Raw genomic sequence first — 230,686 nt, 5'->3', positions numbered from 1 at the left:
ACGCGCGAGACGTGCATCTGACGCAGGAAGCCCAGCGAGGAATAGCCCACGCCGAAGTCGTCGATGGCGATGCTCACGCCCTGCAGCGCCAGCGCCGTCAGGGTCTGTGTGGCCGCCTGAAGGTCGAGCGCGGTCTCTTCGGTGATCTCGATTTCCAGCATGTGCGCTGGCAGGTTCTGCTGTTTCAGGGTGGCCGCCACCAGGTCCTCGATGACGATGCGCTCCATTTCACGCGGCGAGATATTCATCGACACGCGCAAGTCACTGCGACCAGTGTCCTGCATGAACGCAATCATGCGCGCCACTTCGTTCATGATGAAGCGCAGCAGTTCCTCCGACAGCCCCGCCAGCGCTGCAATCTCGATCAGGTCAGGCGGTGCGATCGGGCCATGGCGGCGATGGGTCCAGCGCACCAGGGCCTCGAAACCGTCCAGGGCACGCCCGTCCTCGCAAACGATGGGCTGGAACCACACCTGCAGTTCGCCATCGGCCAGCGCCTGGGCCAGATCGCGCTCGACATCGCGCTTCATCTGCAGATGCGCATCCAGCGCCGCGTTGAAGACCTGATACTGATTGCGGCCACGGCGCTTGGCCTCATACATGGCGGCATCCGAACAGACCAGCATCTCGTTGATATCATCGCCGCGCGAGAGGTAGATCCCCACGCTCAGGCCGATGTGGCGATGGGCCAGTCGTGCGAACGGCTGGCGGATCGCCGTGATGAGGCGCTGCGCCAGCTGCTCCGGCGACTCTGCCCGGGCGGTCAGCGGGTAGAGAATCACGAATTCGTCACCCGCCAGGCGCGCCAGCGTCGCGCTCTCGGGCAGACAGGACTGCAGGCGCCGTGCCACTTCGATGAGCACCTGGTCCCCCGCCTCATGGCCATAGGCGTCGTTGATGACCTTGAAACCATCCAGGTCAAGGAACATCAGGCACTGTCGGTGCGGCTGACGCGCCAGCACCTGCGCGGCGACCCGCATGAAGCCGGCGCGGTCCAGCAGGCCGGTCAGCAGATCGTGTTCGGCCTGGTACTGCATGCGCGCGGCAAACTGGCGCAGGTCTTCATGGGCCACGGCCAGGGCCTGGTTGGCGGTGGTGGCCTCATTCTTGAGGGCGCAGGCGCGCGCAAACATGCGCTCGCCCACGCGGGCGCCGCGAATCAGGCCGGCCAGGTAGATCACGGCCGTCGCGGCCAGCGCCAGCCGGGTCGGATTGCGATTGAAGACGGACAGGCAGAAGATCACCGACAACAGCGGCGGCGTGATGAAGCTGATGGGGATGCGGGCAAAGGCGAAGCCGTGGGTGACGGCACCGGCCGTGATGCCGCACACGCAGGTGAGATAGAAAAGCGTTTCGGGCGTGGTGTAGCCCTCGCTCAGCCAGGGCATGCCGGCCCACGCGAAGCCGGAGACCAGCGCCAGGATCCAGTGCAGGCGCAGGTTCAATTCCACCACGTCGCCTTGGCCGAGGATCGCGCCGCGCGGCTGCATCCACGGCACCAGTTGCGCCACGCGCTGCGGTGAGAGGCGGCACAGCGGGATACGCACCAGGTTGACCAGCGTGGCGCAGGCCAGCCACGCCAGGGCGATCCAGAGCTTGCCGGAATGCCAGGCGACGAAAGTCGAGATGGCGCTCAGCACGAAAGCCACCGGGATCGACAGCATGACCGTGTGGCGGGCCGCCGTCAGCTGGTCCGCGCGAATCAGTTCTCGCAATGCAGGCCGGGACGCTTGGTCGCCGACGCCGGTTTCTGTCTTCAGTTCGCTCACATCTCCATCCCGTCATGCCCGGCTGCGCTGCCCGCCGAAAGGCGTGGCAGGATCGGAGGCGTCCCTGTCCCGAGGGAGCCCGCAGCGGCTGCGGGGTATTATCCAATGAATAAGAAGAATTCTTGTCAAAACAATGAGGCCATTGAGATGTATCAACGTGTTGTTGGCGCGAAAGAGACAAGCTGCGACCTTGCTGATCCCCTTTCACAACCTGGAGAAACTGCATGGCCCAAGACAACGGCAACTGGTTATCGGCCGAACAGGCCGTCATGCCCGATGGCAGCGAACGTCAGGACTTGCCCCTGATTCACAAAAAGCTGCCGCAACTCTCGCCGCAACAAGGTACCGAGGGAGCCGCCACGGCTGCGCCCGACGCAGCACCGCAAAGCTCGGCGGGAGGCGCTGCGACGCCCTGAGTTTCACAACAGCAACAAATCCTTCGGAAGCATCTGAGGAGGCAGCCCGCCGGAAGGCTAAAATGGAGCCGTATCTATTGCGCGGCAAACTGGCGCTGCTTCTGTCATGGCTCTCGATCCCTCCACTCTGCTCATCCTCACCATCGCGCTGGCGGCGTCGGCTTCGCTCTATCTGGCCATCGAATGGAACAGCGTCAGAGAACGCTCGCTGCTGCTATGGAGCAGCGGTTTTGCCATCATCACCATCGGCTCCTTCCTGGCGCTGTTGCGCTCGCAGGGCTATCTGCTGGTCGGTATCTGGTTCGCCAACGGCTTGCTGATCGCCGCGCACGCCTGCTTCCTGGCGGGCGTGGCCTGGTTCACGCGATCCCGCGTTTCACGCGGCTGGTGGCTCATCGCGCTGCTGTGGATGCTGATGCTGTTGCTGCCTGCGCATGCCTGGTGGTCACGCGTGATGCTGGGCCTGCAATCGCTGATGATCGCCGCCCTCACCTTGCGCGCCAGCTTGCTGCTCCGGCCCCATGGTGCCTCGCTCAGCGTAGGTGCGGTGCAGTTGCGCTTCGTCCTGCTGATCCACGGCTTGTTCTACGTGGCCAAGGCGGTCTGGGCGCTGGCATTGGGTGCTTTTGTGGATCTGGCGGCCTTTGGCGGCGTGCTGATCCAGGTCTCGCTGGTGGAGGGCTCGATGGCGGTGATGCTGATCGCATTGTCGATGACCGGCACCGAGCGTCATCGCCGCGAAGAGCACATGGGCCAACTGGCCGCGCGCGATCCCCTGACCGGACTGCTGAACCGGCGGGCGCTGCTGGCACGGGCTCCGGCGCTGCTGGCGCAAGCCGGCCAGGCGCATCCGGGCGCGCTGCTGCTCATCGACATCGACAACTTCAAGCAGGTCAACGACCTGCACGGTCATGCCGCCGGTGACAAGCTGCTGGAAGCACTGAGCACCCTGCTGCGCGAGGTGCTGCCCGAGGATGCGCTGGCCGCTCGGCTGGGTGGGGATGAGTTCGTGATCGTGTTGCGGGATGTTCGCCCGGAGCAAGTGGAGCATCTGGGAGAACAACTGCGGGAAGCCTTCGCCCACGTGGCGCGCAAGGGGGTGCCCACGCCTGATGCGGTGAGCCTGAGCGTGGGCGTCAGTCTCTACTCGACGCCGGCACTGGCGCTGGAAAGCTTGCTGGCAATGGCCGATGCGGCGCTGTATGACGCCAAGCGCGCGGGCCGCAATCGACTCGTCGTGAACCCGGCAAACGTCACTGCAGCCAGTCCTTGAGTCGATACCAGGCGCCGACCAGGGGCAGGAACCAGGGCTTGCCCAGGTGACCGGGAATGGCAGGCCAGTCCAGATCTTTCCACGGATTGAGGTCTGCCCTGCCTTCCATGACCTCGGCCATCAAGGTCCCCATGAGGCTGGCCATGTGGGTGCCATGCCCGCTGTAGCCCATTGCGTAGAACAACCCATCGCGCTGGCCGGCACGCGGCAGGCGGTCGACCGTCATGTCGACCATGCCGCCCCAGCAGTAATCGATGCGTACCGACCCCAGTTGCGGAAAGACGTTCAGCATCTGGGTTCGGAGGATCTCGCCGCTCCTGGCATCGGACTGCGGATTGGAAACCGCGAAGCGCGCGCGTCCGCCGAAGAGCAGGCGATTGTCCGGTGTCACCCGGAAATAATTGACGAAATTCCTGGTATCCGTGTACATGCGCCGTGTCGGCAGCAGTTGGTCCAGCAATGCAGTCGGCAAGGGTTCCGTGACGATCAGGAAAGCGCCGACGGGGACAATGCGGCGGCGTATCCAGCCGAACGGTCCGACCTGGGAAATGCCGCTGGCCAGCAGCACCTGGCCGGCGCGCAGACTGCCCGTCGGCGTCCGTACCTGATAGTGGCCACCTTGCGCCTTCAGGCCCAGCACGGGCGTATGTTCGAGGTAGATCGCACCGCGCCGCTGGGCGGCATGGGCCAGGCCGCGCACATAGCGGCCCACGTGCATGCCGGCGCTTTTTTCCATCAGCAGGCCGCCGTAGTAGCGATCGCTGCCCAGCTCCTTGCTCAGCTCGGACCGGCTGAGCAGACGCGTGTCGGGATCCACGTTGGCTGCCAGCAGGGCCTGGCTGCGCGCCAGCTTGTCGACGTGCTCGGGCTTGGCCGCCAGCTTGAGCTTGCCGTAACGGGCAAAACTGCAGTCGATGGATTCCTCGCGCACCAGCCGTTCCACGGTATCGACACCGGCATCGAAGGCTCGATAGAGCCGGTTGGCCCACTCCGTTCCCAGACGCTGTGACAGCGCGGCGTAGTCCTGCGCGAAGCCGTTGTTGCACATGCCACCGTTGCGTCCGGAAGCGGCGCCGCCGACGATACCGGCTTCACACACCACCACCCTGGCGCCCTTGCGCGCCAGTGCCAGCGCCGCAGCCGAACCGGTGATGCCGCCACCGACGACCAGCACGTCGCAGCCATCGTCGGGCAAGGTGGTGTGGGTGGTAATGAAGGGAGGGGAGGTGTCCAGCCAGTACGACGTCAGTTGCATCGGGGGGCTCCATCGACAATCGGCAGGCCGGACCATGAACGAAGATGGCGTGGCCGAAGCAGGGTAGGTACTGATTATGCTGCCCGCTCCTCAGGCAGGGATTAATGCTCATTGAACACAGCATTAAACGCAGCTTAATGCTCGCAGAGACACCGTCCGTAGAGGAACTACACTTGCGAAGGCAGGCCGGGGCGCAATGCAAAATGCCGGAAAGCCGTCTTTTAAAAGTAGAAGCTGCTCCGTTCCTGGCGCAATAAGAATTATTAGTTGGAGGCGCGCGGCCATACTTCTTCCATCCCCAACGAAGGAGTTTGAGCAAATGACTTTCAAGCCGAAGTACATCAGTTTTGACTGCTATGGAACCCTGATCAATTTCGAGATGGGTCCGACCGCCCGCATGCTCTTCGCCGACCGCGTCGATGAAAAGCGCATGCCGGCCTTCCTGGACAGCTTCCGTTTTTATCGTCTGGACGAAGTGCTGGGTGCCTGGAAGCCTTTCCTGGAAGTGGTGGACAATGCCATCCGCCGCACCTGCCACGCCCATGGCGTGCCATGCCGGGACAGCGATGGCCAGGCGCTCTATGCGGCCGTCCCGACCTGGCAGCCGCATCCGCATGTGGTGGAAACGCTGGAGAAGATCGCCCCGCACATCCCGCTGGTCATCCTGTCGAACTCCATGGTCGACCTGATCCCGCACAGCGTGGCGCACCTCAAGGCGCCCTTCCATGCGGTCTACACCGCTGAGCAAGCGCAAGCCTACAAGCCGCGCGGACAGGCCTTCGAATATATGTTCGACCAGCTCGGCTGCGGCCCGGAAGAGATGGTGCATTGCTCGTCCAGCTTCCGCTATGACCTGATGACGGCCAAGGATCTCGGCTTCATGGGCAAGGCTTACATCGATCGCCATCACGAGCCCTACTGCGATGGTTATGGCGTGAGCCGGCTGACCGACTTCCGCCAGCTGGCCGCGCTGGTGGGCCTCTGATGAATGCCGGGCCGTTCACGCGATGCGAGACGCATGATGCTTGAGACCGCTTCGACCGATACCGCCGCCCTCAGCACGGCGGCACCTGACCTGCCAGCGTCGGCGCTGCAAAGGCTGGCCGCACAACATTACGGCATCCAAGGCGTGGCCACTGCGCTGGGCGGTGAACGCGACCAGAACGCCTGCCTCGAGAGCGCCGATGGCACGCGCTACGTGCTCAAGATCAGCAATCCCTCCGAACAGGCCACCGTGGTGGATTTCCAGATCGCCGCGCTGGATCACATCGCGCAGGCGGCACCGGACCTGCCGATCCCGCGCGTGCTGCGCTCCTTGGGCGGGCAAAGCATCGAACGGGTGAGGCTGCCGGATGGCAGCATCAGCATGGTGCGCATGCTGACCTACCTCGACGGCGTGCAGATCAAGCATACCGAACGCAGCGACGGCCAGCGGCGCGCCATGGGCAGTGGCCTGGCCAGACTGGACCTGGCCCTGCAAGGCTTCAACCACGCCGGGGCGCATCACGACCTGCTGTGGAACGTCTCTGCGGCGCACCGGCTGCGCGACAAGATGGAGAGCCTGCAGGATCCCGCCAAACGCCAGCTGGCACGGCACTTCATGACGCGCTTCGAAGAGCAGGTGTTGCCGCGCCTGCGCGACGTCCGTGCGCAGGTGATTCACAACGACTATCACCTCTACAACGTGCTGGTGGCCCCGCACGAGCAGGAGCGCATCACCGGCATCATCGATTTCGGCGACATGCTGCATGCGCCGCTGGTGGGTGAAGTCGCCACGGCGGCGGCCTTCCACATGACAGGCAACGAGGATCCCTTTACCGGGCCGGCCCAATTCGTGGCGGCCTATCACGCCGTGCTGCCGCTGAGCGCACCCGAACAGGAGATCGTCACCGACCTGATGGTCACGCGCCATCTGGTCACGGCCCTCATCTCGGAATGGCGCGCCGTGCGATATCCCCACAACCGCGCCTACATCATGCGGCACAACCCGGCGGCCTGGGAGGCGCTCGGCCAGCTGGCCGAGCTGCCGCGCCAGGACGCACGTGACCGCCTGCTTTCCGACATCCGACACAGGAGCATTGCATGAGCACTACCACCACCACCGACCTCACCATGGTCAACGCCTACATTCCCGGCCGCGCCGACGTCGGACCCGTGACAGGGGCCCTGATCGAGCGCCGCAATGCCCTGCTGGGGCCGGCCTATCGACTGATGTATGAACATCCCTTGCACATCGTGCGCGGCGAAGGCGTCTGGCTGATCGATCCGCAGGGGCGGCGCTACCTGGATGTGTACAACAATGTCACTTCGCTGGGGCACTGCCATCCGGCCGTCACCGAGGCGATCTGCCAGCAGGTGCAGACGCTGGCCACCAATACGCGCTACCTGCACGACACCATCCTGGAGCTGGCCGAGCGCTTGCTGGCGACGGTACCGGAGACACCGCTGGCCCACCTGATGCTCACCTGCACCGGCAGCGAAGCCAATGACCTCGCCTATCGCATCGCCAAGGTGCATACCGGCGGCACCGGGGTGATCGTCACTGACACGGCCTATCACGGCATCACCGATGCCGTCTCGCAGTTCTCGCCCTCGCTGGGCAGCAGCGTCAACCTGGGGCCGCATGTGCGCCTGGTACCGGCCCCGCGCGCCTATCATGCGCCAGGGCAGGACCTGGGAGAAAAATTCACGCGCGACGTCGAAGCCGCCATCGCCGACCTGCAACGGCACGGCATCCGGCCTGCTGCCCTGATCGTGGATTCACTTTTCACCAGCGACGGCATCCTCCCCGGCCCGGCGGGCTTTCTGCAGGGGGCGGTGCAGGCCATCAAGGCGGCAGGCGGCTTGTTCATCGCCGATGAAGTGCAGCCGGGCTTCGGCCGCACCGGCCAGCACATGTGGGGTTTCCAGCGCCATGGCGTCGCGCCCGACATCGTCACCATGGGCAAGCCGATGGGCAATGGCCAGCCGGTCGCAGGCATCCTGGCGAGCGCCGATGTGCTGCAGGAATTCGGGCAGCGTTCGCGTTACTTCAATACCTTCGCCGGCAATACGGTCTCGTGTGCTGCCGCGCTGGCGGTACTGAAGACGATAGAGCGCGAAAGCCTGGTTCCCCATGCACGGGAGGTCGGTGGCGTTCTGCTTGAAGGCATCCATGCGCTGGCCGAACGCCATGAAGCCATCGGCGAAGTGCGCGGTGCGGGCATGTTCGTCGGCGTGGAACTGGTGTCGGACCGGGCACAGCGTACGCCGGATCGGGCGCTCACCAGCGAAGTGGTCAACCGGATGCGCCAGAAGGGCGTGCTGCTCAGTGCCTGCGCGATGGGTCACAACGTGCTCAAGATCCGGCCGCCGCTGGTGCTGTCGGCCGACCAGGCGGGCATGGTGATCGATGCGCTGGACGAGTCGCTGACCGAAGCCCCGGCAGCTGCGGCGCGCGGCTGAGGCCGATGATGCGGTGCTATGATCGATCCATGCGTACCCCCGACCCCATCGACCGCACCGACATCAAGATCCTCGAGCACTTGCAGCGCGAGGGCCGCTGTTCCAACGTGGAGCTGGCCGAGGCCGTCAATCTCAGTCCCAGCCCCTGCCTGACCCGGACCAAGCGCATGGAAGAAACCGGCGTCATCGCCGGTTATGCGGCCCAGGTGGCGCTGAAGAAGCTGGGAAGCCACGTCGTAGTGTTTTCCGAAATCACGCTGGGCAGCCACCGTCCCGCGGACTTTCGCAAGTTCGAAGACGGCGCAGCGCGGTATGCGGAAATTGTGGAGTGCTACAACGTCAGCGGGGGGTATGACTATTTGCTCAAGATCGTCTCGCCTACTGTTGGGCTGTTCCAGGAACTGATGGAACGCCTGCTGGAGGATGAGATAGGCATCGAGAAATTCGCCAGCCGCATTGTGTTGCGGCATCCGTATGAGCGGCGGGTGGAGCCGGTGGAGGTGATTGCTTCGGGGAAGAGCAGCTGGAAGTGACGGCAGGCGAGCCCGCCGTCGCCGCGCTCAGGAAAACCGCGTGAAATCCGGCTTGCGCTTCTCGAAGAAAGCGGTGAAGGCTTCCTTGGCCTCCGGTGCCGTGAGCATGCGCGAGAAGTGCTCGATCTCGGCCACCATCTGCTGTTCGGTCGCTGTCACCCGGTTTTTTTTCATCAACTGCTTGGTTACCCGGATCGACGCTGCCGGCAGCGCCGCCAGCTTGGCAGCCTGCTGCTGCGCATAGGGCAGCAACTCTTCCAGCGGCAGTACGCGATTGACCATGCCCATCTGGCAGGCTTCGTCTGCGCCGAAGGCTTCGCCCAGCAAGAGCTTTTCGGCGGCGCGCTGGTAACCGGCGATATGCGGCAACAGCAGAGAGGAAGCGGCCTCCGGGCACAAACCCAGTTGCGTGAAGGGCATCGAGAATTTGGCATTGTCGGCGGCATACACCAGATCGCAATGCAGCAGCAGCGTGGTACCGATGCCCACGGCCACGCCCGAGACGGCAGCCACGATAGGCTTGCTGGCATGGCTGATCTGCCACAGGAACTGGAATACCGGTGCATCCTGGGTCTTGGGCGGATTCTTCAGGAAATCTTCCAGGTCATTGCCGGCCGAAAAGGATTTGGGCTTGCCGGTGAAGAGGATGGCGCGCACCGCGCTGTCGGTCTCGGCCTCCTTCAGGGCATCGGCCAGTTGCTGGTACATGGCGGCGGTGATGGCGTTCTTCTTGTCTTCGCGGTCGAAGTGGATGGTCAGGATGCCATCGGCCTTGGTGAGCTGGATATCCATCTGCACAGGTCTCCTTGAATGTTATAAATGATTTATAAGGTTCATGAAAAAAGCCGCACGGCATGCGCAGTGCGGCTTTTGCATCAGGCCTTGCGGGCGCGGATCAGACGCGTTCGAAAATGCCCGCGGCACCCATGCCGGTACCCACGCACATGGTCACCATGCCGTACTTCAGGTTCTTGCGGCGCAGTGCATGGATGGTAGTGGCGGCACGGATCGCACCGGTGGCGCCCAGCGGGTGGCCCAAAGCAATCGCACCGCCCATGGGGTTGACCTTGCTCGGGTCGAGGCCGAGATCGCCGATGACGGCCAGCGCTTGCGCGGCGAAGGCTTCGTTCAGTTCGATCCAGTCGATCTGGTCCTGGGTCAGGCCACCGGCCTTGAGGGCCGCAGGAATCGCTTCCTTCGGGCCGATGCCCATGATTTCCGGAGGCACGCCGCGCACCGCGAAGGAGACGAAGCGCGCCAGCGGGGTCAGGTTGAATTGCTTCAAGATCTTTTCCGAGACGATGATCAGCGCACCTGCGCCATCGGAGGTCTGCGAGCTGTTGCCGGCGGTGACGCTGCCCTTGGCGGCGAAGACGGGCTTGAGCTTGGCCAGCGCGGCCAGGTTGGAATCGGCACGCGGACCTTCGTCCAGGGCGACGGTGCGGGTCTTGATGTCGATCTCGCCGGTGGCGAGATTAGGGAAGCGCTCGACGATCTCGACCGAGGTCATCTCGTCAGCAAATTCACCGGCCTGCTGGGCCGCGATGGCCTTCTGGTGCGAGGCCAGCGAGAACTCGTCCTGGGCTTCGCGCGAGACCTTCCACTGCTGCGCCACCTTCTCGGCGGTCAGGCCCATGCCATAGGCCATGCCGACGTTCTCATCCTTGAAGGCATTGATGTTGATGGAAGGATGGAAGCCCATCATCGGCACCATCGACATCGATTCAGCACCGGCCGCGATCATCACATCGGCCTCACCGACGCGGATGCGGTCGGCGGCCATGGCGATGGCGGTGATGCCGGAGGCGCAGTAGCGGTTGATGGTGACACCGCCGATGGTATTGGGCAGGCCGGCCAGCAGCACGGCATTGCGCGCCATGTTGAGGCCCTGTGCACCTTCGGGGAAGGAGCAGCCGACGATGGCGTCCTCGATCAGCTTGGGGTCCAGGCCCGGCACTTGTGCGACGGCGGACTGGATGGCACGCACCAGCAGGTCATCCGGGCGGGTGTTCTTGAACATGCCACGCGGTGCCTTGCCGATGGGGGTACGGGTGGCGGCGACGATGTAGGCGTCTTGCAGTTGTTTGCTCATTACCAAATCTCCTTGGACTCTCCCTCCCCTTCAGGGGGGAGAGAGGTTTCATTAATTGCGCACAGGCTTGCCGGTTTGCATCATGCCCATGATGCGTTCCTGGGTCTTGGGGTGGTTGAGCAGCTCCATGAAGAACTTGCGCTCGATGTCGAGCAGCCATTGTTCATTGACGATGCTGCCCTCTTCCACCTCGCCACCGGCGACGGTCTCGGCGATCATCTTGCCGAGCTTGAAGTCGTGGGCAGAGATGAAGCCGCCATCACGCATGTTGACCAACTGCGCCATGATGGTGGCCAGACCGTTGCGGCCGATCACCGGCACCTGCGGCGGCAGCTGCGGACGGTAGCCGGCATCGAACAGCGCGCGCGCCTCGACCTTGGCCACGTGCAGCAATTCATAGGGGTTGAAGACGATGACGTCATCCTCGCGCAGGTAGCCCAGCTTGCGCGCTTCCAGTGCGGACTTGGAGACGTTGGCAGTGGCCGCGGCCAGCATGTATTCCTTCAGGAATTGCAGGATGTCATTGCCCTTGGCTTCGCGGGCCGCGCGCACGGCGGCTTCCTTGAGGCCGCCACCGGCCGGGATCAGGCCCACGCCCACTTCCACCAGGCCGATATAGGACTCGATGGAGACCACGCGCTTGGCGGTATGCAGCAGCAATTCGCAGCCACCGCCCAGGGCCAGGCCGGCCACCGCGGCGATCACCGGCACGCTGGCGTACTTCAGGCGCTGGTGCGCCTGCTGCAGCTGGTGCACCACCGGCTCGATGGCCTTGACGCCACCGGACATGAACAGCGGCAGCATCGATTGCAGGTCGGCGCCGGCCGAGAAGGCGCCGCCTTCGGCCGCATCCGGATGCCAGATCACCAGGCCCTTGAAGTTCTGTTCGGCTTCGGTGACGGCCTTGTTCATGCCATCGATCACGCCCTGGCCGATCACGTGCATCTTGGTCTTGAAGGACAGGATCAGCACATCGTCATTCTGGTGCCAGATGCGTACCGATTCGTCTTCGAAGAAGGTGGTGCCGGCGCTCTTGCCATCGGCTGCACCCTCGCCCACCAGCGGGGCGCGGAAAGCCTGGCGTTGGTAGACCGGCAGTTCGGAACGAGCCACGTCAGCCTTCTTGGAAGGCGACCAGGAACCCTTCTCCGAATGCACGCCGTCACGGCCATCGAAGACCCAGTCGGGCAGCGGTGCGCTCGACAGTGCCTTGCCTGCATCGATGTCTTCCTTGACCCATTGCGCGATCTGCTTCCAGCCGGATGCCTGCCAGGTCTCGAAGGGACCGACGCTCCAGCCGAAGCCCCAGCGCATGGCGAAGTCGAGGTCACGGGCGTTGTCGGCCACCGATTCCAGGTGCACGGCGATGTAGTGGAAGGCATCGCGGAAGATGGCCCACAGGAACTGGCCTTGCGGATTGGTCGAATCATGCAGCGCCTTCATGCGCTTGACCGGATCCTTTTCCTTGAGGATGCGGGCGATGATGTCATCGGCCTTGGCACCGCCCGGGACGTAATCGCCCTTGGCCGGATCGATGCGCAGAATATCCTTGCCCACCTTCTTGTAGAAACCGGCACCGCTCTTCTGGCCCAGTGCGCCCTGCTCGACCAGCTTGGCCAGCAGCGGCGGGGTGGCATAGGAGGAGAAGAAGGGATCATCCTTCAGGTTGTCCTGCATGGTCCTGATGACGTGGCCCATGGTATCCAGGCCCACCACGTCGGCGGTACGGAAGGTACCGGACTTGGCACGGCCCAGCTTGGCGCCGGTCAGGTCATCGACCACATCGACCGAGAGGCCATACTTGTCGGCTTCGATGATGGTGGCCAGGATGCCGAACACGCCCACGCGGTTGGCCACGAAGTTGGGGGTGTCGAAGGCTCGCACCACGCCCTTGCCCAGCGTCGTGGTGAGGAAGGCTTCGAGCTGGTCGAGGATGTGCGGTTCGGTCGATTGGGTCGGGATCAGTTCGACCAGGTGCATGTAGCGCGGCGGGTTGAAGAAGTGCACGCCGCAGAAGCGCGCCTTCAAGCCGGCATCGAAACCTTCGGAGAGCGCATTGATCGACAGGCCCGAGGTATTGGAGGCGAAGATGGCCTTGGGGCCGATGTGCGGGGCGACCTTCTTGTAGAGGTCATGCTTCCAGTCCATGCGCTCGGCGATGGCTTCGATGATGAGGTCGCAGCCTTCCAGCACGGCCAGGTCATCCTCGTAGTTGGCGACCTGGATCAGGGCCGCGTCATCCTTGTTGCCCAGCGGTGCGGGGCTGAGCTTCTTGAGGTTCTCGATGGCGCGTTGCACGATGCCGTTCTTCGGGCCTTCCTTGGCCGGCAGGTCGAACAGCACGACCGGCACGCGGGCATTGATGCAGTGGGCGGCAATCTGCGCCCCCATGACGCCCGCGCCGAGCACGGCCACTTTTTTGACGATGAAATTGGACACGCAAATCTCCTTTGCTGGTGCTGCAAACATGAAACATGAATTCGGGCCTGGCAAGGTGCTGCGCCGCTGGGACGAGCAACTACTGTACGCTCTTTGTCCCTTGCAAGGCGGCGGCTCTCAGCATGCCCTGCCGCAGTGACGTCCACGTGACGCCATGGCGGCCCATATTGCGGTGGATCAACGCCGCGTGCAGGCCGACAGCCCGCACACGGCATGGTGTTGCGGTCAGAACAACGCTGCGTCCAGCGCCATCAGGTTGCCGGCGCCCGAACGGGCCTGGCGGATCAGCATCGCGGTTTCCGGCAGCAGGCGGGCGAAGTAGAAGCGCGCCGTGGCCAGCTTGGCGGTATAGAAGCTGTCGCCACTGTCCTGCTTTTCCAGCGCGATCTTGGCCATGCGGGCGAACAGGTAGGAGAACACCAGGTGGCCCACCACGCGCAGGTAAGGTACGGCAGCCGCACCGGCTTCATCCTGGTTGGCGAAGGACTTCATGCCGATTTCCATGGTCAGCTTGGTGACCTTGTCGCCGATGTCGGCCAGCGGGGTGATGAATTCAGACATGGATTCATCTGTGCCGTGCTCTTCCACGAAGGCCTGGATCTGCGCGCCGAATTTCTTCAGCTTGGCGCCGTTGTCCATCAGGATCTTGCGACCCAGCAGGTCCAGTGACTGGATGGTGTTGGTCCCTTCATAAATCATGTTGATGCGGGCATCGCGCACGTATTGCTCCATGCCCCATTCGGCGATGTAGCCGTGGCCGCCATAGACCTGCAGGCACTCGGAGGTGGCCATCCAGGCGTTGTCGGTCAGGAAGGCTTTCACCACCGGGGTCAGCAGGGCCACGATGTCGGCGGCGTCCTTGCGCACCTGCTCGTCCGGATGGGTCAGTTCCTTGTCCAGCTCCAGGGCGACATAGGAGGTGAAGGCACGGCCACCTTCGGCAAACGCCTTGGCGGTCAGCAGCATGCGGCGCACATCGGGATGCACGATGATCGGGTCAGCCGGCTTGTCGGCCGCCTTGATGCCGGACAGGCTACGCATCTGCAGGCGGTCCTTGGCGTAGACCAGGGCGTTCTGGTAAGCCACTTCGGTCAGGCCCAGCCCCTGCATGCCCACGCCCAGGCGGGCTGCATTCATGAAGACGAACATGGCCTGCAGGCCCTTGTGCGGCTGGCCGATCAGCCAGCCGGTAGCGCCGTCCAGGTTCATCTGGCAGGTGGCATTGCCGTGGATGCCCATCTTCTCTTCGATGGCGCCGCAGAAGATCGGGTTGCGCGCGCCCAGCGAGCCGTCGGCATTGGGCAAAAACTTGGGAACCAGGAAAAGTGAAATTCCTTTCGAACCTTCCGGTGCATCGGGCAATCGCGCCAACACCAGGTGAACGATATTGTCGGAAACGTCGTTTTCTCCGGCGGAGATGAAAATCTTGTTGCCGGTGATCTTGTAGGAACCGTCAGCCTGCGGCTCGGCCTTGCTGCGCAACAGGCCCAGGTCGGTGCCGCAGTGCGCTTCGGTCAGGCACATGGTGCCGGTCCATTCGCCCGAGACCAGCTTGGGCAGGTAGAGCTGCTTCTGTTCTTCCGAACCGTGCGCATGCAGGCACTCGTAGGCGCCATGCGACAGGCCGGGATACATGGTCCAGGCCTGGTTGGACGAGTTCAGCATCTCGTAGAAGGAGTTGTTGATCGTCAGCGGCAGGCCCTGGCCGCCGAATTCCGGATCGCAGGACAGCGCCGCCCAGCCGGCTTGCACGTATTGCTGGTAGGCTTGCTTGAAACCCTTGGGCGTGGTCACGGCCTTGCTCTCGCGATCGTAGTGACAGCCCTCGCGGTCACCCGAATGGTTCAGCGGGAACAGGACCTGCGAGGCAAACTTGCCGCCCTCTTCCAGCACCTGATCCACCAGTTCGCGGTTGGTGTCGGCGTGGGGCGGCAGTTCCTTGAACACTTCCTCGACATTGAGCAGCTCGTGCAGCACGAACTGCATGTCGCGCAAGGGGGCGTTGTATTGGGGCATGAATGTCTCCGGACGGGTTACGCTGCCTTCCTGGCAGCCGATTTGGAATTCTTGGACGTGGTCGCGCTGCCGCTCTTGCTGTGGCTGCCTTGCGGACGATAGCTGTCGATGAGGCGACGGAAGCTGGCCTCGGCACGTTCGACACTGCCTGGGATATGCAGGAAGCGCGCATCGTGATGCAGGGCCAGGATCAGGCCATACATTTCATAGACCATCTGGCTGACCTCGATGTCGGTGCGCAGGTGGCCGGCTTCCATGGCCTGCTTGATGCAGCGTTCCAGCGCATCGCGCCAGGCCTGGACCATGGCCACCAGATGATCGCGAATGGCGCCCGGGCGATCGTCGTACTCGACCGCACCGCTGATGTAGATGCAGCCCAGAGCGATTTCCACCGTGACCTGCTTGATCCAGCGCGCGAACATGCCTTCCAGGCGCGGCAGGCCGCGCGGCTCCTTGATGGAGGGATAGAACACATCCTGCTCGAAACGGTTGTGGTACAGGCGCACGACCTCGATCTGCAAATCCTCGCGCGAGCCGAAATGGGCGAAGACACCGGACTTGCTCATCTTCATCTTCTCGGCCAGCAGGCCGATGGTGAGCCCTTCCAGGCCATCGCGGCTGGCCAGCTCCAGCGCCACATCGAGGATGGCGGCGCGGGTCTGCTCGCCCTTGCGCAGGAACTTGGGCCGGGCGGGCGCGGTGGTCACCTTGCTTGTCTCAGTCATCGTTGTCTCTTTGATATCCGCCGCAGGCGGCGGCGGGAAGGAACCGGTTCGACGGGCGCGGCTCGGGGTCCGCTGTCTTGTGCCCTGATGGATTCGACATGAATTATTCTTCATGCAGAATTTATTCGAACGATCGTACTATTATTCATCGCGCCGCAAATGTCAAACAAAAAATCGGGCCGGCTTGCCGCAGGGATTTTTCCTGGCGGCAAGCCTTCAGGCGGACTCGGCAGGGGGACTGGCGCTGCCCAGCAGGTCATGGGCATCGAGCAGGGCGTAGACGATGGTGGGGTTGTTTTCCAGGCACTTGCGAATGGCCGCCGGGATGGTGTCGCGGGTCTTGCGGCACAGGCCGGGCTGCTCGGCCAGGTGGATCTGCAGGCCGCGCACGGTGCGCACTTCGTTGGGACCGGGGCTGATGTGCAGGTGGATGCCGAGGTTCTTGCGCATGAGGCTGCGCACGTGCAGCAGCTCGTCATAGGTGGCGATGCGGGTGATGCGTTCGATCAGGCGCTTTTCTTCTTCGCGGGTCAGCCACAGCACGCGAGCCTCGGGGGCGTGCAGGCATTCCAGCAAGGCTTCGCGCTGGCAGTCGCAGGCGCCGGGCGGGCACTCCTTGCGGAGCGGCCGCGTCACCGGAACGGGCTGCGTCGATTCGGAAGAAACCACCTGAGACATCTGCACCTTTGCACCTGGGTTGGAGAAAAGACGGGCCACAAAAACCGGTCCTCATCTTACAACGAGCCTGCGCTGCGGTGGCGCTGTCACCTGCTCAGGAGGAGGATCGGTCCAGCAGACGGCGGTCGCGCTTGGTCGGTCGCCCCTTGATCTCGGCCGAGGGTTCGCGGAAGAGACGATGACGCTCGGCCTGGGCGGCACGGCGCGCGATGCTCTTTTCGCTTTCCTGGTAGAGGGTCGCGGCAATGGCGGCCGAGCCACGCTTGTCGGCGATGCCGGTAACCAGCACCTCCCACTCGGTGGAACCGTTGTCGATGTCCAGGCGGTCGCCATTCCTGACGTTGTGGGCGGGCTTGGTGCGTTCGCCGTTGAGCTTGATGCGGCCGCGCTCCACGGCTTCGGTGGCCTGCGAACGCGTCTTGAAGAAGCGTGCAGCCCAGCACCATTTGTCGATGCGCGTTGTGTCCATGCTATTGGGGATGGGAGAGAAATGGTCTTGCGGTAATTATCGATATTTTTCTAAAAATATACACAAGAAAATCGGGAAACCTGGTCTTTATCGGGCTCATCGCTTTCCCTGTGGATCGGTGTACTTATGCTTTGCGGCTTGCTCAACCCGCCTTCATTGTTCCGGTACCCGCCATGACCGACGACCTCTCGACAGTCACGACGGCCTTCACCCAGGCCATCCTGACCCAGCAATATCGTCCCCTCCGATTGCGCTGGAGCCAGCGTGAAGCCCATTTCTCCCAACAACTGCTGGTGCAACGGGTAGAGCTGCGCGAAGCGCATCCTCCCCTACTGGGATGGCGACAAGCAAACCCTGATCGATGGCGCCAAGCCAGTCAAGACAACCTCACTGGCGGACATCAAACCTTCCCCTGCTTCACTGCGACAGGGCCGCGCTCATATCCCCGACGGCTTTGTCCTCCCCGACGAGCCGCAAGGTGGCCACCTGATCCAGCATCTGCACACCGATGCCATCATCAGCGGGTTTTGGCTAGCACAATTGGCCAAACCTTACACACCCAAGCAAGTGGCGTGGAATGCTGCACAGATACCCATGTACTACGCACAGGGCGAATCCTTCACACCCCCAGAAGACTTTACAAAAGAATCCGGCGTTCTTCGTTTCCACTATCTCGGCACGCCTGTTCCAAAACCACTGGCTGCACGGCATGTCCCTGACTGGCGGGTCCCGCAAGGCGTGCTGCGCGAGATCCCCGTCCCCTCACGCGAATTGCGCTCCAGCGGCTTGCTCCCGGCGCCTGCTACCGGCATCTGGCACGGCAGCATTGATTCCGCCCACCCCCTGTCCAAGGTCTTCAACCTATGGACGCGCCAGGCCTATGTCGAAGAAGGACAGCCTTTCCCGGATCCGCGTGATCGCGGTCTGGATATTTCTCCAAAAGATATTCAGTGGCAATGGCTGGATCAGGCGAATCAACCCCTGCCATCGGGGCGTAAAGACATCACCATCCGCAACTTCGATCCTCTGCATTCCGAAGAGCACGGACATTGAACTGTTGAGCAAGTCAGCATTGTCTTGCTCCAAAGAAAAACGCCGGCGATCAAGCCGGCGTTTCCTCATCACAACAAACCGAGTGGACGACTCAACGCTCCACCGCCAGCGCCACACCCATGCCACCACCGATACAGAGGCTGGCCAGACCCTTCTTGGCATCACGGCGCACCATCTCGTGCAGCAGCGTCACCAGCACGCGGCAACCCGAAGCGCCGATGGGGTGGCCCAGGGCAATGGCGCCACCGTTGACGTTGATCTTGCTGGTGTCCCAGCCCATCTGCTTGTTCACCGCAATGGCTTGCGCAGCAAAGGCTTCGTTGATCTCCATCAGGTCCAGATCCTGCGGGCTCCAGCCGGCCTTCTTCAGGGTCAGCTGGGAAGCCGGCACCGGGCCCATGCCCATGATGCTGGGGTCCAGGCCGGCCGAAGAGTAAGCCTTGATCCTGGCCAGCACCGGCAGGCCCAGTTCAGCGGCCAGCTTGGCCGAGGTGACCACCACCGCAGCGGCGCCATCATTGATGCCCGAAGCGTTGCCGGCCGTCACCGTACCCGCCTTGTCGAAGGCCGGACGCAGACCCGCCAGCGCTTCGGCGGTCACACCATGCTTGACGAATTCATCGGTATCGAAGACCACGGTTTCCTTCTTGCCCTTGATCTCGATGGGGACGATCTCATCCTTGAACTTGCCGGCCTTCTGCGCCGCTTCAGCCTTGTTCTGCGACGCGGCAGCGAAGGCGTCCTGCTCTTCACGGCTGATCTCGAACTTCTTGGCGACGTTCTCGGCGGTAATACCCATGTGATACTGGTTGTAGACGTCCCACAGACCGTCGACGATCATGGTATCGGTCAGCTTGGCATCACCCATGCGGAAGCCGTCACGGGAATTGTTCAGCACGTGCGGGGACGCACTCATGTTTTCCTGGCCGCCGGCGATGACGATCTGCGCATCGCCGCAACGGATGGCCTGGGCCGCCAGTTGCACGGCCTTCAGGCCGCTGCCGCAGACCTTGCCGACCACGAAGGCCGGGACCATGTCGGGAAGACCCGACTTGATGACCGACTGGCGCGCCGGGTTCTGGCCCAGGCCCGCCGTCAGCACCTGGCCGAGGATGACTTCACTGATGGCTTCGGGCTTGATGCCGGTCTTGGCCAGCAGGGCCTTGATGACTTGCGCACCCAGATCGGCCGCCGCAATCTTCGACAAGGACCCGCCGAATTTGCCGATCGCCGTTCTCTGTGCTGCGACAATGACCACATCATCCATAACTCGCTCCTTTTATTGAAAGTGCAGGAAGCCGCGTGCGGCCGCCCTTCGAAAACCGGGATGGTCATCTTATTCCATTTCAGCTGCGAAGGCGATATGGTGAATTTTCGGTAAATCAAACACCCGGCAAAAAGTCCTAAGCGTCTTTTCCCAGCGTAATGATGTGAATTACCGTGCGATAAAGGAGGAAGGCGGCACCATAGGCCGCGCGCTTGTACCACGGCACGTGCATGAAGTCCGACAGATGCACCACCCGCCCCCGTGCCACCCCGGCCTCGATCTCCTGGCGCAGATAGCCGGCAAAGGCCGGATCCTGCACCACCACGTTGGCCTCCTGGTTCACGAAGAGGGAAAGACCATCATAGTTGCTGGAGCCCACGGTGGCCCACCGGTCATCAACCACCGCAACCTTGGCATGCAGTTCGGTATGGGTGTATTCGACGATGCGCACCCCCGCGCGCAAGAGCTTGGGATAGAAGGAATGTGCCACCGCATCCTGCATCACGAACTGTCCCACACCCAGCAGCAAGGTCACCTTCACCCCGCGCATGGCGGCCTCTTCCAGCGCACGACGCATCTTGCGTCCCGGGGCGAAATAAGGATTGGCCAGGAACGCCGTCTCGCGTGCACGACCCAGAGCCTGCAGATAGGCACGCTGGATGGTGCGCCGGTTGCGGAAGTTGTCGCGCACCACCAGCGCGGCCTGGGTCTGGTCATGCACCGGCCCGGGATGACCATGGCGCAGACGCCTGAAGTTGCGCCAGCGCGCCTTGAGCTTCATGCGCCCCACACGCAACCATTGCGCCTGCACTTCATGATAGATGTCCTGTACCAGCGGACCGAGCACGCTCACGGCAAAATCCCAGCGCGGTGCCGGCAGGGGCCGGGCATGGTCACGGTCGGAGACCATGTCGTCATTGATGTTGAGGCCACCCACGAAGGCCACCTGCCGATCAACCACGCACAACTTGCGATGGCTGCGCGCTACGCCACGCCGGAACCACGGGTTGAAGGATCGATGCTGCACCCCCGCGGAGGTCAGCGCCAATCGCAATTTGTTAGTATTTTCCCGTCCTGTACCTAGCCAATCATTGATGACATAGACCACAACACCACGTTCGGCGGCCCTTTTCAGGGCGTCGCAGACCAGTACGCCTGTATCGTCAAGAGAAAAAATATAAGTTTCCAGGTAGATCTCAACGCATGCAGCGTCGATGGCGCTGATCAAGGCCGGATAGAAACCCGCGCCACTATGCAGCAGCGCAATCTGGTTGCCGTCGGTGAAGGCGAGATGACGCAAGATCAGGCCAAGTGAAGTTCGGTGACGATGGGTGCATGATCCGACAGGCGCGCCCAGGGGCCATCCTTCAAGACCTCTGCCGTCTCCACCCGGAAACCACGCACGTAGATGCGGTCCAGTCGCAGCCACGGCATCATGGCCGGAAAGGTGCGCGCCGGACGAATCGGGGCCGACAGGCCACCGAGCCGGCGCAAGCCCTGCATGACACCGCGCGACTTCGCTTGCGGCTGATCGAATACCTCGGTCACGCCCAGGTTGTGGTACAAGGTCCGGCTCAACTGGTTGGTCCAGTCATTGAAATCTCCCGCAATCAGCAGGGGCGCATCGGGCGGCGAGGAAGTGCTCACCGCCTGGATCAGCGCATCAATCTGGCGCCGCCTGCCCCCGGCGAACAAGCCCAGGTGGATCACGTAGCAATGCACCTCCACCCCTTCTACCGGCACCACGCAATGCAGGATGCCGCGTGACTCGTAGGCATGGTCGGATACATCCTGGTTGCGTACGGAAGCGATTTCGAAGCGCGAGATCAGGGCATTGCCATGGTGGCCATGGTCATAGACAGCGTTCATGCCGTAGGCGGCATGATGCGTGTCGCCAGCCAGGTATTCGTGCTGTCCCTGCTGCGGCCAGTTGGAGGCATGGCGCAGGGCGTTGAGATCATGGCGGCCCTGTACTTCCTGCAGGAACAGGATGTCCGGATCCAGTTGTGCCAGCGCCTGCTTCAACGCCAGGATGCGCGGGCGGCCAGCGAAGGATGTCACGCCCTTGTGGATGTTGTATGTGGCAACGCGCAGCTTCATCGATGCAGCCTTTCTCTTGTTCTTGTCCGGCGCCGTCCTGGCGCAAGGCCGTGCTATGGGGCGAGGTAGCGCGGCAACTGCAGGATCGCCTCGGCATTGGAAGGCGAGAAACAGCGGTCGGCCGCTTCGCGATACGGCAGCCACACATGGCGGGTGTGCTCGCGCGGGGCCAGCGTCACGGGAATGTCGCGCGGCACCAGGAGGCCAAAGACGTGCTCGGTATTCTTGGTCACGCCGGGCGCATAACGATGCCGCCAGACGGGATAGATTTCATAAATGTTGGAAAGTTGCCAGTCGCGCAGGTGCGAGCGCGGCACACGGTTTCCGTCACCCGGCATCGAGTCTACGCCGCCATCGCTGACCACGATGCCGGTTTCTTCCTCGACTTCGCGTCGGGCGGTCTCCGACAAGGGCTCATCGAGGCTGTCCTTGGAACCGGTAACCGATTGCCAGAAGCCGGGCTGGTCAGCGCGTTCGATCAGCAGCACATGCTGGTCGGCGCTGTGGATCACCACCAGCACCGATTCGGGAATCTTGTAGGGCTTGGCTTGCGTCATGGCCTGTCCGTGATGCGGGAAAGGCTCCATTGTATCGGGACGGCCGTTTCAGAGCAGCGAAGCCTCGCTCTGGGCGACCAGCCAGCTGCGAAAGGCCCGTGCAGCCGCGTGTTCGATACGGTCGCGCGGCCACACGGCGTAATAGCCGCCGCCCAGGCTGGCGCTGGCCGCACAGGCAGGTACCAGCAGCCCCTGCTGTATGCAGGCATCGATCATGTGGCGCCAGGCCAGCACGATGCCCTGCCCTTCCATGGCCAGTTGCAGCAGCACGGGATATTGATTGGACAGGATCTGGTGCTCGATGCGTGCATCCGGCACTTCATTGTGTGCCATCCAGTTCTGCCAGGACATCCATTGCCGCTGCCCGTCTTCCAGCATCAGCAGGGTCTCGTGGCGCAGATCGGCCGGGGTCAGGGTACGGCCGCGCAGATAGGCCGGGGAACAGACCGGAAATACTTCTTCGTCATACAGCCGGCGCACCGCCATACCGGAGGGCGGACCATCGCGCAGGAAATAGATGCCCATGTCGAAATCGGTTTCTGAGAGCTGGGCCAGGCTGTCGTTGACGATCAGGCGCAGGTGGCAATCCGGATGCAGAGCACGAAAACGTGCCAGGCGCGGCGTGAGCCACAGTACGGCCACGCCTTGCGAACAGGCCACCGTCAGTTCCTGGTGGCCTTTGCGTTTCATGATGTCTTCGGTGGCTTCGGCGCAATCGACCAGCAGGCGCTGCACCAGCGCCGCGTAACGTTGGCCGCTGACGGTCAGGCGCAAGGCGCGCGGCTCGCGCAGGAACAGCTTCTTGCCCAGAAAGCGTTCCAGCTGGGCGATCTGGCGGCTGATGGCGCTTTGCGTCAGGTGCAGTTCGGCAGCGGCGCGGGTGAAGCTGCCATGGCGCATGGCGGCTTCAAACGCGATCAGCGAAGGCAGTGGGGGAAGTGGCGATATACGCATGGTCGGCGCTCCAGCTCGAAAGGTCTCATCCAGATCGAGATGGTAGAGCGAAAAGCATGCCCGCCGCAGCTTTCCTGTTGCAGAGGGAAAGCGGCGGCGGCGGGGACGCAGTGCCGCAGATCAGCGAGTGCGGTGGATGTGGCCGGCCTGCATGACCAGCGACAGGTGCTCGCCCTGCCCGGTCAGCAGCGTGATGTCCTGCAGCGGGTTGCCATCGACCACGATCAGGTCGGCCAGGGCGCCGCTACGCACGGTGCCCAGTTCGCCTTCGCGCTGGAGGATGGCGGCGGCGATCGAGGTCGCCGAGCGGATGGTTTCCAGGTTGCCGAGGATCTCTGCGCGGATCAGGAATTCGGTCGACTGGTCCTGGTGCATCTCGCCCAGCAGGTCCGAGCCGAAGCCCATCTGCACGCCGTGCTCGGCATAGATGCGCAGCGAGTCGCGGCCAGCCTGGCGCACCGATTCGATCTTGGCCACCGAGTCCGGCGGCAAACCCAGGCGGGCACCGTCGCGGGCCAGCGAGTCGTAGGTCACCAGCGTGGGCACCACGAAGGCGCCGTGCTCGCGCATGACGCGCGCAGCCTCGGCATCGACCAGGTTGCCGTGCTCGATGGTGCGCACGCCACAGCGCACGGCGCGGGCAATGGCGCGGCCGGTGTAGGCATGGGCCATCACGTAGGTCTGCGCGGCTTCGGCCTCGGCCACGATGGCGCGGATTTCATCTTCGCTGTATTGCGTATTGCCGATGGGATCGGTTGGCGAGGCGACGCCACCGGAGGCCATGATCTTGATCTGGGTGGCGCCCTTCTGCAATTCCTCGCGCGCGGCCAAGCGTACCGCATCCACCCCATCGACCACCCGTGCAATGGCACCGGCGCGGAAGGCGCAGGAGCACGGCTCCAGCACGTCGGAACGCGGGCGGAAATCGCCATGGCCACCGGTCTGCGAGAGCGCCTTGCCCGACGGGAAGATGCGCGGACCCGGCACCAGGCCGATGGCGATGGCTTGCGCCAGGCCCCAGTCGGCACCGCCGGCATCGCGCACACTGGTGAAGCCGCGGTTCAACATGGCTTCGACGATGGGCAAGGCACGGATCGAGGTCAGCGAGCCGGGTTGCAAGGCATTCAGGCCCAGGTTGGCCAGCGAAGCCAGCACGTGGACGTGGCAGTCGATCAGGCCGGGCATGACGGTCTTGCCGCTCACGTCGATCACGCGCGCGCCGCTCACCTCCAGCGGGGTGGAGGAAACTTCGGTAATACGGTCTTTTTCGATCAGGACATCATGGCGCGGAAACAGGCTGCCCAGCGCCGGATCGAGGACGTTGCCGCCCTTGAGGAGAATCTTGGTCATGTCGGAAATCAGGTTTGTTGCAGGTACTGCGGCTCACGCACGAAGCGGGTGCCGACGAAGCTGATGGCAGCGGCGATCATCACGTAGAAGGCCGGGGCCATGGTGCTGCCGGTGGCGGCGATGAGCCAGGTGATGAAGAAGGAGGCGAAGCCGCCGAAGATGGTCACGGCCAGGTTGTAGGCCACCGACAACCCGGTCGAGAGCACCTTGGCCGGGAACAGTTCGGAGAACGCCGCCAGGATGGGACCGGTATAGGCCGCAATCAGGGTACCGAAGACCAGCTGGAAGATCAGCAGCGTCGACAGGCTGGGCGCGCTGTTGATGTAGGCAAACATGGGATAGGCCAGTACCAGGATCAGCGCAGCCGAGCCGGAGAGCAGCGGACGGCGTCCGATGCGGTCAGCCAGGCGTCCGACGATGGGTGCCAGCACCATGATGCAGAGCCCGCCCACCATGCCGGCGATGAACCCGGTCGTCTGCGGCAGCTTCAGGACCTTGACCGAGTAGGTCGGCATGTAGAACAGCAGAACATAGGTACAGACCGTCCACAGGATCACCATGGAAAAACTGGCCGAGGTCTCGCGCGGGAAGTTGCGGATCACGTCCTTCAAGGGCGAATCGGTCTTGTCCTTTTCTTCGAGGAAGGTCGGGGTCTCTTCAAGGTGGTTGCGGATGTAGTATCCGACCGGGCCGATCACGATGCCCAGCAGGAAAGGCAGGCGCCAGCCCCAGCTGGCCAGTGCCTGTGCATCCAGGCTGGCGGTAACGAAGGTACCCACCGCCGCACCCAGCAGCACGGCCACGCCGATGCTGGCCTGAATCCAGCTGGAGTAATAGGCGCGTTCACGCTCGGGGGCATATTCGGTCAGGAAGGCGGTGGCGCTACCCATTTCGCCACCGGCCGAGAAGCCTTGCAGCAGCCGCGCCAGAACGATGATGAGCGGCGCAAACAGGCCCACGCTGTCATAAGTCGGCGCCAGGCCGATCATGGTGGTGCCCACGGCCATGAGCAGGATGGTGACCGACAGCGCGGCCTTGCGCCCCACGCGGTCGGCGTAGATGCCCAGCAGGATGCCGCCCACCGGGCGCATGAAGAAACCGACACCGAAGGTGGCCACCGCCAGCAACAGCGAGGTCAGGTCATTGCCGGTGGGGAAAAACAGCTTGGCGATGATCACCGCGAAGAAACTGTAGACGGTGAAATCGAACCATTCGAGACCATTGCCGATCACGGTCGCAATGATCGCGCGGCGGCGCTGGTGATTGGTCACCAGCGCAATCCCGTCGGCTGGTAATGTCGTTGTTTGCATGCTCTCCCCTCATGTCGGACGTTGAATGTTCGGCCGATGATAGGGTCAGCAAGGGGCAGGCGGAAATGATATCTGTGCATGCAGCCATGCTCTGGGCGCATGCGTCGGCAAATGATTTAGTGAATTATGCGATTAATTATTTATATTATTTAAACCATTATTCGAGGCACCGGAGAAAATGAAAAAAGCGCGTGCATTTCTGCACGCGCTTTTTTCGATGGGCTTATCGAGAAAATCGATAAGACGATCAGGCCTTCACTGCCGGCTCGGTATTGCGCAGGCGGATGTGCAGCTCGCGCAGCTGCTTCTCGTCCACTTCCGAAGGGGCGTGGGTCAGCAGGCACTGGGCGCGCTGGGTCTTGGGGAAGGCGATCACGTCGCGGATCGATTCGGCTCCGGCCATCATGGTGACCAGGCGGTCCAGGCCGAAGGCGATGCCGCCGTGCGGGGGCGCGCCGTATTGCAGGGCGTCCAGCAGGAAGCCGAACTTCAGGCGGGCTTCCTCGTCATCGATCTTCAGGGCACGGAACACCTTGCTCTGCACGTCGGCGCGGTGGATACGGACCGAACCGCCGCCCAGTTCCCAACCGTTCAACACCATGTCGTAGGCCTTGGCGATGGCCGCACCCGGGTTGGTCGAGATGAAGTCTTCGTGGCCATCCTTGGGCGAGGTGAACGGGTGGTGCAGGGCGACCCAGCGCTGGCCGTCTTCGTCGTATTCGAACATGGGGAAGTCGACCACCCACAGCGGACGCCATCCGTCGTCGAACAGGCCGTTCTTCTTGCCGAATTCGCTGTGGCCGATCTTCACGCGCAGCGCGCCGATGGCGTCGTTGACCACCTTGGCCTTGTCGGCACCGAAGAAGATCAGGTCGCCGTCTTGTGCGCCGGTCTTCTCGATGATGGCGTTCAGGGCCGCATCGTGGATGTTCTTGACGATGGGCGACTGCAGGCCGTCACGACCCTTGGCCTTTTCATTGACCTTGATGTAGGCCAGGCCCTTGGCGCCGTAGATGGCGACGAACTGGGTGTAGGCGTCGATTTCCGAACGCGGCATTTCCGCACCGCCCGGCACGCGCAGGCCGACCACGCGGCCGCCTTCGCTGTTGGCAGCGCCCGAGAAGACCTTGAAGTCCACGTCCTTCATGACATCGGTCAGCTCGGTGAATTCCAGCTTGACGCGCATGTCCGGCTTGTCCGAACCATACATGCCCATGGCGGTGGCGAAGTCCATCACCGGGAACGGGTTCGGCAGGTCGATGTCCAGCGCGTTCTTGAAGACCAGGCGGATCATGCCTTCGAACAGGTCACGGATTTCCTGTTCGTTGAGGAAGGAAGTTTCGCAGTCGATCTGGGTGAATTCGGGCTGGCGGTCAGCGCGCAGGTCTTCGTCGCGGAAGCACTTGGTGATCTGGTAGTAGCGGTCGAAGTTGGCCACCATCAGCAGCTGCTTGAACAGCTGGGGCGACTGCGGCAGGGCGAAGAATTCACCGGCGTTCACGCGCGAGGGCACCAGGTAGTCGCGGGCGCCTTCCGGGGTGGACTTGGTCAGCATCGGGGTTTCGATGTCGATGAAGCCTTGCGCATCCAGGAACTTGCGCACTTCCATGGCCACCTTGTAGCGCAGGCGCAGGTTGTTCTGCATCTGCGGACGACGCAGGTCCAGCACGCGGTGGGTCAGGCGGGTGGTTTCGGACAGGCTGTCGTCATCGAGCTGGAACGGCGGCGTCACCGACGGGTTCAGCACTTCCAGTTCGTGGCACAGCACTTCGATCTTGCCCGACTTCAGGTTGGCGTTGGTGGTGCCTTCCGGACGGTTGCGCACGAGACCGGTGATGCGCAGGCAGAACTCGTTGCGCACCGATTCGGCGTTCTTGAAGACATCCGCGCGATCCGGATCGCAGACCACCTGGACCAGGCCTTCACGGTCGCGCAGGTCGATGAAGATCACGCCGCCGTGATCGCGGCGACGGTGCACCCAGCCGCACAGGCTGACGGTTTGGCCGAGCAGTGCCTCGGTAGTGAGGCCACAGTATTGGGTTCGCATGGACATGGTTGTGATTCCGTTGACAGTGTTCTTGTTGAATTCGAAAGAGAAGACGCTAAGGGCGAAGGCGGGGCTGGCCGGGCAAGGAGCCGGCCGCCCCCTCAATTCTTCGGCGCCGCCGCGTCGGTGATGATTTTCTTGTCGGTGGCCATCTCGGGGGCGACCACGCCCATGGAGACGATGTACTTCAGGGCTGCATCCACCGACATGTCGAGCTCGATGGCATCGGCACGCGGCAGCATCAGGAAGAAACCGGAAGTCGGGTTGGGCGTGGTGGGCACATACACGCTGATGAAGTCGCCCTGCAGATGGTTCTTGACTTCACCACCCGGCGCGCCGGTCAGGAAGGCGATGGTCCACGACCCCTGGCGCGGGTACTGGATCAGCACGGCCTTGCGGAAGGCGTTGCCGGAGGGCGAGAACAGCGTATCGGAGACCTGCTTGACGCTGGAGTAGATCGACTTCACCACCGGGATGCGGGTCAGCATGCCTTCCCACAAGAGGACCAGGCGGCGACCGATGAAGTTGCGCGCGGCCAGGCCCGTGAGGAACACGATGAGCAAGGTCAGGATCGCGCCCAGGCCCGGGATGTTGTGGCCCAGCCAGTGCGCCGGCCGCCAGGCCTCCGGCAACAGCAGCAGCGACTGGTCCATGGTACTGATGATCAGGTTCAGCACCCACAGCGTGATGGCCAGGGGAACCAGGATCAGCAGACCCGTGATGAAGTATTTGCGCATGGGGGAAGGATGGCCTCGTTAGCTGGCGCTGGGGGTGGAGGGCGCCGCCGCAGGGGCCGCGGCAGGTGCAGGTGCCGGGGCCGCAGCAGCTGGCGCCGCAGCAGCGGGAGCATCCGCAGCAGGGGCCGGGGCGTCGGCGGAACCGGCGATGCCGGTGCCATTGGCACCCTTGCTGTTGGCCGAGCCACTGCCATTGCCCCGGAAATCGGTCACATACCAGCCCGAACCCTTCAACTGGAAGCCGGCCGCAGTCAACTGCTTGCGGAAACTGTCCTGGTGGCAGGAGGGGCAAACGGTCAACGCATCGTCAGAGATCTTCTGCAAAACATCCTTGGCAAAACCACACGCTTGGCAGCGATACGCGTAAATGGGCATGAAAACTCCGCAAAAAACTTCCAAAACCCTGAATTATAAAGGCTTTTGGCGGAGTTTTACTGAACCTGCCCGCGCGGGCGATGCGCTGACGCGACGGCCTGTACCGCCGCACCCGGCAAATATTTGCTTTTTGGAAATTTTATTCACCACCCTGCCCGGCCGGCGCTGCCTTTGCGGCTCAACTCTCCACCGGAGCGGCACGGCTGCTGCGCAGGGTGTCGAGAAATTCACTACACCACCAATGGACGTCAAACCGGCGGATGTTCTCCATCAGCGCGGCGTGGCGCTCGCGCCGTTCGCTCTGCGACATCTGCAGGGCCTGCTGAATCACCTGGGCGGCACCATGGGTGTCGTAGGGGTTGATGATGAGCGCCTGTTTCATCTGCTCGGCGGCCCCCGCAAAGCGCGACAGCACCAGCACGCCCGGATCGTCCGGATCCTGGGCGGCGACGAATTCCTTGGCCACCAGATTCATGCCATCGCGCAGGGGCGTGACCAGGGCCACGGCGCAGGCCCGGTACAGCCCGGGCAGGCGGCGGCGCGCCACGGTGCGGTGGATGTAGCGGATCGGCATCCAGTCGAAGTCGCCGAAGTCGCCATTGATGGAACCGCACAGGCTTTCCAGCTCGCGCTGGATGTCGCCGTAGGCTTCCACGTCCTCGCGGCTGGGTGAGGCAATCTGCAGGAGCGTAGCGCTGTGGCGGTTCTCCGGATACAGGCGCAGCAACTCGCGGAAGGCGCGGATGCGCTGCGGCAGGCCCTTGGAGTAATCCAGCCGGTCCACGCCGATCAGCAGGCGCCGGCGCGAATACTCGGCCTTGGTACTTTCATAGGTATCGCGCGCCTCCTTGGCCTGACCCAGGCGCTGGAACTCGGCCACATCGATGCCGATCGGGAAGGCATTGGCATGCACCGTGCGGTTGAAGGCGCGGAACTGGTTGGGACCGACCGGCTCGGCCGTGGCTTCAGCCTGCACGTACTGGGCGAAGTGCTGCAGGTCGGCGTGGTTCTGGAAGCCCACCAGATCGTAGGCAAACAGTGCGCGCATGAGCCATTCATGCGAAGGGATGGCGGTGAGGATGGGCGGCGGCGGCAGCGGGATGTGCAGGAAGAAACCAATGCGCGCCTCGCAGCCCATGGCGCGCAGTTCGGCGGCCAGCGGGATGAGGTGGTAATCGTGGATCCAGACGATGTCATCGCGCTTCAACAGCGGAAACAATTTACGCGCGAAGAGCTGATTGACGCGGCGATAACCGCCCAGGTGGCCAGCCTCGAAATGCGCGAGATCGAGGCGATAGTGGAACACCGGCCACAGCACGCCATTGGCATAGCCGCGATAGTAGGCGTCATGGTCTTCCTGCGACAGATCGAGTTCGGCCAGGGTCACGGGACCGGCCTGGTTGACGCGCAGCTCACCCTCGCCGGGCGTGCCGTTCTCGATGACCTTGCCGCTCCAGCCGAACCAGAGTCCGCCGGTCTTCTTGAGGGTTTCGCCCAGGGCAACGGCCAGACCGCCCGCAGCAGGCTTGCGTGGATCGGCAAGGCGATTGGAAACAACGACGAGTCTGGCCATCAGATTACCGCCTCCCACGATGCCGACAGGCGCATCGCACAGTTGATGATGCCCACCATCGAATAGGTCTGCGGGAAGTTGCCCCACATCTGGCGCGTGACCGGATGCGTGTCCTCGGACAGCAGGCCCAGGTGGTTGCGGGCATCCAGCATGGCCTGGAAGATCTCGCGCGCCTGCTCCTTGCGGCCGATGCGCGCCAGCGCGTCGATGCGCCAGAAGGTGCAGATGTTGAACGCGGTCTCGGGACGGCCGAAGTCGTCCGGAGCCTCGTAGCGGCGCATGTAGGGGCCATCGCAGAGCGATTTCTCCAGCGCTTCCACGGTGGAGATGAAGCGCGGATCGGTAGGCGAAATCAGGCCCACTTCCACCATCAGCAACACGCTGGCATCCAGGTCGCGGCCGCCGAAGCTTTCGGCATAGGCCTGGCGTTGCTCGTTCCAGGCTTCGCTGAGGATGCGCTCGCCGATTTCCTTGGCCCGGTCGCCCCAGTAGCGGGCACGCTCGGGCAGGTCGACGCGCGCAGCGATCTTGGCCAGGCGGTCACAGGCGGCCCAGCTCATCAGTGCCGACGAGGTATGGATGCGCGAGCGCGTACGCAACTCCCACATGCCGGCATCGGGCTGGTTGTAGACCTCGTAGGCGCGTTCGCCTACGGCTTCCAGATGCTGGAAGTGCTCGGCGCCGGCGCGATGATGCAGGCGCATGTCGTGGAAGGCCTGCGCCGCACCCAGCACGATGTTGCCGTAGACGTCATGCTGGAAATGCTCGTAAGCCTGGTTGCCCACGCGCACCGGCTGGTGGTGCTGGTAACCCGGCAGGTGGCCGAGGATCTGCTCGGGCAGCGCCTCTTCCAGGCCGATGCCATACAGGGGCTGCACATGGCCGCCACCGGAACGCACCACCACATTGGTCAGCCAGCGCAGGTAGTCCTCCATGGTGCCCAGTTCGGAGAGACTGTTGAGGGCACGCACCACGAAGAAAGCGTCACGCAGCCAGCAATAACGGTAGTCCCAGTTGCGCTGGCTGCCCGGTGCTTCGGGCACGCTGGTGGTCATGGCGGCAATGATGGCGCCGGTATCTTCATACACCGACAATTTCAGGGTGATGGCGGCACGGATGACCGCGTCCTGCCACTCCAGCGGGGTGGCCAGGGCACGGCTCCAGTTGCGCCAGTAGGCGGTGGTTTCCTGTTCGAAATCGCGGGCGGTATCGTTGATGCCGCCATGCAGAGTTTCATCCGGGCCGAGAATGAAGTTGTACGGGCGGCTGACCACGAAGGCGGTCTCGTCGACGATGTAGCTGATGGGCGCATCGGTATTGAGGCGCAGGGTCTGCTCCTGGCCGACATAGCGGATATGGTTGCTGCCGCGTGTCTGCGGCGGCACTTCGCGGCCCCAGTCGAACTTCGGACGCAGTACCACGCGCATGCGCGGTGCCCCCGAAAGCGGATGGATGCGGCGTACCAGTTGCAGCGGACGGAAGAAACGACCACGGCTCTGGAAGCGCGGCGCCAGGTCGGTGATCTCGATGCCCTGCCCCAGCGTGTCGTAGAGGCGGGTGCGCAGCACCGCAGTATTGGGTTCATACCACTGCTCGCTGTGGGAGAAATTCTCCAGCTGGAAAGACCACAGTGCGCCATTGTCGGTGGGATCGAGCAGGGCATTGAAGACCGGATCGCCGTCGAAGCGCGGCAGGCAGCACCAGACGATGCGACCCATCTTGTCCACCAGGGCCGAGAAGGCGCAATTGCCGATCACGCCCAGCTCCAGCGAAGAGGTCGAGGGCAGATCATGGGCCTGGGCGGCCAGATGCGGTTGTTCGGAATGCTGCGTCTGGGAGTGCGGCTGCGGTTGCGACTCTTGCCGCGGATCGGGACTGGGCTGGCTCATGGTTCCTCGTGCTCTGTTCTGTGGATCAGATTTCTTGATGGAAGGCGATGTGCTGCGGGGGCCGGCAGGCATGCCGGCATTACGGTTCTCAGGAGTTGCTGCGCCCCTCCACGCTCTGGCGCAGCAGGTCCAGCACGGCGGCCGGATCGGCCAGGCGCTGCAAAGCCTGACTGGGACCGGTGCCAATCTTGATGCCAAGTCCGCCGAAGACCTCCCCCTGGGCGATGGCAAATCCGGCTTCATCGGTGACGTCATCGCCGATGAAGACAGGACGTCGGCCCCGGAAAGGCGCTTCATGCAGGAAGGCGGCGACGGCATCGCCCTTGTTGATGTGCGGCTTGGCCTCCACCACCATCTTGCCGTGCAGCAATGTAAAGCCGGGTTCGTGGCGCAGCGCATCCATCATGGTTTCCACGCAGCGCTGCTCCAGATGGGCGGCGTGGCGGTAATGCAGCGCCAGGGCCCCGCGCTTGAGTTCAAGCTGCAAGCCGGCATGCGACTCGACCAGCGGCAGCAGGCGCTGGCGCAGATGATGCACGTCCGGCACCGGCTGCTGCAGGATGCGGCCATCGGCCGTGCGGCGCTCGGCACCATGCACGCCCGCCGCCGGCAGGCGTAGCGGGGCCAGGAAGAAGTCCAGTTGATCAAGCGGGCGGCCGCTGACGATGGCCAGCGCGCCGTCCGATTCTTGCTGGATGCGCTGCAGGAGCGTGATCAGCTGCGGCGGTACCACGATCTCTTCAGGCTGGGGCGCCAGGTCGACCAGGGTGCCGTCGAAGTCCAGAAACAACGCATCGGCAGCAACATCGTAGGGGCGAATGTGCTCAGTCATGCCATTTCAGGTTGATGTAAGGCAAATAAGTTCCGGCTTGATCTCGAATTATTGCCAATCATATATCAAATAAATTCGAAACTCCGGCGACGAACTTCTTTGACAGCAGCTGGCCCAGCAGTTCTGATGAGCTGGCGCAAAAAGACAAAACGGCCGCGCGGCAAGGCCGGGCGACCGTTTCAGTGCGGCAGGAGAGGGTCAGGACTGCATGCTGCCCTCGGCCGGGGCCACCGCCATGGGCGGAACCGGGGCCAGCACCTGGGGCATCAGGGAGCCGACCACCATGCCGCCGATGGAGACCAGCAGACCGGCCAGCTGGGGCGGCCACAGGCCATCCGGGGCCAGGTATTCCAGGGCAATCCAGGAGACCAGGCCCAGCACCATGGCCATCAACGCGCCCTGGCGGGTGGCGCGCGGCCAGTACACGCCGAACGCCAGCGGCACGAAGGCGGCGACCAGAGTGACCTTGTAGGCATTCTCGACCATCTCGTAGATGCTGGACTGGCTGTTGAGGGCCAGCGAGGTCACGCCTACGGTAAAGAGCAGCACCACGGCGCGCATCGAGAAGAGGAATTCACGATCGTTCTTCCACGGGCGAATCTCCTTGAGGACGTTCTCGGTGAAGGTCACCGAGGGGGCCAGCAGTGTCGCACTGGCGCAGCTCTTGATGGCCGACAGCAGCGCGCCGAAGAACATCACCTGGGCGAATACCGGCATCTTTTCCATGATCAGGGTCGGGAGCACCAGCTGGGAGTCAGTTTCCAGCAGGCGCGAGACCATGGCCGGATCGATCAGCGTGGCCGAATAGGCCAGGAAGATCGGGATAAAGACGAAGAAGAAATAGATCACGCCCCCCAGCACCGAGGCATTGCGCGCCACGTTCTCGTTCTTGGAGGACATCACGCGCTGGAACACGTCCTGCTGCGGGATCGACCCCAGCATCATGGTGATCCAGGCGGCAAAGAACCAGAGCACGTCCTTCAGTTCGGCCGCCGGCCAGAAATTGAACTTGCCGGCCGCCGCCGCATGGGCGATGACCACTCCCGGCCCGCCGACCATGCCCGACACTTCATATCCGATGTAGAGCATACCGACCACCACGATGATCATCTGCAGGAAGTCGGTGATGGCAACGGCCCACATGCCCCCCATCAGGGTATAGATCAGCACGCTGCCGGCACCGATGATCATGCCCCAGTGCATGGGAATGTAGCCACCCGAGACGACATTGAAGACCAGCCCCAGCGCCTTGATCTGTGCGGCCACCCAGCCCAGGTAGGAAATGACGATGCAGATCGTGACCAGCATTTCGGCAGCGCGACCGAAGCGCTTCTTGTAATAGTCGCCGATGGTCAGCAGATTCATGCGGTAGAGCCGCTTGGCGAAGAAAACGCCAACCAGGATCAGGCACAGGGAGGAGCCGAAGGGATCGGCCACGATACCGCCCAAGCCCTCCTGAAGGAAGGTCGAGGACACGCCCAGCACGGCCTCGGACCCGAACCAGGTCGCAAAGACGGTCGCGGTCACCACCGACATCGGCAGCGAACGGCCGGCCACGGCGTAGTCCTTCGAACTCTTCACATAGCGGGTGGCATACAAGCCGATTCCGACCGAGATGACCCAATAGAGGACGACGAACCAGAGCAGTGCATTCATGCCTTTTTCCTTGCAGGGGGGGTAAGAAAAACGCGCATTATAGCGGCAACTTCCTCGCGCAAAGCCGCTTGCGGCAAGACTTTTCATCTGTCGCCGTCAGGCCACAGCCGCGCTGGCCAGCCAGTACGGACGGTCTGCTGCGCAAGCAAGAATTGCTCCTGCCCGCAGGCGGTCGGCATTGAAGATGTTGTCAGGGAGGATTGAAGCGGAAGTGAAGCCTGCTGCACCACCGGAGCGGCAGCGCAGCAGAGGAGGATTCAGGCGCCTTCGTTGTTGCGCTCGTAGGAGGGGCAGCCGTTCTTGCCCCAGTTGCCGTCGCACAGCTTCCACAGGCAGCGTTCCCGTGCAAACACCGACAGCGCGCTGCATTGCCTGACCTGCTCAGCCAGGGTCGGCAGGGACGGCACCTGGACCACGTCCGGCGCTGGCGCCACGGCCTGGGCACGTTCTGCCTTGGCGCGGGCCTTGGCCAGCTGCGCCTCGGCCTCGCGACGACGCTGCTCGCGCAGGGCCAGGGCGGCATCCTCGCGGCGATGGCGGGCTTCAGCCGCGGCACGCTTCTGGGCCAGTTGATGGGCGCGCTCGTCGGCTTCCTGTTGCAACTGGGCAATCACTTCGGGGCCAGGGGCGTCGCTGGCGCTGGCGGCCACCGGATCGGCGCTGACCACCGGGGCCAGCGGCTCGGGCGGGACGGATTTGGACTGGGCTGGCAATGGCTGCATGACCGGCTTGAGCGCGCGCTGGGGCCAATGCGTACCCAGCCACAGGGCCAGCCCGATGATGGCCAGGGTCAGCAACGAGACCAGCAAAGCCCCCCGCATCGAAGCCTGCGGCTGCGCCTGGCTGCGCGGCCCGCGTGCGCTGCGGCGGGCCATGGGCGCTGGCTCTTGCTGCGCCGACGCCTCCGCGACGGCTTGTTCGATCGGCTGGCTGGCGCTGATGGCCGAGGTGGCCACGGCCGCGGTAACCGCCGCGGCGGCCACGGCTGCGGCGGTGATGTGCGAGGCACGCACTTCGAGTTCCTCCTCGCTCAGTACCTGTGGCACCGTGGCCGTGCGCACGGGTGCATGCGCTTGACCGGCATGCGGCGCATGCGCGCACACGCCCTCGCTGGCGGCGCGCCGGTCGCGATCTTCCCCTGAACGCTCCAGAACTTGCATTGGAATTCCCCTGTTTGCGCTACCGGCCACCCTCCTGGCGGCCCTGGTGTGCTCCCTCACGTCCGTGCTTGCTTGCCTGGTCTCCAGAAGCGGGTAACTTCACCCCAAGGCATGTTTTGATGCTGCGTTTGTTTTTTGGACGGATGGCTATTTTGCGCCGAAATTTCTGAAAGGCAAAACAAAAATGCGGCTGTGCAAAAAATATCTGCATCCCAAGCCGGACGGGACTTGCCGGGCTATCAAGAAACGATGTGCAAAAAGAAACGGCAGCCCCGTTTCCAGGACTGCCGCTTGACATGCCGACAACAAGATTGGCTCAGTCGACGATCTTTTCCAGTGCAAACAGATCTGCCGGATTCTCGCGCGCACGGACCAGGTGGACTTGCGCGCCATCGACCAGCACCTCGGCCGCCCGGCCGCGGGTGTTGTAGTTGGAGGCCATGGTCATGCCGTAGGCGCCGGCCGACATCAGTGCCAGCAGATCGCCCTGGCCGATGGCCAGTTCGCGCGAGCGGGCCAGCCAGTCGCCGGATTCACATACCGGGCCGACGACGTCGTAGATGCGGGGCTGGCCGGCGTTTTCCTTCACTGTCTTGACGCCATGCCAGGCTTCGTACATGGCCGGACGCATCAGATCGTTCATGGCGGCATCGACCACGGCGAAGTTTTTTTCTTCACCATGCTTGAGGTATTGCACCTCGGTCAGCAACAGGCCGGCATTGCCGACCACCGAGCGACCCGGCTCGAACATGACCTGGATGGGGCGGCCCTGGTACTTGCTGGCACGCCAGGCATCGACGCGGGCGAACACGCGCGCCAGGTAATCACCGATGGCCACCGGTTGCTCGTCGTCGTAACGGATACCGATGCCGCCGCCGATGTCGAGGTGGTGAATCGGAATGCCCTCGGCTTCCAGCGCGTCAACCATGTCGATGATCTTCTCCAGCGCTTCCAGCAGGGGCGAGTCGTCCAGCAGCTGCGAGCCGATGTGGCAGTCGATGCCCACCACTTCGATGTTGGGCAGGGCGGCAGCGGCGCGGTAGCAGTTCAGCGCATCTTCATAGGCCACGCCGAACTTGTTTTCCTTCAGGCCGGTGGAGATGTAGGGATGGGTCTTGGCGTCCACATTGGGATTGACGCGCAGCGAGATGCGCGCACGCTTGCCCAGTGCACCGGCCACTTCGTTCAGGCGCGCCACTTCGGGGATGGATTCGACGTTGAAGCAGAGGATGTCGTGCTCCAGCGCCAGCTTCATTTCGTCGCGACCCTTGCCCACGCCCGAGAAGATCACCTTGCGTGCATCGCCGCCGGCGGCCACCACGCGCAGCAGTTCGCCGCCGGAAACGATGTCGAAGCCCGAACCCAGCTTGCCCAGCAGGTTCAGCACCGCCAGGTTGGAATTGGACTTGACCGAGTAGCACACCAGGGCGCCGCCCTTGGCACCGTCGGTGCGGCCGGCCGCGCGGCAGGCATCGGCATAGGCCGAGAAATTCTGCACCAGCGCTGCGCTGGAATAGACATAGAGCGGGGTGCCGAACTGTTCAGCCAGCGCTTGCAGGGAGACATCTTCGGCGTGCAGCACGCCGTTGCGATAGGAGAAGTGGGACATGGGGTTCCGGAAAGGTCAGCGCAAAGATCAGCGGAAAAATCGGTTCGACAAGGAAATCCGGCGCGGTCCCCCCTTCATGCTTTTTGGGGGACCGGCCGCGATGCAGCCAGATGTTTCAGTCCGGCATCATCGTTTGGGCGTGTCGGCGGAGGTGTCGGCAGAGACCGCACCCTCCTGGCCGGCCGCCTTGTCCTTGGCCGGAGCGACCGGCTGGGTGCGCACGAACGGGTCGGGCGGCACCTTGGGCATGTACAGCGGACCTTTCTGGCCGCAACCGGCCAGCATCAGGACGGCGGCGCACAGCGCCAGGGAAGCTGCACAACGGAAGGGAGAATGGGGTGACTTCACGATAAAATGACGGATTACATCGAAATCTTAGAATGACTTGGAGTGTAGCATGACCGAATCGGAATTCCTGGACCTGGCTGACGCCACCCTCAACGCCATCGAGACGGCCCTGGAAGACGCCTGCGACGCCAGTGAGCTGGACGTGGAATGCAGTCGCAGCGGCAACGTGCTGGAAATCGAATGCGTGGACAATGGTTCCAAGATCATCATCAACAGCCAGGCCCCCATGCAGGAAATGTGGCTGGCCGCGCGCTCCGGCGGCTTCCACTACAAATTTGACGGCCGACATTGGCTCAACACCCGCGATGGCAGCGAGCTTTACGCCACACTGTCGGAAGTGGTCAGCAGCCAGGCGGGCGTACCCGTCACCATCCAGCCCTGAGCCGGCGCGGCGCCGGTCCGTGCATCCTGCCGCTGCGGCGGCTGCCTGCCCGTGCGCCCTTCCGACTTGCACCGTCCAAGACAATCAACCTGCAGCATTCATGCGTCGATCCCTCCGACATCCTGCCTTCCTGTTCCTGCAGCGCGGACTGGCGCGCCTGCGCTGGATCCTGGTGCTGACCTTGCTGGCCGTTGCAGCAGCACTGCTGCTGCCGCCGCTGGTGGCACGCTTGAACCATGACCACAGCCCCCAAACCCTGGCAGCCGAAAAAGACCTGCAGGCCATTGCCGCAGGCCTTGAGCGCTATCGCCAGGACAACGGTCGCTACCCCAGTGGCGCCCAGGGCCTGCTGGCGCTGGTGATCAAGCCCACGCGGCCGCCCGTGCCGGGCAACTGGCAGATCGGCGGCTACGTCGATCGCCTGCCGCGCGACCCCTGGGGCAACTCCTACCAGTACGGGGCCGATGATGAGGGCAGTCGCTACGAACTCTATTCTTTCGGCGCAGCTGGCCCGGATGGCGGTGCCGATGGCGAGCAGGTCATCAGCCTGCACTGAGCTTGTGCCGCGGGCGGCCGGCGCCGCCCGGAGTCTTTCTCAGGGCCTGTTCAGGCCACATCCGGGAAGGCCGTGCGCAGCCGGTACTGACGCTGCCGGTAATTGCCTTCGGGACCGCTGAACCCACAGTCGACGTCGCCGAACAGACGGCTCACGCGGTTGATGGCCGCACGCTGGGCTTCGGTCTGCACCGCGATCAGGCGACGTTTGCTGCGGGCATGATGAGCGCAGATGTCCACCACCAGACAGTGACCGTAATCAGCCTGCTTGATATCGATGAGCAGCGCTTCCGGCTTGGTCAGCCCAAAGATGGCCGCCAGCTCGATGCGCGCACTGAGGAAGGGATTGCTGTTGCGCAGGCGCTCGCTGAGCTGCTGGCGTGCCTGCAGCGCCCATGACGGGCCCTGCTCCTGGACCGTGAAGGCGTGCAAGGCTTGCATCGCAGCAGCATCGCCCTGGCTGGCGGCCTGCTGCCACCAGTACAGGGCCTTGACGTCATGCAGGGGATCATCACGGCGATTGCGCCAGAAGATCTGTGCCAACTCGCACTGCGCTTGCACCAGTCCCGCTTCGGCGGCCTTCTCCAGATATTGCTGGGCCACCTGCAGATTGCGCTGCGAATAGATCGAGCGCGAATAGATACGCGCCAGTGCATGCCATGCCTGAGCCGCACCGCCCTCCCCGGCCAACAGCAACCAGTGCAGTGCCTTCTTGAAATTGGCCAGGCCTTGTTCCATGAACACCCGATTGCCGGCACGGTCAATCTTGGCGCACAACAGGCCCAGCTCCAGGCGCGCCTCGACATTGCCGGCCAGCGCCGCCAGTTCGAACAGGCGCAGCAGCTGGCCCAGGTCAGGTTGCTGCGTACCCGCCTGCCACTGACCATAACGCAGCAGCAACGTAGCTTCCTCGCTGTTGAGCCGGACCAGCCCGGCACCGTCGCTCTCTTTCTCCAGCTGCGCCAGCGCGACGCTGTTGCGCTCCATCAGGCGCTTGACCAGTATCGCGGCACCGCGCGCGAAGGCCGCACCCTGGCCCTGCTGCCAGGCCTTGTCCAGCAGGGCGTACTGCGCCTGCTCGATGCCCGCACGGGCTGCTTCGCGTACCAGATTCTCCTCGACCGCCGAGGCCGCCAGGCCAGGTACCATGGGCTGCCCGTGACGCTGCATCTGCTGCGCCAGCAGCCATTGAGCCTCGTGATCGTCGCGGCTGGCCAGCAAGGACAATGCAGCAATGGCGCGAGCATGGGTATTGCTGTCGAACTGTGCGGTGTGCTCCAGCACCAGGCGCGCGAAGATCACGCCAGCCTGCGGCACGCCCGCTTCAAACGCCTTCTCGTACCAGATGGCCGCTTCCTGGGGCGAGGACAATTCCTTGACTTGCTCATAGGTGATATTGCGGCCGATGATCATCCACGCATCATCGACCCCCTGTTGCGCAGCGCGGCGCAGCCAGTAGAAGGCCGTTCCCTTGCTGCGCGGCAGTCCGCTGCCACCGCTCAGGTAGCGCCGGCCCAGGGCCAGCTGTGCGCGCGATTCACCGGCGCGGGCGGCCTTGATGACGGCCAGTTCTTCTCTCGTTGCCATGTTCTTGTTCCTTTCTCAGCAAGCCCGACAGTCAAAAGCTGCAGGCAAAAACATCCCCGCTGGCGCAGCAGGCTGCGTCAGTCCGGTGTGCATCAAAAACTAAGTATTTGAATGCGGCCCGCCAGTGCATGAGTGGGCGGTGCGATGCGCGGATCATGGATGAGGATGAACTCGACGCGCATCGAAATAGCGCTCTTATTAGAGCAGTGCGCTGCAAAAAAGTGCGCAATGACGAGAGCTTATTACGCTTTCTTTACTGACATCAAGACCCGCTACCAGTAAGGGTTTCGTCAGCATTTGACGATGCTAAAGCGAGCTTTTTGCGGTGCCACAAACGGCCTTCCAGCGTGGCCGCGCGCCGCCAGGCGCACCAAATTGGTTTGGAATGCGAGGAAGAAAATGGGGACGCCACGAAAATGGTGCATTCGTGCGCGGCGGAGAAAACACTGTTACAGAAACTAACAAAATGAAACGCCCTGTACACATGAAAAAAAGCGCCGCATGAACCTCATGCGGCGCTTCTCTTGCTCTGTTGCAGATCAAACTGCGCCGCCGGGAAGACGACGCAGTTCAAGTCACATTAGAACTTGTGACGGATACCCACGGCGACGGCGCCCTGGTTGCCATCGGTACCGGTGGCGTTGGAAACGCCCGGGTTGTTCAGGTCGCTAGCCTTGGTGTAAGCCATGAAGGCGTACAGGTCGGTGCGCTTGGACAGCCAGTAGTCGGTACCCAGGCTGACTTGAGTCAGCTTGGCCTTGGTCGACACGCCGTCGAAGTCGGCACGGGTGTGATCCACGGCAGCCAGCAGCTTCAGGGACGGGCTCAGGGAGTAAGCGGTACCCAGTTCGTAGATGTCAGCCTTCTTGGAGTTGGCCAGGGTACGGTTGGCGATGCTGGTCAGCGAACCGACACCAGCGGCGCTCAGGTTGGTCTGGCTGTTCAGATCTTGCTTGACGCGCGAGTAGTTACCGTACACACGTGCCGGGCCGAACTGATACGACGCTGCCACGTTCAAGACCTTCTGAGCGGTGCTGCCAGCCAGGTTGCTTTCGCTGGCCACGCTGGTGGTGGTGGTGCTGCTCAGCAGGGAGGTGTCAGCCGCGGTCGAACCAGCCTTGGACTGGTAGTAGGTGATGCCCAGACCCAGGGGACCGTTGTCGTACTTGCCGCCGACGCCGAAGGCTTGACCAGCGGAGGTCTGACCAGCGGTTTCGCCGAAGCCGTACATCAGGTTACCGGTGAAGCCGTTCAGGTTCGAGGTGGTGTAGCTGATGGAGTTGTTGGTACGGGTGCCTTGCAGGCGATCCAGGCCCGAACCGGAGTTGCTGACCCAGCCGCCGAAGTCGGCCACGGCGGTGTAAGCGGAGATGGTGTCAGCGAAGTCGGTTTGACGACCGACCAGCACGCTACCGAAACCACCAGTCAGACCCACGACCGACTTGCGACGGAACAGGGTGTTGCTGGTCTTGGAGTCGTCCAGAGCACCGGTATCGTTGGAGAAGCCAGCTTCCAGGTTGAACACGGCCGACAGACCGCCGCCCAGATCTTCAACACCCTTGAAGCCGATACGCGAACCCTGAATGACGCCCGAATTCAGGCCGAACTTGCTGCCGGTGCCACCGGAGGTGGTAGCAACCTTGCTTTGGTAGACAACACCGGTATCGACGATACCGTAGATCGTGACGGAGCTTTGCGCATGGGCTGCGCCTGCGAACGCGCCCAGAACGGCGAGTGCCAGCAGAGATTTTTTCATGTGACGTCCTTCTCTAAAAATAGTCTTGAGGATCCGCACTTGCAGTCGGATGGGCAAACATTAATGCTTCTCGCCGCGCGTGACTGCACCTTGGTCGATAGAAGTGATTTTTTAGACGGGAGCGAAAGATTGAAATGGCAATTGTTGTATTTTTTTATCGTCAATTTCCATGGCGCGCTTGCGATCCGGCTACGGGATCGGCTCGCATCAAGGAAAAAGCGCCGGTATCTCTACCGGCGCTTCTCGTGATTTCTAACATTTTGATACATCTGGCAAGCAGAGCTTGATGCGCCCTCATTCCTTTTCAGGATCACCGACCAGCTTCTTCAACAGATCCGACTTCAATTGCTGGCGCTGTGCCGAGGCGTTCTTGCGATGTGCACCGGCCCCACCGGCACGCTGCTGTGCCGCCAGGGCCACCGGATTGCGTGGCCTGGACTGCGATGGCTCGACGCGAAAACTCAGCTTCTGCCGCGTTCCCAGGGTCTTGTTGGCCATCCCGATCTCCTCGCCTGCTGGCGTTAGAGCACGTAGCGCGACATGTCCTCATCCACGGCCAGCTCACCCAGACGCTCGTTGACGTACGCGGCATCGATGAGCAGGCCATCCACACCGGCTTCGCCGGCCGTGAAGGAAATCTCTTCCAGCAGCTTTTCCATCACGGTGTAGAGACGACGTGCACCGATGTTCTCGGTCTTCTCATTGACCGTGTGCGAAATCTCGGCCAGGCGCTGGATGCCGCTGTCGGCGAATTCGATCTTCACGCCTTCGGTGGCCAGCAGCGCTTCATACTGTTTGGTGAGGCAGGCATCGGTGCCGGTCAGGATGCGCTCGAAATCGGCGATGGAGAGCGAATCGAGCTCCACGCGGATCGGGAAGCGGCCCTGCAGTTCCGGAATCAGATCGGAGGGCTTGGACAGGTGGAATGCACCGGAGGCGATGAAGAGGATGTGATCGGTCTTGATCATGCCGTACTTGGTGTTGACGGTCGTGCCTTCCACCAGCGGCAGCAGATCACGCTGCACACCGGCGCGGGAGACGTCGGCATTGCCGTTCTGCGAGCGGGTGGCGATCTTGTCGATCTCGTCCAGGAAGACGATGCCGTTCTGCTCGACGTTGGCGATGGCCTTCTGCTTGAGTTCTTCCTCGTTGACCAGCTTGGCCGCCTCTTCCTCGATCAACAGCTTCATGGCTTCCTTGATCTTGATCTTGCGCGCCTTCTTGCGCTGGTTGCCCAGGCCGGAGAACATCGACTTGATCTGCTCGGTCATTTCTTCCATGCCCGGGGGCGCCATGATTTCCATCGACGGTGCAGCGTCATTGAGTTCCAGCTCGATCTCGCGATCATCCAGCGCCCCTTCGCGCAGACGCTTGCGGAAGGTCTGGCGGGTGGTGTTCTTGTCGTCCTTCTCCGGGCTGGCATTGCCATCGGGCGTAAAACCGAAATCGCGGGCCGGCGGCAGCAGCACATCGAGGACGCGATCTTCGGCCGCATCTTCAGCGCGGGTGCGCACCTTGCGCGTTTCCAGCTCGCGGGTCTGCTTGATACCGATGTCAACCAGGTCGCGGATGATGGTGTCCACGTCGCGGCCCACATAGCCGACTTCGGTGAACTTGGTGGCTTCGATCTTGATGAAAGGCGCATCGGCCAGCTTGGCCAGGCGACGTGCAATCTCGGTCTTGCCCACGCCGGTCGGGCCGATCATGAGGATGTTCTTGGGCGTGATCTCGTGGCGCAGCGGCTCCTCGATCTGCTGGCGGCGCCAGCGGTTGCGCAGGGCGATAGCCACCGCGCGCTTGGCGCGGGCCTGGCCGACGACGTGCTTGTCGAGTTCGGAGACGATTTCCTTGGGAGTCATATTCATGGTGGTGATCTTTTCGCTGTGACGATTCATCGGAGAAATAGGCAGGAAATGCGCGCTGCGCGGCTTATTCCAGCGTCTCGATGATGTGGTTCAGGTTGGTGTAGATGCACAGCTCACCGGCGATGGTCAGGGATTTCTTGACGATCTCGGCCGGCGCCAGGTCGGTGTTGTCGTACAGGGCCTTGGCCGCCGATTGCGCATAGCTGCCACCGGAGCCGATGGCGCCGATGCCGTCATTGGGTTCGAGCACGTCGCCATTGCCGGTGATGACCAGGGTGGTTTCCTTGTCGGCACACAGGAGCATGGCTTCCAGGCGACGCAGCATGCGGTCGGTGCGCCAGTCCTTGGCCAGTTCGACCGAGGCACGCATCAGGTTGCCCTGGTGCTTTTCCAGCTTGGCTTCGAACAGATCGAGCAGGGTGAAAGCGTCGGCCGTGCCGCCGGCGAAACCGACCAGGACTTTGCCGTGATAGAGCTTGCGCACCTTGCGCGCACTGCCCTTCATGACGATGTTGCCAAGCGTCACCTGGCCGTCGCCACCGAGCGCGACCTGATTGCCGCGACGGACGGAAAGGATGGTGGTGCCGTGAAATTGTTCCATGCTTGCCTCTGTTCAATATGTGCCTGGGAGCCGCGGAGGGACGTACCGATTCCGCATTCCTGTCGAGATGGGGCTGGCCCGCCGGATTGCAAGTCATGAGATCGGAAGGGCCGCCGTCGAGGCCGATATTGTACGCCCGCAAGGAAAACGGGCGCCCGGGCCACAAGGCCGGGGCGCCCGTCTCAGGCAGCGGGAGCGATTACACCGAAATGGTCATCAGGCTGGCATTGCCGCCCGCGGCCGTGGTGTTGACGCACAGAGCGCGCTCGGCCAGCAGGCGCCACAGGGGGATGGCGCCGTCTTCGCTGCACAGGATCAGCGGCACCAGCGCACCCTCACGGGCGGCCAGGCGTACCCGCCAGGGGGCAGCCTGATGGCTGTCCACCAGGGCCGCCTGCAGCGGCTCGGCATCGAGCTGGCTGGCGCGGCGGATGGCCGCACGCACCGGGGCCGGCAAGCCAGCCGGCAGCAGCGCTGCCGTGGCCTCGTCGACCACCACCGTATTGCCGGTGGCAAAGGCTGCGGCCAGCTGATTCAACAGCGTACCGACACTGGCGGCCACGCACAGCACCAGGCCGCGCGGGGCGAAGGCCAGGGTATTGCGCTCGCCGGTCGGCCCGGGCAGCAGGAGGCTGCGCTGCAGCAGGCTGTCGCGGTGATAGCGCTGGCCGCTGGCGGCCAGGCGTTCATGGCCGTGCGTGCGGGCCCAGTCCAGCAGACTGTCCAGCAGAGTGTTGGGCACTTCTGCGGGTTGTGCGCGGGTCAGCTCTTCGTGCAGTTGCGCATGGCGTTGCAGGCGCTTGAGGTAGAGCGGGCCACCGGCCTTGGGACCGGTACCGGACTTGCCTTCGCCGCCGAAGGGCTGCACGCCCACCACCGCGCCGACGATGTTGCGATTGACGTAGATGTTGCCCACGTGGGCGTGCCGGGCCACGAAATCGATGGTCTCGTCGATGCGCGAATGCACGCCCAGGGTCAGGCCATAGCCGGTGGCGTTGATGGCGTCGATGAGCTGCGGCAGGGCATCGCGGCGATAGCGCAGCACGTGCAGCACCGGGCCGAAGACTTCGCGCTGCAGTTGTCCCAGGTCGTCGATCTCGATGACGGTCGGGGGCACGAAAGTACCGTGCTGGCAATCCTCGCCCAGCGGCAGCTGGTGGACGGCACGCGCACTCTTGCGCATGCGCTCGATGTGGGCCAGCAGGTTCTGCCGGGCCTCGGCATCGATGACCGGGCCGATGTCGGTGGAGAGACGGTCCGGGCGGCCCACGCGCAGTTCGGCCATGGCCCCCTTCAACATTTCCAGAGTGCGGTCGGCGATGTCTTCCTGCAGGCACAGGATGCGCAGGGCCGAGCAACGCTGGCCGGCGCTGTCGAAGGCCGAGGACAGCACGTCCTGCACCACCTGCTCGGCCAGGGCCGAGGAATCCACGATCAGGGCATTCTGGCCGCCGGTCTCGGCAATGAGCGGGACCTCGCCGTGTTCGCCGCTGCCATCGCCATCATCATGCTTGCGCTGGGCCAGGGTGCGATTGATGAGCTGTGCCACTTCAGTGGAGCCGGTGAAGATCACGCCCTTGACGCGCGCATCCGAGGTCAGCGCGGCGCCCACGGTCTCACCACGGCCCGGCAGCAATTGCAGGGCGGCGCGCGGGACACCCGCCTCATGCAGCAGTTGCACGGCGCGATGGGCGATCAGCGCGGTCTGCTCGGCCGGCTTGGCCAGCACCACATTGCCGGCAGCCAGGGCGGCACTGACTTCACCGATGAAGATCGCCAGCGGGAAATTCCACGGACTGATGCACACCACCGGTCCCCAGGCCAGCACGTTGCCGTCATGGCGCGAGGCGATGGCGTAGTAGCGCAGGAAATCCACCGCTTCGCGCACTTCGGCAATCGCATTGGGCAGCGACTTGCCGGCTTCACGCACGGCCAGGGCCATGAGCTCGGCGATATTTTCTTCCAGCAGGTCGGCCGCGCGTTCCAGCATGGCGGCGCGCTCGGCGGCCGGTGTCGATTGCCATTGCGGTGCATAGGCAGTCGCTGCGGTGAGCGCGGTATCGACATCGGCCACGGTGGCTTCGCTGACCTGACCCACGACTTCGCGATGGTCGGCCGGGTTGCGTACGAGCTGTGCAGCCTGGGCAACGATGTCGCCGGCGATTAGCGGCGCGGCCTGCCACTGGCGCTGGGCCATGGAGACGAACAACTGGCCCAGTTGCTGCAGGCGTGATTCGTTGGAGAGATCAATGCCTGCTGAATTCTTGCGCTCCTGGCCATACAGCTGCTGCGGCAGGGCAATGGCCGGATGCGGCACGCCGCCCTGGGCGCGCACGGTCTCGATGGGATCCGCCACCAGACGATCCAGCGGCACGGCCTCGTCCACGATCTGGTTGACGAAGGAAGAGTTGGCACCATTCTCCAGCAGACGGCGCACGAGATAGGCCAGCAGCGTCTGGTGCGAACCGACCGGCGCATAGATGCGGCAGGCCTTGCCCAGGTTGTCGGCACCGACCACCTGGTCGTACAGGGTCTCGCCCATGCCGTGCAGGCACTGGAATTCGTAGTTGTCGATCTGGTGCTGCCTGGCCCAGTGATAGATCGCCGCCAGCGTATGCGCATTGTGCGTGGCGAACTGCGGATAGATGACGTCGGTGGCGGCCAGCAGCTTCTGCGCGCAGGTCAGGTAGGACAGGTCGGTATGCAGCTTGCGGGTGTAGACCGGATAGCCTTCCAGGCCATCGACCTGGGCGCGCTTGATTTCGCTATCCCAATAAGCGCCCTTGACCAGGCGGATCATCAGGCGACGACCGTTGCGGCGGGCCAGATCGACCAGATAGTCGATGACGAAGGGGCAGCGCTTCTGGTAGCCCTGCACCACGAAGCCCAGGCCCTCGAAACCGGCCAGGTCGGGATCGGCCACCAGCACTTCCATCATGTCCAGCGACAGTTCCAGGCGGTCGGCTTCCTCGGCATCGATGTTCAGGCCAATGTTGTATTGCTTGGCCAGCAGCAGCAACTGCTTCAGGCGCGGCAGCAGTTCGCCCATCACGCGCGCATGCTGGGCGCGCGAGTAGCGCGGATGCAGGGCCGACAGCTTGACCGAGATGCCCGGGCCGTCCTTGATGCCGCGACCATTGGAAGCGCGGCCGATGGCGTGGATGGCGCTCTCGTAGGACTGGTAGTAGGCATCGGCATCGTGCATGGTCAGTGCCGCTTCGCCCAGCATGTCGTAGGAATAGCGATAGCCGCGCTTTTCGTTGTCGCGGCTGTTTTCCAGCGCCTCGTCGATGGTCTGGCCGGTCACGAACTGATTGCCCAGCATACGCATGGCCAGGTCCACGCCCTTGCGGATGAGCGGTTCGCCGCCCTTGCCGATGAGGCGCGTGATGGCTTGCGTGAGGCCGCTTTCGCTGCTGGTGGAGACCAGCTTGCCGGTAATGAGCAGACCCCACGTGGCGGCATTGACGAACAGTGAGGGCGACTCGCCCAGATGCTTGCGCCAGTCGCCCTTGCTGATCTTGTCGGCGATGAGACGGTCGGCGGTCTGGCGGTCGGGGATGCGCAAGAGTGCCTCGGCCAGGCACATCAGCGCCACCCCCTCTTCCGAGGACAGCGAGAACTCGTGCATCAGCGCATCGACGCCGGAGGACCGGGTGCGCTTCTCGCGCACCTGCTGCACCAGCTTCCTGGCCAGTTGCCGGGTGGCATCCTTCCAGGGTTGCTGGCCCTGCACCTGCTGCAGCAGCCATTGCACGGCCTCGCGCTCGTCGCGACGATAGGCGGCGGTGATGGCCGCACGCAGCGGGCTGGGGGCCGGCAGCAACTCGGCCTGGAAAGAGCCAAAGGGCAGGCTGGAAGCGGAGGCCGCAGGGGCGGCGGAGGCGACGGTGGTCATGGTCTGGAGTCGAAATGGGATGGAAATGGGCAACCGGATTCTATGTGCTTGATGCCAATATTAATTCTGTATTTGAACCTCATAACCAATATTTAATTTGGCATATTGAAATTATACAAACTTAAATTTTCCACAATTCGGCAGTATCGGCGTCTTGTGCAGAGCTGTCGCGGCTTGCGGCGGTGGCAAGCGCTGCGAATCGGCCCGAACCGGTGCAAGCAAGGGCCTGGTCAGCGGGAATCACAAATAATTCGAAGCATTCTTCGGTTCATTTCGAGTTTTGCCGAGGATTTTCGGTGTTTTTCTGGCAAGCCGAACGCGTCGAACAAGAATGACGGCCCATCATTGCTCCGGGCTTGCTCATGGATACCACCCGCCAGTTGTTGTCCCGTCTGCTGCGCTTTTCTGCGGCAAAGCGTCTCTACCGTTTGCAGCTGGCGGGTCAGCCGCAAGACCGTTTCCTGGTCGAGGCCCATGTGACCGTCGATGCCCTGCATGCGGTGGGTGCCACCGAGCTGATCGTCCTGAGCCTGGATGCAGACGCGCCAGCGAAGTCCCTGCTGGGTTGCCGCGCAACGCTGGAGATGCGTCTGGCCGATGGTGGTGTCCATCGCTGTACCGGGCTGATCCATGAAGTCGCCCGGTTGGGTGGCGATGGCGGTTTCTGCCGTTATCGCCTGCGCCTGGCACCCTGGCCGTGGTTGCTCACACAGGCCGGCACCAGCCGCGTCTGGCAAGACAAAAGCCTGCTGGAAGTGGTCGAAGACGTCTTCCGCGAATTCCTGCAACACGCCGACTGGCATTGGTCTGCCGATGCGCTGGCCTGCCTGGATCGCTTGCCGCTGCGCAGCTATACCGTGCAATACCGTCAGACTCATTTCGATTTCATCAGCCGCCTGCTAGCCGGCGAAGGGCTCTCATGGCGCATGGAAGAACATGCGACCAGCCCGCAGGGACATCGCATGGTGATCTTTGCCGACAGTACTGCGCGCGGTTGCTTTCCCGAAGATGCGACCAGCGCAGCCCATGGGGGCATCCGCTTTCATGGCGCCAGGGAGCAGGAGCAACAGGATGGCATCCAGGCCCTGACCGCGAGTCGCAGCCTGCAAGCGGCCAGCTATGCGCTGCTGTCCTACGACGACCAAAACAAACGAGCCATCGCCGCCAGCATCCCCACCCATCACGCCTTCGGCGGCCGCGCCGCGCCATGGCTGGAAAGCTACGACAGTGCAGGCCTGGCCGCCCATGACGACAGCGACGCCGCAGACCGTCACGCGCGCCTGATGATGGAAGCCGCCGAGGCCCGTAACAAGCTCTGGCGCGGACGCGGCACGGTACGCAGCTTGCGGGCCGGATCGCGCTTCACCTTGATGCAGGGACCGTTGGCCGGAAAGGAACGCGACTATGCCGTGCTCTCGGTGCTCGGTGTGGGCGTCAACAATCTCCCTGCCGATACCGAAGCGGCACTGGCTGAGTTGTTCGGACCCTTGCCGGTCTTGCTGGAGGAGGCTGTCGCAACCTGTCTCAAGGCTACCGGGATGGTCCAGCCGCTGGCATGTGATCAGGGCCTGATTGCACTGGCGCGCCGCATGGGATACGCCAATGTGTTCGAAGCGATCCGCGCCGATATTCCCTGGCGTCCCGTCCTGGCCGATGGCACGGGCATGGAGCGCCGTCCGCATGCGCCGTCGCACGGTAGCCAGAGCGCCATCGTGGTCGGCTACCAGGGCGAGACCCAGCCCAACGGCCCCGATGAAATCTGCTGCGACCGGTTGGGCCGCGTGCGCATCCGTTTCCACTGGCAGGGACGGCACGACGACGCGGCGGCCACCTGCTGGGTGCGCGTGGGCCAGCGCTGCGCCGGCCCGGGCATGGGGATGCAGTTCCTGCCGCGCATCGGGCAGGAAGTGCTGGTGCAGTTCCTCGAAAACGACCTGGAACGACCGATTGTGCTCGGTGCCCTCTACAACGGCCGCGGGGAGGGAGGTGTCGCCCCGACGCCTGGTGGAGAAGTGAAGGTTTCTGCCGAAATCCGGGTTTTTCACCAAGCCGGCGATACCGCCATCAGTGGCCAGGGCAATCTGGCTGGCGGTAATGCGCCAACGTGGCATGGTGCCAGTGCCGATCTGGATGGGCATCGCAATCCCGCTGCGCAATGGGGCATCCGGTCCAAGGAATTTGGCGGCTGGGGATACAACCAGCTGCTCTTCGACGACAGCAACCAGCGTGGCCGCATCCAGCTCAAGACCACGCAGGCCGGCAGCGAACTCAATCTCGGTCACCTGATCCACAGCGCCGACAATTATCGCGGCAGCTTCCGTGGCACGGGCGTGGAATTGCGTACTGATGCCTATGGGGTCATTCGTGCGGGACGCGGCATTCTGTTCTCCAGTTATCGGGTGGAACATCGCGCCCAGCATCGTGACCCGGCCGGGGACAACACGGGCCAACGGGCGATGGCACGACAGGCCGCACATATCAGCAAGACCTTCGACGAGGCAGTCCGCACGCATCGCACGGTGGGGATGGCAGAGGGACTCGATGCGATGAAGCAGGCCATCGCCGGGCAGGCCGAGATTGCGCAGCAGGACCTGCCTGCCAGCAGTACACCGCTGATCCAGATCGCCGCGAAGGAAGGGCTGGGCGTGGTGGCGGGACAGCATCTGCAACTGGCCAATGGTGGCGGCGTCAGCCTGATCAACGGACAGGATGCCCAGCACGTCAGTGGTCAGCAATTCCGGCTGCGCACGCAGCAGGCCATCGGACTGCTGGGCGGGGCCACGGCTGCTGGCGACAAGGGCATCGGCTTGCAGATGATCGCAGCACAGCGCGACATCGATGTGCAGGCACAGGCAGGGGGACTGGCCGTGCAGGCGCGTGATCCCTTGCAGATCGTCAGTGCCAATGCGGGTGTGAGCTGGGCAGCGGCCCGCAAGATCACGCTGGCCACGGCGGGTGGGGCCAGTATCGTCATCGAGGGCGGGAACATTACGGTGTTGTGTCCGGGGACGCTGACAATCCATGCGGGGCAGAAGCTGCTGGACGGCGCCGCGCGCATCAAGCTCGAACTCCCTCTTTTGCCCAAAGCCCCTGTTCAAGAAAAAAACCGGTCACCGTTTTCAAAGTGAGTTGCCATGCTGCTGAGCCCTCCATTTCTGCCGCCGCGCCCCGGCGATCTCTCCGATGCCGCATGGCTAAACACGCTCTTGCCCGATCCGCCAGCTGGCGAGGGGTTCTTTCCTGTCAGTCGTGATCTCAACTGGCATGGCGGTCTGCATGTGCACGCCCCTGCTCACGCCAAGGGCACGGAATGGGTCCATGCCATTGCCGATGGCACGGTCATCTTCAGCCGTAGTGCCACGCCAAAGAACGACAATCGTGAACATGCCCTGAACTATCTGGGCTGGACCGATGATGGCTGCGTTGTGATCCGCCATGACACCGACATCGGAGAGGGTGCAGCGGCCTCCCAGATCGTCTTCTATTCGCTCTACATGCATCTGAGCCAGGTGGAAGCCGGCATGAAGGCGGGCAAAAAAGTCTACCGCAAGGATCTGCTGGGGATGGCCGGCCAGTGCCATGACAGCTCACGCAAACTGATCCACTTCGAGATCGCTTGCGATGACGCCAACCTTGGAAAATTGATCGGACGCAGCGACAACAAGCTGGACCTGAGCCGCGACGGACGCACCGATGTGCTCTTCGGTGAAATGTATTTCCTGCTGCCTGCCGGTACCCGGTTTTATGTGAAAGAACCACCACGTAACCAGAGTACGCCGGAGACCGAAACGCTGCAGTTGAGCAAGGAAATGCTGATCGTCGGACTGCGTTATGCCGAAGGTGACGGCGCACCCGCACAGCGTGGCGACCTGCTCATCACGACCTATCGTGCGGATGGAGAGCGAATAGGGCAATCCCTTCGCTTGCCGGAAGCGGAATATCTCCTCTACGCCAGCGCCAACAAGATCAGCCTGGCCTATCCCGAAGGCAAGCGTCCGGCGCCCAGCGCAGTCTATGAACTGCTGCGCTTCGGCAGGATCGTGGGGCCTGATCCGCTGGTACCGTCCGATGTACCGCACTGGCGGGAGATTGTGCTGCCCACAGGCAAAGGCTGGGTCAATCTGAATGGCGCGGGAATCCACAAATACAGCGATGCCGACTTCCCTCCCTGGCACCACTGGCATCTGGTCAGGGAAGAAGACCATTCCCGATCCGTGGACAGCCGATGCGCAGCCAGCGCTGTCTCCCGATGGCTGGATCTGGATGGCGACGGCAAGGTGACGGAACAAGAGGCCTTGAAGGCACTGGATGACCAGACTGCGCGCGAGCGGCTTTCGCGCTTGATCTGCAGGGTGGAAAGTGAGTGGGATGCGGCCAGGCTGGAGGCGCGATGGTCATGGCTGACACGCAGTGAGAATGGTGTGCCGGCGCGGTTGAATGCCGAGGGATTTGAGCAATTCAAAAAGCATGCGAGGGCGCTTTGCATCGATCACAAAGAGATCTTGATGGCGAAGTGGCGGTTCAATCCGCGTGAATTCTTGCTTGTCTTTAGAAGGAATGGATGGATGTCGTTGAAAGAGATGGCTCAAATAATACCGGCTAAATCGTCAGTCGCAAAGCTTGCAGGTGTGGATTGGAAAAAGGCAATTAAACGGCTAGAACAAGGTGCACTGGACGAAGATCGTGGATCAATGCCTCCCCACCTACACCCTAACTGGCAAGTTCTCTCTCGTAAATATCAATTGTCGTCGTCACCTGTAAGAGTTGCTACTTTCTTCAGCCAGGTCATGGTTGAAAGCGATGTACTCAAGGCTGTCGTCGAGTACCTGCTTCGTAGCGATCATCGGCAATCGATCCAGGATCTTGCACTTCGGCCCAGCCTGCTTGCCAACAAAACGCAAGAAAACCCATCCTGCCGATTTTGACTTTGAGGACTTCCTCACGATGATTCGCAGCATCAGATTCAATACGGACTAATTTTCTTTTTACTTATCTTTCCCGATCAGGTCCCCTGGCTACTTGCGCCATCCGCTCGAAAGAACCATCTTCCATTCAGGAGAATATCGTTGGACATGTGTCTGCTCTATTGCTCGCTCTTATTCACGGCCACGCTGGCGACCACCAGCATGGCAGGAAACCGCGAAGCCTTCGCACGTGACGTTAGAAGTGACGTCCGACGCACATGTCTTCTCGATATGCAGCTACCGCCCAGTGCAGCCTTCATCACCTGTGCGGACCTTCCCCACTACCCTGGCGCCAAGGTGCTGCAGATAGGCCATTATCCGCAGGACTTTCCGGGACCTGGCCTATTGGCCTTCACGGAGGGTTTTCTCTCTGGACAATCGACGCAGGACTATCTCGCTTCAGGCATCTCGGACTGGATCGCCGTCCCTGCGCCCACTGGCGATTTGGATCAGAACGATGATGGGATACAACTCAACGAATACGGTGTGGATTTTCTCTGGGCCACCCGGCCAGATGAGATCAAACGCGAGAAGCTTCGCGGCAAGGGCTGGACCGGCTATCTCTGGACGCGGCGCACGGAACCGACGCGCAAAGAGATGGGCGATGCGACACCCACGCGGCCACAACGATGTTTCATCGCCTTGATCGGCAATCAAAAAAATAGCCTGGAGTTCGCCACCTGCCTTGCCCGGGACCGTAATCCTAGGGAACCGAACGAACTGCATTATCGGGACTTCATGCGCTCATTGAAGAGCATCGAGTTTGGCCACTGGCGATTGCCGATGGAACCATCATAAAGATTCATGCGTGCCGATGTAGGCCCTCACCCAACGCCCCTCTTCGGGATAACAGCCGGTCACCATTTTCAAAGTAAGACACCATGCTGCTGAGCCCTCCCTTCCTCCCTCCTCTCCCTCGCAATTTCTCTGATGCTGCATGGCTGAACACGCTCTTGCCCAATCCACCAGCTGGCGAGGGGTTATTTCCTGTCGGTCGTGATCTCAACGGACAGAAAATAACGGACACAAACGTCCAAGCCCAGCGAAGGGACAGATAATGAGCTGGATTACCACGGCCGCAAAAATCTCCCTGCTTGCAACGATATCGTTCTCCGCTGACACAGCAGCAGTCGACCAAGAACCTATCTATCTGGACGTAGAAATGCAGAATCGCTGCGGGTTCGCACTCACTCTGGCCGATACGATTGACGGGGTTAGTTGCAGTGGGGATCGGCAATTGACCGATGCCTATCGGGCGATGAGCATTGGCTACTTCGTGAATCAGTTTGAGCATAACGACTTTGCTCGCCAGATTTCTCTGGTGATCACCAATCATCCTTTAGAAAAGCTCGTTGGATCCGGCGCAAAAGGAATACTCAAGAGAGATGAGGACACTGGCGAAGCAATCTCTGGCGAGGAGTTGCATCTCACAGAACAATTAGTGAAGGACCTGTGCGCAAAGAGCATGAGACAGGTTCAGGTAGAAAAAATCGCGGCCAACAACTGGCGAGGCTATCTCTGGCGCAGATCATCCAGGCTGAAAAAGAGCGATCTTGTACGGGATTGTCCCAACGACGCGATAGACAAGGAATGCTTTCTCCTGATCATCGGGAATACGACCGTGACACTGTACTCCGATCTGATCTGCTTGCCACGTAACGGAAAAAAAACCGACCCCGCAGAGTTCGATGTGGGCGACTTCATGAAGATGATCTACAGCATCACTTTCGATAGTCAATGAGACTTTCTCCTTCCATGAACACAGAACCAAACCTGTCTCCCGGATCCCTCGAAAAATCCTCATCGGTGAAGATATTGATTTCGTTCCTGATGCTGTGTCTCACGTCAAGCTGCGACGTCCATGCGGCCACCGCTAACGCAGCTACTCTTTTCAAATTCAAGCAACGCAGGATCATGGAAACCTGCCATTTTTCGATGCGTCCACCGAGCAGCTCACCCATCATCACATGCACTGCGCTTGCACACTATCCTGGTGCCAAGGTACTTCAGATGGGCCATTATCCAGAAGACTTTCCTGGCCCCGGACTGCTGGCAAATACGGAAGGATTTCTCTCCGGACAATCCACGCAGGACTACCTCGCTTCAGGCATCTCGGACTGGATCGCCGTCCCTGCGCCCACTGGCGATTTGGATCAGAACGATGATGCGATACAGCTCAACGAATACGGTGTGGATTTTCTCTGGGCCACCCGGCCAGATGAGATCAAACGCGAGAAGCTTCACGGCAAGGACTGGACCGGCTATCTCTGGACACGGCGCACGGAGCCGACGCGCAAAGAGATGGGCGATGCGGCACCTAAACGGCCACAACGATGTTTCATCGCCTTGATCGGCAATCAGAAAAACAGCCTGGAGTTCGCCACTTGCCTCGCTCGGGATCGTAATCCCCGAGCGCCGAACGAACTTCATTATCGGGACTTCATGCGCGCATTGAAGAGCATTGAGTTTGGTCACTAGCGATGCCCATCTCGCCCGACATAAAAATTCATTCAGGCTCAGTAGTTAGCCTTCAAACAAAAAAAGCGCAGCCCGAGAGCTGCGCTTTTTCATGGGATTTCACTGCAAATGATTTATATCATTTACCCGTTTCTTCACCACGCACTGAAACCACCCATCATCCCTCACCCAGATAAGCCGCCTTCACCCGCGGATCATCCAGCATCTGCTGCGCCTGCCCTTCCATGGTAATCAGGCCCGACTCCATCACGTAACCGCGATGCGCCGCTTCCAGCGCCAGCTTGGCGTTCTGTTCCACCAGCAGGATGGTGATGCCCTGCGCCGACACATTGCGGATCACTTCAAAGATCTTCTCCACCATGATCGGCGACAGACCCATCGAAGGCTCATCCAGCAACAGCAGCTTGGGATGGCTCATCAGCGCACGCGCCATCGCCAGCATCTGCTGCTCGCCACCCGACAGGGTACCGGCCATCTGCGCCGCACGTTCCTTCAGGCGCGGGAAGACCTCGAACCAGCGATCGATGTCGGCCTGGATCTGGCCCTTGTCATTGCTGGTGTAGGCCCCCATCAACAGGTTTTCCTGGATGCTCATGCGCGTAAACACGCCACGCCCTTCCGGCACCATCGCCAGCTTGTCCTTGACCAGCTCGAAGGACTTCTTGCCCTTCAACGGATTGCCCATGTAATACACATGGCCATCTACCTTGCTGCTGGGCAGCGTGCCGGTGATGGCTTTCAAGGTCGTGGTCTTGCCCGCGCCATTGGCACCGATCAGGGTCACCAGTTCACCATCGTTGACCTCCAGGCTGATGCCCTTGACGGCCTGGATGCCGCCATAGGCCACGCTCAGTTGTTCGACTTTGAGGATGTTCGTTGTCATGTTCTGTGGTCTCGCTTAATGTCCTGCACCGAGGTAGGCCTCGATCACCGCCGGGTTCTTCTGCACGTCTGCCGGTACGCCTTCGGCAATCGGCTTGCCATAGTCCAGCACCGTGATGCGATTGCACAGGCCCATCATCAGCTTCACATCGTGTTCGATCAGCAGGATGGTCTTGCCTTCGGCCTGGATCTTGACCAGCAGCTCGCGCAGGCCCAGCTTCTCGGTGGCGTTCATGCCGGCCGCCGGCTCGTCCAGCGCCAGCAGTTGCGGATCGGTCGCCAGTGCGCGGGCGATCTCCAGGCGACGCTGGTCACCATACGACAGGTGACGCGCCGTGCGACGGGCGAACTGGCCGATGCCCACGAAGTCCAGCAGCTGCTGCGACTTCTCGCGGATCGCCGCTTCTTCATCGCGTGCCGCCTTGTGGCGGAACACCGCTCCGAAAACATTTTGTTTGGTGCGCACGTGGCAACCCACCATCACGTTTTCCAGCACGGTCATTTCACCGAAGAGGCGAATGTTCTGGAAGGTACGGGCGATGCCGGCCTTGGCCACTTCGTGCGGGGCGCTCGGCGAATACGGTTTGCCATCCAGTTCGAAGGTGCCGGTATCGGGTTGATACAGGCCCGTGATGACGTTGAAGAAGGTAGTCTTGCCAGCACCGTTGGGGCCGATCAGGCCGTAGATCTGGCCGCGTTCGATGGTGATGCCCACGCCGTTCAAGGCTTGCAGGCCGCCGAAACGCTTGCTGACGTCACGGATCTTGAGCAGTGTTTGTGTCATGTTCTGTGCTCCTGATAAGGCTTAGGCTTTGACTTCGCCGGCGGTACCGACTTTGGTATGGTCCGCTTCGGGACGATCTTCATGGCGCGGCGAGGGCCACAGACCGGCCGGGCGGGTCAGCATGATGACCACCATGGCCAGGCCGTAGAGCAGTTGGCGCAGCACTTCGGCATCGATCCACACCTTGCCGAAAATGGCCATCTGCAGCGGTTCCACCACGTGACGCAGCACTTCCGGCAGCGCCGCCAGGATCACGCCACCCAGCACCACGCCAGGGATGTGGCCGATACCGCCCAGCACCACCATGGCCAGCACGGCGATGGACTCGGTCAGCGAGAAGGATTCCGGCGAGACGAAGCCCTGGAAGGCGCCGAACATGGCGCCGGCCACGCCACCAAACGAAGCGCCCATGGCAAAGGCCAGCAGCTTGACGTTGCGGGTGTTGATGCCCATCGCCTTGGCGGCGATCTCGTCTTCACGGATCGCCACCCAGGCACGGCCCAGGCGCGAATCCTGCAGGCGGCTCGAGAAGAAGATCACGAAGATGCACAGCACCAGGAACAGGTAGTAATACGCGTTCACCGACGGCAGGCTCATGCCGAATACCTTCACCATCGAACCGGAACCCGGTTCACCGGCCAGCGAGACGCCGAACACGCGGATCGGATCGATCAGGTTGATGCCCTGCGGACCATTGGTGATGTTCACCGGGGCATTCAGGTTGTTCATGAAGATGCGGATGATCTCGCCGAAGCCCAGCGTCACGATGGCCAGGTAGTCACCACGCAGCTTCAGGGTCGGCGCGCCCAAGAGTGCACCGAAGATCGCCGCCAGCACGCCCGAGATCGGTACGATCAGCCACAGCGACAGGTGGATGCCGTTCTGCACGATCTGCGGACCGCACAGCCAGACCAGGAAATTGCCGACCGACGGATAGGTGTTGACGAAGGATTCGATCACCGCCGCAAACTGCGGCGAGGCCAGCAGGCCCGCCGTATAGGCACCAATGGCGTAGAAGGCGATGTAGCCCAGGTCCAGCAGACCGGCAAAACCCACCACCACGTTCAGGCCCAGGGCCAGCATGATGTAGAGCAGCGCCATATCCATGATGCGCACCCACGAATTGCCAAACTGCTGGGCGAAGACGGGGAAGATGATCATCAGCGCCAACAGCACCAGCAGGCTGATGCGAGCCTGTCCAGGGTTGCGCTTCATGTCGAAGGTCATGAGAGCCATAGTGTTCTCTTCCGATTTCTTGAGTTCTTTAATTTCCAAGTTTCTGACTTTAAGTTTTTAAGGTTTTTAAACTTAAAAAAACTTAAGCCCGATCCGCCACACGCTCACCCATGATCCCGGACGGGCGCAGGGTCAGCACGATGATCAGCACGATGAAGGCGAAGATGTCCTGGTAGTTGCTGCCCAGGAAGTTGCCGGTCAGGTCGCCGATGTAACCCGCGCCCAGGCTTTCGATCAGGCCCAGCAGGATGCCGCCCAGCATGGCGCCGTAGATGTTGCCGATACCGCCCAGAACCGCTGCCGAGAAGGCTTTCAGGCCCGGCACGAAGCCCATCGCGAATTGCGCGGTGGAGTAGTTGGCGGCCCACATCACGCCGGCGATGGCGGCCAGGGCGGCGCCGATGGCGAAGGTGACGATGATGACGCGGTTGGCGTCCACGCCCATCAAACCGGCGATGCGCGGGTTCTCGGCGGTGGCGCGCATGGCGCGGCCCATCTTGGTCTTTTCAACGATGAGTACCAGACCGATCATGGCGGCCAGGGCCAGGATCAGCAGCATGATCTGCGTGGGCGAAATCAGGGCACCGGCGATGTTGACCGGGGTCGAGGGCATGATCTGCGGGAACGGCAGCGGGCTGCGGCCCCAGATCATCATGGCGAAGGTCTGCAGCAGGATCGATACGCCGATGGCGGTGATCAGCGGCGCCAGACGCGGCGCATTGCGCAGCGGACGGTAAGCGATGCGTTCGATCAAGAGGCTCACGATCACGCACACCGGAATGGCACCGACGATGGCGATGATCAGCTTGACGATGCCCGGCAGGTCAGGGGCCACCTGCTGCACCAATTTGAGGATCGACAGGCCGACCATGGCACCCACCATCAGGATGTCGCCGTGGGCAAAGTTGATCAGGTTCAGCACCCCGTACACCATGGTGTAGCCCAGGGCGATCAGTGCGTACATGCTGCCTAGCACCAATCCGTTGATGATCTGTTGGAGGAAAATATCCATGAAACGGTGTCTCCTTCAGGAGGATGATTGTTGTGAAACGTCAGGAAACTGCAAGGAAACCGCAAACGCGTGAACGTCCGCGAAAAAAGCGTAAATTATTTATCAAATTAGGCGCGCATGCACGCGCAAATTTCAAAGCCCCAGTGTGGTGCGCATCACGCGCGCTGCCGCCAGGTCCCATGCAGCCTGGCCCACGGTCTTGAACACCGGCAGCGCCCCCGCGCCATGCAGTGTATCGACCAGGGTCTTGCCGGCCAGCACATCGCCGATGCCCACCACCCCGGACCAATCAACCTTGGCCTGGATCAGATCCCCGGCTTCGTGATGCGCGCCGGCCAGGTCATCGACCACAATGCGGCGAGCGTGCAGCAGGCTGGCCGGGAACTCCACCATGTCCGGCTTGAAGGCGCCCACGCCGATGGCCAGCGTATCAGCGGCGATCTGTTCAGGAATCACGGCCACGCGCGACGTGGTCAAGGCAATCACCACATCGGTGCGTGGCAGATCCTGTTGCAACATCTGTGCCGGGAGCGGACTGGCCACCACTTGCGGATGGCGTTCGCTGATGGCCTGGCAGAAAGCCTGGGTACGCGCGAGGTCACGCGCGGCCACCCAGAATTGACGGACACCGAATACTTCGGCCAGCGCATCGGCATGTGCCGCTGCCTGGGCGCCGGTGCCGATGAGCAGCGCCGATTGCGGCCTGCGCGGCAGCAGCGTACGAATGCCCAGCATGCTCATGGCGGCGGTGCGACGCGCTGTGACGGTGGGACCATCCATCAATGCCAGGCGGCGGCCGGTGTGGGTCTCGAAGACGATCACCTCACCCTGGATCGCCGGCAACTGATGGCGTGCATTGTCGCCATGCACGGTGATGAGCTTGGTCACCGAGAGATCCTCGGCAATGGCCGGCATGCCCAGCAAGACGCTGTTGCCATCGATGGGAACGACCTGGCGTTCGGGCGCGCGGATGGCGCCGCTGGCCAGTTCCTGCGCGGCCCGCGCGAGGGCATCGACCAGCGCGGCATAAGGCAGGGCAGCGGCGGTCTGGCGGGATTCAAGAATGTGCATGGGAATCCTTGGAGAAGGTCAGCGCAGGAAGAAGCCGGTCGGGAAAGGATCGGAGTCTTCCAGCACCCACTGGTTGGTACTCATGATGTGGGCGTAGCCGCTCACTTCGGTGAGTGCACCGTCGAAATCGCCCACCTTGGTGGCAGCGGTCACGCGCACGCCGAAGTTGCTGCCGACGATGCTGCCGTTGACGTAGGACTGGTTCAGCGCCAGCCGGCCGCGCAGGAACAGCTGGGCCGCACGGCCCGAGGTGCCGGTACCGGTGGGCGAACGATCCACTTCGCGGTCGGCGAAGATGCAGACGTTGGACTGGTCCGCGCCCGGAAAATTGGGTTCGCTGTCGATGATGGTGCCGTACAGCGTATTGAGGCCGGGCTCCAGCGGATGCGCGATGGCGACCTTGGCCATCACCGCAGCCTTGGTTTCGGCGCCCAGCTGGATCAGTTGGCGTACCAGTTCCGGCTTGACCGTCAGGCCGGCCTGCGTCGCATTGATGTAGTAGTAGAAGGCGCCACCGAAGACAATGTCGCCGACGATCTTGCCAAACCCGGGCGTCTGGACCTCCACATCGCGGCGATAGATGAAGGCCGGTACGTTGTTGAAGCTGACCTTGCCGGCGCGCACGCCATCCCACTCGACGAAGGCTTCGATGAAGCCGGCCGGGGCATCGAAGCAGATGCGGGTCTGCGGCTGCGTGCGTTCGACGTAGCCCATCTCGACCAGCACCTTGCCCAGGGCAATGATGCCGTGGCCGCACATGTCGCTGTAGCCTTCGTTGTGAATGAAGATGACGCCGAAGTCGGCACCGGTCGTGACCGGCGGCAGCAGGTAGGCGCCGTACATGTCGGCATGGCCGCGCGGTTCGTTCATCAGGAAGCGACGCAGATCGTCGCGATGTTCACGCAGCCAGGCGCGCTGCTCCAGGATGGTGCCGGCCGGGATCTTGGGCAGGCCCGAGACCACGATGCGCAGCGGTTCGCCGCCGGTGTGGGCATCGATGGTCTGGACGGTACGGGTATAGCTGAGCATGGTCTTCCTTCCGGGTGTGCTGCGGGTCCGCCTGGGCAGAGGGTAACACTGCCGGGGATGAGGTCGGCACCGCAAGCGGGTACGGCAAACCGCTCCCGGGCCGGTCGAAACCGGCGGGAAGCGGGGCACTGCACAGTGGAGCTGGGCTGGAAGCCTGGCAAGCCGCCCGCCATGGCGGGCGGCAGGATCAGGCCAGGGGAAGGAGCGATCAGTAGCTGGTCAGGGGGACCGGCAGACCGTCCTTGAAGCGATAGACCGTCACCGGCGATTGCTTCAGGTCGTGGTTGGCGTCGAAGTCGTACTGGCCGGCCACACCCTTGTAGCTGATCTTGGCCAGGGCCGGACCGAAGGCCTTGGGCTCGACCGAGTTGGCCTGCTTCATGGCCTGGGCGATGAGCATCATGCCATCGTAGAAGGAAACTGCATAGGTCTCGGCAGGACGGTTGTATTTCTTCTGGTAGTCGTCAGCGAAGACCTTGCCATCCTTGGCCTTGTCCAGCATGGTGCCGCCCTGGGTGCAGTAGACGCTCTCGCCGATGGCATCACCACCGAGGCGACCCATTTCCGGCGAGCAGATGCCGTCGCCGCCCATCAGGGGCACGTCGATGCCCAACTGCTTCATCTGGCGCTTGATCGGACCACCCTGGGGAGCGTAGCCGCCCAGGAACACGGCGTCGGGCTTCTTGCCCTTGATCGAGGTCAGGATGGCGGTAAAGTCGGTGGCCTTGTCGTTGGTGAAGTCCTTGCTGATGACTTCAATGCCGTTGGCCTTGGCGACCTTGGTGAATTCCTCGGCCAGGCCCTGACCATAGGCTGTGCGGTCATCGATCACGGCCACGCGCTTGAACTTCAGTTCCTTGGCAGCATACAGGGCCATCTTGCCGCCCAGCTGGCTGTCGCTGGCGGCCACGCGGAACAGGGTGGCGAAACCTTGCTGGGTGATCTTGGGGTTGGAGGCCACGGTAGCCACCACGATGCCGGCATCGTTGTAGACGCGCGAGGCGGGGATGGTCACGCCCGAGTTGTAGGGACCGACGATGGCCTTGACGCCCTCGTCAGCCAGCTTCTGTGCCACGGCCACGCCCTGCTTGGGATCGGCCTGGTCATCTTCGGCGATGACTTCGAACTTGATCTTCTTGCCGCCCACGGTGATGGGTTGCGCATTCAGACGCTCGACGGCCATCATCAGGCCGCCCTGGTTGTCCTTGCCGGCCGATGCCTGGGGACCGGTCAGCGGGCTGGAGAAACCGATCTTGACGACCTGGGTATCCTGCGCCATGGCGAAAGCAGGGATCAGCGCCAGCGAGGCGGCGATGATGTTGAGTCCGGAGACGCGCTTGAACATGGGGTGTTTCCTCTCTTCTAGAAAGTCAGACTGCGGTGGGTAATTGCATTGAAAACGCCGGAAAAGCAGGATCTGCACCATCCCCCGCCTCGTGGGCCGGAGCGGTGCATTCCGTTGATGCCGTGCTGGCCGCGTGAGGACGGTCTTTACCGCCACGCGCTGGCAAGCCTGCAAACAAAACTCGTCAACATCCATTGCCGAGATACTGCTGTGATCCGCGCAGAAGCGAGGTGAACTTCGCTTCATGCCCGCATTACGTTATGTTTTTTATGAGGGAGGATTCTATTGACTCTTCCTTGATATTAGGCCCGCTTATTCCCCTTATAATTGGAATAAAATTTTCTCAATATATTTTTAACTGAATAAAGTTCAGAAACCATGGCCGGACTCGACAAGATCAGCAAGAAAATTCTGGCGGAGCTGCAAAACGATGGCCGCATCAGCAACGTCGACCTGGCCGCGCGCGTGAACCTGTCGCCGGCCGCTTGCCTGGAGCGGGTTCGCAAGCTGCAGGAAGCCGGCTACATCCTCGGTTATGCAGCGCAATTGAATCCGGAATTGCTGGATGTCTCGCTGCTGGTCTTCATCGAAGTGGTGCTGGACCGCACCACGCCGGATGTCTTTGCCGAATTCAAGAAGAGCGTGCAGAGCATCCCCGAGATCATGGAATGCCACATGGTGGCCGGCGGCTTCGACTATCTGGTCAAGTCGCGCGTCAAGGACATGAACGCCTATCGCGAATTTCTGGGCAAGTCGCTGCTGCAATTGAAGGGCGTGCGCGAAACCCACACCTATGCCGTGATGGAAGAAGTGAAGAACACCATCCGCCTGCCTATCCGCTGATCCCCTGCGGCGGCGCCTGCCGCCCAGTGCGCCGGTAGGCGCCCGGTCCCATCCCGCTGAATTTCTTGAACACCCGGTTGAAGGCCGCCTCCGACTGATACCCCACCGCTTCGCCGATCTGCGCAGTGGGCAGTTTGCTGTAGCTCAGCAGCTGAGCGGCGCGCGCCATGCGCAATTGCTGCAGGACCTCACCCGGCGTTGTATTGCCGACCGCCTGGAAACGCCGCACGAAGGTCGCGCGCGACAGGTGACACAGCGCGGCCAGGCGGGGCAGAGTCCAATCCTGTTGCGGTGCCTCCAGCATGGCCTGCATCGCGGGCTGCAGGCCGGGATGGGCCAGCAGCGCCAGCAGACCCGGCTGCGGTCCGCCCTGGGCCAGCCAGGCGCGCAGGGCCAGTCCGAACAGCGCCGCCGCCAGCCCCGCCACCACGGCCTGGGCACCGGCGCGCAATTCTCCACGGCCATCGGCACCGCCGCATTCGCTGCGCAGCAGCGTAGCCAGTGTGCGCAGGCCATCGCCCTCGGGCAGCAAGGCTCCCCTCACCAGCAAGACTTCCGGCAGGGCCTGCACCAGAGCGTTGGAATGCGGGGCATCGAAATGGAATTGTCCGCAAAGAAAATCCGACAAGGCTTGCGCACCGCTGACCGCATCATCGTTCACATGCAGCCGCACCGGCGCCGCCGTCACTCCCAGGCGCGCCCCGATGGCCTCGGCGGCGGGCGCAATGAAGAGATCATGGGCCGCACCCCGCGTGAGTACCACCAGGTCGCCCGCTTCCAGCGGCAGCGCCGCACCCGTGGCCAGTTGCAGCTGCGCCCTGCCCTCCAGGATGAAGTGATATGGCGCCACCCCAGCCGGCAAGGCCGCATGCGGGAGATTCCACGGCTGGCCGAAGCGGCAGCGGATGTCCAGCGCAGCACGCACCGGGTGCAGGGACAGGAGGCGACTGAGGGCATCCATGGATTTCCTTCAATGAGATTGATGAGCAATTTTATGTCATTTTCAGGCATTCATAATTTCATTCAAGAGGCCTACAGTACGTCCATGCGCAACACGGACCACCGGCAATCCCGCCCAGGCCGCCGCGCTTGTCCTCATCAAGGAGAACCACATGTCCCGTTTGAACATTGCCCCCCTCAGCGAAGCCAGCGGTCAGGCCGCCCAACTGTTTGCCGCCATCAAGTCCGCCGTGGGCATGGTGCCCAATGCCTACGCCGGCATCGGCACCTTGAGCCCGGTGGCGCTGGAATCAGCCCTGCATCTGGACGGCGCGCTGCGCAAGAGCAGCCTGTCGGCCAAGGAAATCGAAGCCATCAAGCTGGCCGTGAGTGAACAGGCCGGTTGCGACTACTGCCTGGCGGCCCACGCGCTCATGGGCAAGAAGGTCGGCCTGCCAGCCCAGGCCATCGATGGCGTACGTCACGCCCGGCCCTCGGGCGATGACAAACTGGACGTACTGGCCGATTTCGCCCGCAGCCTGGTGGCCACACGGGGCACCGTCGAGGCCAGCGCGGTCGAGCGCGTGCGAGCCGTCTACAGTGATGCCCAGATCGTCGATACGCTGCTGGCGGTCACTGCCATTACCTTCACTAATCTGTTCAACCGTGTGAACGATACTGTTCTGGATTTCCCGCCGGCACCGTAATCGGCCAGAAAAAAATCCGAAAAATTACCCATTCGTTCATACGCGAAAAAAAGCCCGGCGGCCTCCTTGCGGAGGCAGCCGGGCAAGCCGCGCTGGCGGGAGGCGCAGTCTCCCGCTGGCACCCGGGGACGTCGCTGCCCGAGGCAGCTGACGTTTCATTCATATCGGTCAAAAAGCGGTGCGTACCCCCACGATGAAGTTGCGGCCCCCCAGCGGTACCGTCTCGCGCAGCACCGAGGTAGACAGGCGGATGTCCTGGTTCAGCAGGTTGCGGGCCAGCGCGAACCAGGTCAGCTTCACGCCGTTGAGGCGCTGGGTGTAGGACAGGTTGGCGTCCAGCTGGGTGTAGGACGGGGTCTCGTAGGTTTCGAAGGACGCCAGGCGATCCTGCTTCTGCGCGCGCAAGACCTTCACGCCGCTGGCCCAGGGGCCGGTCTTGTAGCCCAGCTCGATACCGTAGCGGGTGGCCGGCTGCAGGGGCAGGTTGCCCTGGTTGTCGAGCGTACCGCGCGAGGTATCGGCAAAGACCCGGCCGGAGACGCCTTCGCCATTCCAGTTGTAGGTGACCTCGGCTTCCACGCCGCGAATGGTGGCGTCGCCCTGCGACCAGAAGCGCTGCGTGAACTCGCCATTGGCATCGGCCGTGCCGGTATCGTCCACCTGGCCATTGGTCCGGCCGTAGATGTAGTTATTGACCTTGTTGCGGAACACGTTGCCCTTCCAGCGCACCAACCCCTCGGTCTTCTGCAGGCTCAGTTCGATGTTGTGTGACGTTTCCTTCTTCAACTGGTTGTCGCCGATGTCGTAGGTCGAGGTCGATTCATGCGGACCGTTGGAGTACAGCTCCTCTACCGTTGGCGCACGCTGGGCGAAGGAGTAGGTCAGGCCCAGGCCGTAACCGGGCTGGAAGCTCCACAGTCCACCAGTGGACCAGGAGATCAGGCTGAAATTGCGTCCCGGCAGGCCGCTGCCGCTGTCCGGACGCCGGCTCACGCTCTCGGCGCGCAGGCCGGCGCTGGCCAGCACCTGGCCAAACTGGCGTTCTTCCACCAGGAAGCCGGCAAAGGAGGATGAGCGGGTCGGCGGGGTCAGTTCGGACACGCCGGTATCGGGTGTCAGGGCCGAGTAGTTGCTCTGCTCGGTCTGCACGCCGAAGGTGCCGTGCCAGCCGGCCAGGGGTGCGTGCGTCAGCTCCCAGCGGGTCTGTTGGGAGCGGTTGGAGAAGACCGTGTTGGGCGTCCCATCCTGCGCCTTCTCGATGTGGGTGTAGTCGGTGTAACCCATGCGGACCCGGAACTTCTCGATACCGGCGAAGGGCTGGTTGACCACGGTGTCGAGGTCGTAGCGGTTCTGGTGCAGGTCGATGAAGGACATTTCATCGGTCGGGATACCGTAGTGATCATCCAGGGTCGCCGCCGACAGGCCGATGTAGCCCCAGTTGGTCACGTAGGAAATGCCGGCACCCAGGCTGGTCTCATGCGTGAAGGAGTTGGGCAGGCGGCCCGAGGCACTGCTGCTGTCGCCCTGGCGGACGTTGCCCGGGATCTTGTAGTTGTCGGTGTCGCGATAGTTGCCGTCCAGGTGCAGGCCGATCTGGCCAGCCGAGGTATCCAGCGAGAAAGAGCTGTTCTTTTCGCCGTCAACCGTACCGTAACGTCCTTCGACGGTGCCGGTGGGCTTGCCGACCAGCTCGGTGGGGATGCGGTCATTGACCACGTTGACCAGGCCGCCGATGGCACCCGAGCCATACAGCAGCGCCGCCGGACCACGCAGGATCTCGATCTGGCGGGCAGTGGCCGCTTCGGTGGCGACCGCATGGTCGTTGGAGACGGTGGAGACGTCGGAGACGTCCATGCCGTTCTGCAGAATCATCACGCGCGGCCCTTCCATGCCGCGGATGATGGGACGGGAAGCCCCGGCACCGAAGGCTGAAGCCGATACGCCCAGTTCGTTGGAGAGCGTGTCACCCAGCGAATTGCCAAGCTTGTTGCGCAGTTCGTCACCGGTAATGACCTTGGCCGGTGCCAGCACCTGCACATCTTCCTCCGAGGCGAAGGGGGTGGCGGTGACGACGATGGGTTGCAGGGCCGGTTGGGCCGCAGGGGTTGCAGAAGTATTGGCGGTGTTAGCGGTGTTAGCGGTATTGGTAGTGGCAGCGGTGCTGTCTGCAGTCTGCGCTGCAGCGGAAACAGACCAGGCCGCCAGGGCCGTGAGGACAGCCGAGGCAATGTGTTGGCGTTGAAGAGCCATGTGAATTCCTTGTTGTGCACGAAGCGCCGCCCGCTCTGTCGTGAGGGTGACGGGGCGGCGCGGATACACCGGCCGTCGGCACGCGATCACGCGCGGCGGCGTCAGGACGACGCAACGCCGCGCACGGATGCGCGAGGGACAACCGGTAACCAGTCATGAGGGTCTTGCAGGAGGAAGGAATTCAGCGTGGCGGGGCGCGCGAGAAGAAATGGCAGTTCAGCGGGGCGTCCCAGGACGCGAAGGCCCGCCACAGGGCCAGTACGCGCACCGGCGGCAACAGCGGCAGGGGAGGAAAATCAAAGTATGCACCCGCCGACAGGGCGGCCGCATCATAGGCGACGCAGGAGTGGTGCAGGTCGTGGGCATGGTGGTGATGGGCATGCTGCCCATCGGCGGCAGCGAGTTCGGCATGTGCCTCCTCGCCCTCATCGAACAGGGCTTCGCTGATCAGCGAATGGACCGTTCCCGGCGCCCAGCCGGCGTGCGCAATCCCGTGCACGAAACCCAGCATCTGCGCGAACAACAGCGACATCGCCAGCAAGGCGATGACGGTGGAGCTTCGCAGGGCGCGCAGACGGTTCATGGGACAGGACCAGGTAGAAAACGACAGCGGCACTGCGCCTGCGCACCGCATGGCGCAGGCGTCATCGTGCGCGGCGAGGATCAGTCGCCGTAGAGTTTCTGCTTCAGTTCGCGGCGTTGCTGGGCTTCCAGCGACAGGGTCGCGGTCGGGCGCGCCAGCAGGCGCGGAATGCCGATCGGTTCACCCGTTTCTTCACACCAGCCGTACTCGCCATTGTCGATGGCCACGATGGATTGCTGCACCTTCTTGAGCAGCTTGCGCTCGCGGTCGCGGGTGCGCAGTTCCAGGGCGTGTTCTTCCTCGATGGTGGCGCGGTCGGCCGGGTCCGGCACCAGCACGGTTTCGCGCAGGTGTTCGGTGGTTTCGTCCGCGTTCTTGAGCAGATCCTTTTCCAGTTGCTGGAGACGGGCCTTGAAGAAAGCAAGCTGCGCTTCGTTCATGTAGTCCTTCTCGTCCATCTTGAGGATCTGTTCCTCGGTCAGCAACTGCGCTGCAGGGGTAGTTTTGGGAGTCTTGGTTGCCACTTCGCTTACTTTCAATACTACGGGTTTTTCAACTATATCCATTATCCCGGCTGATGCACGGCTGCCGGAACAGGTCGCTTGTGAATCCACTTCCCTTGCCGCGTTGGCACCTCTTCGATTGACGTTGACGCGATCGGCTGGCCCGCCCGGTGTCTCCAGGCCGCGGCGCTGCGGATGGCGCACGCTTTTTCGCGGTCAAGGATTGTACACCAACGATTCCGGATGCCAAGCCTTTGGCGCAGCGGCCCGGGTGCCATCATGGCGGGGGGCGACGTGCGGCCAGCGGTCCGGTTCATGGAGCGGTTCATGACTTCCCCTGTGACGGGCTAGGCGGGGCGGGCTGATCGCGCTTATGAATTGTCGTCGTTCCGAACATCAGCCTGGCGCATGCGGCATGCTATTTGCATTGCAACATCCATCCGTGTTTATACCAGAAGAACGGGGCAGGATGGAAGCGGCGAAGCGTGCGGCCTGCGGGCGCCGGGATTATCCGTGTCGCCGGGCGCACACCGGGCACTGGCGGTCGCGTCCGATGGCAATGCGGGTCCACTCCATCTCGCGCGCATCCAGAATCAGCAGGTACCCGGCCAGCGAACGGCCAATGCCGGCCACCAGCTTGATGGCCTCAGCCGCCTGCATGGTGCCGATGATGCCCACCAGCGGCGAAAACACGCCCATGGTCGCGCATTGCACTTCCTCGAATTCGCGCTCCGGCGGGAACAGGCAGGCATAGCAGGGACTGGCGTCCTGACGCGGGTCGAACACGCTGACCTGGCCATCGAAACGGATCGCCGCGCCCGATACCAGCGGTACCCCTGCCGCCACGCAGGCGCGGTTGATGGCGTGGCGGGTGGCGAAGTTGTCGCTGCAGTCCAGCACCACGTCGGCTGCGGCCACCAGGGCCTGCAGGCGCTCCCCCTCGACCCGTTCGGCCAGGGCGGTGACCTGCACGCCGGGGTTGATCTGCTGCAACGCCTGGCGACCGGATTGCACCTTGGGCTGGCCCACGCGCTCGGTGGTGTGCATGATCTGGCGCTGCAAATTGGTCAGGTCGACGGTGTCGTGATCGACCAGGGTGATGTGGCCCATGCCGGCCGAGGCCAGGTACATGGCCGCCGGCGAGCCCAGGCCGCCGGCTCCGATCACCAGCGCATGACCTTGCAGCAGGCGGGTCTGGCCTTCGATATCGATCTCGTCGAGCAGGATGTGGCGCGAGTAGCGCAGCAACTGTTGGTCATCCATCGTCAGATCTGCCCTGATTGATATGAAAAAAAGGGCCGCTGGCAAGTGCTAGCGGCCCGATGTGCCTGCCCGGAGGCGGCGTATTACTTGGTGGTATCGATCTTCTCGGCCGGCGCCTTGTTGTCACGGCGCTCGTCCTTGACCGGGGTGGCGTTCTTGCCTTCTTCGTTGCGCACTTCGGGCTTGGCGTTGGAGACCTTGACCGGCAAGCCCTTGAGCTGGTTCAGGGCCTGCATCAGCTGGAAGTCGTCCTTGCTGCCGAACTCCAGCGGCTTGCGCTTCTTCTCGGCGGCGATCAGGCGTTCTTCGGACTGTTCATCCATCGATTGCGCCTTGACCTCGGCGGACTTGTCCGTGTCGTTGGTGAGGTGCTTGGAGAGATCGGCTTCACGCAGGCGCAGGCCGTTCAGGCCGTCGCCATCGGGATACTCGTCCACCATGATGTCCGGCACGATGCCACGGGCCTGGATGGAACGGCCCTTGGGCGTGTAGTAACGGGCGGTGGTCAGCTTGACCGCGGTGTTCTTCTCGGGCGGCAGCGCGATCACCGATTGCACCGAACCCTTGCCGAAGGACTGCGTGCCCATGATGGTGGCGCGCTTGTAATCCTGCAGGGCGCCGGCCACGATTTCGGAGGCCGACGCCGAGCCGCTGTTGATCAGAACCACCATCGGTACCTTCTTGATGGCGTCCGGCAGGCGCGACAGCGGATCCGACAGCGGGTTGGAAGCGTAGTACTCGCGCTTGGCGTAGAAGGTCTGCTTGGAGCTGGGAAGCTGGCCGTTGGTGGAGACCACCACCGAATCCTTGGGCAGGAAGGTCGCGGCCACGCCGATGGCGCCCGGCAGCACGCCACCCGGGTCATTGCGCAGGTCCAGCACGAGGCCCTTCAGGTTGGGTTCCTGGGCGTAGATGGCAGCGAGCTTCTTGGACATGTCGTCCACCGTCGGTTCCTGGAACTGGGTCACGCGCACCCAGGCATAACCGGGCTCGACCACCTTGGACTTGACGCTCTGCACACGGATTTCCTGGCGGGTGATGGTCAGGATGATGGGCTTGTCTTCGTCCTTGCGGGCAATCGTCAGGGTGATCTTGGTGTTGGGTTCGCCGCGCATCTTCTTGACGGCTTCGTCCAGGGTCAGACCCTTGACGGGGGTGCTGTCCAGACGGGTGATCAGGTCACCGGCCTTGATGCCGGCGCGGAAAGCCGGCGAATCCTCGATGGGAGAGATGACCTTGACATAGCCGTCCTCCATGCCGACCTCGATGCCCAGGCCCACGAACTTGCCCATGGTCCCTTCGCGCAGCTCCTTGTAGGCCTTCTTGTCCAGATAGGCGGAGTGCGGGTCGAGTGAGGAGACCATGCCGGAAATGGCTTCGGTCAGCAGCTTCCTGTCATCGACCGGCTCGACGTAATCCGATTTGATGAGACCGAATACGTCGGCCATCTGGCGCAGCTCCTCCAGGGGCAGCGACGCCGTTGCATTCTTTTGCGCGATGGCGTCGAACTGAATCATCGCAGTGGCTCCAGCCACCATGCCCAAACCGATCAAACTGATATTCTTGAGTTTGCTGCCCATGTGTCACCTAGAAGTTACCCACCCCTGTGGGTCGAATGCGCGGCCTTGATACCGCATTTCAAAGTATAAACCCGATTGCTCATTACCGCCGCTGTTGCCTGCAGTGGCGATGGTTTCCCCGGCCTTGACCAGGTCGCCGGCGCGTTTCAATACCGACTGGTTGTTGCCGTAAATCGTCATGTACTGGTTGCCGTGGTCCACGATGATCAGATTGCCAAACCCGCGCAGCCAATCCGCGAAGACCACCCGTCCTGCCGCCACCGCGCGCACTTCGGCCCCTTCAGGGGCGCGGATGAACAGGCCACGACTGGCCGGTCCGTCGCCGCGACGGGTGCCGAATTTCGACATCAGTTCACCCTTGACCGGCAGGTGCAATTGTCCGCGCAGGCTGGCAAAGGGCTTGCCAAAATTGTCCGCCTGCAGCTCGGGCAGGGTATCGTTGCGGCCCAGTGAGGCCTGTTGCGGCGGTTCGTCATCATCGATGGCGTCGGCCGGATCGGGCATCTTCGGTGCCGGCTTGCCTTCCCTGGCGGCCCGGGCCGCTTCGGCGGCGCGCTTCTCGGCGCGGGCGCGCTGTTCGGCCAGACGCTTCTCGCGTTCGGCCCTGGCTTTGGCCAATTGTTCCTGACGACGTCTCTCGCGGGCTTCGGCTTCGGCCTTTTTCTGCTGCTCGATGATCTGCGCCAGCTTGTCCACCAGGCTGGACAGACGCCGCTGGTCCTGCTCGAGATGGCCGGCTTGCTGGCGCTGGGCATTGAGTTTGGTGGACAGCTGCGTCAACAGGGCCTGGCGACGGCCCTTTTCGCGTTCCAGCACTTTCTTCTGCTCCAGTTCTTCCTGGGCGATTTCTTCCAGTTCGAACTTGGCGTTCTGGGTGTCGGCCTTGTTGGCGCGGATCGCCTGCTGGTTGGCGCGCAGGGTGTCGATCAGCCTGGCCTGGGCCTGCGAGACATAGCCCATGTACTGCAGCTCGCGGTTGATGCGATTGGGATTGTCACCGGAGAGCAGCAGCTTGATGCGGTCCTCATTGCCGGCTACGTATTGCTCGCGCAGCAGCCTGGAGAGCTGCGCCTGCTGGGCGTTGACCAGCACGGTCAGTTCGTTCAACTGCTTGACCAGTTGCGCCAGGCGCGCTTCGGTGGCCTGCTGTTCCTGTGCCAGATCGCGCAGTGAACGATTGGCCTTGGAAATGGCCTGTTCCGAGGCCGCCAGCGCGTCGGCGGCATTGTCCTTGGCGGTTTCGGTCTGGTCGATATCGCGCTTGAGCGCGGTGAGGCGTTGTTGCAGGTCGGCCTGCTCCTTCTCGGCGGCCTGCTTCTGCCGAGTGCGCTCGGTGAGCGGTTGGCCCTGCACCGCAGCGCACAGCAGCATGCCCGCCGCCAGCGCCGAGAGCAGGCGCACAGCGACTCGCGGCGCGCCCGACAACAGGGCCGAACGCGCCGGTGGAATGCACTTGACGGTAAGGGACGCCGCCTGTGCGGCCGGCGTCTTGCTGGAGAAACGCAGTTTTATTTCGACTTCCCTTGATTGGCCACCGCCTTGAGGGCTGCCTCGATGGCGGACTGGTCGCCCAGATAGTAGCTCTTGATGGGCTTGAGGTCGGCATCCAGTTCATAGACCAGCGGCTGGCCGTTGGGGATGTTCAGGCCGACGATATCGTCATCGCTGATGCCGTCCAGATACTTGATCAGGGCACGCAGGCTGTTGCCGTGGGCCGAAATGATGATCTGCCTGCCGGCGCGGATGGCCGGGGCGATGGCGTCATTCCAGGCCGGCAGCACGCGGGCCACGGTGTCCTTGAGGCACTCGGTCAGCGGCACCTGCTCGCGCGAGAGACCGGCGTAGCGGGCATCGCCAAACGCGTCGCGCTCTTCGCCCGGGGTCAGGGGATTGGGCGGGGTGTCGTAGCTGCGGCGCCAGACCAGCACCTGCTCGTCGCCATACTGGGCGGCGGTCTCGGCCTTGTTCAAGCCTTGCAGGGCGCCGTAGTGGCGTTCGTTCAAGCGCCAGTCGTTCTTGATCGGGATGTACATCTGGTCCATTTCGTCCAGCGTGGTCCAGAGGGTGCGGATGGCGCGCTTCAACACTGAGGTATAGGCCAGGTCGAAGGAGAAACCGGCTTCCTTGAGCAGCTTGCCGGCCTGGCGGGCTTCGGCCACGCCCTTCTCGGTCAGGTCGACATCGACCCAGCCGGTGAAGCGGTTGGCCAGGTTCCAGGTCGATTCGCCGTGGCGCATGAATACGATTTTGTACATAGCAGGACTAGATTGATGATGGATAAACCGCTGCGGCTGCCCTAAAGATCGACTACGCGAAACCGGATACAAGCCGTAGACTAGACTGTTCGGTCCGAATGCAAACCGCGAATGCTTCTATTTTATAATGCCGGGATTCAGTAAACTCATTGGACTGCCGTGAAATTCATCATCGACAATATTTTCCTGATCGCCCTGGCCTTGGTCTCCGGCGGTGCGCTGCTGGTTCCCTACCTGCAGCAGCGCGGCAACAAGCTGAGCCTGCTGCAGGCCACGCAGATGCTCAACCAGGGCAAGGTACTGGTGCTGGACGTGCGTGAGGCCGAGCAATTCGCCGCCGGCCACCTGCGCGACGCCCGCAACATCCCCCTGAAAGAGTTGCCGCAGCGCATCGGTGAGCTCGACAAGCTCAAGGCCCGCCCGGTCATCGTGGTCTGCCAGACCGGCACCCAGGCCAACCGCGCCGAGGCTTCGCTGAAGAAGGCCGGCTTCACCGAGGTCTACGGCCTGAACGGCGGCATCGCCGCCTGGCAGGGCCAGGGCCTGCCGCTGACCACCAAGGAGGCCAAATGAGCGCTTCCGTAACCATGTACTGCACCGCCGTGTGCCCGTACTGCATGATGGCCGAGCGTCTGCTGGCCAGCAAGGGAATCACGCAGATCGAGAAGATCCGCGTGGATCTCGACCCTCAGCAGCGTGAGCTGATGATGCAAAAGACCGGCCGCCGCACCGTGCCCCAGATCTATGTCGGCGACACCCATGTCGGCGGCTTCGATGATCTGAGCGCGCTGGACCGCGCCGGCAAGCTGGACCCGCTGCTGCAGGCTTGATGCCAGGGCAGCAAACTCCCCCTATCGATTCACCGAACCTGAAAGAGATCCATGTCGGAACAGAACCAAGAAGCCCAACAGCAACCCGTTTTCCAGATCCAGCGCGTGTACCTGAAGGATCTGTCGCTGGAACAGCCGAATTCCCCGGCCATCTTCCTGGAACAGGAAGCGCCTTCGATCGAAGTGTCGGTGGACGTCGGCGCCGAAGCGCTGGCTGAAGGCGTGTTCGAATCGACCGTGACCATCACCGTCACCGCCAAGGTCAAGGACAAGGTGGCCTTCCTGGTCGAGGGCAAGCAGGCCGGCATCTTCGAGATCCGCAACGTGCCCGCTGAACAGCTGGACCCGCTGCTTGGCATCGGCTGCCCCAACATCATCTATCCGTACCTGCGCGCCAACATCGCCGACGCCATTACCCGCGCCGGCTTCCCGCCGGTGCACCTGGCCGAGATCAACTTCGAGGTGTTCTACCAGCAACGCCTGCAGGCCCTGGCCGAGCAGCAAGGCGCCACCCTGGTCAACAACGGCTCCAACGCCGTCAACTGATCGGACTTCACCCGCTGTCCGCCTGCCGGGCGCCCCGCATCCCCGGCGGCAGCCCGGTACGACAACAAGCCGCCGCAGCCTGTGCTGCGGCGCTTTCCCTTCTGCGGAGACCTTCACGATGAAACGCCTTCCCCTGATTCTTTGCGCTACCCTGCTCGGTGGCTTCATGGCCAAGGACGCCCTGGCCCTGGACTTCAAGTCGGTCGGCGCCTCGCCTGCCATCATGTACGACGCGCCCTCCGAAAAGGGTCGCCGCGTCTACGTGGCGCCGCGCGGCATGCCGGTCGAGGTGGTGCTGACCTACGGTGAATGGAGCAAGGTACGGGATGCCGCCGGTACGCTGTCCTGGATCTCCTCCAAGGCGCTCACGCCCAAGCGCATGCTGGTGGTCTCGGTGGCCAATGCGCGCATCTTCGGCGCCGCCGATGAGAGCAGCCCGGTGGTCTTCACCGCCGACAAGTCGGTCCTGCTGGAGATGCTGGAAAGTCCCAACAATGGCTGGGTCAAGGTACGCCACCGCGATGGCCAGAGCGGCTTCGTGAAGGCCGGCGAGGTCTGGGGCGATTGAGCGAAGAAGCAGCGACAATGAAGATCTCCATTCTGGGCGCTGGCGCGTGGGGTACTGCGCTGGCCATTCCCCTGGCCCGCAAGCACCAGGTCGTGCTGTGGGGACGCAATGCCCAGGCCATGCAGCACGCCAGCCTGCAGCGCGAGAACAGTCTGTACCTGCCGGGATTTGCGCTGCCGCCTGAACTGACGGTGAGTTCGGATTTCGATGCCGCCGTGCGGCACGTCTGCGACGAGCCTGAAGATTCGCTGCTTATTGCGGCCTCGTCGGTGTCGGGCCTGCGTGAGCTGGCCGGACAATTGCGCGCCTATCCCATCCCCAACCTGGTCTGGCTGTGCAAGGGACTGGAAGAAGGTACGCGCCTGCTGCCGCATCAGGTGGTGCAGGAAGTACTGGGTTCGACGCTGGCCGCCGGCGTACTCTCCGGGCCCTCCTTTGCCCAGGAAGTGGCGCGCGGCCTGCCCTGCGCACTGACCATCGCCGGTGCCGACGCGGCCCTGTGCGAACGCGCGGTCGCAGCCGTGCACGGCAACAACATCCGCATCTATTCCAGCGATGACCTGGTGGGCGTGGAGATCGGTGGCGCGGTCAAGAACATCCTGGCCATCGCCACCGGCGTGGCCGACGGCCTGCAACTGGGCTTGAACGCCCGCGCCGCCTTGATCACCCGCGGCCTGGCCGAAATCACCCGACTCGGCGTAGCGCTGGGTGGGCGTGCAGAAACCTTCATGGGACTATCGGGCGTGGGCGACCTGATCCTCACCTGCACCGGCGACCTCTCGCGCAACCGGCGCGTGGGACTCGGGTTGGCACAGAACAAGAAGCTGGAAGATATCGTCGCCGAACTGGGTCACGTGGCCGAGGGAGTCCGCTGCGCACAGGCCGTGCGCGCCCTGGCGCACGAAAAAGGGATCGAGATGCCGATCACCGATGCGGTGGCGGCGGCCTTGTTCGACGGGGTATCGGTGCAGGACATGGTGGCCCGGCTGCTGGCGCGGGACCCGCGCGAGGAAAGCCTGTAGACAGGCCTTTCCCGCGCCTCCATCCGGGCGGGAGATTCACCAATCCTCACTGCACAAGTAAAGCCAAGAAAATGACAGCCGGAGCAGACATGCCTCCGGCTGTTTTTTTATCACGCGGGGATTCACAGGGATCCGGGCTGCAAACCGCCTGAATCCGACCTGCCTCAACGCGCGATGATGTCGCTTTCCATCTTGGGGCGCTTGAAGCGCTGCGGCGAACCGCCTTCGAGCGCGTCATCCATCTGCTTGGAGATCTTGTCGTAACGCGCACTGCAGTCATCGTCCTGACGGGCGGCTTCGGCGCCCTTGAGGCGCTTGGCCAGACGGGAACTGCGCGCGTCCCCGCCCATGACGTATTGCTGGGCGGCGCGGCCGGCGTGGTTATTGTTCGTGGTCTTGTTGCGTTGTATGGCTTGCATCGTATTTCCTCTTACGTCGCTGACGCTCAACGTTCTTCCATCCTGAGTTGTTGTTCGGAAGAACACGCAGCGCCCCGGAAGATGTTGCCTGCCAACTTGATTCCGGGAGACTGCTCCAGATACACAAGCGCTACGTTTCTTGACAGCGCTTTAGGTATGTAACGCCCGAACCGCATTTTGGAATACGCGAAAAGTCAGTATTTTGTCAGCCAAATTGAAATTACTTGCGTGAAACAATCCTTTGCGGCTGTGCACAAACGGCGCAAACCCGCATCCATCAAGGCTGACGGCGCTGTCAGATTGCTCCGCGCCGTGCGCTTTTACTCAACAAAAATAGAGAAAAAAAGTGTTGCGAAACGTATCGTCCTTCAGTTTTCGCGACAAAAAAGCGACGAAGAATGACTCAACTGCTGGAGGGTCTGGCGCCGTGACGGTTCATGGATGCACAGGAACGAGCAGCCCCAGATCGGCCGGCACGAGTGAAAAAACCTTCGCATCGCGTGGTTCGCCATGAAAGACCAGGCGATTGCGGGCCAGGCATTCCAGCGTGGCTCCAGCCTTCTCGGCCACCCGCTGGCTGCGCAGGTTACCGGCCTGGGCCACGATTTCCAGCCGGGTCAGGCCGGCCCGGGAAAAGGCGAAAGCCGCCGCCGCCCGCGCGGCCAGAGCGGCGATGCCACGCCCGGTATAACCCTCGCGCACCCAGTAGCCCAGGTTGGCCATCTGGTTCAGCTGGCTGACCTGGTTGATGGCGACCGAGCCGATCACCAGGCCGTTGCTGCGATCGATGATGTTGAAGTCGTAGGCCGCGTGAACATGCCATTGCTCGATGGAACGTTGCAGGAACAGCTTGGCATCCAGCAGGCCGTATTCGGGCGTGCACCAGGCTTCCCACTGGCTGATGGCGGCGCGCGACTGGTGTACTGCGTCATACAGCGCCGGGGCCTCGCGCAGGCCCAGCGGACGCACTTCAATGGCGCGGTCGCAATGGATGATTTGCCGTTCGCGGTCTAGGGAGCGGAGCATGGGAACCGTTGGGTGAAGTTTCTTGCTGATCTTACCGAAATCGGGCGCAGCGGGAACTGTCCCTGCGGTCAGCCCAGTTGCGCACGCAACTGCGCCAGATGGGTGATGACCGCCACCTCCTCCGGCATCTCCGGATGCACGCCATGCTCCTGCAGGGCGATCACCTGCATGCCCGCTGCCAGTCCGGCCTGCACGCCCGGCAGGCTGTCTTCCACCACCGCGCAGCGCTGCGGGGCCACCCCCAGGCGTTCGGCGGCGAACAGGAACAGGGCGGGATCGGGTTTCCAGCGCTGCACGTCGTAGGCACTGAAGATGCGGCCGGCGAAATGCGGCAGCAGGCCGGTGACCCGCAGGCACAGCTCGATCTTGTGATGCGGGGCATTGGAGGCCAGGGCGAAGGGTAGATGCAGCTGCTCCACCATCTCCAGGGCACCGCTGATGGGTTGCAGGTGCCGCTCCAGCATGACGCCCATGCGCGCGCGCAACTCCTGCTCGAAATGCCCCGGCAGGGCCTGGCCGCTCAATTGCTCGATATGCGAGATGCACCACTTCATGCTCACCCCGCGAAAGCGCGCCAGCGCTTCCTCGGGACTGAGTACGACGCCATACCCGGCGACATATTCGGACCAGGCACGCGCGGCCACCACTTCGCTGTCGACCAGGGTGCCGTCGCAGTCGAAGATGACCAGTTCCGGCGCGGCAGAGGGGTGCTTCATCGTTGCTCCTTGTGATTCAGAAGGCGGGGGCCGCCCTCTTCAAGGAGCCGCCGACGCCATCAAAGTTCGCCGTAGGAATGCAGGCCCGAGAGGAACATGTTCACGCCCAGGAAGGCGAAGGTCGTCACCAGCAAGCCTACCAGCGCCCACCAGGCTGCGGTCCGCCCACGCAGGCCCTTCATGAGGCGCATATGCAGCCAGGCCGCATAGTTGAGCCAGACGATCAGGGCCCAGGTTTCCTTCGGATCCCAGGACCAGTATCCCCCCCAAGCCTCGGCCGCCCACAGTGCACCGAGGATGGTGGCGATGGTGAAGAATGCAAAGCCGACTGCAATGGCCTTGTACATCACGTCATCGAGCACCTCCAGCGTGGGCAGGCGGTCGGCCAGGATACCTCGCTCGCGCAGCAGATAGGCCACCGCCACCATGGCAGCCAGGGCAAAGGTGCCGTAGCCGATGAAGTTGGCCGGTACGTGGATCTTCATCCACCAGCTCTGCAGGGCCGGCACCAGCGGCTGAATCTCGGCCGCATCCCGGGACACGGTATACCACATCAGGAAACCCACCGCCGCCGTGATGACCGTCAGCACGAAGGCGCCGAGCTGGCGCGTTGCGTAACGTTCTTCGTAGTACAGGTAGAAAAGCGCCGTGATCAGGCAGAACAGGACGAAAACTTCATATAAATTGGAAATCGGGATGTGGCCCACATCCGCACCGATCAGGTAGGACTCATACCAGCGCACCATCATGCCGGTGAAGCCCAGCACCACGGCGGACCAGCACAGGCGCGAACCGATCGCGCTGCCGGTGCCGGCGGTGGTGGCCAGGCCGCCCCAGTAGAACAGGGTGGACAGGCAGAACAGCGCGCTCATCCAGAGGATGGCGGACTGACTGGAGAGCAGGTATTTCAGCAAGAATTTCTTGTCGGCCATTTCCAGCGCGCCACCATACATGGCAATGGCACCCAGCGAGAGCACCGCGATCACCAGCATCAGCAGGCGTACCGGCTTCCAGTGCCAGCCCAGCCCGGCGAAGGTGGGAGCGGCCAGCAGCAGCACGGCCTTCTCGTAATAGTCCATGTAGCCGCCGAAGCGTCCCAAGGCATACAGCGATGCTGCCACCAGCGCGGCAGCATAGATCCAGTCGACGATGCCGAGGCGCCGGAAATAGCCTTGCTCTTGCTCGTAGGCCTGGTTTGCTTGAGTCAATTCCATTGCGTTCTCCAATACTGCTGTCCCGGACCATGCTGCGCGCGCCGGGGGTTACCGCCGGAGCCCGGCGGCATGAGGGATCTAGGCCGAGGGACCTGGGGCGGATGGTCCCGCACCGGTCAGACGACCCTTCATCTGTTCGAATTCCTTGTCGAAGTCCAGCGTGCGGCGCTGCGTGCTCATGGCCAGCAGCGCCTGGCTGCCCTGCCCCTCGGGGCCGGGCTTGATCCAGATCCACAGGCGTCGTTCACGAATGTACAGCATCGAGAACACGCCCAGCACCAGGAACAGGCAACCGAGGTAGACCACCTTCTTGCCGGGCGAGCGCGTCACCTGCAGCACCGAGGCCTTGATCTCCTGGAAGCTGGTCAGTTGCAGGAACACCGGCGCCGGGTAGAAGGCCGCATCGGCCAGGGCATTGATGGCCAGTTGCAGATAGCGGCCATGTTTCTCGTCGCTGCTCACCGGGCCCAGACCATCCTGGGCGCGCGCGGCTTGCCACAACTCCCACATGCTGCCGTTGAGGATCTTCATGAAGATGTCGGCGGCCTTTTCCTGTTCGGCGGCTGGCAGTTGCTCCAGGAAGCGCGTCACGGCGATGTAGCCGGAGACCTTGCCGTCACCGGCAAAGATGCTCAGGCCGCGCAGGGCCGACTGCTCCAGTTGCTCGCGCAGCACGGGTGAAGCGTCGCGTCCGTTGCTGATGGCCTGGCGGGCGTAGCGGCGCGCCGCTTCCTCGCGCAGGGAGGGATTGGCCAGGGCGGCGCGCAGGCGCATCCATTCGGCCACGCTGTCGTTGTCATCGGCGGGAATGCGCAGGTAGCGGAACGGCTGGTCGGGCTGCTCGCGCATGCCGGCCAGGAAGACGTCGGCGCCATCAATGGGCAGCGACTGCATGTAGTTGAAATATTCGCGCGCCTGCCCGGTCTTGTCGCGCAGCTTGTATTGCACGCTCGGACCGACATTCTTGAAGTCCTTGCTGTTGGCGTTCTTGGCACCGGAGCCGAGATGCTTGTCGAGATCGGCGATGAAGCCGCCATTGACGCTCTTGCCGACATTGACCGCACGGGCATCGCCCGCAGTCGGGCCCGACGTCTGGCCGGAAGCGGCCGCCTGCATGTTCTCCACGTTGAACGGACGGAAACCGCTCCATTCGATGGTGTAATCGCCCATGCCCGCCGGCAGCGGCGTGCTGCCGTTGACTTCGCCGGACAGGTCGAAGTGGCTGTTGCTACCGCCGCGCATCGGATAGGCAACCAGCTTGAGCTTGCTGCCGCCGTCCTCGAAGCTGGACTGGTAGATCGCCACACCGTGATAGATCAGCGGTTCGTTGACCTTGATGGTGGCGGCGGTCTCCTTGCCGGTTTCGTGGTCGCGCACCACCACTTCGCTGGCGAAGAGCTTGGGCATGCCGGTCGAGTAAAAGTCGATGATGAAGCGCTTCAACTGGATGGTAAATGGCAGGTCCTGGATCATCACGCCATCCTTCTGCGGGATGATGGCGGTGCTGCTGCTGGAACCTTCCGGAATCAAGGTGTTGCCACGGAAAGTCGGATTGTTCAGGCCCAGGCGATAGCGTTCGGGAATTTCGGAAATGATGCCATTGCCGGCAAAGGCCGATTTGCCGTAGAACCATTGCTGGAAGCGGATCGGCAAGTCCGAATCGAGCAGGCCACCCAGGCAGATGATGACGATGGCGGCGTGGGCGAAGATGTAGCCCCACTTGTTGGCCGCCCCCTGCTTGGCCGCCAGCAGCATGCCGCCTTCCTTGTCGGCCAGCCTGGTCTTGTAGCCGCGCGCGCCCACCTGGCGCCGTAGCCGGGCAGCGGCGTCGGCCGGCGCTTCGGCCGTGGTCCACTCATGCTTGTGATGGAAATTGCGCAGTGACTGCTCGCGTACGTTGTCGCGCCAGCTCTTGATGTCGCGCAGCATCTTGGGGCCGTTGCGGGCGATGCACAGCGAGGTCGACAGCACCAGGAAACCCATGATCAGCAGGAACCACCAGGCCGAATACACCGCATACAAACCCAGCTTGCCGAAGATCTCGAACCAGAACGGGCCGAACTGGTTCACGTAGTTGGGCATGGGTTCGTTCTGCTTCATCACGGTGCCGATCACCGAGGCGATGGCAATGAGCGTGAGCAGGCTGATCGCAAAGCGCATCGATGAGATCAGTTCCACGGCCTCGCCCAGCCAGCGCTGGCGGGTCCTGATCTGGATTCCTTGGGTACTGCTGCCCGTCGTCATATTCCTGCCTTACCGGACCGGGCCTGCCGGTTCCGCTTACCTTGGGGGGATCTCCTTGCCAGCAGGCAAAGCGATGCGAACCCGGAATTCTACCGCTCCGGGAGAAAGTCCGTGATACGCGCCTGCGTAACCCGGGTATGCCGGGACGCTTATCTGGTCCGGCCAAAGGCCATCATGCCGTGCAACGGCGCCCCGGCACTACGATGTACGTCAATCCACATGAAAAAAGGCGGCACGTCGGCCGCCCCTTTCCTGACCCGCACCGTCTGGCGGCGGTGCCTGATTACTTCAGACCGGCGATGTAGTCGGCCACGGCCTTGATTTCCTTGTCCGACAGGCGATCGGCGATGGCGTTCATCTGGACGCTGTTGGACCGGGCACCGCCCCGGAAGTTGGTCAGCTGGGCCACCGTGTAGTCCTGGTGCTGGCCGGCCAGGCGCGGATACTGGGCCGGGATGCCGGCGCCGTTGGGGCTGTGGCAGCCGGCACAGGCCGGCACGTTCTTGGCGGCGATGCCGGCGCGCCAGATGTGCTTGCCCAGGTCGATGGTGTCCTTGTTCTTGGCCGCGCCCGGCTTGGGTGCCTGGGCCGCCAGGTAGGCGGCGATGTTGTGGATGTCTTCATCCGAGAGCGCCTTGGCCATCGGTGACATCACCGGATTGTTGCGCTCGGGCGTGCGGAAGTTCAGCAGCTGCTTGGCGATGTAGGCCTCGTGCTGGCCCGCCAGCTTGGGATTCTGGGTGATGGTCGAATTGCCGGCCGCGCCGTGGCAGGACACGCAGGCCACGATGTTGCGGGCATTGTCGCCATTGGTGTAGAGGGCTTCCCCCTTGGCCGGGTCGGCCTTGATCGGGGCTTTCTTGTCATCGGCCGCATGGGCCGCCGAGGACACTGCCAGCACGGCAGCAAGAACGGTATACAACAGTGGGGAAAAGGCACGGTTCATTCGTCACCCTAATACTTATTGTGGAATTGAGAGATTTTGCCCGTTCGGCGGCTGGCTGCCCCCTGCCCAAATGCCTGTTGTTTGACCTGTCTCCAACGGCCGCCATATTTTTTGCTTGCCTGGCGTCAACGAGGCGTTGGGTTTCGGGCCATTGTACAATAGCTTCTCCGCGTTTTTCCCTCCTCTTTCGGATTTCCCCCCACCATGTCGCAACTTTGGCAAGCCCGTTTCTTCACCACCGTCAATCACCTGCGGGACCTGCCCAAGACCAGTGTGCCGGAAATCGCCTTCGCCGGCCGTTCCAACGCCGGCAAGTCCAGCGCCATCAACGTGCTGTGCAACCAGAAGCGCCTGGCCTTTGCCTCCAAGACGCCGGGACGTACCCAGCACATCAACTATTTCTCGCTGGGCGGCGCCCATGTGGGCCAGCACCGCAATGACGAGGCGCGCCCCGACGAGATCCGCGCCATGCTGGTGGACTTGCCCGGTTACGGCTATGCAGAAGTGTCCGGCTCGGCCAAGCATCACTGGCAAGCCTTGTTGGGTGACTACGTGCGCCAGCGCGAACAGCTGGCGGCACTGGTGATGATCGTCGATTCGCGGCGCCCCTTCACCGATCTGGATATCCAGATGATCGAGTGGTTCGCCCCCACCGGCAAACCCATCCATTGCATCCTGAGCAAGGCCGACAAGCTCAACCGCAACGAATCCACCAATGCCCTGCGCCAGGCCCAGACCTACCTGAGCAGCTATGTGGATGAGAATGGCCAACCCTTCCCCTTCACGGCCCAGTTGTTCTCGGCCTTGAAGCGCATCGGTCTCGAAGAAGCCAACGACAAGATCCTTGAACTGGCCGGTCTCAACGACGCCGCCACACCGGTGGACCAGGCCCAAGGTGAAGGAAAAGGCGGGACCCAGCCCGAAACCCCGCAAGCCTGATCGCCGACAAGGCAGAATCCCTGCAAACGGAGTACAACGCATGAATAAAAAAACCCCGGAGAACAGGGAAATTCTCCGGGGAAGAACGCTTTTCGCTTGCGCGATCAGCCCCGCTCAGGGAGGGAAGGGGAAGCGGGAGGTGAAAAAATCACCTGCAGCCAAGATAATGTAAGTCGCGGAAATTTGGGCGGATTTGCAATCAAAGGAATCAAATCTCCGAAGATAGCGATATTTGTCTCGAAATAATTCCAAGATCGCCTCAAATAACATCTAATTTTTGAAAGCTGACCTATGTCCTTGACCGATTTCAGTTCCAACGCCGGCTACCCTGCCCTGCGCATGCGTCGCATGCGCCGCGACGCCTTCTCGCGCGCCCTGATGGCCGAAAACGTCATCACCAGCGCCGACCTGATCTATCCAGTCTTTGTGCAGGAAGGCCAGAACCTGCGCACGCCCGTGGCCTCGCTGCCGGGCGTGGAGCGCCTGTCGCTGGATGCGCTGCTGCCGGTGGCAGAGCAATGCGTGGCGCTGGGCGTGCCGGTGCTGGCCTTGTTCCCGGTGATCGATCCGGCCCTGAAGACGCCTGACGGCATCGAAGCCACCAACCCCGACGGCCTGGTGCCGCGCGTGGTGCGCGCGCTCAAGGAGCGCTTCCCCGAACTGGGCGTGCTGTGCGACGTGGCGCTGGACCCCTACACCAGCCACGGCCAGGACGGTGTGCTCGACGAGACCGGCTACATCCTCAACGATGAAACCATCGCGCTGCTGGTCAAGCAGGCGCAAACCCAGGCCGATGCCGGCGTGGACGTGGTGGCCCCCTCGGACATGATGGACGGCCGCATCGCCGCCATCCGCGCCATGCTGGAAGCCCAAGGCCACATCTACACCCGCATCATGGCCTACTCGGCCAAGTACGCCTCGGCCTTCTACGGCCCCTTCCGCGACGCCGTCGGCTCGGCCGCCAACCTGGGCAAGGGCAGCAAATCCACCTACCAGATGGATCCGGCCAACAGCGACGAAGCCCTGCGCGAAGTGGCGCTGGACCTGCAGGAAGGCGCCGACATGGTCATGGTCAAGCCCGGCATGCCCTACCTGGACATCGTGCGCCGCGTGAAGGATGAATTCCGCGTGCCCACCTTCGCCTACCAGGTCAGCGGCGAATACGCCATGATCAAGGCCGCCGCCCAGAACGGCTGGCTGGACCACGACAAGACCATGATGGAAGCCATGATGGCCTTCAAGCGCGCCGGCGCCGATGGCGTGCTGACCTACTTCGCGCTGGACATCGCACGCAAGGTCAAGCAAGGCTGATCCCTCTGCCACCCCAGGCCCGGCCGATGACCGACGACCCCGTACTCGCCCTGTTCACGCAGCTGCGGCCACGCCTGTTCGGCGTGGCCTACCGCATGCTGGCCTCGCGCAGCGAAGCCGACGACGTCCTGCAGGACGCCTGGCTGCGCTGGCATGCCCAGGACAAGTCGGTCCTGAACTCGGCCGAAGCCTGGCTGGTCACGGTGGTCACGCGCCTGTGCATCGACCGCCTGCGCCAGCTGCAGCAGGAGCGCCAGCACTACGTCGGCCACTGGCTGCCGGAGCCGCTGGTGGGCCTGGCCGACCCGACGCCGGAGATCGACCTGTTCGGCGCGGCCCGCCTGGCCCCCTCGCCGGAAGCCCTGCTGGAACAGCAAAGTGACGTTTCCTTCGCCTACCTGCTGCTGCTGGAGCGCCTCAAGCCCGAGGAACGCGCGGCTTTCCTGCTACGTGAAGTATTTGACAACGACTACCCCGACATCGCCGCCATCCTCCAGAAGTCCGAAGCCAGTTGCCGCCAGCTGGTGCATCGCGCCCGCGAGCGGCTGGCGCGACAGGAGGCCGATGGCATCACCCGCACCTCAGTACGCGCCGCTTCCGGCCCCGTCACGCGCGAAACCCACGCCCTGCTGCTGGAGAAATTCATGCAGGCCGTGCAAAGCGGCCAGCGCGAGGCCATGCTGGGCCTGCTGGCCGAGGATGCGCGCCTGATCGGCGACGGTGGCGGCAAGGTGGCCTCGTTCCCGCACCCGCTGGCCGGTGGCGAGCGCATCTCCTGGCTCTACTACGCCAACGTGCGGCGCTTCGCCCGGCGCATCGTCTATCGCGCGGCCTGGATCAACGGCAGCCCGGGCTTGCTGCGCTACGTCGATGGCGCGCTGGAATCGGCCCAGGTGCTGGAATCGGACGGCCTGCGCATCCACGCCATCTATGTGGTGCGCAACCCCGACAAGCTGGCCGCCATCGTCCAGCAGAACACGCCGCCCTGAGATTTTTCAGATTTCTTCATTTATTTTTGATCGAATCTGTCACAAGGGGCGAGCCCACTCCGTCTAGAAGGGGAACAGCGGCGATTGGCGTCGTTGTCACCTTTTCCCCGATGGAGAATCCTCATGTCCGACTTCAAGCAACGTCTGCCCCATGCCAAGCTCGCCGCACCCGCCTTCAATGGCCTGCTCAAGGCCAGCGAGGTGGTCCACCAGAGCGGTGTCGATCCCAAGCTGCTGGAACTGATATTCCTGCGCGTATCGCAACTGAACGGCTGTGCCTTCTGCGTGGACATGCACTCCCATGACCTGCTGCAGAAAGGCGAAGACCAGCAGCGCCTCAACACCCTGGCGGCCTGGCGCGAAATCCCCTTCTTCACCGACGCCGAGCGCGCCGCGCTGAACTGGGCCGAGCGCTTCACCCACCTGCACCAGCAGGACGCCGACAAGGAAGATGCCGCCTTCGCCCAACTGCAAGAGCATTTCAGCGATACCGAGATCGCCAACCTGACCTTCGCGGTCGCCATCATCAACGCCTGGAATCGCCTGGGTGTGGCCATGCGCCCGCAAGTGGCGCGTCGCACCTGAGCCATCGGCGCCCAGGCGAAAAAAAAACGCACCCCGGTCACCCGGGATGCGTCGAACATGGTCCGATCCACATCAGACTTCTTGCTCAAAAACTGGCGGGCGGCGGCATCACGCGCGCCACCCGGCTTGATTTGATTACGTCGGTGCGCTCACTTCCACAGTGCGCATTTGGATTCAGCCTTGGTCATGTAGGCTTGCTCGCCGGGGATGGTCTGCACCAGCTTGTAGTAGTCCCAGGGACGCTTGGATTCGGAAGGTTTCTTCACTTCCATCAGGTACATGTCGTGCACCATGCGGCCGTCCGGACGCACCACGCCATTGCTGGTGAAGAAATCATCAATACGATTCTTGCGCAGGTAATCCATGACCTGATCGGCATCGGTACTGCCCACGGCCTTGACCGCCTTCAGGTACTGGCCCACGGCCGAAGCGTCGCCGGCCTGGAACATGGAGGGCATCTTCTTCATCTTCAGGAAATAACGATTGGCCCAGGCGCGGCTCCGGTCGTTCAGGTCCCAGTACCAGCCGTCGGTCAGGTACATCCCTTGGGTCAGCTGCAGGCCCAGCGAATGGGTATCGTTGATGAAGATCAGCAGCCCGGCCAGCTTCATGGTCTTGTTCACGCCGAATTCATTGGCGGCCTTGATGGCATTGATGACGTCACCGCCGGCCACGGCCAGGCCCAGGATCTGGGCCTTGGACGACTGCGCCTGCAACAGGAAGGACGAGAAATCCGAGGTCGCCAGCGGCACCCGCGTCGCGCCCACGACATTGCCGCCATTGCTCTTGACGACGTCGCTGGTGTCCTTTTCCAGCGAGGTGCCAAAGGCATAGTCCGCCGTCAGGAAATACCAGGACTTGCCGCCCTGGCGCGTGATGGCCGCGCCCGTGCCTCGCGCCAGAGCCGTGGTGTCGTAAGCGTACTGGATGGTGTAGGCATTGCATTCCTCGTTGGTCTGGCGCGTGGTGCCGGCTCCGACGGAGAGGAAGATCTTCTTCTTTTCGGCCGCCACCTTGCCCATGGCCAGGCTGGCCGCCGAATTCACGCCGCCCACCAGCATGTCCACGCCGTCGCGGTCAAACCATTCGCGGGCCTTGTTGGCGGCGATGTCGGCCTTGTTCTGGTGGTCGGCAAAGACCAGTTCCACCTTCTTGCCGTTGATGGTGCCGCCGGCATCGGCAATGGCCATGCGGATGGCTTCGACACCGCCCTGGCCGTCGAAGTCAGCATAGGTGCCAGACATGTCGGTGATGAAGCCGATCTTGATGGTATCGCCCGCCGCGTGAGCGGATGGCAGGGTGGCTGCGCCCAGCAGGGCACAGGCGGCCGACAGCGCGGCGCGCCGGATGAATGCGGTCATGGGGGTCTCCTCCTCTAGGGGTCTTGGAATGTCGTTCTTGTTGCGACCCCGCAATCGAGTGCGGGGAAGGTCTTGCGGGACCGGCAGTCCCTTGCCGGTCCGGTCTTGCGTACGGACAATCAGCCGACGGTAGCGCGCGTCTGTTCGCCATCGACCAGGCGCATCAGGCCCAGCGGATTGGCGTTTTGCAGCGCGGCCGGCAGCATCGCGTCCGGGTAGTTCTGGTAGCACACCGGGCGCAGGAAGCGCTCGATGGCCAGCGTGCCCACCGAAGTGCCACGGGCGTCGGACGTGGCCGGATACGGGCCGCCGTGCACCATCGCATCGCACACCTCGACACCGGTCGGGAAGCCGTTCAAGAGCAGGCGGCCTGCCTTCTGTTCGAGGATGGCAATGAGGTCCTGGTTGCCTTGCAGGTCGCCGATTTCGGCTTGCAGGGTGGCGGTCAGTTGGCCGTTCATCTTGGCGGCGAAGTCCAGCAGTTGCTCACGGCTTTCCAGCTCGACGATCACGGTGGAGGGGCCGAAGACTTCTTCTTCCAGCGGCGCTTCCTTGGAGAACAGCAGCGCGGCATCAGCCTTGAACAGGTGCGGCACGGCCTGGGTGTAGCTGGTGCCGCCGGTGGCGATGACCTTCACGCCCGGCAGCTGGGTCAGGCGAGCGACGCCGCCGTTGTAGTGGGTCAGGCCGCCGCTGTTGAGCATGGTGGCCGGATTGCTGCCGCCGAAGGCTGCCGACAGCTTCTCGATGAAGGCAGTCAGTTCCGGCGACCGCACACCCAGGAGCAGGCCCGGGCTGGTGCACAGCTGGCCCACGCCGACCGTGACGGAGCCGGCCAGGTCCTTGGCGATGGCGTCACCGCGCACCTTGAGTGCTTCGGACATCAGGATGATGGGGTTGATGCTGGACATCTCGGCAAACACCGGGATCGGCTGCGGACGCGCTGCAGCCATGTCGCACAGGGCGCGGCCACCGCGCAGCGAGCCGGTAAAGCCCACGGCCTGGATGCCGGCGCTCTTGACCAGCTGGGCACCGACGCGATCACCGTAGATCATGTTGAAGGTGCCGGCCGGCATGCCGGTCTTCTTGACGGCGCGCTCGATGGCATTGGCCACCAGTTCGGAGGTGACCAGGTGGCCGCTGTGGGCCTTGAACACCACCGGGCAGCCGGCCGCCAGGGCGGCAGCGGTATCACCACCGGCCACCGAGAAGGCCAGCGGGAAGTTGCTGGCGCCGAACACAGCCACCGGGCCCACGCCGATCTTGTACTGGCGGATGTCCGGACGCGGCAGCGGCTGGCGTTGCGGCAAGGCGGTATCGATGCGGGCACCGTAGAAGTCGCCACGGCGCAGGACCTTGGCGAACAGGCGCATCTGACCGCTGGTGCGGGCGCGCTCACCGGCCAGGCGCGGGGTGGCCGGCAAGGCGGTTTCGCGGGCCACGCAGGCGAGGAAGTCCTCGCCCAGGGCGTCGATCTCGTCGGCGATGGCTTCCAGGAACAGCGCGCGCTGTTCGGCGGCAATGGCGCGGTACAGCGGATAGGCCTTCTCGGCCGCATCCACGGCGGCGGCGACTTCCTGCTCGGTGGCGGTCAGGAAGGGCGTCTCGAAGAGCGCGCCGGTGGTCGCGTCCACGCTGTGCAGGGCGACGTCGCCCTGGCCGCTGCGCTGGCCGCCGATATAGTTGTGTCCTAGGATCTTGTCGCTCACGTTGTGCTCCTGCTGGTGTCGTTGATGCCGCCCGGGGTCGGGTCAGGCAAGAAAGCTGCGCCCGCGCGAGGCGGGGGCAGCTGAGGGGGAAATGCGCCGCAGGCCGAGAGTAGCCTGCCCGCGCTGTTCATTGTCGGCCATCACATGGATTGCTGCAGCATGTTCAGGTAATCCTGTTCCGAGGCTTCGCGCGGATTGGTTTTGTGGCTGTGGTCGGCCAGGGCACCCTTGATGATCTGAGGGAACAGGGATTCGCTCACGCCCAGTTCGCGCAGCCCTGCGGGCAAGCCCAGGCGACGGCTCATGTCACGGATTGCCGGGCCGATCTCGGCACCGCTGGCCAGGCCCATGGCGTGGGCCATGCGGGCCATCTTGTTGTCCTTGACCATGCTGGGCGCGCTTTCATTGAAGGCAATGATGGCCGGCAGAAAGATCGCGTTCAGGGTGCCGTGGTGCAGCTTGGGATTGATGCCGCCCAGCGAGTGCGACAGGCTGTGTACGCAACCGAGTCCCTTCTGGAAGGCCATGGCGCCCTGCATGGAGGCGCTCATCATGTTCAGCCGCGCTTGGCGGTCACCCGGTTCACGGGTAGCGCGCTCGATGTGCGCCCAGGCTCGCCACAGGCCATCCAACGCGATGCCGTCGGCAGGCGGGTTGAAGGCCGGGGCCATGAAGGTCTCCAGGCAGTGCGCGATGGCATCCATACCGGTGGCCGCCGTCATCAGCGGCGGCAGACCCAACGTCAGTTCGGGGTCGCAGATGGCCAGCTTGGGCACCAGGTGCGGCGAGATGATGCCGACCTTGCGGCCATCGTCGAGGATCAGGATGGCGCCACGGCCGACTTCGCTGCCGGTGCCGGCGGTGGTCGGAATGGCGATCACCGGTGCGGTCTTGGCCGTAATGTTGGCCAGGCCGCCTTCGATGAGGGCAAAGGATTTCAGCGGGCCTTCGTGGGTGCCGCACACGGCCACGCCTTTGGCCAGGTCGATGGAGGAACCGCCGCCGACGGCCACGATGCCATCACAGCCATGCTCACGGAACAATGCCACGGCAGCGCGCACGGCACCCTCGTTGGGATTGGGCGGGGTCTGGTCGTAGACGACGGTGCCGGCACCCTCCTTCAACTGGCCCAGGACCTTGTCCAGCAGGCCGGCGTTGCGGATGCCCGGGTCGGTCACCAGCAGCGGCTTCTTGATGCCCAGGCGGTCGCATTCCTGCTGCAGCAGCGCCAGTGCGCCGTAGTCGAACTGGACCTGGGTAATGTAGTTGATGAGTGCCATTACATAGCCTTGATTTATAGATGTCTCCACCGGGGCCGCCATCGGCGGGCTTGCTCCGAAACCCTGCAGAAGCCGGTGCTTCCCAATGGGGTCCCGCTTTGGAAAGCCAGACTCTAAGCCATCGAGGGGCACTTGGCTAATGAGAGCTGTTGATATGGGTATAACCAGCGCTCATACTAGCAGCTTCTTTTGGGGATCACTTCCATGCACAATACCTTGCCCTCGCTGGCCTCCATCACTTCGCGCCTGCACCTGCGGCAGTTGCGGCTGCTCATCGCGCTGTCCGACCATGGTTCCCTGCTCAAGGCGGCCGAGCAGGTAGCGCTGACCCAGCCGGGCGCCAGCAAGGCCTTGCAGGAAATCGAGAGCACGCTCGGTGCGCAATTGTTCACCCGCACCAATCGCGGACTGGAGGCCACCGAGCTGGGCCATTGCGTGATCCGCTATGCGCGGCTGATCCAGACCGACCTGACTCACCTGCGTGAAGAAATGTTATCCATCATGCAAGGCCACGGTGGACGGCTGGCCGTGGGCACCATCATGGGCGCGGTGCCGCTCTTGACCGATGCGCTCACGCAATTGCTGGAGGCGCATCCGACGCTGTCGGTGGAAATTGTCGAAGACACCAGTGCGCGGCTGCTGCGCCTGCTGGACCAGGGGCGGCTGGACCTGGCGATCTGCCGCACCAGCATCAGCCAGCGCCCGGACCTGTATGACGCCTTCAACATCCATGACGAAGAGCTGGCTGTGGTAGCCAGCGTGCAACATCCGCTGGCCGGGGCACAGAGCCTGCAACTGGCCGACCTGGCCGATTCGCGCTGGGTGGTCTATTCGGCCAACATGCCCATGCGCCTGACGCTGGAGCGCGAATTCCATGATGCCGACCTGCGCTTCCCGCTGCACCTGATGGAAACCACCTCGGCCTTCACCACCTTGTCGCTGCTGCAGAAGAATCCGCACTTCGTGGCGCTGCTGTCGGTGGATGTGGCGCAGTTCTGCACGCGCTTCGGCATGACGCGCATCCTGCCGCTGAAGCTGCATACGCGCAGCGAGCCCTATCAGCTGGTGACGCGGCGCGGGACGCTCCTGTCGCCGGTAGCGCGGCTGTTCGTGGATGGATTTGCGCGCGGGGTGGCGGCGTCGGGCTGACTCGGCCGAGTCAATCGAAGCGCCGAATCCATGCGAGGGTTTCTTCATTGTCGTCCAGACCCTGCGGGACGCGGAATAGACCTTCGCGATATGCCTCGAATCGTATCGCTTTGGTATAGCGGGCCACCAACCTGTAGGCCTCCGGAACCTCATCACGCCAGGTGTCGCCGATCTGCGGAAAGGCTCCGGCCTGGATCACCACTCCGCCGGGGTAGTCGTGCACCTCGCACACCGGCTCCAGCGCCGCTCGCATCTTGTCGCGTCCTCCCAATTCTTCAACCAGCGCATCACATAGCACGGTCAGCCAGTTCACACATTTGATGCGGTAATGAACGTCTTGGGCCTCCAAGGCGAACCACCCTCCATCCTGGAAATCGAACCCCGGAAAGCGTTTGAACAGTTGTTGGGTGTACTCACTCTTTTGGTCGTTCTCGAATACGAAGGCACACCCTGCACTACCATGTACCGGCTGGCAAATAGCGCACCAGCGCAGGGTGGCAGCGAGCAGCACGTCGAAGTTTGTCTTGCCCTGGCCGTTACAGATTTGAAAATGAGCAGTTACACAGGAAAGCTCGCGTTGTTCTGCGCGGCGGACAAGTACATCGGCTCGGTACGGATTAACATTGTCAATCTTCACGCCAATGTCCACCATGCCCATGAGCGCCGCGCCGTAACCATTTAGCGGTGGAAGGTCAATATCGGATTGAATACGGCCGCGAGGGTCGCCAGAGAACTTGACTGCCCGTCTCGTGTCTCGGGCCAAAAAGCGGTTTACCTTGTCCGGAAAAGTCTTCCAATAATCCACCAAGAATTCCAGAGCACGCTGGCGTAGCACGGGCTGATCCGTCGGCACCATATAAAGCTCGGCCCCCAGACCGAATTTGCAGGCGACGGCATCGGTGTTGTAGGGCAGAGGGAATGCAATCTTGTCAAAAATGCAGATACCGCCTTCGCGCTTTACAAGTTCAGCGACGGCTTGGTTGATGTCCATAGGAAGTTATTCTCCTGGTTGATAGTGCGGAATGCGGTCAAGGGATGGGGATGGGGATGGCATTGCGAGGCGGGAAGATCCGCGTAGCTTCGGAATGATCAGCGCGAGCACCAATAGCCCTCCTGTCAACTGCACACCGGTGCTCGAGTGGATCGCGTCGCCGAAATGGTCGATGAGGCTCTTCTTGGGCTCAGCCGCCGTGACCGGTGCCGGATGTTGCGAGGGAGGCTCGTCGTCGCAGTTACAGCGTTTACTGACTTCGAACTTCTCGAAATTCTTTTTGCTACCCGTGTGTCTTTCGGCAATCTTGCGGTAGTCCCTGGCCGCATCGTCTGTGAGCGGATCCTTCCCAAACTTCACATCGAAGATTTTGATCACCTTGCCATCCGGTCCGATACGGGCGACGTCCAGACGGCGTGAATCGGCCCACGGGTATTGCGAGCTGGGCAGGCCCGGGTTGGACTTGCTGCCGATCATCTCCCAGTTGTTGCCTCGGTCGAAGGACACTTCACGCCACATGCGGGCATCGGGATTGGGATAACGACCGTTGCGGGCGTTGGCCGGCCCGCCGTAGTACTTGTCATCGATTTTCTTGCGCATCCATTCCTGGAACGTATGCCCCTTTGGCAGCGGCTGCGGCCCGTCTTTTTTGTGGGTATTCCAGCATTCGCAGGCCAGCTCGCAAATCTCGTCGAAAAAGTCCTGATCCGGCTTGGGCAGATCACGCTGCTTCAGCCCGGCCATGTTCACCGTGTTGCGGTGGTTCATGAACAGCTTGTCGGTGAGCCGACAGGCGGGCTTGCCCTCGAAGAATACGTCGAAGGAGTGGCTGATCCAGTCGGTCTCGGCCGAATGGGTGCCGGAGACCACGCCCCCCATCGACCCGGCTTCGTCGAACACACTCCTGGCGAATTGGCTACCATCCTTGGCAATGCTGTTGCCGCCGTCGGCGAACACGCTGACGGTCCCCTTGATGAGGTCGCGCGAGTAGGCCTCGTTCTGGTAGGGCAGCGGGATGCCCTTGTCGGGCGTCTTGCACACATTGGGCAGCGTGTTGTGGCTGACCCCGCCACTGCCGTGATGGCACAGGCTCAGACCGTTGACGTTGATGGTGATCGCCATGCGCGAATCTCCGGAAGGTTCTCCGCAGACAAGCCAGTACCCGTTCCTCCAGGTCGGGCCATTGGCGGTTGTGCAGACCAACCAGTTTGAGTTGCTGCGCCATGGACAGGCAGTCGATGGCCGATGTCAGCAGCGCAGAGTCCGGTGCCCACTGCAACGCAGCCACCCTCGCGGGCATCAGGTCAGGGATCGCAGTGCTCAGTGCGCTGACAGCGTCGAAGAGCTCCGCATCCTGCGTGGCCAGTGCATAGCAAGTCACCGCGAACAGCTCGGCGCTGCGCACCGGTTCGCCAAGGAGCTTGCGCAGGTGTTGCCGTGCGGGCTCTCCCAGGTGAACCAGCGCGGTCAATGACCCCTGCATACGGTCGTCGTAAGCAACAAGATCGGCGAAGTCCAACGCCGGGTTGGCCAGGCGATCAGGCCAACGACGCCATCCGAAGGCCAACTGATCCGTATGGCGGTCAGTCAGTTTCTCAGCGGTCGTCGCCACCAAATCAGGGAGGGCTGCAGCTTGCTTGACGTTCAGCATTGGCTGCGAGCGCCATCGTTTTTGCCAGCGCCGACTCCCGCGTCAGCGTTTGCAGTCGTGCCGACTGCACAGCAAATGGACCTGCTTCCCATACCGTCTCCAAATTGGCGAAACGGAATACGTTATCAAGATCGTTTACGCTCGATAAGGCTCAGGACAGCAGGCGGAGCCGAAGCGGTGAAAAGGTCCACGGCCCTCGAAAAACCTCCTAGAAATCGTTCTATCAAGTCTTCGCCAGAACGCTTGGCTATTGCACCTTCGGCCAGCTACGTACGATTCCTCTGCGCATAAAAAAACCCCGTGTTCGCAAACACGGGGTTCGTCATGCCTCATCGGAAAGCGCTCCCTCAGAAGCGCTTTCGGGCCGTACAGCGGAACAGGCTTACTTGTTCGGCTGCGGCGTAATGCGCAGGTACGGACGCGGCGACTTGTAGCCCTTGGGATACTTCTGCTTGATGACTTCCTCATCCTTGATCGACAACGGGATGATGACGTCGTCGCCATCCTTCCAGTTGCCCGGGGTGGCCACGGTATAACCGTCGGTCAGTTGCAGGGCATCGATGACGCGCAGCACTTCGTCGAAGTTGCGGCCGGTGCTCATCGGGTAGGTGATGATGAGGCGCACCTTCTTCTTCGGGTCGATGATGAAGAGCGACCGCACGGTCGCAGTTTCGGACTGGTTGGGGTGGATCATGTCGTACAGACCCGCCACCTTCTTGTCCACGTCGGCCACGATGGGGAAGCCGACCACGGTCTGCTGGGTTTCCTCGATGTCCTTGATCCACTGGTTGTGGGCCTCGGCACCATCCACCGACAGCGCGATGGCCTTGACGTTGCGCTTGTCGAATTCGGGCTTGAGCTTGGCTGTCAGCCCCAGCTCGGTGGTGCAGACCGGCGTGAAGTCGGCCGGGTGCGAGAACAGCACGACCCAGGAGTCTCCCGCCCAGTCGTGGAATTTGATCTTGCCGATCGAGGATTCTTGCTCGAAATCCGGTGCGGTATCGCCCAGGCGCAGCGTCATGATGGTCTCCTTGGTTGAACGAGTGAAAACGGGAAGGCTGACTATAACGCGAGGCCAGCCCGCGGCCAACGACTATAAAGTGGTTTTCAAATAACGTGATGCAATGAGCAATTACAGGTTCTGTAGCGTCGAAATGAACTTGTCTGCATCCTGATAACCGATCACACGACGCTGCGCCAGTTCCCGGCCATCGGCATCGAAGAACATGATGCCAGGCGGGCCGAACAGATCGAAACGTTTCAACATGGCGCGGTCATCGGCATTGTTGGCGGTCACGTCGATCTGCAGCAGCAGCATCTGGCCAAAACGTTCCTTCACGCGGGCATCGCTGAAGGTGAAGCGTTCCATTTCCTTGCAGGACACGCACCAATCGGCATAGAAATCCAGCATGACGGGACGACGCTCACCGGCAGCATTTTGCTGTAGTGCGGCATCGAGCTCGGCACCGGAACGGATGCGCACGAAGTCGGTAGCCCCTGCGGCGACCGACTGTCCACGCAGATGCGACAGCGGTGTCAGTGGATCGCGCCCACCCGTGGCGACACTGACCAGCTGCAACAAGCCCAGGGTGACCACCGCCAGCCCGAGCGCACGGGACATCCATCCGGCCGGACGCGTCCACAGCAGGAAGGCGCCATAGCCGATGCCCAGCGCGGCCCAGCCTGCCACCTGCAGCCAGGCCGGGATGACCGGCGACACCATCCACAGCGCCGTGCCCAGCATCAACACGCCAAAGAAGCGCTTGACCGCATCCATCCAGGCCCCGGCACGCGGCAGCAGTGTGCCGGCCGAGGCGCCGATCAGCAGCAGCGGCACGCTCATGCCCGCCGCCATCGCAAACAGGGCGCTACCGCCCAGCACGACATTGCCGGTCTGGCTGATGTAGAGCAGCGCACCGGCCAGCGGGGCAGCTACGCACGGGCCGACGATCAATGCCGAGATCGCGCCCATCAGGAATACGCCCAGCCATTTGCCACTGCCGCCGCCAGAGGCTGTGGATAATCTGGATTGCAGCGAAGCGGGTACCTGCAGCGTGTAGAGATCGAACATTGACAAGGCCAGTCCGGCCATCAGGACTGCGAAGGCACCCAGTACCCAGGGATTCTGCAGGTAGGCGGACAGGCCTTCTCCCAGCATCCCGGCCGCTACGCCCAAGGCGGTATAGACCAGCGCCATGCCGAGCGAGTAATCCACCGAAAGCAGGAAGCTGCGGCCCCGGCTGCCCCCCGTCGTCGACTGCTGCCCAACGATGATGGACGACAGGATCGGCAGCATCGGCAACACGCAGGGCGTAAAGGACAAGCCGATGCCCAACAAGAAGAATAGCGTGAGGACAGGCCACAGCTTGCCTGCCCTGAGCACGGCGGTGATGCGGTCAACATCACTGCCACCGGAGCCGACCGCTTCAGCGCCCGTACCGACCGGACTGACGCTCTGGCCGATGGCCTGGGGCGACAGGGACAGCTTCAAGGTCATCGGTGGATAACACAAGCCCTTGTCGGCACAACCTTGCGACACGGCCGAAATGACAAAATCCTTCACTGCACCGCTGACCGGAATACGTACGGTCACCGCCTGGTGGTAGGTTTCGACTTCCTTCTGGAAGTTTTCGTCATACTTGCGTTTACCCTCCGGAAACCGGGGTTCCCCCAGCGTGGCGCCGTCGGCGCTGAAGTGAAAGCGGTCCCGGTACATGTAGTAGCCATCGGCGATGCGATAACTCAGCTCCACGGTCTGGGCATCGATCATGCGGCCGCTGAGCTGGAAGGCTTGTTCGGGCGGCAGGTAATCATCCGCCGCCCTGGCGGCCTTGGCCATCAGCAGGCCGAGCAGCGCCACGAGCGCCAGCACGACCAGCAGGGGAAATCTTGTCAGGCGCTCGCGCCGGTTGATGCGATTCAACGGTAGTCCTCGTTCGAAAGGGGGTGGTCTGTGCTTACACGCGCAGGGGCCGTGCGGTCTCATCCTGCATCCACGCCAGGTAGGCCGGCAGGCCCGCGGCGATAGGCAAGGCAATGATCTCCGGCACGTCGTAGGGGTGGGCCCGGACGATAGCCTGCTCCAGCTCTTGATAGCGCGCCTGGGTCGTCTTGATCAGCAAGGGGATCTCGGTATCGCGCTCAACCTTGCCCTGCCAGCGATAGACCGACCGTACCGGCGCCAGCACATTGACGCAGGCGGCCAGGCCCTGTTCTAGCAGCGCATCGGCAATGCGTTCGGCCAGGGCCTGGTCGGGCACATTGGCCAGTACCAGCAGTGGTTGATTCAACAGGGATGCGGACATGGAAAGCTCTCCTTGCAGAGACCGTATTCAACCACATCCAGAGCCCGGGCGTGACGGCGCTCAGCAAGCGGATGAAAGAAAATGCAGGCGCGCAAAACAAAAAAGCCAGGCAGAGCCTGGCTTTTTTGGATGATGCGGCGTCCGGTGAATTATTCAGCGGTCGGCGCGTCAGCAGCGTCGGTGACTTCCGGACGATCGACCAGCTCAACGAAGGCCATCGGTGCGTTGTCGCCTTGGCGGAAGCCCATCTTCAGGATGCGCAGGTAGCCGCCGTTACGGGCAGCGTAGCGCGGGCCCAGTTCGGAGAACAGCTTGCCGACGATTTCGCGGTCGCGCAGGCGGTTGAAAGCCAGGCGCTTGTTGGCCAGGGTGTCGGTCTTGCCCAGGGTCAGGATAGGCTCGACGACGCGGCGCAGTTCCTTGGCCTTCGGCAGGGTGGTCTTGATGGCTTCATGACGCAGCAGCGAAACAGTCATGTTGCGCAGCATGGCCAGACGGTGGGACGAAGTACGATTCAGTTTGCGGAGACCGTGACGGTGACGCATGGTAATTTCCTTTCAGGTTACAGTTTTGATCCAGTTCTTCTATCGGCAGGCCAGCTGGGCTGTCCAGACCGCGGACCGGTAAATATCGGATAAAAGTTCTTTGTTACGGATGTGACGACTACTTCAGGTACAGCCTCAAGTCAGCCTGGCGGTGCGGCTTGCACCGCAGCCCGCCAGGTGACGTGAATTACTTTTCCAGACCAGCCGGCGGCCAGTTTTCCAGCTTCATGCCCAGGGTCAGGCCACGCGAAGCCAGGACTTCCTTGATTTCGTTCAACGACTTGCGACCCAGGTTCGGGGTCTTCAGCAGTTCGTTCTCGCTGCGCTGGATCAGGTCGCCGATATAGTAGATGTTCTCGGCCTTCAGGCAGTTTGCCGAACGCACGGTCAGCTCCAGATCGTCCACCGGACGCAGCAGGATAGGATCGACCTGCGGTGCGCGCGACGGTGCTTCCGCAGTCGCTTCGGTGCCTTCCAGGGCGGCGAACACGTTCAGCTGATCAACCAGCACGCGCGCCGATTGGCGGATCGCTTCTTCCGGGGTGATGACGCCGTTGGTCTCGATGTTCATGACCAGCTTGTCCAGGTCGGTACGCTGTTCCACACGCGCGGATTCGACCGCGTAGGACACGCGACGCACCGGCGAGAACGACGCGTCCAGGATGATGCGGCCGATGGTCTTGTTGGTGTCTTCGGACAGGCGACGCACGTTGCCCGGCACGTAGCCACGGCCCTTTTCGACCTTGATCTGCATGTCCAGCTTGCCGCCACCGGTCAGGTTGGCGATGACGTGATCCGGGTTGATCAGTTCGACGTCATGCGGCAGATCGATATCGGAAGCCAGGACGGCACCTTCGCCTTCCTTCTTCAGGGTCAGAGTGACTTCGTCACGGTTGTGCAGCTTGAAGACCACGCCCTTCAGGTTCAGCAGAATGTCGACCACGTCTTCCTGCACGCCGTCCAGCGACGAATATTCGTGCACCACACCAGCGATGGTCACTTCGGTGGGAGCGTAACCGCTCATGGTCGACAGCAGGACGCGACGCAGCGCGTTGCCCAGGGTGTGACCGTAACCACGCTCGAACGGCTCCATCACGACCTTTGCGTGACCGGGGGCCAGGGTTTCCACTTCGATGATGCGGGGCTTCAACAAACTGTTTTGCATGAATTGTCCTTTTCAATACCCTCGGCTCGTTACACCGATAAGGCTGATGGCAGTTCGGAAAAATGCCCACCATGAGGTGGGCACAGGGGTACGGCGGTACTACGAATTAACGCGAGTACAGTTCGACGATCAGCGATTCGTTGACGTCGGCAGCGATTTCGCTACGGTCCGGCGAGGACTTGAAGGTGCCTTCCAGCTTCTTCGAATCCACGGAAACCCACTGCGGGAAACCGTTCGATTCGGCCAGCGACAGGGCTTCGGCGATACGCACTTGCTTCTTGGCCTTTTCACGGATGGCGATGACGTCGCCAGCCTTGACGGAGTAGGAAGCGATGTTGACGACTTGACCGTTCACGGTCAGGGCCTTGTGGGACACCAGCTGACGCGCTTCAGCGCGGGTCGAGCCGAAGCCCATGCGGTAGACGACGTTGTCCAGGCGCGATTCCAGCAGCTTCAGCAGGGTTTCGCCGGTGTTGCCCTTGCGGCGGTCGGCTTCAGCGAAGTAGCGGCGGAACTGACGCTCGAGGACGCCGTACATGCGCTTGACCTTCTGCTTTTCACGCAGCTGGTTGCCGTAGTCGGAGGTGCGGGCGCCCGAAGTGCGGCCGTGCTGACCCGGCTTGGAATCCAGCTTGCACTTGGAATCCAGCGAGCGGCGTGCGCTCTTCAGGAACAGGTCGGTGCCTTCGCGGCGGGAGAGTTTTGCTTTCGGTCCGATATAACGTGCCACGGTATTTCCTTTATCAATGACGTCCCATGTTGCCGGACGCTAGTCTGACCTGCATGCGGCCAGACAGTGGTCTTAAGAACAAAACCCGCCAAGGTGATTGGCGGGTGATTTGCCTGCGCTTTTGCCTGACGAACAGGCGAAAGCGCAAGATTATACTACAACTTAGATGCGACGGCGCTTCGGCGGACGGCAGCCGTTGTGCGGGACCGGAGTCACGTCCTGGATCTGGGTGATCTTGATGCCCAGGTTGTTCAGAGCGCGCACTGCGGATTCACGGCCCGGGCCGGGGCCCTTGATACGCACTTCCAGGTTCTTGATGCCGCATTCGATGGCAACCTTGCCGGCGCTTTCAGCGGCGACCTGGGCTGCGAACGGAGTCGACTTGCGCGAACCCTTGAAGCCAGCACCACCCGAAGTTGCCCACGACAGAGCGTTGCCCTGACGGTCGGTGATCGTGATGATGGTGTTGTTGAACGAAGCGTGAACGTGCGCGATGCCTTCAGCAACGTTCTTCTTGACTTTCTTGCGAACACGCGATGCTGCTGCGTTGTTGGGGGACTTTGCCATAATTTCTTCCTTGAATCCGACCAGTGCTTGCGCCTGCCGGGATTATTTCTTCAGCGATTGAGCGGCCTTGCGCGGACCCTTGCGAGTACGGGCGTTGGTGCGGGTGCGTTGACCACGGACCGGCAGACCACGACGGTGACGCAGACCGCGGTAGCAACCCAGGTCCATCAAACGCTTGATGTTCATGGACAACTCACGGCGCAGATCGCCTTCCACGACGAACTTGGCGATTTCGTCACGCAGCTTTTCCAGCTCGTTATCGTCCAGGTCCTTGACCTTCTTGTTGGTCGGAACGCCGGTAGCAGCGCAGATGTCTTGTGCGCGGGGACGGCCAATACCATAGATGGCGGTCAGGCCGATCACGGTGTGCTGATGGTTGGGGATGTTAACCCCTGCAATACGTGCCATTCGTTATTCCTCGATCAATAACGTTAAGTTAACCCTGGCGCTGCTTATGACGGGGTTCGGTGCAGATCACACGAACGACGCCATTGCGCTTGATGATTTTGCAGTTGCGGCAGATCCGCTTGACTGATGCGAGCACTTTCATTGTGGCCCTCTTTCTTTCAATGTTTCACTGTTACTTGGTTCGGAACACGATACGTGCCCGGCTCAAATCGTAAGGCGTCAGTTCCACCGTTACCTTATCGCCGGGCAAGATACGGATGTAATTCATGCGCATCTTGCCGGAAATATGGCCGAGTACAACGTGACCGTTTTCCAACTTAACCCTGAATGTCGCGTTGGGCAGATTTTCAAGAATCTCGCCCTGCATCTGAATAACGTCGTCTTTTGCCATTCCGTGTCTTCTTCCTCTGGAGCATGAGCCCGCTTATCGCGGTGTCATGCCACCCTTGAAATTAGCTTTGCGGAGCAACGATTCATACTGCTGAGACATCACATAGTTCTGCACTTGGGCCATGAAATCCATCGTCACGACCACAATGATCAGCAGCGATGTGCCACCGAAGTAGAACGGAACCTTCCAGCGTGCGATCAGGAACTCTGGCAGCAGGCACACCAGGGTGATGTACACGGCGCCGGCCAGGGTCAGGCGCATCAAGATCTTGTCGATATAACGCGCGGTCTGGTCACCCGGACGGATACCCGGAACAAACGCACCACTCTTCTTCAGGTTGTCTGCCGTTTCCTTGCTGTTGAACACCAGTGCGGTGTAGAAGAAGCAGAAGAAGACGATAGCTACCGCATACAGCAACGCATGGATCGGTTCGCCTGGTGCCATCGATGCCGCCAGATCCTTCAGGAAACGAATGAAGGGGTTCGACGTATCACCGGAGGTGAACCAGCTGGTGATCGTGGCCGGGAACAGAATGATCGACGATGCAAAGATCGGCGGAATCACACCAGCCATGTTCAGCTTCAGCGGCAAGTGGCTGCTCTGGCCACCGTAGATCTTGTTGCCGACCTGACGCTTCGCATAATTCACCAGGATCTTGCGCTGACCACGTTCGATGAAGACCACCAGGAACGTTACCAGCGCCACGATCGCACAGATCAGGATTGCCGAGAGGGCATTCATCGAACCGGTACGAACCAGCTCGAACAGGCCACCCAGAGCATTCGGCAGACCCGCCGCAATACCGGCGAAGATGATGATCGAGATGCCATTGCCCAGACCACGCTCAGTGATCTGTTCACCCAGCCACATCAGGAACATCGTACCGGTAATCAAGGTCACCACCGTGGTCAGACGGAAGGCCAGACCCGGATCCAGCACCAGGCCGGCTTGCGATTCCAGCGCCACCGCAATGCCCAGCGCCTGGAAGGTCGCCAGCACCAAGGTGCCGTAACGGGTGTACTGCGTGATCTTGCGACGACCGGCTTCACCCTCTTTCTTCAATGCTTCCAGCTGCGGCGAAACCACCGACAGCAGCTGCATGATGATCGATGCCGAGATATACGGCATGATCCCCAGTGCGAAGATCGTAAAGCGCGACAGGGCACCACCGGAGAACATGTTGAACATGCCCAGAATGCCGCCCTGATTCTGCTTGAACAGCTGCGCCAACTGCGTCGGATCAATACCCGGAACCGGGATATGTGCACCGATGCGATAAACGATCAACGCCCCCAGCAGGAACCACAAACGACCCCAGGGGAATCCTTTTGCGGCGCCTTTTGCTAATTGAGGAGTAGTTGCCAATTAATGCTCCGGGACCGGATCACTCAGCGATGGAACCACCGGCAGCTTCGATAGCGGCCTTGGCACCAGCGGTTGCGATCAGACCCTTGACGGTTACCTTCTTGGTCAGTTCGCCAGCCTTGATGATACGCACGACACGAGCCAGTTCCGACACGAGGCCGGCTTGCTTCAGTGCCAGCACGTCGATCTCGGCGACGGGCAGCTTTTCCAGGTCGGACAGGCGCACTTCAGCCTTGTAAGGCGTAGCCAGCGACTTGAAACCGCGCTTGGGCAGACGACGTTGCAGGGGCATCTGGCCGCCTTCAAAGCCGACCTTGTGGAAACCGCCCGAACGCGACTTCTGACCCTTGTGGCCGCGACCAGCGGTCTTGCCCAGGCCAGAGCCGATACCACGACCGACGCGACGCTTAGCGTGCTTGGCGCCGTCTGCGGGTTGGATAGTGTTTAATTGCATGATTCGCTCCGTTCGCAAGCCGAGGCTTACGACACAACTTTCACAAGATAGGACACTTTGTTGATCATGCCGCGCACCGACGGGGTGTCTTCCAGTTCGGACACCGAGTTGACGCGACGCAGACCCAGACCGCGCACGGTAGCGCGGTGGTCCTGACGAGTACCGATCAGACCCTTGACCAGCTTGACTTTGATTGTGTTAGCCATCTCGATCACCTTAGCCCAGGATTTCTTCGACCGACTTGCCGCGCTTGGCAGCAATTTCAGCCGGAGTGTTCATCTTCGACAGACCGTCCAGGGTGGCACGGACCATGTTGTAGGGGTTGGTCGAACCAGTCGACTTGGCCACCACGTTGGTCACGCCCATCACCTCGAAGATCGCGCGCATCGGACCACCGGCGATGACGCCAGTACCGTCCTTGGCCGGCGAGATCATCACCGACGAAGCGCCGTGCTTGCCGATGACGGTGTGTTGCACGGTACCGTTCTTCAGGGTCACCTTGATCAGCTTGCGACGAGCTTCTTCCATCGCCTTCTGCACGGCCACGGGCACTTCCTTGGACTTGCCCTTGCCCATGCCGATACGGCCATCGCCGTCACCGACCACTGCCAGCGCTGCGAAACCCATGATGCGGCCGCCCTTCACCACCTTGGTGACGCGGTTGACCGCGATCATTTTTTCGCGCATGCCGTCATCAGGCTTGTCGCTTTGCGTTTTCGATTGCATTTTTGCCATGATCGATAATCCTTAGAACTTCAGGCCGGCTTCACGCGCAGCCTCAGCCAGCGCCTTGACGCGACCGTGATAACGGAAACCGGAGCGGTCGAATGCGACTTCAGTCACACCGGCCTTCAGAGCCTTCTCCGCCACGCGCTTGCCGATCAGTGCAGCAGCGGCAGCATTGCCGCCCTTGCCGGTCTGACCTGCCAGCTGGGCGCGGACTTCTGCTTCCAGGGTGGAAGCGGAAGCCAGCACGTTGGCGTCGGGGCCGATGACGCTGGCGTAGATGTGCGTGTTGGTACGGTGCACAGCCAGACGATTCACCTTCAGTTCTGCGATCTTGGCGCGAGTCTGAGTCGCACGGCGCAGGCGAGATTGTTTCTTGTCCATCGTCAACCCCTATTACTTCTTCTTGGTTTCTTTGAGCGTCACCACTTCGTCAGCGTAGCGCACACCCTTGCCCTTGTAGGGTTCGGGTTCGCGGTACGCGCGAATTTCAGCGGCGACCTGGCCAACCACCTGGCGATCGATACCCTTGATCAGGATCTCGGTCTGGGTCGGGGTCTCAACCTTGATGCCGGCGGGCATCTGGTGAACGATGGGGTGCGAGAAGCCCAGCGACAGGTTCAGCTTGTCGCCTTGTGCTTGTGCACGGAAACCCACGCCAACCAGGTTCAGCTTCTTTTCGAAGCCCTTGGTGACGCCGTTGACCATGTTGTTGACCAGAGCACGCAGGGTGCCCGACATCGCGTTGGCTTCGCGGCTGTCATCAGCCACTTCGAAGCTCAGCGAGCCATTGTTGTTGACCACCTTGACCTTCTTGGTCAGCGGTTGGGTCAAGGAGCCCAGCGGGCCCTTGACGGTGATTTGCTCTGCAGTGATGGTCGCTTCCGCGCCATTCGGCAGTGCAACAGGCATTTTACCTACACGAGACATCTTGCACTCCTTAGGCCACGTAGCAAATCACTTCGCCACCGACACCGGTTGCGCGTGCTTTGCGATCAGTCATCACGCCGCGCGGGGTGGACACGATTGCCACACCCAGGCCGTTCATGACGTTGGGGATATCGTCCTTGCCCTTGTAGATGCGCAGACCCGGACGGGATACGCGCTCCAGGCGCTCGATGACCGGACGGCCAGCGTAATACTTCAAACCGATTTTCAATTCAGCCTTGCCATCAGCGGCAACAACGGCGAAATCTTCGATATAGCCCTCGTCCTTGAGGACGTTGGCAATGGCGACCTTCACTTTGGAAGACGGCATGACGACGGTAGTCTTGTTCACGCCTTGCGCATTGCGGATACGGGTCAGCATATCGGCGATAGGATCGCTCATACTCATTGCTTCTTCTCCTATTACCAGCTAGCTTTGGTCAAACCCGGGATTTCGCCGCGCATGGCGATTTCACGGACCTTGATACGGCCCAATCCGAACTTGCGGAAAGTACCACGGGGACGGCCAGTCAGTGCGCAACGGTTGCGTTGACGGGTCGGAGCGGAGTTACGCGGCAGAGCCTGCAGCTTCAGGCGGGCTTCGTAACGCTCTTCTTCCGACTTCGATTGGTCGTCGATAATAGCCTTCAACTCGGCGCGCTTGGCAGCATACTTCTTCACCATTTCTGCGCGCTTCTGTTCACGGTTAATCAGTGCCAGTTTTGCCATGGCATCCTCAGTTTCTGAACGGGAATTTAAATGCGGCGAGAAGCGCCTTCGCTTCGTCGTCGGTCTTTGCAGTCGTGGTGATGCTGATGTTCATGCCACGCAGTGCATCGATCTTGTCGTACTCAATTTCGGGGAAGATGATCTGCTCTTTCACACCGATGTTGTAGTTGCCACGACCATCGAACGCACGACCCGACACGCCACGGAAGTCACGCACGCGCGGCAGGGCCACGGTGATCAGACGATCCAGGAATTCGTACATGCGGGCGCCACGCAGGGTCACCATGCAACCGATCGGGTAGCCTTCGCGGATCTTGAAACCTGCGATAGCCTTGCGAGCCTTGGTCACCACCGGCTTCTGGCCAGCAATCTTGGTCAGATCGCCAACGGCGTGCTCGATGATCTTCTTGTCCGCAACTGCTTCGGACAGACCCATGTTCAGGGTGATCTTCAGGATGCGCGGAACTTCCATCACCGACTTGTACGAATACTTCGTAGTCAGATCGGCGACGACCTTATCTTTATAAAACTGTTGAAGACGTGCCATGATGTTTAAACCTTAACGACTTCGCCGTTGGACTTGAAAGCGCGGACCTTCTTGCCGTCCACTTCCTTGTAAGCCACACGATCTGCCTTGCCGGTCGCAGCGTTGAACAACGCGACGTTCGACACATGAATTGGCATCAGCTTATCGACGATGCCGCCAGTTGCACCCGTCATCGGGTTCGGACGGGTCGCCTTCTTTGCGACATTCACGCCTTCCACGATGACATAATCGGCGTCCACACGAGCAGTCACGACACCGCGCTTGCCCTTGTCTTTGCCGGTCAACACGATGACTTCATCGTTTTTACGAATCTTTGCCATGACTACTCCTTACAGAACTTCAGGCGCCAGGGAGACGATCTTCATGAAGCGCTCTGTACGCAGCTCACGAGTCACCGGCCCAAAGATACGGGTGCCGATGGGCTCCAGCTTGGCGTTCAGCAGGACGGCAGCATTACCATCGAACTTGACCAGCGAACCATCCTGACGACGCACGCCCTTGGCGGTGCGAACGACGACAGCGTTATAAATTTCACCCTTCTTGACGCGACCACGCGGTGCTGCGCTCTTGACAGTAACCTTGATCACATCGCCAATGCCCGCGTAGCGGCGCTTGGAACCACCCAAGACCTTGATGCACAGAACTTCGCGCGCACCAGTGTTGTCGGCCACTTCGAGCCGGCTTTCAGTTTGAATCATGATATTTTCTTTCCCAACTTAATCCGCTTCGCAGGATGCGCTGGCGGTCAGTCTTGGTCCTGTTAGCAAGCGAACTCGCTAGTTAGGGGACGAATAGAGCTACTCTTGAGCCTCTCTTCGCAAACTTTATTTTGCAAAGAAAGAGCTCGATATTATGGCACCATAATATCGAGCACGCAAGTACTACCTTTACTGCTTAAACGATTTGTGCTTCCTGTACCACACGGGTCACAGTCCACGCCTTCGTCTTGGAGATCGGACGGCTTTCGGTGATTTCCACCACATCGCCGGCCTTCGCCGAGTTTTGCTCATCATGCGCGTGGTACTTCTTGGTGCGCTTGATGATCTTGCCGTACAGCGGGTGCTTCATTTGACGCTCGATTTCGACAGTGACGGTCTTATCCATCTTGTCCGACACAACTTTGCCAATCAGCGTGCGCTTGAGCGCTTGTTTCACTTGATCGTTCATTGTTGGCCATCCTTCGAGTTGATCACAGTTTTCACACGTGCGATGTCGCGACGTACCTTCTTCAGCTGTGCGGTATTGTTCAGTTGCTGGGTCGCAATTTGCATGCGCAGGCTGAACTGAGCTTTCAACAGCTCGCCCAGTTCCTTTTCCAGTCCTGCCTTGTCCTTACCGCGGAGTTCAGATGCTTTCATGTTCCGCTCCTAATTATTGACCGACTTGGCGAACAACGAAAGTCGTCGACAGCGGCAATTTGGCAGCAGCCAAACGGAACGCCTCGCGCGCCAGGGCTTCGTCCACACCGTCCATCTCGTACAGTACCTTACCCGGCTGGATTTCAGCCACGTAGTACTCCGGATTACCCTTGCCGTTACCCATACGCACTTCTGCGGGCTTCTGGGAAATTGGCTTGTCCGGGAAGACGCGGATCCAGATACGACCACCGCGCTTGATGTGACGGGTCATCGCACGACGAGCAGCTTCGATCTGACGGGCAGTGATACGGCCGCGGCCGGTTGCCTTCAGACCAAAATCGCCGAACGAGACGGCGGTTCCGCGGGTGTGCGAAATGCCGGTGTTACGACCTTTTTGTTCTTTACGATATTTTCTACGTGCTGGTTGCAGCATGATTATTCTCCTGCTTTCTCAGCCGATACACCGGCATCGGCAGCTTGAGGACGACCACCGCCACGCTTTGCACCGGCGCCAGGAGCACCAGTCTTGGAGCGGGGACGTGCACCCGGCTTGCCGTCGTCACGACGGGGACCACGACGCTTCTTGTCGTCTTCCAGTTCGCCGACCAGCACCGGCGATTCGCCGTTTGCCAGGCGATCGCCCTTGTAGACCCACACCTTCACACCGATGATGCCGTAGGTGGTTTCAGCTTCGCCGAAGCCATAATCGATATCGGCGCGCAGGGTGTGCAGAGGCACACGGCCTTCGCGGTACCATTCGGTACGTGCGATTTCGATGCCGTTCAGACGACCCGACGACATGATCTTGATGCCTTGAGCGCCCAGACGCATGGCGTTCTGCATCGCACGCTTCATGGCGCGACGGAACATGATGCGCTTTTCCAGCTGCTGGCAGATCGAGTCAGCGATCAGTTGAGCATCGGCTTCCGGCTTGCGGATTTCTTCGATGTTGACGTGCACGGGCACGCCCATCAGCTTGGCCAGTGCCGACTTCAGCACTTCGATGTCTTCACCCTTCTTGCCAATCACAACGCCCGGACGGGAGCTGTAAATGGTGATGCGGGCGTTCTTGGCCGGACGCTCGATGACCACACGGCCAACCGAAGCGTTCTTCAGCTTCTTCTTCAGGTAAGCGCGGACCTTCAGGTCCTCGTTGAGCATGTCGGCAAAGTTGTTGTTGCCTGCATACCAACGCGAGCCCCAGTTACGCGTAACCGCCAGACGGAAACCGGTTGGATGAATCTTCTGTCCCATCGTGACTCCTTAGTTTCCGACGGTCACGTAAATGTGACACGACTGCTTGGAAATACGATCACCACGGCCCTTAGCACGCGCCGTGAAGCGCTTGAGGACCGCACCCTTTTCCACATAAATGGTCTTGACTTTCAGCTCGTCAATGTCGGCACCATCGTTGTGTTCGGCGTTCGCGATGGCGGACTCCAGAACCTTCTTGATGATGACCGCGCCCTTCTTGGGGCTGAAGGCCAAGATATTCAGTGCCTGATCAACTTTTTTACCGCGGATCAGGTCTGCAACCAGGCGGCCTTTCTGGGCCGACAGGTGCACACCGCGCAGAGTAGCTTTAGTTTCCATCATAGGACCTTATTTCTTAGCCTTCTTATCGGCAGCGTGACCCTTGAAAGTACGGGTCAGCGCGAATTCGCCGAGCTTGTGACCAACCATGTTTTCCGACACATAGACCGGCACGTGTGCCTTGCCATTGTGCACGGCAATCGTCAGGCCGATGAAGTCCGGCATGATGGTCGAACGACGCGACCAGGTCTTGATCGGCTTCTTGTCCTTGGTAGCCTGGGCAGCCTCAACCTTTTTCACCAGGTGGGCGTCGCAGAAAGGACCTTTTTTCAATGAACGTGTCATGTTTTATCCTTTATTTCTTGCCGCGACGCGAGACAATCATCGAAGTCGTACGCTTGTTGCTACGAGTCTTCTTGCCCTTGGTCTGCTGGCCCCACGGGGAAACCGGGTGACGGCCAGCGGCGGTCTTGCCTTCACCACCACCGTGCGGGTGATCCACCGGGTTCATGACAACGCCACGAACGGTCGGACGCACACCGCGCCAACGGGTTGCACCGGCCTTACCGATCTTGCGCAGGTTGTGCTCGCCGTTACCGACTTCACCGATGGTAGCGCGGCATTCGATGTGAACGCGACGCACTTCACCGGAGCGCAGACGAACCTGAGCGTAGGTGCCTTCACGTGCCATCAGCACGACAGCGGCGCCAGCGGTACGGGCGATTTGCGCGCCCTTGCCCGGCAGCATTTCCACGCAGTGGATGGTGGTACCGACGGGGATGTTGCGGATCGGCAGAGTGTTGCCCGACTTGATCGGAGCTTCAGAACCGCTGATCAGCTGGTCGCCAACCGACACGCCCTTGGGAGCGATGATGTACTTGCGCTCGCCGTCCGCGTAGCACAGCAGTGCGATGTGCGCGGTACGGTTCGGGTCGTATTCGATACGCTCAACCTTGGCAGGGATACCATCCTTGTTGCGACGGAAGTCGACAACACGGTAGTGCTGCTTGTGACCACCGCCGATGTGGCGGGTGGTGATGTGGCCGTTGTTGTTACGGCCGGCGGTCTTGGACTTCTTTTCGACCAGCGATGCCAGCGGACGGCCCTTGTACAGGTCGGGATTGACGACCTTGACCATGCCGCGCCGACCGGGCGAGGTCGGCTTCACTTTTACGAGTGCCATTATTTAGCCTCCTCGGTGAAGTTGATTTCTTGACCCGGCTTCAGGCTGACGAAAGCACGGCGGGTGTGGTTGCGGCGGCCCATACCGTTGCGCGAGCGCTTCTGCTTGCCCTGACGGTTGGCGACTTGCACCGATTCCACTTCCACCTTGAACAGCAGTTCGACGGCGGCCTTGACTTCCAGCTTGGTGGCGTCCTTGGCGACCAGGAAGACGACTTGCTCGTTCTTCTCGGCGACAAAGGTTGCCTTTTCGGAGATCACCGGTGCCAGCAGCACCTTCATCAGGCGCTCTTCGCTATGTTTCACGATTGCGTTCATGCCAGCAACTCCTCAATCTTTGCCAGAGCCGGCTTGGTGATCAAGACATTCTTGAAGTACACCAGCGACACGGGATCAGCTTGACGCGGCTCGACCACCAGCACGCCCGGCAGGTTGCGCGAGGCCAGCAGCAGCTTTTCGTCCAGGCTGTCGGTAATAACCAGCACCGATTCCATGCCCATGCCCTTCAACTTCTGGGCCAGCAGCTTGGTCTTCGGGGCTTCGACGGCGAACTCTTCGACGACCGACAGGCGGCCTTCACGAGCCAACTGGGACAGGATCGAGCAGACACCTGCGCGATACATCTTCTTGTTGACCTTGTGGGTGAAGTTTTCGTCAGGCGAGTTCGGGAAGATACGGCCACCACCGCGCCACAGAGGCGACGAGGACATACCGGCACGTGCACGGCCAGTACCCTTTTGACGCCAGGGCTTCTTGGTGGTGTGGCTGACTTCTTCACGATCCTTTTGCTTGCGATTGCCGCTACGAGCGTTGGCTTGGTAGGCAACCACGACCTGGTGGATCAGGGCTTCGTTGTAGTCACGACCGAAAATGGTATCCGGTGCGGCGACGTTCGAAGCAGCTTGACCTTGGTCATTCAGGAGCTTCAGTTCCATTATTAAGCCCCCTTCTTCGCTTTGACTTTGACTGCCGGCGAAACGATCACTTGACCGTTCTTGGCGCCAGGAACGGCACCCTTGACCAGCAGCAGCTGACGCTCTGCGTCCACACGGGCGATTTCCAGGTTCTGGACGGTGGTCTTGACATCACCCAGATGACCGGTCATGCGCTTGCCGGGGAACACGCGGCCCGGATCCTGCGCCATACCGATGGAGCCAGGAACGTTGTGCGAGCGGGAGTTACCGTGGGTCGCGCGACCCGACGAGAAGTTGTAACGCTTGATGGTACCGGCGTAGCCCTTACCGATCGACACGCCTTGCACGTCGACTTTCTGGCCAGCTTCAAACATGCCGATGCCAACGACGTCGCCAGCCTTCAGTTCGGCAGCCTTGGAAGCGTCAACACGGAATTCTTTGAGGACAGTACCTGCCTCGACGCCAGCTTTGGCGAAGTGGCCGGCGGCGGCTTTCACCACGCGCGAAGCGCGGCGTTGACCGAAGGTCACCTGAACAGCGGAATAACCATCCACTTCAGGCGTTTTGATTTGAGTCACGCGGTTGTTGGACACGTCCAGCACGGTCACAGGGATCGAATCCCCATCTTCCGTGAAGATGCGCATCATACCAACCTTGCGACCAACAAGGCCCAGGCTCATTGTTTTCTCCATTCCCGCCTGCGATTGGGCGGGGCTGATGTTCGTACTACCATAAATTATGGGTCTTGCAAACGCAAAACCCACATCGAAGCCGAGTATTATAGCCCGTAAAACAAAAGCGCACAACCGAGGTTGTGCGCTTTTCCAACACTATGCCAGCTGATTACTGCAGCTTGATTTCAACATCAACGCCAGCGGGCAGGTCCAGCTTCATCAATGCGTCAACCGTCTTGTCGGTCGGATCGACGATATCCATCAGGCGCTGATGGGTACGGATTTCGAACTGATCGCGGGAGGTCTTGTTGACGTGCGGCGAACGCAGGACGTCGAAGCGCTGGATGCGGGTCGGCAGGGGAACCGGGCCCTTGACGACAGCGCCGGTACGCTTGGCGGTGTCAACGATTTCCAGTGCGGACTGGTCGATCAGACGATAGTCGAAAGCTTTCAGACGGATACGGATTTTTTGGCTAGGAACCGACATGATTTTCCTTTAAAGAACGAACCGGGGATGGGGATCATCCCCGGCGATGTTAAAAATGCGACTAGTGTTACCTGGTACTGCTACTGCTGATCCGACGGTTAGTCGAAGATCTTGGCAACCACGCCGGCGCCGACGGTACGGCCGCCTTCACGGATAGCGAAGCGCAGACCTTCTTCCATGGCGATCGGGTTGATCAGTTGCACGGTGATCGACACGTTGTCGCCCGGCATGACCATTTCCTTGTCCTTCGGCAGTTCGATCGCACCGGTCACGTCGGTGGTACGGAAGTAGAACTGCGGACGGTAGTTGTTGAAGAACGGGGTGTGACGGCCGCCTTCGTCCTTCGACAGAACATAGATCTCGCCGGTGAAGTGCTTGTGCGGCTTGATCGAACCCGGCTTGGCCAGAACCTGGCCACGCTGCACGTCTTCACGCTTGGTGCCGCGCAGCAGCACGCCAACGTTGTCGCCAGCCTGACCTTGATCCAGCAGCTTGCGGAACATTTCCACGCCGGTGCAGGTGGTCTTCTGGGTGTCAGCGATACCGACGATTTCGATTTCTTCGCCGACCTTGATGATGCCGCGCTCAACGCGACCGGTCACCACGGTGCCACGGCCGGAGATCGAGAACACGTCTTCCACCGGCATCAGGAAGGTACCGTCAACGGCACGTTCCGGGGTCGGGATGTAGGTGTCCAGCGCTTCTGCCAGGGCCATGATGGCTTGCTCGCCCAGGGGACCGGTGTCGCCTTCCAGCGCCAGCTTGGCCGAACCCTTCACGATGGGCAGGTCGTCGCCAGGGAACTCGTACTTCGACAGCAGTTCGCGGACTTCCATTTCCACCAGTTCCAGCAGTTCAGCGTCGTCCACCATGTCAGCCTTGTTCAGGAAGACGATGATGTAAGGAACGCCAACCTGGCGCGACAGCAGGATGTGTTCGCGGGTCTGGGGCATCGGGCCGTCAGCGGCCGAGCACACCAGGATCGCGCCGTCCATCTGGGCTGCGCCGGTGATCATGTTCTTCACATAGTCGGCGTGGCCTGGGCAGTCAACGTGCGCGTAGTGACGGTTCGCGGTTTCGTATTCGACGTGCGCGGTGTTGATGGTGATGCCGCGTGCCTTTTCTTCAGGCGCTGCGTCGATCTGGTCGTAGGCCTTCGCTTCGCCGCCGAACTTCTTCGACAGAACGGTTGCGATTGCAGCGGTCAGGGTGGTCTTGCCGTGGTCAACGTGACCGATGGTGCCGACGTTCACGTGCGGCTTGGTCCGTTCAAACTTGCCTTTTGCCATTTTAAATTTCCTTCAAAAGAACGATATGTTCGATGTTCAATATTCAATGTGTGGCCGGTGATCCAGCCAGCGATCCCCTCCACTCGGAAGGGATCGCCATTCCTGCAACTTACTTGGCCTTGGAAGTGACGATTGCGTCGATCACGTTCTTGGGCGCTTCGGAGTAGTGCTTGAATTCCATCGAGTAGGTTGCACGGCCTTGGGTAGCCGAACGCAGCGTGGTCGAGTAACCAAACATTTCCGACAGGGGCACTTCAGCCTTGATGATCTTGCCACCACCGCCGGCGATTTCATCCATGCCCTGGACCATGCCACGGCGGGAGGACAGGTCGCCCATCACGGTACCGGCGTAATCTTCCGGGGTTTCCACTTCGACAGCCATCATCGGTTCCAGGATGACGGGGCTGGCGCGGCGGCAACCTTCCTTGAAGGCCATCGAACCAGCCATGCGGAAGGCGTTTTCGTTCGAGTCCACATCGTGGTACGAACCGAAGAACAGGGTGACCTTGACGTCAACGACCGGGTAACCAGCCAGCACGCCGGTGTTCAGGGTTTCACGCACGCCCTTTTCAACGGCGGGGATGAATTCGCGAGGAACGGTACCGCCCTTGATCGCGTCGACGAACTCGAAGCCCTTGCCGGCTTCTTGCGGCTCGATCTTCAGGACGACGTGACCGTACTGACCACGACCACCCGACTGCTTGACGAACTTGCCTTCGGATTCTTCGCAGGTCTTGCGGATGGTTTCGCGGTAAGCCACTTGCGGCTTGCCGACGGTGGCTTCGACGTTGAATTCGCGCTTCATGCGGTCAACGATGATGTCCAGGTGCAGCTCGCCCATACCGGCGATGATGGTCTGGCCCGATTCTTCGTCGGTACGCACGCGGAACGACGGATCTTCAGCAGCCAGGCGGTTCAGGGCCAGGCCCATCTTTTCCTGGTCGGCCTTGGTCTTGGGTTCCACGGCCTGCGAGATCACCGGCTCGGGGAAGACCATGCGCTCCAGCACGACCATTGCCTTGTCGTCGCACAGGGTGTCACCGGTGGTGGTGTCCTTCAGGCCCACGACGGCGGCGATGTCACCGGCCATCATTTCCTTGATTTCTTCACGCTGGTTGGCGTGCATCTGAACGATACGGCCGATACGTTCCTTCTTCGACTTCACCGAGTTCAGCACGGTGTCGCCCGAGTTCAGGGTACCGGAGTAGCAGCGGATGAAGCACAGCTGGCCCACGAACGGGTCGGTGGCGATCTTGAAGGCCAGGGCGGAGAACTTCTCGTCGTCCTTGGCTTCGCGCACGACCGGCTCGTCGTCTTCGTTCAGGCCCGGAACCGGGGGGATGTCCACCGGCGACGGCAGGTACTCGACCACGCCGTCCAGCATGGCTTGCACGCCCTTGTTCTTGAAGGCGGTGCCGCACATCATCGGGACGATTTCGCCGGAGATGGTGCGTTGACGGATGGCGCCCTTGATTTCGGCTTCGGTCAGGTCGCCTTCTTCCAGGTACTTGTTCATCAGGTCTTCCGATGCTTCAGCAGCGGTTTCGACCAGGTTTTCGCGCCACTTCTGGGCTTCGGCCTTCAGGTGCTCGGGGATGTCGCGGTAGTCGAACTTCATGCCCTGGGAAGCGTCGTCCCAGTAGATCGCGCGCATCTTGACCAGGTCGATCACGCCTTCGAAGTTTTCTTCGGCGCCGATAGGCACTTGCATCGGGATCGGATTGGCCTTCAGGCGAGCACGCATCTGCTCGTAGACCTTGAAGAAGTTGGCACCGGTACGGTCCATCTTGTTGACGAAGGCCAGACGCGGGACCTTGTACTTGTTGGCCTGACGCCACACGGTTTCCGACTGCGGCTGCACGCCGCCCACTGCACAGTAGACCATGCAGGCGCCGTCGAGCACGCGCATCGAACGTTCCACTTCGATGGTGAAGTCAACGTGACCCGGGGTGTCGATGATGTTGATGTGGTGGGCCGGGAAGTTGTTCGCCATGCCCTTCCAGTAACAGGTGGTCGCAGCGGAGGTAATGGTGATACCGCGCTCTTGTTCCTGCTCCATCCAGTCCATGGTGGCGGCGCCGTCGTGCACTTCACCGATCTTGTGGTTCACACCGGTGTAGAACAGCACGCGCTCGGTCGTGGTGGTCTTGCCAGCATCGATGTGCGCGGAGATACCGATGTTGCGGTAGCGCTCAATGGGGGTCTTGCGAGCCATGATTTATTCCTAAGTCTTTAATGCACGAAACCGAGCGTCATTTTTTTCAAATAAACGCTCGGCTCGAACCAATTTAGATGCAGGCCAGGAAACACCCGGATAGGGTCCACCCCAGCCCAGTCTTGATTAGAAGCGGAAGTGCGAGAACGCCTTGTTCGCTTCTGCCATACGGTGCACTTCATCACGACGCTTCATGGCGCCGCCACGGCCTTCGGCGGCTTCCATCAGTTCACCACCCAGGCGCTGCGGCATCGACTTTTCGCTGCGCTTGTTGGCGGCTTCACGCAGCCAGCGCATCGACAGGGCCATACGGCGCACCGGACGCACTTCAACGGGCACCTGGTAGTTGGCGCCACCGACGCGGCGGGACTTCACTTCCACCATCGGCTTGCAGTTGTTCAGAGCTGCGGAGAACACTTCCAGCGGGTCCTTGCCCGACTTGGTCTGGATGTAGTCGAAGGCACCGTAGATGATGTTTTCAGCGACGGACTTCTTGCCCGACAGCATCAGCACGTTCACAAACTTGGCGACTTCAACGTTGCCGAACTTCGGATCCGGCAGAATTTCCCGCTTGGGGACTTCACGACGACGTGGCATTTCGATTCCTTTCAATCTTCAGTTGAGTGGGCGAACCCTGCTTCAACTTCGCCTGCACTCGCGGAGAGCCATCATGGCTTCCACTTACTCGGCCCGTCCTGGACCGACTCTGAGTCTGTTCACACGACGCGCGAAAGCGTCATGATAAACACCAATTATTACTTCTTCGCTGCCTTGGCGCGCTTGGCACCGTACTTCGAGCGAGCTTGCTTGCGATCCTTGACGCCCTGGGTATCCAGTGCACCGCGAACCATGTGGTAACGCACACCCGGCAAGTCCTTCACACGGCCGCCGCGGATCAGCACGACGCTGTGTTCTTGCAGGTTGTGGCCTTCACCGCCGATGTACGAAATGACTTCGAAACCGTTGGTCAGACGCACCTTGGCCACCTTACGCAGCGCCGAGTTCGGCTTCTTCGGGGTGGTGGTGTAGACGCGGGTGCAAACACCGCGCTTTTGCGGGCTGTTTTCCAGCGCCGGCGACTTGCTCTTCACGATCGCGCGGACACGTGGTTTGCTAATCAGTTGATTGATGGTTGGCATCGTTTTAATCCAACAAAGTACAACATTGAAAACAGGTTCCGGAATCGGTTGCCCGGAACCACACAGGAAACTCTTGTGCGCAAGACAATGCGCAAATCGGATTTAAGACCGGAAGGGAGAATAGCGTCGCAGAAGCGATGTTTCAGACCAAAGAACGCATAAGCCCGGGAGAGCCTAAATTCGAGAACTCGCGAGTGTACGCCTGAAAGCCCAGCGGGTCAACCCGAACCGGGCCCCAGCGCCGATTTGACGCGGTTTATGGCCATTTCGCCACGCTTTCAGGTGGCGCAATGGCAATGTTTTCCGTAATGCAAGGGTTGCCTGCAGCGCCTCCATTGTCTGCGGGAGCAGTTCAGCCGCGCGGCAGTGCCTCTACCATGTTGCGCCACTGCATCGTCTCGGGTTGGTCACGGTCGCGGCGCGAGAAGAAATTGACGATCTGCCGGCCCTGGGCATCGTAGAACTCCACCGAGGTGATCATGCCGTGATCGGTCGGACGGCGCACCACCCAGCCGTGGTCTACCGCCTTGGTACGCAGGTGCAGGTTGAAGGCCGGGTCGAGGACGTTGTACCAGTCCCCCGCCACGGCAGTCTTGCCGATCAGGCCACTGTATATCTGCGTCATGCCGCCATTGCTGACGAACACCATGATGGGCTGCCGGCGTTGCCTGGCGTCCTCCAGCAGCGCCTGGGCCGCCTGGGGTGCGATGCGCCAGGCCGACTCCGGTCCTATGAGCTGCAGCGCCTGTTCGCGGGTGAGCTTGAGCTCGCGCAGCAGACGCGGGAATTGATGCACGTCGGTCAGCTCCTGCCAGGACCGGCGCAGTTCGCCGATGGCCTCCGGGCTGGGCGGCGCGACCTGCTGCAGGGTCGCAGGTGCAGGGGCGGGCTCGAGGTTCAGGGCTGCCTGCTGATCGGCCAGACGGAAATCGGCCACCAGCCGCTCGAATTGCGGCACATGCTGCTCGTTGTCCAGATAGACCTTGTGCACCGCATCGCCCTGCCGGTCGAAGAACTGCAGGCTGCGGCTGGTCTTGCCGTCCCGGCCCGCCTGCACCACGGCAAAAGCGCTGCCCCAGCGCGACATGGCAAAGCGCAGGTCGATGGGCCCGCCGGCGAAACCTGTGCCGGGGATCACCCTGCCCTGCTCGTCGCGCTTGATGGGGGCAACTTCGCCGCTACGTTCCAGGACGGCATCTTCATTGCGGGTAATGGCCTTGATGCGTCCCAGTTCAGGCAGACGCGCGAACAAGGCTTCAAGGGCAGCCTGCTCCCCCTTGAGGCGCACGGCATTGCGGCCGACCTGGGTCGCCAGCAAGGCCGATTCCTTGACACCAAGTTCACGTGCGGCATCTCTTGTATGAAGTTTTGGCTGCAAACGCTGGAGCTCGGCCCAGCGTTCGGCCAAGGGGCGCTGGGTGGCGCAGCCGGCGCTGGCCAGCGCAGTCACCAGCAGCAAGGTCATGGTGATATGGCCTCGCGCGGGGCGGGCGACGATGTGCTTGCTCATGAGGGTCCTCGGGTCGGAAAAATGGGAATCAGTAGGCGATCTTCAGGCTGACGTTGAAGCTGCGCCCCGGCTCGGTATAGGCATCCTTGTTGACGGCGCTGTCGGCCAGCGACAGGCCGCGGATGTCGGTCCAGCTCCAGTACTTGCGATCGAACAGGTTGCGTACGCCAGCGTAGACGGTCATGTTGCGAGTGAGGTGGTAGCCGCCCGAGAGATCCATGACGAAGAACGACGACGAGACGAAGTTGGTGGCGGTCGGGATGTCTTCCTTCTTCTTGGCCGCGTTGTAGACCAGGTCGCTCTGCACGAACCACTGCTGCGCAGGCTCATAGCGCAGGCCCGCGACCACCGACAGCGGAGCCACGGACTCCAGTCCTTGCTTCACGCCATTGGTGGTGGTGCTGCCCTTGGTCCAGGCGAACCCGCCCTTGACCGTGAAGCCGTTGTCGAGCGCGTAATCGATCCGCCCTTCCAATCCGTGGATCTGCGCCTTGGCGGCATTGCGATACTGGAAGATGGTCGGATTGGCGACCGTAAGATTGCCGCGCACCGTCACCAGATCGATGAAGTTGCGGTAATTGCCCTTGTAAGCGGCAGCGCTGTAGCGCAGCGCGCCGGGGCCTGCCGCCAGCTTGCCGCGCAGCCCGACTTCCACCGTATTGCTGGTCTCGGGCTGGAGATCAGGATTGGAGATCTGCCGGTACACGGTATTGTTGAAGAAGGAATTGACCTCCTGCGGCGAGGGCGAACGGAAACCGCGGGCGTACTGGATGTAGGGAATGAAGGCCGGCGTCACCTCATACAGGAACGCCAGGCGCGGGGAAAGCGCGCTGTCGCGGCTGCTCACTGCCGGCTGCCCGTTGGCGATGGCCTGGGCGTCATATTTGGCGCTGGCCTTGGGCTTGAGTTCATAGCCGTCCAGGCGCAGACCGGCGATGGTGGTCAGCGCGCCGGTGCGCATCTCATCCTGTACGTACGCGCCAAGCTGGGTGGATTCGGTCTTGGGGAAATACTGGCAATACTGCGTGCCAGTGCAGCTGGTCCAGCCGGTGCCGTTGGCGCTGGTCTGCAAGGTGGACAGGCTCAGGTCCAGCCCATAGACCAGCTTGTGTCGCCAAGAGGCAGAACCGAAATTGCTCTCGGCCAGCAGGCTGCCACTGATCATCTGGTCGCTGTACGACACCGCCCGGAAACGCGGCCGCACGATGCTGGCCGTACTGGTGCCGGCTTCATTGGTGAACTGGTCGGTGTCGGCATTGCGATAAGTGAGGCTGGCCTTGAATTTCTGTATCCACGGCTGATCTGCATCGTTGCGCTCATAGGCCAGCGTGGCGCGCTGGCCGGTGGATTTGCTGCTGGTGCTGTAGGCAGTTACGCCATTGTCGATTGCGGAAAGGCTGTCGCCGCTCTCGCGCTCTTCGGTAGCCTGCAGCGTGAGCTTGAGGGTGTCGATGCCATTGGGCTTGAAGACCAGCTTGCCCAGCGCCGAGCGATTGGTAGTGCTCATCGGGTCGGGCGTGGTGCGGGCGCTGCCGCGCACGTCATTGGTCCCCTTGTTGTCGCTCTCGTTGCCGTGGCGCGCATTGAGGATCAGCATGCCCTGCCACTGCTGGCTGCCCCAGGCCGCACTGGCGGTGGCGCCAAAGCTCTTGTCGACCGAGTCGTAGGAAGGCTTGAAGGAGAAATAGCTGGACTTGCCATAGACCTCCAGCAAGTCAGACGGGTCCTTGGTGATGAAATTGACCGCCCCGGTGAGGCCATCGCTGCCGTACAGCGAAGACGCCGGACCGCGCAGCACTTCAATGCGACGATACAGTTCGGTATCCGTGGTCGCGCCCCGCCCCACGCTGGCCACGCCCTGGCTGAAAGCACGCGGCATGACGATGCCATCCTCCAGCATCAGCACGCGATTGCCATCGAGCCCGCGGATGGTGATGCCCTCGTTGCCGCCACGCCCGGTGGTGGCGGCCGCGCCAGTGATGCCGGACATGCGATATACCGAGCGCCGCACCTCCACCCCCGGTTCGTAACGCAAGGCATCCTTGATGTCCTTGGCGTTGTGCTCTTCGATCTCTTCAGAGGTGATGACGGAAACCGTTGCCGCCGCGTGATCGAGGTCACTGCTGCCGGAGCGATTGGCCGTGACGACCACGTCCTGCAGCTTCTTGCCGCTGGCCTGCGCCGATGTGATGGCCTCGCTCGCGGACGCGCGGGCGGAATTGGACTGGGTATTGGAATCGGCCGATTGCGCAAGGACACTCACGCACAGCCACGACTGCAGCGCCAGGAACACGGCCGCTGCACACTTCGATTTGCATGGGAACACTGGTAACCACCCCTTGATCTGGATCGGTTACTAGCGCGGGCTGGCTACCTCTTGGATAAAAAACGACCGGCAAAAACCAGTCGTCGAGCATATGAAGCTCGATTCCATCGAGCACGAGTCAGATGAGAATCGTTATTATTTGTAAATGATAGAAGATTCACTCATCCTTGGCAATCCCGCAAGCAGCAAGGCCTACACCATGTAGGGATATGAAGGCTGCGCATTGCGGGCGCACATCGCCTATGAACGAAAAAACGGCGCCGGAATTGCTTCCGGCGCCGTTCTCTCTTGCAGCTGCTTGTCTTGCCGGGGCGACCGGACCAACTGGCCGCCCCGTGATGCCATGCGAATAATGCTTACGCTTCGCCTTCGCCGCCACCGATGGATTCGGTCGAGGAGATTTCCTCGTCGCCGAACTCGGAACGGGAAGCACGTTCGGCTTCGAGCAGTGCTGCGCGCTCTTCGGCTTCCCATGCGTCCTTTTCCTTGCGGGCGCGGTGGAAGGCCAGGCCGGTACCGGCCGGGATCAGGCGGCCGACGATGACGTTTTCCTTCAGACCGCGCAGGCCGTCCTTCTTGCCCATGATGGCCGCTTCGGTCAGCACGCGGGTGGTTTCCTGGAACGATGCGGCCGAAATGAAGGAGTCGGTCGACAGCGATGCCTTGGTAATACCCAGCAGCACGTTTTCGTAGGTCGCCGGGATCTTGCCTTCGGCGGTCACGCGGTCGTTCTCGTCCAGCAGTTCGGAGCGCTCGACCTGCTCACCGGTGATGTAGTTGGTGTCGCCCGGCTCCACCACTTGCACGCGGCGCAGCATCTGGCGCACGATCACTTCGATGTGCTTGTCGTTGATCTTCACGCCCTGCAGACGGTACACGTCCTGCACTTCGTCCACGATGTAACGGGCCAGCGCTTCGATACCCAGCAGACGCAGGATATCTTGCGGATCGGCCGGGCCGTCCACGATCATTTCGCCCTTGTTCACCACCTGGCCGTCGTGCACCAGCACTTGCTTGTCCTTGGTGATCAGGAACTCGTGCTTGGTACCTTCCATGTCGGTGATTTCCAGACGCTGCTTGCCCTTGGTTTCCTTGCCGAAGGCAACGGTACCAGTGACTTCGGCCAGCATGCCGGCATCCTTGGGCGAACGGGCTTCGAACAGCTCGGCCACGCGCGGCAGACCACCGGTAATGTCACGGGTCTTCTGCGATTCGGTCGGGATACGGGCCAGCACTTCACCCACATGCACCTGCTGGCCGTCCTTGACGGTGATCAGCGCGCCGACCTGGAAGCCGATGGTCACCGAGTGTTCGGTGCCGGCGATCTTCACTTCTTCGCCTTGTTCGTTGAGCAGTTTCACCTGTGGACGCATGACCTTCGAGGACGGACCACGACGCTTCGCATCGATGACCACCAGGGTCGACAGACCGGTGACTTCATCGATCTGCTTGGCGACGGTCGAACCCTCTTCGACGTTTTCGAACTTCACGGTACCGGAGTACTCGGTGATGATCGGACGGGTCAGCGGATCCCAGGTCGCCAGGGCGGTACCGGCCTTGATGGTCAGGCCATCCTTGACGATCAGGGTGGCGCCGTACGGCACTTTGTGGCGTTCACGCTCACGGCCCAGGTCGTCGGTGATCAGCACTTCGCCGGAACGGGAAATGACGATCTGTTCGCCCTTGCCATTGGTCACGTAACGCATCGTGGCGGTGAAGCGCACGGTGCCGTTGGACTTGGCTTCCACCGAGGAGGCCACCGCTGCACGCGATGCCGCACCACCGATGTGGAAGGTACGCATGGTCAGCTGGGTACCCGGCTCACCGATGGACTGCGCAGCCACCACACCGACGGCTTCGCCGGAGTTCACCAGCAGGCCACGGCCCAGGTCGCGGCCATAGCACTTGGCGCACAGGCCATAGCGGGTGTCGCAGGTCAGCGGAGTACGAACCTTCACTTCGTCGATACCCATGCGTTCGATCTCTTCGACCTTGTCTTCGTCCAGCAGAGTGCCGGCTTCGAACAAGGTGGATTGATCTTCCGGATTGACGATGTCGGTCGCAGCCACACGGCCGAGGATACGGTCGCGCAGGGCTTCGATGACTTCACCGCCTTCCACCAGCGCCTTCATGGCCGAACCGTTGGAGGTGCCGCAATCGTCTTCGATCACGACCAGATCCTGGGTCACGTCCACCAGACGACGGGTCAGGTAACCGGAGTTTGCGGTCTTCAGCGCGGTGTCGGCCAGACCCTTACGGGCGCCGTGCGTCGAGATGAAGTACTGCAACACGTTGAGGCCTTCGCGGAAGTTCGCGGTAATCGGCGTTTCAATGATGGAGCCGTCAGGCTTGGCCATCAGGCCGCGCATACCGGCCAGCTGGCGGATCTGGGCAGCCGAACCACGGGCGCCGGAGTCGGCCATCATGTAAATCGCGTTGAACGATTCCTGGGTGGTCTTCTTGCCTTCGCGGGTGATGACGTCTTCCACCTTCAGCTGGTCCATCATGGCCTTGCCGACTTCGTCACCGGCCTTGCCCCAGATGTCCACGACCTTGTTGTAGCGCTCGCCTGCGGTCACCAGACCCGAGGAGTACTGCTGTTCGATCTGCTTGACTTCGGACTCGGCAGCGGCGATCAGGGTAGCCTTTTGCGGCGGCACCAGCATGTCGTCCACGCAGATGGAGATACCGGCGCGGGTCGCCAGGCGGAAGCCCGACTGCATCAGCTGGTCGGCAAACACGACGGTGGCACGCAGACCGCACTTGCGGAAGGACGTGTTGATCAGCTTGGAGATTTCCTTCTTCTTCAGCGCGCGGTTCAGCACCGAGAACGGCAGGCCCTTGGGCAGGATCTCGGAGAGGATGGCGCGGCCGATGGTGGTCTCGTAGCGCTTGACGGTACGCACGAATTCGCCGGTGACCGGATCCTTCGGGTGTTCCACGATACGCACCGTGATACGGGTAGCCAGCTCGACTTCCTTGTTGTCGTAGGCGCGGATGACTTCGGACACGTCCTGGAACATCATGCCTTCGTTCTTGCCGTTGATGGCTTCACGGGTGGCATAGTACAGACCCAGCACGATATCCTGGGACGGCACGATCGACGGTTCGCCGTTGGACGGGAACAGGATGTTGTTGGAGGCCAGCATCAGGGTGCGGGCTTCCATCTGCGCTTCGATGGACAGCGGCACGTGGACGGCCATCTGGTCGCCGTCGAAGTCGGCGTTGAACGCGGCGCAGACCAGCGGGTGCAGCTGGATCGCCTTGCCTTCGATCAGGACCGGCTCGAACGCCTGGATGCCCAGACGGTGCAGGGTCGGCGCACGGTTCAGCATGACCGGGTGTTCGCGGATGACTTCTTCCAGGATGTCCCAGACCACCGGCTCTTGCGCTTCCACCAGCTTCTTGGCGGCCTTGATGGTGGTCGACAGACCCATCAGTTCCAGCTTGTTGAAGATGAAAGGCTTGAACAGTTCCAGGGCCATCAGCTTGGGCAGGCCGCACTGGTGCAGCTTGAGCTGCGGGCCCACCACGATGACCGAACGGCCCGAGTAGTCCACACGCTTGCCCAGCAGGTTCTGACGGAAACGACCGCCCTTGCCCTTGATCATTTCGGCCAGCGACTTCAGCGGACGCTTGTTGGCGCCGGTCATGGCCTTGCCGCGACGACCGTTGTCCAGCAGCGAGTCGACCGCTTCCTGCAGCATGCGCTTTTCGTTGCGCGTGATGATTTCAGGAGCACGCAGCTCCATCAGGCGCTTCAGGCGGTTGTTGCGGTTGATGACGCGGCGGTACAGGTCGTTCAGGTCGGAGGTCGCGAAGCGGCCGCCATCCAGCGGCACCAGCGGACGCAGTTCCGGCGGCAGCACGGGCAGCACTTCCATGATCATCCACTCGGGCTTGATGCCCGAGCGCTGGAACGCCTCCAGCACCTTCAGGCGCTTGGCGTACTTCTTGATCTTGGCTTCGGACTTGGAGTCCTTCAGTTCCTGGCGCAGGGTTTCCGCTTCGCGGTCGATATCGATCGAGCGCAGCAGTTCGCGGATACCTTCGGCGCCCATGAAGGCGATGAAGTCGTCGCCGTACTCTTCGTACTTGGCGGCGTAGTCGTCTTCGGACATGATCTGGCACTTCTTCAGCGGGGTCATGCCGGGATCGGTCACGACGTAGGCTTCGAAGTACAGCACGCGCTCGATGTCGCGCAGGGTCATGTCCAGCACCATGCCCAGGCGGGACGGCAGCGACTTCAGGAACCAGATGTGGGCAGTCGGGGAAGCCAGCTCGATGTGGCCCATGCGCTCACGGCGCACCTTGGCCAGGGTCACTTCCACGCCGCACTTCTCGCAGATCACGCCACGGTGCTTCAGGCGCTTGTACTTGCCGCACAGGCACTCGTAGTCCTTGATGGGGCCGAAGATCTTGGCGCAGAACAGGCCGTCGCGCTCGGGCTTGAAGGTACGGTAGTTGATGGTTTCCGGCTTCTTGACTTCGCCGAAGGACCACGAGCGGATCTTGTCAGGCGAAGCCAGACCGATCTTGATCGCGTCGAATTGTTCGTTTTGCTGGACTTGCTTGAATAGATCGAGCAGTGCTTTCATGTATCACTCCAGGTTGGCGTGAGAAACTAAATTTACGTGTGGCCGGTTCACCCTGCTTAACCCTGTTCGCATCGGCGGGAGAGCCAGCGAAGCCTCTGCTTCGTGGTGCCGCTCGATACCGGGACAGACCTCCCCAGCTTACTGCCGTACTTCGCTTGAATCTTTTGAATCTCTTGATTCGTTCACATCGCCCGTGGAGCGATGCGTCAATACTGAATTCCTGAATTCTTGGTTCGCCGGAAAAACCGGCGGGGTGCGCAGCCTGCGCCGCGCACCCCTTTACATCATTCGCGTTCCAGGTCGATGTCGATACCCAGCGAGCGGATTTCCTTCACCAACACGTTGAAGGATTCCGGCATGCCGGCATCGATAACGTGATCGCCCTTGACCAGGTTCTCGTAAACCTTGGTACGGCCGTTCACGTCGTCGGACTTGACCGTCAGCATTTCCTGCAGGACGTAGGAGGCACCGTAAGCTTCCAGTGCCCACACTTCCATTTCGCCGAAACGCTGGCCGCCGAACTGCGCCTTGCCGCCCAGCGGCTGCTGGGTCACCAGCGAGTACGGGCCGGTGGAACGGGCGTGCATCTTGTCGTCGACCAGGTGGTGCAGCTTCAGGTAGTGCATGTAACCGACGGTCACGGTGCGCTCGAAGGCTTCACCGGTGCGGCCGTCATACATCGTGACCTGGTTCTTGGACGGGGTCATGCCCAGCTGCTTGGCGATCGGGTCCGGATAGGCCAGATCGAGCATGCGGCGGGTTTCTTCTTCATGCGCACCGTCGAACACCGGGGTCGCGAAGGGCACACCCTTCTTCAGGTTGGTCACCAGCTCGATGATTTCTTCATCGGTGAACGAGTCCAGCTCTTCCTTCTTGCCGGATTCGTTGTAGATGGTGGTCAGGAACTTGCGCAGTTCCGCAACCTTGGCTTGCGCCTGCACCATCTCGCCCAGACGCAGGCCCAGACCCTTGGCAGCCCAGCCCAGGTGAACTTCCAGCACCTGGCCGACGTTCATACGGGACGGAACGCCCAGCGGGTTCAGCACGATGTCGGCGGGCGTACCGTCGGCCATGTGCGGCATGTCTTCGATCGGCAGGATACGCGAGACCACACCCTTGTTACCGTGACGGCCGGCCATCTTGTCGCCAGGCTGCAGGCGGCGCTTCACGGCCAGGTAGACCTTGACCATCTTCTGCACGCCAGGCGGCAGTTCGTCGCCCTGGGTCAGCTTCTTGCGCTTCTCTTCGAAGGCCAGGTCGAACTGGTGACGCTTCTCGGCGATGGATTCCTTGATGGCTTCCAGCGCGTTGGCGATGTCGTCATCGGCCGGGCGGATGTCGAACCAGTGGAACTTGTCCAGATCGTCCAGGTAAGCCTTGTCCAGCTTGGTGCCCTTGACCAGCTTCTTGGGGCCGCCGTTGGCGACCTTGCCGATCAACAGACGCTCCAGACGCTGGAAGGCATCGCCTTCCACGATACGCAGCTGGTCGTTCAAGTCCAGGCGATAGCGCTTGAGTTCATCATCGATGATCTGCTGGGCGCGCTTGTCACGCTGGATGCCTTCGCGGGTGAACACCTGCACGTCGATGACGGTACCGACCATGCCCGAGGGCACGCGCAGCGAGGTGTCCTTCACGTCGGAAGCCTTCTCGCCGAAGATCGCGCGCAGCAGCTTCTCTTCCGGAGTCAGCTGGGTCTCGCCCTTCGGAGTGACCTTGCCGACCAGGGTGTCGCCAGCTTCGACTTCGGCGCCGATGTAGACGATACCCGACTCATCCAGGCGGGCCAGTTGGTTCTCGGCCAGGTTGGAAATGTCGCGGGTGATTTCTTCTGCACCCAGCTTGGTGTCACGTGCCACCACCGACAGTTCCTCGATGTGGATCGAGGTGTAGCGGTCATCAGCCACGACCTTTTCGGAGATCAGGATCGAGTCTTCGAAGTTGTAGCCGTTCCAGGGCATGAACGCCACCAGCATGTTCTGGCCCAGTGCCAGCTCGCCCATGTCGGTCGAGGCGCCGTCGGCGATCACGTCATGCTTGGCCACGCGGTCACCGATCTTGACGATCGGACGCTGGTTGATGTTGGTGTTCTGGTTGGAACGGGTGTACTTGATCAGGTTGTAGATGTCCACACCGACTTCGCCAGCTTGCGCTTCGTCGTCGTTGACGCGGATCACCACACGGCCTGCATCGACGTAATCGACCACGCCGCCACGCAGGGCTTGCACGGTAGTGCCGGAGTCAACCGCCACGGTACGTTCGATGCCGGTGCCGACCAGCGGCTTTTCCGGACGCAGGCAAGGCACGGCCTGGCGCTGCATGTTGGCGCCCATCAGTGCACGGTTCGCGTCATCGTGCTCCAGGAACGGAATCAGCGAGGCCGCCACCGACACCACCTGGCCCGGGGCCACGTCCATGTACTGCACGCGTTCCGGCGAGACCAGGATGGTTTCGCCAGCTTCACGGGCCGACACCAGTTCGTCGGACAGCTTGCCTTCCGCGTCAATGGTCGCGTTCGCCTGGGCGATCACGTAACGACCTTCTTCGATGGCCGACAGGTAGTCGATCTGGTTGGTGACCTTGCTGCCCTCGACCTTGCGGTACGGGGTTTCCAGGAAACCGTATTCGTTCAGGCGGGCGTACAGCGCCAGCGAGTTGATCAGGCCGATGTTCGGGCCTTCAGGCGTTTCGATCGGGCAGACGCGGCCGTAGTGGGTCGGGTGCACGTCGCGCACTTCGAAGCCGGCGCGTTCGCGGGTCAGACCGCCAGGGCCCAGGGCGGAAACGCGGCGCTTGTGCGTGATTTCCGACAGCGGGTTGGTCTGGTCCATGAACTGCGACAGCTGGGACGAACCGAAGAACTCGCGGATGGCGGCCGAGATCGGCTTGGAGTTGATCAGGTCGTGCGGCATCAGGTTGTCCGCCTCGGCCTGGCCCAGGCGTTCCTTGACGGCGCGCTCCACGCGCACCAGACCGGCGCGGAACTGGTTTTCGGCCAGTTCGCCCACGCAACGCACGCGGCGGTTACCCAGGTGGTCGATGTCATCGACTTCGCCGCGGCCGTTACGCAGTTCGACCAGGATCTTGATGACGGCCAGGATGTCGTCATTGGACAGGGTCATCGGACCGGTCAGCTCGTCGCGGCTGACGCGACGGTTGAACTTCATGCGGCCCACGGCCGACAGGTCGTAGCGGTCTTCGCTGTAGAACAGGCCGTTGAACAGGGCTTCCACGGACTCTTCGGTCGGCGGTTCGCCAGGACGCATCATGCGATAGATCGCCACGCGAGCAGCGGTCTGGTCGGCGGTGTCATCGGTACGCAGGGTCTGCGAAATGTAGCCGCCCTGGTCCAGGTCGTTGGTGTACAGGGTCTGGATGGCCGAGATGTTGGCTTCGCGCAGCTTGGCCAGCAGTTCTTCGGTCAGCTCGTCGTTGGCGCTGGCCACGACTTCACCGGTGTCCGGATCGACGATGTTCTTGGCCAGCACGCGGCCCAGCAGGTAGTCCTCAGGCACGGAGATGTGCTTGATGCCGGCGGCTTCGATGTCACGCACGTGCTTGGCGTTGATGCGCTTGTCCTTGGCGACCATCACCTTGCCCGACTTGTCGGTGATGTCGAAACGTGCGACTTCACCGCGCAGGCGCTCGGAGACGAACTCCATGTCCGCGCCTTCGGCGTGCAGGTTGAAGTTGTCGAAGACGAAGAAGTTTGCCAGGATCTGCTCGGAGGTCATCCCGATGGCCTTCAACAGGATCGTCACCGGCATCTTGCGGCGGCGGTCGACGCGGAAGAACAGGATGTCCTTCGGGTCGAATTCGAAGTCCAGCCAGGAGCCACGGTAAGGAATGATGCGGGCCGAGAAGAGCAGCTTGCCCGACGAATGCGTCTTGCCGCGGTCGTGTTCGAAGAACACGCCCGGGGAGCGGTGCAGCTGGGACACGATCACGCGCTCGGTGCCGTTGATGACGAAGGAACCGGTGGTGGTCATCAGGGGCAGCTCGCCCATGTAGACTTCCTGTTCCTTCATTTCCTTGACGACCGGCTTGGTGGGCGACTCCTTGTCCAGGATCACCAGGCGCACCTTGGCGCGCAGCGGGGACGCGAAGGTCAGGCCACGTTGTTGGCACTCTTTGACGTCAAACGGCGGAGCGCCCAGCACATACGACAGGAATTCGAGGCGCGCAAAACCATTGTGCGACACGATGGGGAAAATCGAGGTGAAAGCCGATTGCAGGCCTTCGTTCTTGCGTTCCGATGCAGCACGTTCGGGTTGCAGGAAATTCTGATACGACTCGATCTGAGTCGCGAGCAGGAACGGAACGTTGTGGACGTTTGCGCGTTTCGCGAAGGATTTGCGAATGCGCTTCTTCTCAGTAAATGAGTAGTGCATGGACACTCCGTGAGTGACAGGAAGGATAGAGAATTCAAGATTCGATCAGACCGCGCGACTTGCCGGGAAAGCAGTCCGGGCCATCGGCACTCAAATCTTCAAATGTCTACCCTAGTTTTTTGCTGAGATCGCGCTTAATATTCCCGACAACGAATACTGCAACGCATCAACATCACCAGCAAAAATAAGAAACGACAAAGGAGCCAAAGCCGAATCCCTTTTTCAAGGGATTCTGCACTTTGACTCCGGAGTAATGACTCGCCTTGGCAGGCAAGAGAATTACTTCAGTTCGGCCTTGGCGCCAGCTTCTTCCAGCTTCTTCTTGGCAGCTTCAGCGTCAGCCTTGGCGATGCCTTCCTTGACCGGCTTCGGTGCACCGTCAACCAGATCCTTGGCTTCCTTCAGGCCCAGACCGGTGATTTCACGGACGGCCTTGATGACGCCGACCTTGTTGGCGCCGACTTCAGCCAGCACAACGGTGAACTCGGTCTGTTCTTCAGCAGCGGCAGCACCACCACCAGCAGCGCCACCGGCGGCCGGAGCGGCCATAGCGGCAGCGGAAACACCAAACTTCTCTTCGAATGCCTTGACCAGGTCATTCAGTTCCATCACGGACAGCGCGCCAACGGCTTCCAGGATGTCTTCTTTGCTAATTGCCATTTGAAACTCCTAAATTTATTTCGGTAATAACATCAGATTGGTAGTGACGCGAAAGCGTCGAAACTGCAGAGCGGGGCCGCTTCAAGCGGCCGTGCCTCATGCGGCTTCGGCTTCCTTCTTGGCTGCCAGGGCAGCCAGAGCGCGCGCAAAGCCCGACACCGGAGCCTGCATCATGCCCAGAACCTGGGCCAGCAGAACTTCGCGAGACGGGATGTTTGCCAGCGAAGCCACAGCAGCCTTGTCCAGCTGCTTGCCTTCGTAGTTACCTGCCTTCACAACCAGCTTGTCGTTGGTCTTGGCAAAGTCCGACAGGACTTTGGCAGCGGCCACGGCATCTTCCGAGATCGAGTAGATCAGCGGACCGGTCAGTTGCGGGGCGAGGTCGGCAAACTTCGTGCCTTCAACAGCGCGACGAGCCAGCGTGTTTTTCAACACGCGCAGGTACACGCCTTGGGCACGCGCTTGTGCGCGCAGTTGCGTCAAGGAACCAACCTGGATGCCACGGTATTCGGCCACGACGATCGTTTGCGCAGATGCTACCTTTGCGGAAACTTCGGCGACGACGGCCTTCTTGTCATTCAGATTGAGACTCAAGATCAACCTCCAAAAATAGTACTCGGCCACTACACAGGCCACTGCCTGCTTGCCTTGCACCGGTTCGAACACGGCGTCCGACGTTTAGGAGTTCACTGCAGCATAGGGCAAAACTGAATATGCTGCCTGAGACTACGAAACTTGCTCGGGTTCACCATCTGCGTTGGGTCCACTGAACTTGCGTTCAGCGTTTTTAACTTCGTCCGGCTTGTTGCTGCCGGCTTCCGCCCAACGGTCTTTGAAGGCCTGCCGCCACCGATTGCTCAACGGCGACAGCCCAAAGAGATGCCCCGCTTCCTCACGGAAACGGGGACTGTATTGCTTGCTTAGGCAGCCAGGGAAGCCTGGTCCACGCGAACGCCAGCGCCCATGGTGGACGACAGAGCGATCTTGCGCAGGTACACACCCTTGCTGCTGGCCGGCTTGGCCTTGTTCAGGGCATCGATCAGGGCCAGCAGGTTGGCCTTCAGATCGGCGTCGGAGAACGACTTGCGGCCGATGGTGGCGTGGATGATACCGGACTTGTCGGTACGGTATTGCACTTGACCAGCCTTGGCGTTCTTGACGGCAGTGGCCACGTCCGGGGTCACGGTGCCAACCTTCGGGTTAGGCATCAGGCCACGGGGACCCAGGATCTGACCCAGGGTACCGACGATACGCATGGTGTCGGGCGAAGCGATGACGATGTCGAACGGCATGTCGCCGGCCTTCACGCGCTCTGCCAGGTCTTCCATGCCGACCACGTCAGCGCCAGCTGCCTTGGCAGCTTCAGCCTTGTCGCCGGAGGCGAACACGGCCACGCGAACGGTCTTGCCGGTACCGGCAGGCAGCACCACCGAACCACGGACCACTTGGTCCGACTTCTTCGCGTCCACGCCCAGCTGGACGGCGACGTCGATCGATTCGTTGAACTTGGCGGTTGCAAATTCCTTGATCAGGGAAACGGCGTTGTCGAACGGATAGGCCTTGGTACGATCGACCTTTTCCTTCATTGCCTTGACGCGCTTGGATACCTTAGCCATTACAGACCCTCCACCGTGATGCCCATCGAACGTGCGGAACCAGCGATGGTACGCACGGCAGCTTCCAGATCAGCAGCGGTCAGGTCCGGCTTCTTCTGGGTTGCGATCTCTTCCGCTTGCTTGCGGGTGATCTTGCCGACCTTGTCGGTATGCGGCTTGGCGGAACCCTTCTGGATACCGGCAGCCTTCTTGATCAGGATGGTCGCCGGCGGCGTCTTCATCACGAAGGTGAAGGACTTGTCCGCGAAGGCGGTGATCACGACCGGAATCGGCAGACCCGGTTCGACACCTTGGGTCTGGGCGTTGAAGGCCTTGCAGAACTCCATGATGTTCAGACCGCGCTGACCCAGGGCCGGGCCGATCGGGGGGGACGGGTTCGCTTTACCAGCTGGCACTTGCAGCTTGATAAAACCAATAATCTTCTTTGCCATGACGGCTCCTTATTGATTGAGTTGTAGCGCCGTTTCATCGGCCTTGCGGCGTCTTACTCGGGCTCCTCGGAATGCTGAATTGGCGGACGATGATTTGTCCGGTACGCTCCAGCAGGCGTTGAAAACTTGACAGGGAAAGGCGGGATTCCGGAAGGCGGGATCAGACTTTTTCCAGTTGGCCGAATTCGAGTTCGACCGGGGTGGCGCGACCGAAGATGGTGACCGAGACGCGCACGCGCGATTTCTCGTAGTTCACTTCCTCGACGTTGCCGTTGAAGTCGGTGAACGGACCTTCCTTGATGCGGACCATTTCGCCCACTTCGTAGAGCACCTTTGGACGGGGCTTCTCGACGCCTTCCTGCATCTGGCGGAGCAGCGAGTCCACTTCACGCTGCGGCAGCGGGGTCGGACGATTCGACTTGCCACCGATGAAACCGGTCACTTTGGCGGTATTCTTCACCAAGTGCCAGGTTTCGTCCGTCATTTCCATCTCGACCAGGACGTAGCCCGGGAAGAAACGACGTTCGGTCACGGACTTGTGACCATTCTTCATATCCACGACTTCTTCAGTCGGCACCAGGATCTGGCCGAACTGGTCTTGCATGCCGGCGCGGTTGATGCGCTCGGTCAGCGCGCGTTGCACGCTCTTTTCCATGCCGGAATACGCATGCACCACGTACCAGCGCTTGTTTCCGGCGCTTGAAACGCTTTGCGCACCAATCGGTGCGCTGTCTTGCGTGCTATCGCTCATGTTATTTCCAGCCCAAAATTACGTCGTACAACAGGAACTCGAGCAACTTGTCCGTACCCCACAGGAAGATGGCCATGATCAGCACGAAGGCGAACACCACCCCGGTGATCTGCATGGCTTCCTTGCGGGTTGGCCAGACGACTTTCTTGGTTTCGCGCACGGATTCCTTGGCGAAACCGACGAAGCCGCGGCCTTGTGCAGAGGTCCAGGCAAACGCCACTGCCACCAGCAGACCGGCGACCAGGGCGGCAGCGCGCACCGGAGTCGACTGATCAGACAACACAAAAAAACCGACCACGCCCGCAACCACAGCCACGATCGCCAATGCGATCTTGATCTTGTCGTTGGAGGTGTTGACGGTTTGAACTGGCTGGCTAGACATATTTACTTTCAGTACCCTGCACCAGATTCGGTGGCAGGGGCGGAGGGCATCGAACCCCCAACCTTCGGTTTTGGAGACCGACGCTCTGCCAATTGAGCTACGCCCCTACAAAAACTCGCGATTGAGACACGAATGCCGCGATACGTTACGCACCGCGGCAATGTGTTTTACAGCTTGATCTTAGTCGAAGATCTTGGCAACCACGCCGGCGCCGACGGTACGGCCGCCTTCACGGATAGCGAAGCGCAGGCCTTCTTCCATGGCAATCGGGTTGATCAGTTGCACGGTGATCGACACGTTGTCGCCCGGCATGACCATTTCCTTGTCCTTCGGCAGTTCGATCGCACCGGTCACGTCGGTGGTACGGAAGTAGAACTGCGGACGGTAGTTGTTGAAGAACGGGGTGTGACGGCCGCCTTCATCCTTCGACAGAACATAGATCTCGCCGGTGAAGTGCTTGTGCGGCTTGATCGAACCCGGCTTGGCCAGAACCTGGCCACGCTGCACGTCTTCACGCTTGGTGCCGCGCAGCAGCACGCCAACGTTGTCGCCAGCCTGACCTTGATCCAGCAGCTTGCGGAACATTTCCACGCCGGTGCAGGTGGTCTTCTGGGTGTCAGCGATACCGACGATTTCGATTTCTTCGCCGACCTTGATGATGCCGCGCTCAACGCGACCGGTCACCACGGTGCCACGGCCGGAGATCGAGAACACGTCTTCCACCGGCATCAGGAAGGTACCGTCAACGGCACGTTCCGGGGTCGGGATGTAGGTGTCCAGGGCTTCTGCCAGGGCCATGATGGCTTGCTCGCCCAGAGGACCGGTGTCGCCTTCCAGCGCCAGCTTGGCCGAACCCTTCACGATGGGCAGGTCGTCGCCAGGGAACTCGTACTTCGACAGCAGTTCGCGGACTTCCATTTCCACCAGTTCCAGCAGTTCAGCGTCGTCCACCATGTCAGCCTTGTTCAGGAAGACGATGATGTAAGGAACGCCAACCTGACGCGACAGCAGGATGTGTTCACGGGTCTGAGGCATCGGGCCGTCAGCGGCCGAGCACACCAGGATCGCGCCGTCCATCTGGGCTGCGCCGGTGATCATGTTCTTCACATAGTCGGCGTGGCCTGGACAGTCAACGTGCGCGTAGTGGCGGTTTGCGGTTTCGTATTCGACGTGCGCGGTGTTGATGGTGATGCCGCGCGCCTTTTCTTCAGGCGCTGCGTCGATCTGGTCGTAGGCCTTCGCTTCGCCGCCGAACTTCTTCGACAGAACGGTTGCGATTGCAGCGGTCAGGGTGGTCTTGCCGTGGTCAACGTGACCGATGGTGCCGACGTTCACGTGCGGCTTGGTCCGTTCAAACTTGCCTTTTGCCATCTTAGACTCCTAAATTTGATGAGAATGTCCAGGCAACACGCCCGACTGATTACTGACTTGTCAGCGATACGACGAGAAACTGGTGCCCTTGACGTGGATTGAACACGTGGCCTCTCCCTTACCAAGGGAGTGCTCTACCACTGAGCTACAAGGGCATTTTTCCGACTGCACAACAACCAAACATGCAGCCGGACCAAAACTTGGAGCGGGTGAAGGGAATCGAACCCTCGTCTTAAGCTTGGAAGGCTTCAGCTCTACCATTGAGCTACACCCGCGAGGAAACAACGTTCACTTCACAACCGCCGCGTCTTTCGATCGCGTATGTACTGCAGACTGCTTTGACTCCCGGCCTAATGGTGGAGAGGGCTGGATTCGAACCAGCGTACTCGTAAGAGGGCAGATTTACAGTCTGCTGCCATTAACCACTCGGCCACCTCTCCGTGCAGGGAACTCAAAACTATAGAGGAACATCGCTGGACTGTCAAATAAATTTTCGCTTCAACGCCAAATATTTTATCGACTGCCGGATATTTCTCAGAGGAACGACCCGCGACGTTTTTTCGAATCTTCAGGCTTTTTGTGTCTGCGACTCAACCGGCTTTTCATTCCAGGGCGCAATTCTAGGCAACATCAGCATTCCAGGCAAGGCCAGAACGAAACAAATTAGAAAAAAATTTAACCAGCCGGTGTCGGCGACGATATATCCGACCGAAGAATTCACAAAAGTACGCGGCACGGCCATCAAACTGGTGAACAAGGCGAACTGCGTCGCCGTATAACGTGGATCGGTCTCGCGCATGATGTAGGCCACGAAGGCCGTGGTACCCAGCCCCACGCCAAAGGCTTCCACCCCGATCACCACCGCCAGCACCGGCAGGCTGGCACCGACGTGGGCCAGCCAGGCAAAGCCCAGGATAGGAATGGCCTGCAGCACCCCGAACACCCACAAACCCCGGTTGATACCCAGCCGCACCATCCAGATGCCGCCGAGGATGCCACCAGCCACGCTGGCCCACAGGCTGGTGGTCTTGGAGACCACGCCGATCTCGGTCATTGAAAAGCCCAGGTCGATATAGAACTTGGTGGCCAGGGCGGTGGCCATGCTGTCGCCCAGCTTGTAGAGGAAGATGAAGCCCAACACCCACAGCGCATTGCCCCAGCCGCCACGGGCGATGAATTCACGGAACGGCAGCACCACGGCTTCATATAGATTCTTGGGCGGGGTGCCATAGACCTTGGGTTCCTTGACTACCAGCGAGCACAGCAGCCCCGGCAGCATGAAGGCCGCCGTGATCCAGAACACCGTCGGCCAGGGCAGCTGATCGGCCAGCACCAGCGACAGCGCGCCCGGCACCATGCCGGAGAGCTTGTAGGCATTGACGTGGATGGCACTGCCCAGGCCCAGTTCGGCTTCGGGCAGGATCTCGCGCCGGTAGGCATCGATGGCGATGTCCTGGCTGGCCGAGAGGAAGGCCACCACCGAGGCCATGATGGCAATCGTGCTGACGTCGGAGAGCGGGTCGAGCATGCCCATGCCGCCAATGGCCAGGAACAGCAGCAGCTGCGTGGACACCATCCAGCCACGCCGTCGGCCCATGCGCCCGAAGTGGAAGCGGTCCATCAGCGGCGACCAGACGAATTTCCATGTATAGGGGAACATCACCAGCGCGAACAGCCCGAGGGTCTTGACGTTCAGCCCGGACTTGGCCAGCCAGGCCTGCAACAGGCTCAGCAGGATGAACAGCGGCAGGCCGGAGGTGAACCCAAGGAAGACGCAGATCAGCATGCGCCGGTTCAGGTATTGATGCCAGGAAGCGGCGGGTGCGGTCATAAGGTGGGGCGGCTCGGCTCGAAAAACGCGGAAGATGAAACAAAAAACGCCGGTGGCCAGCGGTGGGCGCTGCCGGGCCGGCGTCTGCGGGACATGGTGAAGCTTTCTGCAAATTTCCGGCTAGCGCTTGCGCAGCCTGAACACCGCCAGGCTGCCGCGCCAGTTGGGGAAGTAGCGCACCGGTTTGCCGTCCTTCAGGGCGACGCATTCCAGCACTTCCAGCCCCAGCTCGTTGGCCAGCGCCTCGAAGTCGCGGATCGTGGCGCAGCGCAGGTTCGGCGTATCATACCACTGGTACGGCAGGCTCCTGGACACCGGCATGCGCCCGCGCAAGAGCGCCACGCGGTGCGGCCAGTAGGCAAAGTTGGGGAAGGACACCGTCACCTCGCGCCCGACCCGGGCGATTTCGCGCAGGGTCCCCTCCACATCCTTGACCATCTGCAGCGCAGACAGGCACAGCACGGTATCGAAGGCATTGTCCTCGAACATGGCCAGACCGCCATTGAGGTCCTGCTGGATCACCGAGACATTGCGTGCCACGCACTTGGGAATCTGCGCATCGTCGATCTCCACCCCGTAGCCGGTACAGCCCTTGTCGCTCTGCAAATAATCCAGCATCACGCCATCGCCGCAACCCAGGTCCAGCACCTGCGACTTCTCGCGCACCCAGTGGGCAATGAAGGCCAGGTCGGGGCGCAGTGCGCTCAATTGTTCGAAAGTCATGCGCGGCCCTCCTGCTGCAGTTCAGTCCAGATACTTCCGTAGTATTCGCGCACCACCTTCATGTAGCGCGCATCGTCCAGCAGGAAGGCGTCATGCCCGTGCGGGGCGTCGATTTCGGCATAGCTCACGCGGCGCTTGTTGGCCACCAGCGCCTGCACCATCTCGCGGCTGCGTTCGGGCGAGAAGCGCCAGTCCGTGGTGAAGGACACCAGCAGGAACTTGGCCCGGGTACGGGCGAACGCCTTGGCCAGATCGCCGCCGAATTCCTGGGCCGGGTCGAAATAGTCCAGCGCCTTGGTGATGAGCAGATAGGTGTTGGCGTCGAAATAGGTCGAGAACTTGTCGCCCTGGTAACGCAGGTAGGACTCGATCTCGAAATCCACGCCATAGCCGAACTGATACTGCCCCGAGCGCAGGTCGCGGCCGAATTTCTCGGCCATGTCGTCATCCGACAGATAGGTGATATGCCCCACCATGCGCGCCACCCGCAAGCCATTCTTGGGCACCACGCCATGCGCATAGAAATCGCCACCGTGATACTGCGGATCGGTCAGGATGGCCTGCCGCGCCACATCGTTGAAGGCGATGTTCTGGGCCGACAGTTTGGGCGTGGAGGCGATCACCAGACAGTGACGCAGGCGATCCGGATACATCATGCTCCAGGCCAGCGCCTGCATGCCGCCCAGCGAGCCACCCATGACGGCGGCGAAGCAGGCGATGCCGAGCCGGTCGGCCAGGCGCGCCTGGGCGTTGACCCAGTCTTCCACCGTCACCACCGGGAAATCGGCGCCATAGGGCTTGCCGGTGGCCGGGTTGGGGTGCATCGGGCCGGTCGAGCCGAAACAGGAACCCAGGTTGTTGACACCGATGACGAAGAAGCGGTCCGTATCCAGGGACTTGCCGGGACCGACCATGTTGTCCCACCAGCCGACGTTGTCAGGATCGTCGGCATAGACGCCGGCCACGTGATGGGAGGCATTGAGCGCGTGGCAGACCAGCACGGCATTGGATTTGTCGGCATTGAGGGTGCCGTAGGTTTCATAGGTCAGCGAGTAGTCCGCCAGCGAGGCGCCGCTCTGCAGCGGCAGCGGCTCGGCGAAGTGCATGACCTGGGGCGATACGATTGCCATCGACATGATTGTTCTGCGTAAGTGACTCGGCGCCAGGGGGCTCGGTGCGAGCGATGCTGGCGGTCGCTTCGCCGGGCGGGGTGGCCAGTCTCGTGCGCGGGCAACAAAAAAGCCCGGAAGCATTGCTTGCGGGCTCACTCATCGATGGGGCGGGGCAGTCTTGGGAGAAACAGCTGATCCAAGCTCGCTTTAGCCGCATTTAGATGGGATCAGTATCCCGGCGCCCGCAAGCTGAAGTTGGTCAAACCGTTCAAATCGGCGCAGTGGCGTAAGAATACCCAAGTCGGGCAGACCCGTCAAACGGCCCTGCCCGGCATGCGCGATGCCGCTTAACGGCGGCGCGTCGCGACCCTGGCCTCGGCCATGGCCGGTTCGGCCTGCAGCGCCTGCAACTGCGCCATGGCCGCCGCGATGGCAGCCGGTTCGCTGGCGCGCAGCACCTTCTTGACCTGCGGTTCCAGCAGGCGCAGGTCGCTGTTCAAGATCTCATTCTTCACCGACAGGATCTGCGAGGGGTGCATGGAGAATTCCAGCAGCCCCATGCCCAGCAGCAGGCGCGTCCATTTGAGATCACCGGCCATTTCGCCGCACACCGAGACCGGAATGCCGGCCTTGCGCCCCTGGGTGATGACGGTGGAGAGCAGGAACAGCACCGCCGGATGCAGCGGGTCGTAGAGATGCGCCACCTCGTGGTCTACGCGGTCGATGGCCAGAGTGTACTGGATCAGGTCATTGGTGCCGATGGAGAGAAAGTCCAGCCGCTTGATGAACAAGGGCAGCGCCAGCGCCGCCGCCGGGATCTCGATCATGGCACCGACCGGGATCTCTTCATCGAACTTCTGCTTGCGCTCGCGCAGTTGCTGCTTGGCCTGTTCGATCATGGCCAGCGTCTGGTCGATCTCGAAGGCATGCGCCATCATTGGCACCAGCAGCTTGATGGGACCATAAGCCGAGGCACGCAGGATGGCGCGCAACTGCGTCAGAAACATCTGCGGCTCGGACAGGCAATAGCGGATCGCACGCAAGCCCAGTGCCGGGTTCAGGGCCGTTTCCTCGTCCTCGTCCAGCGGCTTGTCGGCGCCCACGTCCAGGGTACGGATGGTGACCACCCTGCCCTTCATGGCGATGACGGCCTGCTTGTAGGACTCGAACTGTTCATCCTCGCTGGGGAATTTTTCCAGATGACCGGCGCGCCCCATGAACAGGAATTCCGAACGGAACAGACCGATCCCCATGGCGCCGGCCTCGAAGGCATTGGCGGCATCGTTGGGCAACTCGATGTTGGCCAGCAACGTGATGGGTTCGCCATCCTGAGTGATGGCCGGGGTTTTCTTGAGACGTGAAAGTTTCTTCCGCTCGCGCAGCAGGCGTTCCTGGCGCGCGCGATACTGCGCCAGCACCAGCGGGGAAGGATCGACGATGACCACGCCGGCATCGCCATCGATGATGAGCACATCGTCGTGCTTGACCAGCACCGAAGCATTGTGCATGCCCACGGCCGCCGGAATGGCCAGGCTGCGGGCCACGATGGCGGTATGCGAATTGGGACCGCCCAGATCGGTGACGAAGCCGGCGAAGGCGCTCTCGCGGAACTGCAGCATGTCGGCCGGCGAGATGTCGTGGGCCACCACGATGATGTTGGCGGCGGCTTCGCCGGTAGGTGGCAGTTGGCCGGCGCTGCCGGTGAGGACCTTGAGGATGCGCTCGCCGACCTGCTGGATGTCGGCCTTGCGCTCGCGCAGGTAGGGATCCTCGATCTCGTCGAACTGCGCCGACAATTCCTCGATCTGCGTCACCAGCGCCCATTCGGCGTTGTAGTAGCGATGGCGGATGATGTCCTGCGGCACCTCGGCCAGCATCGGGTCCGACAGAATCAATGAATGCACATCGATGAAGGCGCCCAGTTCGGGCGGCGCATCCTTGGGCAGTTCGGAACGGATGATATGAAGTTCCTGGTGCACCGCCTTGACCGCGCTCTTCAGGCGCCCGATCTCGGCCTCGACCTGGTCGGGTGCGATCAGGTAATGTTTGACGTCCAGTGCGGCCGGCGCCATCAAGTGCGCGCGTCCGATGGCGATGCCTTGCGACACCGCGATTCCATGTAAGCTGAATGAAGCCATCGCGTATCTCCTGCCTGTTTTCTTATAGTCCGCCGTGTTGCCAGCGCGCGGTAGCTCAAGCAAGTTACCGAACAAATAATGATTTGGCAATCACGACCGGGCGGGCTGCGCCAAAGACTATAGGACAAGCAGCGTATATGAACATTGTTTCAGCCCGCACAGGAAATGCACGGGCATTGACATGTCGCAAGAAGCATTCCAGCCATGCCGCGATGTTGCGGCGCAATACCGCAAGTGCAGTGAAGGGGATTACTGGCCTTCGCCGAACTTGTCGGCAATCAGCGTTTCCAGTGCGGTGAAGCATTCCTGCTCGTCGGCGCCCTCGGTTTCCAGGGTGACGATGCTGCCCTTGCCGGCGGCCAGCATCATCACGCCCATGATGGACTTGGCATTGACGCGGCGCTTGTTGAAGGTCAGCCAGACTTCGCTCTTGAACTTGCCGGCCAGCTGGGTGAGCTTGGCCGAGGCGCGCGCGTGCAGGCCCAGCTTGTTGACGATTTCGAGTTCTTTTTGAATCATGTTCTGCTTTCGTTTTTATCGTGTTGGCGCGGTTCGATGCGGCCAGGCGCAAGGTTCACGCCGACGCCGCCACCCGGATGCGGTTGTCGATGCGCACCGCACCATTCTGGCCGCCTGCCAGCGCCATTTCAACCACCACATCCAGCGTGTCGTTACGGTAGGTCAGCGCCCGCAGCAACATGGGCAGGCTGATGCCGGCGATCACCTGCACGTTGCCCAATCCGCACAGGAAGCCCGTACAGTTGGAGGGCGTGCCGCCCATGACATCGGTGATGACCAGTACGCCGCTGCCATCATCGAGGCGACCGACGGCCTCGATGGCCAGTTTTTGCACCTCCGCCGGGTTCTGGTCGGCGATCACGTCGATCGCCTCCATCCGTTCGGGACGGCCGCGGAAGACGTGCGTGGCGGCGGCCAGGAAAGCTTGCCCCAGCGGGGCGTGCGTCAAGAGAAGAATACCAACCATGGAATTGTTGCCATCTGATGCGACGCGCTTTTCCCCGAGCAGCCCGTCATGCTCTGTCGATCCCATTATCGGACCGACCCTGTTGCCTCTGCTGCCCCTGCGGCTGCCTCCAGTGCATCCACGAACATCGCCGCCACATCAAACCCGGTCTGCTCGGTGATTTCCTGGAAGCAGGTCGGGCTGGTCACGTTGATTTCGGTGAGATAGTCGCCGATCGCATCCAATCCTACCAGCAACAGGCCACGTTGATACAAGATCGGACCGAGCGCCTCGCCGATCTCGATGTCGCGTGCCGATGCCGGCTGCGCTTTGCCCAAACCGCCCGCAGCCAGGTTGCCGCGCACCTCGTTGCCCTGCGGAATGCGTGCCAGCACATTGGGCACCACCTTGCCGCCGATGAGGAGAATGCGCTTGTCGCCTGCGCTGATCTGGGGAATGAAACGCTGTGCCATGATCGTGCGTTGACCGTTGTCGGTCAGGGTTTCGATGATGGAGCCCAGGTTCATGCCATCGGCCTTGACGCGGAAGATGCCCATGCCGCCCATGCCATCGAGGGGTTTCAGGATCACGTCCTGGTGCTCGCCGTGGAAGGCGCGCAGACGCCTGGCGTCGCGCGTGACCAGGGTCGGCGCGGTGTACTGCGGGAACTGGGCGATGGCCAGCTTCTCGTTGTGGCTGCGGATCGCTGCCGGTTTGTTGAATACGCGCGCGCCCTGCTTCTCGGCCAGTTCCAGCAGGTAGGTGGTGTAGATGTACTCCATGTCGAAGGGCGGATCCTTGCGCACGATCACCGCATCGAATTCGGAGAGGAAGGACGAGGCCGGCTTGTCGGCGCGATACCAGTCATCGGCATCACCGGTCAGGGTGATCTTGCAGGCATTGGCCGTCACCAGGCCGCTTTCCAGCACCAGGTCGCCCTGTTCAAAGGCGTAGATACTGTGGCCGCGACGCGCGGCCTCGCGCATCATGGCGAAGGTGGAATCCTTGTACGTCTTGAACGACTCCAGAGGATCGGCGAGGAAAGCGATTTTCATGAGGCTAGGGTCCTGTTGTGCCTGGCAAGGGCGCGATATTAATAAACTTCCGGGTTGGGGTCGGTCTTTTCCATCTCCACCGAGGCGGCCAGCAAGGCCAGCCGCGCCACCACGCCATACATGTAGAAACGGTTGGGGGCAGCCGTGCCCGGCTTGGCGTGCATGTCCGGCAGGGCATGCTGCTGGGCGAAGGCCAGCGGCACGAAATGCGCGCCGGGGGCATTGAGGTTTTCATTGACGCCGCGCTCGGCATGCACGCGATAGAATCCGCCCACCACGTAGCGGTCGATCATGTAGACCACCGGCTCGGCCACGGCCTGGTTGATGCGCTCAAAGGAGTGCACGCCTTCCTGCACGATCACCTCCGAGACTTCCAGCCCTTCCTTGCCGGCCAGCATGCCGGTGCGCTGCTTGCGGTTCAGATCCTTGATCTCGCTGGCATCCTTGACCGCCATGATGCCCATGCCGTAGGTGCCGGCATTGGCCTTGATGAAGACGAAAGGCTGCTCCTTGATGCCGTATTCCTTGTACTTCTTGCGGATCTTCGACAGCAGCGAGGAGACGCTGTCGGCCAGCGCGTCGGTGCCGGTGTTCTCCTGGAAATCGATGTCGCCAACCTTGGCGAAGAGCGGATTGAGCATCCACGGGTCGACCTCGACCATTTTGGAAAATTTCTTCACCACTTCATCGTAGGCGGCAAAGTGATTGCTCTTGCGGCGCAGCGCCCAGCCCGCATGCAGCGGCGGCAGGACGCTTTGTTCATGTAGCCCTTCCAGCACCGAGGGAATGCCGCTGGAGAGGTCATTGTTGAGCAGCACGGTGCAGGGATCGAAGTTCTTCAGGCCCAGGCGGCGGCCATTGGCCGAGCGCTCCAGCGGTTCCAGCGTGATATGGGTGCCGTCGGGCAGCTCGATCTGCTGCGGCTTGGCTGCGCCCGGCGCCAGGCTGCCCAGGCGTACGTTCAGGCCGGTCTGGCGGAAGATCTGCATCAGACGGCCGATGTTCTGCAGGTAGAAGGTGTTGCCGGGCTGGGTTTCCGGGATCAGCAGCAGATTGCGCGCATCCGGACAGTATTTCTCGATGGCCGCCATGGCCGCCTGCACCGCCAGCGGCAGCATCTCCGGGGAGAGGTTGTTGAAGCCGCCCGGGAACAGGTTGGTGTCGACCGGGGCCAGCTTGAAACCGGCGTTGCGCAGGTCGACCGAGCAATAGAAGGGCGGCGTGTGCTCCTGCCACTCCATGCGGAACCAGCGTTCAATGGCCGGCGTGGCGCCCAGGATTTTCTTCTCCAGCTCCAGCAGGGGACCATTGAGAGCGGTGACAAGATGCGGGACCATAAAAGACCTTAACGAGATGTAAATGCCGGCAGCGAGTGTCGATTTTAGCGGATTCCTGAAACCGTGTTGCAACGCGGTAGAAACCGCCGTTGTCATTTCAGCAAAGCCCGGCCCGGCCACGGTCGCTGCAAAGGCGTGGACGGGAGTGTTCACATGGCGATGAAGACGGCATTTTAAAGAGTCCGACTCAATTACTCGGGAATTATCCACCTGCGACGCGGCATTGCATCGGGAAAGCTTTTTTGATGAAGAAAAATGACGAAAAAGCGACAACCCGGCAGACAACTTGGCGATATGACAAGTATGCGCTTTTCTTCATGTTGTGAAGCGTACGAACGCGTACAAACGCGTGCAAATGCCTACAAATGAAAACAGGCGCCCGAAGGCGCCTGATAAAGAGGCCGTTTCCAGCCCCGAAGGAATACTGCAGACTCAGTACGACAGATGCTTAGTGGTAAGCCGATTCGCCGTGGCTGGAGATATCCAGGCCTTCGCGTTCTTCTTCCTCGGTCACACGCAGGCCGATGACGACGTCGACGATCTTGTAGGCGATGAAGGAGACCACACCCGACAGGATCACGGTGGTCAGCACGCCCTGGAACTGGATCCAGACCTGGCCGCCGATGGAGTAATCCGGTGCCACGGCGTTGGCCACGTAGTCATAGATGCCGGTGCCGCCCAGGCTGGGGGCTGCGAACACGCCGGTCAGGATGGCACCCAGGATGCCGCCCACACCGTGCACGCCGAAGACATCCAGCGCATCGTCCGAACCCAGGATCTTCTTCAGACCGCTCACGCCCCACAGGCACAGCAGACCAGCGATCAGGCCCATGACCACGGCGCCGATGACGCCCACGAAGCCAGCGGCCGGGGTGATCGCCACCAGGCCAGCGACGGCACCGGAAGCGGCACCCAGCATTGAAGGCTTGCCCTTGCCGATCCATTCGCCGAAGCTCCAGGACAGAACAGCGGCAGCAGTAGCCAGGATGGTGTTGACGAAGGCCAGGGCAGCAGTGCCGTTGGCTTCCAGACCGGAACCGGCGTTGAAGCCGAACCAGCCGAACCACAGCAACGAGGCACCGACCATGGTCAGGGTCAGGCTATGGGGCTTGAAGGCTTCCTTGCCGAAACCGATACGCTTGCCGATCACGTAGGAACCGACCAGGCCGGCAATGGCGGCGTTGATGTGCACCACGGTGCCACCAGCGTAATCCAGCGCGCCCTTCTGGAACAGCCAGCCCGAGATGGCGGTCGCCTTTTCAGCGGCAGCAGCGTCGGTGAAGGCGTCCGGACCCGGCCAGAACCAGACCATGTGGGCCATCGGCAGGTAGGAGAAGGTGAACCACAGGATCGAGAACAGGATCACCGCCGAGAACTTCACGCGTTCGGCGAAGGAACCGATGATCAGCGCCACGGTGATGGCGGCAAACGCACCCTGGAAGGCCACGAAGACCAGTTCCGGAATGACCACGCCCTTGCTGAAGGTGCCGGTGTTGGAGTCACCCGTCAAGCCGTGCAGGAACAGTCGGTCGAATCCGCCGAAGAAGGCATTGCCCTCGGTGAACGCGATGCTGTAGCCGTAGACGAACCACAGGATGTAGATCAGCGAGAAGATCATGAAGCACTGCATCAGCACCGACAGCATGTTCTTGCTGCGGACCAGGCCGCCGTAGAACAGACCCAGGCCAGGCAGGGTCATGAGGATGACGAAGGCGGTACAGACCAGCATCCAGGCGGTATCGCCCTTGTTGGGCACCGGTGCCGGCGCGGCAGCAGCAGCAGCCGGTGCGGCCGGGGCAGCGGCCGCAGGAGCGGCAGCTTCCGCCTTGGGTGCAGCGGGAGCAGCAGCCGGGGCCGCTGCGGCAGCCGCTGCGGCTTCAGGCTTGGGCGCGTCCTGCGCCTGGGCCGGAGCGGTAAAGCCTACCGCCAACAACAGCGCGCCAATGGCGAGCGCGCCGGAAAACATTTTCTTCATGCTCATTAGAATTCCCCTTTTTTACAGAGCGTCTTTACCGGTCTCGCCGGTGCGGATACGGATCACATCCAGCAGGTCCTGGACGAAGATCTTGCCGTCGCCGATCTTGCCGGTACGGGCAGCAGTCTCGATGGCTTCCAGGGCGCGTTCGACGATGGCGTCGTCGACGGCCGCCTCGATCTTGGTCTTGGGCAGGAAATCGACCACATACTCGGCACCGCGATACAGCTCGGTATGGCCTTTCTGACGACCGAAGCCCTTGACTTCAGTCACGGTGATGCCTTGCACACCGATCGCGGAGAGGGCTTCACGCACCTCGTCCAGCTTGAACGGTTTGATGATCGCTGTGATCAGTTTCATACGAACCTCTTGTTAGAAAGTTTTGCTGATGGAGAAGACGAAGCCGTTCTTGCCGACGTTCTTGGTGCCATCCGATGCCGGGGTGGTCGTCACGCCGTCCTTCAGGTCGGTACCGACATAGGCCAGGCCCAGGGTGATGCCGGCAGCGTCGTCGAAGGTCTTGGACAGGCCGACCTTCCAGTCGGTGTAGCTGAACTGGCCAGGGTTGCCACGCACGTTCTGGTGACCGAGGTGCAGACCGAGCATGACGCCATAGTAGGTCTCGATGTTGGCACCCAGGTCGAAGTACTGGCTGTACTTGCTGTTGACGGCGCCGAACAGGTTGGTCAGCGATTGCGAATACTTGAAGTAGGCCGGACCGTAACCGACCTGACCGTACAGTTCGAAGGTATTGGCGTTCTTGGCGCCGCTGTTGGCCAGGGTGTTGCCCGGGTAGTAGTAGTACAGGCCGCCGACGTCATAGGTGAAACCGCCGCCGATGTCACCGCGCTTGCCGCCGTAGATGTCCCACTCGACATTACCCTTGGTATCGGTACCGGTGAGGGTGCCGGCGTCCTTGATCCACTTGATGTTGCTCAGCCAGGTGCCGGCGTACAGACCAGTCGGGTTGTGCGTGTAGTCAGCACCAACCTGCAGCGCCGGGTCGAAACGGGTCTGGGTCAGGCCGCGGTAGCGGTAGTCGCTCACCACGGCGGCGTTGAAGCTCAATTCATTATCCGGCTTGGCGTCTTCGGCGCGGGCCACGGTAGAAACGAAGGATGCGGCGATGGCTGTTGCAAGAATCAGTTTCTTCATGACTTTCCCTCTGGTTTATGTTTGAACAATAAAGTCGTTTTTTTGTCTTTGCCCAGACCCTTTAGCAGGAGCCGTGCCATGTCCGTTCGGCAAGGCAGACTTGTCTTTTTGCGTGAAACCAGAGATTTGCAACGATTTTTTTCGAGAACAGCTTCAAAATAGTGCATCAAGGATGTCAATGCACGTCATTGGTGCGATATTGCTTGTTTTTTGTCAAACCTGCATCGGACGCGGCAATCACATTTTGGTGCGTGGGTGGCGGGCGAGGCCAGGATCACCAAGTCGGCGCATTTCCCGAAGGAAAATTCAACCTCGTGACGGCACCTGTGCACAAAAATGCAGTCTGTACAGGACATCGCGGTTTGAGGATGAGCGGGAAACCGCTAAACTTGCAGTACAGCTATCAGCCAAGGAGATCCGACATGGACAAGCCCCCATTTTTTGAAGACCTGCAATCCAAGATCAACAAGGCGATCGAGAACTCTCCGGCCAAGGACATCGAGAAGAACGTCAAGGCCATGCTGAGTCAGGGTTTTGCCAAGCTGGACCTGGTCACGCGCGAGGAATTCGACGTCCAGGCCCAGGTGCTGGCCAAGACCCGTGCCCGCCTGGAGGCGCTGGAAGCGCGTGTTGCCGAGCTTGAGGCTCAGCAAAAACAGACTCCATGATCCTGGCCCGGACACTTTTCTCTTTTTCTCCCCCTTCCCTTCTTCCTGCTGACAAGCTGCCGGGCGCATTGCGATGAGCCTGGCAGTCTTGCGCAGCCGCGCCCTGGCCGGCATGAGCGCCCCGCCTGTGACGGTCGAGGTGCACCTGGCCAATGGCTTGCCGGCCTTTACCATCGTCGGGCTCCCCGAAGCCGAGGTCAAGGAAGCCCGTGATCGCGTTCGGGCAGCGCTGCAAAACGCCCGGTTTGAATTCCCTGCCCGCCGCATCACCGTCAACCTCGCTCCGGCCGACCTGCCCAAGGAATCCGGACGCTTCGATCTGCCCATTGCGCTGGGCATCCTGGCCGCCTCCGAGCAGATCCCTGCGGACCGGCTGGACGATCATGAATATGCGGGAGAGCTGTCGCTGTCGGGCCAGTTGCTGCCCATTCGCGGCGCGCTGGCCATGACCTGCGCCATCCAGCGGGAGCACCAGGACCACGGCCAGCCACGCAGCTTCATCCTGCCGGCGGCCAATGCCGACGAAGCGGCACTGCTGCCCGAGGCGCACATCCTTCCCGCCAGGTCCTTGCTGGAGGTCTGCAGCCACTTCAGTACGCGCGACCCTGCGGCCCGGCTGCAGCGGCACCCGCCACGGTCGGCAGTGGACGTGCCGGCCTATCCGGATTTCAGCGACATCAAAGGGCAGTTACAGGCGCGACGTGCGATGGAAGTGGCCGCGGCCGGCCAGCACAGCATCCTGCTGGTCGGGCCACCCGGTGCCGGCAAGTCGATGCTGGCCACGCGCTTTCCCGGCATCCTGCCGCCGATGACGCTGGAAGAGGCCTTGGAGTCAGCGGCGGTGCAATCCTTGAGCGGCAGTGTCGACATGGATCGCTGGCGCCAACGCCCCTATCGCGCACCGCATCACACGGCCTCCGCCGTGGCGCTGGTCGGCGGCGGCTGTCATTTCCACGCATTAGGGCGACTGAACACAAATAAGCGCGACTGAGATATGCTCTACGGCATCTATTTCCACACAGAACTGCATGCCACTCCCCGCGAAAATCCTGGAATTTCCCGTAGACGGTCGCTTTTGGTTTGTTAAATGGATTGACGAGTTCACGCTCCCTCATTTGGGTACCGACTCCGCATCGGTCAAAGTAATACTGCAAAAGCTCCCGATTTCAAAGGCAACGGAGCTATCGCGGCTCAAAGATGATGCGCTACTAACCGTCTTGGGGCAGCGCTCAAAGGGTGACCCTGAGCCGGAAGTAATGCAGCGACATCCAGTCGTCCTCGCGGGTCTGCTTCCGGCCTTGCATATCGGAGCTGTCTTTCATGACCAAGAACACATTGGCGATCTGCCGTCAGCCTCGGCGACCTTTTCGATACCTGGTGGCGAAGTAGGTGTAGAAGAATTCTCGCTAGGACAATCGATTTCGCCACCAGTAAATTGGACCCGGGGACCATACAGGCTCCTGAACAAGTTCGAGTACTCGGTAGTGCCCTTTCAGATGAAGCACTCCAAATGCTTAGTGATCGAGCGAGAAAATACATCTTTCATCATTCCGCGAATGACGATGTTCAAGGCGTTCTATGGCATGCAGACGGTCTTTGCCAATGCTTTTAGCCATGGCAGTTGGCCAGACAGGATGTACACCATTTTATCGGATGAAGAAGATCTGGAATCGGGTCAGAAAACGGAAATTACCGCTGATGGAAAATGGGGCATCGTTCTGCAGACCAAGGTGAGAGACCCATATGCCTGTTGGGCGGCGCTTTACTATCATGACGAATATGCTCGGACTCGCGCCAATGAAATTTACTCCCTCGCTCTCGCTCAGCGGCGCCATCACGACACCAAGCCCAACTGGTACGCCAGTGCGCGCCTTCCATTCAAAGAATCCGAGGATGTTCGAGTGCAAGTGCGTGGCTTCAAGCTACGTGATTGGACCTTCTATGATGAAAACAAGCAAAGGGTTGTCCGCTCCAAATTCCTTGTAACCGAAATTGTTAAACACTCTTGGCCCAGTTGGATCCCCACCATTCTTCATGGACGAACCAACAACAATGAGCGTAGCCAATCGCCGATCGCAACTGACGCACCAAGACCCTTTTCGCAAGTCCCTGCGATGAAGCCGAAGGAACAGAAACCGATCGAAGTTGACAACAATCATGACGCCGACGCGGCGACAACACCGACCGACGTTATCTCTGCCGAAATGTCGTTTCTCGGCAATGGCCCTAAACTTGAAAAGATGCCTAAGAAGAGCAGCAAATCTTACGATCCCAAGGCACCTCCAAAAGAATCACGGTCTGTGGACAGAGTGTCTATGGGAGAGCAGAGAAATAAAGGAGATGCCGTTGATCAAGGTGCCGCAGAGGTCGTTATCAGGGAAGCGGAGAAACGTTTTGGGCAAGTTATGACGGCTTTTTTAGCACTCCAGACCGAAAAGAAAATAGCGAACGTCTCCGTCGAGTCTGGAGCAGCTGGAAAGCGCGCTGGCCGCCGCGGTGAGCTAGACGTGTGGCAATTCTTCTTCCCCGAAGGATCCGCAGAACAAAGTCGACCGCCCGCACGCTGCTGGCGCTACATCGATCAGGGCCTAGATGACGACGGCCGACGCCGACGAACCTACCGGACGGCCCTGGTTCTGCGCATTCTCGTGGATGGTCAACTTCACTACTGGATAGAGATAGAGTGCCGAAAAACCGAGGCAAGTTACCGCTCCATCGTATTGAGTGATGTCTCTTCATCGCCTGAGGTATATATTGCTGCCTCAATGGAAATAGTTGCGACCCATAAAGGACGAAATATGGAGGCGAAGCTGAATAAAGTCCTAGGCGAGCACGGAGTTACAGCTAGCTTTTATCGGCATCAATACCAAAAGGATGCTGACCCCAAAGCTTTAGACACAGAGTACATCCTCAATTTCCTGCAGCCATACAAAGATGCGGCGCCCGAAGAATGACTTCCGGCCGAATCCAGAGGGTAGCTAGGGTCGTAAGCGGCCACAAGCTCTGGATGTGCTCCTTACGACGAAGGACGCTGAAATCTCCCAGATGAGGATTGCATTTGCCAGAAATTGGCATACGATAGAACTCGACGACCACGATTGAGGATGTCGGTGTAACTCGCGCTTAGACCATGGCTCTCATTGCTCTGGATGCAGATGGTGTATTGCTGGACTACCACGCGGCATACCGCGACGCTTGGTCACGGGCGTTCGGATCTTTACCTTGCCTGCGAGATCCTCATGCTTATTGGCCGATCGACCGCTGGGATGTTGAAAGACTCTTCGGCCCGCGATTGGCGCATTTCCGGTCGTATTTCAACGAAGAATTCTGGAGCTCCATACCGCCCTGTGACGGTGCGGTTGAGGCTTGTCACCGTTTGCGCGCGGCAGGCTATGACCTGGTCTGCGTTAGCGCGATTGAAGATCAATTTTTAGCAGCTCGCACGAAGAACATTCAGGATTGCGGCTTTCCTGTCGATCGGGTATATGCAACTCATGGCGCCGCAGGCTCTATCAGCCCGAAAGCAAGGACGCTGGCAAAATTGTCTCCCGTCGCATTCGTCGACGACTATCTCCCCTATATGCGCGGCCTACCGGCCGACATTCATGCTGCGTTGGTAGTACGTGAGCCCAACGGCAGCCCCAATACAGGCGACGAATTAAGGATCGTGCACTCTCAGCACAAAGATCTCGACGCTTTCTCCACTTGGTGGTTGGCCAACATCTGACTGATCGCCAAAAGAAAAGGGCGGTCTACCAATGTCGCCCTCCCTTTGCCCCCAGCTGTCTACTCTCAGTTCTACAGCGCGATCCACATTCCCTTGTCGTGTTATGCGAATTTGCAGTTCAATCCCGTCCTACGTTGCTCCGCGATCCACTATTGCGCTCGCTGTCCGATCTGTTCAGCGTAAAGACGAAATTCGTTCATGAACTAAGCCGCGAGGTGTGGGAGGGCCTATTTCTCGAGCGGGCGATTGAATACAAATACAGAAATGACAAGTCATTCAAGACCGGTGCAACAACGGCTTATGTAGCTCTGAACTCTTGGTCGAAGCAGCATGATACGCAGCCATTGCGTATTTCAGTGATGGTGGACACTTAGTTCGGCGACGTGAACGTTTCTAGTTCAGTCGAGCTGGACAGCTGGAAGACCATAAAACTACTCAGCGCCGATAGCCTATCCATCTAAGAAGCCCGCAGCCAGCCAGTAGTGGCCCTACAGATATAAATGAAATGTGCCGTAATACTGGTGCTGGTACCGAAGGCCAAGCGTCTGGAGCAAGGTCGTCTGACTCGAAGGGATCGAGTCGAGTTACTTTTTGCTGGCTAGAAATTTGTTTGCAGCAATGCAAGATGCAAAAAACGGAGGCCGGAAATGGAGAAAGCCCGCAAGAGGCGGGCTTTCGCTTGCGTTTTTCCTGAAACTCGACAGTCGACTAGAACCGTCTTCGGGGATGAGGACTGCCAGGCGAGTAAAATAAATCCAATCACACCGCGTTTAGGACTGCTATCGGCCAGAAGAGGACTATGCATACGTCATCCGAGGGGATGCTCTAATTCGGCCAGACGCGAACTTGGGAAACAAAAAATATGGCATATACCCTTCAGGCATTCGTCCTGCCGCGATGTTCTTTAGAAAAGGGGGACTCGGCCGTCTTTCCGGGTCTGGTGGAGTTAAATCAGGGGCTGGTTATGATTCCGATTACAAGCGCTCTGCGAGCGGCCACCGGCATTCCTTTCCTTCCTCTGACGGAGGGTGGTGAAAAAGCGATGCCACACTCGTTGGTTGCTCTTTGCAAAAAAATCGCTCTTCCAGGTCCGGTCCTATACTTGGAAGCCGAATACTTTGGAGGTGTCGGGGCGCAAGCGTATGCGGTGATCAACGGCGGCGAAGTGGTTTCAGGTCCGATTGTCGGCGCTGATGCAATTAATTCCGCGCTTGCTTTGGTCGGCGTCAATGTCTCCGAGGATCAGGATAGATTTGGCGTTGTGGGACTGAATAAATATCGCGATACGGATCAATGGGTTACAGGATCGTAGAGGTCCGCAATCGGCCAAGAACAGACATCGAATATATTTTCCGGACGCGTGAGCATGAGAAAAAATAAATGACAAATGTCCTTCATCTTCTAGGCCCTGGCGGTGCCGGAAAACGAGTGCTGGAGAGTTGCTGGGTAAGCAGCTAGGTTGGGAATTCGTGGATCTCGATAAATGTTTTATCTCCTCTGTTGGCGATATTTCTGCATTTATCGAAACGAAGGGCTATCGCGCGTATGCGCGGCGAAACTTGGCTCTTTACGAATCAATTCTCTCCACAGTCAATGCGTCCGTAGTTCTTGCCTTATCCTCTGGCTTCATGACATATCCAGTTGACGTTGACGAAGGTTACCTGGCGCTGCTTCACCAAATCGAAAATGACCCCTTGTCTGTCTTGCTGCTACCCTCCTTCGAGCTGGAGGAATGCGTTGATATCATTGTCAGTCGCCAAATGAGGCGACATTACCTGAATAGAAACTCACGGCGAGAAGAAGAGAAAATCCGGCAACGGTTTCCAGCATTCATGTCCCTTCAATGCACTCGTTTTCTGAGCAATGCCCCCCTGACGGAGCTGGTTTGCGACATTACTCGGTTTGCAATGGAACAGAGGCCCCTCTTTCAGAAATGCGTGAATTGACACGGGCCACAGAACGCCGTCTGCAATCGGCCAGAAGTGGACCTTCAAGAAACTAATCTTTCGGAGCGTGTTGTATATGGAACTGCGGCGAGAGCTTACCCCCCCATCGCTCGATGAGGAACTCGTCTCCCGGCTCGCTGAGCTGGCTGATGCCCTTGATGGCACTCCCAATGAAGCGCTGCGCGCCGAGTTCAACAGGCTTGCTGGAACAGAACTCGCGATGATTTCTTTCCAAGGCATCCATGGAAGTGAAGATCACGCTAACTTCGTACGCAGAATACTACGCAAGCAGCACATAAAGCCGGTGCCCGATATCACCCGAGCAGAACTTATTGAAATTGTCCGGCGCGCGATGAAACTAGATCGAGGTGGCTTACACGAGGCGTACATGGCTATATTTGACTGTAACGTGTCACGGCTACACGCATCAAACCTCATTTTTTACGCCCCCGACTATGACCACGATAGCGACACATGGGGTGGCGGAAAGCCGATGAGCGACTACGATCCCAGTCCCGAGCAAATCGTCGACTGGGCTCTCGATACGACCGCATCTTGAAGGAGAATTGCTTGGACCAAAGGGCCGCTTTCGGCCAGAAGCGGACCTTCAATAGAAAAAGCACATGCCAATAATTTTTCAACTATCCGAATTTACGAAAGCACCACGAGGGTCGTACGCTTTCGATTTTTGGGTCCACCCAGTTTTAATTCCAAGCGTATTAGGTTTATTTGCCGTCGAACTTCGCCCGGATATTGGCGAGCCAGATTTGCAGATGGTTAATGAAGCTGAAAGATTAGTCTCATTTATGCAAGCAAATCCAGATAAATTATTGGATAAAGTCTATGAACACTACCGGGGGTTCGATGCCCATTCGGAATGGCTAGCTTCCTGCGACGTTCCAGAAAAGCTAAAAAAAGATGAACTGCCGCCATATCTTGTTGTGAGAGATATTGTCGTCATTCGGGACGAAGGCATGCAAACACTGAGTTCATGTTTTTACATTTCTCCACAATGGGATACGGAACACGCCATTTGCCTTGAACTGCGCGGAATAGAACTGGAATATTGCGATTTTTGAGTTCTGAAAATATGGGCGGAAACGGCCAGGAATAGCCATTCATCCTAAAAACCATGCAAGAAGAAATTCAGAAGTTATTTGATACTTTGGCATCTACGCCGAATGGTCCTGAGAGAGAGGCAATTCTCACGGCATTACTGGTACAGGATGGGCACGGCTTGCACGAAGACATCGTATTTGAGCTCGGGTTAAGTGGGGCTTCGAATGCTGTACCGGCTATAAGTAAGGCAGTCGTCATCCCGTTCCAAGAGCTGGTGCGGTGGGGGAATCTACACGAGTTCCAGCGCAAATGCGCCTATGCGTTGGCACGTATTGGAACAGAAGAATCGAGAGAAGCACTTGTGGTGATGACACAAAGCCCGGATGAGCATTTACGGCAATATGGAGAAGAAGGCCTGAGTCATTGGCCCATGCCATACAAAGGCGATAAGAACTCCTAGATATCTAACGTCTGCAATCGGCCAGAAGCCGCCATCTCATTAAAAAATAGCCTGACTAGATTGGGCTATTTTTTTGTGAGCTGGCATTCAGAAATGCTCTCGGAATTCAGCTGCTCCGCAAAAAATAGTGCTTTGCGGAGCAAAAAAATAGCGGCCTGCATCGCTGCAAGCCGCTCTGGTACTGGTGCTGATGGGCGGAATCGAACCGTCGACCTACTGACTACGAATCAGCAGGGGAAATATAAAAATCAATAGGTTAGAGTGATTTTTGCTCCGCAATTTAGAGGTACAGCGGCCCGCAAGACCAGTTAGGATACGGCTCAATTGGCAATTGCGAAGCGAAAAATTTTCTCGGAATATGCGAATACGGTTCGATCCTGATAAAGTTTGAGATGTATTTTTTGGGGGCCAAGAAAAATATCAGCCCTTCATTACCCATAACCTGAAAATAGAGAAAAAAGTGCCAAATCCTCTTACCATAACTTCACAAATTGACGATTTTGTACAAGTAGGCACGCACATAGTGCATTTTAAAGATGCGGAATCGATTCGTATCAAGATTGAGTCGGTCGAACTCACTATTGCTTTAATGGAGGATGAAGGGGGAGCGCGTTTTCACGGCCAGCCTTCCGAAGACAAAAAAACAATGCAGTTTGTTTTATACAATCATGACAAGCCTGCAATTAGTGTTTTCAAGCCAGTCAGAATTGGGAAGATTAATGGCATGGATACCTTTATTACTTATTATTTAACCACTATTGGCAAAGGCGGCGCGCGTAGGCTCGAGCTTTGTTTCTATACGAAGGCTGAATGATGAGCGATCAATCTCTTCTCGAAGAAAGCTCAGCGGCCATTAACTCTATCGATGACGAATCAAAACCAAACGTTAAACCTGTCCTCAGCGAAGTTAAAGGCAAGGCAAATGTCGTAGGGAAGTTTGCCGAATTATTCGGCTCTGGTGAGCACGCCAAAAATACCTTCATCTGGGTGGCAATGCGATGGAGCTTCGTCATCGGTTGCGTGATAAGTTCTGCCCTATTTGTGCGCGCTTTAGTGTTTCCTGAAAGGGCTCCAAACCTGATCGACGAAATCAAATCAACCTGGAATATTTTCGTTCCGATCATAACGCTGGCGCTCGGCTATGCCTTTGGGAAAGGATCAGAGTAAGGGGCTGTTGCGAACTTAGCTTAAGAGAGATTTTGACCTCATCTAGCACCTCAAGGCGCAAACCGAGGGTAGAGGACTTCTTGGATTTAAGCATGGCGTTCGTAACGAATCTTTAAGTGCCGAGATGAGTGTAAGCAAGGATGACGTTTCCTTCATCTCTAGCCGTGCCCGACTGCGTCAGCGAAAATGAACTCGTGGGGACAATGTTTGCTTCGCAATCAGGAAATTTAGCGCCTCGCAAGCCCTTACGGGGCGTGGGTCGCTTGAGAATTGCGAAGCAGAATTTTCATTGCCAGATACGAATGTTTGCTACAGTTGCCGATGTCCGCAATCGGCCAGAAGCGGTCTTGGTCATATAATGAATTTTTCTTCTCCCAATGTCCGGGTAGGACCGCAATCGGCCAAAAGCGCCCGAACGGGCCTTTTTATTCACCCAGATAGTCTCATCTGCAGACCGCGCCTGTATCCGTACCAACCTCTAGCGGTACCGCTTTCTTGGCCGACGGTGCATCGAGCGATTTGCTGATGGCCGTAGGATCGTTTAAAGGCATCCGTGCGGAATCAAGCGGGATTGCTATTAGAGTTGCCTTCTTCTATGCGCGCAGACGTCGAGGGCAAGTCTGATGCCGAAAGCGGCGACGGGCCCGCTATTTATACCCCTGTATATTCCGACTATCGCCCTGTATCGTCTACTCCTGACTGATACCACGACCATCTGCTGCTATAGCATCAAGTGTCGCGGTAACGCTGGAGAGCAAATCTGGATGATGCCGGTGAAGATGCAGACGAATATTTTCGTTGCGAAGAAGACGATTGATAAAGCCTTTAGCCACGACAAGGGAAAGCATAGTGTCCCCAATAGTATCTTCTACAGCTAGGCTGTCATGTTGCAGCCGTTCCATCTCGGCTTCCATACGAGTAATGTCCTCGGGTGAAATTTCCTTACCGACCTGGCTTTTCGTCTTTTCTATTAACCCTTCTGGCCGTGTAGTCACGAGTATCATGTTCGCATAACTTTTCGCGAACTTATTTGCTGCTATCATCATTTCTGCAGCTTCGATTTGCCGTATGGGTTTCATTTTTCTGAGAACCCTGAAGACTTCAGGTGAGACTTGTCTATCCCGAAGAAGTCTGGCGGCCTCTGGTGCAATTCCATCGAGTAAATGTGCCTTCTCCCGTACTTTTTTGACGTCTATAGCCAAAACCTTTGCAATTCTGTCCTCGGAGGCTCCCTTAGCTAGCGCTGCTCGAATCATCCGGTATTCCTGAACTGAGGCAATTCGATTTATTTGTTTATTGTAGGTAAAGCTCTCGTCATCCAGGGCAACCATACAGCGAACGGTGCTTTGGCCAAGTGACTTCACCGCTTCCAGCCTGAGTCTTCCATCTAGAAGATCAAAATATTCTGGTTGTCCTTGGGAAGGATGCACAGCGAGTGGCTCGATGATGCCAAGCTCTTTCACTGAACTTAAAATACTCCTAAATTTCGGCGTCACAAGAACTTGCTTCTTAATTGGCACCAACACGCGAATTTTGTTAATTTCCAAATCTAAGATAATGCGGTCAAAGCAGTGTCTGATATGGCTCATGGCAGCAGATCTCCTGGTAGACGCCTAGCAATGACTTCTGGAATATCGTTTACCTGTTCAGCACGAAGAAGAGTTCGGAAGTGCTCGTCAGATAAAAAATGTCGTATTGCTGAAATGATGAGTAGAAGGCGCTCTTCTTGAACACGAGCCTTTTGAATGTTCAGTTGCTGCCGACGCACTTCGGTTTTATATATCCGGAGCAGCTTCTGTGGTGTCGGACTATCTTGCTCTCTCTTGTGCTTGGGATACGCCGATTTTCCTAGCGCTTCTCGCTTACTGATTATCTTCCTAACGACAAGAAGCTCGTCGCCTTTTAGCGTGCCGTCTTCATATGCATCCATCAGCGCCTTCTGAACCCCGTCACTAGACGCACGCGAAATTTCGACGGCAAGCCAGACCGGTACTTGAGACTTTTCAACTGCGCGCAGAAGCCTTTGTTCGCCGTTATCGAGGAGATGGAGAATACTTCGAACATAGCTTGTCTCCAGATTTGTTTTGATGGCAATCTGCTCTGTACTGTATCCTTTTTGTCGTAGCACGAGAATGCCGCTGAGTAGTTCCTCGGTAGTGTGCCTACGCCTAGCGATATTTTCGGTGAGCGAGATTAGGAAACGATCTATTTCAGGTGCGGCCACGATGCAGCACGGTATCTCGGTCTCGCCAAGGTGTTTCAGTGCCTCAAATCTGCCCTGCCCGCACAGGACTTCGTACCACTCACCTGTTGCGTCTTTTCCCCCTATAGCGACCGTAACAGGGCGTTTTAATCCTAGTACCGAAATGTTCTCAACAAGTCTAGAAAAAATGAGTGGATTTCTGCTGCGCGGATTCAAAATCCGGATGCGGTCGGCGGGGATAAGCGAAATGTGTTTGGACGCATCTAGATGCTCCGAATGAAGCTCTCGAGGATTTGCCATATTTCTCTCTCAAAGCGCTATTCGGCGCGCTAAATAGGTGAGCATGGAGAGGTCATCGTAGCGGTACGCATCGAACCCATTTTCATTCGCCTCCCCAAGTCGGAGCTTTTGAGAAAAGAGGTCTATATGGGGAAGGAGATAATAGTCGCGGATCGCACATGCATCTTCGCTCATCCGGACTGCAATAGTGATTTCAGCTCGTACTAAATTGTCGAATCTTAAAATCCATCTATTGACGCCGTTAGTCAGACTGCGGCAACGACATAGCACAAGGGCTGCACTAAACTCCTTGTTGATCCAGAGTAGATCGGATTTCTGGTCTTGTTCAGCCGTTGCCCCGACCGCATTTATCGCGGCAATCGCCGCGGAGACGATTTTTGGATGAGCTTCCCGGAGCTTTTTGTTGATTTCAAGATAGCGATAGTCCCGTCCAGGATCGTAACCAATGAGAGTATATGTTCTAATGAGACTACCGAAACGGCTGGCGAATGCGCTGCTAGACGGGCATCCATTAGATTCGTCAATGATTATTCCTGAGAGCCGTCCGTGTTCATGCAATAGTCGTTTCAGCGCATCCAGCATTTCATCATCAGTAAGCCGATAAGAGCGGGCCAAAATGATCTGACGTGCTGCATTGAAAATAAGGCGGTCTACAATAGCTGAAAAAGCACCCTCAGCGCGGGCCCAAGCAGCGGGTGGGTTGTGAACACGCTCTAACTTGAGCTTGAACGATGTACGGTTCCAGACGTTATCTCCTACATATTTCTCATTAATCAAAATCTGATGAACCGTACCACGAGTCCATGATGTTCCGCGGTCTGTGAGCTTTCCCTGACCGTTAAGGTTGGCAGCAATTTCGGCCTCGCTCAAACCGTCTTCGACAAATGCGTTGTAAATCCACCGAACTATTTCTGTCTCTTCTTCCGGGCCTGGCACTAAGATCACCCGGTCTGTTTGAATAGATTTATGTTGACCGGCCTGCAGTATTCCTTTGTGGTTCCCGGTGTGATCAATCAGCATCCTTCTGAGGCCGTATCCGGCAGCACCGCCTTGACGAACACCGAGTTGGATCAGCCGTAGCTGCCCTGCATGAACCTTTACACTTAATTCGCGGCTGTACTCCCCTGCCATTGTTCGTTTGACATTCTTGATGATGCTAGAAACGGCACTGCCGTCATTCTCAAATTGTTCTGCACAATACAGAACTCGAACACCGGCTTGTTTACAACGAATCTCGTAGCTAGCACTCTCATCTGGATCCTGAAAACGCCCCCAGCGGCTGACGTCGTATACTAAAATAACTCCGAATTCAGCGAATCCAGACTCTACGTCAGTCAAAAGTGACTTTAACTGGTCACGACCTTCTAGTCGTAATCCACTTTTACCCGCATCCGTGTAGACCTTAGTAATTTCAAGATTTCGCGACAGAGCGAACGCTGTTATTACATCGAGTTGATTTTCGGTCGAATACTGCTGGTGCTCAGTGGACATGCGTACATACGCAGCAGCACGCTGCTGAGTTGATTTGTCCAGGGTGCGTTTTGCGGGCCTATTTGTAGACATCGCCTTCACCTCATCTGAAGCATCTGCGCTACGACCTAATCTCCTATGGCTTGGGATCAATATACTTTCGCTGAGGTGAAATATGTTGCGAGAAGCACGCAAAAAATTGCGGACCGAAACTCCCAAAAATTTAACAGCTCATGAGTATGCGATAGCGATTGAGGTCGCGCTCAAGCAAGAGATTGGAGCATCTCGGCATGCCGTGAAGACGCTTTGCAAGCTTACAAACGCAAGCGAGAGGACTGTGCAGAACTGGTTGGCCGGTGTGAGAGGGCCGAGCGCTGTGCATCTGATCTTGTTAGCGCAAAATTTTTCTTCCGTCCGATCTACGATCATGTTTCTTTCTGGACAGGAAGGACGATATTCCGTTGGATCAGAAATAATCGTTGACCTCCTATTCGAGGCCATCGCGCTCCTGACACAGCAGTAGAGTTTAGACTCTCACAAATGAGCCAGGTTTAAAGTGAACCCCTCGAGCTGGATAAGGGTTGAGCGAGAACTAAGCTGCTTTGCACTACCGGGCGCATCAAAAACAAAAGGACCTTAATTGTCCAGACGGGACCTTACTTTTTTTCGGCGCTGCCGCAATTGCGTTGCTCTCCGACGAATGGTTCTCCAGCACAATTTCGGCCGAGATTTTCGTGGCGTTTCTGTTGAAGCAAGCTTTACCTTCGGATGTATAGTGGCGAGTTGCGAGGGGCATATGATGTCTGAAATCGGCCAATAACGGACTTTGGGTGCATCGTACTGTCCAGGTTGCCACCGCTCTGTCCAGTTCGTTCCGGTTTGCGTGCCCAACTCAAACCGAACTAAGTGTCCACGAGCCTCTGAAATATGCACAAGTTGCCGGAATGGTTCAAAAAGGCGTGGAAGGAGGATGGAAGGACGCTGAACTGTTGACCTCGACCATCACGACTCAATCGGGGCCTAATCCGAACGAGGCAGGCTTACTGCTCGATCTGACTCAAGGCGGCAAGAATCGCATTGCGCTTCCCAACGGCGAAAGCTGCGTCTTCTTGGACGATGGCGATACCATCGTCATGAAAACCGTGGCGGTTCGAGATGGTCTGCCAACAATCGGATTTGGCGAGGTAAGCGGAAGAGTGATCGCAAACAAGAATTGAGATGTGCTGCCGGCCGGGCTGCGCAACAGCGCCGCTCAGTCGCTGCCACTCATGTATTTGACGCCAACTCTCAACTGGTGTTTTTGTTCCACTCCATCCATGCTAGCACCATCTCGATCGGATATCCTGAGCAGACTAATGGATCGGGGGATCAATATGGCATGCGACTGGAGCTTTTTATCTAGCGTCATTTCTGCGGCATCGGGCCTAGGCGGTGTCTGGCTTGGGGGATTTTTGACATGGAAACGCGAGGCTGATCGCGAGTCGGGTCGTATCAAGAAAGAATCAAGCTACCTGGCAATTTTGGTCACTGCCCATTTGGAACGCTTTGCCAATGACTGCGTTCATGTGGCATTCGACGACGGTAGCGCATACGGGCGGCCCGCCAGCAAAGATGGTCAATATTACGTTCCGACCGTGAAGACGCCAACATTCGACCCTCTGTCTTTCGGCGTCGATTGGAAGGTTCTGCCGTCAGACTTAATGTACGAAATATTAGACCTCCGTTACAAGAACGAACAACTGATCAATGAGATTGATGCGAAATGGGAATTTGCAGATCCGCCCGAATACACAGATTTCTTCTGGGCTCGCCAATACGGTTATGCCGAGCTCGGACTAGATGTGGCAAAAATTGCGCAGCGCTTACGTGAACACGTCGGAATTACCACTCCCGTAAAGAAAGAAGGGCAGTGGGACCGTGATGAAGCGCTTCGCGAGATGATGACGCGAATTTCAGAAGAGAGGCGGGCTTGGGAAGAAAGATGCGCTGCTGTGCCATCACCTTTTTCCAATAACGCAGAAGACCCGAAGGAAAGTTGATCACAGTTATTGCCCGCACAAAAGAAGCCAGGCCATATTGGGCCTGGTTTTTTCTTCTTTGCTTCCGACTTATTGCATCTTGCGCCTTATCCGCGACATCACTGCCGCACTGGCCAGCAAAAGGGCGGCTACAAAATAGAAGGCGTAGTCCATGCCGCAGGTAGTGGAGCAACAGCCGCAGAGTCAGTAGCGGGCAGAAATGATGAAGCACAACTGATCAAGCTATTAAAGGCTTAGAGGCCGAAAGCCAATATGCAATTACCAAATATGATAGATATTTATTATTTGTGATTTTAAATTATCATATGTGATAATTGCGAATTTGCAACATCAAACATATCTGTGCAAACCGATCGCTGGAACGCCAAGGCAGCAAACATCCTCAGGTCCGAGCTAACCCGCTCAGGCATGTCGTATAGCGACCTCGTTTTAAAGCTCCAAGAGATCGGAGTGATGGAAACCTACGCGGGAATTGCAAACAAACTAAGCCGCGGCAGCTTTTCATTTGTTTTTTTCTTACAGTGCATGCAAGCAATCGGTCGGCAGAATATCAATCTGGAATGATGGATTGGCTAGCTGATGCACGGCGTTGATACTGTATATTTATACAGATTTTGTGAAATCTGAGGAACAACATGGGCGCCAACAGCAAAATCGAATGGACTCATCACACTTTCAATCCGTGGTGGGGATGTGTACGTATATCGCCAGCATGTAAGCACTGCTATGCCGAAACCTGGGCAAAGAGAGTCGGCATGAACGACCTCTGGGGCAAAGAAGCTCCTCGTCGATTTTTCACGGATGCTCATTGGCGGGAACCGCTGAAATGGAATCGTGAGGCAGCCCTAGTTGGTGAGCGTCGTCGAGTGTTTTGCGCGTCTATGGCCGACGTCTTCGAAGACCGTGCCGATCTGAACGATGCACGAGATAGGCTTTGGGCATTGATTGAAGCGACACCCAATCTTGACTGGCTGCTGCTGACCAAACGTATTCGCCATGTGCGAAAACTTGCGCCTTGGAGCGGAAAGTGGCCGCGCAACATATGGCTCGGCACCAGCACTGAAAACCAGCTTTGGCTCGATAAACGAATTGACCATTTGCTTGAACACGATGTGATGGTACGCTTTATCTCGGCGGAACCCCTTCTGGGGCATATGAACCTGCAGCCGTATTTGCAAACGCCAGGATCGTCAGTGGCAGGGATCAATTGGGTCATCGCCGGCGGGGAAAGCGGGCCTGATTCAAGATCCATGAATCCAGCTTGGCCAGAAAGTCTCAGGGACCAATGCAGTGAGGCCAATGTACCGTTCCATTTCAAGCAATGGGGACATTGGGCGCCGGAGGAGCTAATTGCGGAAGGAATTTCCGCTCGCGCGCAACGCATCGCAGTCGTTGGTAGAGACGGGGAAATTATCAACCTGGTGAAGGTGGGAAAGACGAAGAGCGGGCGTGAATTGGGAGGGATGACCTGGGACCAGGTTCCTGAACTCGCCATTTAATCGGGCTGCCTAGAATAACTAGGGCAAAATTTGTCAAAGAACGGTGATAAGTGGACGTGGATTGTCGGCCAACCTCCCCCGCCAATCGACTCGCACAGTAAGGTAAAACACAAAATCATTCGGGATTACTTGCTTCAATACATCAAAGTATTGATGGCAAATCCTCTAATGCCCCAGCTCAAGCTAACACTGGTCGACGGTTTCGCAGGTGGTGGAAGCTTTATCGACGAGTGTGGCGAAACCTTTGGCTCTCCTCTGTTACTGCTTCAAACAGTCAAAGAAGCAATAGTTCATCTCAACGTCACCCGGACTAAAACTCAGAGGAACGTTGATACCAGATTCCATTTCGTCGAAATCAATCCAAGCAATTTTGAGTATTTGCGCCATCTCCTCAAGTCGGAAGGATATAGCTCGCAGTTCGGCGAAAAAATATTCCTACACCAAAAGGCATTTGAAGAGGTCTGCAAAGATATCGTCACGCATACTCGTGGCCATAAAGGCGGTGAGCGAGCTCTGTTCTTGCTTGACCAGTACGCTTACGATGACATTAGCTTTCCAACTGTCCGCTACATTATGAGCTCACTAAAAGGGGCGGAAGTTATCCTGACGTTTAATGTCGACTCGCTCCTTACCTTTCTCACCGACAGCAAAGAATTTCATCAAATCACGGAACGCATTGGTCTGCGCGAACATATAGATTGGGATGGCTATAAGGCCCTCAAGGCTCAAACACGCTGGCGGGAAATGATTCAACGCCAGATTGCCTACGGCATTTGGCGAGCGACTGGTGCCAAATTCATGACCTTGTTCTTCGTCACCCCTCAAGGTCATCGCCCATGGTCATATTGGCTTGTTCATCTCTCGAATGTCTACAAAGCAAATGACGTCATGAAAGGCGTCCACTGGCAACACGGCAATAGCTTCGGCCACAGTTTGGAGCCTGGTCTTTTCCAGATTGGCTATCAGGCCAATCAAGATGAAGGAGTGACTGGTCAAATGGGATTGTCTTTCCAGGAGCCGGCCGCTTTTGATGACCTCCTGAAAGATGCCAGCATCAAGAGGTTAGGTGAGCTCCTTCCAGAGATGATCAAAGAGCATCCGGAAGGAATTTCATTCATGACGCTGCTGGAATCAATCGCCAATAGAACCAACGCTAATTCACAATTGATTCGACAGTCGCTTGATATCGCTTTGCAGACAAGGGACATTCGCGTCGAAAAATCTGGCGGCGGACAACGCACCAAAGGCAGCGCTATTGGTGCCTCCGACATTCTGATACCGAGCAACCAACGTTCCCTGTTCCTTCCCTTCTAGCCGGAGCAATGCCATGAAGTTAAATTTGGATCAGATCATTCCAGACGCCTATGTTGGCCGGGAGCAGGCTTACATTAAACATCTTCTTCTAAAGGGCTACCTGGAACGGTTGCTCTACATCGTGGGGTACCACGCTCACGCTCTCGGCCAAGGAGAGGTTGTGTTCGTCGACTGCTTTGCCGGGCCCTGGCAGGATGATAGTGCGGATCTTTCGGCCACATCTATCGGCATCTCGCTTGAACTTCTATCGCAAGTCAAAGACGCTTTAGCAAAAGTCGGGAAGGTAGTCAGGTTCAAGGCTATCTATATCGAAAAAAACAAGCACGCATTTGCGCGGCTAGAAAATTTCCTGCGATCAAATACCCCCGATGAGATCCACACGCAGTGCTTCCCAGGAGACTTTGTTGATCGAATACCGGATTTATTAAAGGAAATACCTAGCTCCAGCTTTGCATTCTTCTTTATTGATCCAAAGGGTTGGGCCGTGGTGAAACCTGAAGTTTTATCTCCGCTACTTTCTCGCCCGCGCAGTGAATTCCTGATTAACCTCATGTACGACTTCGCCAATCGGGTTGTTTCGATGGCCGGACAGCGTGAAACAGTAGCCGAACTCTTTGGTAAGTACATCAGTATTGATGAACTTCCTCAGGATCCCACTGCAAGAGAGATCTATCTTCTAAAATTGTATCGGGTGGCCATTACAGAAAAGGCCAAAAGCCACGGGAATAGGGCCATGACCTCTTACGTGTCGGTACTCGCCCCAACAGCCGACAGAACCAAGTATCACTTGATCTACCTGACACGCCATCCTAAGGGCATCATCGAATTCATGGAGCAGTCCGAACAGCTCGCTCCTGTGCAGAATACAGTGAGAGCGGCTGCAAAATTTGAGAAGCAAAAGAAAGACTCAGGAAGTGGAGATCTCTTTGGCTTTGATGCTGACCTTTTGCCTACTGTAGCCAGTGATACTGAACGAATGCAGATGCTAGAAGAACTCTGGCTCTCAAAATTCAGCAACAATACCTTGAGTGTGACGATCGATGTCTTCGCAAGTCTTCTGTCTGAGTCGGATTGCTTCCCGTCCGAAATCCAAAATGCGCTACGCAGCTTGATCAATAAGGGATTGGTCGTAAACACAGATGCTAAGGATATTCGCCGCCGTACGCGCAACGTTGTCAACTTTGAGAAAAAAGAACTTTTGCGATGTACTTCCTAAATTGGCAACCTGCTTAAGTAATTTTCCCGTCACTGCCATTGATTTTCATAAAAGATACTTTTTATAGAAATATGGCAAGAATATTGGCAGATAAATAACGGGGCATTAGCTTCGCTGAATAGCTAACCGAGTGCAAATGGATCCTAAGCGGCCATGCGTTGTAAATAAGCCTGAGCAATGGCAAGCAGGCCCGTTGGAATCTCAACAGAATCGCTATCAACCTTAAATTTCAAGCAATTTCCGTCTGAAGTAAAGTTCTCTCTTGGAATGGACTTCATTTTTGCAATAGTCAGTCCAAACGACAAAGCTAGAACACGACACAAGACGCTATCTTGTACATGTTCCGGTCCTTCCGCATCCACCATATCCAATAGCTTGCGCAGCCGGGCCACGGTAGCAGGAGGCTTGGTTCTGATGTTGAGAACGTGGCTTTGGGGTGGCATCACCACCCTCCATCCACGGATCTCTGAGCAAAATCCAACGAATCTGAGTAGATTCAAGTACGCACCCGGATGACGTAAAAGATGGCGCTGTGCCTGACTTTCTGTCCAACCCGAGGGGCCGACCTTAATCTCGGCACAAAAGGTTGCCGCCGTTGCGATGTAGAGCCGGCGGGTCCGTGTTGAGATCTCAAGCCCTTCTAGCCAAGAGGCGTATTCTTTCAGCAAGGGCCCCCAAGGCTTCCCGCCATGCTCCGCCAGCTTCACTTTGATCCGATCTCGATCTGCCGCATCTTCTCGCGAAGATTGACAGACCTTAATTGACAGCGCTTCTTCCAAATAGCGTCTCACAAGCAAGTGTTTGCGCAGGGTTGCGGTTCCGAAATCACGTAACAACGTATCGGGAGAGATCTCCACAATCTCAGCGTAGGTGGCATCAAGGCGCTGCAACATGGGTTGATGGGCCTGATACAACTTGGCAAGACCCGGACTATCTTTCTTCCGCTCCCAAAGCGAGTGAGCGAAATTGACGCAAAAATCCTTGGCCCATGCATGATCCAGCGTTGCGGCTAGCATCACTGCATCCTTCAGAATCCGGTCTTTATTGATGCAAGGCCGGCATTTTGCATTGCCGGCGCCTGGCAGAGTGGTATTGCAGCCAGGGCATGCGTGAGTGCTCTCTTGTCCTGGGACACACTGAGCGCAGTACGGACTATTTGCGTCCGTATAGCCGGCAACCTTTCTAGATTTTTTACAAACGGAGCAAGTCTTGCAACTGGCGCTATTGCGGCATCGATCACAGATCTTCGCGTGAATGCCCATTTGGGGCATAGACGAGAGCCGCGTTGAAGGTCGACCGCACTGCTCACAAGGCCGAGGTTCTCGGAAGTAAGGGGTGCAGCTGGGGCACACAGGCATGCCCGCGCTGATCATCCCGGCCTTTCCGACGATCGGCTTGCTACAGCGCTGGCATGTCCGGCCTTCCAGGCTGCATTTACGACAAATTGCGTCTTCATGACTATTTTTATGCACACGCGCGGATGCGCCACACCGAAGACACGGCCGCGAGACGAAATGCCTCTTGTAGCAGGTTGCACAAAAGTCTTTGCCATCCCATATGCGATGCGCCTTCTGAATCGTATCGCCACATCCATCACAGTAGCGACCGTACTTCTTATCGATACTCATGCGCCACCTCCGGCCGCTTCCAAAAGGATACGAGCACGATTTGTACGCCATCCTTCATTCTTGTTCCGAGCGATACGCTGAAGAGCGAGACGGACGGGCACCGTCTTTCGTGATCGAGTTCGACGGCTGCCTGTGGGGAGGAGAGAAAGAGTTGGGGCGAGCCACACGGGAATTGCCTCCCGTTTAGCAAATGAGCTCTGATTCAATTTTATGTCGGACGCCAGTTCCAATAGCTGCTCAGGCCATTGATCCAACAGTCCCGAAATCGCGAGACTCTGCTCTGCTCGTACGACAAGTCGCTCATGCTCGAAACGTGTCCCCATACAACCACTGGTAAAGCCGGGAAAATTGATTTTTTGGTCGGAAGAGGCCAACTTTAGTTTGATGGTCCGGAAAAGCAAGGAGAGCCCTTTGAAAAATGAGGCACTTTCAATTGTAGCGTCTCCAACAGAGGTCACTCCGGCCTGGAGGGCATTCATGAGATATAGCTGCCCACGCTGCCGCTTCTCTAAACCTGCATCAGAGTCACTAGCTGACTTGGCCAGCGGATACCCGCACTGCCAACAGTTGCAGAGCAATGCATCGTTTCGATGAAAACACACTGGAGCAAGGCATCGTCCACAGCAATCCGCTAACGAACAGCCGTGCTCCAAGCACGTTGTTACAAATGATAGACGCCACTCCTTTTTAAATATTCCATCAGCGGCAAGACATTGCGGACAAAACTGCAGACCAAATCGATGACGAATGCGATGAAAGATCCCAATCGAACTGATCCACGGATCGGTTCCAGGTGCAATTGGTGGCAGCATGTCAGTACCGCACACCACACGGCGCCATTTGTTTAGCGTCAGGTCGCCGACCTGTTCGGCAGATAGGGATGCACGCTCGGACAGTTGAAGCAAGAAGTCGATACTGGCGGCGCGATCGATATCACGATTCCAGATACAAACACGCGGGAAGTGGAACGAGTAAAAGCGATATGGGTTCATGCCATGAGCATGAGCAGCTCGAACTAAATAGGAGCTAAGCAGCTCCGAGGAACCTGGTTGAGTGCGAATCACCCAAGGCCGGAGCGCGCTCATATGGTTCTGGCGACCTCGTCCCAGCCTTCCGGACCAGTCCACTTCACAGAGTCAAGAACCTCTTCTGTGATTTGCTCGATGCCGTTCTCGATGGCATAGGCTCCAGCATTCTTAAGTAGCTTCACAGTCGCGCCGAGGGTGTCGCCACACATGCCGTAGATCTTCATGCCGATCGGACGAGAAATCAAATTTGACGGCTTAGCGAGCGGAAGTAGGGTCTCGTAACTTGCAAGAAATCGTAAATAATCTGCATTGAGTGGCCAACGTGGCAATGCTAGCGGTTCGAATCGATTCTTCATTTGCGGATCTGTGTTGAGCGCATTGATGGCCTCCGAGGTGCCGGCTGCAACAATGGATAGCTTGAGATCGTTACTTATACCTTTGATAGCTGCCAAGATATCGGCAGCACGCTTCCCCATGTTCTGAAGATTATTGAATTCGTCGATCACCAAAATCCGTACCTGCGCATATTGCAGGGCAGATTTGGCTTCTCGCTTCTTTAAGTGTGGCGGATCTTTTTCCCGGTGAGAAATACCTAGTTGCCATAAGATCGTTGACCAAAGCTCACCCTCATCCGGCGTCTCCGGCATATCGAAGCTAAGTACAGGCATCACAGGGTCACCGGACGCGGTTACCTGTCCAGGACAGCGATTAAGAAAGCGCTCAAGAATGGCGCTTTTGCCATTACCACCTCTGCCAACGACAAGGATGCTCGGCATGCGCATTGTCCTGGGATAGATCAGTAGCTCATCAAGCTTGTTGAGCACCCACTCCGCACGCGTATAACCGATCCATTTGTCTTGTCGGCAAAATTCAATTCGCTCAGCTGTCGTGAGATACATAGCATCACCCGTATCTGCTGAGAGATGTGGAAATTGAGGGTTTTTCTGGGCTTGAGTATTCATCGCTGCGAGGTGACCTGATCGAATGGCAGAATTTCCATGGCGAATGGATCGTCTGCGGCGGCACCGGCCGGCTCTTTCTGAGGCTTCGCAGCGGCGGCCGTATGGCCGGGTATAGCCGCGCTGACGGGTCGAGATTCGCTTGCAGGATTTCGCGCCTGCTGTCGTCGAGCCGCCTTGGTGGTCGCGACCGCTTGTTCCACGCGAGTCCGCATGCGCTCTATGGCTGCAAAAATACGATCTTCGTCAATGTCGTCTTCGCTCTGCTTCTTAAGAATTGCCAAGACATGGCGCAGCTCCCAAATTGTGATCGGGGGATGTCCAATATTGCGATATGGAATCTCTATATAGCGATTGTCGGCTGGGTCGAGGAAATAGATCTTGGAGATGTTCGATGGATGTCGTCGGACGAGGAAATTGCGCTTTGTATCCGGGGCGTCGGGATCCGCGGCATTGATATAGCGATCAAGGGCTCGGCTGTAGTAGAAGATATTGTCGATCTGAATACCGTAGCGCTGAACGGTACGCTCGAAAAACGGCATAAAGTCAATTTCGATACGAACAGGGTTTTCAGGGATTGGCATAGACCCAGTTCCCATCGATTGGCCATCTCCATTGACGCCAAGCTCCCACCGCTTCGCAGGCGACATACCCAGTGCACTATGCCTGCGCTGGTGATAGATATTGACGATGAAATCTACCAACTTTTGCTCATACTCTCGCACGGTCAATGCGGCCTCAGCGTCTGAATCGTAGCCTACGCGCTGTTCCGGTTTGGAGAATGTGGCACCTGGCAGTTTTCGATCATGATTTCCGACATTGCCCATCATTCGCTCAATGTGCCCACCGAAATTAGGTGTCTTAACGGGGCGCCATTGCAGGTCAATACCGTATTCGTCGGCGCCTCGCTCTAACGCCATAGAGCGGAACTCCTTAGCGTTATCAACATAGACAATCGCCGGCACGCCCCAAACACCCCAGTCGCCAGGTACATCAAGTTGCGCTAGATACTCGCGCTTTGTGCATATCCCGCGGGCCATGCATATTCCTACGGCCGAAGCATCTGGTCGCTCGAAGGAAATGAAAAGGCCGACGACCATTCGGCTGAAAGTATCAATGGCTAGCGTAAGCCAAGCGCGTCCAATGGGTTGGCGATATTTTTCGTCGACAAGCACAACGTTGGTCGGCGTGTGATCGATCTGAACGGCGGCAAGGGGATAGGTACCATCGGAGAAATTCCCCTGTATCGGGTCATATTTGTCACGCGCCTTGTCTCTGAAGCCACGTGCACGCAAAGTGGAAGCTGGCTTGAGCGCCGCCAAACGATTGCGAACAGTGTTGGCATGCGGCGGTACCACTCTCGCCAGACGACAGCGGCGAATAACCTCATCGATGACATCTTGCGGAGTGCCTCGCTGCTTGGTCAGATATTCGTCTTGGATAGCAGAGGAAATGATGGTTTCCAGATGCTCTTCGAGGAACGTTGTACCTGTTTTTCTCCCTCGCTTACTTGGTATGAGCACAGAAACATGCCCAGCGGATTGAAACAGGTTCAGCCATTTGTATAGCGTGGCCGCATGAACGCCATGTTCTTTCGCAATGATCTCGACGCGAGCGCGCGTACGAATGGGCTCCTGGAGAAGAGGTTTAATTGCCTTGAGGCGCCGCTGTGCTTCAGCCCATTCTTCGTTGGAGTATTGCAAGCTGTCCGGGGCGGCGACTTCGTGCTTTTCGTCGCTTTCACCTTTTTCTTGCAGGATCTTGAGGGCATCAATGAACAGACGCTTGGATTCTTTCGTTTCCAAATCCTCCGCGACGACGCTATTTGCGGAGATCAGGTGCGTCACTCTGTAACCACGTCCCTCACACTGAACCAGCGTGCCAACATCGACTTTGAAGAAGTTTCTGGAAATTCCGACCATGTCAAACTCCTGGCAGCCAAATAGCAGAATGCATCGACATTGGACGATCTAGCATTGCCGCGATTCGGCGATGCGCGATCAAACGCCAAAGGAAGGGCATCGCAATTTGCTGAGATTCGCGGGTATTGTAGGATGCAGCAAGGAGCGCTTGAGGCGTAGTTGGCCCAAGTGCTTTCAACGAAAACAGGAGTTGCTCTTCAGTAATTTTTTGAGGTGCGAGTGCGGCGTAACGGCGGAAGAAGATTGCATTTGCCAGGTAAGGCGTGCGCACCTCCAGCTCGGTCATAATTTTGAAGCGCCAATCATTCGCACGGCAAAGCTCGACTGCAGCACGAAAACGTGGTCGAAATTCTTTCCATATTTCTTTGAGTTCACTGCGGAATTTGAGCTCATAGACGACGATCTTTGCGCCGTACGCTGGCGTTTCGCGTTCAACAAGCACATCTGGCGTATAGGTTCGAACTACACCCTCATACTCATATGACATGGTGAACGGCTGAACCGTGACCGATTTGACGTCGGGATCGAAAGCTAAGCATTTAAGCCAGTCACGTTCAAGAGCGGACTCATGATGAGCTCGTCCTCCCCCATGCATAGAGACTCGCCCGGTAATGCCGCGATAGCTCATCTTGAGCGCACGAACAGGCTCTTTGCAATCCAGTCGCGTAATTATTGCAGTTTTCAATCCAGTCGTCCCTAAAGCTATTTTTGAGTCGCCGTATAGTTTGTGAATATTGCCCCGCCGCAAGAGGAGAGTCAAGTATTTACAGTCGCCTCAATAAATAGAAATGACAGCGGCAGTTCACCCCGGCCCGGAGAAATCTCGCTGGCGCATCATGGGGTCCTGTTCCTCGACGAGATCGCCGAGTACCCGCGCAGCGTGCTTGACGTGCTGCGCCAGCCGATGGAATCGGGGCATATCGTGATATCGCGGGCGGCGCGGCAGGCACGGTTCCCGGCGCGCTTCCAGCTCATTGCGGCGATGAACCCCTGTCCGTGCGGACTGCATGGTGATCCCCAGGGCCGCTGCCGCTGTACGCCCGAGGTGGTCAAGCGCTACCAGGCGCGCCTGTCCGGTCCGCTGCTGGACCGCATCGACATGCAGATCCATGTGAGCGCCCTGAGCCCCGCCGAACTGGCCAGCCAGCAACCGGGCGAATCCAGCGCCGCCATCGCAGAGCGCGTCGCACACGCCTTTGAACGTCAATGGCAGCGCCAGGTCAAACCCAACAGCCAGCTCGGTGGCAGCCAGATCGACCGGTACTGCCAGCACGACGATGCCGCCGCCCAACTGCTGCAGGCCGCCATGCTGCGGCTGAACTGGTCGGCGCGGGCCTATCACCGGGTGCTGAAACTGGCCCGCACCATCGCCGACCTGGCCGATGCCCAACACATCCTGCAGGCGCACGTGGCCGAGGCGGTCCAGTATCGGCGAGTGCTGGGCGGGTACTAGGCCCTGTGCTCAGCGCGCCGGCAGGATGCGCCGCGCAAAGGCGATCAGTACCAGCGCCAGCGCGACCAGTCCAAGCCACTGTGCGGTCGACTCAAACGCCCCCGACACCACGGCCAGCGGTGCATCCTTGCCGGTAAAGCCGATGATGGCGGCCAGCAGCACGCCGACCAGACTCTCCCCGACGATCAGGCCGGATGCCACCAGAATGCCACGCTGACGCGGCTGGTCCGCATAGGCCTGCGGATCCGCACCAGCGGCCAGCGCACGACGCCGCAATGCGCGCTCGATCAGCCAGCCCAGCAAGGCCCCCAGGAACAGGGCGCTACTGACCATCGGCGGCAGATAGATGCCGATGCCTACCGCCAGCACCGGAAGGCGCGCCACACCGCCACGACGGGCCAGCAGCCAGTCGATGACGATGAGCACGATGCCCAGCGCCACCCCCACGCCCAGCATGGTCCAGTTCAGCTCACGGGTGAAGATGCCGGTCGCGATGGCCGTCATCAGCGTGGCTTGTGGCGCCGCCAGGGCCTGCGCCGCATCCATGCCGGCGCGCGGCAGGGCACCGGTGAAGCCGTAGGCGTTGTAGAGCAGATTGAGCACCGGAGGAATGATCAGCGCACCCACCACGCAACCGACCAGCAGCGCCACCTGCTGGCGCCAGGGCGTGGCGCCGACCAGCTGGCCGGTCTTCAGGTCTTGCAGGTTGTCATTGGCAATGGCGGCCACCGCGATGATGGCGGCGGTCACGAACAGCGCCACCGCGATGGCCAGCTTGCTGCCGTCGGGGGTGGCCAGCAGCGGATCGACCGCGCCCGAGACCAGCAGCAGCACCGACACCAGAATCACCGCCACGATGCCGATACCGGAAATCGGGCTGGAGGAGGAACCGATGAGCCCGGCCATGTAGCCGCAGGCCGCCGCCACCAGGAAGCCGAACACGAAGGCAAACACCACCGCATAGACGATCAGCCCGATGAACAGCGCCGGCGACACCGGCGCCTCCGACAGGAAGGAGGCAAACACCACCGCCAGCAGCGCAATCATGGCCAGGCTGATGGCGATGATCCAGCGCGGCGACATGTCCTGATCGGTGCGCTCGGTGCTGCCCTGCTGGCGCCGCGCGAGCGTCGACAGCGAGGCCTTGACGCCTTCGAGCATGGGTTTGAAGAGCGTGGCCAGGGTCCAGACCGCCGCCACGCCGATCATGCCGGCACCGATGAAGCGCACCTGGCTTTTCCACAGCCCATTGGCGAAGTCCGACATGGCCACGTCAGCCGCATGCGGGGTCACCGCCGTGAGATAAGGCACGGCCACGCCCCAGGCAATCACCAGCCCGATCAGGATGGCGATGCCGGAGACGATGCCGATCATGTAGCCCGCGCCCACCAGCGCCAGCGAAAATCCCATGGTCAGACGCACCACCGAGGCCCCGGCGGTGAACCAGAGGCTGATGCTTTCGGCAAACAGCTTCAGTCCGCTGGCAATCACGCTGAAGGCTGCTGCCAGGGTGCCGCCGAAGAGGATGTCGCGCAGGCCGCGCCGGGTTTGCTCGCCACCGTCGGCGTCGGCACTGCCCACGCGCAGGATTTCAGCGGCCGCCACCCCTTCCGGATAGGGCAGCGCGCTTTGCACCACCATCACCCGGCGCAGCGGAATGGAAAACATCACGCCCAGCATGCCGCCGGCGGCGCAGATGCCCAGCGTCTGCAGGAAGGGGAAGCCCTGCCAGTGGCCCATCATCACCAGGCCCGGCAAGATGAAGATGATGGAAGACAAGGTGCCGGCCGCAGACGCCTGGGTCTGGACCATGTTGTTTTCCAGGATGTTGGCATTGGAGAACAGGCGCAGCACCGCCATCGAAATCACCGCAGCGGGAATGGCCGAGGAAAAGGTCAGGCCGACCTTGAGGCCAAGGTAGACGTTGGAGGCGGTAAACACCACCGTGATGAGCGCGCCCAGCAACATGCCGCGCAGGGTCAGTTCCGGCAGGCCGGTTTGGGTATGTTGATTCATATCGGTCGAGGGGGTCCGTTTCGATGCGTTCTTATACCGCAAGAATTGCGCGCAGACCATCGGACAAACGCGTTATTTGCTTCATATTGGCTTGCAAGCGCCTTTGTTATGATGCCTCTCTCGCCGTTTTCGGACCGTTGCCATGCGCCCTCTTCGTCCTGCCCTGCTGTTGCTGTCGCTGGCCTGCCTGTGCCTGGCGGCCTGTTCGCCGCGCTACAACTGGCGCGAAGCCAGCGACAACGGTGCGCATTTCGTGGTGCTGCTGCCAGCCAAGCCGGCCAGCGTGACGCGCCCGGTGGACCTGGATGGTCCCAAGGTCGACATGAGCATGACCGCCGCCGAGGTCGACGGCCTCACCTTCGCCGTGGGTACGGCCGAGCTGCCCGATGCGGCAGCGGCCGACCGGGCGCTGGACGCGATGCGCACCGCCCTGCTCAACAACATCGGCGGCCAGCCGCAAGGCTCGCCGCGCTGGCCCGGCAAAACCACGGGCCTGACGCGCACGCTCGATCTGGATGCGCACGGCGCGGCCCGGGGCCGCCCCCTGCGGCTGGTGGCCCGCCTGGCGGTACGGGAACGCCGGGTGTACCAGATTCTCATCGTAGGGGAAGAAAAAGCCTTCACCGAGGAAAATATTGAAACCTTTTTCAGCTCTTTCAAACCAAGCTGAGCGGGGCCGAGCCGGATGACAAGATTCCGGCTAGCAGAGTATTCTTGTGTTGCCTGTCACTCCAAACGGGCATTCCCGCAGAAATGCGGATGCAGTCTGCAGCGCATTTCCAGCGCGTGCGCGTTGACGCACGCGCCCCAAAAAACGTTTTCAATCAAAGACCCTGAGGAAATATGCTGATCACATTCAAATCAAAAGCGGCTGCCGATGTGGTGATGTACGAGTCGCACGCCAAACCCATCCTGGACCTGCTGCACAAGGACCTCGCCCGTGGCGTGATCACTGCCGCCGAGGCCGGTGACGCCGTCGCCGTGCTGGAACAGCAGATCAACGCCAGCAAGTCGCACGAAGCGGCCGAGGCACTGGCGCGTGACGTCAACGCCCACCACAACGCCGACGTCGACGACCACAACCACGAAAAGATCGAACCGGTCAGCTTCTCGGCCCGCGCCTATCCGCTGCTGGACATGCTGCGCGAAGCCAAGAAGGGCAATTACGACATCCTCTGGGGCGTCTGATGGCCGGGCAAGACCGGGGCCGCGATGGCGCCGGCTGCTTGCGGACCTGATGCACCCTGGCCGAACGGCTGCCGCGATCATCCACCGCGGCAGCCGTTTGTCGTTTCCGGGCACCCAGCGACTGCCCTGTTGCGGCCAGGACCACCGCACGAAAACGCATGACGCAGGTGTGGTCAGCATGGGCCGCTGGTACACTGGCGGCCCGCGCCCTTCGCACCGGTCATTGCCGTGCTGCAACACGGGCGCTGTCGTATCTTCCTGAGCCAGCCAAGACGTGATCCAGATTTCTCTCCTCTCCCCCGGCGCCAAGGCCGATTCCCTGGCCTACCAGCTGGCCTATGCCGCCCAGGCAGTGGCCGCCGTGGGCGCCGGCCATGCGCTGCCGCAGGCGCTGGCGCAGATCTTCGCCCGCAGCGATGCGCCGCCCCCGGCACGCGGTGCCATCCAGGACCTGAGCTACCGCGCCATGCGCCAGCTCGGCCTGAGCGACAGCCTGCTGGGCCTGCTGGCCAACAAGCCACCGCAACCGGAAGTGCTGCACGGCCTCTTGGTGACGGCACTGGCCTTGCTGGTCAATGAAGAAGAAGCCGGCTACGACAGCTTCACCGTGGTCGACCAGGCAGTGCAGGCGGCCGCCATCAGCCAGGACATGAGTTTCGCCAAGGGAGTGGTCAACGCCATCCTGCGCCGCTTCCTGCGCGAACGTGCGACGCTCATGCCGCAGGCCGGCAAGACCCCGCCCGCTACCTGGAACTACCCGACCTGGTGGATCGACCGTCTCAAGGCCGCCTATCCCGAGCAGTGGCAGGCCATCCTCCACGCCGGCAACCAGCCACCGCCGCTGACGCTGCGCGTGAACCGTCGCCGTGCCAGCGTCGAGCAGTACCTGGCCACGCTGCAGCAGGCCGGTATCGGCGCGCGTGCCATCGGTCCCTGCGCAGTGCGGCTGGACAAGCCGATGCCGGTGCAGCAGATCCCCGGCTTTGCCGAGGGTGTGGTGTCGGTACAGGATGCGGCCGCCCAACTGGCCGCCCCGCTGCTGGACGTGGCCGACGGCATGCGGGTGCTCGATGCCTGCGCCGCACCCGGCGGCAAGACCGGCCATCTGCTGGAACTGGCCGACCTCGACCTGCAGGCACTGGATCACGACCCGCGCCGCCTGCAGCGCATCGCCGAGAACCTCGACCGGCTGCAGCTCAAGGCCAGGCTGCTCACGGGTGACGCCCGCGACGACAGCTGGTGGGATGGCCAGGGCTACGACCGCATCCTGGCCGACGTACCTTGCACTGCCTCGGGCATCGTGCGGCGCCACCCGGATATCCGCTGGCTGCGTCGCAAGACCGACACCGTGCAGCTTGCAACACTTTCTGCGCAAATTTTGGACAAGCTTTGGCAGATGCTGCGACCGGATGGTAAATTGCTGCTCGTAACCTGCTCGCTGTGGCCCCAGGAATCGGAGCAGCAAGCGATCGCCTTCGCGCAGAAAAACCATGCCATCCGGCTGCCCGCTCCAGGCCAACTGTTGCCGACGGCCCGTGCCGATGCCGATCACGATGGCCTGTTCTATGCGCTGTTCCAAAAACCTGGTGCATGAATTTGACGCAATCGGCCCCCTTCCCGACTCCCGCGCCCGCCCGCCAGCCCTCCCGGCTGCTGCGCGCGGTGCTGCAATGGCTGCTGGCGCTGCTGCTGGCCTGTTCCACCCTGGCCGTGCAGGCCGCCGAAATCACCATCAACCAGGCCAGCATCGAAGCCAGTGACGAAGGCTACCGCCTCTCGGTTTCCTATGACTTCGACCTCAATCGCGGCCTGGAAGATGCGCTCTCGCGCGGTGTGCCCCTGTACTTCACCACCGAGGTCCAGCTGACCCGGCGGCGCTGGTACTGGTTCGACGAAACCAGCGTCTCGCTCACGCGCACCCTGCGTCTGTCCTACAACGTGCTGACCCGGCAATACCACACCGCCATCAGCGGCCAGCTGCAGCAGAGCTTCACCAACCTCGAGGACGCGCTGACCCTGATCCGCCGCCCGCCGCGCTGGATCGTCGCCGACAACAACACCCTCAAGTCCGGCGAGACCTACCAGGTCGGCCTGCGCATGCGCCTGGACGTGGCGCAGCTGCCCAAGCCCTTCCAGGTCAATGCGCTCAACAACAGTGACTGGCGCCTGTCCTCGGACTGGATCGAATTCAACTACAAACCCGAATGAGCCGCACCTTACGCTATCTGCTGGTGGTCGGCGGGGGCGTCATCAGCGTCCTGCTGTTCCTGCTGGCCTCGGCCTCCGAAAATTCCGCCCTCTTCGAGCAGCACTACCCGTGGCTGCTGTTCTTGAACGGTCTGGCCGCCATTTCGCTGCTGGGACTGGTGCTGCTGCTGCTGGGGCGGCTCTACAAACGCTACCGGCGCGGCAAGTTCGGCTCCAAGCTGCTGGCGCGACTGGTGCTGATGTTTGCGCTGGTGGGCATCGTGCCGGGGGCGGTGATCTACCTGATGTCGGTGCAGTTCGTGTCGCGCTCCATCGAATCCTGGTTCGACGTGCGCATGGAGGCGGCGCTCGAATCGGGCCTCAACCTGGGCCGCAATGCCCTGGATTCCTCGCTCTCGGACCTGGTTTCGCGGGCGCGTGGCATGGCCCAGGAACTCTCCGACATGAGCGACTCGGAGCAGGTGACCTACCTCTCCCGCCAGCGCGACCAGAACATGGAAATCACCATCGTCAACGGCAATGGCCAGGTGATGAGTACGGTGGGCGGCTCCATCGGTTCACTCACGCCCGTGCTGCCCAGCAGCCAGGCGATGCGCCAGGCGCGGGTCTCGCGCGCCTTCTCGGCGGTGGAAAGCGATGATACCCGCCCGTCCAATGGCGAGTCCGACGCCGACGGCAACCTGCGGCTGCACGTGGTGGTGCTGGTACCGGCCCCCAGTCGCGGCATGTCCCTGCAGAACGAAACGCGCTACCTGCAGATCCTCCAGCCGGTGCCCGACTACCTCGCCAGCAATGCCGAAACACTGCGACTGGCCTACAACGAATACCAGCAGCGTTCAGTCTCGCGCTCGGGCCTGCGCAAGATCTACCTGGTCACCCTCACCCTGACCCTGCTGCTGGCCATCTTCGCCGCCATCGCCAGTGCCTTCCTGATCGCCAGCGACCTGGCCAAGCCGCTGCTGCTGCTGGCCGAAGGCACCAAGGCGGTGGCCGAGGGCAATCTCTCACCCCGCCCCATCGTGAGCACCTCCGATGAACTGGGCACGCTCACCCAATCCTTCAACACCATGACGCGCCAGCTGCTGGAAGCGCGCACCTCGGTGGAAAGGAACCGGGCCGAGCTGGAGAACGCCAAGGCCTACCTGGAGTCGGTGCTGGCCAACATGTCGGCCGGGGTGATGGTGCTGGATGGCCAGTTCAACATCGTCAGCGCCAACGATTCGGTGCGCCGCATTTTGGGCCACGATTTCTCGGCCAATATCGGCACCCCCCTGCAGACCATCGACAGCCAGGCCCCATTTGCCCAGGCCATCATCCGCGCCTTCTCCGAACAACTGGCCCAGCACAGCAGCGATGGTGCCGACGGCCTGCACTGGCAGCGCCAGTTCGAGCTCTCGCGCCAGCCCGGCGCACTGCGCGATGCCAACGAGGAACCAGGCGGCAAGCCCGACCACGACAAGCTGACCCTGCTGGCACGCGGCTCGCACCTGCCGGTGGAAAACGGCGTCGGTTACGTGGTGGTGTTCGATGACATCAGCAACGTCATCTCGGCCCAGCGTTCGATTGCCTGGGGCGAGGTGGCGCGCCGCCTGGCGCACGAGATCAAGAACCCGCTGACCCCCATCCAGCTCTCGGCCGAACGCCTGCAGCACCGCCTGGCCGACAAGCTCATGCCAGCCGACGCCGCCATCCTCGACAAGGGCACCACCACCATCGTCAACCAGGTCACGGCCATGAAACGCATGGTCGACGACTTCCGCGACTACGCCAGGACCCCGCCAGCCAAGCCGGTGGCACTGGATCTGAATGCCCTGATCGAGGAAATCCTCAACCTCTACCTGGCCGGCGATGGCCGCGACGTGATCCACGCGCGCCTGGCCCCGGAGATGAGCAAGGTCATGGGCGATGCGACCCAGATGCGCCAGGTCATCCATAATCTGCTGCAGAATGCCCAGGATGCCGTGACCGATGACGGCCAGAGCGCACCGCGCATCGACGTGCTGACCGAGCAGATCGACATTGCCGGCACCGACGGCCAGCGCCGGCCAGCGGTGCGTCTGTCGATCATGGATAACGGCCCCGGCTTCTCGCCCACCATCCTGGCGCGCGCCTTTGAACCCTATGTCACCTCCAAGGCCAGAGGCACCGGTCTGGGGCTGGCGATGGTCAAGAAAATCGTCGAGGAACATGGTGGTCGCATCGATATCCAGAATCGGACCGATGGCCGGGGCGCAAAAATTGTAATTTTGCTGGTAAAGTTAGCACCTATTGATTAAGAGACAGTTTTCTCCGGAAACCGTCCCCAGGATCAAGATTCGACAGCAAGGCGCCGGGAGGGACCCGGCAGTTCATCAAGGCATGCTCGCCAACGCCGCATTGAGCGCGCCGGCCCGGAACAAGATCGAACACTTGGACAATGAACTAGCAGCGAGGAAAGCAGCACATGGCTAACATCCTGGTCGTCGATGACGAAATGGGTATCCGCGAATTGCTCTCAGAAATTCTGGGCGATGAGGGGCATGTCGTGACCACTGCGGAAAACGCGCAGCAGGCACGCGAGCTTCGCCAGGCCGGTGTCCCCGACCTCGTGCTGCTCGACATCTGGATGCCCGACACCGACGGCGTCACGCTCCTGAAGGAGTGGCAACGCGATGGCCTGTTGACCATGCCGGTCATCATGATGTCCGGTCACGCCACCATCGACACCGCCGTCGAAGCCACCCGCATCGGCGCGCTCAACTTCCTGGAAAAGCCGATCGCCCTGCAAAAGCTGCTCAAGGCCGTGCAGCAGGGCCTCTCGCACAGCCGTGAAGCGGTGCGCCCGGCCAGCTATCGTCCGGCCCCGGTGGCCGCCGTGGTCAATGGCGCCGCCGACAGCCTGCATGCGCCCGAACACGCGGCCCCGGTGACCACCTATGCGCCCACGCTGGGCGGCGAACCACTGCATCATGGCACGCCGGCTACGGCCCCCTTCGGTCAGGTGGCTGACAATGCCGCCAACATCTCTTTCGACCTGCCGCTGCGCGAAGCGCGGGACGCCTTCGAGCGCGCCTATTTCGAATACCACCTGGTGCGCGAAAACGGCAGCATGACCCGCGTGGCCGAACGCACCGGCCTGGAACGCACCCACCTCTACCGCAAGCTCAAGCAACTGGGCGTGGAACCAGGCAAGCTGGCGCGCAAGAATCACTGAGCCATCGACAAGCCACATGGCCCAAGGGACAAGCACCACGGGACCGCAGCGCGGTCCCGTTTCTTTTGGTAGCCTGAGCATGTGCGTGGGCAACGCCGTCACGGGACTGTGGCGGCGTCAGAATTTTCCTGATGTTCTTTTGCGTCCGACAGCGGCATGCTGAAGGTGTCGTCTGGCTTGCCAGTGCGCAACCCGGCCCGGGGCGGCATGATGAACTTCCGGGCAGGCTTGTCATCTATCTTCAGCAGGTGACAGTGCTTCATGACGGTTTTGGATCATCAGGCAAGAAGGCAGCCATCAAAGTTTTTGGGCAAAGCTGCCGTCAACAGACTCAGGAGCGCAAGCGACGCGGCGTTCCCCGAGGGAGCTGTATCGAAGTAGCAGAAATGCACACGAGGCGCGGCCCAGGTGAAGGGTCTTGAAATTTACGGTGAAGGCGCCACTTCCTTTTCGAAGCAGTATTCCAGCATAAGGAGTCACTATGAACCTGATCTACAACAGTGAGCAGTACAGCGTCGTCGAATTCGGTGCCGATACCGACCACGAAGCCCTGCGCTTCGGCGGCTACGAGATCATGGACAAGTCCGGCCAGCGCGAGATCTACATCGATGGCCCGGCGGCCGAACTGTTCCGCAAGGATGTCCAGGAACTGATTGCCTCCGAGCCGTCCATGGAAGACATCGACAACTTCCTGAGCCGTTATGACGTGATGATGCGTCATCCCATGACCTTGCACTGATCCGGTCGGGTTTTCCCGCTTCACAGGCAACAACGCCGCGCCCACCGCGCGGCGTTTTTTTTTGGTCAGCTTGTCATCAGCGACGGGGTGGCGGTGTCCATTAAAATGGTGTTTTGCCGCCTACCGCACCTTGTCGTGAATTCATCCCCCATCCGCAGCGCCCAGACCGGCGTGCACGAGCAACTGGCCACCCTGGTGGCGCGCCACGCCGATCCGGCCCACCCCTTCCGCAAACCCGTCACCGACTACAACCTGCGCGCCTTTGATGCCAGCCTGGCCGCTTGGCGTGCGGCGGGCGAGGCGCCGCTGATCCTCGATACCGGCTGTGGAGTGGGCTTGTCGACGCTGCACCTGGCCATGCGCCATCCGGACCATTTCGTCATCGGCATCGATCAGTCGGCCGACCGCCTGGCGCGCAATACCCACTGGGATGGTCCGCAGCCGACCAACCTCTGCTTCGTACGCGCCGATCTGGTCGATTACTGGCGCCTGGCGCATCAGGCCGGTCTGCGTCCGGCGCAGCACTATCTGCTCTACCCCAATCCCTGGCCCAAGATCGGCCACCTGGCCCGGCGCTGGCAGGGTCATCCGGTGTTTCCCTTCATCGTGGCGCTGGGCGGACGGCTGGAATGCCGCAGCAACTGGCAAATCTATGTCGAAGAATTCACATCGGCCCTGAACCACCTGACTGGCGGCACTTTCCAGACCGAAGCCTGGCGCCCTGAGCAACCCATCACGCCCTTCGAGCGCAAGTACCTGGCCTCAGGTCATGCACTGTGGCGTTGCGTGGCCGATCTGGATGCCGGATTGGCCGCATGAACCTGGCCGTCATCGCCCTGGTCCTGGCGGCTGCCCTGCTGCACGCCTCCTGGAACGCCCTGCTCAAAAGCAGCCACGACCGCCTGGCCTCGCTCTCGCTCATGACGCTGGGCGCCGGTCTGGGTGCGGTGCCGCTGGTGCTGTGGCGTCCTCTGCCACAGGCCGACAGCTGGTTCTACATCATTCTCTCGGGCCTGCTGCACACCGGCTACAACCTGTTTCTGATCCGTGCCTACCGCATCGGCGACTTCGGCCAGTCCTATCCGATTGCACGCGGTTCCTCGCCCTTGCTGGTGGCGCTGGGCGCAGCCCTGTTCGCGGGCGAGCAGCTGGGGCTCTACACGGTCATCGGCATTGCGCTGGTCTCGGTGGGCATCGTCAGCCTGGCCAACCTGCGCGCCATGCGCCAGCGCGAACACCTGTCCGCCCCGCTGGCGGCGCTGGCCACCGGGGCCTTCATCGCGGCCTATACCATCACCGATGGCATTGGCGCGCGGCTGGCGGGCGATGCCATCGCCTATGCAGGCTGGCTGTTCGTGGCCGACAGCATCCCGCTGGCGCTGCTCTACCAGTACAAGCATGGCCGCTCGCCGGTGGTACTGTCGCACAAGGACACCTGGATCGGACTGGCAGGTGGCGTGATGTCGCTGCTGGCCTATGGCATCGTGATCTGGGCCGTGACACTGGCGCCCATGGGCATGGTCTCGGCACTGCGCGAGACCTCGGTGCTGTTTGCGCTCCTGATCGGGACGCTCTTCATGGGAGAAAGACTGACGCTGCGGCGCGTGCTGTCCTGTCTGGTGATTGCGGCGGGCGCCATCGTGCTGGGCGCGCATCACTGAAATCAAAAACGCCGGGATCCGTCCCGGCGTTTTCACTTTTTCACTGAGGCTTACAGCACCTTGCGCAAGAAATCGCGCGTACGTTCATGAATCGGTTCACCCAGCACCTGCTGCGGCGGCCCCTCTTCCATGATGACGCCCTGGTCGATGAAGAAGACCCGGTCCGACACTTCGCGGGCAAAGCCCATCTCGTGGGTAACCACGACCATGGTCATGCCTTCCTCGGCCAGCTGCTTCATGACGCTCAGCACCTCGCCCACCAGTTCGGGGTCCAGGGCGGAGGTCGGTTCATCGAACAGCATCACCTTGGGTTCCATCGCCAGCGCGCGGGCAATGGCCACACGCTGCTGCTGGCCGCCGGAGAGCTGGTTGGGGAAGGCATCGATCTTCTCCAGCAGGCCCACCTTCTGCAACAGCTTCTCGGCCACCAGCACGGCTTCGCGGCGGGAGAGCTTCTTGACCTGCATGGGTGCCATGATCAGGTTCTCCAGCACCGTCATGTGCGGAAACAGGTTGAAGCGCTGGAACACCATGCCCAGTTCGGCGCGCAAGGCATTGAGGTTGACCTTGGGATCATTGAGCTTGACGCCTTCGATGAAGATGTCGCCATCACTGACTTCCTCCAGGCCGTTGAGGCAGCGCAGGAAGGTGCTCTTGCCCGAGCCCGACGGCCCGATCACGCACACCACCTCGCGCGCGCGGATCTCGCAGTCGATGCCGCGCAGGATGTGCGCCTGACCGAAACTCTTTTGCAGTTGGTTGACCTTGATCATCGTGCTCATCGTGCATCTCCCTTGCCGTAACGCGCTTCCAGATGGCGCACCAGCGCCGACAGCGCCAGCGTGATGACCCAGTAGATCACCGAAATGGTCAGGTACGGCTCCCAGTAGCGCGCATAGGCGCCCGAGACCGTCCGTGCAGCATAGGCCAGTTCGGCCAGACCGATGGCCGAGGCCAGCGAGGAATCCTTGACGATGGCAATCGCATTGTTGCCCAGCGGCGGCAGCATGCGGCGGAAGGCCTGCGGCAGCACCACGCGGCGCAGCGTGCCGAGGTAGCTCATGCCCAGGGAGCGCGAGGCTTCGCTCTGGCCACGGTCGATCGACTGGATGCCGGCGCGGAAGATCTCCGACACATAGGCGCCCGAATTGAGCGTGATGGCCAGCACCGCCGAGGTGAAGGCGCCATAGTGCGAGCGGATCTCGCGCGCCAGGTCACCCGAGAGGATCAGGCCGCCACTGGGGTTGATCAGCATCGGCATGAGCGCGAAGTGAATCAGCAGGATCTGCACGAACAGCGGGGTGCCGCGCAGGAAGCTGACATAGAAGCGAATCGGCCACTGCACGCAGTAGCGCAGGAAATATTTCCAGAAACCATGGCGCGCCTCGGCCAGGCGGCCCACGCCCAGCACCAGGCCCCAGCAGGTGCCGGCGATGACGCAGATGATCGCGGCCTTCAAGGTCATCCAGGTGCCTTCGACGAACAGCGGCGCGTATTCGCCGATGATTTCCCATTGGAAGAAGGAGTGCATGATGAATCCGTTCAAACGGAGATGTTGAGAAAAGCGGAAAAAATGAAACCGGCAGGACAGGCAGCACACCCCGCACCATGGGGCGGGGCGGCGCTCTCGGAGGGGCGCCCGGCCAGGGCAAGCCGGTACGCCGGGGGAGCTTACTTCAGCGGCAGGGTCGGCACGTCGCCGTCGAACCAGGTCTTGTAGATCTTGGCATAGGTGCCATCGGCAACGATCTGCTTCAAGCCGGCGTTGATCTTCTCCAGCAGTTCGGTGTTGCCCTTCTTGACGGCGATGCCGAAGTACTGGCGCACGAACTTGGTGTCACCGACCACCTTGAACTTCTTCTCGGGGTGGCTCTTGATGTAGAACTTGATCACGCCCACGTCGCCCACGGCAGCATCGACACCGCCGCGATAGAGTTCTTCGAGCATCAGCACGGTATTGTCGAAGCGGTGGATGGCGGTGCTGGACTTGCCCAGTTCGTCGGAAACCACGATGTCACCGGCGGTGGAATTGACCACGGCCACCTGGGTCTTCTTCAGGTCGGCCAGCGAGCCGATCTTGGCATCGGCATTGGTGATGATGACCTGCTCGGCCGGGAAGTAGGGCAGCGAGAAGTCCACGATCTGGGCGCGCTTGTCGGTGATGGTAATGCCCGAGATGATGATGTCGCGGTCGCCCTGGCCGAGGGTGGCGAAGATGCCTTCCCAGGGTGTGCTGACCAGCTGGATCTTGAAGTTGGACGCCTTGGAGATGGCCTTGATCAGGTCGATGTCGAAACCGACCAGTTCCTTCTTCGGGGTTTCGAACTCGAAGGGACGGTAGGTGCCGCCGGCGCCGACCACATAGGTCTGGTCAGCGGCCAGGGTGGTGCCGGCAGCGCAGGAGAGGGCCAGCGCACTGGCGGCCAGGGTGAACAATTTCTTGAGGGACATGATGACTTCTTTCTGACGGAGGAATGAACCGGGAGAGCAAGATGCGTGCGCAGCTCGCTGCCGCCCCGGTGTGCGGGCGCTTCCCGGCGCGCGGGAATGCGGGCAGCACGCCCTGGTTCCCGCCCGCCGGCGGCTACAAAACCCTGAATGATCGGGCATTGCCGGCTTTCCTTCAACCTCCAATTGCAGGCAATGAGAGGTCTTGTCGAATCAGGGTGGATTTCCCGAAAAGGCTTTCGACCAGATCCACCACCACCTCGGCGGTCTGGTTGCGCACGTCGCAGGCCGGGTTCAGTTCCATCACGTCCAGCGAGGCCAGACGACCGGTGTCGGCGATCATCTCCATGCAAAGCTGCGCCTCGCGATAAGTCGGCCCGCCCAGCACGGCCGTGCCCACACCGGGCGCCAGAGCGGCGTCGAGGAAATCGACATCGAAACTGACATGCAGGTGGGTATCGGGCCCGATGTCGGCCAGCGCCGCCTGCATGGTGGCGCGCATGCCGTACTCGTCGATGTGGCGCATGTCGAAGACGCGCACGCCCAGCTCGCGCAGATGACGCTTTTCTTCGCGGTCCACGCTGCGAATGCCGATCTGGCTGATCTGCTGCGGCTGCAAGGCCGGGGTCTGGCCGCCCAGGCCGGTCAGCGCCGCCGGCCCCACGCCCAGCAGGCAGGCCACCGGCATGCCGTGGATATTGCCGGTCGGGGTGGAGTCGCTGGTATTGGCATCGGCATGGGCATCGAGCCACAACACCCGCAGGGACTTGCCGTGCCTGCGGCAGTGCTGCGCCACGGCGGCAATGGAGCCCACCGCCAGGGCATGGTCACCGCCCATGAGCAAGGGCACTTCGGCTTGCGCCAGGCTGGCCGATACCGCCTCGAAGACCGTCTGGTTCCACTGCACCACCTGCTCCAGATGGCGCAGCCCCTGCACCGGCGGCTGCTGCGGATTGGCCGGGCCGCCCAGGTCGCCGCCATCGATGACCTCCAGCCCGTGCTGCTGCAGACCGCGCTGCAATTCGGCCACGCGCAGCGCGGCCGGTCCCATCGAGGCGCCGCGACGGCTGGCGCCCACATCGGTGGGGGCGCCCATCATCCTGATCTTGTTCATGTGCCTGCTGCTCCTTGCCTAAAGCTGATGGTGAACGATACTGCACCGATACTGCCATGGTGCGGCCCTGGCACTTCGATACTACCCGGCCATATGAATTCCTGAGACATTTTCCGCGACCAAGAAAAATGCCGTTCAGCACCACACTGAACGGCATCCTTTGAGCAAACCCGCACCTGCTCAGATCTCGACCTTGGTCCCCAGCTCCACCACCCGGTTGGCCGGGATGTGGAAGAAGTCCGACGGTTTGGCGCCGTTCTGGTACATCCAGGCAAACAGACGCTCGCGCCACAGTGACATGCCCAGGAGCTTGCTGGGCACCACCGTGTCGCGCGCCAGGAAGAAGGAGGTGTCCATGAGGTCGAAGTGGTGGCCGAACTGCTGTTCGGTCAGCGTCATGACCTTCTGCACTTCGGGCGCTTCCTTGAAACCGAAGGCCGCGCGCAGCAGGTAGACCTCGCCGCCCAGCTCCTTCATGGTCAGACGCTCGCTGTCGGCCACGAAGGGCACATCCCAGATGCTGATCTTCAGGAAGAACACCCGCTCATGCAGGATGCGGTTGTGCTTCAGGTTGTGCAGCAGCGCCACCGGCACGGTGGCGATATTGCCGGTCATGAAGACGGCGGTGCCGCCCACCCGATGCGGCGGATGCGCCAGCAGACCTTCGATGAAGGGCTCCAGCGGAATGCCGTCATCCTTGATGCGCATGCGCAGCAACATGCGGCCCGAGTACCAGGTCATCAACAGGAAGAAGGCCGCGCCGCCGATGACCAGCGGGAACCAGCCCCCCTCGGTGAGCTTGAGCAGGTTGGCCGAGAAGAAGGCCAGATCCACCACCAGCAGGCCGCCGACGGCCAGCACCACGGCCGGAGTACGCCACTTCCAGATATGACGCATCACCACGCCCAGCAGCATGGTAGTGATCACCATGGTGGTGGTCACGGCCACGCCATAGGCAGCGGCCAGGTTGTCGGATTTCTTGAAGGCCAGCACCACGGCTACCACGACCACCAGCAACATCCAGTTGATGAGCGGGATGTAGATCTGGCCCTGCTCGTCCTCGGAGGTGTGCAGGATGCGCATGCGCGGCACGAAGCCCAGCAGGATGGCCTGGCTGGTCAGCGAGAACGCACCCGAAATCACCGCCTGCGAGGCAATCACCGTGGCACAGGTGGCCAGCAGCACCATGGGCAGCACCAGCGGATCGGGGATCATCAGGTAGAAGGGATTGGCCAGCGCCTTGGGATTGGCGATCAGGTTGGCGCCCTGGCCGAAGTAATTGATCAGCAGCGAAGGCATGACCGTAAACAGCCACGCATAGCGGATCGGCTTGATGCCGAAGTGGCCCATGTCGGCATACAGCGCCTCGGCCCCGGTCAGCACCAGCACCACCGACCCCAGCACGATGAAGGCCTGCAGCGAGTGCTCGGCCATGAAGTGCACGGCGTAATACGGGTTGATCGCCACCAGCACCTGGGGTGCCTTGATGATGTTGTACAGGCCCAGCAAGGCCAGCGAGAAGAACCACAGGAACATCACCGGCCCGAAGAAGCGGCCCACCACGCTGGTGCCATGCCGCTGGATCAGGAACAGGACCACCACGATGAGCAGCGTCAACGGAATGACCGCATGGGCAGTCTGCGGCGCGGCGATCTCCAGCCCTTCCACCGCCGACAGCACCGAGATGGCCGGCGTGATCACCACGTCGCCGTAGAACATGCAGGCGCCGAAGACGCCCAGCATCATCAGCAGCTTGGCGCGCGGCGAACCCGATATGGCCGAGCGCAGCGACAAGGCCATCAACGCCAGCACGCCGCCTTCGCCGTTGTTGTCGGCGCGCAGCACGAACATCACGTACTTGATGGTCACCACGATGGAGATGGACCAGAACAGCATCGAGATGATGCCCAGCACCGCGCCGTGTGAAAAGGCGATGCCGTGGTCGGGGCTGAAACATTCCTTGAGTGCATACAGCGGGCTGGTACCGATATCGCCGAACACCACGCCCAGCGCTGCCAGGGTAATCATGTGGAATTTGGACGACCGGAGGGAAAGGCCTGGATTGGTGTGAGATGAACTCATCTTGCTCCCTTTGCTTCTTCAAATAGAGTGCCGGCGGACAGGGATCCTGGGGAGGATGCCACCCTCGGCGCGGAGGGCTGACCACTGTCCGGGCAGGACGCGTACTTTAGCGCACTCTGCCCGTGGTGGGCTCAAAATGCCGTCGGCTTCACCCTGACGTTGCGTGCAAGCCTCTCGGAAAGCCCGAGAAACTTGACAGGAGCGCATGGACGCGGTTGCTGAACTGCACTGCCGCAAAAACCTTCATATCGCCGCAAACCGGCACGGGACAAGGGTTTCCGATGCTGGCTCCGGTCCCTGCTGACTCGGTGGGCAGCGGGGGATTGTTTTTCATCCCCGCTCTATATACCCCAGGAGAATAAAGAACCATCATTTCCAAGCATGATGGTTCTAAGCGCGAAGCCCATGTCGACATGGAGAGGAAGCAGGCGCAGGCGGCCAGGCAACAATAATTTATATGATTTATATCGTTTATATCATTTGTACTTTACAGCAGCGACAGCTGATTGGGATCTTCCCGCCTACGTGACTGGGCTTTGCGACGCGGATCGATGACCTGGCCGATGTCGCGGCCTTCGGTGGAGATGCCCTCGATGGCCAGCAGCAGTTTCTTGACGTGCAATCCACCGGCAAAGCCGGTCAGTTCGCCACCGGCGCCGATGACGCGATGACAGGGCGCGATGATGGAAATGGGATTGCGACCATTGGCCGCGCCCACGGCGCGCACCGCCTTTTCGTTGCCGAGCTGGCGCGCGATATCGAGATAGGTGCGGGTCTGTCCATAAGGAATGTCGAGCAGGGCCGACCACACCTGGCGCTGGAACTCGGTGCCTTCGAAATGCAGCGGGATATCGAAGCTGTCGCGTTCACCGGCAAAGTATTGGCGCAGCTGATGTTCGGTCTCGATCAAGACCGCGCGGTCTTCATCCTCCACCATCTCGCCCAGGCGCACTCGCAGGGCGTCGTCGTCTTCCCACAGGATGGCCGCCAGATGATCGCCCCGGGCCACCAGCTTGAGCAGACCGGCCGGCGAGGCCATCAACTTGTACGCGTATTCCATTGGCATCTCTCTTGTTGCATTGAGAGGGCTGATTCTACTGTGCAAGAAGGCAAGATGGTCAAGGGAATCCACACACACAGTGCAAATCCGGCAGCAACGTCGTATCCGCTTGCCCGATGCCATCATCTGGGCGTCGGCACAGGAATACTCCTTGCTGTTGGTATCCCGCAATACCAAAGATTTTCCGGCGAACGAGCCTGGTGTGCGCGTTCCCTACAAAATCCAGGCGAAAAAACAGGGCGCCACTTTTCAGCAGCGCCCTGCGCGTGATGTCCCGATCCGCATCAAATCGTCAATACCGAATACCCACTCTCGTTGAGCGCGTCATACACCCGCGTGCACACGCGGCAAAACAGGTGGCTGCGTTTTACATGGTGATGCCGCAGCACCAGTTGCAGCGCCACCCCATCGCAATGCGGGCAAGCCTCGCGCATGGGGCCGACCGGGGTGACGTCGGCCGTCAGGTAACCATGGGGGGTCATGACGCCGTCGATCACTTCACGCGGGTCCAGCTCGACCAGTTTCAACAGCAGCGGGGTGGTGCGCTGCTGGTAGAGCATCCGTTCGCGCGGCGGGACAAGAGGACTGAAGGGCAGGGGCGGGGACGATCGGGCATCCGGGTGCCGGGTGGCCATGCTCATGGGTATCTCCTTGGTGAGAACTGCTGAGACTGTTCGGATCTGCGTAGAAGGGAAGGCCGCACACGGCACTTCCGGGTGCCGCAACCGGGCTGGCGGGCGTCTGCTCGAAGAAGCAGCTGGCGGCGCGACGAGTCTTTACTCTAGTCGCCGCAGCGGCGGACTTCAATGACCACTTGCAAAGAAATTTTGCTTTGTTCGGACGGTAATTTTCCGGGGGCCGGCGATCAATGACTGCGCAAAAATCGGCCGCTTCTTTTTTCGAATCTGCAAGCGGCGGGGCCTTCGGCTTTGATTTACCGCCATCCTTGCGCCATCCCTGATCGAACTGCTACAAACCCGTGCATTGGCTCTACAATCTCAACATGACAACGCTCAACGACATCGAAGCCGCCGCGCGCCGGCTGCAAGGCCAGATCCTGGAAACACCCTGCGTGGAATCGCGCACGCTGTCCCAGATCGTCGGCGCCCAGGTCTTCCTCAAATTCGAGAACCTGCAATTCACCGCCTCCTTCAAGGAACGCGGCGCCTGCAACAAGATGGTGGACGTTGCCGCCAGCCAAGGCGGGGCGCGCGGGGTGGTGGCCATGTCAGCCGGCAACCATGCGCAGGGCGTGGCCTATCACGCCCAACGGCTGGGCTTGCCGGCCACCATTGTCATGCCACGCTTCACGCCGGGCGTGAAGATAGAACGTACGCGCGGCTTCGGCGCCAACGTGGTACTGCATGGCGATACTCTCGAAGCGGCCCGCACCCATGCCTACGAACTGGCCGAGAAGGAAGGGCTGACCTTCGTCCATCCCTATGACGACGAGGCCATCATCGCCGGCCAGGGCACGGTGGCGCTGGAGATGATGAAGGCGGTACCGGACCTGGATTGCCTGGTGGTCTCCATCGGCGGTGGCGGCCTGCTGGCCGGCATGGCCGTGGCCGCGCGGGCGATCAGGCCGGACATCGAGATCGTGGGCGTGCAGACGCGGCGCTTCCCGACCATGGTCAACGCGGTCAAGGGCACCGAGCACCCGGTGGGCGCCAGCACCATTGCCGAGGGTATCGCGGTAGGAACGCCCGGTACGCTCACCCGCGCCATCATCGCGCGTGAAGCCGATGAGCTGCTGCTGGTCGACGAGGGCGATATCGAACAAGCCGTGCTGATGCTGCTGGAGATTGAAAAGACGCTGGTAGAAGGGGCGGGCGCCGCCGGCCTGGCCGCACTGGTGCGCTATCCGGACCGCTTCCGCGGCAAGCGGGTAGGGCTGGTGCTGTCGGGCGGCAACATCGACCCGCTGTTGCTGACGGCCATCATCGAACGCGGCATGGTGCGCGCCGGACGCCTGGCGCGGGTAAAGGTCAGCTCACGGGATGTGCCCGGTACGCTGGCCCGCATCACCGGCATCGTGGCCGAGGCTGGTGCCAACATCGATGAAGTGCACCACCAGCGCGCCTTCACCCTGTTGGCGGCGCAGAACGTGGATATCGAACTGGTCTTGCAGACTCGCGGCCGACCGCATCTGGCTCAGGTGCTGCAAGCCTTGCGCGCCGCCGGTTTCGAGGCCGAAGAATTGCACTGAGCAGGACCATCGCCGCCATGCGACGTCAGCGGCGGCGATGAAACTGGATTTTCTGTTCCAGCGGTGGCAGCGCCTCGCTGCTGTCGCCACAGCCGTCACAGGCGCCTCCGCCACAGCCGCCCGCCTTGGCCGGCGGCAACCAGCGCCGGCCCAGCGCCTGCCACATGCCCGACCGACGTCGCAACAGCCAGCTGGCCAGGCGCGCCTGCCAGCGCCAGCTCACCGAGGGCGCCAGCTTGCGCAGCATGTAGAGGGCGCTGGCCGTCACCAGCGCGGCAATGACCGCATATTGCCACCACAGGGTGTGATTCACGCCAGCCACCTCGTCACGTTGTAGGTCAGGAAAGAGGCCGCATAGGCCAGCACGAACATGTAGCCGAAGGACAGCGCCACCAGACGCCAGGACTGCGTCTCGCGGCGGATGATGGCCAGGGTCGACATGCACTGCGGCGCGAAGGCGAACCACACCATCAGCGACAGGGCACTGGCCAGCGAGATATGCGCAGCCAGCGCGCTCTGCAGGGCCGCACCTTCCTCGCCGCCGACCGCATAGACGGTGGCCAGCGTGGCCACGGCAGTCTCACGGGCGGCAAAGGCCGGAATCAGCGACAGGCTGATCTGCCAGTTGAAGCCCAGCGGAGCGAAGATCGCTTGCAGGCTGTGACCGATATAACCGGCAAGGGAATAATCGATGGCCGCGCGGGTCGCGCCCTCGGGTGCCGAGGGGAAGGTACAGATGGCCCACATCAGCACGGTCAGTGCCAGCATCACGCCGGTGAGGCGCTTGAGGAAGATGGCGCCGCGCTCCCACAGCCCCAGCGCGATGTCACGGGCGTTGGGCAGGCGATAGGAGGGCAGCTCCATCAACAGCGCGCGCTCCTGGCGCGAGCGGCCGATGCGCTTGGCCACCCAGGCCACCAGCATGGCGGCCGCAATCCCCGCCACATACAGGCAGAACAGCGCCAGCCCCTGCAGGTTGAAGATGCCCAGCACCGGGCGATGCGGAATGAAAGCGCCGATCAGCAGGGCATACACCGGCAGGCGCGCAGAACAGGTCATCAGCGGGGCGACCAGGATGGTGGCAAGCCGGTCACGCGGATCGGTGATGCTGCGCGCGCCCATGATGCCGGGAATGGCACAGGCGAAGCTGGAGAGCAGGGGAATGAAGGAACGTCCCGACAGCCCCACCGAGACCATCAGCTTGTCCAGCACGAAGGCCGCCCGTGGCAGGTAGCCCGATTCCTCCAGCAGCAGGATGAAGAAGAACAGCACCAGGATCTGCGGCAGGAAGCCCAGCACCGTGCCCAGCCCGGCCAGCAGGCCATCGGTCACCAGACCGCGCAGGGGGCCCTCCGGCAGCCATGCACCGACCATCTCACCCAGCGTGCCGAAGCCGTCGGCGATGGCGTCGGTCATGGGCTTGCCGATGGCATAGACCGCCTGGAACACCAGGAACATGGTCAGCGCCAGCAACAACACGCCAAAGACCGGATGCAGCGCGATGCGATCGATCGCGTCATCACGGCGGTCGGTCGGGGCCGGCATCACCACGGTATCGGCCAGCAGGGCGCGTACTTCGACGTGCAGGTCATCGGGTTGCTGCGTGGTCGGGGAGGGGACCGGCGCCCGCGCATCGATGGCCGCGACCAGCGCGCGGGTACCGCCGCGCTGCACGGCGATGGTCTCGATGACCGGCATGCCCAGTCGCTGCGACAGCGCGCCCACGTCGATGCGCATGCCACGCCGCGCGGCAGCGTCCATCATGTTCAGCGCCAGCACCATGGGCCGCCCCAGGCGTCGCACTTCCAGCACGAAGCGCAGGTGCAGGCGCAGGTTGGTGGCATCGGCCACACAGACGATCAGGTCAGGCACCGCCTCACCGGGGTAGCGACCGGCCAGCACGGCCTGCGTCACGCGTTCGTCGGGGCTGACCGATTGCAGGCTGTAGGCGCCCGGCAGGTCGACCACCCGCACTTGCCGTCCGGATGGCGCCGTGAAGACCCCGGATTTGCGCTCCACCGTCACGCCGGCATAGTTGGCCACCTTCTGGCGCGCGCCGGTCAGCTGGTTGAAGAGGGCGGTCTTGCCGCAATTGGGATTGCCGACCAGGGCAATATTGAGTGCGCCGCCGCTCATGCCGCCGCTCATGCCGCCGCTCCCGTGGCCAGCGTGACGCGTTCGGCTTCAGCACGGCGCAGGGCGAAGCGCGTCGAACCGATCTGGACCACGATGGGGTCGCCTCCAAAGGGCGCGCTGGCCACCACCCGCACCGGTTCACCGCGCACGAAGCCGAGATCGCGCAGGCGCGCGGCCACCGCATCGGCGGCATGCTGGTCAGTCACCTGGTCGACGACGGCGCCGACCCCCTTGGCAAGTTCAGTAAGACGCATGATTTTTCTTCTGATCGGATTTCAGGAACGATTCTCATTATATTGCCTGAACCTGATGAACGGCTGACGGCCCCTGACCCGCCAACGCCCTGCAAGCCCCGCCCCAAGGGCCTGCGACCTTGCTGCGACGATATGCCGCAGCCCATGCAGTGCAATTCTCACCGGGGTGTTAAATGACAGACAATGAAAAAACGCAACTCTGTGATTTTCTATTATCATCTGAACAATCATTACGGCGCTGCTGTTGCTTCTTCGCCGAGTCCCTCTGAAATTTCCATGCGTAAATTTTTGCAGCGCACTATACTTTCATGTGTTTCCACAGAGAAACGCCATACCGGCTGCGCAGGCCGGATGAACGGGAGCCGGCGGGGCCGCGCGGGGGTGGTCATGCCGGGGCGATTGATTCAAGCAGCATGCACGGGACCGGGCCTGAGCGCCTGGCTGACGACAACACGATGATTCCACATCCAGCAGGGCCCGCCGGATCCGACATGCCACAGCCGATGCCGCTGCGGGCGTTGCTGGCCGAAATCAGCGCACTGACGCTGCACGTACAGCAACTGAGCCGCATGGCAGGGGAAGCCAGCGCGCTCATCGAGAACGGCCAGCGTCCCGCGCCCATCCCCCCGGAGAACCGTCACGTCACCGACCAGGACGCCGAGGCCGAACGGCAGGCGCAGTCGGCGGAACTGGAAGCGGCCATCCTGCGCATCTTCGATGAAACCTTCGGCCCGCGCACCGACACTCTGGAGCGCCAGATGAGCATGAGCCTCATCGGCGAGATCGGCCCGGCGGCCTTTGTGCAGAAGGTGCTGTGGGGTGAGGAGATCAGCGACATTGCGCTGACCATCGCCCTGGAGCGCATGCTGCCCGCGCTGGAACGGCTGGTGGAAGTCCATCCGCGCGCCTTCCTGCGACAGGCCAACTCGGTGCTGGGGCGCTTCAAGTCCAACTAGGGCCGTTCCTTTTCCTTCACTTCATTTGTCATGGGTTGCGCGCTTGAGCGAACGCTGCAAGTGCGCCGCAAAGCGTGAGGCGGCAATCGACTGGCGGTGATACGCCAGCGACAGTTGCGCGCGCGGTGCCGGCGCGCGGATATCGATGTAGCGCACCTGCGCCAGCTGCACCTGTTCAATGGCCTCGGGCACGATGGAAATGCCCAGTCCGGCGGCCACCAGATTGATGACCGAGGTCAGTTGCGGCGCCAGCTGGATCACCTGGGGATCAAATCCGGCGGCCTGACAGGCGCTGAAGATGTTGTCATAGAGCGCCGATCCCTTGCCACGCGGCACCATGATGAAGTTCTCCCCTGCCAGGTCCTGCAGATGCAGCGACTTGCGCCGCGCCAGCGGATGCGAGCGCGGCAACGCCACCTTCAGTTTTTCTGCCGGCAGCTCCACCACCCCCAGCTCGTCCGACGGTGCGGTGACGATGCGCACGAAGGCCGCATCCAGTTGGGAGGCGGCGATATCGGCCAGCAACTGTTCGGTGATGCCCTCGCTCAACGAGATCTCCAGCTTGCGGTGGCGCTCACGGAACTGCTGCAGCGCGTGCGAGACCACGGGATGAAACACCGCCGAGGAAGTGAAACCCATGCGCAGCAAACCCGCTTCACCGCTGGCCGCCTGCCGGGCCGCGCGCAGCGCCTGCTCGGCGTCGTCCATGGCCTTCTGGGCATGCGGCAGGAACACGCGGCCCACCTCGGAGAGCTCCACCCCATGTGAAGTGCGCAGAAAGAGGGCGCCCCCGATCTCGGCTTCCAGATCCTTGATCTGCATCGACAAGGGCGGCTGGCCGATGCCGACCTTCTCGGCAGCGCGGGTGAAACTGCGCTGTTCGGCCACGGCCAGGAAGTAGCGGAGGTGTCGGAGTTCCATGTCTGAGCCTTGTGATATCTGTTTGATAGATGGCTAGGGTAGATCCCATATATTGGACAATATAGCCGATTTATTCCAGACTGCATCACTCCACAACCCACCCCGTGCGCCGGCCCCACCTCCTGCGCGCGCAATGCCATGCAGTCCCTTTCCGATTCCACCACCGCCGGCAGCACTGCCGGTGTGCGCCCGGCCGGTTCCGCCGCCAAGCCTGCCGCTTCCCCGCCGCGTGGTGCCGTGCGTGGCTCGGCGGCGTATCGCAACATCGTGCTGGCGCTGTTCTGTTCCGGCTTTGCCACTTTCTCGCTGCTGTATTGCGTGCAACCGCTGCTACCGGCCTTCGCGCGCGAATTCCGCATCGGCGCGGCCAGCGCCTCGCTGGCGCTGTCCTTGTCGACCGGTTTTCTGGCGCTGGCGATCCTGTTGGCGGGCATGGTCTCGGAGCGTTATGGCCGCAAGGAGCTCATGTTCGCCTCGCTGGCTACGGCCGCCTGCTGCAACCTGCTGGCCGGGGTGGCACCGACCTGGGAACTGATCCTGGCCGCACGTGCGGCCGAAGGCTTTGCGCTGGGCGGTGTACCGGCAGTGGCCATGGCCTATCTGGCCGAAGAGATCGATGCGGGGGGACTGGGTTATGCGATGGGCCTCTACGTGGGTGGCAATGCCTTCGGCGGCATGGCGGGGCGGGTGGCGATGAGCATGCTCTCCGAGCACATCGGCTGGCGTCATGCGATGCTCGCCATCGGTGCGCTGGACCTGGCGCTGGCCCTCGCTTTCGTACTGATGCTGCCGGCCTCGCGCAACTTCGTGCGCAATGGGTCGATGCAACTGCGCGATCATGTCGCCCTGTGGCAACGTCATCTGCGCCATGCGCGATTGCCGCTGACCTTCGGCATTGCCGCGCTGAACATGGGCATCTTCGCCACCTCCTACAACTACGCGGGCTTTCGGCTGATGAGCCCACCGTTCTCGCTCTCGGCCACCCTCACCGGGCTGATCTTCAGTGCCTATCTGTTCGGCATCGTGTCCTCCTCGTGGGCCGGCGCACTGGCCGACCGCTATGGTCGCGCACCGCTGGTGGCAGCCGGCATCGCCACCTCCTGCGCGGGCCTGTTCCTGACCTGCACGGCCTCACTGTCCGTGGTGATTGTGGGCATCGTCCTGCTGACCATTGGCTTCTTCACCACGCATTCGGCCGCCAGCAGCTGGGTCGGACGTATGGCCAGCACCGGCCGCGGTCACGCAGCCTCGCTCTACCTGCTGTCCTACTACCTGGGCGGCAGCGTGCTTGGTTCGGCGGGGGGCTGGTTCTGGGAGCACTCCGGCTGGAATGCGGTCGCCGCCTTCATGTTGCTGCAGGTGGTGACGGCGGCCTGGCTGGCGCGGCGCTTGTGGCGGCAGGGACGGAACTGAAGTGCGCTGCGCGAACACCACGCGGGCCAATTTCTCCGGGCACACGCTCACACGCGCAGACAAAAAAATCCCCGACCGCAGCCGGGGATAATCCTCAAGAATCAGGCTGTCAGCTTAGGGCCTGTTCACATTCAATCTGTGAGTGCGAGAGGTCGCCAAGCGTTGTCTGCCTAGGCGCAGCGACGCGCCGTGGTGGTGCCACGGCAAGGAGCTGCAACAACGGCAGGCGACGCTTGGCGGCCTCTCCCGGAGGGTTGCCCCCAGAAGGCGCGCTGGCCGCGTTGCACGTCAGGGCTGGTGGCACCACCACCAGCCCTGACGCGCGCCTTGCCACCACGCCTTCTGGGGGCAAGGCATCTCACAGATTGAATGTGAACAGGCCCTAGTGAGTCTTGTCCGTCCTGGTCGCAGGCGATGCCGCCAGGGCTTCGTTGCGCTGGGCGGTGGACTCCCTCTTTTCCTGCTTCAGCTGGGCCTTGGCAGCCTTCTTGTCGGCCTTGTACTCTTCCTTGGCGGCCTTTTTCTGCGCCTTGTACTGGGCCTTGGCGTCGGCGTCAGCCTGGCGCTTCTGCACGAAGGGGTCATTGGACGGCACCGCCGACGCAGTGCCGGACGCCGCACTCATGGGCGCGGCCGGTGCGGCCCCCATGGCATTGCCGCTGGTCGGCGCATTTTGCGCCATGGCGCTACCGGCCAGGGCCATGAACAGGGACGAGATCAGGATGTGACGAGTCTTCATGCTTACCTCCTTGCGTTGTGTTTATCGAAAAGCCCGAGGCTTCAGTCATGGCGGCAACCCGCAGTGATGGCGGGGTGCTGGATCGGTGATCCGTGTCCTCCACTATAGGCAAGGCTGCTGTTGCGCTATGTCGGACAAGCTCTCTTTCTCGGCCTCCCGGATGCCGCAAATGGATGAGCGGTTTTCTGACCACTCCTTGTTTGCGTCATGCCTGAGGTCTGAACGCGGCCCGTGCGCACAGGTTCGCCGGAAAGTGCAAGTGTTGGTGAGCGATGCAAACAATCGTAACAAGCGGGAACTGTCGCTCAGGCACGCCTGCGCCGCCCGTCCTGGTACGAGGACGGTGCAGGCAGGCTGTCCAGCCAGCCCTGCCAGAAGCGTCGTACCGCCCGCTCGAACTGGCGGCCATGACGCTGCGCATCAGCGCGCAAGGTGGCCAGGCTGAGGTTGCGAGTATGGGCAATCTCATGGGCATGGCTGACCAGCCAGTGCTCCACCGTGCGCATATCCACCTCGGGATGAAACTGCAGTGCCAGTCCATGTCGGCCCCAGGCAAAAGCCTGGTTGGGATACTGCGCCGAGGAGGCCAGATGACGCGCACCCGGGGGCAGATCGAAGGTGTCGCCGTGCCAGTGCAGCACCGGGGTCTGCTGCTCCACCAGTTCCTGCAGCCAGGGCGTGTCGGCCAGATGCTCGCCGGCGCGCAGGCTGGACCAGCCGATCTCCTTGCCGCAGCTGCCGGGGTAGACGCGCGCATGCAGCGCCGCCGCCATCAACTGCGCCCCCAGGCAGATGCCCAGCGTGGGCAGATCCTCCAACAACCGTGCCCGCAACCACGCCACTTCGGCGCGCAGCCAGGGGTAGGACTGGCTGTCATACACCGCCACCGGCCCTCCCAGCACAATGACCAGATCTGCATCCAGCGGAGAGACATCGACGAAGGCATCGACCCCGACATCGAAATAACGGATCTGATAATCGCTGGCCCTCAAAAGCGGTGCCAGCTGGCCCAGATCTTCGGTGGCGACATGACGCAGGGCGAGGACGGTCTTCATCGGGCGGGTCCTGTGAAAGGTGAAGAAAATGACGCGAGGGTCGTGCATCGCTATATCGTATCGTATACAGCGACTGCCTGAAAAACTTGCTCAAAATAGTTGAACAAGTCATTGGTATTCTCTATGAGCCGGATAGAAAAATCTTTGCGGCGGCGCAAAAGAAAGCCGGGTGGGTAAATAGCCGATATGAAGATAATTTCGCACAAGTCCTTTTATATCAATGGCTTGAGCGATATATCGAGAGTGAAAAAATGTAGTTTATTGCCAAAATCCCATGTGCAGATGCAGTGCAAAACAAGCAGCACAGAGTCGAAAAAACTGATTGTTCGCGTATCTGGAATGATGTATTCCGCTTTGTCGGCTTTTTCTCGGTGGCCTGGATCCTTAAACTGGGTTCCACGATGACAGCACACAACGACTGAACCACAAGGGTAGTCACAGGTTGCCGTGCTCATCCTCTCACCCACAAAGGAACGATCATGAACACCAAGAACATTGCCAGGAATCTGTTTGCCGGTCTGCTGCTCACCTCCGCCGTTGGCGCCGCCATGGCCGAGGCCCCGTATCCGCCCGAAAGCCCCATCGTCTCGACCAAGACCCGCGCCGAAGTGATCGCCGACCTGCAACAGGCCCGCGCCAACGGCGACACGCTGGTCAGCGACCAGTATCCGGTGGAAAAGCCTTTCGTTTCCACCAAGACCCGCGCCGATGTGCGCGCCGAACTGAAGCAGGCCCGTGCCGATGGCGAACTGCTGGTGAGCGAACAGTATCCGGTGGAAAAGCCCTTCCACTCGACCCTCACCCGCGCCCAGGTGCAACAGGAGCTGCAACAGGCCCGTCGTGACGGCAGCGCCATCAGCAACAGCCAGGCGCCTTCGCTGTAACTGGCAAGACCCCGTCCTGACCGGCACACGCGTCCGGTCGGGGCCGCAGCAAACGCACCGGGGAAGCCGGTGCGACAGTTTCTCCCCAGGCGGGCCTCATGAAAGCGACGTTCTCTCCCCTCGGTCGCCGGTAGTGAGGTCCGCCTGACCTTTTCTGCGCCCGACATGCTGGCGCGCCGCCACAGGGACCCGATTTTGCAACGTCAAATCTGGCTCGTCCTCACCTTCCCATTTTCTAAGTTTTTTGGACGATCTACCTCGCCTTGCTACGAGACATTTCTCCTCTGTAGAAGAGCAATATTCAGTGAATTTTGTCGATTCAATAAACTTAGATTTTGCATTTTACATTTATAAGTTTAATGGGACTCCGTTTATAAGTTTTTTATCTGCATCTTGCTCGGCATTCCGGAATGATGAATTCCGATCTCGCATCTTCAGCCCCGCGCCCGCCATCCCTGCACCCGACTCCAAGATGACGTCACACAATGACTGAACCATCCACCATCCAGCAATCCATGAAGCACCAAGCTCTCATTGCACCGGCCGCTTCGGCGCAAGCTCTGTTTGCATTTCTCTAAGTTTTTACTGATCGGCTTCTTTAGAAACATCAACTTCCATTTCTAAGTTTTCTCTGCGAACGGCCAGAGCGAATGCAGCCGTTTCTTCCTCCCTCAAGGAGGACTTGCAGGCGCCACCTGCACCGCCCCGGAATTGTTAGTGTTTTACGGAACAATGAATTCCGGTTTTTCGTCTTTTTCTCCGTGCCGTCAATCTCTACACTGGGTACCAAGATGACAGCACGCGATGACTGATCCACCACCCCGGAACGGATTGACGTGCGCATCCTCTCTCACGAAAAAGGAAACCACCATGAACACCAAGAACATCACCCGCACCCTGTTTGCCACCCTGCTGCTGAGCACCGCCATGGGCGCTGCCAAGGCCGAAGCCCCGTATCCTGCCGACACCACCTTCGTCTCCACCAAGACCCGCGCCGATGTCGTGGCCGAATTGCAGCAAGCCCGTGCGGCTGGCCAGCTGCTGGTGAGCGATCGCGACCAGGACGTCAAGGCAGTGGCCTCCAGCCGGACCCGTGACGAAGTCCGCGCCGAGCTGGCACAAGCCCGTGCCAATGGCGAACTGGCCATCTCGAACCAGTAAGGCGCTTGCCTTGCGGCCGAAAAAAAGGCGCTCCGGACCAGCCGGTGCGCCAGAGTTGGCTCCAGGCGGGCCGCACGCAAGTGCGGCCCGCTTCATTTCGTTCAGGGACTTTTTTCGCCGGGCGCACCATCGATGATGGTATCGAGCGCCTCCGGCCGGTTGCGCGGCGAGACCTCCGCGCGCAGGCGGGGCAGGGCCTCGGGATAGTGGTTGGCAATGAAGCCGAGCATGTGTTCGCGGATCTGGCAGCGCAGGTCGAAGGCCGCCCCCGAATCCTTGGCCGAGACCAGCAGGCGGACCTGCATGTTGCGTTCGCTGGTATCGGTGACGTGCATCACGCAGACGCGCTTGTCCCATAGCGGCAGGGTCTGGCAGACCCGCTCGAACTCGGCACGGATGGCGGCCGTCGGCACCGCGAAATCGAGCCACAGGAAGACCGTACCGAGGATGGTGGAGGAGGTGTGGGTCCAGTTCTCGAAGGGATTCTCGATGAACCATTGCAGCGGCACGATCATGCGTCGCTCGTCCCAGATCCTGACCACGACGAAGGTCCCGGTGATCTCTTCCACGCGGCCCCATTCCCCCTTGACGATCAGCACGTCATCGATGCGGATCGGTTGCGAGAACGCGATCTGCAAACCCGCAAAGAAGTTGCCCAGTACCGGCTTGGCGGCAATACCGGCGACGATACCGGCCACCCCCGCCGAGGCCAGCAGGCTGGCGCCGAACTGCCGTGCACCGGGCAAGGTCAGCAAGACGAAAGCCAGGCCGAAGAGGGCGATGATGAAGTAGGCGCTGCGCGAGAGCACGCGGGTCTGGGTCAGGATGCGGCGCGCCTTGAGGTTGTCGGCCACATCATAGGGATTGAGATTGATCACGGTCAGGCTGACCGACTTCACGCAACGCATGAAGAACCAGGTCAGCGCCAGGATGAATGCAATCGAGGTGAGATAGGAGATGCGCGTGAGGCCCGGCGTGTTGTCCGGCGCGCCGGCCAGGACCAGGCGCAGCATGAAGAGGATGACGCAGGCCCGGCTGGCATTGAAGGTGACGGTGGTCGCCGTCGTGGTGAAGGGCCGCCCGCGCGCCAGGCGTTGCACCAGGGCAATGCCCATGCGGTGCAGAACAATGGCCACCACGACCGCCACCAGTGCCGCCCCGAGGACGATCAGCCCGGAGCGCAGCGGCCCCTCGTTCATGTTGTACAGAAAATCAAGATCCAGGTTCATCCGTTCCCTTCCATCCAGAGTGTTGTTGAAGTGATACGCGCGCAGCGCTTTTTCCGGTTCGAACAGGGATGAGGGAATTTGTTTCCGTTAATTTCCTTGCGTTGTCTCCGCGGCCTCTGCCGCCGCTCCCGCAGTCAGCGCCGAGACCAGCAGGCAGGCGGTCTCCACCGCAGCCGCCTGGGCCAGTTGCAGCGGGGCCGGGCGCTGCCGCGTCAGGGCCTGCAGGGTAGAGAAGTCCTGGTCTTGCAGGGCTTGCTGCACGGCAAGCAACCAGTCCGGCACGGCGGACTCGACCGGTTGCGGATGCGCCCACAGGTGGCTGGCGGCAGCGGCCAGCCGACGCGACAGGGCCACCGCCATGCGGCCGCGTCCCTGGTCGCGTGGCGGCCAGCCGCGTTCGCGCGCCAGGCGCTGCAACAGCAGCCCGGCCTCCACATTGGCCACACAGGCCGCGCGCCGGTGCGCATGCAGGGGGGCCAGGCCGGCCTTGTCGGCGACGTGGTCGCGCACCGCCAGGGCGGCGATGAGATAGCTCAGGTTGAGGCTGGCCATCTGGCGCAGCTGCCCTTGCGGATCTTCCTGCTGGCGACGCGGCCAGAACAGATAACTGGCCGCCAGCGCCACCAGCGCCCCGATGACGTTGTTGCCGGCCCGCAAGGCGGCATTGGTCAGCTCATGCGCAGGATCGCCGCCGACATCGGCCACCAGCACGAACACGGGCGTGAGGAAGGTGGCATAGAGGCCATAGCTGACCGGACGCAGCGCCATGGTCAGCACCGTGAGCGGAAACACCAGCAACGCCAGCCCCAGCGGCGAATGCACCACCAGGCAGACGGCCACGGCCAGCGCGCCGCCGACCACGCTGCCGATGGCGCGCTCCATGCTGCGCGACCAGCTCTCGGCAATGCTGGGCTGCATGACCAGCATGGTGGCCATGGTGGCCCAGTAACCGAAGGGCAATGCCAGCAGATGCACGATCAGGTAGGTGAGTCCGGCGGCCGCAGCGCAACGCCAGGCATGATGCCATTCGGCCGAACCGGCACGCACGTGCAGCGCCGCCTTGCGGCCCAGTGCGCGCAGGCGGTGCAGCAGGGCAGCCACACCGTAGCGCCGCTCACGTCCGGCGCGGGCGGCCTCCTTGAGGCGCGCAGGATCGTCGGCACCCGGCGCCAGCGGTGTATCGAGCTGCAGCAGCAGCCGTCCCGTGCCACTGGGCAGGCGCGCCACCAGCTGGCGCAGGCGCAGCATGATGCGCGCGTCTTCATCGGCGGCAATGGCCTGGCCACGCTGCATCTCGCGCTGCATGGCCTGCAGCTGGCTGGCGATGGCGCCCAGCACGCGGGCACTGCGCCGCCGCGCGTGCAGGGGTTGGTAATGCGTCAGTTGCAGATCGGCCAGGACGGTGATGCCATCGAGCAGTGCGTCGGCACGGGCCAGGCGTACCAGCAGATTTTCGTAGAGGCGGCGTGACTCGGTGCGCTCGACGGCCACCGCATCCAGCGTACGCTGGGCGGCGGCCAGATCGAAGCGCGCATGGCGGCGGGTGTGGGCGGCCAGTTCGGCCGCATGCACGGCGTAGGCGGTGTCTTCCAGATCCGTGGCTGCGGCCAGGGCGGCCAGCTCGGCCAGCGTGCCATAGGCGCGTGCCACGGCCTGGCGCGCGGGAGCGAAGGGATGGATGCGCCATACCGTCAGGCCCAGCAGCAGCGCCCACAGACAGCCCGCAAGATAAATCAGCACGTGGCTCTGCGCCAGCGGCCACAGCAGCACCGGGGCGTCGGCCATGATGGCCGAGACGCCCGCAGCCAGCATCAGGACCAGGCCCGCAGCGGCACCATAGATGCGCGAGAAGCCGGCCACGCCGGCGCAGGCCATGATGGTCAGCAAACCCGCTTCCACGCTCCAGCCGGCGGCGCTGGCGGCGATCATGCCACCCAGCGTCGAGACCAGCGCGAAACCGCCCATCGAGGCCAGGCGCGCCCGGTTGGAACCGGCGCTGTCGGCCAGGCTGGTGAGGAAGGCGCCGATGGCCGCCCACGAGAACAGCGGATTGCCCAGCCACTCGCCCAGCAGCAGCATGGCCGCCGCGCCACAGGCCGCACGCAGGCCCTCGGACAGGTTGGCATGGCGCAGCGGGAACTGCATCTGCCAGCGCTCCACGCGGGTGCGGCAGCGGCGGCAATAGTGCAGCAGGAGAAAGCGGTACGGCAAAAACCGTGCGGAAAAACGCGACGACGGAAGCGGCGGCATGATGGAGCGGGCGAGCGGGCAGAGGGAGCAGGGCAGGCACTGCAGGGAGAGTGCCGACCCCTGCGCACTCACTGGCGTGACGACGTCATTCCGGTTCCGCCTTCACGGGTGAGGAGGGGCGGCAGGGTTCGGCAAGTTCAGTATAGGAAACCGAACCATGCACGGCATGACTTAAATTCGCCGATTCCATTCCAAAATGGAATGCCCGCGCTGTGCGTCCCTCTGCACTGCGCTGCCCGCGGGGCTCACTTGCGCACGCGTCCACCGGCAAACAATTCCTCGCTCAAGGCCATCCAGGCGCGTGCCGCGTAGGAGAGATAAGCGCCGCGCGTGACGTAGGCCACCTGCCACTGCACTTCCGGCTCCACCAGTCGGACTGCCTGCAACTGGTTGGTGGCCAGGCGGTGGATGAAGGGCTCGGGCAAGAGCGCTGCGCCCATGCCGGCCAGGGCCATGGCGACCAGCCAGTCCCACTGGGCGCTCTGGGCCACGATCTCGGGCTCGATGCCCAGTTGGCCGAACATGCCGCGCAGGCTGCGGGTGAGGCCGAATTCGTTGTTGAGCAGCACCAGCGGCATGCCATCGAGCTGGGCGCAGCGCAGGGTGGTGCGATGCTTCTGGAAGCGCCCGGTCTGCGCCACCGCCCACATGGGGTAACGCGCCACCGGCAGGGTCTGGAGTTCCAGTTCGGGATCGGCGGGCAGTACGGTCATGCCGATCTCCAGTTCGCCATGGGCCACGCGCTCCTCGATCTGCGGGCCGGTGTCTTCCTTGAGGACGATGGCAATCTCGGGATGGCGTTCGCGGAAAGCCTTCAATACCGGGGTGCAGAGGATGTTGATCATGGGCGGGATACCGATCTCCAGACGGCCGCAGCGCAGTGCCTTGGTATCGCGTACCTCGGCGTCCAGCCGCTGCATGGACGCCAGGATCTGCTGGCCCTGTTCGTAGACCACGCGTCCGGTATCGGTGAGCTGCAGGCGGCGGCCGTCGCGTACCAGCAGCGGGGCATCGACCTCATCCTCCAGCTGCCGCACCATCTTGCTGACGGTGGACTGGGTCACGTGCAGGGCGTCGGCGGCACGACTGAAGCTGGCCTGGCGAACCGTCTCGGTGAAGTAGCGCAGGGCGCGAATATCCATGGCAGCAGCTTTCGGCAGTCAATTTTGGGGGAGCGGGGAGTATTCATTTTCCGACTGGAACGGCGGAATTTTAATCATACAGTGCATACCTGCGGGCTCCTATACTTGAAGCAAACAAGATGCAGGAAGTCCGTCAAGGATGCCCCTGTCCCCCCTTAAAGAACCCGAGCAGGAGCACACTCTCATGGATAGTCAGCGCATTGGCCAGCCCGCCCTGGTCGGCAAGCTCATGTCTGCCGCCCAGGCGGCCACCTTCTTCCACAACGGCATGACCATCGGCCTGAGCGGCTTTACCCGCGCCGGTGACGCCAAGGCCATGCCGCGCGCGCTGGCTGACCGGGCGGCGCAGGAGGAACTGCATTTCACCGTCATCACCGGTGCCTCGCTGGGCAATGGCAGCGACGGACTGATGGCCGAAGCGGGCCTGCTGGCGCGGCGTCTGCCGTTCCAGGTGGACCCGACGCTGCGCAGGAAGATCAATGCAGGCGAGGTCATGTTCATCGACCAGCACCTCTCGGAGACCGCCGAGCAATTGCGCAGCGGCACGCCCTCGCGCATCGACATCGCCGTCATCGAGGCCGCCGCCATTACCGAAGAAGGCATTGTGCCGACCATGTCGGTGGGCAATTCGGCCAGCTTCGTGGAGCAGGCGCGCCATATCGTCATCGAGCTCAATACCAGCATGCCGCTGGCGCTGGAAGGGCTGCACGACATCTACCTGCCCGCCGCGCGCCCCGAGCGCAAGCCGATTCCGCTGACGGCCGCTGGTGACCGCATCGGCCATCCGACCATTCCCTTCGATCCCGAGAAGGTGGTGGCCATCGTGCTCACCGAGACCCCCGACAGTCCTTCCTCGGTGCTGCCGCCGGACGACGAGACCCGCGCCATCGCGCGCCACGTGATCCACTTCCTCGAATGCGAAGTGGAAGCCGGACGCCTGCCGCACACGCTGGCGCCGCTGCAGGCCGGCATCGGCACGATTGCCAATGCGGTGCTGCACGGGCTGGTGGAGTCCCCCTTCCGCGATCTGGTGATGTATTCGGAGGTGCTGCAGGACAGCGCCATCGACCTGCTCGACTCGGGCCAGCTGGCCTTTGCCTCGGCCTCCTCGATCACCCTGTCGCAGGCCAAGTATGCGCACTTCCTGGCCAATCTCGATCGCTATCGCGACAAGCTGGTATTGCGCCCGCAGGAAATCAGCAATCATCCGGAACTGGTGCGCAGGCTGGGCATCATCGGGCTCAATACCGCGCTGGAATTCGACATTTACGGCAACGTCAATTCCACCCACGTAGGCGGCACGCACATGATGAATGGCATCGGCGGCTCGGGCGACTTCGCACGCAACGGGCAACTCTCGATCTTCGTCTCCAAGTCGGTGGCCAAGGACGGGGCGATCTCCAGCGTGGTGCCCATGGTCTCGCATGTGGATCACACGGAACACGACGTCGATGTGCTGGTCACCGAATGGGGCCTGGCCGACCTGCGCGGCCTGGCGCCGCGCGAGCGCGCCGTGAAGGTGATCGAGCAGTGCTGCCATCCGGACTACCGGCCGCAGTTGCGCGATTACTTCGAACGCGCCTGCCGCGCCGGGGGACATACGCCCCATCTTTTGGCAGAAGCCTTCACATGGCATCAGCACTACGCCAGCCACAAGACCATGCGACTGGACTGAAGCTTCATATCCCGCCCGGGTCCACGCCCGGCGCCCCCCGTCCCACGGCCTGGTGCACGACGGCAGGCATGGCTTCCTTCATGGTGTCGATGAAGTGGCGCAGCCGCGCCGGGTAGAAACGTGCATACGGGTACATCAGCGACACCGGCAGCGGCGCCGGCTCCCATTCGGGCAGCAGTTGCACCAGGCGGCCGGCGGCCACGTCTTCGGCCAGCACCCAGGATGAACCCACGGCCACCCCCATGCCTTCGATGACGATGTTGCGCAGCGCATACAGGCTGTCGGTGACCAGCTGCGGGCGAAACCCCACCTGGCGCTGCTCGCCGCTGGTGGCGTGGGTCAGCGTGATCTCGCGGCGGTAGAAGGCGGGAATGGCGATCCACGGGAAGCCGGCCAGGTCTTCCGGCTGGCGGGGCAGGGCGCGCCCCTGCAGCACGGAGGGTGCTACCACCGTCATGCGGGGGACCTCGGCCAGGTGGATGGCGACCACCGAGGGATCGTTGACCTCCCCGACCTGGATGGCGCAATCGATGCCCTGGCTGATGAAATCGGCCGCCCGGTCATGCAGCAACCACTCCACCGTGATGCGCGGATGGCGCTGCATGAACTGCAACAAGGGCGCGATCAGCTGCTTCTGACCGAAGGCGTGCGGCACCACCACCCGCAGCGTGCCTTCGGCATGCTGGCGGGCCCCGCGCAATTCGCTTTCGAACTCATCCCAGCCGGCCAGCAGTTCCTTGGCACGCTCGTAGCAGCGTTCGCCGTCCTCGGTCATCTTCATGGCATGCGTGGAGCGCTGCAGCAGGCGCACCCCAAGCGAGCGTTCCAGCGCCTGCAGACGGCGGCTGACGGTGGGTTGCGTGGTCGCGAGCTGGGCCGCCGCCGCCGACAGGCTGCCGGCCTCGACGATGCGTACGAAGGTCTGGATCAGTTCGATCCGGTCCGTCAGGCCGGTGGCGGAAAAGCTCGGGGCAGGGGAGAGAGGCTTGGTCATACGGCTAACGTATAACAATTCTGCCGTGGGCGCTACTACCAGATGCGAGCCGGGAGGCGGACAATCCGTTCCAACGCTGGCAGGAGGGGGATTTCCCGGGCCGGCCGCCAGACCCATCTTATCGAGGTTCCATCATGAACAGCATTCCCAAGACGCATACAGGCGCCGCCGCTGCGGCTTCTCCCCATCCCCATGCCCACGGTCCGTCGGTCGGACTGATCGGGCTGCTGGCCACCGGTGCCGGCCTGGCCGTGGCCTCGCTCTACTATTCGCAGCCCATGCTGGGCGTGCTGGCCGATGACATCGGCGCCTCCGAGCGCGCCGTGGGCATGGTGCCGATGTCGACCCAGCTGGGCTACGCGCTGGGCATCCTGCTGCTGGCGCCGCTGGGCGATCGCTATGACCGCCGTCGCATCATCCTCATCAAGGCGGCCATCCTGACGGTCGCCCTGCTGCTGGCTGGTGCGGCCTCGGGCATCGGGGCACTGCTGGCGGCCAGCCTGGCCATCGGCCTGACGGCCACGCTGGCCCAGGACATCGTCCCGGCCGCCGCCACGCTGGCGCCGGAACAGCATCGCGGTCGCATCGTTGGCACCGTCATGACCGGTTTGCTGCTGGGCATCCTGTTGTCGCGGGTGGTGAGCGGTTTCGTGGCCGAACACTTCGGCTGGCGCGCCATGTTCGTCGGCGCCTCGGCCAGTATCGCCCTCATCGGTCTGGCCGCCTGGCGCGGTCTGCCGCGTTTCCATCCGACTACGCACCTGTCGTATGGCGCGCTGCTGGGGTCGCTCGGCACCCTGGTGAAGAAGCATGGCGCGCTGCGTCGTGCCGCGCTGGCCCAGGGCTTGCTGTCGGTCGGTTTCTCGGCATTCTGGTCGACCCTGGCGGTGATGCTGCATGGCGCGCCCTTCCATCTGGGTAGCGCCGCTGCCGGTGCCTTCGGCCTGGCCGGTGCTGCCGGTGCGCTGGCGGCGCCTCTTGCGGGCCGCATCTCCGACAAGAAGGGTCCGGAGCTGGTGACTCGTCTGGGCGTGAGCCTGGCGGCGCTGTCCTTTGCCTCGATGGCCTTGTCGCCGTGGTTCTCGACGCAGGGTCAACTGGTCTTGCTGGCACTGGCCGCCATCGGCTTTGACCTGGGCGTGCAGGCCACGCTGGTGGCGCATCAGACCATCGTCTACAGCATCGAACCGGGCGCCCGCAGCCGTTTGAATGCGGTGCTGTTCGTGGGCATGTTCATCGGCATGGCCGCCGGTGCCGCCCTGGGCAGCCTGGCCCTGGCGCAGTGGGGCTGGATCGCGGTGGTGGCGCTGGCCGTGCTGGCTGCCGTGCTGGCGCTGGTGGTGCGCATGTGGCCGGGGGCGGCCAGGGCGCGTTGATTTGCCTTCTTGCGGTAGCAAGACCAAGGACGACGGTCCCGGCAGTTGCCGGGACCGTTTTTTTTGTTTTCCCACAGGCTGGGCCATTTTTGCCGGATGGGAAGATGTGCCCCGGGCGTCCTCCTGGCGGTCGACATCTTCTATAATCCCGGGCAGGAGACAACCCATCGCCAGCATGTTGCCCGCCCGTCAATGCGCCCCTGCGGCGCGGCCAGGCAGCCATGCAGCGAACGACAAAGCAGGGTGAATGGCATGGCACTGTATTTCAAGAACAAGCGACACAAGACCTTCCTGGGTGCGCCCGTGGGGTGGCCATTGATGGTCCTGATGGCGGTCGACCTGTGTATTGCCGCGCTGATGTTTCTGTCGGACCACGACTGGAGCGGCCTGATCCTGCTGTATCCGCCGCTGGCGTTGGCGCTGGCGATGCTGGCCGATGCCAGGAAGGAAAAGCAGGCTGCCGAGCAAGCCAAGCGCCAGGCGGCGCGGCGCCAGCGGTCCTGAGCACAATCGACTTCCCCTTTCCCATCGCCACGATCACCACCGATGACCCAAGCTTCCGACCGTGCAGCGCTGCTGCTGGTATCGCGCCTGAATTTTTCCTATCCCGGACTGGATCTGTTCCAGGATTTTTCGGCCCGCATTGCGCCCGGCGTGACCCTGGTGCGCGGGGGCGATGGCCGCGGCAAGACCACGCTGCTCAACCTGCTGGCCGGCTTGATACCCGCGCGCGACGGGGTGCTGGAGTTGAACGGCCTGCGGCTGGACAGCGAGCCTGAGAATTATCGCCGCCAGGTGTTCTTCATCGATCCGCGCACCGAGGCTTATGACCAGATGACGCCGCCGGAAGTGTTTGCCGCATTGGCCGAACGCTATCCGCATTTCGATCACGCGCAGTTGCCGGCGCTGACCGAAGGCTTGTCCTTGACGCCGCATCTGGAGAAGAAGCTCTTCATGCTCTCGACCGGCAGCAAGCGCAAGGTCTACCTGGCAGCGGCCTTCGCCGCCCACGCCACGCTCACGCTGCTGGACGATCCCTATGCCAGCCTGGATCGCGCTTCCATCCAGTTCGTTGCGGCTACGCTCAACGCGCATGCCGCAGATGCCGATCAGGCTTGGGTGGTGGCCATGTATGAGACGCCCGAGGCAGTGCGCCTGGCGGGGACCATCGATCTGGGGGATTGACAATCCGCCAGGGCAACTGATGCCCTCCCATTGCGCGACGCTGCAGCATGACGGCCTTCCGGGGCCACCCTATTGCGCACTGAAGTTGCCGGTACTGGCAATGAGCGTGGCACCGCAGCTGGTCATGTGACCTTCGTAGGCGACGGCGAGGCCATCGATCTTGTGATGGGGATGTCCTTCGGTGATGGTGCAGTTGTCGTGTCCTTTCTGCGGGCAGCTGCAGACGTCGCCCACCCGCGCCACGGGCAATCCGCCGACCTTGAAATGGCTGGCGCTGACTTGCGTGACCTTGCCGCCATGGGAGGTGGCGTCGCCGAGACGGATGATGTTGGGCATGCGGATTCCTTTCGAGGTGGAGGTGGAGGTGGAGGTGGAAGGGTCGGAGAGGGCGAGGGCTTGTGCGCCTCACGGCGACGGGCTTGAGGCTTGCGGCCCCCGGGTCGGGCGCAGGCGGAAGCTGTTGAGCACCTCATCCCATAACTGCAGGGCTTGTGCATCGGTCATCCTGGTCGGTTGCGCATTGCTGTTCTTGTCGTGATGGCCGGTCGTCAGTTCGATCTTGATGGCGGGCGTATCGAGCGAGCCCTGGCCCTCGGTCTCCCAGATGAAACTGTGACTGCGTCCGCCGCCGCTGTTGGGCGTGGTGACCAGGAATTCCTGTCCCTGGTAGGGGCCGACCTGACGCTCGCCTTTGCGCAGCGTGCGTACCGCGGTGGCGAGATGGCCGAGTGTCTGCAAGCCGCTGCTCATGCGATCCAGCAGCGGTCGGTCGTGCTCGCTCATGGCCAGCGGGTAGAACCAGACCGAGACAAAGGCATCGGGGTGGCCAGCGATGTCGATATCGATGCCGGCTTCTTCGTTTTCCCAATCAGGGTTGGCGATGAAGCCGCCTTCGAAGCAGTAGCCGGGGTCTTGGGGAATATCATGCGTAGCTCGCTTACGCAGGGCAGCAAGCGTGAGACGCATACGTTCTATCGCGTCGTCCTGATAACTTGGCATGCCCACAGGAGGCGGGCTCATGCCGGCCTCTGTCTTGAATAGATAGCGCGTGCCATCAATCCAGCGATATCCCTCTACCTGCGCGATTTCATCAATAAAGCTCTCTTCCCAATAGACCAAGATTCGCGAATGCTGATCAGGCTTGATCAGCATTCGCAACAGACTAGGGTCGGTTTCATGCTTGATTGATTTGAGCGTGTTTACCTTGGCATCTATTTCTGCCCCAAATTCTTCCAGGCTCATGGCCTGGGGCGGCTCCAGCCTGGCAAAGTCATATTGATAATTGCCTCCACTCAGTACCGAACCTGCTGGCATATCCAACATAAAACGACCGGTACAAAACGTTGAGACAGAAGGAACAGCTCGGCTTGCCTGGGCAATATTCATGATGCGCAATCCTTGGTAAGGTGAACGGTCTCCAGACAGGAACATCAAGATGCAGGAGTAGGACCATTTGCCTGGGCAGTGTTCATGATGTGCAATCCTAGTTGAGGTGAGATATTTCCAGAAAAAATCAGCCAGATCGTGAAGGTCGAAAAGGCAATGAGACGAAGCGAATTTTTCACGAGCACTATTCTCCTGAGGGTGTTTTCAAATCCGCCGACGTGCTGACGATCCTGATGATTGAATAGAGCGTTACCGCCTGAGCAATCTTGGCGTTGTAGGAAAACTGATGGTCATAGCTCTCGTGAGATTTCAACTTTCCTTCATGCTTGAAAAGCTGCATGACATGCGACTTCGGGGCGCCCCCCGATTCGGCGGGCACAGTTCCGTCCCCCGGTCCGGTGCCGCCCTGTAATGTGAAGTAGTGCAGGTGATACTCGTCGAAGCGCAGCTCCAACATCCCATTCAAATCATCTTCTGCCAGTTGCGCTTTCGCGGGATCGCCGGGCACCATTGGCGCGCATTTCCAGTTAATCTCGTTCCACGCAGGCTGTTGCGGGTCGGCAGCGTAATACGCGTAAGTATTGGAGTGATAGCTGTCTTCAATCTGTCGATGAAGTGTCTGCGCCACGTCCATTTTCTTTTTAAACCTGTGGAAATCCGGTAAATCTCTGTCCTCCCGTATCAACACCTTCCCCTCCCTCCTCGCTCGCTCCTCATCTTCTCTCCCAGCCGGATCAACCAAATCCTCCCGCACCAATTTCCACCAATCCGCGGAATTGTTGAGATAGATCTTCGCGTAGGGATCGTCCTCTCCAAGAAAGCTATCCATCTCCTCAGGCATGCCCCGCTGTCCAATGGCCCGATAACTGGCCCGCAGCCAATGCCGCTCGCCACGGTTGGTCCAGGTCTTGTATTGCGCCGTGGGCAGCAATTCCAAGGGACCCGGCGCATTGGCCATCACTGCCGTGCAGTCGGCGGCATTGCGCCCGAGGATGATCTGCGCCGCGCCTTCAAACCCGGCGCGCATACGCTTGTAAGTCGCGGGTGCGCCAATGGCCGGCATCACCCCATGCACCACGCCCAGAATGCGTTCATTCATTCCGGGCAGTAGGGCACAAGCCCGTGCAACCAGCCCGCCCATGCTGTGCGTGACCAGAATCACCTGCTCGCAACGCTTGCCCTTGCTGCGGTAATACGCGGTGATGCGTTCGATCTCGTCAGCCAATCTTTGGGCAGACACCCGGTTGCTTTGCAGCCAGTTGTAGCCCACCGCATGCACCGGATAGAGCATCTCGGCCGCATCCCGCAACTGCTCTTCCTCAAGCGGAACGAAGGGCTTCTGCGCTCCCAGTTTTGCCGCGTCCTGGCGATCCATGACCAACTCTTTCCAGTGAGAAGTGAGCGTGGTCCCCTGGCTGGCAGGATCGAAGATCAGCGCCATGCTCGTCTCCAGCAGCGAAAGAATCGGCAAGTAACTGTCCGCATGGAGTTGCCCCCAGCCACGCCACTTGATGCGCTCGGCATCGGTCGCACCAGGCGCCAGCGCAAGCAGCGTCTTGCTGGTCTCGTCTGGCGAGGCAGGTCCGTCTTCATCCACTTCGGTCAGATCGGGATTGAGCAAGCGCTGCCGGTCGGCCGAGGTGCGGATCAGGTGCTTGAGCAGCAAGACGATGGCGTCCCAGGTACTGTCCGGCGGGAACCATGCCGCTCCCTTGTCACGTCCGATGACCTTGAGCCTGGTCCCCATGATGCCCGGCACGAACAGGATCGGGACCACCACCTCCGGTGTGGTCAGGCACAAGGCCCGCACCTTCATGTTCTCCCCCGTCAGCACCGATTGCGCCACATCATTGCCGTCTTCATCCCAGCTCGTGCCGACCAGCCGCATCGGTTCGGATCCGCTCATCGTCTACTCCTTCACAATGCGCAGGCGCGCGATGCGCATGGCCATGTCCTTGCTCAGCGCGGTACGGCCCTGTTCGTCGGTGACACCTTCAATGACGCTGCCATCCTCCAGCTCGATGCGATAGCGCTGCCGCACGTGGGGCCGGCCACTGCCACGCCGGGCCAGGATGAAGCGCTCGTCGGTACGTAGCGTGCTGGCCGGTAGCTCCACGCCAGGCGGCGCACTGTCGGCACCGCTGAGGTGATGGAAATCGGCCGAACGGATGGTGTGCTCGCCACGGCTCTGCTGGGTGATGACGCCGCCGCCCAGATCGATCTGCGCCCCTGCCGCCAACAGGCGCAGCTTGGGGGCTTCCAGGACGATTTCATCGGCAGCCGTCAGGACGATGCGACGCGCTGATGTCGCTTCGATGTCCCCGCCATGGGTCTGCAATTGCATCGGGCCGCTGGCGGCCACCAGCCGGATACCCAGCCGCTGCACAAACAGGCTGATGCCCTCGGCCACGCGCGCCAGCAACTTCCTGCCCACGGAGAGCTGGGTGTTGCCCACGCTGATGAGATCGACCTCCTTCTGCGCGCCAATGGCCACCCCTTCCTCGCTGGTGACGGCCACGCCCGCCGGCGCAGTCACGGCTACGACTGGCTGGCCGCCAGCGCCGCCCTCTGGCTGCGTATTGCTGCCAGCCTCCCAGGCATCGAGGCGCTCGCGCAGGCTGCTCAGGCTTTGCAGGCGGGTGCCATCGGCATGATGGGTCTCGGCCAGCGCTGCCAGTTGCTGCTGCACCTCCTGCAGTACATGCAGCAGTCCCAGCATCTCGGCGCGATCCAGTTGCGTACCAGCGGCCTGATCGCGCGCGGCCGCACTGATGAGCACACCCTGTCCACCCCGCAGTGCCAGGGCCTGGTCCGTGCGCAGCTCGGCGCCTTCGCCACGGGCCTCGCCATAGCCCTCGCTACGGGGATGGGTGAGCCAGCCGAGATTCAGTTCGCTTTGCCCATGTTGCGAAGCAAGCTGGGCGCTGATCTGGTGCCGGGTGTCGTCCAGGCGCAGCTGGTTGTAGCGCTGGCCCTGGATCTCCTTGCTCCTGATGCCGGCCAGGAAGCGATTGCCCGGCAGGCTGCCCACACGGCTGAAGGCCGGTGGCAGCGACTGGCCGTTGAAGAGGCGGCCAATGACGATGGGCTTGTCAGGATCGCCGCCGAGGAAGTCGACCAGCACCTCATCGCCCACGCGCGGCAGATGGATCGCGCCCCATTGCCGCCCGGCCCAGTGACTGGCCACGCGCACCCAGGCGGAATCGCGTTCGCTGTCGCTGGCGCCGGCACCACGGGCATGCTGGTGATCCTGCATGCGGGTGCCGGGAAAGCGCAGCTTGATGCGGCCCAGCGCATCGCAGTACAGCTCTTCGCCCGCCGGACCGACGACATGGGCACTCTGCAGACAGGGCCGGGGCAGATCCACCCGCGGGTCAAAGGGCGGCACCAGCGGTATGCCACGGCGTACGCAGCTGAAGCGATTCAGATACCGCCGGCCCTGCTCGCGGCAAAGCTGGCGCAAGTACGCCAGCTCCGTCAGCGCGCTTTGCTCATGCTGCGTGGCTTGCTGCAGGCGCTGGTCCAGCGAAGCCGGAAGATTGTTCTCGGCATGGAAGGCCAGCCGGGTGATGACGAATTCGCGCTCGTGGGGCTGATGTGCGTCCAGTTCGGGGTGATCCTCCACGCTGATCCATTCGCCCACCCGCAAGGCCCGCACGGTGGAATCAGCCTGGAAGGTCTTGGTCTCCTGTGCCAGCCGCTGCATGCGCGTCTTCGAAATCTGGTCAAAATCTTCACCATCATCGGCGATGTGCGGTGCCTCGACGAGATAGTCGTCCAGCAGCAGGGCGAGACGGTCACCCAGTTCCCCCTGCTCGGCAGAGATGTTCACTTCCCTGTTTAGGGGCCCATTCCGGGCATGGTCCCAGGTCTGGCGGCTGACACTGCCCGCGCGCTGGCGACGCATGGCGCGCCAGCGCACGATGCCGTCCTGCGCACCGGGCGCGTGATCCTGCCGGTAAGGGACGGTGCCGGCCGCGTTGCGCGGCAGCTGCAGGGGATCGTTGAACAGCACCAGCACATGCCGAGGACTACCGATCTGGCCGGGCGGGGACGGCTCGCCCGGACGGATGAACCAGCCGATGCCTCGCCGCTTCCACAGGCGCCGCAGGAAGTCGGCGTCGGATTCGTTGTGCTGCATGATGAATTCACGCGCCGGATACTGCTCCGCCAGCAGCGACCAGTCGACCTCGAAACTGCTGGCCAGGAGCGAGCTGCGCTGGCGCCATTCGTTGATGAGTACCTGGGTCACGTCCGTCTCGCTGGCGTGCAGGAACACTCGGGTGTTGATCCGTTGCCCGAGCAGGCTCAAGGCATCGCGCAGCACCAGACGGTAGCCGCTGAGTTCGTGATCGATCTGGTCCGCATCAGCTTCGGCGATGAAACCGCACACCGTGCGCAGTCGCCCCTGGTCGGTGACCAGCCGGATCTCTGCCGGCAGCGCCATGAAGTCCTTGAGCGGCAGGTCTTCATGCGGCGACAGGCACAGCAACTCATGCTCGCTGGTACCGCAGACCGATTCGCGGCCTGTCACCTGCCGTACCAGCAGCGCCTGCTGCAAGAACTGGTGCGACTGCGGCAAGCGCAGCCGGATGGCGCGGGCCTGTTGCGTCCAGGTGATGAAAGCCTCGGAGAGCGTGCGGTAAGGCATGCGGAGATCCTTGCTGGAGAATCCGTCCGGGCGGCATCCGGGAGCACGGACGATGCGCGGGCTGAACGGGAGGTGGCGAGAGGAGGGATCATGCTAGAGGAGCCCGATGCACCATGGGGAGAAGCGGCAGAGGTTGCGCGGCAAACTCGTCAGAGTTCGACGAAGGTCATTGCGCAGATGTCATTTTGTTGTGCCATGCCGATCCTCGGCGGGGGCGCTATGATAGGCGACGTGCCGGCCCGACCGGCACATGCGGAGCCCGGCCCCATGCAGGCAGGGCCCATCGAACCCCCATAGGAGACAAGACGTGCCACCAGACCTCGCGCCACGCCCCGCCATCACCTCGGCCCACTATCGTGCCGACGCCCCCGCTGCCTATGACTGGCAGATCCCCGAGTACTTCAACATCGGCCTGGCCGCCTGCGACCGCTGGGCCGATGGTAGCGACCGGCCGGCCATCATCGCCGAGGACGCCGATGGCACGGTCACGACCTGGAGCTTCGACCAGCTCAAGCGGCTGAGCGACCAGTTCGCCAACGTGCTGAGCGAGGCCGGCATCAAACGCGGCGACCGCATCGGCATTTATCTCTCCCAGCGCATCGAAACCGTCATCACCCACATCGCCGCCTACAAGCTGGGTGCGGTGACGGTGCCGCTGTTCTACCTGTTCGGGCCGGAAGCCATCGCCTATCGGCTCGACAACAGCGAAGCTTCTGCCCTCGTTACCGATGCCTCCGGCATGGACAAGGTCCATCTCGCAGGCGAACTGCCGGCGCTGAAGGTAGTGTTCTGCGTGGAGCAGTCCGATATCGTGCTGCCGCAGACCACCGACTTCTGGGACCGTCTGCGCGCTGCCCCGACCGTGTTCGAGCCGGTCATCACGCTGGCCGATGATCCGGCCATGATCATCTATACCTCCGGCACTACCGGCAAGGCCAAGGGTGCGCTGCATGCGCATCGGGTGCTGCTGGGGCACCTGCCGGGCGTGGAAGTCTCGCACGACAGTTTCCCGCAGCCGGGCGACCGTTTCTGGACACCCGCCGACTGGGCCTGGATCGGCGGCCTGCTCGATGTGCTGTTGCCCTCGCTGTATCACGGCGTGGCGGTGGTGGCGCGGCGGCTGGAGAAATTCGACGCTGCGACCGTATTCGGCTTGCTGGCGCGGCACGCGGTACGCAACGTGTTCTTCCCGCCGACCGCACTGAAGATGCTGCGCAGCACGCCCGATCCGCGCGCGCAATGGGACTTCGCGCTGCGCAGCGTGGCCAGTGGCGGCGAGACGCTGGGCGACGATCTGATCGCCTGGGGTCGGACGGCACTGGGCCTGACCATCAATGAGTTCTACGGTCAGACCGAATGCAATCTGGTGGTATCGTCCTGCGCGCAGCTCTATCCCGGTGCCTCCGGCAGCATGGGGCGGGCGGTGCCGGGACATGACGTGCAGATCGTGGATGAGGAGGGCCATGTCCTGCCGCGCGGCGAAGTGGGCAACATCGCCATTGGCGCGCCGGATCCGGTGATGTTCCTGCGCTACTGGCGCAATGAAGAGGCCACGCGCGAAAAATTCGCAGGCGATTTCCTGCTCACGGGGGACCTGGGCAACATGGACTCGCACGGCTACATCCGCTACCTGGGCCGCAACGATGATGTCATCACCAGTGCCGGCTACCGCATCGGCCCGGCGCCCATCGAGGAGTGCCTCATGCGTCACCCGGCGGTGCGCATTGCGGCGGTGGTGGGCGTCAAGGATGCCCTGCGCACGGAGGTGGTGAAGGCTTTTGTCGTCCTCAAGGAGGGACATGCTCCAGAAGCCGCCCTGGTGAAGGCCCTGCAGGAGCATGTGCGTTCGCAACTGGCAGCGCATGAATATCCGCGCGAAATCGCCTTCGTCGATGCGCTGCCCACTACGGCCACCGGCAAGATCATGCGCAAGGCGCTCAAGGAAAGCGCAGAGCGGGCCCCCTGAGGCGATGGGCTCAGACCCCGTGCACCAGCCATTGCATCAGCCACGACAAGCCGAACAGCAGGGCCCCGATCAATCCGCCGACCAGGGTGCCGTTGATGCGGATGTACTCGGTGCTCATCTGCTGATAGAGACCCTCGATGTCGGCCAGCTCGTAGCCGCCTTGCGTTCGGTTCTCCAGGTCTTGATAGGCACGCACGGCCGTGTCCAGCTCCTTCAGGATGCCGCGGTAATCCACCAGTACACCGTAGCGTTTGGCTTCGTGCAGGCGGTTCACGCGGGCCACTGCCTGGATCAGGCTGTGCTCCTTCAAGGGCTTGTCGATGTAGAGCACCGTGTTGCGCGGCTCATCAAAGCCCGTCAACAGCCGGTCAACCACGATCAACAGATCCGGCTCGCCATCGCTGCCAAAGTCCTGCAAGACCTGTTGCTCATAGCCTTCGGCATTCTTGCCGACATGGCTGTTCCACCATTTCTGCACTTCGGGCAGCTTGCTCTCATCCACCTCGGTATTGCCTTCACGGCTGTCTGGTGCGGAAATGATGACGGCACTGCTCACCAGGCCCGTGTCATCAAGGTATTGCTTGTAGCGAATGGCTTCCAGCTTGCTGGCGGTGGCCACCTGACCTTTGAGACCTTGCCCGAGCTTCTTGATGTTCTCGTTGAAATGTTGGGCGATGTCCCAGGCGATGAGTTCGATGCGGTTGGCGGCCCCATAGACGGCCTGCTTGTTGGCGAACTTGCGCTTGAGGTCGGCGGCCTGCTCGGGGCTCAACCCCGCCGTGATGCGATCAAACCAGCGGTTGACGGCCTCTTCATTGATGGTCAGTTCCGGCACACGCTCTTCATACAGCAGCGGTGCCACCGTGCCGTCTTCCACGGCACGCTGCATGGTGTAAGCATGGACGATGGGGCCGAACTTGTTGGCCGTCTTGTCCTTCTTCAACAAGGGCGTGCCGGTGAAAGCCACATAGGCCGCACGCGGCAGCGCCTTGCGCATGCGCTCGTGGGTTTCGCCACCGTGACTGCGGTGGCCTTCGTCTACCAGCACGATCATGTCTGCCGATGGGTTGTAGCACTCGGGCAGCTTGGAGGCAGTAGCGAACTTCTGCAGCAGAGTGAAGATGATGCGCTCTGAACCTTGGCCGATGCGCTTGGCCAGCTCAACTCACAGAGATATTCGGGAAGCAACAACGCCTTGTTGGGACGGGCGAAAAGCACGTCAATACAGTTCACCCCATCCAAGTGCTCTGGGACGACGCATGCGACCCCTGCGAATCCGGTCCGTACTACAACAACATCGCCGACATGCAATATCGATTTCCGATTTTTCGCGTGTCCTTCCGCAGATATGTATGCCCAGTTGGTTTCATTTAGCTGTTCTCTCGAACATTTTGAGAACGAAAGGCCCGAACACCACAACTTGAATCTACATAGTAGTGGCTTGGGTTCTGGGTAGCTTCAATCTGGCGGGCGATAATGTCCAGCTTGTCGTCCACGGCCGTGAGGATGGCGGCGATTTTTTGTTGTTCGGGAAGTGGTGGAATAAGTGCGCCTGCTTGCTAAGCTGTATGAAAGGGCCTCTTGAGCCGACTCGCGAGGTCGCCCACCAAGTGCTATCTGGTCTAGCAATCGCTAGGTAAGGGGAATCGGACCCGATGGACCAGAAGCCCCGCTAGTCGGGGCTTCTGCATTCTCAAGACTAGCGTTGAACAACAACCCAAGTTATCCACAGCCCTTTTGGGATTCGGCTCTCAATGCATCAAGGTGCGGATTTTCTCTACCTTTTTGATTTTCGCTTCTTGGTGGTTTCCGGTCGTGCAGCCTCCAAGATAGTTTTGACGACACTAGGATTTGCCTGGACGAGCCTTGCGTTCTCGGCGGCGTAGCCATACAGGTCCCTCAGAGCAGTCACCACGCCGGCTGACCTTGAGAATCCGCCCTCACAGTGGACGAGCAACGTGTGGATAGTATCTGGAAGCGCTTGGGTGAATCGCAATATGTCTTCTGCATCGTCTTTAGTCATTGCCGAAGGTAGTTTCTCCGCCGCGCGTGCCGAGAGCTCGCCAAGGAAATCGACGTCTGCGAAGCTTAGTCTCAGCAAATACTTGTACTCAGGCAGCTGGGCAGGATGTTTCTCAGGGGCAGTGATGGAAATCATGGCCACCCCGTCAATCAGCGGGATGCGTTCCGCGTCGCCTCGGGACAGGGCGAATACCTGCCTGCCCTGCGCTGACGGACGGTACAGTTTAGCAACGACGTCTTTGACTCGAGTGTTCATTGCATGAATTTATCGTTCCTGCGCGACGCCATGTCAAGGTCCAGTCGGGCGTGCATGACTGTTTTAGTTGGCCTCTCCTTTGCATACCCCGGAGGTGCCGTCTAAAGCATGAGTTTTTTCTTGCAGTGGAGGATGTGATGGATATAGCCAAGCTACTGGCAAGAGGTCGACCTAGTATCTGCGCGACTACAGCAAACCAGCTTATCGCCGACATCGAATACAGCCCTTTAGAGGAGGAGTGCAACCTCAGTTATAGCCGGGTGTGGAGAACATGGGACTATTCCTATCCACTGTCACCTCACCTTCCTCTCAAGGAGGGCCAAGCTCCCTACAGGGTGATTCGAGACCATTTGTTGAATCTTCTGCCAGAAGGGGAGGCGCGAGGACAAGCCGCTCGCCGATATCAGCTCAGTCACGCGAATGCTTGCGCAATGGCCGTCTATCTATGTCGAGAGCCGGCGGGTGCCGTGGGATTCGACCTGGATGTGGAGGAGTTGGGCGTTCCCGATGATAGACCGCCAGTCGTCCGTGAGCTGTCAACATCGGAATTGTCCAAACGTATCCGACACCGGGGCACCATCCCATTCGCTTTCTGGGATGATGTTTTCTACCAGTCGTTAGCCGGTGTACAAGATAAGCTCCAGGTGCGCCTGGAAGGCGATGACCTCCAGTTCGTCGGCGGATGTTTAAATTCGAGCCACATACTGAAACCCGAGCCCCACGGACAAAGCACGCGGCGCATGGTCGCTAACGAGCACTTCTGCATTTCTCTCGCTAGAACGGTGGGTTTACCTGTAGCCAACGTTGAAATCCGACGTGTCCCAGAACCCGTCTTGCTGGTGGAACGCTTTGACCGTGCCAGAAACATTGTCCGGCACCCGGAAATGGTTGAGCGTGTACACACCTTGGATGCGTGCCAAGCGCTTGGAGAACATCCCTTCTTCAAGTACGAGTGTCCAGAGGGGCATGGAGGCGGATATCGGGAGAGGCGTACCGGTATCGGCTTCCGTGAAATGTTCGAACTGGACCGACATTTCATGGTGTCCCTGGAAGGAAGGATGGCCATCGTGAGATGGGCACTTTTCAACATGCTCATTGGAAATAGCGATGCGCACGCAAAGAACTTTTCGTTCTTCCAGCATAGGCTCGGAATCATGCCGGCCCCGGCCTATGACCTCGTCTGCACGCGCGTCTATGACATGGGTAGTGAAATGGCGATGGCGTTCGGTAATGCCTTCTTGGTCGAGGACGTCGTTGCTGATGACCTAACGATTTTTGCGGAAGAAGCAGGTATTGCGCGCGACACGCTTGTTGAAGAACTGAAGGCCCTGGCTACTGCCGTGAGGGCACATGCGCCAATTTTGGCAAAGAGCGACGTTTACACGCAGCAGGAGCGGACATTGCTCCGTAAGATTGCTACCTCAATCGAGGGCCGTGCGGTACATTTGTTGAAAGTCGCGTCCGAGTCGCCCGGCAAGGAGTAGCTGAGGTCAATTCACGAGACTGCTCCATTCTAAAACGCTAGGCTCGAAAGGGACCACGTGAGGGAAAAGGCGCGACCAGCACAGCGCATTCTCGAGCCCGAAGGTGAAGTTCTCCAGATAGACAAAAAGTTCTGAGCTGAAAATCCTAAACGCTACAGGTTTTCGGCCGAGGGGTATGACTCAGATTATACCGGCCTGTACCTGCTGGTGGACCCAAAGGGAGCTATTCGTCCAAGGGACTTGGGGCGAATCTAGGGCATGGTTAGCGACCTGATTGGTACAGAGGTTACTGTTAGAACGCCCGCAGCACTGCCGGCGGACATTCGGGATACCATCCGCGTGAAAGAGAAGCCTATCTGAAAAGAATTTTCTTTCGGGTGGAGGGCAGTCGGAAGCGCATTGCGCAACCGTGACTTCTATTGCTCCCGAGGAAGTGGTGATACAAGTCGACCTCGCAGTCGTTAATCCTCTTTCGCAGGTACTTTTTGTTAGCATTAGAGTCACGATGGAAGTTAATTCTGATTTAACTTATAGGGCGGTAAAATATGTTCTTGATGTCCGCTTTTTTCGAGGCAATTTAGCGAACGCCTGATTACTGCTCTATGAAGTTGCTTTCACGTTGCTCGTTAGTGAGCAACATTCCGGTGCTGTTTGTGGGAAGAGGAGGGCTGCCCATGGAATTGCGCAACAGAGATTTTTATAAGATGACAGAACAAGTAAAACTAACCAAAGAATTGGTATCGCTCGTCCACTATGTGGAGCTGAATGAAAGTGGATGGGTTCAAAAAACTCTTGTCAAAATTATTCTTGCTGTTTTACGTGCGCGCAAAGGGGGCGCCATAACCAAGCAGGAACTACGTGAAGAAGTTAAAAGGGCGACGACTCATGACTTTGGTTCTGGGGCAATTGAGAAAGCGATTGCTCAGCTGTCGTCGGACAAGAAACTTTTAGAGAACCCTAAAGCCTGCTATCGGCTCCGGCAAGAGGCGATTCGCGAAATTGACGAGGCGATGGCAGCCACTTCTGCAGAAGAGGCTGCGTCTCGTGCTCGTTTCGAGGCATTGATTCAAGAAGCCGCTCCAAATGTGGATGCGTCGACGCTTTGGATTAGTTTCGAGAACGATTATTTGTATCCGCTTATTGCCAAGTCAGGTGCCAACACGCTCAACCTCATCTCGGGCGGGAATACTGAGCTCCCCACGGAAGGACTCGGCCCGGTGATTGAGCAGTTACCCGCCGAGGTGCGGGAAGCGGTAACCCACGCCATCATAAAGTTTCTTGACCCTAGTAACCAACAAACGTGTCAGTTCATTCTCAAGCGCGTTGCGGCGACTTTCTTCGTAAGCGCTGTAAGTTTAGATAACTCCACGATTGAAGCACTTGATAGAAAGCGCACTCGTAAGAGCTCCGTAAAGTTATTCCTAGATACCAACGCACTTTTTTCGGTGTTGTCGCTGCGTGACCATGACCAGGACGATAGCGTCCAGAGCCTGATGGCTTTGAACCGAAATCCAAATTCACCTGTACAGCTGAAGCTTTTCGTCTTTCCAGAGACCATTGACGAAGCAACGCGGGTCCTTAATGCGGCCATGCTTCATCTCGGTTCTAACCCGATGCCATCGAATGTTGCCCGTGTGGGTATGTATTCCAACCTGTCGGGAGTTTATGTCCGGTATTTTCAGGCCGCGAGTCAGTCGAAAACTGGACTGACTCCTAGTGAATACTTTGAGCCATATATTTCTGGCCTAGCGGGTATTTTGAGGGGCCGAAATATTGAGATTATTGACCGCTCATTGTTGCTTTCTACGCTAGACCAAGACTTCCTCGACGACGTATTGACCATGGAGGAGCGTGAGTCCAAGAAGCCAGAGGACCGTCGGAAGAACCATGAAGCTATCAAACATGACGTTTATGTCTGGCATTGCGTACAGCGAGCTCGCCCATTAGGCCTCGCCTCGCCACTGGATGCGACAGATTGGTTTGTAACGCTGGACAAGAGGCTCCTTGGATTCGATGCGTTTAAACGTGGACGAAATCCGAATTCCGTTCCCGTATGTATTGACCCGAGTAGTTTCATCCAGTACGCCCAATTCTGGACCCCGCGTTCCGCCGATTTTGAAAAGGCACTTTTTGGCAGTTTGCGACTCCCGCTTCTCTTCCGTGATTTCGATAGCGATACGGAAGATGTCACATTATCTATTCTTCGGAAGATGGCCAACTTCGAGGATGTGCACACGTTCTCGACCTCGGAACTCCAAACAATCCTTTTGAACCAGGCTGTTCGTTCTAGGTTTAAGGATGCCAAAACTTCAGAAGAAGAGGTGGCCATCATTCGTGACGAGCTGCTCGCTGTCCACGAAAGCACTGTTCAAAGAGTGAAGCAGTTGGAGGCGGAGGCTCAGGACAAGGACGCTCTCGTCGACCGTCGAACAAAAGAAGCAGCATTACTGCTTGACCAAAAAAACAATATTGAATCTCAAAAAAATGAGGTCTCAGAAGAAAGAGATTTCGCCCTTGGACAGGTCCAAAATGCCGATAAAAAACTCACGGAACTGGAAAGCCAGCTTGCCGTTGTAAATGCGGAAAAATCAAATATAGACCGGCAGCTTCAGCTTTACAAAGAAAAAGAGCAAAAAATAGAACAGCAGAGAGCTGCCCGTCAGGCGGCCTTGCGATTTATTCTACTTTGCGGAGTGCTTCCCGGGATTCTTGCTTTTGGAGTTGTTGGAGCATTGCTAGTGTGGTTCTTCAAAGTGAAATTCCCATTCGTTGTCGCTGCTGTAGTTGGCTTCCTTGTGTGTTTTGGCCTGCTTTGGCATGTCGGACGACAGCATGCATCGCTCGCGCCGTTTCCTAAGGTTCGGTACTGTATTGCAGCGCTGGGTATCGTCGGTGTTTGCGCGCTATTGCTTGTCAAAGAAACTGCATCGGCGCTGTATCAGAACTGGGTGCAGACCAACCAAGCAAAGCTACCAGGTGCGATTACTTCGGCGTTAGGTGGAGAAATGCAGAAATCCTCTGACAAGGAGTGAGCCTAGACTATTGGTGTGACAGGCCACGCAGAGTTTCACGCCAAGCCAGATAATATGGGACGCTGCTGTGCAGCTGTCGAACATCAGGCTTTTGGCTTGTACAGACTAAGCTCTAGCTAAGTGCAATTACGAAATGCGACAGCAAGAAATCTGCAAAAAATTGCTCTATCGGAAGATGTATTTTGTGATTCCCATATAGTTGGACCTGATGGGTGACGGTTGTTACGAAGCACATGCATGAGCCTAGTGCGCGATGCGATGCAGAGATGAGTCGCACGTTTTGCTTCTAAAAATCTCAAGAGATGCTTATCGAAGACGCGCAAAGCCAGACCCGGTGGGGTTGGAAAATCTCACTTTATGGTGCCTGCTACACTCAATTGTAGATAGCCACATAACCCGAGAAAAAAGGGTCCATAAGTGATAAACATATGGACCCTTTTGCATTTAGGGGCGTCATGACCTCGCAGATAAAGCGTAGTGTTGATGAACCTAGCCCCCTGGCTGCACACCCATCATATTCCAGTTCTCTGGAGTTCTAGATTGCCTTCAATAGACTTTGACGTGGTTGGATAAAGGCTCTCCGGGGATGAGACTAAAATTGCAGTTTTCGGGGGGGAGTCCGCTTTGTTTCAGATTCATAATGGCTCTGCCTTTTTGAATCAGATCTTCCATCATTCGTTGCTCTAAGTTCTCCAAATGTGAGAGTACGCGAGAAGCTGGCGCTGGTTAACAAGCCATATGCTGAAGATGTCATCGTGACCGGCAGCCGGCTCAAGTATTGCGGGCGCAGCTATTTCACGGAGGTTCGGCACGTGTCTGCTCTGACAGCGCCACGGCTGACTTTTACAGCGTCACGCTTTATTGTGGAAAGTCCGTGGGGGGCCACAATCACATCTCAGGCCATGGCCCCCCTGTTGGAGGATTTCTACCGTAAGCGCGCGGAAGAGAAACTGCTTCCACGGGTTCGACATTGGGAGCGCAAAACAGGGCTGAAAGCGGCAGGGGCCAATATCCGACTTTTTCAAAGTCGATGGGCAAGCTGCGACGCCGGGAACGTCTTGCAGTTTCACCCAAGAGTAATGGAACTGGCCGGCAGTGTGCAGGACTACATCATAGTCCATGAGCTATGCCATACCATCGAGAAGAATCACACCAAAGCCTTCTGGAGCCTAGTCGGTCAGGTCATGCTGGGGTGGCGGCAAGAACACGAGGTACTGGAGCAAGCGGCATTTGGAAATGCAATATAGCTGCTTTGCTTAATCGTAAAAACAAACGGCCACTTCTTGGAAGTGGCCGTTTGTTTTTCGAAGCAACTTTGAAAAGTGAAGCATCGAACTGAGCTATCGAGCGGCACCGTTTGATAAAAATCTCAACGGATGCTTCTCAAAATCTCAGGTTATGGCTCCCGCTACATTGAGATCAAACGTCAATATTCCCCGCCTGCAACGCATTGGATTCAATAAACGCCCGACGCGGCTCCACATCATCGCCCATCAAGGTCATGAAGATCTGATCCGCAGCAATCGCATCCTCGATCTGCACCTTCAGCAAACGACGCACAGTCGGATCCATGGTGGTTTCCCACAGCTGCTCGGGATTCATCTCACCCAGACCTTTGTAACGCTGCTTGTTGACGCCACGCTCAGCCTCATCACGCAACCAGGCCATGGCCTGGCGGAATTCGGTGATGACCGATTCCTTGCGCTTCTCGCCCTGGCCGCGCGCCACGATGGCACCCTTGCCGATGAGTCCCTTGAAGGTCTCGGCCGCCGTCGAG

General features: G+C 60.7%; 214 protein-coding genes, 4 tRNA genes and 4 pseudogenes (2 of these 222 only partly in view). 68 read left to right on the top strand and 154 right to left on the bottom strand.

What is annotated here, in order from left to right; translation table 11 throughout:
* Positions 1–1,769: the 5' portion of a bifunctional diguanylate cyclase/phosphodiesterase gene (locus GWL_RS21430; RefSeq protein WP_008334371.1), read on the bottom strand. The gene continues 244 nt to the left of window position 1, outside the view; 1,769 of the gene's 2,013 nt are visible here — the first part of the coding sequence; it begins with the start codon at positions 1,767–1,769; the stop codon falls past the left edge of the window.
* Between the two features lie 224 nt (positions 1,770–1,993).
* Here GWL_RS21430 and GWL_RS21425 point away from each other — a divergent pair, with 224 nt between their 5' ends.
* Positions 1,994–2,185 carry a hypothetical protein gene (locus GWL_RS21425; RefSeq protein WP_008334369.1) on the top strand — a complete coding sequence of 64 codons (192 nt, stop codon included), beginning with the start codon at positions 1,994–1,996 and terminating at the stop codon, positions 2,183–2,185.
* 106 nt (positions 2,186–2,291) lie between these two features.
* Positions 2,292–3,458 (top strand): GGDEF domain-containing protein, encoded by a 1,167-nt coding sequence (locus GWL_RS21420; protein ID WP_008334367.1) that lies wholly within the window; start codon positions 2,292–2,294, stop codon positions 3,456–3,458.
* Here GWL_RS21420 and GWL_RS21415 read toward each other — a convergent pair.
* On the bottom strand, positions 3,439–4,713 hold the full coding sequence (locus GWL_RS21415) for an FAD-binding oxidoreductase (RefSeq protein ID WP_008334366.1): 1,275 nt from the start codon (positions 4,711–4,713) through the stop codon (positions 3,439–3,441). The two genes, GWL_RS21420 and GWL_RS21415, sit on opposite strands and share 20 nt — an antisense overlap.
* Before the next feature lie 319 nt (positions 4,714–5,032).
* Between GWL_RS21415 and GWL_RS21410 the strand changes: the two genes are divergently transcribed.
* Genes GWL_RS21410 through GWL_RS21395 form a run of 4 tightly spaced genes read left to right on the top strand, consistent with a single transcriptional unit; the run spans position 5,033 to position 8,690 of the window.
* Positions 5,033–5,698: a haloacid dehalogenase type II gene (locus tag GWL_RS21410; protein WP_008334364.1), complete on the top strand. Its 666-nt coding sequence runs from the start codon at positions 5,033–5,035 to the stop codon at positions 5,696–5,698.
* 33 nt (positions 5,699–5,731) lie between these two features.
* Entirely contained in the window at positions 5,732–6,799 is a 1,068-nt protein-coding gene (locus GWL_RS21405; RefSeq protein WP_008334362.1) for a phosphotransferase, read from the top strand.
* Complete coding sequence (locus tag GWL_RS21400; RefSeq protein WP_008334360.1) at positions 6,796–8,157, top strand: aspartate aminotransferase family protein; 1,362 nt, start codon at positions 6,796–6,798, stop codon at positions 8,155–8,157. Before GWL_RS21405 ends, GWL_RS21400 begins: the two co-directional genes overlap by 4 nt.
* Positions 8,158–8,186: 29 nt before the next feature.
* Entirely contained in the window at positions 8,187–8,690 is a 504-nt protein-coding gene (locus tag GWL_RS21395) for an Lrp/AsnC family transcriptional regulator (protein WP_008334358.1), read from the top strand.
* Between the two features lie 27 nt (positions 8,691–8,717).
* Here GWL_RS21395 and GWL_RS21390 read toward each other — a convergent pair whose 3' ends face one another.
* The 7 genes from GWL_RS21390 to GWL_RS21360 all read right to left on the bottom strand — a co-directional run bounded on the left by GWL_RS21390 (position 8,718) and on the right by GWL_RS21360 (position 17,109).
* Positions 8,718–9,482 (bottom strand): enoyl-CoA hydratase, encoded by a 765-nt coding sequence (locus tag GWL_RS21390; protein WP_034351594.1) that lies wholly within the window; start codon positions 9,480–9,482, stop codon positions 8,718–8,720.
* A gap of 103 nt (positions 9,483–9,585) precedes the next feature.
* Complete coding sequence (locus tag GWL_RS21385; protein ID WP_008334355.1) at positions 9,586–10,782, bottom strand: acetyl-CoA C-acyltransferase; 1,197 nt, start codon at positions 10,780–10,782, stop codon at positions 9,586–9,588.
* A 51-nt stretch (positions 10,783–10,833) separates the two neighbouring features.
* A complete protein-coding gene (locus GWL_RS21380) occupies positions 10,834–13,221 on the bottom strand; it encodes a 3-hydroxyacyl-CoA dehydrogenase/enoyl-CoA hydratase family protein (RefSeq protein WP_008334350.1) in 2,388 nt (795 codons plus the stop codon).
* Between the two features lie 225 nt (positions 13,222–13,446).
* Complete coding sequence (locus GWL_RS21375) at positions 13,447–15,237, bottom strand: acyl-CoA dehydrogenase C-terminal domain-containing protein (protein ID WP_008334348.1); 1,791 nt, start codon at positions 15,235–15,237, stop codon at positions 13,447–13,449.
* Between the two features lie 17 nt (positions 15,238–15,254).
* Positions 15,255–15,962: a TetR/AcrR family transcriptional regulator gene (locus GWL_RS21370; protein WP_008334346.1), complete on the bottom strand. Its 708-nt coding sequence runs from the start codon at positions 15,960–15,962 to the stop codon at positions 15,255–15,257.
* A 216-nt stretch (positions 15,963–16,178) separates the two neighbouring features.
* Entirely contained in the window at positions 16,179–16,640 is a 462-nt protein-coding gene (locus GWL_RS21365; RefSeq protein WP_034351592.1) for a hypothetical protein, read from the bottom strand.
* 94 nt (positions 16,641–16,734) lie between these two features.
* The gene (locus tag GWL_RS21360; protein ID WP_008334342.1) at positions 16,735–17,109 is read right to left on the bottom strand and encodes an RNA-binding S4 domain-containing protein; all 375 of its coding nucleotides are present in this window, start codon (positions 17,107–17,109) and stop codon (positions 16,735–16,737) included.
* 594 nt (positions 17,110–17,703) lie between these two features.
* Here GWL_RS21360 and GWL_RS23990 point away from each other — a divergent pair.
* Positions 17,704–18,162 carry a hypothetical protein gene (locus GWL_RS23990; RefSeq protein WP_008334340.1) on the top strand — a complete coding sequence of 153 codons (459 nt, stop codon included), beginning with the start codon at positions 17,704–17,706 and terminating at the stop codon, positions 18,160–18,162.
* A gap of 91 nt (positions 18,163–18,253) precedes the next feature.
* On the opposite strand, the gene GWL_RS21345 is transcribed toward GWL_RS23990, so the two are convergent.
* The 17 genes from GWL_RS21345 to GWL_RS21265 form a co-directional block, all read right to left on the bottom strand.
* Positions 18,254–19,429 carry an acetyl-CoA C-acetyltransferase gene (locus tag GWL_RS21345; protein WP_008334339.1) on the bottom strand — a complete coding sequence of 392 codons (1,176 nt, stop codon included), beginning with the start codon at positions 19,427–19,429 and terminating at the stop codon, positions 18,254–18,256.
* Between the two features lie 136 nt (positions 19,430–19,565).
* The gene (locus tag GWL_RS21340) at positions 19,566–20,729 is read right to left on the bottom strand and encodes a phosphatidylserine/phosphatidylglycerophosphate/cardiolipin synthase family protein (protein WP_008334337.1); all 1,164 of its coding nucleotides are present in this window, start codon (positions 20,727–20,729) and stop codon (positions 19,566–19,568) included.
* A gap of 2 nt (positions 20,730–20,731) precedes the next feature.
* On the bottom strand, positions 20,732–21,529 hold the full coding sequence (locus tag GWL_RS21335; RefSeq protein ID WP_008334335.1) for an endonuclease/exonuclease/phosphatase family protein: 798 nt from the start codon (positions 21,527–21,529) through the stop codon (positions 20,732–20,734).
* A gap of 53 nt (positions 21,530–21,582) precedes the next feature.
* A complete protein-coding gene (nudB, locus tag GWL_RS21330) occupies positions 21,583–22,086 on the bottom strand; it encodes a dihydroneopterin triphosphate diphosphatase (protein WP_034351755.1) in 504 nt (167 codons plus the stop codon).
* Positions 22,087–22,134: 48 nt separating this feature from the next.
* A complete protein-coding gene (locus GWL_RS21325) occupies positions 22,135–23,040 on the bottom strand; it encodes a LysR substrate-binding domain-containing protein (protein ID WP_008334333.1) in 906 nt (301 codons plus the stop codon).
* 120 nt (positions 23,041–23,160) lie between these two features.
* A complete protein-coding gene (locus tag GWL_RS21320) occupies positions 23,161–24,390 on the bottom strand; it encodes an amidohydrolase family protein (RefSeq protein WP_008334332.1) in 1,230 nt (409 codons plus the stop codon).
* 8 nt (positions 24,391–24,398) lie between these two features.
* Positions 24,399–25,700 carry an MFS transporter gene (locus tag GWL_RS21315; RefSeq protein ID WP_008334331.1) on the bottom strand — a complete coding sequence of 434 codons (1,302 nt, stop codon included), beginning with the start codon at positions 25,698–25,700 and terminating at the stop codon, positions 24,399–24,401.
* Positions 25,701–25,947: 247 nt separating this feature from the next.
* Positions 25,948–27,753 (bottom strand): aspartate--tRNA ligase, encoded by a 1,806-nt coding sequence (aspS, locus tag GWL_RS21310; RefSeq protein WP_008334330.1) that lies wholly within the window; start codon positions 27,751–27,753, stop codon positions 25,948–25,950.
* A 95-nt stretch (positions 27,754–27,848) separates the two neighbouring features.
* Positions 27,849–28,484, bottom strand: coding sequence for a DUF502 domain-containing protein (locus GWL_RS21305; RefSeq protein ID WP_008334322.1), 636 nt, complete (start codon positions 28,482–28,484; stop codon positions 27,849–27,851).
* 18 nt (positions 28,485–28,502) lie between these two features.
* Complete coding sequence (locus GWL_RS21300) at positions 28,503–28,859, bottom strand: FmdB family zinc ribbon protein (RefSeq protein WP_034351585.1); 357 nt, start codon at positions 28,857–28,859, stop codon at positions 28,503–28,505.
* A 178-nt stretch (positions 28,860–29,037) separates the two neighbouring features.
* Entirely contained in the window at positions 29,038–30,432 is a 1,395-nt protein-coding gene (gene otsA, locus GWL_RS21295; protein ID WP_008334317.1) for an alpha,alpha-trehalose-phosphate synthase (UDP-forming), read from the bottom strand.
* Positions 30,432–32,321 carry a glycoside hydrolase family 15 protein gene (locus tag GWL_RS21290; RefSeq protein ID WP_008334315.1) on the bottom strand — a complete coding sequence of 630 codons (1,890 nt, stop codon included), beginning with the start codon at positions 32,319–32,321 and terminating at the stop codon, positions 30,432–30,434. Before GWL_RS21290 ends, otsA begins: the two co-directional genes overlap by 1 nt.
* Before the next feature lie 88 nt (positions 32,322–32,409).
* On the bottom strand, positions 32,410–33,153 hold the full coding sequence (otsB, locus tag GWL_RS21285; protein WP_008334313.1) for a trehalose-phosphatase: 744 nt from the start codon (positions 33,151–33,153) through the stop codon (positions 32,410–32,412).
* Positions 33,154–33,351: 198 nt separating this feature from the next.
* Positions 33,352–34,809, bottom strand: a complete 1,458-nt coding sequence (locus tag GWL_RS21280; RefSeq protein ID WP_008334310.1) for a sodium:solute symporter family protein — start codon at positions 34,807–34,809, stop codon at positions 33,352–33,354.
* 257 nt (positions 34,810–35,066) lie between these two features.
* Positions 35,067–35,969, bottom strand: a complete 903-nt coding sequence (locus GWL_RS21275; RefSeq protein ID WP_008334308.1) for a hypothetical protein — start codon at positions 35,967–35,969, stop codon at positions 35,067–35,069.
* Between the two features lie 316 nt (positions 35,970–36,285).
* Complete coding sequence (gene lysA, locus GWL_RS21270; protein WP_008334306.1) at positions 36,286–37,578, bottom strand: diaminopimelate decarboxylase; 1,293 nt, start codon at positions 37,576–37,578, stop codon at positions 36,286–36,288.
* Between the two features lie 126 nt (positions 37,579–37,704).
* The gene (locus GWL_RS21265; RefSeq protein ID WP_034351583.1) at positions 37,705–37,926 is read right to left on the bottom strand and encodes a lipoprotein; all 222 of its coding nucleotides are present in this window, start codon (positions 37,924–37,926) and stop codon (positions 37,705–37,707) included.
* Between the two features lie 49 nt (positions 37,927–37,975).
* Here GWL_RS21265 and cyaY point away from each other — a divergent pair, with 49 nt between their 5' ends.
* On the top strand, positions 37,976–38,308 hold the full coding sequence (gene cyaY, locus GWL_RS21260; RefSeq protein ID WP_008334299.1) for an iron donor protein CyaY: 333 nt from the start codon (positions 37,976–37,978) through the stop codon (positions 38,306–38,308).
* Between the two features lie 100 nt (positions 38,309–38,408).
* Positions 38,409–38,864, top strand: a complete 456-nt coding sequence (gspG, locus tag GWL_RS21255; RefSeq protein ID WP_008334298.1) for a type II secretion system major pseudopilin GspG — start codon at positions 38,409–38,411, stop codon at positions 38,862–38,864.
* 50 nt (positions 38,865–38,914) lie between these two features.
* Here the strand turns inward: gspG and GWL_RS21250 are convergent, their stop codons facing one another.
* From GWL_RS21250 to putA, 6 genes are all read right to left on the bottom strand, one after another.
* Positions 38,915–40,450, bottom strand: a complete 1,536-nt coding sequence (locus GWL_RS21250; RefSeq protein ID WP_008334297.1) for an SEL1-like repeat protein — start codon at positions 40,448–40,450, stop codon at positions 38,915–38,917.
* Between the two features lie 580 nt (positions 40,451–41,030).
* A complete protein-coding gene (locus tag GWL_RS21245) occupies positions 41,031–42,206 on the bottom strand; it encodes a porin (RefSeq protein ID WP_008334296.1) in 1,176 nt (391 codons plus the stop codon).
* A gap of 294 nt (positions 42,207–42,500) precedes the next feature.
* A complete protein-coding gene (locus GWL_RS21240) occupies positions 42,501–42,704 on the bottom strand; it encodes a hypothetical protein (RefSeq protein WP_008334294.1) in 204 nt (67 codons plus the stop codon).
* Positions 42,705–42,727: 23 nt separating this feature from the next.
* Positions 42,728–44,071: an ATP-dependent protease ATPase subunit HslU gene (gene hslU, locus GWL_RS21235; RefSeq protein WP_034351754.1), complete on the bottom strand. Its 1,344-nt coding sequence runs from the start codon at positions 44,069–44,071 to the stop codon at positions 42,728–42,730.
* A 64-nt stretch (positions 44,072–44,135) separates the two neighbouring features.
* Positions 44,136–44,672 carry an ATP-dependent protease subunit HslV gene (gene hslV, locus GWL_RS21230; protein WP_008334281.1) on the bottom strand — a complete coding sequence of 179 codons (537 nt, stop codon included), beginning with the start codon at positions 44,670–44,672 and terminating at the stop codon, positions 44,136–44,138.
* A 199-nt stretch (positions 44,673–44,871) separates the two neighbouring features.
* Positions 44,872–48,570, bottom strand: coding sequence for a trifunctional transcriptional regulator/proline dehydrogenase/L-glutamate gamma-semialdehyde dehydrogenase (gene putA / locus GWL_RS21225; RefSeq protein WP_008334262.1), 3,699 nt, complete (start codon positions 48,568–48,570; stop codon positions 44,872–44,874).
* Positions 48,571–48,932: 362 nt separating this feature from the next.
* Here putA and GWL_RS21220 point away from each other — a divergent pair, with 362 nt between their 5' ends.
* From GWL_RS21220 to GWL_RS23985, 5 genes are all read left to right on the top strand, one after another.
* Positions 48,933–51,698: a type VI secretion system Vgr family protein gene (locus GWL_RS21220; protein ID WP_008334259.1), complete on the top strand. Its 2,766-nt coding sequence runs from the start codon at positions 48,933–48,935 to the stop codon at positions 51,696–51,698.
* A gap of 6 nt (positions 51,699–51,704) precedes the next feature.
* Positions 51,705–53,495, top strand: a complete 1,791-nt coding sequence (locus GWL_RS23155; protein ID WP_008334251.1) for a M23 family metallopeptidase — start codon at positions 51,705–51,707, stop codon at positions 53,493–53,495.
* A gap of 147 nt (positions 53,496–53,642) precedes the next feature.
* A complete protein-coding gene (locus GWL_RS21200; RefSeq protein WP_085943585.1) occupies positions 53,643–54,332 on the top strand; it encodes a hypothetical protein in 690 nt (229 codons plus the stop codon).
* 259 nt (positions 54,333–54,591) lie between these two features.
* Complete coding sequence (locus GWL_RS21195) at positions 54,592–55,275, top strand: hypothetical protein (RefSeq protein WP_034351573.1); 684 nt, start codon at positions 54,592–54,594, stop codon at positions 55,273–55,275.
* A 14-nt stretch (positions 55,276–55,289) separates the two neighbouring features.
* Positions 55,290–56,012 carry a hypothetical protein gene (locus GWL_RS23985; RefSeq protein ID WP_237713617.1) on the top strand — a complete coding sequence of 241 codons (723 nt, stop codon included), beginning with the start codon at positions 55,290–55,292 and terminating at the stop codon, positions 56,010–56,012.
* 157 nt (positions 56,013–56,169) lie between these two features.
* Here GWL_RS23985 and GWL_RS21185 read toward each other — a convergent pair whose 3' ends face one another.
* From GWL_RS21185 to GWL_RS21155, 7 genes are all read right to left on the bottom strand, one after another.
* On the bottom strand, positions 56,170–56,895 hold the full coding sequence (locus GWL_RS21185) for an ABC transporter ATP-binding protein (RefSeq protein WP_008326433.1): 726 nt from the start codon (positions 56,893–56,895) through the stop codon (positions 56,170–56,172).
* Positions 56,896–56,910: 15 nt separating this feature from the next.
* Positions 56,911–57,678 (bottom strand): ABC transporter ATP-binding protein, encoded by a 768-nt coding sequence (locus tag GWL_RS21180; RefSeq protein WP_008326432.1) that lies wholly within the window; start codon positions 57,676–57,678, stop codon positions 56,911–56,913.
* Positions 57,679–57,699: 21 nt separating this feature from the next.
* On the bottom strand, positions 57,700–58,914 hold the full coding sequence (locus tag GWL_RS21175; protein ID WP_034349864.1) for an ABC transporter ATP-binding protein: 1,215 nt from the start codon (positions 58,912–58,914) through the stop codon (positions 57,700–57,702).
* Positions 58,915–58,996: 82 nt separating this feature from the next.
* Positions 58,997–59,926, bottom strand: coding sequence for a branched-chain amino acid ABC transporter permease (locus GWL_RS21170; RefSeq protein ID WP_008326430.1), 930 nt, complete (start codon positions 59,924–59,926; stop codon positions 58,997–58,999).
* A gap of 132 nt (positions 59,927–60,058) precedes the next feature.
* Complete coding sequence (locus tag GWL_RS21165) at positions 60,059–60,997, bottom strand: delta(1)-pyrroline-2-carboxylate reductase family protein (RefSeq protein WP_008334233.1); 939 nt, start codon at positions 60,995–60,997, stop codon at positions 60,059–60,061.
* An 18-nt stretch (positions 60,998–61,015) separates the two neighbouring features.
* On the bottom strand, positions 61,016–62,026 hold the full coding sequence (lhpH, locus tag GWL_RS21160; protein ID WP_008334232.1) for a trans-3-hydroxy-L-proline dehydratase: 1,011 nt from the start codon (positions 62,024–62,026) through the stop codon (positions 61,016–61,018).
* A 208-nt stretch (positions 62,027–62,234) separates the two neighbouring features.
* A complete protein-coding gene (locus GWL_RS21155) occupies positions 62,235–63,371 on the bottom strand; it encodes a branched-chain amino acid ABC transporter substrate-binding protein (protein WP_008334230.1) in 1,137 nt (378 codons plus the stop codon).
* Positions 63,372–63,749: 378 nt separating this feature from the next.
* Here GWL_RS21155 and GWL_RS21150 point away from each other — a divergent pair, with 378 nt between their 5' ends.
* Entirely contained in the window at positions 63,750–64,214 is a 465-nt protein-coding gene (locus GWL_RS21150) for an Lrp/AsnC ligand binding domain-containing protein (RefSeq protein WP_008334229.1), read from the top strand.
* On the opposite strand, the gene GWL_RS21145 is transcribed toward GWL_RS21150, so the two are convergent.
* Positions 64,204–65,175 carry an AraC family transcriptional regulator gene (locus GWL_RS21145; protein WP_008334227.1) on the bottom strand — a complete coding sequence of 324 codons (972 nt, stop codon included), beginning with the start codon at positions 65,173–65,175 and terminating at the stop codon, positions 64,204–64,206. The two genes, GWL_RS21150 and GWL_RS21145, sit on opposite strands and share 11 nt — an antisense overlap.
* Positions 65,176–65,326: 151 nt before the next feature.
* On the opposite strand from GWL_RS21145, the gene GWL_RS21140 reads away from it, so the two are divergent.
* Positions 65,327–65,860, top strand: a complete 534-nt coding sequence (locus GWL_RS21140) for a carboxymuconolactone decarboxylase family protein (protein ID WP_008334226.1) — start codon at positions 65,327–65,329, stop codon at positions 65,858–65,860.
* A 168-nt stretch (positions 65,861–66,028) separates the two neighbouring features.
* Here the strand turns inward: GWL_RS21140 and GWL_RS21135 are convergent, their stop codons facing one another.
* The 7 genes from GWL_RS21135 to gpmA form a co-directional block, all read right to left on the bottom strand.
* Positions 66,029–68,110: a TonB-dependent receptor gene (locus GWL_RS21135; protein ID WP_008334224.1), complete on the bottom strand. Its 2,082-nt coding sequence runs from the start codon at positions 68,108–68,110 to the stop codon at positions 66,029–66,031.
* Between the two features lie 181 nt (positions 68,111–68,291).
* A complete protein-coding gene (locus tag GWL_RS21130) occupies positions 68,292–68,693 on the bottom strand; it encodes a hypothetical protein (RefSeq protein WP_034351571.1) in 402 nt (133 codons plus the stop codon).
* An 80-nt stretch (positions 68,694–68,773) separates the two neighbouring features.
* A complete protein-coding gene (gene dksA / locus GWL_RS21125) occupies positions 68,774–69,259 on the bottom strand; it encodes an RNA polymerase-binding protein DksA (protein ID WP_175344725.1) in 486 nt (161 codons plus the stop codon).
* Between the two features lie 444 nt (positions 69,260–69,703).
* Entirely contained in the window at positions 69,704–70,459 is a 756-nt protein-coding gene (locus tag GWL_RS21120; protein WP_008334218.1) for a HesA/MoeB/ThiF family protein, read from the bottom strand.
* Positions 70,460–70,542: 83 nt separating this feature from the next.
* Positions 70,543–72,039 carry a S41 family peptidase gene (locus tag GWL_RS21115; protein ID WP_008334217.1) on the bottom strand — a complete coding sequence of 499 codons (1,497 nt, stop codon included), beginning with the start codon at positions 72,037–72,039 and terminating at the stop codon, positions 70,543–70,545.
* Positions 72,040–72,042: 3 nt separating this feature from the next.
* The gene (locus GWL_RS21110) at positions 72,043–73,410 is read right to left on the bottom strand and encodes a murein hydrolase activator EnvC (RefSeq protein WP_192811599.1); all 1,368 of its coding nucleotides are present in this window, start codon (positions 73,408–73,410) and stop codon (positions 72,043–72,045) included.
* Between the two features lie 137 nt (positions 73,411–73,547).
* Positions 73,548–74,294: a 2,3-diphosphoglycerate-dependent phosphoglycerate mutase gene (gene gpmA, locus GWL_RS21105; protein WP_008334213.1), complete on the bottom strand. Its 747-nt coding sequence runs from the start codon at positions 74,292–74,294 to the stop codon at positions 73,548–73,550.
* Positions 74,295–74,453: 159 nt separating this feature from the next.
* Between gpmA and GWL_RS21100 the strand changes: the two genes are divergently transcribed.
* The 5 genes from GWL_RS21100 to GWL_RS21080 all read left to right on the top strand — a co-directional run bounded on the left by GWL_RS21100 (position 74,454) and on the right by GWL_RS21080 (position 77,260).
* Positions 74,454–74,867 carry a rhodanese-like domain-containing protein gene (locus tag GWL_RS21100; RefSeq protein ID WP_008334209.1) on the top strand — a complete coding sequence of 138 codons (414 nt, stop codon included), beginning with the start codon at positions 74,454–74,456 and terminating at the stop codon, positions 74,865–74,867.
* Positions 74,864–75,124, top strand: coding sequence for a glutaredoxin 3 (grxC, locus tag GWL_RS21095; protein WP_008334207.1), 261 nt, complete (start codon positions 74,864–74,866; stop codon positions 75,122–75,124). The genes GWL_RS21100 and grxC overlap by 4 nt, the downstream gene beginning before the upstream one ends.
* 51 nt (positions 75,125–75,175) lie before the next feature.
* Positions 75,176–75,670, top strand: a complete 495-nt coding sequence (gene secB, locus GWL_RS21090; RefSeq protein ID WP_008334205.1) for a protein-export chaperone SecB — start codon at positions 75,176–75,178, stop codon at positions 75,668–75,670.
* 118 nt (positions 75,671–75,788) lie between these two features.
* Entirely contained in the window at positions 75,789–76,238 is a 450-nt protein-coding gene (locus GWL_RS21085) for an SH3 domain-containing protein (protein ID WP_008334203.1), read from the top strand.
* 17 nt (positions 76,239–76,255) lie between these two features.
* Positions 76,256–77,260, top strand: a complete 1,005-nt coding sequence (locus tag GWL_RS21080; RefSeq protein ID WP_008334202.1) for an NAD(P)H-dependent glycerol-3-phosphate dehydrogenase — start codon at positions 76,256–76,258, stop codon at positions 77,258–77,260.
* Positions 77,261–77,424: 164 nt separating this feature from the next.
* On the opposite strand, the gene GWL_RS21075 is transcribed toward GWL_RS21080, so the two are convergent.
* From GWL_RS21075 to GWL_RS21050, 6 genes are all read right to left on the bottom strand, one after another.
* The gene (locus GWL_RS21075) at positions 77,425–77,679 is read right to left on the bottom strand and encodes a hypothetical protein (RefSeq protein ID WP_008334201.1); all 255 of its coding nucleotides are present in this window, start codon (positions 77,677–77,679) and stop codon (positions 77,425–77,427) included.
* A 435-nt stretch (positions 77,680–78,114) separates the two neighbouring features.
* Positions 78,115–78,705: a GNAT family N-acetyltransferase gene (locus GWL_RS21070; protein ID WP_034351565.1), complete on the bottom strand. Its 591-nt coding sequence runs from the start codon at positions 78,703–78,705 to the stop codon at positions 78,115–78,117.
* A gap of 68 nt (positions 78,706–78,773) precedes the next feature.
* Positions 78,774–79,421 (bottom strand): HAD family phosphatase, encoded by a 648-nt coding sequence (locus GWL_RS21065; protein ID WP_008334199.1) that lies wholly within the window; start codon positions 79,419–79,421, stop codon positions 78,774–78,776.
* 59 nt (positions 79,422–79,480) lie between these two features.
* On the bottom strand, positions 79,481–80,635 hold the full coding sequence (gene ccsB / locus GWL_RS21060) for a c-type cytochrome biogenesis protein CcsB (RefSeq protein WP_008334198.1): 1,155 nt from the start codon (positions 80,633–80,635) through the stop codon (positions 79,481–79,483).
* A gap of 78 nt (positions 80,636–80,713) precedes the next feature.
* A complete protein-coding gene (locus GWL_RS21055; protein WP_008334191.1) occupies positions 80,714–82,879 on the bottom strand; it encodes a cytochrome c biogenesis protein ResB in 2,166 nt (721 codons plus the stop codon).
* Positions 82,880–83,162: 283 nt separating this feature from the next.
* Positions 83,163–83,825 carry a cytochrome c gene (locus GWL_RS21050; RefSeq protein WP_008334189.1) on the bottom strand — a complete coding sequence of 221 codons (663 nt, stop codon included), beginning with the start codon at positions 83,823–83,825 and terminating at the stop codon, positions 83,163–83,165.
* A 204-nt stretch (positions 83,826–84,029) separates the two neighbouring features.
* Between GWL_RS21050 and yihA the strand changes: the two genes are divergently transcribed.
* From yihA to GWL_RS21030, 4 genes are all read left to right on the top strand, one after another.
* Positions 84,030–84,764, top strand: coding sequence for a ribosome biogenesis GTP-binding protein YihA/YsxC (yihA, locus tag GWL_RS21045; RefSeq protein ID WP_008334188.1), 735 nt, complete (start codon positions 84,030–84,032; stop codon positions 84,762–84,764).
* Between the two features lie 291 nt (positions 84,765–85,055).
* Entirely contained in the window at positions 85,056–86,075 is a 1,020-nt protein-coding gene (gene hemB, locus GWL_RS21040; RefSeq protein ID WP_008334187.1) for a porphobilinogen synthase, read from the top strand.
* A gap of 26 nt (positions 86,076–86,101) precedes the next feature.
* Positions 86,102–87,064, top strand: a complete 963-nt coding sequence (sigJ, locus tag GWL_RS21035) for an RNA polymerase sigma factor SigJ (RefSeq protein WP_008334186.1) — start codon at positions 86,102–86,104, stop codon at positions 87,062–87,064.
* 123 nt (positions 87,065–87,187) lie between these two features.
* A complete protein-coding gene (locus tag GWL_RS21030) occupies positions 87,188–87,649 on the top strand; it encodes a carboxymuconolactone decarboxylase family protein (RefSeq protein WP_008334185.1) in 462 nt (153 codons plus the stop codon).
* 149 nt (positions 87,650–87,798) lie between these two features.
* Here the strand turns inward: GWL_RS21030 and GWL_RS21025 are convergent, their stop codons facing one another.
* The 3 genes from GWL_RS21025 to GWL_RS21015 form a co-directional block, all read right to left on the bottom strand.
* The gene (locus GWL_RS21025; RefSeq protein WP_008334184.1) at positions 87,799–89,010 is read right to left on the bottom strand and encodes an ABC transporter substrate-binding protein; all 1,212 of its coding nucleotides are present in this window, start codon (positions 89,008–89,010) and stop codon (positions 87,799–87,801) included.
* Between the two features lie 119 nt (positions 89,011–89,129).
* Entirely contained in the window at positions 89,130–90,719 is a 1,590-nt protein-coding gene (locus GWL_RS21020) for an aldehyde dehydrogenase (NADP(+)) (protein ID WP_008334183.1), read from the bottom strand.
* Between the two features lie 140 nt (positions 90,720–90,859).
* The gene (locus GWL_RS21015; RefSeq protein WP_008334182.1) at positions 90,860–91,999 is read right to left on the bottom strand and encodes an iron-containing alcohol dehydrogenase; all 1,140 of its coding nucleotides are present in this window, start codon (positions 91,997–91,999) and stop codon (positions 90,860–90,862) included.
* A gap of 204 nt (positions 92,000–92,203) precedes the next feature.
* Between GWL_RS21015 and GWL_RS21010 the strand changes: the two genes are divergently transcribed.
* Positions 92,204–93,148: a LysR family transcriptional regulator gene (locus GWL_RS21010; RefSeq protein WP_008334180.1), complete on the top strand. Its 945-nt coding sequence runs from the start codon at positions 92,204–92,206 to the stop codon at positions 93,146–93,148.
* Between the two features lie 10 nt (positions 93,149–93,158).
* On the opposite strand, the gene GWL_RS23150 is transcribed toward GWL_RS21010, so the two are convergent.
* From GWL_RS23150 to GWL_RS20685, 64 genes are all read right to left on the bottom strand, one after another.
* Positions 93,159–94,139 carry a type VI immunity family protein gene (locus GWL_RS23150; RefSeq protein WP_008334177.1) on the bottom strand — a complete coding sequence of 327 codons (981 nt, stop codon included), beginning with the start codon at positions 94,137–94,139 and terminating at the stop codon, positions 93,159–93,161.
* A 6-nt stretch (positions 94,140–94,145) separates the two neighbouring features.
* Positions 94,146–95,261: a DUF4150 domain-containing protein gene (locus GWL_RS21000; protein ID WP_008334175.1), complete on the bottom strand. Its 1,116-nt coding sequence runs from the start codon at positions 95,259–95,261 to the stop codon at positions 94,146–94,148.
* Positions 95,262–96,172: 911 nt separating this feature from the next.
* Positions 96,173–96,811 carry a peroxiredoxin gene (locus GWL_RS20990; protein ID WP_008334172.1) on the bottom strand — a complete coding sequence of 213 codons (639 nt, stop codon included), beginning with the start codon at positions 96,809–96,811 and terminating at the stop codon, positions 96,173–96,175.
* 111 nt (positions 96,812–96,922) lie between these two features.
* The gene (gene dsbD / locus GWL_RS20985; RefSeq protein ID WP_008334171.1) at positions 96,923–98,713 is read right to left on the bottom strand and encodes a protein-disulfide reductase DsbD; all 1,791 of its coding nucleotides are present in this window, start codon (positions 98,711–98,713) and stop codon (positions 96,923–96,925) included.
* A 34-nt stretch (positions 98,714–98,747) separates the two neighbouring features.
* Positions 98,748–99,095: a divalent-cation tolerance protein CutA gene (gene cutA, locus GWL_RS20980; RefSeq protein ID WP_008334169.1), complete on the bottom strand. Its 348-nt coding sequence runs from the start codon at positions 99,093–99,095 to the stop codon at positions 98,748–98,750.
* Positions 99,096–99,244: 149 nt separating this feature from the next.
* Positions 99,245–99,640, bottom strand: a complete 396-nt coding sequence (gene rplQ / locus GWL_RS20975; RefSeq protein ID WP_008334167.1) for a 50S ribosomal protein L17 — start codon at positions 99,638–99,640, stop codon at positions 99,245–99,247.
* A 187-nt stretch (positions 99,641–99,827) separates the two neighbouring features.
* Positions 99,828–100,805, bottom strand: coding sequence for a DNA-directed RNA polymerase subunit alpha (gene rpoA, locus GWL_RS20970; RefSeq protein ID WP_006464909.1), 978 nt, complete (start codon positions 100,803–100,805; stop codon positions 99,828–99,830).
* Between the two features lie 106 nt (positions 100,806–100,911).
* Positions 100,912–101,535, bottom strand: coding sequence for a 30S ribosomal protein S4 (rpsD, locus tag GWL_RS20965; RefSeq protein WP_008334157.1), 624 nt, complete (start codon positions 101,533–101,535; stop codon positions 100,912–100,914).
* 162 nt (positions 101,536–101,697) lie between these two features.
* Positions 101,698–102,102, bottom strand: a complete 405-nt coding sequence (gene rpsK, locus GWL_RS20960; RefSeq protein WP_006464911.1) for a 30S ribosomal protein S11 — start codon at positions 102,100–102,102, stop codon at positions 101,698–101,700.
* 42 nt (positions 102,103–102,144) lie between these two features.
* Entirely contained in the window at positions 102,145–102,510 is a 366-nt protein-coding gene (rpsM, locus tag GWL_RS20955) for a 30S ribosomal protein S13 (RefSeq protein ID WP_006464912.1), read from the bottom strand.
* 28 nt (positions 102,511–102,538) lie between these two features.
* A complete protein-coding gene (gene rpmJ / locus GWL_RS20950) occupies positions 102,539–102,652 on the bottom strand; it encodes a 50S ribosomal protein L36 (RefSeq protein ID WP_006464913.1) in 114 nt (37 codons plus the stop codon).
* Between the two features lie 30 nt (positions 102,653–102,682).
* Positions 102,683–102,901, bottom strand: coding sequence for a translation initiation factor IF-1 (gene infA / locus GWL_RS20945; protein ID WP_005663428.1), 219 nt, complete (start codon positions 102,899–102,901; stop codon positions 102,683–102,685).
* Between the two features lie 33 nt (positions 102,902–102,934).
* Positions 102,935–104,266, bottom strand: coding sequence for a preprotein translocase subunit SecY (gene secY, locus GWL_RS20940; RefSeq protein ID WP_034351560.1), 1,332 nt, complete (start codon positions 104,264–104,266; stop codon positions 102,935–102,937).
* A 19-nt stretch (positions 104,267–104,285) separates the two neighbouring features.
* Positions 104,286–104,720 carry a 50S ribosomal protein L15 gene (rplO, locus tag GWL_RS20935; protein WP_008334147.1) on the bottom strand — a complete coding sequence of 145 codons (435 nt, stop codon included), beginning with the start codon at positions 104,718–104,720 and terminating at the stop codon, positions 104,286–104,288.
* Between the two features lie 26 nt (positions 104,721–104,746).
* Entirely contained in the window at positions 104,747–104,926 is a 180-nt protein-coding gene (gene rpmD, locus GWL_RS20930) for a 50S ribosomal protein L30 (RefSeq protein ID WP_006464916.1), read from the bottom strand.
* Between the two features lie 10 nt (positions 104,927–104,936).
* Positions 104,937–105,455, bottom strand: coding sequence for a 30S ribosomal protein S5 (gene rpsE, locus GWL_RS20925; protein WP_006464917.1), 519 nt, complete (start codon positions 105,453–105,455; stop codon positions 104,937–104,939).
* Between the two features lie 12 nt (positions 105,456–105,467).
* Positions 105,468–105,830 carry a 50S ribosomal protein L18 gene (rplR, locus tag GWL_RS20920; RefSeq protein ID WP_008334143.1) on the bottom strand — a complete coding sequence of 121 codons (363 nt, stop codon included), beginning with the start codon at positions 105,828–105,830 and terminating at the stop codon, positions 105,468–105,470.
* Positions 105,831–105,842: 12 nt separating this feature from the next.
* A complete protein-coding gene (gene rplF, locus GWL_RS20915) occupies positions 105,843–106,376 on the bottom strand; it encodes a 50S ribosomal protein L6 (RefSeq protein ID WP_008334141.1) in 534 nt (177 codons plus the stop codon).
* Positions 106,377–106,386: 10 nt separating this feature from the next.
* Entirely contained in the window at positions 106,387–106,782 is a 396-nt protein-coding gene (gene rpsH / locus GWL_RS20910) for a 30S ribosomal protein S8 (protein ID WP_006464920.1), read from the bottom strand.
* Between the two features lie 14 nt (positions 106,783–106,796).
* Entirely contained in the window at positions 106,797–107,102 is a 306-nt protein-coding gene (gene rpsN, locus GWL_RS20905; RefSeq protein WP_008334139.1) for a 30S ribosomal protein S14, read from the bottom strand.
* A gap of 7 nt (positions 107,103–107,109) precedes the next feature.
* Positions 107,110–107,649, bottom strand: coding sequence for a 50S ribosomal protein L5 (gene rplE / locus GWL_RS20900; RefSeq protein WP_006464922.1), 540 nt, complete (start codon positions 107,647–107,649; stop codon positions 107,110–107,112).
* 5 nt (positions 107,650–107,654) lie between these two features.
* The gene (rplX, locus tag GWL_RS20895; RefSeq protein ID WP_008334138.1) at positions 107,655–107,969 is read right to left on the bottom strand and encodes a 50S ribosomal protein L24; all 315 of its coding nucleotides are present in this window, start codon (positions 107,967–107,969) and stop codon (positions 107,655–107,657) included.
* 9 nt (positions 107,970–107,978) lie between these two features.
* Entirely contained in the window at positions 107,979–108,347 is a 369-nt protein-coding gene (rplN, locus tag GWL_RS20890) for a 50S ribosomal protein L14 (RefSeq protein ID WP_006464924.1), read from the bottom strand.
* Between the two features lie 196 nt (positions 108,348–108,543).
* A complete protein-coding gene (gene rpsQ / locus GWL_RS20885; protein WP_008334137.1) occupies positions 108,544–108,816 on the bottom strand; it encodes a 30S ribosomal protein S17 in 273 nt (90 codons plus the stop codon).
* Complete coding sequence (gene rpmC, locus GWL_RS20880; protein WP_006464926.1) at positions 108,813–109,007, bottom strand: 50S ribosomal protein L29; 195 nt, start codon at positions 109,005–109,007, stop codon at positions 108,813–108,815. The genes rpsQ and rpmC overlap by 4 nt, the downstream gene beginning before the upstream one ends.
* A 13-nt stretch (positions 109,008–109,020) precedes the next feature.
* Complete coding sequence (gene rplP, locus GWL_RS20875; RefSeq protein ID WP_008334136.1) at positions 109,021–109,440, bottom strand: 50S ribosomal protein L16; 420 nt, start codon at positions 109,438–109,440, stop codon at positions 109,021–109,023.
* 2 nt (positions 109,441–109,442) lie between these two features.
* Entirely contained in the window at positions 109,443–110,261 is an 819-nt protein-coding gene (rpsC, locus tag GWL_RS20870; RefSeq protein ID WP_008334135.1) for a 30S ribosomal protein S3, read from the bottom strand.
* Positions 110,262–110,270: 9 nt separating this feature from the next.
* A complete protein-coding gene (gene rplV, locus GWL_RS20865; RefSeq protein WP_008334132.1) occupies positions 110,271–110,603 on the bottom strand; it encodes a 50S ribosomal protein L22 in 333 nt (110 codons plus the stop codon).
* 6 nt (positions 110,604–110,609) lie between these two features.
* Complete coding sequence (rpsS, locus tag GWL_RS20860) at positions 110,610–110,885, bottom strand: 30S ribosomal protein S19 (RefSeq protein WP_006464930.1); 276 nt, start codon at positions 110,883–110,885, stop codon at positions 110,610–110,612.
* 10 nt (positions 110,886–110,895) lie between these two features.
* A complete protein-coding gene (gene rplB, locus GWL_RS20855) occupies positions 110,896–111,723 on the bottom strand; it encodes a 50S ribosomal protein L2 (protein ID WP_006464931.1) in 828 nt (275 codons plus the stop codon).
* Complete coding sequence (gene rplW / locus GWL_RS20850; RefSeq protein WP_006464932.1) at positions 111,723–112,040, bottom strand: 50S ribosomal protein L23; 318 nt, start codon at positions 112,038–112,040, stop codon at positions 111,723–111,725. Before rplW ends, rplB begins: the two co-directional genes overlap by 1 nt.
* A complete protein-coding gene (gene rplD / locus GWL_RS20845; RefSeq protein WP_006464933.1) occupies positions 112,037–112,657 on the bottom strand; it encodes a 50S ribosomal protein L4 in 621 nt (206 codons plus the stop codon). Before rplD ends, rplW begins: the two co-directional genes overlap by 4 nt.
* 2 nt (positions 112,658–112,659) lie before the next feature.
* Entirely contained in the window at positions 112,660–113,328 is a 669-nt protein-coding gene (rplC, locus tag GWL_RS20840; protein ID WP_013232185.1) for a 50S ribosomal protein L3, read from the bottom strand.
* 151 nt (positions 113,329–113,479) lie between these two features.
* The gene (gene rpsJ / locus GWL_RS20835) at positions 113,480–113,797 is read right to left on the bottom strand and encodes a 30S ribosomal protein S10 (protein WP_006464935.1); all 318 of its coding nucleotides are present in this window, start codon (positions 113,795–113,797) and stop codon (positions 113,480–113,482) included.
* Positions 113,798–113,895: 98 nt separating this feature from the next.
* A complete protein-coding gene (gene tuf / locus GWL_RS20830; protein ID WP_008334097.1) occupies positions 113,896–115,086 on the bottom strand; it encodes an elongation factor Tu in 1,191 nt (396 codons plus the stop codon).
* A gap of 109 nt (positions 115,087–115,195) precedes the next feature.
* Positions 115,196–117,301: an elongation factor G gene (gene fusA / locus GWL_RS20825; protein ID WP_008334124.1), complete on the bottom strand. Its 2,106-nt coding sequence runs from the start codon at positions 117,299–117,301 to the stop codon at positions 115,196–115,198.
* Positions 117,302–117,427: 126 nt separating this feature from the next.
* The gene (gene rpsG, locus GWL_RS20820; RefSeq protein WP_006465489.1) at positions 117,428–117,898 is read right to left on the bottom strand and encodes a 30S ribosomal protein S7; all 471 of its coding nucleotides are present in this window, start codon (positions 117,896–117,898) and stop codon (positions 117,428–117,430) included.
* Between the two features lie 158 nt (positions 117,899–118,056).
* The gene (rpsL, locus tag GWL_RS20815; protein WP_006465490.1) at positions 118,057–118,440 is read right to left on the bottom strand and encodes a 30S ribosomal protein S12; all 384 of its coding nucleotides are present in this window, start codon (positions 118,438–118,440) and stop codon (positions 118,057–118,059) included.
* Between the two features lie 352 nt (positions 118,441–118,792).
* Complete coding sequence (locus tag GWL_RS20810) at positions 118,793–119,950, bottom strand: hemin-degrading factor (protein ID WP_008334121.1); 1,158 nt, start codon at positions 119,948–119,950, stop codon at positions 118,793–118,795.
* Between the two features lie 28 nt (positions 119,951–119,978).
* On the bottom strand, positions 119,979–122,243 hold the full coding sequence (locus GWL_RS20805) for a TonB-dependent hemoglobin/transferrin/lactoferrin family receptor (RefSeq protein ID WP_008334120.1): 2,265 nt from the start codon (positions 122,241–122,243) through the stop codon (positions 119,979–119,981).
* Positions 122,244–122,632: 389 nt separating this feature from the next.
* The gene (gene rpoC / locus GWL_RS20800) at positions 122,633–126,874 is read right to left on the bottom strand and encodes a DNA-directed RNA polymerase subunit beta' (protein ID WP_008334119.1); all 4,242 of its coding nucleotides are present in this window, start codon (positions 126,872–126,874) and stop codon (positions 122,633–122,635) included.
* 284 nt (positions 126,875–127,158) lie between these two features.
* Positions 127,159–131,265: a DNA-directed RNA polymerase subunit beta gene (rpoB, locus tag GWL_RS20795; protein ID WP_008334118.1), complete on the bottom strand. Its 4,107-nt coding sequence runs from the start codon at positions 131,263–131,265 to the stop codon at positions 127,159–127,161.
* Positions 131,266–131,544: 279 nt separating this feature from the next.
* Entirely contained in the window at positions 131,545–131,925 is a 381-nt protein-coding gene (rplL, locus tag GWL_RS20790) for a 50S ribosomal protein L7/L12 (RefSeq protein WP_008334117.1), read from the bottom strand.
* Between the two features lie 96 nt (positions 131,926–132,021).
* On the bottom strand, positions 132,022–132,519 hold the full coding sequence (gene rplJ, locus GWL_RS20785) for a 50S ribosomal protein L10 (RefSeq protein ID WP_034351747.1): 498 nt from the start codon (positions 132,517–132,519) through the stop codon (positions 132,022–132,024).
* A gap of 326 nt (positions 132,520–132,845) precedes the next feature.
* The gene (gene rplA, locus GWL_RS20780) at positions 132,846–133,541 is read right to left on the bottom strand and encodes a 50S ribosomal protein L1 (protein ID WP_008334113.1); all 696 of its coding nucleotides are present in this window, start codon (positions 133,539–133,541) and stop codon (positions 132,846–132,848) included.
* Complete coding sequence (rplK, locus tag GWL_RS20775; protein WP_007875265.1) at positions 133,541–133,972, bottom strand: 50S ribosomal protein L11; 432 nt, start codon at positions 133,970–133,972, stop codon at positions 133,541–133,543. The genes rplA and rplK overlap by 1 nt, the downstream gene beginning before the upstream one ends.
* A 160-nt stretch (positions 133,973–134,132) precedes the next feature.
* Positions 134,133–134,723, bottom strand: a complete 591-nt coding sequence (gene nusG, locus GWL_RS20770; protein WP_008334101.1) for a transcription termination/antitermination protein NusG — start codon at positions 134,721–134,723, stop codon at positions 134,133–134,135.
* Between the two features lies 1 nt (position 134,724).
* Positions 134,725–135,105: a preprotein translocase subunit SecE gene (gene secE, locus GWL_RS20765; protein WP_008334099.1), complete on the bottom strand. Its 381-nt coding sequence runs from the start codon at positions 135,103–135,105 to the stop codon at positions 134,725–134,727.
* Positions 135,106–135,136: 31 nt separating this feature from the next.
* Positions 135,137–135,212, bottom strand: a tRNA-Trp gene (locus tag GWL_RS20760).
* A gap of 73 nt (positions 135,213–135,285) precedes the next feature.
* The gene (gene tuf, locus GWL_RS20755; protein ID WP_008334097.1) at positions 135,286–136,476 is read right to left on the bottom strand and encodes an elongation factor Tu; all 1,191 of its coding nucleotides are present in this window, start codon (positions 136,474–136,476) and stop codon (positions 135,286–135,288) included.
* A gap of 80 nt (positions 136,477–136,556) precedes the next feature.
* Positions 136,557–136,631, bottom strand: a tRNA-Thr gene (locus GWL_RS20750).
* A gap of 46 nt (positions 136,632–136,677) precedes the next feature.
* Positions 136,678–136,751: transfer RNA gene (locus GWL_RS20745), tRNA-Gly, on the bottom strand.
* Positions 136,752–136,830: 79 nt separating this feature from the next.
* Positions 136,831–136,916: transfer RNA gene (locus GWL_RS20740), tRNA-Tyr, on the bottom strand.
* Positions 136,917–137,044: 128 nt separating this feature from the next.
* Positions 137,045–138,307 (bottom strand): AmpG family muropeptide MFS transporter, encoded by a 1,263-nt coding sequence (locus GWL_RS20735; protein WP_008334088.1) that lies wholly within the window; start codon positions 138,305–138,307, stop codon positions 137,045–137,047.
* A 120-nt stretch (positions 138,308–138,427) separates the two neighbouring features.
* Positions 138,428–139,030 (bottom strand): methionine biosynthesis protein MetW, encoded by a 603-nt coding sequence (gene metW / locus GWL_RS20730; RefSeq protein WP_008334087.1) that lies wholly within the window; start codon positions 139,028–139,030, stop codon positions 138,428–138,430.
* Positions 139,027–140,166 carry a homoserine O-acetyltransferase gene (locus tag GWL_RS20725; protein WP_008334086.1) on the bottom strand — a complete coding sequence of 380 codons (1,140 nt, stop codon included), beginning with the start codon at positions 140,164–140,166 and terminating at the stop codon, positions 139,027–139,029. Before GWL_RS20725 ends, metW begins: the two co-directional genes overlap by 4 nt.
* Before the next feature lie 323 nt (positions 140,167–140,489).
* Positions 140,490–142,280, bottom strand: coding sequence for a phosphoenolpyruvate--protein phosphotransferase (gene ptsP / locus GWL_RS20720; RefSeq protein ID WP_008334085.1), 1,791 nt, complete (start codon positions 142,278–142,280; stop codon positions 140,490–140,492).
* Between the two features lie 249 nt (positions 142,281–142,529).
* Complete coding sequence (locus tag GWL_RS20715) at positions 142,530–142,799, bottom strand: HPr family phosphocarrier protein (protein ID WP_008334084.1); 270 nt, start codon at positions 142,797–142,799, stop codon at positions 142,530–142,532.
* 55 nt (positions 142,800–142,854) lie between these two features.
* Positions 142,855–143,265, bottom strand: coding sequence for a PTS sugar transporter subunit IIA (locus tag GWL_RS20710; RefSeq protein WP_008334083.1), 411 nt, complete (start codon positions 143,263–143,265; stop codon positions 142,855–142,857).
* A 65-nt stretch (positions 143,266–143,330) separates the two neighbouring features.
* Entirely contained in the window at positions 143,331–144,299 is a 969-nt protein-coding gene (gene gshB, locus GWL_RS20705) for a glutathione synthase (protein ID WP_008334082.1), read from the bottom strand.
* A 38-nt stretch (positions 144,300–144,337) separates the two neighbouring features.
* Complete coding sequence (gene gshA / locus GWL_RS20700) at positions 144,338–145,636, bottom strand: glutamate--cysteine ligase (RefSeq protein ID WP_008334081.1); 1,299 nt, start codon at positions 145,634–145,636, stop codon at positions 144,338–144,340.
* 448 nt (positions 145,637–146,084) lie between these two features.
* Positions 146,085–147,617 carry an ammonium transporter gene (locus GWL_RS20695; protein WP_008334080.1) on the bottom strand — a complete coding sequence of 511 codons (1,533 nt, stop codon included), beginning with the start codon at positions 147,615–147,617 and terminating at the stop codon, positions 146,085–146,087.
* Positions 147,618–147,632: 15 nt separating this feature from the next.
* Positions 147,633–147,971 carry a P-II family nitrogen regulator gene (locus GWL_RS20690; RefSeq protein ID WP_006713297.1) on the bottom strand — a complete coding sequence of 113 codons (339 nt, stop codon included), beginning with the start codon at positions 147,969–147,971 and terminating at the stop codon, positions 147,633–147,635.
* Between the two features lie 12 nt (positions 147,972–147,983).
* Positions 147,984–148,766: a TorF family putative porin gene (locus GWL_RS20685; protein ID WP_008334077.1), complete on the bottom strand. Its 783-nt coding sequence runs from the start codon at positions 148,764–148,766 to the stop codon at positions 147,984–147,986.
* A gap of 422 nt (positions 148,767–149,188) precedes the next feature.
* Here GWL_RS20685 and GWL_RS20680 point away from each other — a divergent pair, with 422 nt between their 5' ends.
* From GWL_RS20680 to GWL_RS20635, 11 genes and pseudogenes are all read left to right on the top strand, one after another.
* Entirely contained in the window at positions 149,189–149,434 is a 246-nt protein-coding gene (locus GWL_RS20680) for an accessory factor UbiK family protein (protein WP_008334075.1), read from the top strand.
* A 73-nt stretch (positions 149,435–149,507) separates the two neighbouring features.
* Positions 149,508–150,377, top strand: a pseudogene (locus GWL_RS20675) (YifB family Mg chelatase-like AAA ATPase); the annotation flags it as partial.
* Between the two features lie 85 nt (positions 150,378–150,462).
* Positions 150,463–152,388: a hypothetical protein gene (locus GWL_RS20670; RefSeq protein ID WP_008334073.1), complete on the top strand. Its 1,926-nt coding sequence runs from the start codon at positions 150,463–150,465 to the stop codon at positions 152,386–152,388.
* 176 nt (positions 152,389–152,564) lie between these two features.
* Entirely contained in the window at positions 152,565–153,161 is a 597-nt protein-coding gene (locus tag GWL_RS20665; protein WP_034351556.1) for an HAD family hydrolase, read from the top strand.
* An 862-nt stretch (positions 153,162–154,023) separates the two neighbouring features.
* Positions 154,024–154,473, top strand: coding sequence for a hypothetical protein (locus GWL_RS22795; protein ID WP_050978162.1), 450 nt, complete (start codon positions 154,024–154,026; stop codon positions 154,471–154,473).
* 157 nt (positions 154,474–154,630) lie between these two features.
* On the top strand, positions 154,631–155,107 hold the full coding sequence (locus GWL_RS20655) for a shikimate kinase (protein WP_237713616.1): 477 nt from the start codon (positions 154,631–154,633) through the stop codon (positions 155,105–155,107).
* 70 nt (positions 155,108–155,177) lie between these two features.
* On the top strand, positions 155,178–155,666 hold the full coding sequence (locus GWL_RS20650) for a hypothetical protein (RefSeq protein WP_157174304.1): 489 nt from the start codon (positions 155,178–155,180) through the stop codon (positions 155,664–155,666).
* Positions 155,667–155,730: 64 nt separating this feature from the next.
* Positions 155,731–156,186, top strand: coding sequence for a hypothetical protein (locus tag GWL_RS23545; RefSeq protein WP_157174303.1), 456 nt, complete (start codon positions 155,731–155,733; stop codon positions 156,184–156,186).
* 53 nt (positions 156,187–156,239) lie between these two features.
* Positions 156,240–156,626: a hypothetical protein gene (locus tag GWL_RS20645; protein WP_034351554.1), complete on the top strand. Its 387-nt coding sequence runs from the start codon at positions 156,240–156,242 to the stop codon at positions 156,624–156,626.
* Positions 156,627–157,086: 460 nt separating this feature from the next.
* Entirely contained in the window at positions 157,087–157,440 is a 354-nt protein-coding gene (locus GWL_RS20640; RefSeq protein ID WP_157174302.1) for a DUF6864 domain-containing function, read from the top strand.
* Positions 157,440–157,793, top strand: a complete 354-nt coding sequence (locus GWL_RS20635) for a hypothetical protein (protein ID WP_050978159.1) — start codon at positions 157,440–157,442, stop codon at positions 157,791–157,793. The genes GWL_RS20640 and GWL_RS20635 overlap by 1 nt, the downstream gene beginning before the upstream one ends.
* Before the next feature lie 689 nt (positions 157,794–158,482).
* Here GWL_RS20635 and GWL_RS20630 read toward each other — a convergent pair.
* From GWL_RS20630 to GWL_RS20620, 3 genes are read right to left on the bottom strand one after another with little or no spacing between them, the layout of a single operon-like run.
* Complete coding sequence (locus GWL_RS20630; protein WP_034351550.1) at positions 158,483–159,382, bottom strand: plasmid partitioning protein RepB C-terminal domain-containing protein; 900 nt, start codon at positions 159,380–159,382, stop codon at positions 158,483–158,485.
* Positions 159,379–160,296: a plasmid partitioning protein RepB C-terminal domain-containing protein gene (locus GWL_RS20625; protein ID WP_034351549.1), complete on the bottom strand. Its 918-nt coding sequence runs from the start codon at positions 160,294–160,296 to the stop codon at positions 159,379–159,381. Before GWL_RS20625 ends, GWL_RS20630 begins: the two co-directional genes overlap by 4 nt.
* Positions 160,297–160,305: 9 nt before the next feature.
* A complete protein-coding gene (locus GWL_RS20620; protein ID WP_081486123.1) occupies positions 160,306–161,859 on the bottom strand; it encodes a recombinase family protein in 1,554 nt (517 codons plus the stop codon).
* Between the two features lie 896 nt (positions 161,860–162,755).
* Here GWL_RS20620 and GWL_RS20610 point away from each other — a divergent pair.
* The 6 genes from GWL_RS20610 to tcmP all read left to right on the top strand — a co-directional run bounded on the left by GWL_RS20610 (position 162,756) and on the right by tcmP (position 167,834).
* Positions 162,756–162,983 (top strand): hypothetical protein, encoded by a 228-nt coding sequence (locus tag GWL_RS20610; RefSeq protein ID WP_157174300.1) that lies wholly within the window; start codon positions 162,756–162,758, stop codon positions 162,981–162,983.
* 138 nt (positions 162,984–163,121) lie between these two features.
* Positions 163,122–163,805 (top strand): hypothetical protein, encoded by a 684-nt coding sequence (locus tag GWL_RS20605; RefSeq protein ID WP_050978158.1) that lies wholly within the window; start codon positions 163,122–163,124, stop codon positions 163,803–163,805.
* Between the two features lie 342 nt (positions 163,806–164,147).
* Positions 164,148–164,369, top strand: a complete 222-nt coding sequence (locus GWL_RS23980) for a DUF6471 domain-containing protein (protein ID WP_255347977.1) — start codon at positions 164,148–164,150, stop codon at positions 164,367–164,369.
* Between the two features lie 71 nt (positions 164,370–164,440).
* Positions 164,441–165,304 carry a DUF5131 family protein gene (locus tag GWL_RS20595; RefSeq protein WP_034351542.1) on the top strand — a complete coding sequence of 288 codons (864 nt, stop codon included), beginning with the start codon at positions 164,441–164,443 and terminating at the stop codon, positions 165,302–165,304.
* 30 nt (positions 165,305–165,334) lie between these two features.
* Positions 165,335–166,618, top strand: a complete 1,284-nt coding sequence (locus GWL_RS20590; protein WP_008334058.1) for a three-Cys-motif partner protein TcmP — start codon at positions 165,335–165,337, stop codon at positions 166,616–166,618.
* A 13-nt stretch (positions 166,619–166,631) separates the two neighbouring features.
* Positions 166,632–167,834: a three-Cys-motif partner protein TcmP gene (tcmP, locus tag GWL_RS20585; protein ID WP_008334057.1), complete on the top strand. Its 1,203-nt coding sequence runs from the start codon at positions 166,632–166,634 to the stop codon at positions 167,832–167,834.
* A gap of 143 nt (positions 167,835–167,977) precedes the next feature.
* Here the strand turns inward: tcmP and GWL_RS20580 are convergent, their stop codons facing one another.
* From GWL_RS20580 to GWL_RS23140, 5 genes are all read right to left on the bottom strand, one after another.
* Positions 167,978–168,850: a hypothetical protein gene (locus tag GWL_RS20580; RefSeq protein WP_034351541.1), complete on the bottom strand. Its 873-nt coding sequence runs from the start codon at positions 168,848–168,850 to the stop codon at positions 167,978–167,980.
* Between the two features lie 608 nt (positions 168,851–169,458).
* Entirely contained in the window at positions 169,459–170,547 is a 1,089-nt protein-coding gene (locus tag GWL_RS23145) for a TniQ family protein (RefSeq protein WP_081486109.1), read from the bottom strand.
* Complete coding sequence (locus GWL_RS20575) at positions 170,544–171,452, bottom strand: TniB family NTP-binding protein (protein WP_008334054.1); 909 nt, start codon at positions 171,450–171,452, stop codon at positions 170,544–170,546. Before GWL_RS20575 ends, GWL_RS23145 begins: the two co-directional genes overlap by 4 nt.
* Positions 171,449–173,371, bottom strand: coding sequence for a Mu transposase C-terminal domain-containing protein (locus tag GWL_RS20570; RefSeq protein ID WP_008334053.1), 1,923 nt, complete (start codon positions 173,369–173,371; stop codon positions 171,449–171,451). The genes GWL_RS20575 and GWL_RS20570 overlap by 4 nt, the downstream gene beginning before the upstream one ends.
* 1 nt (position 173,372) lies before the next feature.
* Positions 173,373–174,056: a TnsA endonuclease N-terminal domain-containing protein gene (locus GWL_RS23140; RefSeq protein WP_202799760.1), complete on the bottom strand. Its 684-nt coding sequence runs from the start codon at positions 174,054–174,056 to the stop codon at positions 173,373–173,375.
* A gap of 81 nt (positions 174,057–174,137) precedes the next feature.
* Between GWL_RS23140 and GWL_RS20560 the strand changes: the two are divergent.
* A pseudogene (locus tag GWL_RS20560) lies at positions 174,138–174,824 on the top strand (ATP-binding protein); the annotation flags it as partial.
* Positions 174,825–174,833: 9 nt separating this feature from the next.
* Here the strand turns inward: GWL_RS20560 and GWL_RS20555 are convergent.
* Positions 174,834–176,840, bottom strand: a complete 2,007-nt coding sequence (locus GWL_RS20555) for an OPT family oligopeptide transporter (protein ID WP_008334050.1) — start codon at positions 176,838–176,840, stop codon at positions 174,834–174,836.
* A 142-nt stretch (positions 176,841–176,982) separates the two neighbouring features.
* Here GWL_RS20555 and GWL_RS20550 point away from each other — a divergent pair, with 142 nt between their 5' ends.
* The 9 genes from GWL_RS20550 to GWL_RS20510 all read left to right on the top strand — a co-directional run bounded on the left by GWL_RS20550 (position 176,983) and on the right by GWL_RS20510 (position 185,829).
* Positions 176,983–177,510, top strand: coding sequence for a hypothetical protein (locus tag GWL_RS20550; protein WP_008334048.1), 528 nt, complete (start codon positions 176,983–176,985; stop codon positions 177,508–177,510).
* Positions 177,511–177,683: 173 nt separating this feature from the next.
* On the top strand, positions 177,684–178,028 hold the full coding sequence (locus GWL_RS20545; protein ID WP_008334039.1) for a DUF1840 domain-containing protein: 345 nt from the start codon (positions 177,684–177,686) through the stop codon (positions 178,026–178,028).
* A gap of 274 nt (positions 178,029–178,302) precedes the next feature.
* Positions 178,303–179,622 carry a 16S rRNA (cytosine(967)-C(5))-methyltransferase RsmB gene (rsmB, locus tag GWL_RS20540; protein ID WP_008334038.1) on the top strand — a complete coding sequence of 440 codons (1,320 nt, stop codon included), beginning with the start codon at positions 178,303–178,305 and terminating at the stop codon, positions 179,620–179,622.
* Positions 179,619–180,236, top strand: a complete 618-nt coding sequence (locus GWL_RS20535; RefSeq protein ID WP_008334037.1) for a DUF4390 domain-containing protein — start codon at positions 179,619–179,621, stop codon at positions 180,234–180,236. Before rsmB ends, GWL_RS20535 begins: the two co-directional genes overlap by 4 nt.
* On the top strand, positions 180,233–182,512 hold the full coding sequence (locus tag GWL_RS20530) for an ATP-binding protein (protein ID WP_008334036.1): 2,280 nt from the start codon (positions 180,233–180,235) through the stop codon (positions 182,510–182,512). Before GWL_RS20535 ends, GWL_RS20530 begins: the two co-directional genes overlap by 4 nt.
* Before the next feature lie 167 nt (positions 182,513–182,679).
* Positions 182,680–183,429 carry a response regulator gene (locus GWL_RS20525; RefSeq protein ID WP_008334035.1) on the top strand — a complete coding sequence of 250 codons (750 nt, stop codon included), beginning with the start codon at positions 182,680–182,682 and terminating at the stop codon, positions 183,427–183,429.
* A 481-nt stretch (positions 183,430–183,910) separates the two neighbouring features.
* On the top strand, positions 183,911–184,168 hold the full coding sequence (locus GWL_RS20520) for a DUF3567 domain-containing protein (protein WP_008334032.1): 258 nt from the start codon (positions 183,911–183,913) through the stop codon (positions 184,166–184,168).
* Positions 184,169–184,303: 135 nt separating this feature from the next.
* Positions 184,304–184,987: a tRNA (guanosine(46)-N(7))-methyltransferase TrmB gene (locus GWL_RS20515; RefSeq protein ID WP_008334030.1), complete on the top strand. Its 684-nt coding sequence runs from the start codon at positions 184,304–184,306 to the stop codon at positions 184,985–184,987.
* Entirely contained in the window at positions 184,984–185,829 is an 846-nt protein-coding gene (locus tag GWL_RS20510; RefSeq protein WP_008334028.1) for a DMT family transporter, read from the top strand. The genes GWL_RS20515 and GWL_RS20510 overlap by 4 nt, the downstream gene beginning before the upstream one ends.
* A 50-nt stretch (positions 185,830–185,879) precedes the next feature.
* Here the strand turns inward: GWL_RS20510 and GWL_RS20505 are convergent, their stop codons facing one another.
* The 6 genes from GWL_RS20505 to GWL_RS20480 all read right to left on the bottom strand — a co-directional run bounded on the left by GWL_RS20505 (position 185,880) and on the right by GWL_RS20480 (position 192,533).
* Positions 185,880–186,602, bottom strand: coding sequence for an amino acid ABC transporter ATP-binding protein (locus GWL_RS20505; protein ID WP_008334027.1), 723 nt, complete (start codon positions 186,600–186,602; stop codon positions 185,880–185,882).
* Positions 186,603–186,607: 5 nt separating this feature from the next.
* A complete protein-coding gene (locus GWL_RS20500) occupies positions 186,608–187,360 on the bottom strand; it encodes an amino acid ABC transporter permease (protein WP_008334024.1) in 753 nt (250 codons plus the stop codon).
* Positions 187,361–187,500: 140 nt separating this feature from the next.
* Positions 187,501–188,280, bottom strand: coding sequence for a basic amino acid ABC transporter substrate-binding protein (locus GWL_RS20495; RefSeq protein ID WP_008334022.1), 780 nt, complete (start codon positions 188,278–188,280; stop codon positions 187,501–187,503).
* 172 nt (positions 188,281–188,452) lie between these two features.
* Positions 188,453–189,391, bottom strand: a complete 939-nt coding sequence (gene rocF, locus GWL_RS20490) for an arginase (protein WP_008334017.1) — start codon at positions 189,389–189,391, stop codon at positions 188,453–188,455.
* Positions 189,392–189,571: 180 nt separating this feature from the next.
* Complete coding sequence (locus tag GWL_RS20485) at positions 189,572–191,473, bottom strand: potassium transporter Kup (RefSeq protein WP_034351537.1); 1,902 nt, start codon at positions 191,471–191,473, stop codon at positions 189,572–189,574.
* Positions 191,474–191,960: 487 nt separating this feature from the next.
* Positions 191,961–192,533 carry a methylated-DNA--[protein]-cysteine S-methyltransferase gene (locus GWL_RS20480; protein ID WP_008334014.1) on the bottom strand — a complete coding sequence of 191 codons (573 nt, stop codon included), beginning with the start codon at positions 192,531–192,533 and terminating at the stop codon, positions 191,961–191,963.
* A gap of 79 nt (positions 192,534–192,612) precedes the next feature.
* Between GWL_RS20480 and GWL_RS23975 the strand changes: the two are divergent.
* Positions 192,613–192,756 (top strand): annotated as a pseudogene (locus GWL_RS23975) (VapC toxin family PIN domain ribonuclease); the annotation flags it as partial.
* Between the two features lie 61 nt (positions 192,757–192,817).
* Here GWL_RS23975 and GWL_RS20475 read toward each other — a convergent pair.
* A complete protein-coding gene (locus GWL_RS20475; protein ID WP_008334013.1) occupies positions 192,818–193,174 on the bottom strand; it encodes a hypothetical protein in 357 nt (118 codons plus the stop codon).
* Between the two features lie 362 nt (positions 193,175–193,536).
* Between GWL_RS20475 and GWL_RS20470 the strand changes: the two genes are divergently transcribed.
* Positions 193,537–194,742 carry a threonine ammonia-lyase gene (locus tag GWL_RS20470; protein ID WP_034351535.1) on the top strand — a complete coding sequence of 402 codons (1,206 nt, stop codon included), beginning with the start codon at positions 193,537–193,539 and terminating at the stop codon, positions 194,740–194,742.
* Between the two features lie 25 nt (positions 194,743–194,767).
* Here the strand turns inward: GWL_RS20470 and GWL_RS20465 are convergent, their stop codons facing one another.
* The 3 genes from GWL_RS20465 to GWL_RS20455 are packed head-to-tail and all read right to left on the bottom strand — an operon-like array spanning position 194,768 to position 197,132.
* Positions 194,768–195,055: a DUF6587 family protein gene (locus GWL_RS20465; RefSeq protein WP_008334008.1), complete on the bottom strand. Its 288-nt coding sequence runs from the start codon at positions 195,053–195,055 to the stop codon at positions 194,768–194,770.
* The gene (locus GWL_RS20460) at positions 195,052–196,890 is read right to left on the bottom strand and encodes a ferrous iron transporter B (RefSeq protein ID WP_008334006.1); all 1,839 of its coding nucleotides are present in this window, start codon (positions 196,888–196,890) and stop codon (positions 195,052–195,054) included. Before GWL_RS20460 ends, GWL_RS20465 begins: the two co-directional genes overlap by 4 nt.
* On the bottom strand, positions 196,887–197,132 hold the full coding sequence (locus tag GWL_RS20455; protein WP_008334004.1) for a FeoA family protein: 246 nt from the start codon (positions 197,130–197,132) through the stop codon (positions 196,887–196,889). The genes GWL_RS20460 and GWL_RS20455 overlap by 4 nt, the downstream gene beginning before the upstream one ends.
* 183 nt (positions 197,133–197,315) lie before the next feature.
* On the opposite strand from GWL_RS20455, the gene GWL_RS23540 reads away from it, so the two are divergent.
* Entirely contained in the window at positions 197,316–197,591 is a 276-nt protein-coding gene (locus tag GWL_RS23540) for a hypothetical protein (protein ID WP_157174297.1), read from the top strand.
* A gap of 32 nt (positions 197,592–197,623) precedes the next feature.
* Positions 197,624–198,088: a hypothetical protein gene (locus GWL_RS20450; RefSeq protein ID WP_008334002.1), complete on the top strand. Its 465-nt coding sequence runs from the start codon at positions 197,624–197,626 to the stop codon at positions 198,086–198,088.
* 21 nt (positions 198,089–198,109) lie between these two features.
* On the opposite strand, the gene GWL_RS20445 is transcribed toward GWL_RS20450, so the two are convergent.
* The gene (locus GWL_RS20445; RefSeq protein ID WP_008334000.1) at positions 198,110–199,009 is read right to left on the bottom strand and encodes a LysR family transcriptional regulator; all 900 of its coding nucleotides are present in this window, start codon (positions 199,007–199,009) and stop codon (positions 198,110–198,112) included.
* 138 nt (positions 199,010–199,147) lie between these two features.
* Here GWL_RS20445 and GWL_RS20440 point away from each other — a divergent pair, with 138 nt between their 5' ends.
* A complete protein-coding gene (locus GWL_RS20440; protein ID WP_008333998.1) occupies positions 199,148–200,422 on the top strand; it encodes an MFS transporter in 1,275 nt (424 codons plus the stop codon).
* A 382-nt stretch (positions 200,423–200,804) separates the two neighbouring features.
* On the opposite strand, the gene GWL_RS20435 is transcribed toward GWL_RS20440, so the two are convergent.
* Both GWL_RS20435 and GWL_RS20430 read right to left on the bottom strand, forming a co-directional pair.
* Positions 200,805–201,161, bottom strand: coding sequence for a hypothetical protein (locus tag GWL_RS20435; protein WP_008333995.1), 357 nt, complete (start codon positions 201,159–201,161; stop codon positions 200,805–200,807).
* Positions 201,162–201,466: 305 nt separating this feature from the next.
* Positions 201,467–202,216 carry a glutamine amidotransferase gene (locus GWL_RS20430; protein WP_008333994.1) on the bottom strand — a complete coding sequence of 250 codons (750 nt, stop codon included), beginning with the start codon at positions 202,214–202,216 and terminating at the stop codon, positions 201,467–201,469.
* A 479-nt stretch (positions 202,217–202,695) separates the two neighbouring features.
* On the opposite strand from GWL_RS20430, the gene GWL_RS20425 reads away from it, so the two are divergent.
* Together GWL_RS20425 and GWL_RS20420 are read left to right on the top strand one after the other, a co-directional pair.
* Positions 202,696–203,100 carry a DUF4148 domain-containing protein gene (locus GWL_RS20425; protein ID WP_008333989.1) on the top strand — a complete coding sequence of 135 codons (405 nt, stop codon included), beginning with the start codon at positions 202,696–202,698 and terminating at the stop codon, positions 203,098–203,100.
* A gap of 870 nt (positions 203,101–203,970) precedes the next feature.
* Complete coding sequence (locus GWL_RS20420; protein WP_008333988.1) at positions 203,971–204,261, top strand: DUF4148 domain-containing protein; 291 nt, start codon at positions 203,971–203,973, stop codon at positions 204,259–204,261.
* Positions 204,262–204,362: 101 nt separating this feature from the next.
* On the opposite strand, the gene GWL_RS20415 is transcribed toward GWL_RS20420, so the two are convergent.
* The 3 genes from GWL_RS20415 to GWL_RS20405 all read right to left on the bottom strand — a co-directional run bounded on the left by GWL_RS20415 (position 204,363) and on the right by GWL_RS20405 (position 208,882).
* Complete coding sequence (locus GWL_RS20415; RefSeq protein ID WP_008333987.1) at positions 204,363–205,490, bottom strand: mechanosensitive ion channel family protein; 1,128 nt, start codon at positions 205,488–205,490, stop codon at positions 204,363–204,365.
* An 87-nt stretch (positions 205,491–205,577) separates the two neighbouring features.
* The gene (locus GWL_RS20410; protein WP_237713614.1) at positions 205,578–207,701 is read right to left on the bottom strand and encodes an FUSC family protein; all 2,124 of its coding nucleotides are present in this window, start codon (positions 207,699–207,701) and stop codon (positions 205,578–205,580) included.
* Between the two features lie 284 nt (positions 207,702–207,985).
* Complete coding sequence (locus tag GWL_RS20405) at positions 207,986–208,882, bottom strand: LysR substrate-binding domain-containing protein (RefSeq protein ID WP_008333985.1); 897 nt, start codon at positions 208,880–208,882, stop codon at positions 207,986–207,988.
* A 184-nt stretch (positions 208,883–209,066) separates the two neighbouring features.
* On the opposite strand from GWL_RS20405, the gene GWL_RS20400 reads away from it, so the two are divergent.
* Entirely contained in the window at positions 209,067–210,557 is a 1,491-nt protein-coding gene (locus tag GWL_RS20400) for an acetyl-CoA hydrolase/transferase family protein (RefSeq protein ID WP_008333984.1), read from the top strand.
* 4 nt (positions 210,558–210,561) lie between these two features.
* Here GWL_RS20400 and GWL_RS20395 read toward each other — a convergent pair whose 3' ends face one another.
* Complete coding sequence (locus GWL_RS20395) at positions 210,562–211,551, bottom strand: LysR family transcriptional regulator (protein ID WP_008333978.1); 990 nt, start codon at positions 211,549–211,551, stop codon at positions 210,562–210,564.
* A 134-nt stretch (positions 211,552–211,685) separates the two neighbouring features.
* On the opposite strand from GWL_RS20395, the gene GWL_RS20390 reads away from it, so the two are divergent.
* The 3 genes from GWL_RS20390 (at position 211,686) to GWL_RS20380 (ending at position 214,112) form a co-directional block, all read left to right on the top strand.
* A complete protein-coding gene (locus tag GWL_RS20390) occupies positions 211,686–212,927 on the top strand; it encodes an MFS transporter (protein ID WP_008333972.1) in 1,242 nt (413 codons plus the stop codon).
* A gap of 252 nt (positions 212,928–213,179) precedes the next feature.
* Complete coding sequence (locus tag GWL_RS20385; protein ID WP_008333969.1) at positions 213,180–213,431, top strand: hypothetical protein; 252 nt, start codon at positions 213,180–213,182, stop codon at positions 213,429–213,431.
* A 42-nt stretch (positions 213,432–213,473) separates the two neighbouring features.
* Entirely contained in the window at positions 213,474–214,112 is a 639-nt protein-coding gene (locus GWL_RS20380; protein WP_008333967.1) for an ATP-binding cassette domain-containing protein, read from the top strand.
* 69 nt (positions 214,113–214,181) lie between these two features.
* Here GWL_RS20380 and GWL_RS20375 read toward each other — a convergent pair whose 3' ends face one another.
* The 4 genes from GWL_RS20375 to GWL_RS20360 all read right to left on the bottom strand — a co-directional run bounded on the left by GWL_RS20375 (position 214,182) and on the right by GWL_RS20360 (position 220,149).
* Entirely contained in the window at positions 214,182–214,448 is a 267-nt protein-coding gene (locus GWL_RS20375; RefSeq protein WP_008333964.1) for a PAAR domain-containing protein, read from the bottom strand.
* 69 nt (positions 214,449–214,517) lie between these two features.
* Positions 214,518–215,498, bottom strand: a complete 981-nt coding sequence (locus GWL_RS20370; RefSeq protein WP_034351530.1) for a T6SS immunity protein Tli4 family protein — start codon at positions 215,496–215,498, stop codon at positions 214,518–214,520.
* 184 nt (positions 215,499–215,682) lie between these two features.
* Positions 215,683–217,404 (bottom strand): triacylglycerol lipase, encoded by a 1,722-nt coding sequence (locus GWL_RS20365; protein WP_008333948.1) that lies wholly within the window; start codon positions 217,402–217,404, stop codon positions 215,683–215,685.
* Positions 217,405–217,407: 3 nt separating this feature from the next.
* Positions 217,408–220,149: a type VI secretion system Vgr family protein gene (locus GWL_RS20360; protein ID WP_008333946.1), complete on the bottom strand. Its 2,742-nt coding sequence runs from the start codon at positions 220,147–220,149 to the stop codon at positions 217,408–217,410.
* 307 nt (positions 220,150–220,456) lie between these two features.
* Between GWL_RS20360 and GWL_RS20350 the strand changes: the two genes are divergently transcribed.
* Positions 220,457–222,115, top strand: a complete 1,659-nt coding sequence (locus GWL_RS20350) for an acyl-CoA synthetase (protein WP_008333943.1) — start codon at positions 220,457–220,459, stop codon at positions 222,113–222,115.
* Between the two features lie 94 nt (positions 222,116–222,209).
* Here GWL_RS20350 and GWL_RS20345 read toward each other — a convergent pair.
* The 3 genes and pseudogenes from GWL_RS20345 to GWL_RS20340 form a co-directional block, all read right to left on the bottom strand.
* Positions 222,210–223,277 (bottom strand): annotated as a pseudogene (locus tag GWL_RS20345) (DEAD/DEAH box helicase family protein); the annotation flags it as partial.
* Positions 223,278–223,485: 208 nt separating this feature from the next.
* A complete protein-coding gene (locus GWL_RS24145) occupies positions 223,486–223,659 on the bottom strand; it encodes a restriction endonuclease subunit S (RefSeq protein ID WP_202799765.1) in 174 nt (57 codons plus the stop codon).
* Between the two features lie 233 nt (positions 223,660–223,892).
* Entirely contained in the window at positions 223,893–224,393 is a 501-nt protein-coding gene (locus GWL_RS20340) for a hypothetical protein (protein ID WP_034351525.1), read from the bottom strand.
* 137 nt (positions 224,394–224,530) lie between these two features.
* Here GWL_RS20340 and GWL_RS20335 point away from each other — a divergent pair, with 137 nt between their 5' ends.
* The 3 genes from GWL_RS20335 (at position 224,531) to GWL_RS20325 (ending at position 230,156) form a co-directional block, all read left to right on the top strand.
* The gene (locus GWL_RS20335) at positions 224,531–225,877 is read left to right on the top strand and encodes a HipA domain-containing protein (RefSeq protein WP_157174296.1); all 1,347 of its coding nucleotides are present in this window, start codon (positions 224,531–224,533) and stop codon (positions 225,875–225,877) included.
* Between the two features lie 674 nt (positions 225,878–226,551).
* A complete protein-coding gene (locus tag GWL_RS20330) occupies positions 226,552–228,909 on the top strand; it encodes a hypothetical protein (RefSeq protein ID WP_008333937.1) in 2,358 nt (785 codons plus the stop codon).
* A gap of 698 nt (positions 228,910–229,607) precedes the next feature.
* Complete coding sequence (locus GWL_RS20325; protein ID WP_081486106.1) at positions 229,608–230,156, top strand: YgjP-like metallopeptidase domain-containing protein; 549 nt, start codon at positions 229,608–229,610, stop codon at positions 230,154–230,156.
* Between the two features lie 172 nt (positions 230,157–230,328).
* On the opposite strand, the gene gyrB is transcribed toward GWL_RS20325, so the two are convergent.
* Positions 230,329–230,686: the end of a DNA topoisomerase (ATP-hydrolyzing) subunit B gene (gene gyrB / locus GWL_RS20320; protein WP_008333934.1), read on the bottom strand. 2,141 nt of this gene lie beyond the right edge of the window; only the last 358 of its 2,499 coding nucleotides appear in the window; its start codon lies off the right edge, out of view — the gene reads right to left on this strand; it ends in the stop codon at positions 230,329–230,331.

Source organism: Herbaspirillum sp. GW103, from assembly GCF_000261365.1.
Taxonomy (GTDB): Bacteria; Pseudomonadota; Gammaproteobacteria; order Burkholderiales; family Burkholderiaceae_D; genus Herbaspirillum.
The sequence above is the reverse complement of the archived record's forward strand: the minus strand, read 5'-3'. Positions and strand labels throughout refer to the sequence as shown.

Bases quoted from the DNA above. Each gene is read 5' to 3' on its own strand.
- GWL_RS21425 (WP_008334369.1), top strand. From the start codon at position 1,994: ATGGCCCAAGACAACGGCAACTGGTTATCGGCCGAACAGGCCGTCATG.
- GWL_RS21420 (WP_008334367.1), top strand. From the start codon at position 2,292: ATGGCTCTCGATCCCTCCACTCTGCTCATCCTCACCATCGCGCTGGCG.
- GWL_RS21415 (WP_008334366.1), bottom strand. From the start codon at position 4,713: ATGCAACTGACGTCGTACTGGCTGGACACCTCCCCTCCCTTCATTACC.
- GWL_RS21410 (WP_008334364.1), top strand. From the start codon at position 5,033: ATGACTTTCAAGCCGAAGTACATCAGTTTTGACTGCTATGGAACCCTG.
- GWL_RS21405 (WP_008334362.1), top strand. From the start codon at position 5,732: ATGATGCTTGAGACCGCTTCGACCGATACCGCCGCCCTCAGCACGGCG.
- GWL_RS21400 (WP_008334360.1), top strand. From the start codon at position 6,796: ATGAGCACTACCACCACCACCGACCTCACCATGGTCAACGCCTACATT.
- GWL_RS21395 (WP_008334358.1), top strand. From the start codon at position 8,187: ATGCGTACCCCCGACCCCATCGACCGCACCGACATCAAGATCCTCGAG.
- GWL_RS21390 (WP_034351594.1), bottom strand. From the start codon at position 9,482: ATGGATATCCAGCTCACCAAGGCCGATGGCATCCTGACCATCCACTTC.
- GWL_RS21385 (WP_008334355.1), bottom strand. From the start codon at position 10,782: ATGAGCAAACAACTGCAAGACGCCTACATCGTCGCCGCCACCCGTACC.
- GWL_RS21375 (WP_008334348.1), bottom strand. From the start codon at position 15,237: ATGCCCCAATACAACGCCCCCTTGCGCGACATGCAGTTCGTGCTGCAC.
- GWL_RS21370 (WP_008334346.1), bottom strand. From the start codon at position 15,962: ATGACTGAGACAAGCAAGGTGACCACCGCGCCCGCCCGGCCCAAGTTC.
- GWL_RS21365 (WP_034351592.1), bottom strand. From the start codon at position 16,640: ATGTCTCAGGTGGTTTCTTCCGAATCGACGCAGCCCGTTCCGGTGACG.
- GWL_RS21360 (WP_008334342.1), bottom strand. From the start codon at position 17,109: ATGGACACAACGCGCATCGACAAATGGTGCTGGGCTGCACGCTTCTTC.
- GWL_RS23990 (WP_008334340.1), top strand. From the start codon at position 17,704: ATGTACTACGCACAGGGCGAATCCTTCACACCCCCAGAAGACTTTACA.
- GWL_RS21345 (WP_008334339.1), bottom strand. From the start codon at position 19,429: ATGGATGATGTGGTCATTGTCGCAGCACAGAGAACGGCGATCGGCAAA.
- GWL_RS21335 (WP_008334335.1), bottom strand. From the start codon at position 21,529: ATGAAGCTGCGCGTTGCCACATACAACATCCACAAGGGCGTGACATCC.
- nudB (WP_034351755.1), bottom strand. From the start codon at position 22,086: ATGACGCAAGCCAAGCCCTACAAGATTCCCGAATCGGTGCTGGTGGTG.
- GWL_RS21325 (WP_008334333.1), bottom strand. From the start codon at position 23,040: ATGCGTATATCGCCACTTCCCCCACTGCCTTCGCTGATCGCGTTTGAA.
- GWL_RS21320 (WP_008334332.1), bottom strand. From the start codon at position 24,390: ATGACCAAGATTCTCCTCAAGGGCGGCAACGTCCTCGATCCGGCGCTG.
- GWL_RS21315 (WP_008334331.1), bottom strand. From the start codon at position 25,700: ATGCAAACAACGACATTACCAGCCGACGGGATTGCGCTGGTGACCAAT.
- aspS (WP_008334330.1), bottom strand. From the start codon at position 27,753: ATGTCCATGCGAACCCAATACTGTGGCCTCACTACCGAGGCACTGCTC.
- GWL_RS21305 (WP_008334322.1), bottom strand. From the start codon at position 28,484: ATGCGCAAATACTTCATCACGGGTCTGCTGATCCTGGTTCCCCTGGCC.
- GWL_RS21300 (WP_034351585.1), bottom strand. From the start codon at position 28,859: ATGCCCATTTACGCGTATCGCTGCCAAGCGTGTGGTTTTGCCAAGGAT.
- otsA (WP_008334317.1), bottom strand. From the start codon at position 30,432: ATGGCCAGACTCGTCGTTGTTTCCAATCGCCTTGCCGATCCACGCAAG.
- GWL_RS21290 (WP_008334315.1), bottom strand. From the start codon at position 32,321: ATGAGCCAGCCCAGTCCCGATCCGCGGCAAGAGTCGCAACCGCAGCCG.
- otsB (WP_008334313.1), bottom strand. From the start codon at position 33,153: ATGACTGAGCACATTCGCCCCTACGATGTTGCTGCCGATGCGTTGTTT.
- GWL_RS21280 (WP_008334310.1), bottom strand. From the start codon at position 34,809: ATGAATGCACTGCTCTGGTTCGTCGTCCTCTATTGGGTCATCTCGGTC.
- GWL_RS21275 (WP_008334308.1), bottom strand. From the start codon at position 35,969: ATGCAAGTTCTGGAGCGTTCAGGGGAAGATCGCGACCGGCGCGCCGCC.
- lysA (WP_008334306.1), bottom strand. From the start codon at position 37,578: ATGTCCCACTTCTCCTATCGCAACGGCGTGCTGCACGCCGAAGATGTC.
- cyaY (WP_008334299.1), top strand. From the start codon at position 37,976: ATGACCGAATCGGAATTCCTGGACCTGGCTGACGCCACCCTCAACGCC.
- gspG (WP_008334298.1), top strand. From the start codon at position 38,409: ATGCGTCGATCCCTCCGACATCCTGCCTTCCTGTTCCTGCAGCGCGGA.
- GWL_RS21250 (WP_008334297.1), bottom strand. From the start codon at position 40,450: ATGGCAACGAGAGAAGAACTGGCCGTCATCAAGGCCGCCCGCGCCGGT.
- GWL_RS21245 (WP_008334296.1), bottom strand. From the start codon at position 42,206: ATGAAAAAATCTCTGCTGGCACTCGCCGTTCTGGGCGCGTTCGCAGGC.
- GWL_RS21240 (WP_008334294.1), bottom strand. From the start codon at position 42,704: ATGGCCAACAAGACCCTGGGAACGCGGCAGAAGCTGAGTTTTCGCGTC.
- hslU (WP_034351754.1), bottom strand. From the start codon at position 44,071: ATGAATATGACTCCCAAGGAAATCGTCTCCGAACTCGACAAGCACGTC.
- hslV (WP_008334281.1), bottom strand. From the start codon at position 44,672: ATGGAACAATTTCACGGCACCACCATCCTTTCCGTCCGTCGCGGCAAT.
- putA (WP_008334262.1), bottom strand. From the start codon at position 48,570: ATGACCACCGTCGCCTCCGCCGCCCCTGCGGCCTCCGCTTCCAGCCTG.
- GWL_RS21220 (WP_008334259.1), top strand. From the start codon at position 48,933: ATGGATACCACCCGCCAGTTGTTGTCCCGTCTGCTGCGCTTTTCTGCG.
- GWL_RS23155 (WP_008334251.1), top strand. From the start codon at position 51,705: ATGCTGCTGAGCCCTCCATTTCTGCCGCCGCGCCCCGGCGATCTCTCC.
- GWL_RS21200 (WP_085943585.1), top strand. From the start codon at position 53,643: ATGTGTCTGCTCTATTGCTCGCTCTTATTCACGGCCACGCTGGCGACC.
- GWL_RS21195 (WP_034351573.1), top strand. From the start codon at position 54,592: ATGAGCTGGATTACCACGGCCGCAAAAATCTCCCTGCTTGCAACGATA.
- GWL_RS23985 (WP_237713617.1), top strand. From the start codon at position 55,290: ATGAACACAGAACCAAACCTGTCTCCCGGATCCCTCGAAAAATCCTCA.
- GWL_RS21185 (WP_008326433.1), bottom strand. From the start codon at position 56,895: ATGACAACGAACATCCTCAAAGTCGAACAACTGAGCGTGGCCTATGGC.
- GWL_RS21180 (WP_008326432.1), bottom strand. From the start codon at position 57,678: ATGACACAAACACTGCTCAAGATCCGTGACGTCAGCAAGCGTTTCGGC.
- GWL_RS21175 (WP_034349864.1), bottom strand. From the start codon at position 58,914: ATGGCTCTCATGACCTTCGACATGAAGCGCAACCCTGGACAGGCTCGC.
- GWL_RS21170 (WP_008326430.1), bottom strand. From the start codon at position 59,926: ATGGATATTTTCCTCCAACAGATCATCAACGGATTGGTGCTAGGCAGC.
- GWL_RS21165 (WP_008334233.1), bottom strand. From the start codon at position 60,997: ATGCACATTCTTGAATCCCGCCAGACCGCCGCTGCCCTGCCTTATGCC.
- lhpH (WP_008334232.1), bottom strand. From the start codon at position 62,026: ATGCTCAGCTATACCCGTACCGTCCAGACCATCGATGCCCACACCGGC.
- GWL_RS21155 (WP_008334230.1), bottom strand. From the start codon at position 63,371: ATGTTCAAGCGCGTCTCCGGACTCAACATCATCGCCGCCTCGCTGGCG.
- GWL_RS21150 (WP_008334229.1), top strand. From the start codon at position 63,750: ATGGCCGGACTCGACAAGATCAGCAAGAAAATTCTGGCGGAGCTGCAA.
- GWL_RS21145 (WP_008334227.1), bottom strand. From the start codon at position 65,175: ATGGATGCCCTCAGTCGCCTCCTGTCCCTGCACCCGGTGCGTGCTGCG.
- GWL_RS21140 (WP_008334226.1), top strand. From the start codon at position 65,327: ATGTCCCGTTTGAACATTGCCCCCCTCAGCGAAGCCAGCGGTCAGGCC.
- GWL_RS21135 (WP_008334224.1), bottom strand. From the start codon at position 68,110: ATGGCTCTTCAACGCCAACACATTGCCTCGGCTGTCCTCACGGCCCTG.
- GWL_RS21130 (WP_034351571.1), bottom strand. From the start codon at position 68,693: ATGAACCGTCTGCGCGCCCTGCGAAGCTCCACCGTCATCGCCTTGCTG.
- dksA (WP_175344725.1), bottom strand. From the start codon at position 69,259: ATGGATATAGTTGAAAAACCCGTAGTATTGAAAGTAAGCGAAGTGGCA.
- GWL_RS21120 (WP_008334218.1), bottom strand. From the start codon at position 70,459: ATGGATGACCAACAGTTGCTGCGCTACTCGCGCCACATCCTGCTCGAC.
- GWL_RS21115 (WP_008334217.1), bottom strand. From the start codon at position 72,039: ATGGGCAGCAAACTCAAGAATATCAGTTTGATCGGTTTGGGCATGGTG.
- GWL_RS21110 (WP_192811599.1), bottom strand. From the start codon at position 73,410: ATGCTGCTGTGCGCTGCGGTGCAGGGCCAACCGCTCACCGAGCGCACT.
- gpmA (WP_008334213.1), bottom strand. From the start codon at position 74,294: ATGTACAAAATCGTATTCATGCGCCACGGCGAATCGACCTGGAACCTG.
- grxC (WP_008334207.1), top strand. From the start codon at position 74,864: ATGAGCGCTTCCGTAACCATGTACTGCACCGCCGTGTGCCCGTACTGC.
- secB (WP_008334205.1), top strand. From the start codon at position 75,176: ATGTCGGAACAGAACCAAGAAGCCCAACAGCAACCCGTTTTCCAGATC.
- GWL_RS21085 (WP_008334203.1), top strand. From the start codon at position 75,789: ATGAAACGCCTTCCCCTGATTCTTTGCGCTACCCTGCTCGGTGGCTTC.
- GWL_RS21080 (WP_008334202.1), top strand. From the start codon at position 76,256: ATGAAGATCTCCATTCTGGGCGCTGGCGCGTGGGGTACTGCGCTGGCC.
- GWL_RS21075 (WP_008334201.1), bottom strand. From the start codon at position 77,679: ATGCAAGCCATACAACGCAACAAGACCACGAACAATAACCACGCCGGC.
- GWL_RS21070 (WP_034351565.1), bottom strand. From the start codon at position 78,705: ATGCTCCGCTCCCTAGACCGCGAACGGCAAATCATCCATTGCGACCGC.
- GWL_RS21065 (WP_008334199.1), bottom strand. From the start codon at position 79,421: ATGAAGCACCCCTCTGCCGCGCCGGAACTGGTCATCTTCGACTGCGAC.
- ccsB (WP_008334198.1), bottom strand. From the start codon at position 80,635: ATGGAATTGACTCAAGCAAACCAGGCCTACGAGCAAGAGCAAGGCTAT.
- GWL_RS21055 (WP_008334191.1), bottom strand. From the start codon at position 82,879: ATGACGACGGGCAGCAGTACCCAAGGAATCCAGATCAGGACCCGCCAG.
- GWL_RS21050 (WP_008334189.1), bottom strand. From the start codon at position 83,825: ATGAACCGTGCCTTTTCCCCACTGTTGTATACCGTTCTTGCTGCCGTG.
- yihA (WP_008334188.1), top strand. From the start codon at position 84,030: ATGTCGCAACTTTGGCAAGCCCGTTTCTTCACCACCGTCAATCACCTG.
- hemB (WP_008334187.1), top strand. From the start codon at position 85,056: ATGTCCTTGACCGATTTCAGTTCCAACGCCGGCTACCCTGCCCTGCGC.
- sigJ (WP_008334186.1), top strand. From the start codon at position 86,102: ATGACCGACGACCCCGTACTCGCCCTGTTCACGCAGCTGCGGCCACGC.
- GWL_RS21030 (WP_008334185.1), top strand. From the start codon at position 87,188: ATGTCCGACTTCAAGCAACGTCTGCCCCATGCCAAGCTCGCCGCACCC.
- GWL_RS21025 (WP_008334184.1), bottom strand. From the start codon at position 89,010: ATGACCGCATTCATCCGGCGCGCCGCGCTGTCGGCCGCCTGTGCCCTG.
- GWL_RS21015 (WP_008334182.1), bottom strand. From the start codon at position 91,999: ATGGCACTCATCAACTACATTACCCAGGTCCAGTTCGACTACGGCGCA.
- GWL_RS21010 (WP_008334180.1), top strand. From the start codon at position 92,204: ATGCACAATACCTTGCCCTCGCTGGCCTCCATCACTTCGCGCCTGCAC.
- GWL_RS23150 (WP_008334177.1), bottom strand. From the start codon at position 94,139: ATGGACATCAACCAAGCCGTCGCTGAACTTGTAAAGCGCGAAGGCGGT.
- GWL_RS21000 (WP_008334175.1), bottom strand. From the start codon at position 95,261: ATGGCGATCACCATCAACGTCAACGGTCTGAGCCTGTGCCATCACGGC.
- GWL_RS20990 (WP_008334172.1), bottom strand. From the start codon at position 96,811: ATGACGCTGCGCCTGGGCGATACCGCACCGGATTTCGAGCAAGAATCC.
- cutA (WP_008334169.1), bottom strand. From the start codon at position 99,095: ATGTCCGCATCCCTGTTGAATCAACCACTGCTGGTACTGGCCAATGTG.
- rplQ (WP_008334167.1), bottom strand. From the start codon at position 99,640: ATGCGTCACCGTCACGGTCTCCGCAAACTGAATCGTACTTCGTCCCAC.
- rpoA (WP_006464909.1), bottom strand. From the start codon at position 100,805: ATGCAAAACAGTTTGTTGAAGCCCCGCATCATCGAAGTGGAAACCCTG.
- rpsK (WP_006464911.1), bottom strand. From the start codon at position 102,102: ATGGCAAAGTCCCCCAACAACGCAGCAGCATCGCGTGTTCGCAAGAAA.
- rpsM (WP_006464912.1), bottom strand. From the start codon at position 102,510: ATGGCACGTATTGCAGGGGTTAACATCCCCAACCATCAGCACACCGTG.
- rpmJ (WP_006464913.1), bottom strand. From the start codon at position 102,652: ATGAAAGTGCTCGCATCAGTCAAGCGGATCTGCCGCAACTGCAAAATC.
- infA (WP_005663428.1), bottom strand. From the start codon at position 102,901: ATGGCAAAAGACGACGTTATTCAGATGCAGGGCGAGATTCTTGAAAAT.
- rplO (WP_008334147.1), bottom strand. From the start codon at position 104,720: ATGCAATTAAACACTATCCAACCCGCAGACGGCGCCAAGCACGCTAAG.
- rpmD (WP_006464916.1), bottom strand. From the start codon at position 104,926: ATGGCTAACACAATCAAAGTCAAGCTGGTCAAGGGTCTGATCGGTACT.
- rpsE (WP_006464917.1), bottom strand. From the start codon at position 105,455: ATGGCAAAAATGCAATCGAAAACGCAAAGCGACAAGCCTGATGACGGC.
- rplR (WP_008334143.1), bottom strand. From the start codon at position 105,830: ATGGACAAGAAACAATCTCGCCTGCGCCGTGCGACTCAGACTCGCGCC.
- rplF (WP_008334141.1), bottom strand. From the start codon at position 106,376: ATGTCTCGTGTAGGTAAAATGCCTGTTGCACTGCCGAATGGCGCGGAA.
- rpsH (WP_006464920.1), bottom strand. From the start codon at position 106,782: ATGAGTATGAGCGATCCTATCGCCGATATGCTGACCCGTATCCGCAAT.
- rpsN (WP_008334139.1), bottom strand. From the start codon at position 107,102: ATGGCAAAACTGGCACTGATTAACCGTGAACAGAAGCGCGCAGAAATG.
- rplE (WP_006464922.1), bottom strand. From the start codon at position 107,649: ATGGCACGTCTTCAACAGTTTTATAAAGATAAGGTCGTCGCCGATCTG.
- rplX (WP_008334138.1), bottom strand. From the start codon at position 107,969: ATGGCAAAGATTCGTAAAAACGATGAAGTCATCGTGTTGACCGGCAAA.
- rplN (WP_006464924.1), bottom strand. From the start codon at position 108,347: ATGATTCAAACTGAAAGCCGGCTCGAAGTGGCCGACAACACTGGTGCG.
- rpsQ (WP_008334137.1), bottom strand. From the start codon at position 108,816: ATGAACGATCAAGTGAAACAAGCGCTCAAGCGCACGCTGATTGGCAAA.
- rpmC (WP_006464926.1), bottom strand. From the start codon at position 109,007: ATGAAAGCATCTGAACTCCGCGGTAAGGACAAGGCAGGACTGGAAAAG.
- rplP (WP_008334136.1), bottom strand. From the start codon at position 109,440: ATGCTGCAACCAGCACGTAGAAAATATCGTAAAGAACAAAAAGGTCGT.
- rpsC (WP_008334135.1), bottom strand. From the start codon at position 110,261: ATGGGACAGAAGATTCATCCAACCGGTTTCCGTCTGGCGGTTACGCGT.
- rplV (WP_008334132.1), bottom strand. From the start codon at position 110,603: ATGATGGAAACTAAAGCTACTCTGCGCGGTGTGCACCTGTCGGCCCAG.
- rpsS (WP_006464930.1), bottom strand. From the start codon at position 110,885: ATGACACGTTCATTGAAAAAAGGTCCTTTCTGCGACGCCCACCTGGTG.
- rplB (WP_006464931.1), bottom strand. From the start codon at position 111,723: ATGGCACTCGTAAAAGTGAAGCCGACCTCGCCCGGTCGGCGCGGCATG.
- rplW (WP_006464932.1), bottom strand. From the start codon at position 112,040: ATGAACGCAATCGTGAAACATAGCGAAGAGCGCCTGATGAAGGTGCTG.
- rplD (WP_006464933.1), bottom strand. From the start codon at position 112,657: ATGGAACTGAAGCTCCTGAATGACCAAGGTCAAGCTGCTTCGAACGTC.
- rplC (WP_013232185.1), bottom strand. From the start codon at position 113,328: ATGGAGAAAACAATGAGCCTGGGCCTTGTTGGTCGCAAGGTTGGTATG.
- rpsJ (WP_006464935.1), bottom strand. From the start codon at position 113,797: ATGTCGGTTCCTAGCCAAAAAATCCGTATCCGTCTGAAAGCTTTCGAC.
- tuf (WP_008334097.1), bottom strand. From the start codon at position 115,086: ATGGCAAAAGGCAAGTTTGAACGGACCAAGCCGCACGTGAACGTCGGC.
- fusA (WP_008334124.1), bottom strand. From the start codon at position 117,301: ATGGCTCGCAAGACCCCCATTGAGCGCTACCGCAACATCGGTATCTCC.
- rpsG (WP_006465489.1), bottom strand. From the start codon at position 117,898: ATGCCACGTCGTCGTGAAGTCCCCAAGCGGGAAATTCTGCCGGATCCG.
- rpsL (WP_006465490.1), bottom strand. From the start codon at position 118,440: ATGCCAACCATCAATCAACTGATTAGCAAACCACGTGTCCGCGCGATC.
- GWL_RS20810 (WP_008334121.1), bottom strand. From the start codon at position 119,950: ATGAGCAAGCACATCGTCGCCCGCCCCGCGCGAGGCCATATCACCATG.
- rpoC (WP_008334119.1), bottom strand. From the start codon at position 126,874: ATGAAAGCACTGCTCGATCTATTCAAGCAAGTCCAGCAAAACGAACAA.
- rpoB (WP_008334118.1), bottom strand. From the start codon at position 131,265: ATGCACTACTCATTTACTGAGAAGAAGCGCATTCGCAAATCCTTCGCG.
- rplL (WP_008334117.1), bottom strand. From the start codon at position 131,925: ATGGCAATTAGCAAAGAAGACATCCTGGAAGCCGTTGGCGCGCTGTCC.
- rplA (WP_008334113.1), bottom strand. From the start codon at position 133,541: ATGGCTAAGGTATCCAAGCGCGTCAAGGCAATGAAGGAAAAGGTCGAT.
- rplK (WP_007875265.1), bottom strand. From the start codon at position 133,972: ATGGCAAAGAAGATTATTGGTTTTATCAAGCTGCAAGTGCCAGCTGGT.
- nusG (WP_008334101.1), bottom strand. From the start codon at position 134,723: ATGAGCGATAGCACGCAAGACAGCGCACCGATTGGTGCGCAAAGCGTT.
- secE (WP_008334099.1), bottom strand. From the start codon at position 135,105: ATGTCTAGCCAGCCAGTTCAAACCGTCAACACCTCCAACGACAAGATC.
- tuf (WP_008334097.1), bottom strand. From the start codon at position 136,476: ATGGCAAAAGGCAAGTTTGAACGGACCAAGCCGCACGTGAACGTCGGC.
- GWL_RS20735 (WP_008334088.1), bottom strand. From the start codon at position 138,307: ATGACCGCACCCGCCGCTTCCTGGCATCAATACCTGAACCGGCGCATG.
- metW (WP_008334087.1), bottom strand. From the start codon at position 139,030: ATGACTTTCGAACAATTGAGCGCACTGCGCCCCGACCTGGCCTTCATT.
- GWL_RS20725 (WP_008334086.1), bottom strand. From the start codon at position 140,166: ATGTCGATGGCAATCGTATCGCCCCAGGTCATGCACTTCGCCGAGCCG.
- ptsP (WP_008334085.1), bottom strand. From the start codon at position 142,280: ATGGCTTCATTCAGCTTACATGGAATCGCGGTGTCGCAAGGCATCGCC.
- GWL_RS20715 (WP_008334084.1), bottom strand. From the start codon at position 142,799: ATGATTCAAAAAGAACTCGAAATCGTCAACAAGCTGGGCCTGCACGCG.
- GWL_RS20710 (WP_008334083.1), bottom strand. From the start codon at position 143,265: ATGGTTGGTATTCTTCTCTTGACGCACGCCCCGCTGGGGCAAGCTTTC.
- gshB (WP_008334082.1), bottom strand. From the start codon at position 144,299: ATGAAAATCGCTTTCCTCGCCGATCCTCTGGAGTCGTTCAAGACGTAC.
- gshA (WP_008334081.1), bottom strand. From the start codon at position 145,636: ATGGTCCCGCATCTTGTCACCGCTCTCAATGGTCCCCTGCTGGAGCTG.
- GWL_RS20695 (WP_008334080.1), bottom strand. From the start codon at position 147,617: ATGAGCATGAAGAAAATGTTTTCCGGCGCGCTCGCCATTGGCGCGCTG.
- GWL_RS20690 (WP_006713297.1), bottom strand. From the start codon at position 147,971: ATGAAACTGATCACAGCGATCATCAAACCGTTCAAGCTGGACGAGGTG.
- GWL_RS20685 (WP_008334077.1), bottom strand. From the start codon at position 148,766: ATGAAGAAACTGATTCTTGCAACAGCCATCGCCGCATCCTTCGTTTCT.
- GWL_RS20680 (WP_008334075.1), top strand. From the start codon at position 149,189: ATGGACAAGCCCCCATTTTTTGAAGACCTGCAATCCAAGATCAACAAG.
- GWL_RS20670 (WP_008334073.1), top strand. From the start codon at position 150,463: ATGCCACTCCCCGCGAAAATCCTGGAATTTCCCGTAGACGGTCGCTTT.
- GWL_RS20665 (WP_034351556.1), top strand. From the start codon at position 152,565: ATGGCTCTCATTGCTCTGGATGCAGATGGTGTATTGCTGGACTACCAC.
- GWL_RS22795 (WP_050978162.1), top strand. From the start codon at position 154,024: ATGGCATATACCCTTCAGGCATTCGTCCTGCCGCGATGTTCTTTAGAA.
- GWL_RS23545 (WP_157174303.1), top strand. From the start codon at position 155,731: ATGCCAATAATTTTTCAACTATCCGAATTTACGAAAGCACCACGAGGG.
- GWL_RS20645 (WP_034351554.1), top strand. From the start codon at position 156,240: ATGCAAGAAGAAATTCAGAAGTTATTTGATACTTTGGCATCTACGCCG.
- GWL_RS20635 (WP_050978159.1), top strand. From the start codon at position 157,440: ATGAGCGATCAATCTCTTCTCGAAGAAAGCTCAGCGGCCATTAACTCT.
- GWL_RS20630 (WP_034351550.1), bottom strand. From the start codon at position 159,382: ATGAGCCATATCAGACACTGCTTTGACCGCATTATCTTAGATTTGGAA.
- GWL_RS20625 (WP_034351549.1), bottom strand. From the start codon at position 160,296: ATGGCAAATCCTCGAGAGCTTCATTCGGAGCATCTAGATGCGTCCAAA.
- GWL_RS20620 (WP_081486123.1), bottom strand. From the start codon at position 161,859: ATGTCTACAAATAGGCCCGCAAAACGCACCCTGGACAAATCAACTCAG.
- GWL_RS20605 (WP_050978158.1), top strand. From the start codon at position 163,122: ATGGATCGGGGGATCAATATGGCATGCGACTGGAGCTTTTTATCTAGC.
- GWL_RS20595 (WP_034351542.1), top strand. From the start codon at position 164,441: ATGGGCGCCAACAGCAAAATCGAATGGACTCATCACACTTTCAATCCG.
- tcmP (WP_008334057.1), top strand. From the start codon at position 166,632: ATGAAGTTAAATTTGGATCAGATCATTCCAGACGCCTATGTTGGCCGG.
- GWL_RS20580 (WP_034351541.1), bottom strand. From the start codon at position 168,850: ATGCTAGCCGCAACGCTGGATCATGCATGGGCCAAGGATTTTTGCGTC.
- GWL_RS23145 (WP_081486109.1), bottom strand. From the start codon at position 170,547: ATGAGCGCGCTCCGGCCTTGGGTGATTCGCACTCAACCAGGTTCCTCG.
- GWL_RS20575 (WP_008334054.1), bottom strand. From the start codon at position 171,452: ATGAATACTCAAGCCCAGAAAAACCCTCAATTTCCACATCTCTCAGCA.
- GWL_RS20570 (WP_008334053.1), bottom strand. From the start codon at position 173,371: ATGGTCGGAATTTCCAGAAACTTCTTCAAAGTCGATGTTGGCACGCTG.
- GWL_RS20555 (WP_008334050.1), bottom strand. From the start codon at position 176,840: ATGAATCAACATACCCAAACCGGCCTGCCGGAACTGACCCTGCGCGGC.
- GWL_RS20550 (WP_008334048.1), top strand. From the start codon at position 176,983: ATGCGCCCTCTTCGTCCTGCCCTGCTGTTGCTGTCGCTGGCCTGCCTG.
- GWL_RS20545 (WP_008334039.1), top strand. From the start codon at position 177,684: ATGCTGATCACATTCAAATCAAAAGCGGCTGCCGATGTGGTGATGTAC.
- GWL_RS20535 (WP_008334037.1), top strand. From the start codon at position 179,619: ATGAATTTGACGCAATCGGCCCCCTTCCCGACTCCCGCGCCCGCCCGC.
- GWL_RS20530 (WP_008334036.1), top strand. From the start codon at position 180,233: ATGAGCCGCACCTTACGCTATCTGCTGGTGGTCGGCGGGGGCGTCATC.
- GWL_RS20525 (WP_008334035.1), top strand. From the start codon at position 182,680: ATGGCTAACATCCTGGTCGTCGATGACGAAATGGGTATCCGCGAATTG.
- GWL_RS20520 (WP_008334032.1), top strand. From the start codon at position 183,911: ATGAACCTGATCTACAACAGTGAGCAGTACAGCGTCGTCGAATTCGGT.
- GWL_RS20510 (WP_008334028.1), top strand. From the start codon at position 184,984: ATGAACCTGGCCGTCATCGCCCTGGTCCTGGCGGCTGCCCTGCTGCAC.
- GWL_RS20505 (WP_008334027.1), bottom strand. From the start codon at position 186,602: ATGATCAAGGTCAACCAACTGCAAAAGAGTTTCGGTCAGGCGCACATC.
- GWL_RS20500 (WP_008334024.1), bottom strand. From the start codon at position 187,360: ATGCACTCCTTCTTCCAATGGGAAATCATCGGCGAATACGCGCCGCTG.
- GWL_RS20495 (WP_008334022.1), bottom strand. From the start codon at position 188,280: ATGTCCCTCAAGAAATTGTTCACCCTGGCCGCCAGTGCGCTGGCCCTC.
- rocF (WP_008334017.1), bottom strand. From the start codon at position 189,391: ATGAACAAGATCAGGATGATGGGCGCCCCCACCGATGTGGGCGCCAGC.
- GWL_RS20485 (WP_034351537.1), bottom strand. From the start codon at position 191,473: ATGAGTTCATCTCACACCAATCCAGGCCTTTCCCTCCGGTCGTCCAAA.
- GWL_RS20480 (WP_008334014.1), bottom strand. From the start codon at position 192,533: ATGGAATACGCGTACAAGTTGATGGCCTCGCCGGCCGGTCTGCTCAAG.
- GWL_RS20475 (WP_008334013.1), bottom strand. From the start codon at position 193,174: ATGAGCATGGCCACCCGGCACCCGGATGCCCGATCGTCCCCGCCCCTG.
- GWL_RS20470 (WP_034351535.1), top strand. From the start codon at position 193,537: ATGACAACGCTCAACGACATCGAAGCCGCCGCGCGCCGGCTGCAAGGC.
- GWL_RS20460 (WP_008334006.1), bottom strand. From the start codon at position 196,890: ATGAGCGGCGGCATGAGCGGCGGCGCACTCAATATTGCCCTGGTCGGC.
- GWL_RS20455 (WP_008334004.1), bottom strand. From the start codon at position 197,132: ATGCGTCTTACTGAACTTGCCAAGGGGGTCGGCGCCGTCGTCGACCAG.
- GWL_RS23540 (WP_157174297.1), top strand. From the start codon at position 197,316: ATGAAAAAACGCAACTCTGTGATTTTCTATTATCATCTGAACAATCAT.
- GWL_RS20450 (WP_008334002.1), top strand. From the start codon at position 197,624: ATGCCACAGCCGATGCCGCTGCGGGCGTTGCTGGCCGAAATCAGCGCA.
- GWL_RS20445 (WP_008334000.1), bottom strand. From the start codon at position 199,009: ATGGAACTCCGACACCTCCGCTACTTCCTGGCCGTGGCCGAACAGCGC.
- GWL_RS20440 (WP_008333998.1), top strand. From the start codon at position 199,148: ATGCAGTCCCTTTCCGATTCCACCACCGCCGGCAGCACTGCCGGTGTG.
- GWL_RS20435 (WP_008333995.1), bottom strand. From the start codon at position 201,161: ATGAAGACTCGTCACATCCTGATCTCGTCCCTGTTCATGGCCCTGGCC.
- GWL_RS20430 (WP_008333994.1), bottom strand. From the start codon at position 202,216: ATGAAGACCGTCCTCGCCCTGCGTCATGTCGCCACCGAAGATCTGGGC.
- GWL_RS20425 (WP_008333989.1), top strand. From the start codon at position 202,696: ATGAACACCAAGAACATTGCCAGGAATCTGTTTGCCGGTCTGCTGCTC.
- GWL_RS20420 (WP_008333988.1), top strand. From the start codon at position 203,971: ATGAACACCAAGAACATCACCCGCACCCTGTTTGCCACCCTGCTGCTG.
- GWL_RS20415 (WP_008333987.1), bottom strand. From the start codon at position 205,490: ATGAACCTGGATCTTGATTTTCTGTACAACATGAACGAGGGGCCGCTG.
- GWL_RS20405 (WP_008333985.1), bottom strand. From the start codon at position 208,882: ATGGATATTCGCGCCCTGCGCTACTTCACCGAGACGGTTCGCCAGGCC.
- GWL_RS20400 (WP_008333984.1), top strand. From the start codon at position 209,067: ATGGATAGTCAGCGCATTGGCCAGCCCGCCCTGGTCGGCAAGCTCATG.
- GWL_RS20395 (WP_008333978.1), bottom strand. From the start codon at position 211,551: ATGACCAAGCCTCTCTCCCCTGCCCCGAGCTTTTCCGCCACCGGCCTG.
- GWL_RS20390 (WP_008333972.1), top strand. From the start codon at position 211,686: ATGAACAGCATTCCCAAGACGCATACAGGCGCCGCCGCTGCGGCTTCT.
- GWL_RS20385 (WP_008333969.1), top strand. From the start codon at position 213,180: ATGGCACTGTATTTCAAGAACAAGCGACACAAGACCTTCCTGGGTGCG.
- GWL_RS20380 (WP_008333967.1), top strand. From the start codon at position 213,474: ATGACCCAAGCTTCCGACCGTGCAGCGCTGCTGCTGGTATCGCGCCTG.
- GWL_RS20375 (WP_008333964.1), bottom strand. From the start codon at position 214,448: ATGCCCAACATCATCCGTCTCGGCGACGCCACCTCCCATGGCGGCAAG.
- GWL_RS20370 (WP_034351530.1), bottom strand. From the start codon at position 215,498: ATGAATATTGCCCAGGCAAGCCGAGCTGTTCCTTCTGTCTCAACGTTT.
- GWL_RS20365 (WP_008333948.1), bottom strand. From the start codon at position 217,404: ATGAGCGGATCCGAACCGATGCGGCTGGTCGGCACGAGCTGGGATGAA.
- GWL_RS20360 (WP_008333946.1), bottom strand. From the start codon at position 220,149: ATGCCTTACCGCACGCTCTCCGAGGCTTTCATCACCTGGACGCAACAG.
- GWL_RS20340 (WP_034351525.1), bottom strand. From the start codon at position 224,393: ATGAACACTCGAGTCAAAGACGTCGTTGCTAAACTGTACCGTCCGTCA.
- GWL_RS20335 (WP_157174296.1), top strand. From the start codon at position 224,531: ATGGATATAGCCAAGCTACTGGCAAGAGGTCGACCTAGTATCTGCGCG.
- GWL_RS20330 (WP_008333937.1), top strand. From the start codon at position 226,552: ATGGAATTGCGCAACAGAGATTTTTATAAGATGACAGAACAAGTAAAA.